General features: G+C 43.3%; 238 protein-coding genes, 1 riboswitch and 1 other annotated feature (2 of these 240 cut by a window edge). Of the genes, 215 read left to right on the forward strand and 23 right to left on the reverse strand.

The features are described 5' to 3' along the window. A protein-coding gene (locus tag V1497_RS07435; RefSeq protein ID WP_349410344.1) for a hypothetical protein crosses the window boundary here: on the reverse strand, nucleotides 1-374 show its 5' portion. The gene continues 13 nt to the left of window position 1, outside the view; the window shows 374 of its 387 coding nt (coding positions 1-374); it begins with the start codon at nucleotides 372-374; its stop codon lies off the left edge, out of view. 196 nt (nucleotides 375-570) lie between these two features. On the opposite strand from V1497_RS07435, the gene V1497_RS07440 reads away from it, so the two are divergent. Then, nucleotides 571-804, forward strand: a complete 234-nt coding sequence (locus V1497_RS07440; RefSeq protein ID WP_349410345.1) for a hypothetical protein — start codon at nucleotides 571-573, stop codon at nucleotides 802-804. A gap of 43 nt (nucleotides 805-847) precedes the next feature. Here the strand turns inward: V1497_RS07440 and V1497_RS07445 are convergent, their stop codons facing one another. Further along, entirely contained in the window at nucleotides 848-2,350 is a 1,503-nt protein-coding gene (locus tag V1497_RS07445) for a glycine betaine uptake BCCT transporter (protein ID WP_349410347.1), read from the reverse strand. Nucleotides 2,351-2,578: 228 nt separating this feature from the next. Here V1497_RS07445 and V1497_RS07450 point away from each other — a divergent pair, with 228 nt between their 5' ends. Next, the gene (locus V1497_RS07450) at nucleotides 2,579-3,421 is read left to right on the forward strand and encodes a polysaccharide deacetylase family protein (protein WP_349410348.1); all 843 of its coding nucleotides are present in this window, start codon (nucleotides 2,579-2,581) and stop codon (nucleotides 3,419-3,421) included. Between the two features lie 54 nt (nucleotides 3,422-3,475). On the opposite strand, the gene V1497_RS07455 is transcribed toward V1497_RS07450, so the two are convergent. Then, nucleotides 3,476-3,877 carry a DUF1885 family protein gene (locus V1497_RS07455; RefSeq protein ID WP_349410349.1) on the reverse strand — a complete coding sequence of 134 codons (402 nt, stop codon included), beginning with the start codon at nucleotides 3,875-3,877 and terminating at the stop codon, nucleotides 3,476-3,478. A gap of 203 nt (nucleotides 3,878-4,080) precedes the next feature. Between V1497_RS07455 and V1497_RS07460 the strand changes: the two genes are divergently transcribed. Next, the gene (locus V1497_RS07460; protein ID WP_349410350.1) at nucleotides 4,081-4,380 is read left to right on the forward strand and encodes a DUF3055 domain-containing protein; all 300 of its coding nucleotides are present in this window, start codon (nucleotides 4,081-4,083) and stop codon (nucleotides 4,378-4,380) included. Between the two features lie 197 nt (nucleotides 4,381-4,577). Then, nucleotides 4,578-4,706 carry a GapA-binding peptide SR1P gene (locus V1497_RS07465; RefSeq protein WP_349410351.1) on the forward strand — a complete coding sequence of 43 codons (129 nt, stop codon included), beginning with the start codon at nucleotides 4,578-4,580 and terminating at the stop codon, nucleotides 4,704-4,706. A gap of 50 nt (nucleotides 4,707-4,756) precedes the next feature. Here V1497_RS07465 and V1497_RS07470 read toward each other — a convergent pair whose 3' ends face one another. Then, complete coding sequence (locus V1497_RS07470) at nucleotides 4,757-6,232, reverse strand: aminotransferase class I/II-fold pyridoxal phosphate-dependent enzyme (RefSeq protein WP_349410352.1); 1,476 nt, start codon at nucleotides 6,230-6,232, stop codon at nucleotides 4,757-4,759. 185 nt (nucleotides 6,233-6,417) lie between these two features. Here V1497_RS07470 and V1497_RS07475 point away from each other — a divergent pair, with 185 nt between their 5' ends. Further along, nucleotides 6,418-7,374, forward strand: coding sequence for a nitronate monooxygenase (locus V1497_RS07475; RefSeq protein ID WP_349410353.1), 957 nt, complete (start codon nucleotides 6,418-6,420; stop codon nucleotides 7,372-7,374). A gap of 199 nt (nucleotides 7,375-7,573) precedes the next feature. On the opposite strand, the gene V1497_RS07480 is transcribed toward V1497_RS07475, so the two are convergent. Beyond that, nucleotides 7,574-8,224 (reverse strand): DUF1054 domain-containing protein, encoded by a 651-nt coding sequence (locus V1497_RS07480; RefSeq protein WP_349410354.1) that lies wholly within the window; start codon nucleotides 8,222-8,224, stop codon nucleotides 7,574-7,576. 211 nt (nucleotides 8,225-8,435) lie between these two features. On the opposite strand from V1497_RS07480, the gene V1497_RS07485 reads away from it, so the two are divergent. The 3 genes from V1497_RS07485 to V1497_RS07495 all read left to right on the forward strand — a co-directional run bounded on the left by V1497_RS07485 (nucleotide 8,436) and on the right by V1497_RS07495 (nucleotide 9,984). Next, the gene (locus tag V1497_RS07485; protein ID WP_349410355.1) at nucleotides 8,436-8,624 is read left to right on the forward strand and encodes a hypothetical protein; all 189 of its coding nucleotides are present in this window, start codon (nucleotides 8,436-8,438) and stop codon (nucleotides 8,622-8,624) included. 86 nt (nucleotides 8,625-8,710) lie between these two features. Further along, on the forward strand, nucleotides 8,711-9,514 hold the full coding sequence (locus V1497_RS07490) for an inositol monophosphatase family protein (RefSeq protein ID WP_349410356.1): 804 nt from the start codon (nucleotides 8,711-8,713) through the stop codon (nucleotides 9,512-9,514). Further along, the gene (locus V1497_RS07495) at nucleotides 9,514-9,984 is read left to right on the forward strand and encodes a GNAT family N-acetyltransferase (protein ID WP_349410357.1); all 471 of its coding nucleotides are present in this window, start codon (nucleotides 9,514-9,516) and stop codon (nucleotides 9,982-9,984) included. The genes V1497_RS07490 and V1497_RS07495 overlap by 1 nt, the downstream gene beginning before the upstream one ends. 81 nt (nucleotides 9,985-10,065) lie before the next feature. On the opposite strand, the gene V1497_RS07500 is transcribed toward V1497_RS07495, so the two are convergent. After that, nucleotides 10,066-10,257, reverse strand: a complete 192-nt coding sequence (locus tag V1497_RS07500) for a YlaF family protein (RefSeq protein WP_349410358.1) — start codon at nucleotides 10,255-10,257, stop codon at nucleotides 10,066-10,068. 140 nt (nucleotides 10,258-10,397) lie between these two features. On the opposite strand from V1497_RS07500, the gene typA reads away from it, so the two are divergent. The 3 genes from typA (at nucleotide 10,398) to V1497_RS07515 (ending at nucleotide 13,136) form a co-directional block, all read left to right on the forward strand. Then, the gene (gene typA, locus V1497_RS07505; RefSeq protein ID WP_349410359.1) at nucleotides 10,398-12,245 is read left to right on the forward strand and encodes a translational GTPase TypA; all 1,848 of its coding nucleotides are present in this window, start codon (nucleotides 10,398-10,400) and stop codon (nucleotides 12,243-12,245) included. A gap of 21 nt (nucleotides 12,246-12,266) precedes the next feature. Further along, nucleotides 12,267-12,587, forward strand: coding sequence for a YlaH-like family protein (locus V1497_RS07510; protein ID WP_349410360.1), 321 nt, complete (start codon nucleotides 12,267-12,269; stop codon nucleotides 12,585-12,587). Nucleotides 12,588-12,866: 279 nt separating this feature from the next. Next, nucleotides 12,867-13,136, forward strand: coding sequence for a hypothetical protein (locus tag V1497_RS07515; RefSeq protein ID WP_349410361.1), 270 nt, complete (start codon nucleotides 12,867-12,869; stop codon nucleotides 13,134-13,136). A gap of 1 nt (nucleotide 13,137) precedes the next feature. Here V1497_RS07515 and V1497_RS07520 read toward each other — a convergent pair whose 3' ends face one another. After that, nucleotides 13,138-13,338: a YlaI family protein gene (locus V1497_RS07520; RefSeq protein WP_349410362.1), complete on the reverse strand. Its 201-nt coding sequence runs from the start codon at nucleotides 13,336-13,338 to the stop codon at nucleotides 13,138-13,140. A 150-nt stretch (nucleotides 13,339-13,488) separates the two neighbouring features. Here V1497_RS07520 and V1497_RS07525 point away from each other — a divergent pair, with 150 nt between their 5' ends. Next, nucleotides 13,489-13,950, forward strand: a complete 462-nt coding sequence (locus V1497_RS07525; RefSeq protein WP_349410363.1) for a pyridoxamine 5'-phosphate oxidase family protein — start codon at nucleotides 13,489-13,491, stop codon at nucleotides 13,948-13,950. Nucleotides 13,951-14,028: 78 nt separating this feature from the next. Here V1497_RS07525 and V1497_RS07530 read toward each other — a convergent pair whose 3' ends face one another. Together V1497_RS07530 and V1497_RS07535 are read right to left on the reverse strand one after the other, a co-directional pair. Then, nucleotides 14,029-14,613: a YhcN/YlaJ family sporulation lipoprotein gene (locus V1497_RS07530; protein ID WP_414703635.1), complete on the reverse strand. Its 585-nt coding sequence runs from the start codon at nucleotides 14,611-14,613 to the stop codon at nucleotides 14,029-14,031. Nucleotides 14,614-14,806: 193 nt separating this feature from the next. Further along, nucleotides 14,807-15,304, reverse strand: a complete 498-nt coding sequence (locus V1497_RS07535; protein WP_349410365.1) for a peptidyl-prolyl cis-trans isomerase — start codon at nucleotides 15,302-15,304, stop codon at nucleotides 14,807-14,809. Nucleotides 15,305-15,414: 110 nt separating this feature from the next. Here V1497_RS07535 and glsA point away from each other — a divergent pair, with 110 nt between their 5' ends. The 5 genes from glsA to pyc all read left to right on the forward strand — a co-directional run bounded on the left by glsA (nucleotide 15,415) and on the right by pyc (nucleotide 22,511). After that, nucleotides 15,415-16,344 (forward strand): glutaminase A, encoded by a 930-nt coding sequence (gene glsA / locus V1497_RS07540; protein WP_349410366.1) that lies wholly within the window; start codon nucleotides 15,415-15,417, stop codon nucleotides 16,342-16,344. Between the two features lie 538 nt (nucleotides 16,345-16,882). Next, nucleotides 16,883-17,149, forward strand: coding sequence for a DUF1507 family protein (locus V1497_RS07545; protein WP_407681733.1), 267 nt, complete (start codon nucleotides 16,883-16,885; stop codon nucleotides 17,147-17,149). 148 nt (nucleotides 17,150-17,297) lie between these two features. Further along, nucleotides 17,298-17,765 carry a site-2 protease family protein gene (locus V1497_RS07550; RefSeq protein WP_349410367.1) on the forward strand — a complete coding sequence of 156 codons (468 nt, stop codon included), beginning with the start codon at nucleotides 17,298-17,300 and terminating at the stop codon, nucleotides 17,763-17,765. 95 nt (nucleotides 17,766-17,860) lie between these two features. After that, the gene (gene ftsW, locus V1497_RS07555) at nucleotides 17,861-19,057 is read left to right on the forward strand and encodes a putative lipid II flippase FtsW (protein WP_349410368.1); all 1,197 of its coding nucleotides are present in this window, start codon (nucleotides 17,861-17,863) and stop codon (nucleotides 19,055-19,057) included. A gap of 13 nt (nucleotides 19,058-19,070) precedes the next feature. Further along, nucleotides 19,071-22,511, forward strand: coding sequence for a pyruvate carboxylase (gene pyc, locus V1497_RS07560; RefSeq protein ID WP_349410369.1), 3,441 nt, complete (start codon nucleotides 19,071-19,073; stop codon nucleotides 22,509-22,511). A 147-nt stretch (nucleotides 22,512-22,658) separates the two neighbouring features. On the opposite strand, the gene V1497_RS07565 is transcribed toward pyc, so the two are convergent. Beyond that, complete coding sequence (locus V1497_RS07565; RefSeq protein ID WP_349410370.1) at nucleotides 22,659-23,546, reverse strand: heme A synthase; 888 nt, start codon at nucleotides 23,544-23,546, stop codon at nucleotides 22,659-22,661. Nucleotides 23,547-23,894: 348 nt separating this feature from the next. On the opposite strand from V1497_RS07565, the gene cyoE reads away from it, so the two are divergent. The 6 genes from cyoE to eis all read left to right on the forward strand — a co-directional run bounded on the left by cyoE (nucleotide 23,895) and on the right by eis (nucleotide 30,161). Beyond that, nucleotides 23,895-24,833, forward strand: coding sequence for a heme o synthase (gene cyoE / locus V1497_RS07570; RefSeq protein WP_414703608.1), 939 nt, complete (start codon nucleotides 23,895-23,897; stop codon nucleotides 24,831-24,833). An 83-nt stretch (nucleotides 24,834-24,916) separates the two neighbouring features. Next, the gene (coxB, locus tag V1497_RS07575; protein WP_349410766.1) at nucleotides 24,917-25,963 is read left to right on the forward strand and encodes a cytochrome c oxidase subunit II; all 1,047 of its coding nucleotides are present in this window, start codon (nucleotides 24,917-24,919) and stop codon (nucleotides 25,961-25,963) included. Between the two features lie 36 nt (nucleotides 25,964-25,999). Continuing rightward, nucleotides 26,000-27,859 (forward strand): cytochrome c oxidase subunit I, encoded by a 1,860-nt coding sequence (gene ctaD / locus V1497_RS07580; protein ID WP_349410371.1) that lies wholly within the window; start codon nucleotides 26,000-26,002, stop codon nucleotides 27,857-27,859. Beyond that, a complete protein-coding gene (locus tag V1497_RS07585; RefSeq protein WP_349410372.1) occupies nucleotides 27,859-28,479 on the forward strand; it encodes a cytochrome (ubi)quinol oxidase subunit III in 621 nt (206 codons plus the stop codon). The genes ctaD and V1497_RS07585 overlap by 1 nt, the downstream gene beginning before the upstream one ends. A gap of 3 nt (nucleotides 28,480-28,482) precedes the next feature. After that, nucleotides 28,483-28,815 (forward strand): cytochrome C oxidase subunit IV family protein, encoded by a 333-nt coding sequence (locus V1497_RS07590; RefSeq protein ID WP_349410373.1) that lies wholly within the window; start codon nucleotides 28,483-28,485, stop codon nucleotides 28,813-28,815. 152 nt (nucleotides 28,816-28,967) lie between these two features. Beyond that, on the forward strand, nucleotides 28,968-30,161 hold the full coding sequence (eis, locus tag V1497_RS07595) for an enhanced intracellular survival protein Eis (RefSeq protein WP_349410374.1): 1,194 nt from the start codon (nucleotides 28,968-28,970) through the stop codon (nucleotides 30,159-30,161). A 74-nt stretch (nucleotides 30,162-30,235) separates the two neighbouring features. Here the strand turns inward: eis and ytvI are convergent, their stop codons facing one another. Together ytvI and V1497_RS07605 are read right to left on the reverse strand one after the other, a co-directional pair. Next, nucleotides 30,236-31,297, reverse strand: a complete 1,062-nt coding sequence (gene ytvI, locus V1497_RS07600; protein ID WP_349410375.1) for a sporulation integral membrane protein YtvI — start codon at nucleotides 31,295-31,297, stop codon at nucleotides 30,236-30,238. A gap of 187 nt (nucleotides 31,298-31,484) precedes the next feature. Next, nucleotides 31,485-31,847, reverse strand: a complete 363-nt coding sequence (locus V1497_RS07605) for a YugN family protein (RefSeq protein ID WP_349410376.1) — start codon at nucleotides 31,845-31,847, stop codon at nucleotides 31,485-31,487. A 161-nt stretch (nucleotides 31,848-32,008) separates the two neighbouring features. On the opposite strand from V1497_RS07605, the gene safA reads away from it, so the two are divergent. The 3 genes from safA (at nucleotide 32,009) to V1497_RS07620 (ending at nucleotide 34,327) form a co-directional block, all read left to right on the forward strand. Next, on the forward strand, nucleotides 32,009-32,629 hold the full coding sequence (gene safA / locus V1497_RS07610; protein ID WP_349410377.1) for a SafA/ExsA family spore coat assembly protein: 621 nt from the start codon (nucleotides 32,009-32,011) through the stop codon (nucleotides 32,627-32,629). A gap of 8 nt (nucleotides 32,630-32,637) precedes the next feature. After that, on the forward strand, nucleotides 32,638-33,075 hold the full coding sequence (locus tag V1497_RS07615) for a CBS domain-containing protein (RefSeq protein WP_349410378.1): 438 nt from the start codon (nucleotides 32,638-32,640) through the stop codon (nucleotides 33,073-33,075). Between the two features lie 202 nt (nucleotides 33,076-33,277). After that, nucleotides 33,278-34,327 (forward strand): CAP domain-containing protein, encoded by a 1,050-nt coding sequence (locus V1497_RS07620; protein WP_349410379.1) that lies wholly within the window; start codon nucleotides 33,278-33,280, stop codon nucleotides 34,325-34,327. Nucleotides 34,328-34,372: 45 nt separating this feature from the next. On the opposite strand, the gene V1497_RS07625 is transcribed toward V1497_RS07620, so the two are convergent. Further along, the gene (locus V1497_RS07625) at nucleotides 34,373-34,861 is read right to left on the reverse strand and encodes a PaaI family thioesterase (RefSeq protein ID WP_349410380.1); all 489 of its coding nucleotides are present in this window, start codon (nucleotides 34,859-34,861) and stop codon (nucleotides 34,373-34,375) included. A gap of 145 nt (nucleotides 34,862-35,006) precedes the next feature. Between V1497_RS07625 and ylbD the strand changes: the two genes are divergently transcribed. The 3 genes from ylbD (at nucleotide 35,007) to V1497_RS07640 (ending at nucleotide 36,263) form a co-directional block, all read left to right on the forward strand. Further along, nucleotides 35,007-35,417 carry a spore coat protein YlbD gene (gene ylbD, locus V1497_RS07630; RefSeq protein WP_349410381.1) on the forward strand — a complete coding sequence of 137 codons (411 nt, stop codon included), beginning with the start codon at nucleotides 35,007-35,009 and terminating at the stop codon, nucleotides 35,415-35,417. 18 nt (nucleotides 35,418-35,435) lie between these two features. Continuing rightward, nucleotides 35,436-35,663, forward strand: a complete 228-nt coding sequence (locus tag V1497_RS07635; RefSeq protein WP_349410382.1) for a YlbE-like family protein — start codon at nucleotides 35,436-35,438, stop codon at nucleotides 35,661-35,663. Nucleotides 35,664-35,834: 171 nt separating this feature from the next. Next, complete coding sequence (locus tag V1497_RS07640; protein WP_349410383.1) at nucleotides 35,835-36,263, forward strand: hypothetical protein; 429 nt, start codon at nucleotides 35,835-35,837, stop codon at nucleotides 36,261-36,263. Between the two features lie 11 nt (nucleotides 36,264-36,274). On the opposite strand, the gene V1497_RS07645 is transcribed toward V1497_RS07640, so the two are convergent. Next, nucleotides 36,275-37,093 carry a hypothetical protein gene (locus V1497_RS07645; RefSeq protein ID WP_349410384.1) on the reverse strand — a complete coding sequence of 273 codons (819 nt, stop codon included), beginning with the start codon at nucleotides 37,091-37,093 and terminating at the stop codon, nucleotides 36,275-36,277. A gap of 171 nt (nucleotides 37,094-37,264) precedes the next feature. Here V1497_RS07645 and V1497_RS07650 point away from each other — a divergent pair, with 171 nt between their 5' ends. Further along, on the forward strand, nucleotides 37,265-37,705 hold the full coding sequence (locus tag V1497_RS07650) for a YlbF family regulator (RefSeq protein WP_349410385.1): 441 nt from the start codon (nucleotides 37,265-37,267) through the stop codon (nucleotides 37,703-37,705). Nucleotides 37,706-37,772: 67 nt separating this feature from the next. Here the strand turns inward: V1497_RS07650 and V1497_RS07655 are convergent, their stop codons facing one another. Continuing rightward, entirely contained in the window at nucleotides 37,773-38,093 is a 321-nt protein-coding gene (locus tag V1497_RS07655; protein ID WP_349410386.1) for a hypothetical protein, read from the reverse strand. Between the two features lie 93 nt (nucleotides 38,094-38,186). Here V1497_RS07655 and V1497_RS07660 point away from each other — a divergent pair, with 93 nt between their 5' ends. Further along, entirely contained in the window at nucleotides 38,187-38,462 is a 276-nt protein-coding gene (locus V1497_RS07660; RefSeq protein ID WP_349410387.1) for a YlbG family protein, read from the forward strand. 4 nt (nucleotides 38,463-38,466) lie between these two features. Here V1497_RS07660 and V1497_RS07665 read toward each other — a convergent pair whose 3' ends face one another. Next, nucleotides 38,467-38,844 (reverse strand): methylthioribose kinase, encoded by a 378-nt coding sequence (locus V1497_RS07665; RefSeq protein ID WP_349410388.1) that lies wholly within the window; start codon nucleotides 38,842-38,844, stop codon nucleotides 38,467-38,469. A 367-nt stretch (nucleotides 38,845-39,211) separates the two neighbouring features. Here V1497_RS07665 and rsmD point away from each other — a divergent pair, with 367 nt between their 5' ends. Further along, complete coding sequence (gene rsmD, locus V1497_RS07670; protein ID WP_349410389.1) at nucleotides 39,212-39,766, forward strand: 16S rRNA (guanine(966)-N(2))-methyltransferase RsmD; 555 nt, start codon at nucleotides 39,212-39,214, stop codon at nucleotides 39,764-39,766. A 16-nt stretch (nucleotides 39,767-39,782) separates the two neighbouring features. Continuing rightward, complete coding sequence (gene coaD / locus V1497_RS07675; RefSeq protein WP_349410390.1) at nucleotides 39,783-40,268, forward strand: pantetheine-phosphate adenylyltransferase; 486 nt, start codon at nucleotides 39,783-39,785, stop codon at nucleotides 40,266-40,268. Nucleotides 40,269-40,322: 54 nt separating this feature from the next. On the opposite strand, the gene ylbJ is transcribed toward coaD, so the two are convergent. Beyond that, the gene (gene ylbJ / locus V1497_RS07680) at nucleotides 40,323-41,531 is read right to left on the reverse strand and encodes a sporulation integral membrane protein YlbJ (RefSeq protein ID WP_349410391.1); all 1,209 of its coding nucleotides are present in this window, start codon (nucleotides 41,529-41,531) and stop codon (nucleotides 40,323-40,325) included. Nucleotides 41,532-41,661: 130 nt separating this feature from the next. On the opposite strand from ylbJ, the gene V1497_RS07685 reads away from it, so the two are divergent. Continuing rightward, nucleotides 41,662-42,456, forward strand: coding sequence for a patatin-like phospholipase family protein (locus tag V1497_RS07685; RefSeq protein WP_349410392.1), 795 nt, complete (start codon nucleotides 41,662-41,664; stop codon nucleotides 42,454-42,456). After that, nucleotides 42,443-43,468, forward strand: a complete 1,026-nt coding sequence (locus V1497_RS07690) for a SepM family pheromone-processing serine protease (RefSeq protein ID WP_349410393.1) — start codon at nucleotides 42,443-42,445, stop codon at nucleotides 43,466-43,468. The genes V1497_RS07685 and V1497_RS07690 overlap by 14 nt, the downstream gene beginning before the upstream one ends. Nucleotides 43,469-43,500: 32 nt before the next feature. On the opposite strand, the gene V1497_RS07695 is transcribed toward V1497_RS07690, so the two are convergent. Beyond that, nucleotides 43,501-44,727: a nucleotidyltransferase gene (locus V1497_RS07695; protein WP_349410394.1), complete on the reverse strand. Its 1,227-nt coding sequence runs from the start codon at nucleotides 44,725-44,727 to the stop codon at nucleotides 43,501-43,503. Between the two features lie 192 nt (nucleotides 44,728-44,919). Here V1497_RS07695 and V1497_RS07700 point away from each other — a divergent pair, with 192 nt between their 5' ends. The 4 genes from V1497_RS07700 to V1497_RS07715 all read left to right on the forward strand — a co-directional run bounded on the left by V1497_RS07700 (nucleotide 44,920) and on the right by V1497_RS07715 (nucleotide 47,751). Further along, complete coding sequence (locus V1497_RS07700) at nucleotides 44,920-45,447, forward strand: YceD family protein (RefSeq protein WP_349410395.1); 528 nt, start codon at nucleotides 44,920-44,922, stop codon at nucleotides 45,445-45,447. A 62-nt stretch (nucleotides 45,448-45,509) separates the two neighbouring features. Continuing rightward, nucleotides 45,510-45,683 (forward strand): 50S ribosomal protein L32, encoded by a 174-nt coding sequence (gene rpmF, locus V1497_RS07705; protein WP_226551278.1) that lies wholly within the window; start codon nucleotides 45,510-45,512, stop codon nucleotides 45,681-45,683. Nucleotides 45,684-46,254: 571 nt separating this feature from the next. Continuing rightward, nucleotides 46,255-47,019: an enoyl-CoA hydratase/isomerase family protein gene (locus V1497_RS07710; RefSeq protein ID WP_349410396.1), complete on the forward strand. Its 765-nt coding sequence runs from the start codon at nucleotides 46,255-46,257 to the stop codon at nucleotides 47,017-47,019. A 108-nt stretch (nucleotides 47,020-47,127) separates the two neighbouring features. After that, a complete protein-coding gene (locus V1497_RS07715; protein WP_349410397.1) occupies nucleotides 47,128-47,751 on the forward strand; it encodes an RsfA family transcriptional regulator in 624 nt (207 codons plus the stop codon). Nucleotides 47,752-47,850: 99 nt separating this feature from the next. On the opposite strand, the gene V1497_RS07720 is transcribed toward V1497_RS07715, so the two are convergent. Next, nucleotides 47,851-48,378 carry an N-acetyltransferase gene (locus V1497_RS07720; RefSeq protein ID WP_349410398.1) on the reverse strand — a complete coding sequence of 176 codons (528 nt, stop codon included), beginning with the start codon at nucleotides 48,376-48,378 and terminating at the stop codon, nucleotides 47,851-47,853. A 168-nt stretch (nucleotides 48,379-48,546) separates the two neighbouring features. Between V1497_RS07720 and V1497_RS07725 the strand changes: the two genes are divergently transcribed. The 48 genes from V1497_RS07725 (at nucleotide 48,547) to V1497_RS07960 (ending at nucleotide 98,206) form a co-directional block, all read left to right on the forward strand. Continuing rightward, nucleotides 48,547-49,893, forward strand: a complete 1,347-nt coding sequence (locus V1497_RS07725; protein WP_349410399.1) for an acetyl-CoA carboxylase biotin carboxylase subunit — start codon at nucleotides 48,547-48,549, stop codon at nucleotides 49,891-49,893. Between the two features lie 12 nt (nucleotides 49,894-49,905). Further along, nucleotides 49,906-50,118, forward strand: a complete 213-nt coding sequence (locus V1497_RS07730) for a biotin/lipoyl-containing protein (protein WP_349410400.1) — start codon at nucleotides 49,906-49,908, stop codon at nucleotides 50,116-50,118. Between the two features lie 47 nt (nucleotides 50,119-50,165). After that, on the forward strand, nucleotides 50,166-51,704 hold the full coding sequence (locus V1497_RS07735) for an acyl-CoA carboxylase subunit beta (protein ID WP_349410401.1): 1,539 nt from the start codon (nucleotides 50,166-50,168) through the stop codon (nucleotides 51,702-51,704). Nucleotides 51,705-51,845: 141 nt separating this feature from the next. Beyond that, on the forward strand, nucleotides 51,846-52,760 hold the full coding sequence (locus V1497_RS07740) for a 2-dehydropantoate 2-reductase (RefSeq protein ID WP_349410402.1): 915 nt from the start codon (nucleotides 51,846-51,848) through the stop codon (nucleotides 52,758-52,760). Continuing rightward, entirely contained in the window at nucleotides 52,753-53,136 is a 384-nt protein-coding gene (locus tag V1497_RS07745) for a DUF3397 domain-containing protein (RefSeq protein ID WP_349410403.1), read from the forward strand. Before V1497_RS07740 ends, V1497_RS07745 begins: the two co-directional genes overlap by 8 nt. Before the next feature lie 86 nt (nucleotides 53,137-53,222). Beyond that, nucleotides 53,223-54,845 carry a bacillithiol biosynthesis cysteine-adding enzyme BshC gene (gene bshC / locus V1497_RS07750; RefSeq protein WP_349410404.1) on the forward strand — a complete coding sequence of 541 codons (1,623 nt, stop codon included), beginning with the start codon at nucleotides 53,223-53,225 and terminating at the stop codon, nucleotides 54,843-54,845. A 287-nt stretch (nucleotides 54,846-55,132) separates the two neighbouring features. Continuing rightward, the gene (mraZ, locus tag V1497_RS07755) at nucleotides 55,133-55,564 is read left to right on the forward strand and encodes a division/cell wall cluster transcriptional repressor MraZ (protein ID WP_349410405.1); all 432 of its coding nucleotides are present in this window, start codon (nucleotides 55,133-55,135) and stop codon (nucleotides 55,562-55,564) included. 44 nt (nucleotides 55,565-55,608) lie between these two features. After that, a complete protein-coding gene (gene rsmH / locus V1497_RS07760; RefSeq protein ID WP_349410406.1) occupies nucleotides 55,609-56,538 on the forward strand; it encodes a 16S rRNA (cytosine(1402)-N(4))-methyltransferase RsmH in 930 nt (309 codons plus the stop codon). A 15-nt stretch (nucleotides 56,539-56,553) separates the two neighbouring features. Further along, on the forward strand, nucleotides 56,554-56,916 hold the full coding sequence (gene ftsL / locus V1497_RS07765; protein WP_349410407.1) for a cell division protein FtsL: 363 nt from the start codon (nucleotides 56,554-56,556) through the stop codon (nucleotides 56,914-56,916). A gap of 17 nt (nucleotides 56,917-56,933) precedes the next feature. Further along, complete coding sequence (locus tag V1497_RS07770) at nucleotides 56,934-59,123, forward strand: penicillin-binding protein (protein WP_349410408.1); 2,190 nt, start codon at nucleotides 56,934-56,936, stop codon at nucleotides 59,121-59,123. Between the two features lie 68 nt (nucleotides 59,124-59,191). Continuing rightward, entirely contained in the window at nucleotides 59,192-61,123 is a 1,932-nt protein-coding gene (locus tag V1497_RS07775) for a stage V sporulation protein D (RefSeq protein ID WP_349410409.1), read from the forward strand. A gap of 162 nt (nucleotides 61,124-61,285) precedes the next feature. Next, nucleotides 61,286-62,758: a UDP-N-acetylmuramoyl-L-alanyl-D-glutamate--2,6-diaminopimelate ligase gene (locus V1497_RS07780; protein WP_349410410.1), complete on the forward strand. Its 1,473-nt coding sequence runs from the start codon at nucleotides 61,286-61,288 to the stop codon at nucleotides 62,756-62,758. A gap of 57 nt (nucleotides 62,759-62,815) precedes the next feature. Next, nucleotides 62,816-63,787 carry a phospho-N-acetylmuramoyl-pentapeptide-transferase gene (gene mraY, locus V1497_RS07785; protein WP_349410411.1) on the forward strand — a complete coding sequence of 324 codons (972 nt, stop codon included), beginning with the start codon at nucleotides 62,816-62,818 and terminating at the stop codon, nucleotides 63,785-63,787. Between the two features lies 1 nt (nucleotide 63,788). Then, nucleotides 63,789-65,141: a UDP-N-acetylmuramoyl-L-alanine--D-glutamate ligase gene (gene murD / locus V1497_RS07790; protein WP_349410412.1), complete on the forward strand. Its 1,353-nt coding sequence runs from the start codon at nucleotides 63,789-63,791 to the stop codon at nucleotides 65,139-65,141. A 135-nt stretch (nucleotides 65,142-65,276) separates the two neighbouring features. After that, on the forward strand, nucleotides 65,277-66,377 hold the full coding sequence (spoVE, locus tag V1497_RS07795) for a stage V sporulation protein E (RefSeq protein ID WP_349410413.1): 1,101 nt from the start codon (nucleotides 65,277-65,279) through the stop codon (nucleotides 66,375-66,377). A 244-nt stretch (nucleotides 66,378-66,621) separates the two neighbouring features. Next, nucleotides 66,622-67,524, forward strand: a complete 903-nt coding sequence (gene murB, locus V1497_RS07800; protein ID WP_349410414.1) for a UDP-N-acetylmuramate dehydrogenase — start codon at nucleotides 66,622-66,624, stop codon at nucleotides 67,522-67,524. 197 nt (nucleotides 67,525-67,721) lie between these two features. Then, on the forward strand, nucleotides 67,722-68,504 hold the full coding sequence (locus V1497_RS07805; RefSeq protein ID WP_349410415.1) for a cell division protein FtsQ/DivIB: 783 nt from the start codon (nucleotides 67,722-67,724) through the stop codon (nucleotides 68,502-68,504). Continuing rightward, nucleotides 68,494-69,189 (forward strand): DUF881 domain-containing protein, encoded by a 696-nt coding sequence (locus V1497_RS07810; RefSeq protein WP_349410416.1) that lies wholly within the window; start codon nucleotides 68,494-68,496, stop codon nucleotides 69,187-69,189. The genes V1497_RS07805 and V1497_RS07810 overlap by 11 nt, the downstream gene beginning before the upstream one ends. A 9-nt stretch (nucleotides 69,190-69,198) precedes the next feature. Continuing rightward, on the forward strand, nucleotides 69,199-69,900 hold the full coding sequence (locus tag V1497_RS07815) for a DUF881 domain-containing protein (RefSeq protein ID WP_349410417.1): 702 nt from the start codon (nucleotides 69,199-69,201) through the stop codon (nucleotides 69,898-69,900). Between the two features lies 1 nt (nucleotide 69,901). Next, entirely contained in the window at nucleotides 69,902-70,261 is a 360-nt protein-coding gene (locus V1497_RS07820; RefSeq protein WP_349410418.1) for a small basic family protein, read from the forward strand. 179 nt (nucleotides 70,262-70,440) lie between these two features. Beyond that, complete coding sequence (ftsA, locus tag V1497_RS07825) at nucleotides 70,441-71,721, forward strand: cell division protein FtsA (RefSeq protein WP_349410419.1); 1,281 nt, start codon at nucleotides 70,441-70,443, stop codon at nucleotides 71,719-71,721. A 40-nt stretch (nucleotides 71,722-71,761) separates the two neighbouring features. Further along, nucleotides 71,762-72,916 carry a cell division protein FtsZ gene (gene ftsZ, locus V1497_RS07830; RefSeq protein ID WP_349410420.1) on the forward strand — a complete coding sequence of 385 codons (1,155 nt, stop codon included), beginning with the start codon at nucleotides 71,762-71,764 and terminating at the stop codon, nucleotides 72,914-72,916. Between the two features lie 209 nt (nucleotides 72,917-73,125). Further along, nucleotides 73,126-74,049 carry a sigma-E processing peptidase SpoIIGA gene (gene spoIIGA, locus V1497_RS07835; RefSeq protein WP_349410421.1) on the forward strand — a complete coding sequence of 308 codons (924 nt, stop codon included), beginning with the start codon at nucleotides 73,126-73,128 and terminating at the stop codon, nucleotides 74,047-74,049. A gap of 29 nt (nucleotides 74,050-74,078) precedes the next feature. After that, nucleotides 74,079-74,798 carry an RNA polymerase sporulation sigma factor SigE gene (gene sigE / locus V1497_RS07840; protein WP_349410422.1) on the forward strand — a complete coding sequence of 240 codons (720 nt, stop codon included), beginning with the start codon at nucleotides 74,079-74,081 and terminating at the stop codon, nucleotides 74,796-74,798. A 94-nt stretch (nucleotides 74,799-74,892) separates the two neighbouring features. Then, a complete protein-coding gene (gene sigG, locus V1497_RS07845; protein WP_349410423.1) occupies nucleotides 74,893-75,675 on the forward strand; it encodes an RNA polymerase sporulation sigma factor SigG in 783 nt (260 codons plus the stop codon). 126 nt (nucleotides 75,676-75,801) lie between these two features. After that, entirely contained in the window at nucleotides 75,802-76,089 is a 288-nt protein-coding gene (locus tag V1497_RS07850) for a YlmC/YmxH family sporulation protein (protein WP_349410424.1), read from the forward strand. Between the two features lie 103 nt (nucleotides 76,090-76,192). Then, nucleotides 76,193-77,014, forward strand: coding sequence for a peptidoglycan editing factor PgeF (pgeF, locus tag V1497_RS07855; RefSeq protein ID WP_349410425.1), 822 nt, complete (start codon nucleotides 76,193-76,195; stop codon nucleotides 77,012-77,014). 19 nt (nucleotides 77,015-77,033) lie between these two features. Beyond that, nucleotides 77,034-77,711 (forward strand): YggS family pyridoxal phosphate-dependent enzyme, encoded by a 678-nt coding sequence (locus tag V1497_RS07860; RefSeq protein ID WP_349410426.1) that lies wholly within the window; start codon nucleotides 77,034-77,036, stop codon nucleotides 77,709-77,711. Nucleotides 77,712-77,722: 11 nt separating this feature from the next. Beyond that, nucleotides 77,723-78,154 (forward strand): cell division protein SepF, encoded by a 432-nt coding sequence (locus tag V1497_RS07865; RefSeq protein ID WP_349410427.1) that lies wholly within the window; start codon nucleotides 77,723-77,725, stop codon nucleotides 78,152-78,154. Between the two features lie 25 nt (nucleotides 78,155-78,179). Then, nucleotides 78,180-78,434 carry a YggT family protein gene (locus V1497_RS07870; RefSeq protein ID WP_349410428.1) on the forward strand — a complete coding sequence of 85 codons (255 nt, stop codon included), beginning with the start codon at nucleotides 78,180-78,182 and terminating at the stop codon, nucleotides 78,432-78,434. 9 nt (nucleotides 78,435-78,443) lie between these two features. Next, nucleotides 78,444-79,223 (forward strand): RNA-binding protein, encoded by a 780-nt coding sequence (locus V1497_RS07875; RefSeq protein WP_349410429.1) that lies wholly within the window; start codon nucleotides 78,444-78,446, stop codon nucleotides 79,221-79,223. A 69-nt stretch (nucleotides 79,224-79,292) separates the two neighbouring features. Continuing rightward, nucleotides 79,293-79,814: a DivIVA domain-containing protein gene (locus V1497_RS07880; protein WP_349410430.1), complete on the forward strand. Its 522-nt coding sequence runs from the start codon at nucleotides 79,293-79,295 to the stop codon at nucleotides 79,812-79,814. Between the two features lie 42 nt (nucleotides 79,815-79,856). After that, nucleotides 79,857-80,086 (forward strand) — a binding site (T-box leader). A 71-nt stretch (nucleotides 80,087-80,157) separates the two neighbouring features. Then, the gene (gene ileS / locus V1497_RS07885; RefSeq protein WP_349410431.1) at nucleotides 80,158-82,917 is read left to right on the forward strand and encodes an isoleucine--tRNA ligase; all 2,760 of its coding nucleotides are present in this window, start codon (nucleotides 80,158-80,160) and stop codon (nucleotides 82,915-82,917) included. 237 nt (nucleotides 82,918-83,154) lie between these two features. Next, a complete protein-coding gene (locus tag V1497_RS07890; RefSeq protein WP_349410432.1) occupies nucleotides 83,155-83,832 on the forward strand; it encodes a TraR/DksA C4-type zinc finger protein in 678 nt (225 codons plus the stop codon). 118 nt (nucleotides 83,833-83,950) lie between these two features. Beyond that, the gene (lspA, locus tag V1497_RS07895) at nucleotides 83,951-84,421 is read left to right on the forward strand and encodes a signal peptidase II (RefSeq protein WP_349410433.1); all 471 of its coding nucleotides are present in this window, start codon (nucleotides 83,951-83,953) and stop codon (nucleotides 84,419-84,421) included. Between the two features lies 1 nt (nucleotide 84,422). Further along, entirely contained in the window at nucleotides 84,423-85,340 is a 918-nt protein-coding gene (locus tag V1497_RS07900) for an RluA family pseudouridine synthase (RefSeq protein WP_349410434.1), read from the forward strand. A gap of 260 nt (nucleotides 85,341-85,600) precedes the next feature. Beyond that, on the forward strand, nucleotides 85,601-86,140 hold the full coding sequence (gene pyrR / locus V1497_RS07905) for a bifunctional pyr operon transcriptional regulator/uracil phosphoribosyltransferase PyrR (RefSeq protein WP_349410435.1): 540 nt from the start codon (nucleotides 85,601-85,603) through the stop codon (nucleotides 86,138-86,140). 169 nt (nucleotides 86,141-86,309) lie between these two features. Continuing rightward, nucleotides 86,310-87,635: a solute carrier family 23 protein gene (locus tag V1497_RS07910; RefSeq protein WP_349410436.1), complete on the forward strand. Its 1,326-nt coding sequence runs from the start codon at nucleotides 86,310-86,312 to the stop codon at nucleotides 87,633-87,635. A 155-nt stretch (nucleotides 87,636-87,790) separates the two neighbouring features. Next, the gene (locus tag V1497_RS07915) at nucleotides 87,791-88,705 is read left to right on the forward strand and encodes an aspartate carbamoyltransferase catalytic subunit (RefSeq protein WP_349410437.1); all 915 of its coding nucleotides are present in this window, start codon (nucleotides 87,791-87,793) and stop codon (nucleotides 88,703-88,705) included. Further along, nucleotides 88,689-89,972 (forward strand): dihydroorotase, encoded by a 1,284-nt coding sequence (locus V1497_RS07920; RefSeq protein ID WP_349410438.1) that lies wholly within the window; start codon nucleotides 88,689-88,691, stop codon nucleotides 89,970-89,972. Before V1497_RS07915 ends, V1497_RS07920 begins: the two co-directional genes overlap by 17 nt. After that, complete coding sequence (locus V1497_RS07925) at nucleotides 89,972-91,072, forward strand: carbamoyl phosphate synthase small subunit (RefSeq protein WP_349410767.1); 1,101 nt, start codon at nucleotides 89,972-89,974, stop codon at nucleotides 91,070-91,072. The genes V1497_RS07920 and V1497_RS07925 overlap by 1 nt, the downstream gene beginning before the upstream one ends. Beyond that, complete coding sequence (gene carB / locus V1497_RS07930) at nucleotides 91,057-94,266, forward strand: carbamoyl-phosphate synthase large subunit (protein WP_349410439.1); 3,210 nt, start codon at nucleotides 91,057-91,059, stop codon at nucleotides 94,264-94,266. The genes V1497_RS07925 and carB overlap by 16 nt, the downstream gene beginning before the upstream one ends. Continuing rightward, on the forward strand, nucleotides 94,263-95,039 hold the full coding sequence (locus tag V1497_RS07935; RefSeq protein WP_349410440.1) for a dihydroorotate dehydrogenase electron transfer subunit: 777 nt from the start codon (nucleotides 94,263-94,265) through the stop codon (nucleotides 95,037-95,039). Before carB ends, V1497_RS07935 begins: the two co-directional genes overlap by 4 nt. A 5-nt stretch (nucleotides 95,040-95,044) precedes the next feature. Continuing rightward, nucleotides 95,045-95,974: a dihydroorotate dehydrogenase gene (locus V1497_RS07940; RefSeq protein WP_414703636.1), complete on the forward strand. Its 930-nt coding sequence runs from the start codon at nucleotides 95,045-95,047 to the stop codon at nucleotides 95,972-95,974. Next, nucleotides 95,947-96,669, forward strand: a complete 723-nt coding sequence (gene pyrF, locus V1497_RS07945) for an orotidine-5'-phosphate decarboxylase (RefSeq protein ID WP_349410442.1) — start codon at nucleotides 95,947-95,949, stop codon at nucleotides 96,667-96,669. The genes V1497_RS07940 and pyrF overlap by 28 nt, the downstream gene beginning before the upstream one ends. Further along, a complete protein-coding gene (gene pyrE, locus V1497_RS07950) occupies nucleotides 96,650-97,285 on the forward strand; it encodes an orotate phosphoribosyltransferase (protein ID WP_349410443.1) in 636 nt (211 codons plus the stop codon). The genes pyrF and pyrE overlap by 20 nt, the downstream gene beginning before the upstream one ends. Before the next feature lie 28 nt (nucleotides 97,286-97,313). Continuing rightward, entirely contained in the window at nucleotides 97,314-97,961 is a 648-nt protein-coding gene (locus tag V1497_RS07955; RefSeq protein ID WP_349410768.1) for a class I SAM-dependent methyltransferase, read from the forward strand. A 62-nt stretch (nucleotides 97,962-98,023) separates the two neighbouring features. Then, complete coding sequence (locus V1497_RS07960) at nucleotides 98,024-98,206, forward strand: YfhD family protein (protein WP_349410444.1); 183 nt, start codon at nucleotides 98,024-98,026, stop codon at nucleotides 98,204-98,206. Nucleotides 98,207-98,454: 248 nt separating this feature from the next. Here V1497_RS07960 and V1497_RS07965 read toward each other — a convergent pair whose 3' ends face one another. Continuing rightward, nucleotides 98,455-100,167, reverse strand: coding sequence for an NFACT family protein (locus V1497_RS07965; protein ID WP_349410445.1), 1,713 nt, complete (start codon nucleotides 100,165-100,167; stop codon nucleotides 98,455-98,457). A 656-nt stretch (nucleotides 100,168-100,823) separates the two neighbouring features. Between V1497_RS07965 and V1497_RS07970 the strand changes: the two genes are divergently transcribed. The 17 genes from V1497_RS07970 to spoVM all read left to right on the forward strand — a co-directional run bounded on the left by V1497_RS07970 (nucleotide 100,824) and on the right by spoVM (nucleotide 118,866). Continuing rightward, the gene (locus tag V1497_RS07970) at nucleotides 100,824-103,535 is read left to right on the forward strand and encodes a calcium-translocating P-type ATPase, SERCA-type (protein ID WP_349410446.1); all 2,712 of its coding nucleotides are present in this window, start codon (nucleotides 100,824-100,826) and stop codon (nucleotides 103,533-103,535) included. A gap of 149 nt (nucleotides 103,536-103,684) precedes the next feature. Then, nucleotides 103,685-104,563, forward strand: a complete 879-nt coding sequence (locus V1497_RS07975; RefSeq protein WP_349410769.1) for a YicC/YloC family endoribonuclease — start codon at nucleotides 103,685-103,687, stop codon at nucleotides 104,561-104,563. A 72-nt stretch (nucleotides 104,564-104,635) separates the two neighbouring features. Further along, on the forward strand, nucleotides 104,636-104,896 hold the full coding sequence (gene remA / locus V1497_RS07980; RefSeq protein ID WP_225065642.1) for an extracellular matrix/biofilm regulator RemA: 261 nt from the start codon (nucleotides 104,636-104,638) through the stop codon (nucleotides 104,894-104,896). Between the two features lie 25 nt (nucleotides 104,897-104,921). Continuing rightward, nucleotides 104,922-105,536, forward strand: coding sequence for a guanylate kinase (gene gmk, locus V1497_RS07985; protein WP_349410447.1), 615 nt, complete (start codon nucleotides 104,922-104,924; stop codon nucleotides 105,534-105,536). Next, complete coding sequence (gene rpoZ, locus V1497_RS07990; RefSeq protein ID WP_349410448.1) at nucleotides 105,537-105,743, forward strand: DNA-directed RNA polymerase subunit omega; 207 nt, start codon at nucleotides 105,537-105,539, stop codon at nucleotides 105,741-105,743. It begins immediately after the preceding gene. 114 nt (nucleotides 105,744-105,857) lie between these two features. Beyond that, the gene (coaBC, locus tag V1497_RS07995; RefSeq protein WP_349410449.1) at nucleotides 105,858-107,072 is read left to right on the forward strand and encodes a bifunctional phosphopantothenoylcysteine decarboxylase/phosphopantothenate--cysteine ligase CoaBC; all 1,215 of its coding nucleotides are present in this window, start codon (nucleotides 105,858-105,860) and stop codon (nucleotides 107,070-107,072) included. Then, a complete protein-coding gene (priA, locus tag V1497_RS08000) occupies nucleotides 107,069-109,489 on the forward strand; it encodes a primosomal protein N' (RefSeq protein WP_349410450.1) in 2,421 nt (806 codons plus the stop codon). Before coaBC ends, priA begins: the two co-directional genes overlap by 4 nt. A gap of 28 nt (nucleotides 109,490-109,517) precedes the next feature. Next, the gene (fmt, locus tag V1497_RS08005; RefSeq protein ID WP_349410451.1) at nucleotides 109,518-110,450 is read left to right on the forward strand and encodes a methionyl-tRNA formyltransferase; all 933 of its coding nucleotides are present in this window, start codon (nucleotides 109,518-109,520) and stop codon (nucleotides 110,448-110,450) included. After that, complete coding sequence (rsmB, locus tag V1497_RS08010; RefSeq protein WP_349410770.1) at nucleotides 110,447-111,796, forward strand: 16S rRNA (cytosine(967)-C(5))-methyltransferase RsmB; 1,350 nt, start codon at nucleotides 110,447-110,449, stop codon at nucleotides 111,794-111,796. Before fmt ends, rsmB begins: the two co-directional genes overlap by 4 nt. A gap of 19 nt (nucleotides 111,797-111,815) precedes the next feature. After that, nucleotides 111,816-112,901, forward strand: coding sequence for a 23S rRNA (adenine(2503)-C(2))-methyltransferase RlmN (gene rlmN, locus V1497_RS08015; RefSeq protein ID WP_349410452.1), 1,086 nt, complete (start codon nucleotides 111,816-111,818; stop codon nucleotides 112,899-112,901). Nucleotides 112,902-112,921: 20 nt separating this feature from the next. Then, nucleotides 112,922-113,674 (forward strand): Stp1/IreP family PP2C-type Ser/Thr phosphatase, encoded by a 753-nt coding sequence (locus tag V1497_RS08020; RefSeq protein WP_349410453.1) that lies wholly within the window; start codon nucleotides 112,922-112,924, stop codon nucleotides 113,672-113,674. Next, complete coding sequence (pknB, locus tag V1497_RS08025) at nucleotides 113,671-115,659, forward strand: Stk1 family PASTA domain-containing Ser/Thr kinase (RefSeq protein WP_349410454.1); 1,989 nt, start codon at nucleotides 113,671-113,673, stop codon at nucleotides 115,657-115,659. Before V1497_RS08020 ends, pknB begins: the two co-directional genes overlap by 4 nt. Before the next feature lie 9 nt (nucleotides 115,660-115,668). Continuing rightward, complete coding sequence (rsgA, locus tag V1497_RS08030; protein WP_349410771.1) at nucleotides 115,669-116,547, forward strand: ribosome small subunit-dependent GTPase A; 879 nt, start codon at nucleotides 115,669-115,671, stop codon at nucleotides 116,545-116,547. A gap of 2 nt (nucleotides 116,548-116,549) precedes the next feature. Continuing rightward, nucleotides 116,550-117,197 (forward strand): ribulose-phosphate 3-epimerase, encoded by a 648-nt coding sequence (gene rpe, locus V1497_RS08035; RefSeq protein WP_349410455.1) that lies wholly within the window; start codon nucleotides 116,550-116,552, stop codon nucleotides 117,195-117,197. 24 nt (nucleotides 117,198-117,221) lie between these two features. Then, nucleotides 117,222-117,333: riboswitch (TPP riboswitch) on the forward strand. Between the two features lie 150 nt (nucleotides 117,334-117,483). After that, nucleotides 117,484-118,032 (forward strand): energy-coupled thiamine transporter ThiT, encoded by a 549-nt coding sequence (gene thiT, locus V1497_RS08040; RefSeq protein WP_349410456.1) that lies wholly within the window; start codon nucleotides 117,484-117,486, stop codon nucleotides 118,030-118,032. A gap of 1 nt (nucleotide 118,033) precedes the next feature. Further along, complete coding sequence (locus tag V1497_RS08045; protein WP_349410457.1) at nucleotides 118,034-118,672, forward strand: thiamine diphosphokinase; 639 nt, start codon at nucleotides 118,034-118,036, stop codon at nucleotides 118,670-118,672. 113 nt (nucleotides 118,673-118,785) lie between these two features. Then, nucleotides 118,786-118,866: a stage V sporulation protein SpoVM gene (gene spoVM, locus V1497_RS08050; protein WP_096199318.1), complete on the forward strand. Its 81-nt coding sequence runs from the start codon at nucleotides 118,786-118,788 to the stop codon at nucleotides 118,864-118,866. A 276-nt stretch (nucleotides 118,867-119,142) separates the two neighbouring features. Here the strand turns inward: spoVM and rpmB are convergent, their stop codons facing one another. Then, a complete protein-coding gene (gene rpmB, locus V1497_RS08055) occupies nucleotides 119,143-119,331 on the reverse strand; it encodes a 50S ribosomal protein L28 (protein WP_226551145.1) in 189 nt (62 codons plus the stop codon). A 224-nt stretch (nucleotides 119,332-119,555) separates the two neighbouring features. Between rpmB and V1497_RS08060 the strand changes: the two genes are divergently transcribed. The 11 genes from V1497_RS08060 (at nucleotide 119,556) to rnc (ending at nucleotide 129,954) form a co-directional block, all read left to right on the forward strand. Beyond that, entirely contained in the window at nucleotides 119,556-119,918 is a 363-nt protein-coding gene (locus V1497_RS08060) for an Asp23/Gls24 family envelope stress response protein (protein WP_225065629.1), read from the forward strand. Nucleotides 119,919-119,934: 16 nt separating this feature from the next. Then, a complete protein-coding gene (locus V1497_RS08065) occupies nucleotides 119,935-121,611 on the forward strand; it encodes a DAK2 domain-containing protein (RefSeq protein WP_349410458.1) in 1,677 nt (558 codons plus the stop codon). Nucleotides 121,612-121,724: 113 nt separating this feature from the next. Further along, the gene (sdaAB, locus tag V1497_RS08070) at nucleotides 121,725-122,387 is read left to right on the forward strand and encodes an L-serine ammonia-lyase, iron-sulfur-dependent subunit beta (RefSeq protein ID WP_349410459.1); all 663 of its coding nucleotides are present in this window, start codon (nucleotides 121,725-121,727) and stop codon (nucleotides 122,385-122,387) included. 20 nt (nucleotides 122,388-122,407) lie between these two features. Continuing rightward, nucleotides 122,408-123,295, forward strand: coding sequence for an L-serine ammonia-lyase, iron-sulfur-dependent, subunit alpha (gene sdaAA / locus V1497_RS08075; protein WP_349410460.1), 888 nt, complete (start codon nucleotides 122,408-122,410; stop codon nucleotides 123,293-123,295). Continuing rightward, entirely contained in the window at nucleotides 123,295-125,331 is a 2,037-nt protein-coding gene (gene recG / locus V1497_RS08080) for an ATP-dependent DNA helicase RecG (RefSeq protein WP_414703609.1), read from the forward strand. Before sdaAA ends, recG begins: the two co-directional genes overlap by 1 nt. Nucleotides 125,332-125,411: 80 nt before the next feature. Next, nucleotides 125,412-125,984: a transcription factor FapR gene (gene fapR, locus V1497_RS08085; RefSeq protein ID WP_349410461.1), complete on the forward strand. Its 573-nt coding sequence runs from the start codon at nucleotides 125,412-125,414 to the stop codon at nucleotides 125,982-125,984. 7 nt (nucleotides 125,985-125,991) lie between these two features. Continuing rightward, on the forward strand, nucleotides 125,992-126,993 hold the full coding sequence (plsX, locus tag V1497_RS08090; protein WP_349410462.1) for a phosphate acyltransferase PlsX: 1,002 nt from the start codon (nucleotides 125,992-125,994) through the stop codon (nucleotides 126,991-126,993). Then, nucleotides 126,994-127,935: an ACP S-malonyltransferase gene (fabD, locus tag V1497_RS08095; RefSeq protein WP_349410463.1), complete on the forward strand. Its 942-nt coding sequence runs from the start codon at nucleotides 126,994-126,996 to the stop codon at nucleotides 127,933-127,935. Nucleotides 127,936-127,939: 4 nt separating this feature from the next. Next, the gene (gene fabG / locus V1497_RS08100) at nucleotides 127,940-128,680 is read left to right on the forward strand and encodes a 3-oxoacyl-[acyl-carrier-protein] reductase (RefSeq protein ID WP_349410464.1); all 741 of its coding nucleotides are present in this window, start codon (nucleotides 127,940-127,942) and stop codon (nucleotides 128,678-128,680) included. A gap of 197 nt (nucleotides 128,681-128,877) precedes the next feature. Then, nucleotides 128,878-129,111, forward strand: a complete 234-nt coding sequence (gene acpP / locus V1497_RS08105; RefSeq protein ID WP_349410465.1) for an acyl carrier protein — start codon at nucleotides 128,878-128,880, stop codon at nucleotides 129,109-129,111. A gap of 75 nt (nucleotides 129,112-129,186) precedes the next feature. Further along, nucleotides 129,187-129,954, forward strand: a complete 768-nt coding sequence (gene rnc / locus V1497_RS08110; RefSeq protein ID WP_414703610.1) for a ribonuclease III — start codon at nucleotides 129,187-129,189, stop codon at nucleotides 129,952-129,954. Nucleotides 129,955-130,080: 126 nt separating this feature from the next. Here rnc and V1497_RS08115 read toward each other — a convergent pair whose 3' ends face one another. Continuing rightward, nucleotides 130,081-130,311 carry a DUF1128 domain-containing protein gene (locus V1497_RS08115; RefSeq protein ID WP_349410466.1) on the reverse strand — a complete coding sequence of 77 codons (231 nt, stop codon included), beginning with the start codon at nucleotides 130,309-130,311 and terminating at the stop codon, nucleotides 130,081-130,083. 202 nt (nucleotides 130,312-130,513) lie between these two features. On the opposite strand from V1497_RS08115, the gene smc reads away from it, so the two are divergent. The 79 genes from smc (at nucleotide 130,514) to pnp (ending at nucleotide 207,685) form a co-directional block, all read left to right on the forward strand. Then, nucleotides 130,514-134,080, forward strand: coding sequence for a chromosome segregation protein SMC (gene smc, locus V1497_RS08120; RefSeq protein ID WP_349410467.1), 3,567 nt, complete (start codon nucleotides 130,514-130,516; stop codon nucleotides 134,078-134,080). A gap of 16 nt (nucleotides 134,081-134,096) precedes the next feature. After that, on the forward strand, nucleotides 134,097-135,095 hold the full coding sequence (gene ftsY / locus V1497_RS08125; RefSeq protein WP_349410468.1) for a signal recognition particle-docking protein FtsY: 999 nt from the start codon (nucleotides 134,097-134,099) through the stop codon (nucleotides 135,093-135,095). A 209-nt stretch (nucleotides 135,096-135,304) separates the two neighbouring features. Then, nucleotides 135,305-135,634, forward strand: coding sequence for a putative DNA-binding protein (locus V1497_RS08130; RefSeq protein ID WP_349410469.1), 330 nt, complete (start codon nucleotides 135,305-135,307; stop codon nucleotides 135,632-135,634). A gap of 13 nt (nucleotides 135,635-135,647) precedes the next feature. Continuing rightward, a complete protein-coding gene (gene ffh / locus V1497_RS08135; RefSeq protein WP_349410470.1) occupies nucleotides 135,648-137,000 on the forward strand; it encodes a signal recognition particle protein in 1,353 nt (450 codons plus the stop codon). A gap of 72 nt (nucleotides 137,001-137,072) precedes the next feature. Next, nucleotides 137,073-137,345, forward strand: a complete 273-nt coding sequence (rpsP, locus tag V1497_RS08140) for a 30S ribosomal protein S16 (RefSeq protein ID WP_349410471.1) — start codon at nucleotides 137,073-137,075, stop codon at nucleotides 137,343-137,345. Between the two features lie 16 nt (nucleotides 137,346-137,361). Continuing rightward, on the forward strand, nucleotides 137,362-137,589 hold the full coding sequence (locus V1497_RS08145) for a KH domain-containing protein (protein WP_349410472.1): 228 nt from the start codon (nucleotides 137,362-137,364) through the stop codon (nucleotides 137,587-137,589). 229 nt (nucleotides 137,590-137,818) lie between these two features. Next, on the forward strand, nucleotides 137,819-138,340 hold the full coding sequence (gene rimM, locus V1497_RS08150) for a ribosome maturation factor RimM (RefSeq protein WP_349410473.1): 522 nt from the start codon (nucleotides 137,819-137,821) through the stop codon (nucleotides 138,338-138,340). Then, entirely contained in the window at nucleotides 138,337-139,077 is a 741-nt protein-coding gene (gene trmD, locus V1497_RS08155) for a tRNA (guanosine(37)-N1)-methyltransferase TrmD (protein ID WP_349410474.1), read from the forward strand. The genes rimM and trmD overlap by 4 nt, the downstream gene beginning before the upstream one ends. 147 nt (nucleotides 139,078-139,224) lie before the next feature. After that, nucleotides 139,225-139,572, forward strand: coding sequence for a 50S ribosomal protein L19 (rplS, locus tag V1497_RS08160; RefSeq protein WP_349410475.1), 348 nt, complete (start codon nucleotides 139,225-139,227; stop codon nucleotides 139,570-139,572). Between the two features lie 183 nt (nucleotides 139,573-139,755). Next, nucleotides 139,756-140,307 carry a signal peptidase I gene (lepB, locus tag V1497_RS08165; protein WP_349410476.1) on the forward strand — a complete coding sequence of 184 codons (552 nt, stop codon included), beginning with the start codon at nucleotides 139,756-139,758 and terminating at the stop codon, nucleotides 140,305-140,307. A 9-nt stretch (nucleotides 140,308-140,316) separates the two neighbouring features. Beyond that, nucleotides 140,317-141,168 carry a ribosome biogenesis GTPase YlqF gene (gene ylqF, locus V1497_RS08170; protein ID WP_349410477.1) on the forward strand — a complete coding sequence of 284 codons (852 nt, stop codon included), beginning with the start codon at nucleotides 140,317-140,319 and terminating at the stop codon, nucleotides 141,166-141,168. Nucleotides 141,169-141,270: 102 nt separating this feature from the next. Further along, nucleotides 141,271-142,071 carry a ribonuclease HII gene (locus V1497_RS08175; protein WP_349410478.1) on the forward strand — a complete coding sequence of 267 codons (801 nt, stop codon included), beginning with the start codon at nucleotides 141,271-141,273 and terminating at the stop codon, nucleotides 142,069-142,071. Nucleotides 142,072-142,106: 35 nt separating this feature from the next. After that, nucleotides 142,107-143,645 (forward strand): hypothetical protein, encoded by a 1,539-nt coding sequence (locus tag V1497_RS08180; RefSeq protein WP_349410479.1) that lies wholly within the window; start codon nucleotides 142,107-142,109, stop codon nucleotides 143,643-143,645. Continuing rightward, nucleotides 143,642-143,920 (forward strand): EscU/YscU/HrcU family type III secretion system export apparatus switch protein, encoded by a 279-nt coding sequence (locus tag V1497_RS08185; protein ID WP_349410480.1) that lies wholly within the window; start codon nucleotides 143,642-143,644, stop codon nucleotides 143,918-143,920. Before V1497_RS08180 ends, V1497_RS08185 begins: the two co-directional genes overlap by 4 nt. Before the next feature lie 51 nt (nucleotides 143,921-143,971). After that, nucleotides 143,972-144,127, forward strand: a complete 156-nt coding sequence (locus tag V1497_RS08190; protein WP_349410481.1) for a small, acid-soluble spore protein, alpha/beta type — start codon at nucleotides 143,972-143,974, stop codon at nucleotides 144,125-144,127. Nucleotides 144,128-144,331: 204 nt separating this feature from the next. Beyond that, complete coding sequence (sucC, locus tag V1497_RS08195) at nucleotides 144,332-145,492, forward strand: ADP-forming succinate--CoA ligase subunit beta (protein WP_349410482.1); 1,161 nt, start codon at nucleotides 144,332-144,334, stop codon at nucleotides 145,490-145,492. Between the two features lie 18 nt (nucleotides 145,493-145,510). Further along, entirely contained in the window at nucleotides 145,511-146,416 is a 906-nt protein-coding gene (sucD, locus tag V1497_RS08200; RefSeq protein WP_349410483.1) for a succinate--CoA ligase subunit alpha, read from the forward strand. Between the two features lie 396 nt (nucleotides 146,417-146,812). Next, on the forward strand, nucleotides 146,813-147,706 hold the full coding sequence (gene dprA, locus V1497_RS08205; RefSeq protein WP_349410484.1) for a DNA-processing protein DprA: 894 nt from the start codon (nucleotides 146,813-146,815) through the stop codon (nucleotides 147,704-147,706). 71 nt (nucleotides 147,707-147,777) lie between these two features. Then, complete coding sequence (gene topA, locus V1497_RS08210; protein ID WP_349410485.1) at nucleotides 147,778-149,847, forward strand: type I DNA topoisomerase; 2,070 nt, start codon at nucleotides 147,778-147,780, stop codon at nucleotides 149,845-149,847. 11 nt (nucleotides 149,848-149,858) lie between these two features. Next, nucleotides 149,859-151,166: an FADH(2)-oxidizing methylenetetrahydrofolate--tRNA-(uracil(54)-C(5))-methyltransferase TrmFO gene (gene trmFO / locus V1497_RS08215; protein ID WP_349410486.1), complete on the forward strand. Its 1,308-nt coding sequence runs from the start codon at nucleotides 149,859-149,861 to the stop codon at nucleotides 151,164-151,166. A gap of 92 nt (nucleotides 151,167-151,258) precedes the next feature. Then, complete coding sequence (gene xerC / locus V1497_RS08220; protein ID WP_349410487.1) at nucleotides 151,259-152,146, forward strand: tyrosine recombinase XerC; 888 nt, start codon at nucleotides 151,259-151,261, stop codon at nucleotides 152,144-152,146. Nucleotides 152,147-152,189: 43 nt separating this feature from the next. Beyond that, complete coding sequence (gene hslV / locus V1497_RS08225; RefSeq protein WP_349410488.1) at nucleotides 152,190-152,732, forward strand: ATP-dependent protease subunit HslV; 543 nt, start codon at nucleotides 152,190-152,192, stop codon at nucleotides 152,730-152,732. A gap of 19 nt (nucleotides 152,733-152,751) precedes the next feature. Beyond that, nucleotides 152,752-154,149 carry an HslU--HslV peptidase ATPase subunit gene (hslU, locus tag V1497_RS08230; protein WP_349410489.1) on the forward strand — a complete coding sequence of 466 codons (1,398 nt, stop codon included), beginning with the start codon at nucleotides 152,752-152,754 and terminating at the stop codon, nucleotides 154,147-154,149. A 17-nt stretch (nucleotides 154,150-154,166) separates the two neighbouring features. Further along, nucleotides 154,167-154,946 (forward strand): GTP-sensing pleiotropic transcriptional regulator CodY, encoded by a 780-nt coding sequence (gene codY / locus V1497_RS08235; RefSeq protein WP_349410490.1) that lies wholly within the window; start codon nucleotides 154,167-154,169, stop codon nucleotides 154,944-154,946. Between the two features lie 385 nt (nucleotides 154,947-155,331). After that, nucleotides 155,332-155,718: a flagellar basal body rod protein FlgB gene (flgB, locus tag V1497_RS08240; RefSeq protein WP_349410491.1), complete on the forward strand. Its 387-nt coding sequence runs from the start codon at nucleotides 155,332-155,334 to the stop codon at nucleotides 155,716-155,718. Beyond that, complete coding sequence (gene flgC / locus V1497_RS08245; protein WP_349410492.1) at nucleotides 155,719-156,165, forward strand: flagellar basal body rod protein FlgC; 447 nt, start codon at nucleotides 155,719-155,721, stop codon at nucleotides 156,163-156,165. It begins immediately after the preceding gene. Between the two features lie 15 nt (nucleotides 156,166-156,180). Beyond that, nucleotides 156,181-156,471, forward strand: a complete 291-nt coding sequence (gene fliE / locus V1497_RS08250) for a flagellar hook-basal body complex protein FliE (RefSeq protein ID WP_349410493.1) — start codon at nucleotides 156,181-156,183, stop codon at nucleotides 156,469-156,471. A gap of 106 nt (nucleotides 156,472-156,577) precedes the next feature. Next, a complete protein-coding gene (gene fliF, locus V1497_RS08255; RefSeq protein ID WP_349410494.1) occupies nucleotides 156,578-158,167 on the forward strand; it encodes a flagellar basal-body MS-ring/collar protein FliF in 1,590 nt (529 codons plus the stop codon). Between the two features lie 17 nt (nucleotides 158,168-158,184). Then, nucleotides 158,185-159,198 (forward strand): flagellar motor switch protein FliG, encoded by a 1,014-nt coding sequence (gene fliG, locus V1497_RS08260; RefSeq protein WP_349410495.1) that lies wholly within the window; start codon nucleotides 158,185-158,187, stop codon nucleotides 159,196-159,198. After that, nucleotides 159,191-159,991, forward strand: a complete 801-nt coding sequence (gene fliH, locus V1497_RS08265; RefSeq protein ID WP_349410496.1) for a flagellar assembly protein FliH — start codon at nucleotides 159,191-159,193, stop codon at nucleotides 159,989-159,991. Before fliG ends, fliH begins: the two co-directional genes overlap by 8 nt. Continuing rightward, nucleotides 159,957-161,273, forward strand: coding sequence for a flagellar protein export ATPase FliI (gene fliI, locus V1497_RS08270; RefSeq protein WP_349410497.1), 1,317 nt, complete (start codon nucleotides 159,957-159,959; stop codon nucleotides 161,271-161,273). Before fliH ends, fliI begins: the two co-directional genes overlap by 35 nt. Nucleotides 161,274-161,275: 2 nt before the next feature. After that, entirely contained in the window at nucleotides 161,276-161,722 is a 447-nt protein-coding gene (gene fliJ / locus V1497_RS08275) for a flagellar export protein FliJ (RefSeq protein WP_349410498.1), read from the forward strand. Nucleotides 161,723-161,729: 7 nt separating this feature from the next. Next, nucleotides 161,730-162,287, forward strand: a complete 558-nt coding sequence (locus V1497_RS08280) for a MotE family protein (protein ID WP_349410499.1) — start codon at nucleotides 161,730-161,732, stop codon at nucleotides 162,285-162,287. A gap of 39 nt (nucleotides 162,288-162,326) precedes the next feature. Next, nucleotides 162,327-163,571, forward strand: a complete 1,245-nt coding sequence (locus tag V1497_RS08285; protein ID WP_349410500.1) for a flagellar hook-length control protein FliK — start codon at nucleotides 162,327-162,329, stop codon at nucleotides 163,569-163,571. Nucleotides 163,572-163,575: 4 nt separating this feature from the next. Then, entirely contained in the window at nucleotides 163,576-163,998 is a 423-nt protein-coding gene (flgD, locus tag V1497_RS08290) for a flagellar hook assembly protein FlgD (RefSeq protein WP_349410501.1), read from the forward strand. 23 nt (nucleotides 163,999-164,021) lie between these two features. Continuing rightward, nucleotides 164,022-164,393, forward strand: a complete 372-nt coding sequence (locus tag V1497_RS08295) for a TIGR02530 family flagellar biosynthesis protein (RefSeq protein ID WP_349410502.1) — start codon at nucleotides 164,022-164,024, stop codon at nucleotides 164,391-164,393. A 90-nt stretch (nucleotides 164,394-164,483) separates the two neighbouring features. Then, complete coding sequence (flgG, locus tag V1497_RS08300; protein WP_349410503.1) at nucleotides 164,484-165,275, forward strand: flagellar basal body rod protein FlgG; 792 nt, start codon at nucleotides 164,484-164,486, stop codon at nucleotides 165,273-165,275. Nucleotides 165,276-165,354: 79 nt separating this feature from the next. Continuing rightward, nucleotides 165,355-165,576 (forward strand): flagellar FlbD family protein, encoded by a 222-nt coding sequence (locus V1497_RS08305; protein ID WP_349410504.1) that lies wholly within the window; start codon nucleotides 165,355-165,357, stop codon nucleotides 165,574-165,576. Next, nucleotides 165,566-165,997 (forward strand): flagellar basal body-associated FliL family protein, encoded by a 432-nt coding sequence (locus V1497_RS08310; protein WP_349410505.1) that lies wholly within the window; start codon nucleotides 165,566-165,568, stop codon nucleotides 165,995-165,997. Before V1497_RS08305 ends, V1497_RS08310 begins: the two co-directional genes overlap by 11 nt. Before the next feature lie 47 nt (nucleotides 165,998-166,044). Next, the gene (fliM, locus tag V1497_RS08315) at nucleotides 166,045-167,040 is read left to right on the forward strand and encodes a flagellar motor switch protein FliM (protein WP_349410506.1); all 996 of its coding nucleotides are present in this window, start codon (nucleotides 166,045-166,047) and stop codon (nucleotides 167,038-167,040) included. Next, entirely contained in the window at nucleotides 167,033-168,199 is a 1,167-nt protein-coding gene (fliY, locus tag V1497_RS08320; RefSeq protein ID WP_349410507.1) for a flagellar motor switch phosphatase FliY, read from the forward strand. Before fliM ends, fliY begins: the two co-directional genes overlap by 8 nt. Before the next feature lie 23 nt (nucleotides 168,200-168,222). Then, nucleotides 168,223-168,588 carry a response regulator gene (locus V1497_RS08325; RefSeq protein WP_349410508.1) on the forward strand — a complete coding sequence of 122 codons (366 nt, stop codon included), beginning with the start codon at nucleotides 168,223-168,225 and terminating at the stop codon, nucleotides 168,586-168,588. A gap of 13 nt (nucleotides 168,589-168,601) precedes the next feature. After that, nucleotides 168,602-169,258, forward strand: coding sequence for a flagellar biosynthetic protein FliO (locus tag V1497_RS08330; RefSeq protein WP_349410509.1), 657 nt, complete (start codon nucleotides 168,602-168,604; stop codon nucleotides 169,256-169,258). After that, nucleotides 169,251-169,925, forward strand: a complete 675-nt coding sequence (fliP, locus tag V1497_RS08335) for a flagellar type III secretion system pore protein FliP (protein ID WP_349410510.1) — start codon at nucleotides 169,251-169,253, stop codon at nucleotides 169,923-169,925. Before V1497_RS08330 ends, fliP begins: the two co-directional genes overlap by 8 nt. A 26-nt stretch (nucleotides 169,926-169,951) precedes the next feature. Further along, on the forward strand, nucleotides 169,952-170,224 hold the full coding sequence (gene fliQ, locus V1497_RS08340) for a flagellar biosynthesis protein FliQ (RefSeq protein ID WP_349410511.1): 273 nt from the start codon (nucleotides 169,952-169,954) through the stop codon (nucleotides 170,222-170,224). Between the two features lie 6 nt (nucleotides 170,225-170,230). Further along, nucleotides 170,231-171,004 carry a flagellar biosynthetic protein FliR gene (gene fliR, locus V1497_RS08345; RefSeq protein ID WP_349410512.1) on the forward strand — a complete coding sequence of 258 codons (774 nt, stop codon included), beginning with the start codon at nucleotides 170,231-170,233 and terminating at the stop codon, nucleotides 171,002-171,004. A 1-nt stretch (nucleotide 171,005) separates the two neighbouring features. After that, nucleotides 171,006-172,088 carry a flagellar biosynthesis protein FlhB gene (gene flhB / locus V1497_RS08350; RefSeq protein WP_349410513.1) on the forward strand — a complete coding sequence of 361 codons (1,083 nt, stop codon included), beginning with the start codon at nucleotides 171,006-171,008 and terminating at the stop codon, nucleotides 172,086-172,088. A gap of 47 nt (nucleotides 172,089-172,135) precedes the next feature. Continuing rightward, nucleotides 172,136-174,172, forward strand: coding sequence for a flagellar biosynthesis protein FlhA (flhA, locus tag V1497_RS08355; RefSeq protein WP_349410514.1), 2,037 nt, complete (start codon nucleotides 172,136-172,138; stop codon nucleotides 174,170-174,172). Beyond that, complete coding sequence (gene flhF / locus V1497_RS08360) at nucleotides 174,169-175,293, forward strand: flagellar biosynthesis protein FlhF (RefSeq protein ID WP_349410515.1); 1,125 nt, start codon at nucleotides 174,169-174,171, stop codon at nucleotides 175,291-175,293. Before flhA ends, flhF begins: the two co-directional genes overlap by 4 nt. Continuing rightward, a complete protein-coding gene (locus V1497_RS08365) occupies nucleotides 175,286-176,152 on the forward strand; it encodes a MinD/ParA family protein (protein WP_349410516.1) in 867 nt (288 codons plus the stop codon). Before flhF ends, V1497_RS08365 begins: the two co-directional genes overlap by 8 nt. Beyond that, entirely contained in the window at nucleotides 176,149-177,225 is a 1,077-nt protein-coding gene (locus V1497_RS08370; RefSeq protein ID WP_349410517.1) for a chemotaxis response regulator protein-glutamate methylesterase, read from the forward strand. Before V1497_RS08365 ends, V1497_RS08370 begins: the two co-directional genes overlap by 4 nt. A 4-nt stretch (nucleotides 177,226-177,229) precedes the next feature. Further along, on the forward strand, nucleotides 177,230-179,239 hold the full coding sequence (locus tag V1497_RS08375; RefSeq protein ID WP_349410518.1) for a chemotaxis protein CheA: 2,010 nt from the start codon (nucleotides 177,230-177,232) through the stop codon (nucleotides 179,237-179,239). A 13-nt stretch (nucleotides 179,240-179,252) separates the two neighbouring features. Then, the gene (locus V1497_RS08380) at nucleotides 179,253-179,738 is read left to right on the forward strand and encodes a chemotaxis protein CheW (RefSeq protein ID WP_349410519.1); all 486 of its coding nucleotides are present in this window, start codon (nucleotides 179,253-179,255) and stop codon (nucleotides 179,736-179,738) included. Further along, nucleotides 179,735-180,364 carry a chemotaxis protein CheC gene (locus V1497_RS08385; protein ID WP_349410520.1) on the forward strand — a complete coding sequence of 210 codons (630 nt, stop codon included), beginning with the start codon at nucleotides 179,735-179,737 and terminating at the stop codon, nucleotides 180,362-180,364. Before V1497_RS08380 ends, V1497_RS08385 begins: the two co-directional genes overlap by 4 nt. Further along, nucleotides 180,364-180,864, forward strand: a complete 501-nt coding sequence (locus tag V1497_RS08390; protein ID WP_349410521.1) for a chemotaxis protein CheD — start codon at nucleotides 180,364-180,366, stop codon at nucleotides 180,862-180,864. Before V1497_RS08385 ends, V1497_RS08390 begins: the two co-directional genes overlap by 1 nt. Before the next feature lie 44 nt (nucleotides 180,865-180,908). Then, nucleotides 180,909-181,679, forward strand: a complete 771-nt coding sequence (locus V1497_RS08395) for a FliA/WhiG family RNA polymerase sigma factor (protein ID WP_349410522.1) — start codon at nucleotides 180,909-180,911, stop codon at nucleotides 181,677-181,679. 11 nt (nucleotides 181,680-181,690) lie between these two features. Next, nucleotides 181,691-183,112 (forward strand): FapA family protein, encoded by a 1,422-nt coding sequence (locus V1497_RS08400; protein ID WP_349410523.1) that lies wholly within the window; start codon nucleotides 181,691-181,693, stop codon nucleotides 183,110-183,112. Between the two features lie 2 nt (nucleotides 183,113-183,114). After that, nucleotides 183,115-183,597: a DUF6115 domain-containing protein gene (locus tag V1497_RS08405; protein WP_349410524.1), complete on the forward strand. Its 483-nt coding sequence runs from the start codon at nucleotides 183,115-183,117 to the stop codon at nucleotides 183,595-183,597. Nucleotides 183,598-183,765: 168 nt separating this feature from the next. Further along, nucleotides 183,766-184,497: a 30S ribosomal protein S2 gene (gene rpsB / locus V1497_RS08410; RefSeq protein ID WP_349410525.1), complete on the forward strand. Its 732-nt coding sequence runs from the start codon at nucleotides 183,766-183,768 to the stop codon at nucleotides 184,495-184,497. A 266-nt stretch (nucleotides 184,498-184,763) separates the two neighbouring features. Further along, on the forward strand, nucleotides 184,764-185,648 hold the full coding sequence (tsf, locus tag V1497_RS08415; protein WP_349410526.1) for a translation elongation factor Ts: 885 nt from the start codon (nucleotides 184,764-184,766) through the stop codon (nucleotides 185,646-185,648). Between the two features lie 125 nt (nucleotides 185,649-185,773). After that, nucleotides 185,774-186,496, forward strand: coding sequence for a UMP kinase (gene pyrH, locus V1497_RS08420; protein ID WP_349410527.1), 723 nt, complete (start codon nucleotides 185,774-185,776; stop codon nucleotides 186,494-186,496). Nucleotide 186,497: 1 nt separating this feature from the next. Further along, nucleotides 186,498-187,055 carry a ribosome recycling factor gene (gene frr / locus V1497_RS08425; protein WP_349410528.1) on the forward strand — a complete coding sequence of 186 codons (558 nt, stop codon included), beginning with the start codon at nucleotides 186,498-186,500 and terminating at the stop codon, nucleotides 187,053-187,055. Nucleotides 187,056-187,251: 196 nt separating this feature from the next. Continuing rightward, the gene (locus V1497_RS08430) at nucleotides 187,252-188,019 is read left to right on the forward strand and encodes an isoprenyl transferase (protein WP_414703611.1); all 768 of its coding nucleotides are present in this window, start codon (nucleotides 187,252-187,254) and stop codon (nucleotides 188,017-188,019) included. A 15-nt stretch (nucleotides 188,020-188,034) separates the two neighbouring features. Next, complete coding sequence (locus V1497_RS08435; RefSeq protein ID WP_349410529.1) at nucleotides 188,035-188,832, forward strand: phosphatidate cytidylyltransferase; 798 nt, start codon at nucleotides 188,035-188,037, stop codon at nucleotides 188,830-188,832. 33 nt (nucleotides 188,833-188,865) lie between these two features. Continuing rightward, nucleotides 188,866-190,014 carry a 1-deoxy-D-xylulose-5-phosphate reductoisomerase gene (locus V1497_RS08440; protein WP_349410530.1) on the forward strand — a complete coding sequence of 383 codons (1,149 nt, stop codon included), beginning with the start codon at nucleotides 188,866-188,868 and terminating at the stop codon, nucleotides 190,012-190,014. A gap of 14 nt (nucleotides 190,015-190,028) precedes the next feature. Further along, a complete protein-coding gene (gene rseP / locus V1497_RS08445; RefSeq protein ID WP_349410531.1) occupies nucleotides 190,029-191,288 on the forward strand; it encodes an RIP metalloprotease RseP in 1,260 nt (419 codons plus the stop codon). Nucleotides 191,289-191,497: 209 nt separating this feature from the next. Beyond that, entirely contained in the window at nucleotides 191,498-193,204 is a 1,707-nt protein-coding gene (locus V1497_RS08450) for a proline--tRNA ligase (protein WP_349410532.1), read from the forward strand. Nucleotides 193,205-193,301: 97 nt separating this feature from the next. Further along, nucleotides 193,302-197,597, forward strand: coding sequence for a PolC-type DNA polymerase III (locus V1497_RS08455; RefSeq protein ID WP_349410533.1), 4,296 nt, complete (start codon nucleotides 193,302-193,304; stop codon nucleotides 197,595-197,597). Between the two features lie 184 nt (nucleotides 197,598-197,781). Next, on the forward strand, nucleotides 197,782-198,252 hold the full coding sequence (gene rimP / locus V1497_RS08460; protein ID WP_349410534.1) for a ribosome maturation factor RimP: 471 nt from the start codon (nucleotides 197,782-197,784) through the stop codon (nucleotides 198,250-198,252). Between the two features lie 17 nt (nucleotides 198,253-198,269). Beyond that, nucleotides 198,270-199,373, forward strand: coding sequence for a transcription termination factor NusA (gene nusA / locus V1497_RS08465; RefSeq protein ID WP_349410535.1), 1,104 nt, complete (start codon nucleotides 198,270-198,272; stop codon nucleotides 199,371-199,373). 15 nt (nucleotides 199,374-199,388) lie between these two features. Beyond that, nucleotides 199,389-199,664 carry an RNase P modulator RnpM gene (gene rnpM / locus V1497_RS08470; RefSeq protein WP_349410536.1) on the forward strand — a complete coding sequence of 92 codons (276 nt, stop codon included), beginning with the start codon at nucleotides 199,389-199,391 and terminating at the stop codon, nucleotides 199,662-199,664. Beyond that, complete coding sequence (locus tag V1497_RS08475; RefSeq protein WP_349410537.1) at nucleotides 199,661-199,963, forward strand: YlxQ family RNA-binding protein; 303 nt, start codon at nucleotides 199,661-199,663, stop codon at nucleotides 199,961-199,963. Before rnpM ends, V1497_RS08475 begins: the two co-directional genes overlap by 4 nt. A 16-nt stretch (nucleotides 199,964-199,979) precedes the next feature. Beyond that, nucleotides 199,980-202,202, forward strand: a complete 2,223-nt coding sequence (gene infB / locus V1497_RS08480) for a translation initiation factor IF-2 (RefSeq protein WP_349410538.1) — start codon at nucleotides 199,980-199,982, stop codon at nucleotides 202,200-202,202. 44 nt (nucleotides 202,203-202,246) lie between these two features. Further along, nucleotides 202,247-202,477, forward strand: coding sequence for a DUF503 domain-containing protein (locus tag V1497_RS08485; protein ID WP_349410539.1), 231 nt, complete (start codon nucleotides 202,247-202,249; stop codon nucleotides 202,475-202,477). 100 nt (nucleotides 202,478-202,577) lie between these two features. Beyond that, nucleotides 202,578-202,928, forward strand: a complete 351-nt coding sequence (gene rbfA, locus V1497_RS08490; protein ID WP_349410540.1) for a 30S ribosome-binding factor RbfA — start codon at nucleotides 202,578-202,580, stop codon at nucleotides 202,926-202,928. A gap of 158 nt (nucleotides 202,929-203,086) precedes the next feature. Next, entirely contained in the window at nucleotides 203,087-204,007 is a 921-nt protein-coding gene (truB, locus tag V1497_RS08495) for a tRNA pseudouridine(55) synthase TruB (RefSeq protein WP_349410541.1), read from the forward strand. A 15-nt stretch (nucleotides 204,008-204,022) separates the two neighbouring features. Then, nucleotides 204,023-204,967: a bifunctional riboflavin kinase/FAD synthetase gene (gene ribF / locus V1497_RS08500; protein ID WP_414703612.1), complete on the forward strand. Its 945-nt coding sequence runs from the start codon at nucleotides 204,023-204,025 to the stop codon at nucleotides 204,965-204,967. Between the two features lie 136 nt (nucleotides 204,968-205,103). Beyond that, nucleotides 205,104-205,373: a 30S ribosomal protein S15 gene (gene rpsO, locus V1497_RS08505; protein ID WP_349410542.1), complete on the forward strand. Its 270-nt coding sequence runs from the start codon at nucleotides 205,104-205,106 to the stop codon at nucleotides 205,371-205,373. A 206-nt stretch (nucleotides 205,374-205,579) separates the two neighbouring features. Then, the gene (gene pnp, locus V1497_RS08510; protein ID WP_349410543.1) at nucleotides 205,580-207,685 is read left to right on the forward strand and encodes a polyribonucleotide nucleotidyltransferase; all 2,106 of its coding nucleotides are present in this window, start codon (nucleotides 205,580-205,582) and stop codon (nucleotides 207,683-207,685) included. Between the two features lie 121 nt (nucleotides 207,686-207,806). Here pnp and V1497_RS08515 read toward each other — a convergent pair whose 3' ends face one another. After that, on the reverse strand, nucleotides 207,807-207,986 hold the full coding sequence (locus V1497_RS08515; RefSeq protein WP_349410544.1) for a hypothetical protein: 180 nt from the start codon (nucleotides 207,984-207,986) through the stop codon (nucleotides 207,807-207,809). Between the two features lie 75 nt (nucleotides 207,987-208,061). On the opposite strand from V1497_RS08515, the gene V1497_RS08520 reads away from it, so the two are divergent. From V1497_RS08520 to V1497_RS08620, 21 genes are all read left to right on the forward strand, one after another. Next, nucleotides 208,062-209,051, forward strand: coding sequence for a polysaccharide deacetylase family protein (locus V1497_RS08520; RefSeq protein WP_349410545.1), 990 nt, complete (start codon nucleotides 208,062-208,064; stop codon nucleotides 209,049-209,051). Nucleotides 209,052-209,144: 93 nt separating this feature from the next. Continuing rightward, the gene (locus V1497_RS08525; RefSeq protein WP_349410546.1) at nucleotides 209,145-210,386 is read left to right on the forward strand and encodes a pitrilysin family protein; all 1,242 of its coding nucleotides are present in this window, start codon (nucleotides 209,145-209,147) and stop codon (nucleotides 210,384-210,386) included. 260 nt (nucleotides 210,387-210,646) lie between these two features. Beyond that, nucleotides 210,647-210,907 carry a YlmC/YmxH family sporulation protein gene (locus tag V1497_RS08530; protein ID WP_349410547.1) on the forward strand — a complete coding sequence of 87 codons (261 nt, stop codon included), beginning with the start codon at nucleotides 210,647-210,649 and terminating at the stop codon, nucleotides 210,905-210,907. A 97-nt stretch (nucleotides 210,908-211,004) separates the two neighbouring features. After that, the gene (gene dpaA / locus V1497_RS08535) at nucleotides 211,005-211,886 is read left to right on the forward strand and encodes a dipicolinic acid synthetase subunit A (protein WP_349410548.1); all 882 of its coding nucleotides are present in this window, start codon (nucleotides 211,005-211,007) and stop codon (nucleotides 211,884-211,886) included. A gap of 17 nt (nucleotides 211,887-211,903) precedes the next feature. After that, entirely contained in the window at nucleotides 211,904-212,488 is a 585-nt protein-coding gene (gene dpaB, locus V1497_RS08540) for a dipicolinate synthase subunit B (RefSeq protein ID WP_349410549.1), read from the forward strand. Between the two features lie 306 nt (nucleotides 212,489-212,794). Next, nucleotides 212,795-213,781: an aspartate-semialdehyde dehydrogenase gene (asd, locus tag V1497_RS08545; RefSeq protein ID WP_414703637.1), complete on the forward strand. Its 987-nt coding sequence runs from the start codon at nucleotides 212,795-212,797 to the stop codon at nucleotides 213,779-213,781. An 18-nt stretch (nucleotides 213,782-213,799) separates the two neighbouring features. Next, the gene (gene dapG, locus V1497_RS08550; protein WP_349410551.1) at nucleotides 213,800-215,026 is read left to right on the forward strand and encodes an aspartate kinase; all 1,227 of its coding nucleotides are present in this window, start codon (nucleotides 213,800-213,802) and stop codon (nucleotides 215,024-215,026) included. A 26-nt stretch (nucleotides 215,027-215,052) separates the two neighbouring features. Further along, complete coding sequence (gene dapA, locus V1497_RS08555) at nucleotides 215,053-215,934, forward strand: 4-hydroxy-tetrahydrodipicolinate synthase (RefSeq protein WP_349410552.1); 882 nt, start codon at nucleotides 215,053-215,055, stop codon at nucleotides 215,932-215,934. Nucleotides 215,935-216,173: 239 nt separating this feature from the next. After that, nucleotides 216,174-216,959 carry a ClpP family protease gene (locus V1497_RS08560; protein ID WP_349410553.1) on the forward strand — a complete coding sequence of 262 codons (786 nt, stop codon included), beginning with the start codon at nucleotides 216,174-216,176 and terminating at the stop codon, nucleotides 216,957-216,959. Beyond that, nucleotides 216,956-217,201, forward strand: a complete 246-nt coding sequence (locus tag V1497_RS08565; protein WP_349410554.1) for a YlzJ-like family protein — start codon at nucleotides 216,956-216,958, stop codon at nucleotides 217,199-217,201. The genes V1497_RS08560 and V1497_RS08565 overlap by 4 nt, the downstream gene beginning before the upstream one ends. A gap of 186 nt (nucleotides 217,202-217,387) precedes the next feature. Further along, nucleotides 217,388-219,751 (forward strand): DNA translocase FtsK, encoded by a 2,364-nt coding sequence (locus tag V1497_RS08570; RefSeq protein ID WP_349410555.1) that lies wholly within the window; start codon nucleotides 217,388-217,390, stop codon nucleotides 219,749-219,751. Nucleotides 219,752-220,220: 469 nt separating this feature from the next. Then, the gene (locus tag V1497_RS08575; protein ID WP_349410556.1) at nucleotides 220,221-220,949 is read left to right on the forward strand and encodes a GntR family transcriptional regulator; all 729 of its coding nucleotides are present in this window, start codon (nucleotides 220,221-220,223) and stop codon (nucleotides 220,947-220,949) included. Between the two features lie 97 nt (nucleotides 220,950-221,046). Beyond that, nucleotides 221,047-222,123: a BMP family protein gene (locus V1497_RS08580; RefSeq protein WP_349410775.1), complete on the forward strand. Its 1,077-nt coding sequence runs from the start codon at nucleotides 221,047-221,049 to the stop codon at nucleotides 222,121-222,123. A gap of 219 nt (nucleotides 222,124-222,342) precedes the next feature. Then, nucleotides 222,343-223,869: an ABC transporter ATP-binding protein gene (locus V1497_RS08585; protein ID WP_349410557.1), complete on the forward strand. Its 1,527-nt coding sequence runs from the start codon at nucleotides 222,343-222,345 to the stop codon at nucleotides 223,867-223,869. A gap of 6 nt (nucleotides 223,870-223,875) precedes the next feature. Next, entirely contained in the window at nucleotides 223,876-224,925 is a 1,050-nt protein-coding gene (locus tag V1497_RS08590) for an ABC transporter permease (protein ID WP_349410776.1), read from the forward strand. Continuing rightward, on the forward strand, nucleotides 224,926-225,888 hold the full coding sequence (locus V1497_RS08595; RefSeq protein WP_349410558.1) for an ABC transporter permease: 963 nt from the start codon (nucleotides 224,926-224,928) through the stop codon (nucleotides 225,886-225,888). Between the two features lie 444 nt (nucleotides 225,889-226,332). Continuing rightward, nucleotides 226,333-227,613, forward strand: coding sequence for an EF-P 5-aminopentanol modification-associated protein YfmF (gene yfmF / locus V1497_RS08600; RefSeq protein WP_349410559.1), 1,281 nt, complete (start codon nucleotides 226,333-226,335; stop codon nucleotides 227,611-227,613). A gap of 2 nt (nucleotides 227,614-227,615) precedes the next feature. Beyond that, nucleotides 227,616-228,905: an EF-P 5-aminopentanol modification-associated protein YfmH gene (yfmH, locus tag V1497_RS08605; RefSeq protein ID WP_349410560.1), complete on the forward strand. Its 1,290-nt coding sequence runs from the start codon at nucleotides 227,616-227,618 to the stop codon at nucleotides 228,903-228,905. An 87-nt stretch (nucleotides 228,906-228,992) separates the two neighbouring features. Next, nucleotides 228,993-229,718: an elongation factor P 5-aminopentanone reductase gene (gene ymfI / locus V1497_RS08610; protein ID WP_349410561.1), complete on the forward strand. Its 726-nt coding sequence runs from the start codon at nucleotides 228,993-228,995 to the stop codon at nucleotides 229,716-229,718. A gap of 85 nt (nucleotides 229,719-229,803) precedes the next feature. Further along, nucleotides 229,804-230,064 (forward strand): DUF3243 domain-containing protein, encoded by a 261-nt coding sequence (locus tag V1497_RS08615; protein WP_349410562.1) that lies wholly within the window; start codon nucleotides 229,804-229,806, stop codon nucleotides 230,062-230,064. A gap of 180 nt (nucleotides 230,065-230,244) precedes the next feature. Beyond that, nucleotides 230,245-230,686 carry the 5' portion of a DUF3388 domain-containing protein gene (locus tag V1497_RS08620; RefSeq protein ID WP_349410563.1) on the forward strand. It continues 332 nt past the right edge of the window, so the window shows 442 of its 774 coding nt (coding positions 1-442); the start codon lies at nucleotides 230,245-230,247; its stop codon lies beyond the right edge, outside the window.

The following is a 230,686-nucleotide window of genomic DNA, read 5'->3' on the forward strand; positions in this document are numbered from 1 at the left end:
GCTGCTTCTAGCTCTTTCTGAATGGTATCCACGTTCCGCTCTCCTGTAACCCGTACCATTTCCTTTTGGCCATTCAATACAATGATTGTTGGAAACGTATCAATCTGATAATGCTTCACTAAGTCTACATCGTCCTTTTGAATGACAGATATTGAATTCAGCTTGTTCGGATATTTCTTTCGAAGTGATAACAATGCATCATAATAAAAGTGTTCGATATCCTGTTGTTTTTTCGAAGAAAAGACGAGTGTATGGATTTTATCTGCATCGAGATTCATTGATAATCGCTCATCGTTCGTAGTGAATTGACAGCTACTTAATACCATTATCATCATTAATGAGGCTGAAAGAAATCCAATGGATCTAAATTTCATGGAGTTCACTTCTTTCATCTATATGTTTCGAACGGTTAAGATGAGTTTAACATGGATTTGTGTCGATTCTTGCTTCGTTTCTGATTCGTAAATGAAATGTTACAGAATTGCAACTTTAGAGGTGAATTATTGTGGTCGTAATAGGAATGTAAACATCATATAGATATAAGGGGAATAGGACGAAGGAGGGAGGAATTTGTATACTGTCTTGATTCTGTCATCCGTACAGATGACGATTTGGAGCTTTTACGCTTTAGTCACCTATTTATCCCATCGTGATCCTTCTCTTTTCGAATATATCCTTCTGATCATCTTCTGTTATTTCGGCTATCTATTCGGAGTATATCTTCGTAGTCCGAAGATCTATTCTGGCGTATCAAGCTGTCTGGGGGCAGGAGCTTATTTGTTATACAAATATATGGTCACATAAAAAAATGGAGAGACGGATGTCTCTCCATTGTGTCCAGAATTCATTATTTTTTATTCAACTTATAGTCTTCCTTCAATGCCTTCATGATGGCGAATATGATGAAGATCAATATGAAGGTGAACGGGAAGGCGGCGATGATCGAAGCCGTTTGTAAAGCCGTCAAACCTCCAGAATAGAGCAGGATTGCTGCAGAGGCAGCAACGACACCGCCCCAAATGAATTTGATGTAGTTGGAAGGGTTCAAGCTTCCGCCTGTTGTCTGCATACCAAGTACAAATGTTGCTGAGTCGGCTGATGTGATGAAGAATGTACTGATCAGTAAGATCGCGATGATAGACATCACACCACCGAGTGGGAATTGTTCAAACAGACCGAACAACGCCACCTCAGCTCCCATTTCGGTCATGAGGGAATACAGTCCTGATCCTTCCATACGTTCTTTATAGACAGCTGATCCACCGAATACGGAGAACCACAGGCCACCAAAGATGGTCGGAACTAACAGGACACCAAGAACGAATTCTCGGATTGTACGTCCTTTCGAAACACGTGCGATGAACATTCCGACAAATGGTGCCCAAGCAATCCACCATGCCCAGTAGAACACTGTCCATGACTGGATCCAGCCTTGCTTCGTTTCACTATATGGTCCGAGTGTGAAACTCATACTAGGCAGGTTTTGAATGTATGAGCCTAGCGTCTGAGTGAATACGTCCATGATGAAGTTCGTAGGACCTGCGAACAACAGGAAGAACATAAGCCCGATTGCAAGGACGATATTCGTATTACTTAAGTATTTGATTCCTTTGTTCAAACCAGTTGAAGCTGACAGGATGAACAAGACGGTTACAACTGCGATGATGACTAATTGCGTGATCTTCGTGTTCTCAATACCATCAAAAACATAAGACAATCCACCACTGATTTGGGCTGCCCCGAAACCTAACGAGGTTGCGACTCCGAATACAGTTGCGAAAACAGCGATGACATCAATCAGGATACCAATAGGCCCATTGACTCGATCACCTAAAAGCGGCCTGAAAATGGCACTGATTAATCCAGGAGCACCTTTACGGAATTTGAAGTAGGCAAGTGCCAATCCGATTATTGTATATATGCCCCATGGGTGAAGTCCCCAGTGGAAAAATGCATATCGTAATGATGCACGGGCTGACTCAACCGTTTCTCCATTTCCGGATGGAGGATCATAATAATGATATAACGGTTCAGCGACACCCCAGAAAACAAGACCAATTCCCATACCGGCACTGAAAAGCATGGCAAACCAAGTGATAAGGTTATAGTCTGGTTCATCGTCATCATTACCGAGTTTGATTTTTCCATATCGGCTGAAAATCAGGTAGATGGAGAAAATCAAAAATGCGGTAGCTGACAATAAGTAGAACCAGCCAAATTTAATCTGTAAAAACTCTTGTATAGCACTCGTCTTCTCTTGGAGGCCATCTGGAGATAGTACGCCCCAAAGAATGAAGATGAATGCAATGATGAATGAAATGATGAATACTTTGTTGAATTTCTTCTTCATATTGTTGCTCCTTTCTTATATTTTTTAAAACACGTTTTCCATTGTACTGAAAAACTCTATCTCTTTTCAAGGATTTTGCTAGTCTTTTCATACTAAATTTCAATGTAGCTATACCCTATTTTGTACCTATATAACCAATCTATACGGGTTTTTAGGTGTTTCGCCTCTTTCTTTACAATTTTAGTCAATTTATACTTGTTGAAGATAAACAGAAAAAGGGGAGTCAACATGAAACAACTACTGATCTGGATGCTCGTCCTGGTGCTGGCGGGCTGTGCTGCATCACCTGCGAATGAGAAACCGGTTGAGCAAGACACAGAAGAAACAGAGGATCAATCTAAGGAAGAATCTCCAACTGAAGGTGAAGAAGGGGATAATGAAGAAGAGGCTACGGATGAAGAAAATCAATCTGAAGAGGAAGAAAAACCGACAGAAGAAGAACCTGAAATTTCATACACCATTAACCCTGCGAATTGGACGTTGAAAGCTGAAGGAGAAGCCGACTCAAAGGTCGTGTTATTAACGATTGATGATGCTCCAGATAAACATGCTTTGGAAATGGCTGAAAAACTGAAAGAGTTGGATGTACCTGCGATATTTTTTGTGAATGGGCACTTCATGGATACGAAAGAAGAGAAAGCGATCGTCAAACAGATCCATGAGCTTGGGTTCCATATCGGAAACCATACGATGACACACTCCAATCTATCCAAAATTTCAGAAGAGAAGCAACGTGAAGAAATCGTCCAATTATCTGGAGTAATTGAAGAGGTTACAGGAGAAGCACCAATCTTCTTTAGAGCACCCTTCGGTGTCAATACGGATTATGCTAAAAAGGTCCTTAAAGAACAAGGTATGACATTCATGAACTGGACCTATGGCTATGATTGGGAGAGGGAGTACCAAACCTCAGCAGCGATTGCCGATATTATGGTGAATACACCATTGCTAACAGATGGCGCCATTCTTTTGATGCATGATCGTACATGGAGTAATGAGGCTCTTGTAGAGATCGTGAAGGGATTACGGGATAAAGGCTATTCATTCGCCGATCCTTCCCATATCAAGTAATCTCTGCAATAAAAAAGGGGCCGCTTCTTTTAAAAGCAGCCCCTGACTATTACATTAGCGTTTATAATAATACATGACTCTTCCATTGAACAGATGAAGTTCTCCCGCCAGTTTTTTTGCTAAGAATTTGCAGAATTCATTCGCTTTTCCTTTGTCGCCATGAGTAGACCCTTCTGGAAGAACGATTTGGATGTGATCATTTCCTTGATTGCCTGTCCCCACGATTATGTATTGATAGTCTTCTTCAAGCCCTTTAAGCAAAAGATATTTTCTACCTTCTTGTTCCTGGTGTTTTACCTGATAGGGGAATGCAGCAGTCCCATATTCCCAGCTTAATTGCTCACCTGTTTTGGTAGTGATTTCTTTATAATAATGAATCAAATTCTCAACTTCATCCAATTGGATTGTTTGCTGCTTCGATTTCTCTACCAATTTCACATAAGCACTATTGGACACCTTTTTCACTCCTGTCTAAGAATTCCTCTTTTTTCTAATAGTATCATTAGCATTGTGAAATTGACAGTCAATGTGTATCTGAAAATGCAAGCATGGATTGTAACCGAACTGAAAAGAAAATCTCACGTTAAAAAGTTGTTATTTTATTGCTGGCTGAGTATAATTAATAATAATATTCAAAATATTCAGGAGGAGGGCGTGGTATGGATCTTTTTGACAAACTCTATGATGAAGACGAAACGGTAAAAGTACGGTTTGTAGGATTTACAACCGAACATGTCCGCTACGATTTTGGGATCGTGTATACGAATATGTTCTTTGGTAAACCGCTCGTCGTTTGCATGCAAACCGGGCGCTCCACATTAATGGATGCGGCCGATTTGAAGAACACCGAGAGTATTCAGAAGGCCTTCAAGATTCACTCGAAAAAGGAAGCTGAGGAACTAGCCTCATTCTTTGAAGAGTCACTCCCGTTCTCACCAATCGCAGAACAATATGATTAAAATCAACAGTGCCCGGCATTCCGAGAGAGAATGTACGGGCTTTTTAATTTGATCTCCATGCTCGCGAAGCGTAACGAAAACATATTCATGTAATATATGTCATACAATTTAGCCTTGACAATTTATATATGACATCATATTATGGTTGTAACGATACAATAAAGCGCTTACAACAAGTGCTGGAGAGGGGATGGACAATGGGCACAGTTATTTGTCAGACATGTAATTCTACAATTGAACATTTCGATGTTGAAAAGGTAACGACGTTATATTCCAACTGTCCTGACTGTAAGCAAAAGAGAAAAAGCGGTAAGAAAAACGCCTAGATATAGTTAAAAAACCGCCTCATTAAATGAGGCGGTTTTTCTTATTTCACCTAAAAGATCGGTTTGTGTTCCTTGATCACTCTGATCGTTTTCAGCGATTCATCTTCAGGACCTTGAACAGGTAAGCCTGCAGAAATGTTTTCGAAGATATAATCGATGTTTTCCTGAGTTATAATTTCTCCTGGTATGAAGATCGGAATACCAGGGGGATAGACCATTACAAATTCAGCGATGATCCGCCCCGCTGACTCCTCGATCGGTACACTCTCCGTATCAGCATAAAACGCATCCCGAGGGGAAAGCGATAATACTGGAATACCCGGTACGCTGACAGGAACAGCCTTCTCCACCTTGTTCCCTGAATGGTGATGCTCACGAGCTAATTCAGTAAGTGCTGAAATGAGCTGGTCTACTTCTGTTTCGGTGTCACCTGATGTGATGATACAAAGGATGTTATAAAGATCAGAAAGCTCTACTTCAATATTGTGTTTCTCCCGTAACCACAGCTCTACATCATAGCCTGAAATCTTGAGTTCCTTCACAGAAATAATGAGCTTGGTCGGATCGTAATCATACGTTGCAGGTGTACCTAAAATTTCTTTTCCGACGCAATGGATGTTCGGAATTTCATTGATGCGTTTCCGAGCTGACTCTGCAAGATGGATGGCTTGTTCAGCCAATTCTCTTCCATGAATGGCAAGTCTCCTTCTTGCTACATCCAATGAGGCTAGGAGGATGTATGAGGTTGATGTCGTCGTCATCATACTTAGAATGGATTGGACCCTCTCAGGAGAGACCAGATTCCCGCGCACATTCAAAATCGAGCTCTGAGTCAAGGAGCCTCCTAATTTATGAACACTTGTAGCGGCCATATCCGCTCCCGCCTGCATAGCTGACAGAGGCAAGCGTTCATGGAAGTGGATGTGCACACCATGAGCTTCATCGACTAAGACAGGAATATCAAATGAATGAGCGAGGTTTACGATTTCACGCAAATTTGCACTTATCCCGAAATACGTTGGATTAATGACAAGAAGCCCTTTCGCATCAGGATGCTGCTCTAAGGCTTTCTTGACAGATTGCGTCGTAATCCCATGTGAGATCCCGAGCTCTGGATCGATATCTGGATGGATGAACACCGGTACAGCTCCAGAAAAGATAATGGCAGACATGACGGATTTGTGTACGTTTCGCGGGATAAGGACTTTTTCACCTGGTTTACATACGGAAAGGATCATCGCCATGATCGCCCCACTCGTACCTTGAACAGAAAAGAATGTATGGTCGGCACCAAAAGCTTCCGCAGCAAGCTGATGAGCTTCCTTTATCATACCGTGTGGATGATGGAGATCATCCAATGGACCAATGTTGATCAAGTCGATGGACAACGCATTTTCCCCTATGAATTCTCTGAATTCAGGATCCATCCCCCGACCTTTTTTATGTCCTGGAATATGGAATTGTATTGGATTTCGTTTGGCATGATTCAAAAGACCGGTAAAAAGCGGTGTTGCGTTTTGAGACAATCATTACACCTCATTTATATGAATTTTACAATTTTCGTTCTATGATAAAATGATAAAACAAAACAAAGTATATCAAATTTACGTCGTGTTGTATGTAGTTTTTCTTTGGATTAATGGTATACCCTGATCATTGTGATTGAAACAGCGTTCTTTTCTAAAAACTAGAATGTCGGAGGGTCCAGGATATGAATTGGAATACGAAACTTACAAGCTTGTTAGGAATTGAATACCCGATCATACAGGGAGGGTTAGCGTATCTTGCCTATTCTGAATTGGCTGCTGCAGTATCCAATGCAGGAGGACTAGGACAAATCACTGCAATGTCCATGGCATCACCGGAGGAGTTAAGAGTTGAAATCAGAAAAGTGAAGGAGATGACGAGCCATCCATTTGGTGTGAATTTTGCCATTGGACAACATGGTCGGCCTTTTGAACATATGCTAGATGCAGCAATTGAAGAAGAAGTCCCTGTCATTAGCATGACTGGAGGAAACCCTACCCCCGTTTTCGAACGGTTGAAGGATACCGACGTAAAAAAATTGGTCCTTGTTGCTTCCAGGAGGCAAGCAATAAAAGCGGAACAACTTGGTGCAGATGCAGTCATGGTTGTTGGACAGGAAGGAGGAGGACACATTGGCAAGGATGATGTAAGCACAATGGTATTGACCCCGCAAGTAGTGGATGACGTATCCATTCCAGTTGTCGCGTCCGGTGGTATCGGTGATGGAAGAGGGCTGATGGCTGCAATGGCATTAGGAGCGGAAGGAATTGAAATGGGGACGAGGTTCATAGCGACGAAGGAATGTGTCCATGCACATGAGGCCTATAAACAAGCATTGATAAGCGGGGAAGAGACAGGCACTGTTTTAATAAAAAAATCATTGGGAGCCCCAGGCCGTGTTGTCAGAAATGAATGGGCTGACAAAATTATAGAAATGGAAAAAGAAAATCAAGGATATGAAAAAATGAAAGACTACATATCAGGTGAGGCGAACCAGGAATTTGCGATCCAAGGAAAATTGAATGAAGGCTTCGGATGGGCAGGCCAGGTGATGGGTAGAATTAAAGACACACCTACCGTAGATGAGTTATTTAACCGGATTCTTTCAGAAGCTGAACAAATCAGATTGAAATGGGGATAAAAGCAAGAGAGTTGTCAACCTGAAGCTTTTAGAATTCCCAACTTTCTTTTTACAGAGCCTAATATTCAAAAGACCAAGCAGGCAAACAGCCTGCTTGGTCTCTTTTTGTCTTTTACTCGGAACAATTTATAGATTTATTTCAATTGTGGTGATAAATACCTATACGTCCCTTCCAATACAGTAATATAATACATTAACTTTAAATGGATTCGTGTGATGCATAGATCCCGCTGGCGTATCGATAAAGAGGGAGAAGTGTATTGAATGTACGGTCCATTTCTGAAAGTAATCCTTCACCGTCTTGAAGTAATCGATCATCATTAGGAATGTGGATTCCACATAGCAGTTCGGCTTTTTTGATATCCCTAAGACGGGTAGTCATTTCAACGAATTTTTCCTTGTCAACATCACTGTTTCGAATGGCATCAGGCTTCGTATGATCAATCGACCAAACGAAATGTTCGGGAATTTGAGCGAGTATTTCATCTTGATTGTTAAGAAGCGTTTCTGCAAAGTCCTTTTTAATAGGAGATTCATAAATCACAGCGAACCATACGAACAGATGACTTTGGAACAATCCGATTTGAAAATGCGGTAACTTTTTATAACCCCGTTTACTGTTGGCGAATGCTACCCAGGTATCCTCTGGAGGATTCACGGTCCTTCGGGCATGTTTTGCAGTATGATAGTACATTTCATCACCAGTAGCTGCAGATAATGTTGGAGCGAAATACTCACCAAGTTGTTCAAGTTTAGGTCTGATTTGGGACTGAATCCCTTCCATTCTTGCTTCCAGTCCTTGTATCTTGAATACATTGAAATCCTCAGTTGTGAAACCTTTAAACGACATATGATTCACCTCTATTGATTGTTAAGCTGAATTCTACCACATCCGAGGAACCGATATCAAAATTGTAAACCAAGGCGTTAGAGCATTTTTGAAGAAGGGTGAGGGATGTAAAAAAAGAAGATGGAATATTTGTTTAAATATTCAGAATAGTATGTTTAATACAAGCTGGAAGTCCAGGGAAAGTAATAAAAGAAAAGGAGTGTGAGTTACCATGAAACAAGTGATTCAAACGCTGAAAAAGACGGAGGCAGAGCGACGAATCCCAGTTCTTCGATTAGAAATCGATTATGAATTGGCAACTCTACACGATGCACTCGTAGCAAAAGATCCAGAACAAATCAAAAGGTCGAAGAAAAAATTAGAACGATTGAGACAAGAAATGTTACAATTAGAGGCATAATAATTGTAAATTGGATAGAACGAACCTACAATAACGGGGTTCGTTTTTTGTGAGAAAATATATAACATACATAGAGGAGTGACAATGTGTCGACTGACTGGGAAAGAATATACGAACATGCGATTGAATGGGCATACGAAGCCGGTACGATCATACGGGATTCTTTCAGAAAACAATTGACCATCGAAACGAAATCCAATGCAGACGATCTGGTGACCAATATGGATCGGGAGGTCGAAAATTTCCTTATTGACAGGGTCAGAAAATATTATCCTGATCATCAAATCCTCGGGGAAGAAGGAAGCGGGGATGACGTCCAATCTTTAGAAGGGACAGTCTGGATTATCGATCCGATTGATGGAACGATGAATTTTGTGCATCAGCAAACGAATTTTGCGATTTCCATAGCCGTCTATCATGAAGGGATCGGCAAGGTTGGTGTCATATACAGCGTTGTCAACGATGAAATGTTCCATGCAAGGGCAGGGAATGGCGCATATTTGAACAAGCTCGAATTACCGAGACTTGAACATGTGGAATTGGATAAGTCAATTATCGCATTGAACGCAACCTGGCTTACGAATAATAAAAGGATGAATCCGAGCCTCCTCTTGCCGATCGTGCAATCGTGCAGAGGGACAAGGTCTTATGGTTCAGCAGCCATAGAACTTGCATTCGTTGCGGCTGGACGTCTGGATGCTTATATTACGATGAGACTTTCACCATGGGACTTTGCTGCAGGGAAAATTCTCATTGAGGAAGTCGGTGGGACCATAACCAACTTAGATGGCGAACCACTGAACCTTTTAGATCGGAATTCCATTTTTGCAGGTGCGTCTGATTTGCATGAACATATCCTTGAGAAATATCTTACGAATGGTGAGGGTTGATGCACGTAAGAAATCTTATCTCGGATGACCTCCCGATGATGGTCGATTGGTTCGTTGAATCACAGGACTGGATAGCAGAAGAAGGCTTGCTTTCATCCGAGATAGATGTACAGAGAATTCAAGTATGGATGTCACTTTATGAAAAGTATGAGGGAGAATGGCTTGTATGGTTGAAGGATGAAAGTCCGATAGGAATGACTTTCCATGTCTTATCTGCACCATCAAATCAAAAGCCGTGGATCGGGATGGTAATGGTCAATCCATTGTATAGACGGAGGCACTTCGGTGTTGAAGTTGTGGAACGTATCGTTGAACAGATTTCCAAAGAGGGTACTGACATCGTTTATGCCGCCAGTCCATTCAAGCGTCTCTCTTGGATAAGGTTTCTTGGGGCCTGCAGTTTCGAGCAGATCGGATTAGAGAAATCTCCAGGAGGAAAAGAGTATATCAAATTCGCTAGATCTACCTGATCATAGCTACAGGGAACTTGGAAGCGTGCTCGCCTCCTTGATCGTTCCCTGTTTTGCTTTTTGTTGATTACTTCCAAAGGATCAACTGTTATTATGGTCTTGCTCACGGAACCTTTTTTTCAATGTAAAACCGACCCCCATCAGGATGAAAGTGGCGGTTATTGCGATAATGGCAAGTGGTAGGCTTTTCTCGCCTATAGCTACGCCAATCAATGCGATGCAAAACGTTACGGATAACGATATTAAAATGAAGATGACGGATTGCTTGTTCATTGTTTACCCTCCTATCCATAGTGTATCGAAAAATGGAACAAAGAAAAAGATTTCATTTTATGCTATAATAGAAAAGTTGAAAAAGAACTCGTTTGACACGAATAAGTAGGGGATATTCCCCATATTAAGGAGAGATTTAAGTGAATCTTCGAGAAGAACTTCGAAACATAGCGATCATCGCCCACGTTGACCACGGTAAAACGACATTGGTCGATAAGTTACTACACCAATCAGGTACATTCCGAGACAACGAACAAGTCAGTGAACGTGCTATGGATTCGAACGATCTAGAAAAAGAACGCGGAATTACGATTCTTGCGAAAAATACAGCAATTAACTATAAAGATAAACGGATCAACATCATGGATACACCTGGACACGCAGACTTCGGTGGTGAAGTAGAACGTATCATGAAAATGGTAGATGGTGTCCTGTTGCTTGTGGATGCATACGAAGGCTGTATGCCCCAAACACGTTTCGTATTGAAAAAAGCATTGGAACAGAAATTGACACCAGTTGTTGTCGTCAATAAGATCGACCGACCGTTCGCTCGCCCAGCTGAAGTAGTGGATGAAGTACTCGATTTATTCATTGAACTAGGTGCAGATGACGATCAATTAGAATTTCCGGTCGTGTATGCATCAGCCCTGAATGGAACAGCAAGTACAGATCCGGACCCTGAAAAGCAAGAGGACAATATGTCAGCGATTTTTGAATCCATTCTAGAGCATATTCCTGCACCGGTTGATACAAGTGACGAACCACTGCAATTCCAAGTGGCATTGCTGGACTACAATGATTACCTCGGTCGTATCGGAATTGGTCGTGTATTCCGTGGAACGATGAAGGTCGGTCAGAGCGTTGCTTTGATGAAGCTGGATGGCTCTGTTAAGAAATTCAGGGTCACAAAGCTATTCGGTTTCCTTGGATTGAAACGGATTGAAATTGATGAAGCCAAGTCTGGAGACTTAGTTGCGGTATCCGGTATGGAGGAAATCAACGTTGGAGAGACGGTCTGTCCTGAAGAGCATCAAGAAGCTCTTCCGATTTTACGTATTGATGAGCCGACGATCCAGATGACTTTCCTAGTCAATAACAGTCCTTTCGCAGGGCGTGAAGGAAAGTACTTGACGAGCAGAAAAATTGAGGAAAGATTGAACCAGCAGCTTGAGACGGATGTAAGCTTACGGGTTGAGAACACGGATTCTCCTGATGTTTGGACGGTTTCAGGCCGTGGAGAGTTGCACCTGTCCATTTTAATCGAAAACATGAGACGAGAAGGATATGAGCTTCAAGTATCGAAACCTGTCGTTATCATCCGTGAAATCGATGGTCAAAAGTGTGAACCGGTTGAACGTGTCCAAATCGATGTGCCTGAAGAACATACAGGTGCAATCATGGAATCCTTAGGTGCACGTAAAGGTGAAATGGTCAACATGGTGAACCAAGGAAATGGTCAAGTACGACTAGAATTCTTGGTACCTGCACGTGGATTGATCGGATATACAACTGAATTCCTTACATTGACAAGAGGTTATGGAATCCTGAACCATTCCTTCGATAGTTACCAGCCGGTCATCCAAGGGAAAATCGGCGGACGTAGAGAAGGTGTACTCGTTTCAATGGAATCAGGTAAAGCGTCCCAATATGGAATTCTGAATGTAGAAGACCGTGGAACGATCTTCGTTGAACCAGGAACAGAAATTTATGAGGGAATGATTGTCGGCGAGCATAATCGTGAGAATGACATCACAGTCAACCTTACGAAAGTGAAGCAATTGACTAACATGCGTTCCGCAGGGAAAGACAACACTGTCTCAATGAAAAAACCTCGTGTCATGACACTTGAAGAAGCCCTTGAATACTTGAACGATGATGAGTATTGCGAAGTAACACCGGAATCGATCCGTTTGCGTAAGAAGATTCTTGATAAAAACGAACGTGAACGTCTCGAGAAGAAGAAGAAGCTGGCTCAGCAAAATTCATAATAAGAAAAGGAGACGGTACTGATGGGTGTAGATATTAATGAACGTCTTCAATTCTTCGCCAGGTTATACCAGGTCGATCAGAACCCTCAAATGGGGATGTGGTTCTTGTATCTTACAGTCCTATTCTTATCTATCCTCGTGTTTAAGTTAGGGTTTTCAAGAAAACTGCCGATCATTAAAGCAGCGATCGTCTATATTTTCCTGGCACTCGGGTGTACGATATTGACCTTTTTCGCCGTTTTCCTTCCTGTAACAGAAGGCTTGATGGTTGCAGCGGCTATATTGGTCATCTATAAGGTTCGATTGCACCAATCAAAGAAAGAACAAAGCGAGTCATCTTAGAATAAGGCTCTGTTTAAGGAATGTTGTTGAAATTGAACAGCTTCAGGCGGACGCTTTCCGCGGGCAACGCTTCAGCCTCCTCGACCTTGCTCTGCGGGGTCTTCAGCTGTTGCTTTTCCCGCTGGAGTCGCCGCCTTACGCTTCTATAATATCAACAATAAAAGCTAACAGAGCCTAAAATAAAGAAGTTTGATCGTTTTGAAGCATATTAAAAACAGCTCAGTTTCGAACTGGGCTGTTTTGATATCTACATATATACACAATAAGGGGGATGTAAAGATGAACTTACAAGACACCTTATACAATTGGCTCAGCATTAAAAAAGTCTATGAAGAACGTCAAGATGATATGGCAGCGAAAGATACCTTTGAATTTTTTGAAGAAATACTTCGAGACGATCATCATCTCGAAAATATATCGATCGACAAGAAACCGCCAATGTACATCGTCAGCTATACCATTGAAGGAGAAGAACAATCGAAACAATTTCCGATTGAATTGATCGATGCATTGTATGAGTCCATCGAATCTGAACCAAAATATAATTGATTTACCATGCTTCGTCTTCAGCTTGCTGGCTATACGTTATGAAATTACCTGAAGCTTTACGTTCTTCAGTACGTTCTTTAATCCTTGCATGACATGCTTGGCACATGTAAGTATGGATCGGTCGGTTTCTTAATTTTTTCGCCAGTGGGCTTTGGTCGTCAAGTTTTTCAATTTTATCACATAAAACACATTTGACACGCATATGATCCACCTCTTTCTAGGACCAGTATACCACGAATGAGCGCTACTGTATAAGCCGACCTGATTAGGAGGGTTCTGCTTATTGCTGTCGAATGTATGTAGTAACCAAAAGAATGAAATGTCACACTCTTACGGAAAAGGAGCTGGTTAAATGGCAACCAAACGCGCAACCACCTTGAATGAAAATCAATTCCAACACTTGCAGAAAGAGTGTTATGTGCTTGTCACAACCGTTGATCCTGCTCTTCATACACCTTACGTAAATGCGATTTCCTGGGTTTATGCACCAGATGTCGAAACAATTATCTTTGCGATAGACAGTCGGTCGAAGGCAGTGCAGAACATTAATGAGAATGAAAATGTATCCATTACTTTAATCGAAGATGAGACGACTTCCGTAGTAAATGGAACTGCAGAGGTGATGGAGGAGCAGATGGATGCTGTCCCGATCAAGCTCTCCATGATCAAGGTCCATGTATCAGAAGTGAGAGATGCCATGTTTTATGGAGCGAAGATTTCACAGCCTCCTGAATATGAAAAAACATATGACCCACAAGCTGCAGCAAGGCTCGATCGCCAGGTCATGACAGCATTAAAGAGACGTCCTTCATAACGTGACAAAAGGGTGCCCGTTGAATTCGGACACCCTTTTTTATGTGGTTTATTTTCTGTTATTTTGTTTTTTAAAGGTCTATTGTTGTTCCTTTACTCGGTCAGGCTCGGATGGCGTACTTTTCCCTTGTTTCTCCTGTTGATTTTGCAAGTCATTTTCTCGATCCTGAGGGAGATTTTTATCATTCTTTCGTATTGGATCAGGTTCCTTCTTATTGATTTGACCAGGGACTTCAGGAATCAATCTGCCGGTAATGGCCGCCAATTCTTCTAAGATTCCAGCCACCGGTTTCCCTTCGCCGATTTGTCTGCCCATTTCTCTTATACGTGAGAATAAATCCGGATCTGCTGTGATTGCTGCATTGGCTCCATAAGGATCATTCTGTAAGGCTTCTGCAACGCTATATTTTACTGACCCGACTCTTGAGCGATCTAGGTTATCATCAACATCTATCCCGACAATCGCATATTTGCCGAAGACGACTGCGGTCGCATCTTTGACATCAGGTACTTTCGTTGCTAGATCGACAAGCCTTTTTGAAATTTGACGTGAGCTCTTCCGTTCTTCTTGGTTATATTCAACGCTTTGTCTGACTTCGATCGGTTTTGTATCATCAGCGATTGTTTCATCTTGAGGCTCATTCTGACAAGAAATAAGGATCATGAAGAAAGACAAAATGATTAAACGAGGAAGTTTCCGCAAGGTTTTTCATCCTTTCATGAAAATCAGATTACGGTTATTCTTCGTTCAATCTTCTAACTTTATACAACCAGGCATACAATAATGTGCGAGGAAATACCGAACAAAAGCTGCCCCAATGACTTTTTCATCAGGCCAGCTTTTGTGTCAATTAAATTTATCTGATTTCGAGCCGTACAATATGTCGGATTGGTTCCTTTCGATTCGAGCCATCCCCATAGTAAAAGTGAACAGGACCATCTTCCTTTAAAGGCTTTCCTTCTTTTGAAAACCCTAAAATCCCAGCTTGGGCCTCCTTTAACGTCATTTCAACGGTTTCATCGTTGGAGGTATGCAAAATCACGTGTTCAGCATGATCTTCTGGTTCAGCATTTTCTAAAAATGGCATGAGGGGAATACCGTAAGAATTTGAGAACATTTCCTCTTTATCGTATTTCACCTTATTCTCATTCGTCATTGCCGGAATCTTTGCGCCCTCTTTTCGTTCTCTATCCCAATGCTCTGCTATCTGCTTTGTATAATGGTCTTCTGCCTGCAAGGGCTCTTCATCAAAGTAGGTATCAAGATTGACCTTCCGATCATCGAAGATCCATACTCCTGGGTCTAAAGTAATCGGATATTTGACATTTCCTTCTATAAAAACGATTGATTCCAACAAGATCACTCCTTATAAAAATTCCGTAATAAGTATATCGTTCCATCTTCAATTTGTCACATTAGGGTATAGTAACAAATAGAATGTGATTTTGGAGGTGTGGATGTCAGATGTATTGTGAAACAGATGAAGAACTGATGGAACTCGTTGAAAGGGCAAGGAGATACACGGATCAAGGGAAGGTCGCAAGCTATATTCCTGCATTGGAAAGAGCGAATCAAAACGATCTTTCATTAGCCTTGTATTACTCGAACGGCAAGTGTGTAAAAGCTGGTGACGTCGAAAAGAAATTCACTCTTCAAAGTGTTTCGAAGGTATTGACCTTAGCATTGGCAATCATGGACCGCGGCGAAGAGGAAGTGTTCAGTAAAGTGGGGATGGAGCCTACTGGAGACCCATTCAATTCCATCGCCAAGCTTGAAACACAGATTCCTGCGAAGCCTCTGAACCCGATGATCAATGCTGGAGCTCTTGTCGTAACGAATATGCTGACAGGTCATTCCGTACATGACAGATTAGGGCGGCTCCTGTCTTTGATCCATGATATGACGAACAATTCGATGATCGACATCGATGAAGAAGTAGCGCAGTCTGAATACGAAACCGCACACTTGAATCGCTCGCTTTGCTATTTCATGAAGCAGCATGGGATCATTGAGGGGGATATCGAGGAGTTGATGGATGTTTATACGAAGCAGTGTGCCATCCAGGTTACGTGCTATGATCTGGCCAGAATCGGAGTGGTTTTAGCCAATAAGGGGCTGGATCCCCAATCGAACAGAAGGATTCTGCCTGAGCGGATCGCCACGATCGTCAAGACCTTCATGGTTACTTGTGGTATGTACAATGCTTCAGGAGAATTTGCAATCCAGGTTGGAATCCCGTCCAAAAGTGGTGTGTCAGGAGGAATCCTTGCATTGGTACCACCTTCCATCGGTGTAGGTGTATATGGTCCAGCATTGAATGACAAAGGGAACAGCATAGGCGGGGTCAAATTGTTAGAAATGCTTTCTCAACGCTATGATTTGAGTATATTTTAGGCTCTGTTATCTTTTATTCTTGATTTTTAAGATTATTGAAGCGTAAGGTGGCGACTCCTGCGGGAAAAGCAACAGCTGAAGACCCCAACGAGTAATTAAGGATCTTCGACTAAAAGCCACCACGTCCTATGGTGAACATCGAAGCCACCACATCCTGTGGAAGTGAGGAGGCTGAAGCGTCTGTCCAGCTCCATCGCCTAGGTGCTCGAGGTCGCTTCGATTCCTTTCAAAACACTAATGGTGTTTTTTACAAGTAATCTCCAGCGCTTGCACTACAAGCATAAGGGCAACTAAGGCTCAGCCTTCGCTAAGGCTTGGCATCGCCAAGTTTTCTTTATCGCACCTGAACAAGGCGATTCCGCATTTCTTAACCCGCGGAAAGCGTCCACCTGAAGCTTTTCAAAATCAACACCATACTTTAACAGAGCCATATTTTTAGGCGTATCAGCTGATTTATGTTGCAATTTCAGGTTCAAAACGATAGTATTGTTAGTAGAGAGAGGCACTTGGAACGGAGGGATTCGATTTGTCGACTGAGATGGTTACCGGTCATCGTGAAAAGGCATTTGCTTTATTACAGGCTGATGCAGAGAAAATTCTTAAGTTGATAGAAGTTCAGATGGAAAACTTGACGATGCCGCAATGCCCTCTCTATGAGGAAGTACTCGACACACAAATGTTCGGTCTTTCTAGAGAGATTGATTTTGCAGTACGTTTGGATCTGATTGAAGCAGAGCAAGGAAAGGCTTTGTTAGAATCACTTGAACGTCAATTAACGGCTTTACACGATGCCTGGTCGAAATAAATAGATATTTTAGATAAAAATTCAAGCTGCTCATGACAGCTTGAATTTTTATTATATATAGACATTATTAAGAAGTTTGGGACCCAACTTTTACGATGTAGAGGAAAGTTAGTTATGGTACGATAGATGGGAAGGGGGAGGGGTTATCATGGACGTAATCTTACTCACCATTTTCCTTCTGTTTCCGGTATCCAATCTATTGCATGAATTAGGGCATTACATAACAGCACGCAGTTCTGGTATCCAAGACACTGAATTAAGGATTGGATACGGACCTGTCATATTCCATATCAACAATACCTTTTTGAATATGAAAGTGGGCTTGTTTTATTTTGCTGGGGCCTACACAGCCTGGAGTGGGACAAGTGCACTGAACCCAATACATCGTGTACTCATATCCATGAATGGGCCATTGGTCAATATGGTGGTAGCCGTGTATGGATGGGTTCTGTTACGTCGAGGCCCGTCCGTCGAGTACGAAATGACTCTCTCCATTTTTGTCATGATTAATCTATGGATTGCAGTAGGCAACCTACTGCCTTATAAGCTCTTTGGCAAGAGTTCTGATGGGCTTGTTGCAATAAAAGGCTTGTGGCAAGTTCTAAAAAGGATTTAGGTACGGATTGTCCACTGTTTTGAAGGGGAAGGAAGGAAAATTGTTATTTTACTCGAATAGTTTTCAATATTACCTTTTATATGGGGATGACCAACATGCTGAAAAAAATGTTTAAGAATTACGATTATGCCATGATTGCGATTGTCCTGATATTATGTGGAATCGGTCTTGTGATGGTCTACAGCGCAAGTATGATCGTTGCCGTCATGGAATATGAATTTTCAAGTGATCACTTCTTTAAGCGGCACCTCCTATGGGTGATTATGGGAATAGTCGTTTTCTTCGTGTTCATGATGTTGCCCTATAAAATGTACCAAAAGTTGATCATTCCGATAACATTGGGTATGTTGTGTTCCTTAGTGTTAGTTTTATTTGGAGAAGAGACAAATGGAGCGAAGTCCTGGTTTGAAATCGGAGGCTTTAAAATCCAGCCGGCTGAGTATGCTAAAATTGGAATCATCATGTATCTGGCGTCCGTCTTTTCCAAGAAGCAGAGCTACATATCTGATTTTAAAAAAGGGGTCATACCTCCTTTGACGGTTCTCGTCCTCGTCTGCGGACTCGTCTTCATTCAACCGGATCTTGGGAGCATGGCCATAATTGGACTGTCCGCTTCAGTCATCATCTTTTGTTCAGGTATGAAGTGGAAGCACCTGTTCATGATGATTGGTTTTATCGGTTCCGTCGGTTTCATCGCTTTTAAATTTTTCTTAAGTGCGGAACAACTATCACGTTTTACCGGCGCGTATCGACCATTCGAAGATCCATTAGGGGATGGCATGCAGTTGATCAATGGATACCTTGCCGTCGGAACCGGCGGGTTGTTTGGAAAAGGCCTTGGTCAAAGTATCCAGAAATATGGCTTTCTGTCGCATCCTCACACAGACTTCATCATTGCCATTGTCGCTGAGGAGCTCGGTTTTATCGGTGTGTTCGTCATACTTTTATTGTTGATGTACATCGTATTTAAAGGGCTTTATACAGGTCTTCACTGTAAGGATGCATTCGGCAGCTTACTGGCCATCGGTATATCCGGGATGATTGGTATCCAGACGATCGTCAATCTAGGAGCAGCATCTGGCATTTTGCCGATTACAGGTGTTACATTACCTTTTATCAGCTACGGAGGCTCTTCACTCATCCTGTTGATGATGAGTATGGGCATCCTTGTCAATATATCGATGTTTGTGAAATATCGGAAACAAAAGCAACCTCCGGCTGAACAATCTAATACTTCAATTAATCAACGACCAAAGCTAAAAGTCGTATCACAGCAACGTGTAACTCATTAAGGGAGGAATCACTATGCAAAAGAAAATCAACAAAATCCTTGTAGCAAACCGTGGTGAAATCGCCATTCGAATTTTCAGAGCATGTACGGAATTGGATATCCGTACAGTCGCTGTCTATTCGAAAGAAGACTCAGGATCTTTTCACCGCTATAAAGCGGACGAAGCGTATCTGATCGGTGAAGGTAAAAAGCCGATTGATGCATACTTGGATATTGAGGGGATCATTGAAGTTGCTAAGCGATATGAAGTGGATGCCATCCATCCAGGATATGGCTTCCTTTCTGAGAATATTCAATTCGCGAAAAGGTGTGGAGAAGAAGGCATTACGTTTATTGGACCTGAAACAGAACATTTACATATGTTTGGCGACAAGGTTCGTGCACGCGCTCAGGCTGTCGAAGCAGATATTCCAGTCATCCCAGGAAGTGACGGTCCGGTTGAAACAGTTGATGAAGTAAGAGATTTCGCGAAGGAGCATGGCTTCCCAATTATTATTAAAGCCACTCTTGGTGGCGGGGGACGCGGCATGCGAATCGTCCGTAATATGGCCTCGTTGGAGGATGCTTATGACAGAGCAAAATCTGAAGCAAAGGCCGCTTTCGGAAAAGATGAAATCTATGTAGAGAAATTTGTTGAGAATCCAAAGCATATTGAAGTGCAAATTATCGCCGATAATGATAGAAATGTCGTTCACTTGTATGATCGTGACTGCTCTGTACAGCGTCGACACCAGAAAGTCGTTGAGGTCGCCCCAAGTGTTTCCTTGACCGAAGAGAAACGCGAGGAAATCTGTGCTGCTGCTGTCAAATTGATGAAACGAGTCAACTATGTCAATGCAGGAACAGTCGAATTTCTCGTATCTCCTGATGGATCCTTCTATTTCATTGAGGTCAATCCACGTGTTCAGGTTGAGCATACGATCACCGAAATGGTGACGGGAATTGATATCGTCCAGACACAAATCATGATTGCAGAAGGACACCTCTTGCATGACAGCCCAATTTCCATACCTAAGCAGGATCAAATCAAGTGTCATGGTGTTGCCATCCAGTGCCGTGTTACGACAGAGGATCCAGCGAACAATTTCATGCCGGATACAGGAAAGATCATGGCCTATCGTACCGGTGGAGGGTTCGGTGTAAGACTTGATGCCGGTAACGGTTTCCAAGGTGCCATCATTACACCACACTATGATTCATTGCTCGTTAAGCTTTCCACTTGGGCATTGACCTTTGAACAGGCAGCTTCCAAAATGGTCCGTAACCTTCGGGAGTTCCGTATCCGCGGAATCAAGACGAATATCGCGTTCTTGGAAAACGTCATCAAACATGAACAATTCATGTCTGGAGAATACAATACTTCTTTCATTGATACGACACCGGAATTGTTTGTATTTCCGAAGCGTAAAGACCGCGGTACGAAGATGCTGTCCTATATTGCAAATGTGACCGTCAATGGCTTCCCAGGATTAGAAAAACAGAAGAAACCGGCATTCAACAAGCCTCGGATACCACATGTGGATTATACGAAGCCGTTCCCGGAAGGAACGAAGCAAATCCTCGACCAGGAAGGTGTCGAAGGATTGACGAAATGGATCAAGTCCCGAGAAGAAGTCTTGTTGACAGACACGACTTTCCGGGATGCTCACCAATCATTGCTGGCAACACGTGTCCGCACACATGACCTTCAACAAATCGCTGAACCTACTGCTCGTCATTTGCCTGAACTCTTCTCTTTGGAGATGTGGGGTGGAGCAACCTTCGATGTAGCATACAGGTTCCTGAATGAAGACCCTTGGAGCAGGCTGATCCAACTAAGGAAAAAAGCTCCGAACGTCCTGTTCCAGATGCTGTTGAGAGCATCGAATGCCGTCGGGTACAAAAATTACCCGGATAATGTAATTAAGGAGTTTGTTGAGAAATCGGCATCTGCAGGAATTGATGTATTCCGTATTTTCGATAGTCTGAATTGGATTGATGGAATGAAGGTCGCAATCGATGCCGTCAGAGAAACGGGAAAAGTAGCCGAAGCTACCATTTGTTATACGGGAGACATCCTGGATCCGAAACGTCCGAAATATGATTTGAATTATTATGTTTCCATGGCGAAGGAGCTTGAAAGTGCAGGAGCACATATCCTCGGAATCAAAGATATGGCCGGACTGCTTAAACCTCAAGCTGCATATGAATTGATTGCAGCCTTGAAACAAGAAATCGATATACCAATCCACCTCCATACGCATGACACAAGTGGAAATGGTATCATGACCTATGCGAAAGCAGTAGAAGCAGGTGTAGATATCGTCGATACCGCGATCAGCTCCATGTCAGGGTTGACCTCCCAACCGAGTGCAAACTCTCTCTATTATGCGTTGGAAGGAAGCGGTCGACAACCTAAGGTGTCAATCGGTAATCTTGAAGAACTATCCCATTATTGGGAGGATGTCAGAAAGTATTATCAAGGATTCGAGAGTGGCATGAATGCTCCTCACACTGAAATCTATGAGCATGAAATGCCTGGCGGACAATACAGCAACCTGCAACAGCAAGCGAAAGCTGTGGGGCTGTCCCATCGTTGGGATGAAGTGAAGAAAATGTACCGAAGAGTGAATGACATGTTTGGAGATATCGTCAAGGTCACACCATCTTCCAAAGTAGTCGGAGATATGGCACTCTTCATGGTCCAGAATGATCTTTCAGAAGACGATATTTATGAAAAAGGCGAGTCTCTTGACTTCCCGGATTCTGTCGTAGAGATGTTCCAGGGCTATCTTGGTCAGCCGTATCAAGGATTCCCGAAAGATTTACAGCAGATCATTTTGAAAGGTAGAGAACCTTTAACGGTCCGTCCTGGGGAACTCCTTGAACCTGTGGATTTCCAAGAGATGAAAGAGATGTTATATCACAAGCTGGATCGCCCTGTGACAAGCCATGATCTCATTTCTTATGCACTATACCCGAAAGTGTATATGGATCGGGAAAAAATGGTCGAACAATTTGGGAATATCAGTGTGTTGGATACACCAACGTTCTTTTACGGCATGCGGTTAGGTGAAGAAATCGAGATTGAGATCGAGCAAGGGAAAACGTTGATCGTGAAACTCGTTTCGATCGGAGAGCCTCAATTAGATGGTACGCGCACCGTGTATTTCGAATTGAATGGACAACCTCGTGAAGTTGTCGTCCGTGATGAAAACATCAAAACGAACGTTGTAGCGAAGCAGAAAGCTGATAAGACCAATGAAAAGCATATTGGTGCATCAATGCCGGGAACAGTCATCAAGGTATTGGTTGAAAAAGGCGAAAGTGTTAAGAAAGGTGACCACCTCATGATTACTGAGGCGATGAAAATGGAAACTACAATTCAAGCGCCATACGATGCTGAAATCAAAGACATCCATGTATCCAATGGAGAAACACTGCAAACTGGAGATTTGTTGATTGAATTAACGTAAGGTAATGATTGTCATAAATTGGAAACAAATAACATAAAAGAAGAGGGCCCGTTTGAAGCTAAGCAAATGCTTCGGGGTCCCTCTTTTTTTATTGAATATCATTTTTTTAAAATCATTCTTTCGGTTTAATTATCTATCCTCTAACATTTAAGACTTTCGCAGCAGGATCATGATGAGATAGCTTAAGGTCGCAAAGAGAATAGAGACGAAAAGCCCATGCATGAGTGCGATGAACAAGTTCAGTTTCGTAAAGATGATCAATGCTCCAGTCAAGACTTGCAAGGAAACGAGTATGGTCAATAGTGAAAACGATTTATAAAGCGGCTCGATATCACGGTAATATTTCCGGATTTGTAAGTAACTGAGAAGAATCCAAACAAACAATAGACCGGCCATGATCCGATGCGTATAATGGATGAGCTCCAGCTCATTCGTTGGTGGAAGGATCTGACCGTTACAGAGAGGCCAGCCGGAACACGCAAGGCTTGCTTTTGTATGACGGACGAGAGCTCCCGAGTAAACCAAGATATATAGATAAGTAAATAATAAATATATATTCCATTTAAAGTTGCGATCGATATGGAGAACGACTCTACCTTTTTCATTTTCATAAATTACAATGGTTAATAACACGACACTTGCAAAAGATATAAGAGAAAAACCGAAATGAAGTGCCAGCGCGAAGGAGGATTGACCCCAAACGACAGCGGCTGCACCCAAAAGCCCCTGGAAGATGATGAAAAAGACAGAAAGGATTGCGAGAACTTTCACCTCTCTTGATTTCTTAAACGTCTTCCAAGACCAGAGAGCAAGGGTGATTACCATCAGACCGAGAATAGCGGATACAATCCTGTGGCTGTATTCAATCATGGTTTCCAACTCGGGTTGTGAGGGAAGAACTTCTCCATAGCATAATGGCCAGGAATTTCCGCATCCTTCACCTGAACCGGTTGTTGTGACAACGGCTCCCATCAAGAGGACAAGCAGCATTCCGAAACTCGTCAATATCGCAAATGACTTTAATAGTCGATACATGTTGGACACCTTCTTTATATAGAATAACCTTTGTGTAGTTCATCAGGGCTTTAGATCAATTCATTATTACGTATGTTATCGGGATTGTCGAACTCATCCGGAATGGATTGTCGAATGAAGTCTAGAGTAAGTATACAAAACTAGTGAATTCGTTTATAATGTTAAAGGACAAATCGTGAATATCGTAACATAACTCTTTATGAGGAAGCATCACAAATGTGAACAACCATAGACAATTTGTGAAAAGTTATTTTCATGAGGTCCATTTACTGATAAATTAGAATAGGTGTTTTCCTATACTAGATGTTGTAAGATATGGAAATAGAGATTATTAAAGGAGGTGGAAGCATGAGCAAAACGAATACGACAACATATGAAGCATCAAGTCGAGTCATGGAGCCAGGGCCGTTGTCAGAAGCAAACCCTACAGGTACGTGGAAGGATTTCCTGACGCTTGCTAAAATGGGAATTGTCATGTCGAATTTGATTACGACATTCGCTGGATTTTGGATTGCATTGAAAGTAACCGATGCAAGCCTGTATGCACATATCCCGACTGCGATATTAACCTTACTCGGGGCAGCGCTAGTCATTGCTGGGGGATGTAGTCTCAATAATTACATCGATCGTGACATTGATCATTTGATGGAGCGTACCCATGAACGGCCGACGGTTACAGGGAAGATTGATGCAAATCAAGTGCTTTGGGTAGGGATTATCCTATCGGCAATCGGGACCGTACTACTGATGTTCGCCTCCTTGATGGCTGCACTTCTCGGAGTTATTGGACTGTTGGTGTATGTCGTCGTCTATACGATGTGGTTGAAGCGTAAGCATTCAATCAATACAGTCGTTGGTGGTATTTCAGGTGCGATACCTCCGCTGATCGGGTGGGCAGCAGTTGACCCGAATCTGCATATGACAGCATGGCACTTGTTCTTAATAATGTTTTTATGGCAACCTCCTCACTTCTTAGCTTTGGCTATGAAAAGATGTGAAGAATACCGTAAAGCTGGAATTCCGATGCTTCCTGTTGTTTCAGGATTCAAAATGACGAAGCGTCAGATGGTGGTATATGTTGCAGCGTTGCTTCCGGTAAGTTTGTATCTATACCACTTCGGATGGGTATACATCACTGTTGCAGCTGTACTAGGTTTAGGATGGCTGGCTCTTGGTATTTATGGGTTCTTTATGAAAGATGATATCAAGTGGGCAAGAATGATGTTTGTCTATTCCTTGAATTATTTGACCATCATGTTTGTGGTTATGATCATCGTCAATCGCTAAGGGTGATTGTACCCTTAAGCGATTACATATTTTCAAAGTGATTCATTGTTAGTACAACAGAGAAAGTGGGGTTTGATTTAGTGATGAAACGATGGCTACGATTCAGCCGCATCATTCCGTTACTCGGAATCATGATGCTAGGCTTAATGGGTTGCGGTAACCCACAGTTATCCGCACTTCAACCACAAGGTAAAGGGGCAGATGCCCTTTTCGACTTGATGATTTTAAGTCTTGCCATTATGGTTGTCGTCCTCGTAATTGTATTTATTCTTTTTGGTTATGTATTAGTTAAGTTCCGGGAACGTAAAGGTGATGACTTCATTCCGGAACAGGTTGAAGGGAACCACTTGTTGGAGGTTCTATGGACAGCGATTCCTATCGTACTTTTACTAGTACTAGCGGTACCGACTGTCATGACTACTTTCGATCTTGCAGTTAGTGAGAAGAGCGCTGAAGAGTCGAAAGATGGCGGGGACAAGGAAGGTCCAATGACGATTAATGTAACCGCTCACCAATATTGGTGGGAGTTCGAGTATCCTGACCAAGGTGTCGTAACAGCGCAAGAGCTTTATCTGCCAGTTGATGAAAGAGTCAATGTAAACTTAAGCTCAGCAGATGTCATCCACTCCTTCTGGATTCCGACGATTTCAGGAAAAATGGATACCAACCCAGGAGACAAGCTGGAGAACTCAATGTGGCTCCACCCTACAAAAACAGGTACATACCAGGGTGCTTGTGCGGAGCTTTGCGGTGACTCACATGCTCTCATGTACTTTAAAGTCAAAGTGCTTGAGCGCGACGAATTCGATGCGTGGATTGAAAGCATGAAGAACACGAAATATGAAGATGCGCCATCCGAGGTCGCTCAAGGACAACAAATCTTTGAAAAGAACTGCTTATCCTGTCACGCAGTCGGTGATAAAGGCGGAAATGTCGGACCGGCATTGACTGGATTCGCTGACAACGAGAAGGTAGCAGGTATTCTTGAACACAACAGAGAAAAAATCAAACTGTGGATTAACGACCCACAAGACGTTAAGCCAGGCAACAATATGCCGGACTTCAACTTCGATGAGAAGCAGTTAGACGCACTAACAGACTACCTATTGGAACTAAAAACCGCTGAATAAGCGTGGTTTCAGTCGCTTTAAAAAGGAGGTACTATCGTGAGTAACGCACATGCAGCGAATAAAAGCGTTCTATGGGATTGGCTGACAACAGTCGACCATAAGAAAATTGGAATCCTTTACCTCATTTCCGGCGGGTTTTTCTTCCTTGTCGGTGGGATAGAGGCAGTTTTAATTCGTATTCAATTGATGGGCCCTGAAATGACTTTCTTGACAGGGGACCTTTATAACCAAGTATTAACGATGCACGGAACGACGATGATCTTCCTGGCAGCCATGCCGGTCATCTTCGCCTTTATGAATGCCGTCGTCCCATTACAGATTGGAGCACGGGACGTAGCCTTTCCTTTTGTGAACTCATTAGGATTTTGGTTATTCTTCTTCGGAGGAGTGCTTTTGAACTTGAGTTGGTTCTTAGGCGGCGCACCAGATGCAGGTTGGACAGCCTATGCACCACTTTCTACACAATCTAGCGGACAAGGGGTCGATTTCTATGTCCTCGGTCTCCAGATTGCAGGTGCCGGTACGTTGATGGGGGGAATCAACTTCCTCGTAACCATCATCAACATGAGAGCACCAGGTATGACGTTCATGCGTATGCCATTGTTCACATGGACTGCATTCGTAACGTCTGGTCTTATTCTTTTCGCATTCCCGGCATTGACAATCGGGTTCTTCTTGCTCATGTTCGACCGTGTGTTTGAAGCGAACTTCTTTGATGCCAATATGGGTGGAAACGCCGTCATCTGGGAGCACATCTTCTGGATTTTCGGACACCCGGAAGTATATATTTTGATTTTGCCTGCGTTCGGAATCATTTCTGAAGTTGTAGCGACATTCTCTCGTAAGAGACTTTTCGGTTACAGTGCAATGGTATTCGCAACTGTATTGATCGGTTTCTTAGGCTTCATGGTGTGGGCTCACCACATGTTTACTGTGGGTCTTGGACCAGTTGCCAACTCGATCTTTGCTGTTGCAACGATGGCTATTGCGATCCCGACAGGTGTTAAGATCTTCAACTGGGTCTTCACAATGTGGGGCGGACGAATCACATTCAATACAGCAAATCTGTTTTCGGTAGGATTCATCCCGACTTTCGTCATGGGTGGGGTAACAGGTGTCATGCTTGCAGTCGCTCCTGCTGACTATCAATACCATGACAGTTATTTCGTTGTTGCCCACTTCCACTACGTTATCGTAGGTGGATTGGTACTTGGACTCTTCTCTGGATTGTATTACTGGTATCCAAGAATGTTCGGTATAATGCTGAATGAAACATTAGGTAAGTGGAACTTCTGGACATTCTTCATCGGTTTCCACTTGACGTTCTTCCCTCAGCACTTCTTAGGTCTGATGGGTATGCCTCGTCGTTATTTCACATATCCTGAGGAATTCCAGCTCGGTTCCTTGAACATGATTAGTACTGTCGGGGCAATTTTGATGTCGGTAGGTACAGTCATTTTCCTTATCAACCTCGTCGTATCCCATAAAAAAGGGGAGCAGGTTGGAGGAGATCCTTGGAATGGCCGTACACTTGAATGGGCGATTCCAAACCCGACACCGCATTATAACTTCCTGCAAACGCCACTTGTTCGTGGACTTGATGCATTATGGATCGAGAAAATGGCAGGGAACAAGAAGATGACACCGGCTGAACCAATCGGAGATATTCACATGCCGAACAATTCAATCCTTCCGTTCATCATGTCATTTGGTCTCTTCATTGCAGGTTTCGGTTTCATTTACTTCAATACTGCAGGCACGGCAGCGTTGATTGCTGTAATTGTCGGTATGGGTATTGCACTTGCTTGTATGTTCCTAAGATCATGGATTGATGATCATGGGTATCATATTCATAAAGAGGATTTACCGAAAGAGGATAAGGGGGTCGATGCATAATGGACGTAGGTGAACGCTTAACGGATCAGAACTTCCCTGAATCCCCTGAAAAGGCGACCCTTGAGGGCAAGAACAAGTTTTTAGGGTTCTGGTTGTTCTTAGGTGGAGAAACTGTATTATTTGCTACATTGTTCGGTACTTACCTTGGTTTGCGAAATTCATTCGGTAAAGGACCAGAAGCATCCGAAATTTTCCAATTGCCGGTGGTCTTTATCGCAACAATGATTCTACTTACAAGTAGTTTGACGAGTGTGTATGCTGTCCTTGCTATGAAGGAAAATAACGTTAAGAAGATGCAAACGTGGTTCTTTGTTACCTTACTTCTAGGAGTAGCATTCCTTGGACTTGAGATTTACGAGTTTGTGGAGTATGTCCATCACGGGCATACCTTTACCTCAGGAGCATTCGGCTCAGCGTTCTATACGCTCGTCGGATTCCACGGAGGACACGTTTTATTCGGAGTCCTTTGGATTGCAGCATTGCTAGTACGTAACAGAAACCGTGGGCTTACGCTATACAATGCGCCAAAGTATTACCTTTTCGCTTTATATTGGCACTTTGTCGACGTTGTATGGGTATTCATTTTCACAGTTGTTTATCTTATGGGAAAGGTGGGGTAATCGATGGCTAGTCAAGATCAAACGAAATCAGTCCATCACCACTCGTCCTTGCAGAAGAAAATCAAGCTTAAGCAGGAACGCCGTCAGCATAATGTTTCATTCGTCATGATGATCTTGTTGACCATTGTTGCGTTCGCTGCGATTGCCAGTGATGCAATCTCAAATAAGGTCGCTATCCTGTTCATCCTAGTCCTTGCTGGTGTACAAGTGTTTTTCCAACTCTATGTTTGGATGCATCTTGGTAACAAAGGGCATGAATTCCCGATGTGGGGCATAGCAAGTGGACTGTTGATTGCAGTCATCACTGTCGGTACCCTTATGGGATTGATCTGGTAATAACAGATGAGGTTGGCTCAAATGAGCCAACCTTTTTTATTTGCTCTAAACTTCGATAAGGATTATTAAGGTAGCAATGGTTGCTTTTCATTAGAGGAGTTTTAGAAGCAATGATGAATATAGTTCAAGGATGGGAAAAAGGGGGTAAGACGATGGAGATTAGAACGATTAATGAAGATGAGTTTGATGATTTTCTCAAAATGGGGGAATTCGCTTTTCAATACGAATTATCAGAGGAAGAGAGAAAGAAACGTAGATCCTTCTTGAAAGTAGAAAATTGCTGGGCGCTTTATGAGGATGGGGCAATGGCATCCAAGCTCACAATACACCCTTTTGAAATATGGATAGGAAATAGAAATTTCTCTATGGGTGGTATTGCAGGGGTAGCTTCCTGGCCGGAACACCGACGAAAAGGACACGTACAAAAGCTTATGAAAAAGTCATTGGAGGTTATGCGTGAGCAGAGACAATACGTATCAATGCTCCATCCGTTTTCGTTTGCTTTTTATCGGAAATATGGATGGGAGATGACGCATACGACCAAAACGTATGAAATAAAGCCTGAGCAGCTCCCTATACGCACTGCGAACATGAAGGGCAAGGTGGTGAGAATCCATCATGATATCCAACGCCTCAACGCCATTTATGAACGTTACGCCCAGAACTATAACGGAATGCTGAAGCGCACAGAGAAATGGTGGAACTTCTCGATCTTAGAAAATTCACGGGACATTGTTGCGGTTTATGAGGATGAAGCTGGCGAGGACCAAGGCTATCTGATTTACAATGTCAAAGATAATCTAATGGAAATCGAGGAGTGGATCAGCCTGACGCCACATGCGAAATCTACTATGCTCCAGTATGTCGCCAATCACGACTCAATGGTCAGAAAAATAAAAATACATCCTCCTGTTGAAGAATCCTTCGCCTTTTACATGGCGGATCCGAAAATCAAACAGGAATACAGCTCTTATTTTATGAGTAGAGTTGTGGATGTTAAGGGCTTCCTTGAACAATATCCTTTCAAGGGGGACCTGGAACGGTCGTTGATTTTCCATATTGAGGACACATTCGCTGAATGGAACAACGGCACATTCATCGTTAGAAGCGATGATCATGGTGGAAGGCTGGTGGACTATTACCCGCCAAAGGAAGGCATGCGTTGCAGTCAAGAACCGCAAAGAGGCATCCTATGTACGATAAATATGTTTTCGACCATGTTCTTTAATCATATGAAGCCTACTGAACTTTCTACAGCAGGTATGATAACCGGAAAGCATGATGAACTTTCCTATTTGGAAACGATTCTTGTGGACGAGCGTCCATTCTTATATGATTTCTTTTAGACAACATACTTTAACTGAGGCAAATAAAAAGGGTTGACCTCTCCGTTCCTTGAACGAGGTGAACCCTTTTTTCTTTAAATCTTGAAATTGGTTTTTACAATACCTGCTTCACGAGCTGAATTGAATACGATGAGAATCATTGGACCGATGATGAAACCCATCGGGCCGATTAGCTTCAGGCCTAGGTACATCGCAATCAATGTCGAGAGAGCAGATAGTCCGATATGATGACCCATCACTTTCGGTTCAACTGTCCTTCGTATGATTAATAAAATCACAGCCAATACAGCTAGCTTTGTTCCTAAAACAATATTCCCCACCAGCAGATAATAAATCGCCCATGGTCCAAGAATGATGATCGAACCGATAATCGGAATGAAATCGATGATCCAAATGATGAATGCCATTAATAACGCAACATCCGGTACAATGATATACAATCCGATCAGAGCAGCCAAGAAAATGACGATACTAACAAGAAATTGAGCTTTTAAGAAGCCGAAAACAACGTATGATAGTCGTTTTGACATAAAATGTACTTTTTCTGCGGTCTTCTCTGTGAGATGGGCATAGAAGCGGCGGTGCAATCTCGGAAATTCAAGTAAGAAAAGGAACAACGTAATCAAATAGACCAGGATGCTCACTAAGTAACTAGGTATAAGTGATACAATTGAAGTTAATGATTCAATGTAATTTTTCTCTAATAGTTTCCCTCGTAACGATTCCAAAAATTGATTGACCTGGCTGTTAATTTCAATAACGAATTCTTCAGGTAAATCCTGTGCGGCCTTCTCGAAATTCTTCTCGATGTCATCCCAGACATTGTTCACTTCTGATATATACGTAGGTGAATTTTCAACAAAGTCGATTGCTGAGGTTATCACTTTCGTCACGAGTACGTAGCTGCCGATCCCCATCAAGACCAAGAATAAGGTAAAAACGATAAATACTGAAAGGTTACGCTTGATGGATAGTCGATACTGAAACATTCGTACCGCGGGTTCGAGTATGAAGGCTGTCAGTATGGCGAACACAATAGGGAGAGAAATCGGTAGAATCCATATAAATGCCGCAATTATAATGATTGTAATAAGTAGATAGATGAGCCAGCGTTTCCGTGTTGTTAGTTGTTTCAATATAGTCCCCCTTCCCCCGAAAACTCCTTACTTATATTATATGTGTTATGTGAAATTATGAACAGCCATCTGTTCTAATAATCCACTTAATCCTTATCATTTTTGTCGACATAATAAATTTATAAACCTGTTGGCCTAAATCCGTTGGAAATAAAAAAAGTCTGACATAATGAGCCAGACCTTCTTCTTAATTGGAGTGATGCTTTTCAATTTCCTCTTTTAATTGATTAAGAAGCTTCTTACATGTGTTTACGGTGTTCTTTGGAAAGTCTTCATCGTATTCCACGCCATGAGGATAATAATGTTTGCCTAGGTAAGGTTCCATTACTTTAATCAATGCGTGGGATGTTTCGACTTCACCTTCCACTGCGACACATGGAATTCGCAGGTAGAAGACTTCACCCGTATCCATGTTTTCAAACTTGTGATCATATGTAATTCGTTCGTAATCCCACTGGCCAGCACGAATGAAACCAACTTCATGCATCAAGTGCTCAAGCATTTCGAAGTCAAGTACTTTACCGGCCAAGCCGATTTCTTCAAATTTCATGAGGTATCCTCCACATCCTTCGATAGGTTCTTCCTTCACTATAATAGTATGAAATGTCTTAAGATGCAATGTTTCACCTCTTTATTCGATACAAAAAATGTTCAAGCTTGAAAAGAAATTGAAAAATTGGTCAAACTAAACGGTGAAATGGAGGAGATAGAATGAAGAAATGGTTATTCGCCGTTTTATGTTTGGCAGCTGGATTGTTCATTTTCCATGCACCTGCGCATGCGCAAGGGCAATCTGTCCATATTGTAAAGTCAGGAGATACGTTATGGAAAATCTCAAAATGGTTTCAAATTGGATTATCAGAAATCATTAATGCCAATCCACAATTTGAAAATCCCGACTTGATCTACCCTGGTGATAAGGTATATGTTCCTCGAAAGCAACAAATTAAAGAGATTGAGCGAGAGGTCATCAAGTTGACAAATAAGAAACGAGCCGAAAATGGATTAGGTCCTTTGAAAGCGGATTGGCAGTTGTCAAGAGTAGCCAGATACAAATCAAATGATATGAAGAATAATGGCTATTTCTCTCACCAATCCCCGACATATGGTTCCCCTTTTGAGATGATGAGAGACTTTAATATACACTATTCCTCTGCTGGTGAGAACATCGCAATGGGGCAAAGTTCTGCACAGGCCGTTGTCAATGCTTGGATGAAGAGTCCTGGTCACCGTAAGAATATGCTGAGCTCGAATTATACGTACATTGGTGTCGGCTATGCAAAAGGCGGTTCAGGTCGATACTACTGGACACAAATGTTTATTAGAAAGTAGGTCGAAGTGTGAAGAAGCTAAAAGACATCATGACAAAAAATGTGGATTACTGTACGACACTAGACAATGTTTATGAAGCTGCTGTAAAGATGAAAAATGATCATGTAGGTGCCATTCCTGTTTGTGAGAATGATCAGCTGGTCGGGATGATCACCGACCGTGATATTGTGATTAGAGGAGTAGCTGAAAAGAAACCGAATGCTTCGAAGATAACCGATATCATGAGTGATCATATTGTAACAGGTACGCCAGATATGACGGTAGATGAAGCCCTCGATCTCATGTGCAAACATGAAATACGCCGCTTGCCGATAGTTGAACAAAATCGACTTGCAGGTATCATCTCCTTAGGTGACCTTGCCATGCATCGAGAATCAAATCAACAAGCAGGTGTAGCTCTGACGGATATCTCCGAAGCGGAACCCGATCAGCAGGCTCATCACTGAAACCAGCTTGTAGAGAACGCTATATGTTACTCTACAAGCTTATTTATTTCCCATTCATCTTTAAAGGTGCATTTGCGAGTATGAATAGAGGGACGATTGAATAAGATGGGAGTAGCAGGCATGTACCGTATGATAGACAACCTATCTGCTTTCATGTAATGTAAAAGTAATCATAGATTATCGGCAATCGGGGGAGGGTATAATGAAGCGACTTGGAATGATCATCGTAATTGCTTTCATCATGGTAGGACTAAGCGTTGTTTATGAGGACCTCTCAATGCTCCCTGATTTGAAGGAAAAGCGTTCCGCTTCCGATGAACAGATCGAGCAGGCCGAAGACCAATCCACAAATGCGGAGATGAAACAGCCGATCAAGGGTGTTCAACGCTACTTCTCCATGAATCAAGAGGAATTGATATCTGAACTTGGTGAACCTAATCAAATTGCTCCTTCCCCATACGGATATGACTGGTGGATCTACGATTTGGATTCTAGCCAATATGTCCAGTTCGGGATGGACAAAGGCAAGGTCGTCACCACCCTTGTAATCGGAAAAAGTGTGGATGTTTCACCTTTGAAGCTTGGACAGAAGCGTTCTGATATACCGAAAGATATAACGTTTAAGAAAAACGTCCAATTACGCGTGAAGGGAAATGACTATCAGTTCCAGCTTACCGATGAAGAACTACAAATCAGACCACTCGTCAAGATTGATGGCGTTTGGGCTCAACTATATTTCGACAGCTTCAATGATACGCTCGTAGGTGTTAGGTACATGGCTGAGGAGGTACTGGCTATACAAAGACCTTATTCACTAGAGTATCGAGGGGAATTGATTGAACAACCTGAATTGAACGCCAAGCAACAAAGCCGAATAAACGAAGCGGAAGAGAAACAGATCTTCACTTTGACGAATGTCATCCGCGAACGTTACGGACTGGTTCCCTTAAAATGGCATGAAGAGACGTCCATTGTAGCCTTTGGACATAGTCGAGAAATGAAGAAAGAGAATTACTTCTCTCATGATTCACCAATGTCTGGTGATCTATCTGACCGACTGGATAAAGGAAATGTGAAATTCATTCAAGCAGGGGAGAACATTGCAGCCAATTATATTGATGGTATAGAAGCGGTTATCGGATGGTTGAACAGTGAGGGACACAGGAAAGCAATGCTCAACAAAGAATTTACTCATCTTGGGGTGGGTGTATATGACAAATATTATACTCAGAACTTCATTGTTCCTTATTGACGAGGAAAGAGTGGCGAACAGGCCACTCTTTTTTGTTTGCAAATTTTATCTTGGGATCAGATAGAAACTCCCGGAGGCTGCTGCAACGAGGGTGTTTTTTTCATCATAGATCTTAGCCTCCGTTACAGCTGTTTTTGAGCCAAGGTGGAGAATCGAGGCTTTACAACGCAGTTGGACTCCTTTACCAGGTGCTGTATAATTCAATTTCATTTCTGCTGTTACGGCTACACGGTTTTTATCAATTTTCTTGTTTACAAGGGTACCCATGGCTGTATCTGCAAGAGTGGCTGTAAATCCTCCATGGACAATGTCGACGGAATTGTTTAGAAATGGGGTGATGGGAATGGTCATCTCCAGTATGTCATCCTCTACCGACATAGACGTTTGCATGAAGCTTGTTATGTAGGTTGTATAGTTGCCTGCATTCTTTTGTTCCAATCCGCTCAAAAGTTGATCGAGAACTTCCATGTCCACATTGGAGGAAGTATTGATAACTTTTTCAAGCTTTTCCATCAACCGATTTTTCATATCCATATAAGAACCTCTTTTCTTTTTTCACGTCTTTTAAGTTTATCAATGAAAAAATAAGTCGTGCAACTAGAAAATAGGCGAACATAATAGCGTCCCACGTTGTACTATATACTGTAGATTGAGTTGAACGTAATGGGGAGGCATTATAGTGAGTAAGCAAGCGAAGAACAACGAAAAGGTCGAACAATTCAAGATGTTTGTACGCTCACACCCTGGATTAATCGATCATGTTAAAAGTGGCAATCAATCCTGGCAGGAAGTTTTTACAGAATGGAATTTGCTTGGGGAAGAACATGAGCAATGGGGTCAATATATTGAGCGGAATATCGGGGTATCGTCAAAAAAGAAAGTGAAAACGAAAAGTAAGAATGTTAACGATCTATCTGTAGGAGAATTGTTGAACATGTTCAAGAACCTTGATATCGAGGAAGTCAGAGAATATGTGTCTCAATTCAGTTCAGCAGTGACGGGGATACAAGAAATGCTCCAACAATTCCAGTCAAAGGGACCGTCAAGGCCGCCGATGAACAATCCGTTTAATCATTACTTCAAAGATTAACATAAAGGGAGATAGAGGATGCGTAAAGAAGTCATTGAGTATCTAGATCAGCGTCCGGATCTTAAATTCATCATCCGCGAACAGCCGGAGTGGTATCGGAAGCTGTCCCGAAATCCAGCTTCACTGCAGGAGCTTGAAACCGAAGCGAAGTATTTCTACGGTCAAACTTTCGGACAGAAAGTAGATCGATTACACGGACAAATCGAGTCCATCTCAAGGCTGATGGAATTATTTGTTAAGCAATAAGGAAGGTTGACTCAGGTAAGAGGTGTTGTACTCTCAAGCTGTAAATCCGAACAGTTTGAGAAAAGCACTTATGAGTCAACCTTTTACATATGGGCATGAATTCTCTCTCGAAGTCTTACGGATATTAAATCTGAATCCAGTAAAACCTATCGGGTGAGGAGGTGCACGTATATGAAATTCAATCAAATCGGATCGTTAGGCGTCATACTTTTCGTGTTGTCAGGCTGTCAATTCACCCAGGACCGGAGCATCCAGCCTGTGCAAATCCTATCCAAACCAGATTCATTCCAAGCGATCGAAGTGACGAATACCACTTCTGAATTGACGATGACCGTAAGGCATATGGTCGCCAACGGGAATGTGTTCGTTGAATGCTATGTTCCCGGATTTACATTTACAGACAAGGGAAAATCAAATGATCCTAAAAAAGGGCATCTGGCAATCTCGATTGATCACCAGAAACCCTATCCTGTTCATAAAGCAGCATTCATCGTTAAAAATCTTTCAAAAGGAAATCACCATATCAAAATTACGTTGGTCAATGGAGAAGGAGAAAAAATCGATGGAATGGAGAAACAACTGTTCATCCAAATTCCATAAAAACACGTTCTCTAAGAGCTTAATTCTGAAATCACCTTTTTCCCGAAAGGATTCGGTGGATGTAACGGCTGGAACTTCTTCAGCAGATACTGGAGTATTTTTTCTTCAAGATTGATTTTCATCTCCCTTATCGCTTCATTCCCGAACAAGGTATTGAATTCAATGAAATAGATATGTCCATCTACAATCGCCAGATCAAATCCAGCATGATCGATATTTAATTCCTTTGCGACTTGGATCGTTAAATCCAAAGCTTCCTTCGGTATATGATCGTGTTGGACGACCCCGCCTCTGGCGATATTATTATGAAATCGCCCTTCACCTGAACGCCAGTAAGCGGCAACGATTTCATCTCCAACAACGCATACTCTGAGATCCCGTTCCATTTCCAGGTATTCCTGGATGTACAGGGTAGGATTATGCTCTGCATAGGCTAACAGATCCTCTTTCGATTCAATGAGGAATACGCCTCTACCCATGGAATTCCTAGGTTCTTTCGCGACAAACGGAAATGGGAAGGTGTCCAAAATGTATTGGATGTTCCTTTCAGACCTGCCCAAAATCTCTGTATACGGAACATGCTCAGGACAAATCGTCCAAAAAGCACGGGTCATTTCAACTTTATCGTAGCCGAGTTGAATGGTTTCTGGACTTGGAAAAATGGGTTTCTTCAATCCGTATTGGATGGCGTTAACTTGCCAGCCCTCAGGAAACAAAATAACGTCGGCTTCCTTCAGTTTATCAGTCTCTCTAAACATCAGTTCCGGTTTGATATATTGGACACCTGGTAAACCAATCGTCCGAAATGGATTAAATGTAATTAGTTTCAATTCGCTATCCCCTAAAGTATACTAAACGAGAAAATTATAGTTCCATTTTTATGTTGTGTCACTCCTTTTTGTGATGAAAATATGTGCAGTTTAGGTTGAGAACATGGAAATGCATGGGGTACATATGGCATAATGGGTGTAGACCCAAAGAAAGGGTGGAGGTGTAGTGAAATGCTAGCAACTTTAGAAGGTATAGAAATCTTGGACGGAGCTGATGAATTAGCCAAAATGGTCGTCCATTCCGATATAGCTCAAAATTATCTATCAGCAAAGAAAAAGCTGAAACAAGATAAAAAAGCACAGAAACTCATTTCCGAATTCATCAAGATGAAGGAAAAGTATGAAGAAGTGCAGCGATTTGGTAAGTATCATCCGGATTACAAAACTGTTTCCACAGACATCAGAGTATTGAAACGCGAAATGGATCTCCTTGATTCAGTGACCGAATTCAAGAAGGCAGAAAAAGAATTAGAGAAGCTTTTGAATGAAATAAGTGGATTGCTTGCCGGAAGGGTTTCAAAAAACATTAAAGTCCCGACTGGCAACCCGTTCTTTGATAATATGTCCTGTGGTGGAGGCTGCGGTTCAGGCGGCTCATGCGGTTGTGGATGATTGCAATGATAAGAGGTCTGACACATTTGGAATGGTCAGACCTCATTTTCAATCCATATAGATGCAGTTAATTCTTGAAACGGATACAATCATGACAAAGATTACCGCAACAAAACATCTTTTCGTTTGGGACATAAAATCGACAACGATAAACGAATGTCCTTCCTTCTTGGCGTACATAAATCATTTCGGATTGAAGCCGTTTTCCTTTCATGGATTGCACAGCAGCTTTTTCAAGAATTCGTTCTGCTTCTTTCTTGTGAATGGTTTCAGTAAAAGTCAGGTAAACAAAAGGAATTCCAGCCATCATGGCTTTTGAAATCGTTTCGATGCGCTCTTCTCTAGTCAAATGGCGATCGAAAGAAGTCCATACCGTTTCAAGGTCCACTGCCTCACCCCTTAACAAGAATGTTTGACAAACAATTGAATGGAACAGTCCTTCATGCTAGACTGTAAAAAACTGAAGCAAAGGAGTATGAAAATGCTGACAAATCGAACAGGTTTAGCGATTTGGCTTCACTCTTTAAAATACATAAAACAGCTTCGTAAATATGGAAATGTGCATTACGTATCGAAGCGGATGAAATATGCGATCCTTTATTGCGATACCGCCCAAAAAGAGCGAGTAATCGAGAAGCTTGAAAAACTTCACTTCGTCAAGAAAGTAGAGCCGTCCCATAAAGCCTATATCAAGACGGAGTATCAAAATGCTATGCCTGATAAGGCGAAGGAATACGATTATAAAATCGGATTATAAAGATCTATTGCCAAGCCGGGATGAGATGCTGCAACCGTAAGATTCCAGTTAAATATTGATAATACAAAGCGATTTCGTTAAATTCAGTGGATGGTCTTACTTCAAGGGTTTGGACTTCTTTACCATGCTTTTGAGCGCAGGCATTGAAAAGCTCCCAGCGTTTTGAATGTTCCTTTACGCCTTCACGGCATATGTAAATTGGCTGGAAGTTGGATTCGCCGGCCGGGTCCATTGTAATGGCCAATGAACAAACCTCTTGTTCTTTAATTACAGTCTTCAAAGCGATGAATCGTTTGACACGCTGTGCATTCGAATCCGCTAATTCAATCAGCTCATAAAGATCAGAATATCCTTCTCCTAATTCAATGAATCGTTGTATCATAAGAATCATTCCTTTCTGTTCATCCTTTACTGTAGCATGAAAAGGTCGAGGTGTGAACGAAGGAAGGGTGAGGATCTATAAAAAAGGCCCGCAGGTACTTTGCCTGCGGGCTGTTCCATATCCTTACATGCTAAAAACATCATTGAAATGTTTGTTTGCCGTAGGAACAGAACAATGGGAGAGGAGAAACCGGAGTTAAGCCTATGGGGAAATTAAGCTTACTCCGTGGTTCAACTAACAACACCACGTATGATGTTGTTAATCCTATTATTGTACAGTTCAAATGTGGTTATACACCTTATTTAAGATTTATACTTATTTGTGGTAGGATAGTGGAGGAAAATAAAACGACGTGAGGTAAGGTTAAATGAGAATAATCTCTGGTGAATTGAAAGGTAGGAGGTTGAAGTCCGTTCCAGGTTCAGGGACTCGACCAACATCAGATAAGATACGAGAATCCATTTTCAATATGATCGGTCCTTTTTTTGAAGGGGGCATTTCGCTCGATCTATATGGTGGCAGCGGCGCACTGTCTATCGAGGCTTTAAGCAGAGGTGTGGAACGTGCCATCCTTGTCGATGTAGAACCTAAGGCGATTGAGACAATCAAGGAGAATGTTGCAGCATTGGACTTGGAGGAGCGTGTAGAAGTATTCCGGAATGATGCTTACAGAGCTTTGAAAGCGCTTCGAAAAAGGGATATAAAGCTGAGGTATGTTTTTTTAGATCCCCCATATAAAAAGCAAAAGATCCAGAAAGAAATCGAATTTCTGGCAGAACATGAGCTACTTGAACCGAAAGCGATGATTGTGGCTGAGCACGATGCTCGTTTGCAGCTGCCAGATGAAATCGGTTCTTGTAAATTGATGAAGTATGAGCAATATAATAGTACGACAGCGGTAACAATATTTGTGAACGGGTAAGAAGGGAAGAGGTTTAATGAATAAGAAACAAGCAATATGTCCAGGCAGCTTTGATCCAATTACATATGGCCATCTTGATATCATTTCGCGTGGTGCAGCAGTCTTTGATGAAGTGATTGTCGTCGTTGCCAACAATCAGAGTAAACAATCCCTTTTCAGTGTTGAAGAGAGAATGGCGTTGATCAAGGAAACGACAAAAGACCTTCCAAATATTAAAGTGGATTCCTGTAATGGATTATTGATGGACTATGTCAGGACTACAGGTGCCAAAGTCATTTTGCGTGGTCTTCGAGCAGTATCCGATTTTGAATATGAAATGCAAATCACATCCATAAACAGGAAATTGGATGAATCAGTCGAAACGTTCTTTATGATGACCAATAATCAATATTCTTTCTTAAGTTCGAGTATCGTAAAAGAAGTGGCAAAATATCATTCCCCAGTCTCGGACCTCGTTCCGAAAGTAGTGGAAGAAGCATTGAAGGAGAAATTTTCATCCTGATCCTGACCATACATACTGATTCGTTGAAACACGATGATATGAACAACACCTTTTTCATCTTAAGGTGCGCCATTGAAGGAGCAAATAATAAAGTAAGCTTACGAAAGTCAAGGCAGCCCCGATTGTCAATAAGTGATCCCATGCCCCGTAAATCCATGAGATGGATGGATGTGAAGCAAAGGCTTCCACGACGGACCCACTTCCATTATGATTAGAATATAACGGCTTCCACAAAATGACTGTCAAAAATGCCGCAATGAACCCGTGGCAAACTCTAGCCAACAAAAACGGCCGGAACCTGATATCGGTTTCGGCCAAAATACTTGCCACTTGTGCCTGTACCGAAAAACCGTTGAAGGCTAGGATGAAGCTTACAATCGTAGCTTGCTGTAATAACATTGCATCGGATGTTTCACTAATCAAACGGCTGCCGAGTGTTATCTCAAACAAGCCGGATATGAATGGTGGAACGATTTCTTGAGAATATCCGAATAACATGAAGACGGATGTTAATAGTGTTGCGATTACCGTTGTAATATGAAATTCTGCTAGCATTCTGTTCAATACAGAAAATAAAAGGATGAAACCCCCGATCATTAGTAAGGTTTGTATAGAATGCTTGACGGCATCTCCCATCTGTTTTCCGAATGGCCGGGGGTCCATCTCCCTTACTTGATGCATTCCGTTCAACGCATATGTAATCAGGTTTCGTTTTGCCTTGGGTCGCCGTATCGATTTCGTTTGCATAGGTTCTTTGTGAAAACGCATGATAAACCCAACAAATATGTTTCCGAGATAATGAGCAGCGGCGAGCAGGATACCTAGCTCTGCATTATGGAAGAATCCTACGGAGACAGCTCCTAAGATGAATAAGGGATTTGAACAGTTCGTAAAGGATACTAGCCTTTCAGCCTCGACACGGGAGATTTCCTTTTCTTGACGTAAACGGGCGGTCAATTTTGCTCCCGCTGGAAACCCGGATGCAAGCCCCATCGCCCAAACAAATCCACCGGACCCGGGCACTTTGAACAGAGGGCGCATGATCGGCTCCATTAAAACACCGATAAATTTTACGACTCCAAAACAGATCAGCAATTCACTGATGATGAAAAAAGGAAGTAAGGACGGGAAAACGATCTCCCACCACATGGTCAATCCTTGCAATGACGATTCAAAGGCTGCTTTAGGAGATACCATGATGGAAACAGCGAATAACGTCGTCAGCCCAGCAATGATTACATTTTTTATCCGTGAACGGTACAATCTAAAGCCTCCTCATGAATAGGCTAGAATAGGTAGGTTAGAAAATAGGTTGTCCTTATCATTTATACGTATTGAATGAAAGAATAGACCAGCGTACTGCAGGGTTGCCAATCGTAAGGAGGTAAGGCTTTTGGATAAACCGAAAATCGGTCTGGCTCTCGGTTCAGGGGGTGCTAGAGGGTTTGCCCATATCGGTGTGTTGAAGGCACTCCATGAAGCGGGTATACCGATCGACATGATAGCTGGCAGCAGTATGGGGGCACTGGTTGGGTCCTTCTATTGTGCAGGACATGAACCAAAAACAATGATTAAAATGGCCAGGATGTTTCGCCGAAGATATTACATGGATTACACCGTACCGAAAATGGGTTTCGTTTCCGGAAATAAAGTCAAGCAGCTCATCCATGCTTTTACGCAAGGAAAGAGGATTGAAGAGTTGAACATTCCGTTTTCCGTCATCACTACGGATCTGCTTAGTGCTGAAAAGGTGGTCATCACAGAAGGTCCGATCTCTGATGCGGTAAGAGCTAGCATAGCTGTGCCTGGCATATTCGTACCCCAACGAATGGGAGACCGTCTACTCGTAGATGGTGGCGTGATTGACAGGGTACCGGTTTCCGTAATCAAAGAAATGGGAGCGGATATCATCATTGCAGTCGATATTTCCCACATTAAAGAAAATCCAGAAATCAACACGATATTTGATGTCATTATGCAAAGCATCGATATTATGCAACGTGAACTTGTTAAAGCCCACGAGATTACGACGGATGTATTGATCAGGCCTCTAGTAGAAAATTTCAGTTCCTCAGCATTTAAAGATATTGATGAAATTATAGAAATCGGAGAGATGGAAACGAAAGATAAACTCGTGGATATCGAAGCTGCAATACAAAACTGGAGGCAGAAGAATGAAGAAAATTAGAACACAGTGGCCATGGGCCGTCGTATTATTAGCCGTTTTAATCGCCTTTCTACCATTACCTTATTATCATACTCAGCCAGGAGATGCGAAGCTTCTCTCACCAATCATACAAGTAGAGGATGGAAACAAGGCGGAAGGCTCCTTTATGTTGACGACTGTTCTTGTCGGGAAAGCGAATGCTGCAGAGTTCTTGTGGGCGAAGCTCCGTGAATATCATGAGGTCTTCCCCGAGGATCATGTAAAGGGCTCTGATGAAACAGAAGAAGAATATGAGACTCGCCAACTCCAATTAATGCAAAGCTCTCAACACGCAGCCACGATTGTAGCCTATAAAGAAGCGGACAAAAATATCGAGATTACGAATAAAGGTGTATTCATTACCGGGGTCATATCCGGTATGCCAGCAGCTGACCATTTAGAAGTCGGTGATTTGATCACCGCATTAAATGGCAAAGAAATTAAGACAGCTGAGGAGCTAGTCAAACGATTGAAGGCGTTTGATGAAGGAGACGAAGTCGAGTTGACCGTCAAAAGAAATGATGGTGTCGAGAATGTCAAAATCAAACTGAAGACATTTCCGGAACGATTGGTCAACAAAGGGGATGAAGAAAGAGCGGGCATCGGTATCACCTACCCGGTGACATTTACAGAAATCAAAACAGATCCAAAGTTGAAAATCGATACGGCTCAAATCGGTGGGCCTTCTGCAGGATTGATGTTCACGCTCGAAATTTATAACCAGTTGACCGAGGTCGATTGGACGAAAGGGTATAACATAGCCGGAACAGGAACGATGAACGAAAAAGCGGAGGTAGGTCCGATCGGAGGTATCAAGCAGAAGGTCGTCGCAGCAGATAACGCAGGAGCAGAAGTTTTCTTCGCACCTGAAGGCGCAGGGAACTATAAGAATGCAAAGGAAGCTGCTGAAGACATTGGTACTGAAATGGAGATCGTACCTGTAAAAACCTTTAAAGATGCCCTTGATTATTTGAAAAATTTAAAAGAGAAATAAAAGAAAGGTGACAGATCGTCACCTTTCTTTGTTTATGTCTTTGTATTTAAACGTATTGGTGGTGTGGCATATTCATTTTTTAAGAGAGTGGAATGGTCTCGAGAAGGATATCCCAATGAATATGTAGCGCTTGCTTGGATGTCCTGTTCCAAGGTAGCATTTTCAAATTTAGAAAGTGTACTGACGATTGGATATTCCACTTGTTTTTTCATTTGGCTCAGGTAGTTCTGACCGCGTTCATTCATACCTAGTAATCGTATATATGGCGGTTTATCCGTCAAAGCCTTTTCCATCGTAACTTTCGTTGCATTCGTGAGAATATGTGTGCAAATCCGTTGTAAACGAGTCCAAGTATAACGTTTCGTCTTTACAGCCTCAATAAACGCTTTAAAAGAATCTGCTTTACGGATATATGCTTTCAGCCGGTTCTCAATACCTTCCGAACAATCGTATATCTCAGCAAGCTCTTCTACAGAAGCAGTTATAAGACGGTATTTAAGTAACGGAAAATAGTTTTCCCAGCTCAGAAATCCGTTGTAGGTCTTCCAATGTTCTTCTAACAAACGATACGTTGTGTCAGGAACAAATCTTTCAATTGAAGAGCGATCCCCATCACCTTCAAATAGAATTTTCCGAATCCCCGTTGCACTGGCAATATCGTGTTCTGTTCCTTCATCATGGTAACCTGCTCCAGTCCTTTTGACTGTATTTACAGACATCGAAGAATGTAAGCGACGGACGGAATCGACATAATGAAAACCTAATATATTGTTCGGTTTAGACAGGTCGAGCATCTCGCCTGAGCGGTTGGGAAGGGCTTCGAATGCACTGGAAACAGCAGCAGGATAGCTCATCCCAGTTTTTATGTATGCTTGAATCAGCTCATTGTATTCTTCTTCGTTATTGTTGATAAACTCAACCGAATCTAAGAAAGGCTGTATATTTCCAGATTCACTGCCGAAAATAACTTCATCTGTTCCCAATGCGTCCAATAGTGCGATAGCACCATAAGCGAATCGATCTGCGCGATGGGTAGCGTATGCATAAGGAAGTTCGATTACAAGGTCCACACCAGCTTCTAGAGCCATACGCGTCCTATACCACTTGGATACTAATGCAGGTTCTCCTCGCTGCAGGAAATTACCACTCATCACAGCGATGGTTACATCAGCACGGGAGACTTCCTTCGCTTGTTGCAGATGATACAAATGACCATTATGGAAAGGATTGTATTCTACCACTAGCCCTAATGATTTCATTTTTCGACTCCTTTTAGTTGTTTAAGGAAATGGGATTACGTTAAACTGTTAATACGCTCCATAAATATCGTTTCTATGATAATTTATTGTATCAAATTATCTGGAATAGTTAAAAACAACTGTAAAGAAAAAATGTTGACAATTTTTTTGTTGAAAGCTATAATTACTACTGTTGCCCTGAGGTGATGACAAATGAAATGGTCCATACAACAACTGAGAAGTTTTCAACGTAAAGGACTTGAGATTGATGAAACAATCGAGTTAGATTCAATACGAGATATTGATCCTGAAATTCGTGAATTGACACCAGTACACGTCAAAGGTCACGGTGAAGTCAATCAAAATCGGGCAGTATTTCATCTGACGATCAAAGGTGCGATGACGTTACCCGATTCGGTAACCCTCGCAGACGTTCTTTATCCATTCAACGTTCAATCGACTGAAATTTTTATGTTCGAACCCGATCATGGTATGGATGCGAATGAAGAGGACATCCATTTCGTAGAAGGAAATACTGTGGACCTGATCCCTTATATTCAGGAAAACATTTTGTTGGAAAAGCCGTTGAAGGTCATCAGCTCTGAACCAACGGACAACCCTCCAGCGCCGCCTTCAGGTAAAGGATGGGATGTCGTTGAGGAAGAACCGGATCAAAAGGAAAAAGTTGATCCACGGATGGCCGAATTGGCCAAATTCTTTGATAAAAATGATGAAAAGTGAAGAAGCGTCAATAAAAATTGACATTCTCTAACTGAACAATTTCCTCAAGGAGGTGGAAAACCATGGCAGTACCTTTTAGAAGAACCTCTACTACTCGTAAAAACAAACGTCGTACACACTATAAGTTGAAAGTACCTGGAATGGTAAAATGCCCTAACTGTGGCGAATACAAGCTTTCTCACCGTGTATGTGGCGAATGTGGCACATACAAAGGAAAAGAAGTAGTTGAAAAGTAAGTTTAAAAGACAACAAGGAGGATTCGTCCTCCTTGTTTTTTTATTGGGAAAAATAGGGTGGTGCCGAGATCCATCCTCCCCTCAAAATCGTCAGATAGCATATTTGGGGGTAAGATAAGAGGCTTACCCTCCCTCAAAAATTGAAGAAAGATAATTTGAGGGTAGGGTAACAGGTCTATCCTGCCCTCAAAATCGTCAGAAAGTACATTTGGGGGTAAGATAAGAGGTTTACCCTCCCTCAAAAATTAAAAAAGATAATTTGAGGGTAGGGTAATAGGTCTATCCTGCCCTCAAAATCGTCAGATAGCATATTTTGGGGTAAGATAAGAGGTTTACCCTCCCTCAAAAATTAAAAAAAGATAATTTGAGGGTAGGGTAATAGGTCTATCCTGCCCTCAAAATCGTCAGAAAGTACATTTGAGGGTAAGATAAGAGGTTTACGGACCATCATAAGGTAAGGATAATTTGCGGATTATCCTTTTCATTTTTCTAAATGCTACAACTTGATTTTAAATGGACCATGAAGATGTATAATGAAGAGAAGATATTCATTTGAGGGCGGGGGAGTCTTATGGCTAAAAACAAATTATTAGTAGAAGTAAAGGATGGAATTGGGTGGATTACACTTAATCATGCAGAAAGGTACAACGCGATAAATTACGAAATGATGGATCTGCTTGACGATGCAATCAACCAATTGGAGTATGATGATAACGCCAAAGTACTGGTCATTACCGGATCAGGCGACAAGGCATTCTGTTCCGGTGGTGACCTTTCTGTTTTTCATCAACTCTATTCTGAAGAGGAAGCTTTTACGATGCTTTCTAAAATGGGCAATATCTTATATAAATTGTTCAAATTTCCGAAACCGACTGTGGCATTGATGAACGGTGTAGCTGTTGGAGGAGGTTGTGAAATTGCGACCGCATGCGACTTTCGAGTAGCCGCTCCACATGTGAAGTTCGGCTTCATACAAGGGACTCTTGGTATAACGACAGGATGGGGTGGAGCGACCTTCTTGATGGAGAGGATCGGCAAGTCCGGTGCACTTGAATTGTTGATGAGACCCATCAAATTTAGTGCCGAAGAAGGGCGGCAACGTGGTTTTATCCATGAAATTGTCGGTTATGATCAATTAGATGGCTTTGAACAATGGATCCAACCGATGACAAAGGTCTCCGCCAATGTGTTGAAAGCGTATAAGCAACGTTGGTTGGATCATGTGGAAATCGATCAAACAAAAGAGAAAATAAAACAAGAAATTGAAGAGTGTGCCCGCCTATGGGCCTCTGAAGAGCATCATCAAGCTGTGCAATCATTTTTAGATCGCTCCTGAATCGTAAGAAACAGTTCCCCATGCATCTTTTACTAGATGGAAAGTCTATCTTTTCTAGTATCTGCATATGGTGTAGTAATAAAAGTAGACTTGTATGGAGGGATGAAGATGGGCTCCACACGCCAAGATGCATGGAATCATGATGAAGATCTGTTATTAGCTGAAGTCGTACTCAGACATATACGTGAAGGTGGGACACAATTAGCAGCCTTTGAGGAAGTGGGGAAGAAGCTTTCAAGAACTTCGGCTGCTTGTGGTTTCCGCTGGAACTCACTTATACGAAAGAAATATGATACGGCAATCGCCATTGCGAAAAAGCAAAGGAAGCAAGCCGCGTCTCAATCAGGTAAATCCAAGAAGAAACAACACCATTCAACAGAACAAGTGAAAGTGATGAATGCAACCTACCAGGCAAAACCACACATATGCATGGATGATGTAATCTGTTATTTGCAAGGTTTACAGGAAGCTGAAAAAGATACCCATACGATTTTGGAAGATTATCATCATATGAAGGAACAATACGAACAAGTTGTAAAGAAGAATGAAACACTCGAACAGGAAATGGAAAAATTGAAAGAGGAATACGATAAAGTCCATGAGGATTACAAGGTCCTGTTGAATTTCATGGAGCGTGCGCGGAAAATGGCGATAACAGACGATGATACAGATACTCCACAAGTGAAATTCCAAATGGATTATAACGGGAATTTAGAAAAAGTCGAAAAATGATCGATGATTTAAAGGTCATAGAAAATGCCTCATCCAGCTCATCACGGCTTACAACCGCATGAGATGGAATGAGGCATTTTTGTCTTGTCATTTATTTGTTTATGATTCAACTTCCATGGAAGAAAGATCAGTGTCTTTCAAAACCCCGCCACTCTCAGATGGTGACTGCTCATGGACACCTGCCGGATACCATACATAAGGGTTTTCTCCGCGGTCACGGTTTGGATTGTAAGTGACGGAAGTGAAGCCCATCTTATCCCAAAATTCACTGGAACGTTGGCGAGCATTGGTTTTCACTGGTAAATTGAAGGACTTCGCATAATTCACGAGAGCGCTTCCAAAGCCTTTCCCATGATAATCCGGTAATACCTCCAGCTTCCATAGCTCCAGGTAGTCCTGTGGTGGATCGAAGTATCGGTCATATTGCCCGTCAATTCGGTAAAGGCTCATTCTAGCAACCAATTTGTTTCCGTAATAAATGCCATAGAAAGGTGATTCACTATCATTCTCAATGATGTTCTCTTGCAAATCCTCAAGCATGGATAGCTCTTGAATGCCATATTCTTTAAATTTCTTGAATTCCTCAAGCGTTTTATAATTAACGAGAAGTCTTTCCACTTTATACATATATGCATTCCCCCTTGAATTACTCTCCCTTTCTATCTAACATTATTATATAATAAAATTACGAAAAATTCTGCAAAAGTGAAAAATTTCTGCAGAAAACTACAGGAATCTTGATGATTCTTGTTGAAAGTAGTAGATTGTAGCCCATAGGAGTAGGAGGAGATGGTTTTGAAAAAGATTCTAATCGCAAACAGAGGAGAAATAGCAGCACGAATTGTAAAGTCATGTGAGAAACTAGGGATAGAACCCGTTATCGTGTATTCTCAAGCGGATCGGGAACTCCCATATGTTAAGAATGCAAAAATCGCATATGAAATTGGGGAACCTCCCGTTGTAAAATCTTATTTGAATAGTGAACGTATATTGGAAATCGCAAGATCCGAACAGGTGGATGCCATTCATCCTGGTTACGGTTTTCTATCTGAAAATGCTGATTTTGTTCGACAAGTTGAAAACGCTAACATTACATTTATCGGTCCTTCGGCAGACGTGGTGGAAACCATGGGGGATAAGGTCAAAGCAAGGAAAACGATGCAGGATGCAGGTGTTCCTGTCGTTCCAGGCAGTGAAGGGGCCTTGAAGGACGTAGAGGAAGCCGTAAAGCTTGCTGAAGAGATCGGATATCCTGTCATGATCAAAGCGAGTGCAGGCGGCGGAGGCATCGGGATGCAGCGCTGTGAGGATGAAAAGACGTTGCGAACCGCCTTCGTATCGAGCCAAAACCGCGCAAAAGCATATTTCGGCAATGATGAAATGTTTATGGAAAAGTTCATTACCAACAGCCGACATATCGAAGTGCAGATTTTCGGTGATCACCAGGGGAATGTCATTCACTTGTTTGAAAGGGATTGTTCCATCCAACGGAGACATCAAAAAGTAGTCGAGGAGACACCTTCACCGTTTTTAAGTGAAGAGGTCCGCAAGCGTATTTGTGAATCAGCTGTTCAGGCAGGGAAGCATGTGGACTACACGAATGCAGGTACAGTTGAGTTTATCGTAGACGAAGAAGAGAATTTCTACTTCTTGGAAATGAACACCCGACTGCAAGTGGAGCATCCTGTCACTGAAATGGTTACAGGCCTTGATTTAGTTGAATGGCAAATCCATGTTGCCCAGAAGAACCCTTTACCGAAAGAACAGGGTGATATCCAAAAGGTTGGACACAGCATCGAATACAGAATCTATGCTGAGGATCCGTCAACATTCATGCCTTCACCAGGGAAGATCAATAACTTCGAATGTCCTGAACTGGAAGGGGTAAGAGTAGATACAGGATATGGTTCAAATACCCAGGTGACACCGTTCTATGATCCGATGGTTGCAAAAATCATTATTCATGGCAAGGACAGGAAAGTTGCCATTGAAAAATCGATCGACTTTTTCAATCAATGGAATTTAGATGGAATCAAACATAATGGCCCGTTGTTTAAGACGATCCTTAATGAGCCAGCATTCCAAAAGGGGCATTATACGACTCAATTTCTTAACCAAATCAATACAAAAGTAAACAATTAGGAGTGGATCAACATGAAGGAAATTACAGCATCAATGGCAGGCACAGTATTAAACGTATTAGTATCAGAAGGTGAAAATGTCACTGCAGGACAAGCTGTCCTTACACTTGAATCGATGAAGATGGAAATACCCGTTGAAACGACAGAAGAAGGAGAAGTCAGCTCCGTCAATGTCAATGTAGGGGACTTTGTGAATGAAGGTGACGTACTGGTCGTCATGAAATAAAAATGAATGAGCGCTCGTTCTCTCACTAGCAATGAAGGAGGATTCCAATGTTGAAAACGTATAATGAAACATTGCAAGAGACGAAAGCAAGAATTGAAGCCGGTGGTGCAGAGAAGTACCATGAAAAGTTGAAGGCTCAGAACAAATTGTTTGTCAGGAAACGTCTTGAATTATTGTTTGATGATGATTCCTACAAGATTGAAGATGCGAAATTCGCGAACAACCAGGCTGAAGGATTACCTGCAGATGGTGTCGTGACCGCTATCGGCAAGGTGAATGGTCAGAAGGTTTGCGTCATGGCAAATGATTCTACCGTCAAAGCAGGTTCTTGGGGAGCTCGAACGGTTGAGAAGATCATCCGTATCCAGGAGACCGCCATGCGTATGAAAGTACCGATGTTCTACCTGGTTGACTCAGCAGGTGCTCGGATCACTGACCAGATTGAAATGTTCCCTAACCGCAGAGGAGCGGGGAAGATTTTTTATAATCAGGTGAAGATGTCGGGTATGGTTCCTCAAGTGTGTGTCCTATTCGGACCTTCAGCAGCTGGGGGAGCCTATATTCCAGCGTTCTGTGATACTGTAATCATGGTGGATCAAAATGCTTCCATGTACTTAGGATCACCGCGGATGGCTGAAAAGGTCATTGGGGAGAAAGTGACATTGGAAGAAATGGGTGGAGCAAGAATGCATTGCAGCATAAGTGGCTGTGGCGATGTACTCGCTCAGGATGAGGAAGAGGCGATTGAATCTGCACGCCGTTATCTCACCTATTTCCCAGCAAATTATAAAGGTAAGCCTGAAATCCAAACTGGGGCTTCACCGGTAGAAGGAAGAAGCCTTTCTGAAATTGTTCCCGAAAACCAGAATGTGCCATTCGATATGTATGAATTTATTGATGGACTTGTGGATGAGGGAAGCTTCTATGAAATGAAGAAATTGTTCGCTCCTGAAATGGTTACTGGATTTGCGCGGATTGATGGTAAAACGGTCGGAATTGTAGCCAATCAGCCAAAGGTAAAAGGCGGCGTACTGTTCGTTGACTCCGCAGATAAAGCAGCCAAGTTCATTACATTATGCGACGCTTTTTCCATTCCGTTGTTGTTCCTTGCGGACGTTCCTGGATTCATGATTGGTACGAAGGTGGAGCGTGCAGGAATCATCCGTCACGGTGCCAAACTGATTGCTGCGATGAGTGATGTCACTGTACCGAAAATTTCAGTTGTCGTCCGTAAAGCTTATGGTGCTGGGTTATATGCCATGGCTGGTCCAGCGTTTGAGCCGGATTGTTGTATTGCATTGCCGACTGCACAAATCGCGGTCATGGGCCCTGAAGCAGCGGTCAATGCTGTATACTCCAACAAGATCAATGAGATCGAGGATCCGAAAGAACGTATGAAATTCGTCCAAGAAAAGCATCAAGAATATAAAGAACACATTGATATTTATAAACTGGCTTCAGAGATGATTGTCGATCAAATCGTATCAGCTGATGAACTTAGAGATGAACTGATCGATCGATTTGAGGCATATGAATCAAAAGAAATGGTATTTAGTGAGAGAAAACACCCTGTTTATCCAGTTTAAAATGCATTAGTGGAAAGACCGGCCGTAGTAGGTCGGTCTTTTTTTCTTATTGACACTAGTAGCTCTTAAAAAACAGTGATTTATAGGAAATTATGGTACGATGATAATAATGAAAATATAGGTAGAAAGTGGGGGATTTGTATGAAAATTGGGATTGTTGGTGGTGGCTCTGTCGGCCTGTTGTTTGCATCCTATCTATTGAAAGATGGTCACGAAGTTGTCGTGTATGTGAGAAGAAAAGAACAACAGAGACTCCTTGAAAAAAATGGACTTGACCTCCATACCCCGAATGGCACCTTTACAACATACCCCGTAGTCCAAGTGTTGGAGGATGCCGCCCCTTCTCAGCATGATCTGCTCATTTTAGCGGTGAAATCGTATCAAATCGATAATTTGATATCCGTCATTCATCAAAAATTCGAAAAAGCGAAAACGATTCTTTTCATACAAAATGGAATGTACCATCTACGAAGGTTAGACGAGTTCACTCGACATTCCATTTTCTTAGGGGTCGTTGAACATGGCACAATGAAAGAGTCGGATCATGCAATCCACCATACAGGAATCGGAAGAACGAAAATTGCACCATACATAGACGGGCATACGGGAGGAGTTGACTGGAATCGGCTCTCAACACCCGACTTTGAATTTATAAAGAACGATGATTGGTACGATATGCTGAGCCGGAAGCTGCATATCAATTCGGTAATCAATCCATTGACGGCTATATTAGGAGTCCGGAATGGTCAATTGCTGGAAAATGGTCACTGGTGCGATTTGATGAAAAGGCTAAGTAGAGAAAGTTGTCGTGTATTGAAAATACCGGAACAAGAAGGATGGAAGGATTTATTGGCTGTTTGCAAGAATACTTCAATAAATAAATCTTCCATGCTGAGGGACCTGGAGATGAAAAGAAGGACAGAATTGGAAGCCATTAATGGATTCTTACTGGAAATGGCGGAGCAGCAGCAAATGAGTATTCCAAATCATTTCTTTGTGTACCAACTTGTCAAAGGCATGGAGGGGGAAATGGAAAGAGGGGAATGGGATGGTTGATGTCTTTTTAGGATCGCTTGCAACATTCGTTACCTTACCGATCCTTGCCTGGGTGTTTGTCTATTGGGTGGCAAAGGGGATCACCCGCAAGAAGAAAACGTCCTTTTTGTTAGCGACGGATGTAACGACTTTTTTTCTGATTTGCTCTGTATTGGTGATCATGTATACGATTTGGAGCAAGAGTTTCATTTGGCCGTTGATCATTTTTTTGATAACGGTCATCATCAGTATTACTTTCGTCTATTGGAAACAAGATAAAGACGTGGGTATCTTTCGAATTCTTAAGACATCATGGCGGTTCAATTTCTTGTTATTTTCTTCAGGTTATTTGTTTCTTTGTGTATATGGCCTGATCAATCGAGTATTAGAGATCTGACGAAGCAAAATTGTTTCGTATCGTTGATCGGATTTGCTATACTCATAATCGCGAAGTGTCGGTGTGAAGTAGAAAGGAAGAACGTAATGAATGTGCTCGATTTACCTTTGAAAAAGAAAGACGACCTATACGCTGCATACCTATCTGGCGATTCAAGAGTATCCGGCTTATTCGATTATGACCCCTATGATGCAGGGAGTTATATTGATCGATGGAAAGAATTGAAGGAACGGAGCTTTCCAAGGGAAGAATTGTATAAACATCTATCCTCATATCACAAAAAGCTGCCCACATCCGAGAAGACGTGGATGAATATTGAAAAATTGAAAGATCCAGATTCTACGGTTGTCGTTACGGGCCAACAAGCAGGGTTGATGACAGGACCGCTCTATACCGTACATAAATGTTTATCAGCCCTGCTCTTTGCTGAACAACAGGAAAAGAGGATCGGATCACCAGTCATACCTATTTTTTGGGTAGCGGGTGAGGATCACGATTTTGATGAGGTGAATCACATCCATGTGTTCGAGGAGGGAGAAATCCGGAAGAAAAAGTTCTCAATGAATGAAGGGAAGCGCTCTGTATCGTATATTCCGCTTCCTAAGCCGAAATTATATGAATGGGTGGACGAAATCATTCATGCATTCGGTGAAACCGAACATACCCAGGAACTCCAAAAATCGTTAAGGACTGCAATTCAAGAAACGGAAACGTGGACAGAGTTCTTCTCTTATTTAATGGCTGGATTATTCAAAGAGTTAGGGATTGTCATGCTTGATGCCAATCATCCTGAGGTCAGACGGATTGAATCCTCATTTTTTGCAGAAATGATCAAAGATAATGATGCATTGGATGATGCGTTTAAATCAGGTGAAAGAAATCTTGTATCCCATGGATACTCTTCTCCAGTTGAATCAGAAGATGGTAATTCGCATCTTTTCATTGATGAGCAAGACACTCGAGTGCTTTTGTTCAGAGATGGAGAAAGACATTTCAGAGGAAAGAATAATGAATGTCTTTATACGATGAAGGAACTGACCGACCTTGCAATCCATCATCCGGACCGTTTGAGCAATAATGTCATTTCAAGACCTTTGATGCAGGAGAAGCTTCTTCCTACACTTGCTTTCGTTGCAGGTCCCGGAGAGATTGCCTATTGGAGCATGCTGAAGCCTGTTTTCCATTTACATTCCGTTAAAATGCCACCTGTTCTGCCAAGGCTTTCGATTTTGCTCATAGACCGGGTCACTCAGAAGCTGTTACGTGATAAAGATATTGATGTGGAGCAAGTACTGGATGCCAAAATTCCAGTTGAAAAAGAACAGTGGTTGACTCAACAGGATGACCCGGATATCGATTCTGAGTTCCTCCATACTGTGGAAGCTTTCCAACGGGAGCATGATCGTTTGAAGAATACAGCCAAAACCATCGACAAAGGTTTGGAGCCTCTAGCGGAAAAGAACTGGAGGATCATTGAAGGTCAACTCCAATTCTTGAAGGAGCGGATGAAGCGTTCCATTTATGAAAAATATGAAACGGAATTACGGAAATTCGATTACATTGAAAGCCATCTTATGCCTAAAAATCAACCACAAGAAAGAGTATTAAATGTGTACGAATTCATCAATCAATATGGGGAACAATTCATTACCGAGCTGGCATCGAATGAATTCAGCTGGAACGGTAAGCCTAAAGCGATTTTCCTTTGATTTTATGGCAACGTTCGCATCTGGACCTCGTATTTTGTAAATGGAATGCTGCGTTGTCTCGGGAATCAACAAAAAATGGATGGGACAAGTGGTGAACCGTTAGGGATTGTCCTTCTTGATGTCGTTTTATAGACCGCCAATGGTGTAATAAAATAGCGATGAAAAGTTACTGAAATCCTGCTGACGACAGCAGGATTTCTTTTTGTCTGAACGAATAATAAAACAAGTGGTGTAAAGTGGGGAGTTGTGGTAGACTTAGGGATGAAAGTGGGGAGGGGGATCCGTCTATGTTCATGGGAGAGCATTTACATACCATTGACGATAAGGGAAGAATGATCATCCCCTCGAAATTCCGTGAAAACTTAGGATCCACTTTCGTCCTTACGAGAGGATTAGACCAATGTGTTTTTGGTTACCCTCTTGAGGAATGGAAAATGCTTGAAGAAAAGTTGAAGGCACTCCCATTCACAAAAAAAGATGCACGTGCGTTTACCCGTTTCTTCTTTTCAGGTGCTGCAGAATGTCAACTTGACAAGCAAGGTCGTGTAAACATCGCATCCACACTACGACAATATGCAAAGTTGGAAAAAGACTGTGTCGTCATTGGCGTAAGTAACCGGATTGAAATATGGAATAAAGAAATCTGGGAAGACTACTTCGCTCAATCCGAAGACTCGTTTGGAGAAATTGCTGAGAGCCTTATGGATTTCGACCTTTAGTCATGGAAGTCATGTTGTTGGAACAAAGAAATTGAGGGACCGTTATGTTTGAGCATGAGACAGTTTTAAAGCAAGAGTCAATTGAAGGACTACAGATCAAGGAAGATGGCATTTACGTGGATTGTACAATGGGTGGAGCAGGTCACACCGAAGAGATTGCCAAGAGACTAACGACCGGACATGTTTATGCATTTGATCAAGACATGAAAGCAATCGAACATGCTTATGAACGATTAGCTCCATTCGAAGGTAAGTTCAGTATCATCAAGTCGAATTTCAGACACTTGAAGAAAGAACTCATTGAAAAAGGGATAAGTGGTGTTGACGGGATTTTGTTTGACCTGGGTGTTTCTTCTCCACAATTGGACGAAGCGGATCGAGGATTCAGTTATCACCAAGATGCACCATTGGATATGAGGATGGATCAGACAAGTGAACTGACTGCCTATCACATCGTGAATGAATGGTCCTATGAACAGATTGTCTCAATTCTATTCAAATATGGAGAAGAGAAATTCGCAAAATCGATCGCACGAAAAATTGAAGCCTATCGGGAACGGAAGGCAATAGAAACGACTGGGGAACTGGTCGATATTATTAAAGAATCCATACCTGCAAGAGCACGTCGTAAAGGTGGTCATCCAGCTAAGCGAACGTTCCAAGCGATCAGGATTGCTGTAAACGACGAGCTTAATGCGTTTGAAGAAGCGTTGCGGGATGGAATGGAAATGCTCAATTCTGGAGGAAGAATCTGTGTCATCACCTTCCACTCTCTTGAAGATCGTATTTGCAAAAGGATCTTTAAAGAAGAAAGTAGTGGGCCAGAGCTACCGCCAGGAATGCCCGCCGTTCCAGATGAATACCAGCCGAATATGACATTGATCACACGAAAACCAATCACCCCGGGTACAGGGGAGCAAGAGAATAATAGAAGAGCTCGTTCATCTAAGCTGAGAATTGCAGAAAAACGCTAGAAAGGGGAGAGGGGTTTGAGTAATCTTGCCCATCAAGTACAGAGAAAAACAAGTATACAAGAGCAACAACAAACAAAGCCCCAAGTAGCCAAGCGCACGCTGGCCAGGTTTACGAAAGGGGAAAAAGTTCTTTGGTCCATTGCTGGAATCATGTTCATCGCCGTATCCATCCTTGTGATATCAAACTATGCTGAAATCTATACGATAAACAAGGAGATCCAGGTGACAGAATACCAGATTGAGCAACAATCAGAAAAAGTGAATGACCTTGCCCTGCAAAAATCTGAATTAAGCGAACCATTACGAATCATGAACTATGCAGAAGAAAAGCTCGGCATGTCGATCAATGAGAAAAATGTGGAAATCGTCAATAACTGATTGGTGTGGTGGTTCGAATGATAGAAAAAAAGAATGCCAATATTAATAAAGGAGCAGTGATTTTATCTTTGATATTTGTCCTGCTCTTTTTCTTATTGATTGGTCGCTATTTTTATTTAGGGTGGACAGGTAAAGCAGAGGGACAGGATTTGAAGGTATGGGCTGAAGCCAAGTGGACAAGCTCAGACCAATTGGATGCCAAGAGAGGTACGATCTATGACCGGAATGGGAAGGCGATTGCCGAGGATATCAATTCTTATACTGTCATTGCGATCTTGGATGAAGACGCTGAGCATGTGGAGGATCCACGTGAAGCTGCTTCGAAATTAGCCCCGATTCTGGAAATGTCTGAATCGAGGCTGACTGATCTCATGAGCCGGGAAGCGTATCAAGTAGAGCTAGGTCCTGGAGGGAAGGAAATCAGCCATTCGAAAATGGAACAAATTAAAAATCTTGATATAGAAGGGATCACATTCAGAGCTGAAACGAAACGATACTATCAGAATCAAGATTTCGCCTCCCATATCCTTGGGTTCACTTCAGTTGATGAAGAAGGAAATCGCAAAGGCGTCATGGGTCTCGAAAAAGCGTTGGATGAGTATTTGCGTGAAGAAGACGGAATGCTGAAGTATCAGCGTGATCGTGAAGGCTACAAGCTTCCGGATCCGAAGGAAGTGATCAAGGAACCGAAGCATGGTGCTAGAGTTTACTTGACGATTGATGAAAAGATCCAATTGTTCCTTGAAAACGCGATGAATAAAGTGGATGAAGAATACAAACCGCACAGGATGATCGGGATTGTAGCAGACCCGAAAACCGGTCAGATTTTAGCGATGTCCAATAGACCGAGCTTCAACCCGAACATCCGTGATATCACGAATTATACGAATTATGCGATTGGTTCAGCATTTGAGCCCGGTTCAACGATGAAAGTCTTCACTCTGGCTGCAGCTATTGAAGAAGGTGTCTATAACGGTGGAGCTTTTTATGAATCCGGTAAATACAAAACGAAAGCCCATACGTATCACGACCATAATGGAGGAAAAGGCTGGGGAACGATCACATACGATGAAGGTGTCCGTCAGTCATCAAACGTCGCATTTGCAAAGATAGCAAAGGAACAGCTCGGATTTGAAAGGTTATATGAGTACTTGACCGAGCGATGGGAATTTGATGAGAGGACAGGCATCAATATTCCTGGGGAAACGGCATCGAAAATTCAATACAAATACCAATCGAATAAGATCACGACAGCTTTCGGACAAGGAAGTGCTATTACACCGATACAACAAATCCAGGCTGCAACGGCCATTGCGAATGGTGGAAAGATGATGAAGCCTTTTGTCATCGATAAGATCGTCGATGAGAATAACGGAGAAACCCTCAAGGACTATGAGCCTGAAGTCGTCGGGAATCCCGTTTCATCCGACACTGCCAAGCAGGTAAGGGATGTGTTGCGTACCGTCGTGACAGACGGTACAGGTAAGGTTTATGATATCGGCGGTTATGAAGTTGCTGGAAAGACGGGAACTGCTCAGAAGTACAAAAATGGTGAGATTCTCAAAGGCTGGAATGAACATATCTTTTCTTTTCTCGGGATGGCCCCGGCAGATGATCCTCGTCTGCTTGTCTATGTAGCGATCGACGAACCGAACCTCGATCGTTATGAACTTGGATCCCAGCCGGTATCCAAGGTGTTCAATCCGGTGATGAAAAGCAGCCTGCAATACTTGAACATTACGCCGGAAGAACATAACTCGACGGATAAGGAAGCAAAGGGGACAGAAATCGGCGATCTGATTGGCGAATCTTCAATTTCTGTAAAGAAGAAGCTTGAAGAGGAAGGGCTTGAAGTCCATGTGTTTGGAGAAGGGGACAAAATCATCAATCAAGCCCCATTCGCCGGCACAACTCTATTGAAGGGTGAGAAGGTCTTTCTCAAAACGGATGGAAAAATTAAGATGCCTGATTTGAAAGGGATGTCCCGCTCAGAAGTGTTACGTCTGGCGAATGCGTTGGAAATGAAAACACCTGAATTCACTGGTCGTGGGTATGTCACCCTGCAAAGCATCACAAAAGGATCCGTTGTAAAGGAAGGTGCAGCACTTGTCGTTGAGTTGAAGTCCCTGCAAGAAATCAAGAAAGCAAAAGAAGCCAAAAAGGATACTGAAAAAGCAACAGACAAGAAAGAGAAGAAGAACGACTGATCTGTTCTAGCTGTCTCTGTACAAGCATATATTTGAAAACGAGCTGAACTGCCGAGGAGGTTTGTCTAGTGCGTGTTTCAAATGTAACTGTACGGAGACGGCTTATTTTTGTGTTTGTAGCTGGTCTTCTCTTCCTATTGGTCATCATCGGTCGGTTAGGTTACGTCCAATTCGTGAAAGGTGATTGGCTTACCGGTCTAGCATTGGATTCATGGAGCCGGAACGTCCCATTCGAGCCCAAAAGGGGAGAAATTCTTGACCGGAATGGCGAGCCGATTGCGATGAACATCAGTGCGCCTACCGTTTTTGTTGTCCCTAAACAAGTGAAGGACCCAACTAGTACCGCTAGAAAGCTGGCAGCCTCTCTAAACCTGAGTGAAACTGAGGTCTACAAGACGATCACCCAGAGAAAGTCGATCGTCAATGTTAAAGGGGCAAAGAAAATCAGTAATGAAAAAGCGAATGAAATCCGAGCATATGACTTACCTGGAGTTTTTATCGGAGAAGACAGCAAAAGGCATTATCCTGAAGGGAATTTCTTAGCTCATGTTCTCGGCTTCGTCGGAATCGATAATCAAGGTTTGACCGGGCTTGAGCTTCAATATGATGAATATTTGAAGGGTCAGAAGGGACATGTATCGTTCTATACGGATGTACGTGGAAATCGGATGCCTTCCCTTTCTGATGAGTATCAGCCACCGACGGATGGATTGAATTTGAAATTGACGATTGATAAGAAAGTCCAATCGATCATCGAACGAGAGCTGGATATAGCAGAGGCGACGTATGCCCCTGATGGTGTCGTAGCCATTGCGATGGATCCGAACACGGGCGAAATACTCGGTATGTCAAGCAGACCAGATTACAACCCGGAAAATTTCCGTGAAGTCCCTCAAGAAATCTATAATCGGAACAAACCAGTCTGGAGCACGTATGAGCCAGGATCAACCTTCAAAATCATCACCCTTGCTGCAGCCCTGGAAGAAGGAAAAGTAGATTTGGAACGGGATCGCATCCATGATCCAGGTTCAATCGAAGTAGCAGGAAGGAAGCTGAGATGCTGGAAAAGAGGAGGACATGGTTCTGAAACCTATCTCGAGGTCGTCCAAAACTCCTGTAACCCCGGCTTTGTGGTGCTTGGTCAGCGCCTAGGCAAAGAGAAGCTGTTTTCATATATCAAGAATTTCGGATTCGGGCAAAAAACCGGAATCGATCTCCAGGGTGAGAGTACTGGGATCTTGTTCAATCTGGAAAGAGTAGGACCTCTTGAGCTCGCTACAACCGCTTTTGGTCAAGGGGTTTCTGTCACGCCGATTCAGCAGGTTGCAGCGGTTGCAGCGGCTGTGAATGGCGGACGTCTCTACACGCCTTATGTTGCCAAGGAATGGTTGGACCCTGATACGGGCGAATCGGTCAAGAGGATGTCGCCAGTCATGAAACGCCAGGTGATCTCCGAAGAAACGTCAAAGAAAGTACGGGAAGCTTTAGAGAGCGTTGTTGCTCAAGGGACTGGTAAAGGGGCATTTGTAGATGGCTATCGTGTAGGTGGGAAGACAGGTACCGCACAGAAGGCTGTGAATGGTCAGTATTTGAAGGATAACCACATTGTCTCCTTCATTGGTTTCGCACCAGCGGATGACCCTCAAATCGTTGTTTATATTGCCGTTGATAACCCTAAAGGGACCCTGCAATTCGGTGGAATTGTCGCAGCCCCGATTGTGGGGAATATCATAGAGGATAGCTTAGCAGCAATGGGTGTACCGAAAAGGAAAAATCAAATCGAAAAAGAGTTGACCTGGCTTGATCAGCCATTGATTACGATTCCGGATCTAAAAGGGAAAACAAGACAGGATATCCATAAAGCATTTTACGATTTTAAGATTGAAGCCGTCGGAACAGGGGATACTGTTATCGACCAAGCCCCTTTACCTGGTCAAAAGATGACGGCGGGTTCATTAATTCGGCTCTATATGGGTGACAAATCATCCGGAGAAGATTAAAATATAGGCTATAGTAGTCTGCGAAACATTGCAGTGTCTGACAGTCCGTCCCCTATTCACCTCTGCTATCCGATGGTCGGAGGTTAGACGAGGGATTGTCCGGCACTTTCTTTTGCATTTTAGGTTTGAATTAGGATTCTGATAAAGGATGGTTTTCGTTACATGAAGAAATTAAGCGCATTACTGGATTGGCTGAAGGTCTATCAACTGGAAAATGAAGCGGATCCAATGGTCACTGGAATTGAAATGGATTCAAGGAAAGTCGAGGAAGGGCACCTTTTCGTTTGTATTGAAGGTGAAAATTTCGATGGACATGACTATATCGACCAAGTGGTCGAAAAAGGAGCATCCGTCATTGTTGCAAATCGTATGGTGAATACGACTCTACCTGTAATACTTGTACGGGACACCCGACATACGATGGCTGTGCTTGCGGATGTCTTTTACGGACAGCCCACGCATGATCTGCAGCTTGTCGGTGTTACCGGAACAAATGGAAAGACAACGGTCACCCATATTATCGACAAGATGTATCAGGATCAAGGAAAACGTACCGGGGTCATCGGAACGATTGAAATGCGGATTAACAACAAGAAATATCCTGTTACAAATACCACTCCAGAAGCACCGTTCTTGCAGAAGGCCTTTGCAACAATGGTAGACGAAGAAGTGGATGGTGCCTTGATGGAGGTATCCTCCCATGCACTTGAGATGGGAAGAGTCAGGGGGTGCGACTTTAACATCGCTGTGTTCACGAACCTGTCACAGGATCATCTGGATTATCATGAAACGATGGAACAATATTTACAAGCGAAAAGTCTTCTGTTTTCGCAACTTGGTAATACATATGATAATAAGAATCAGAAGCTGGCAGTACTGAATGCGGATGACCCTGCATCAACTAAGCTAACTAGACTGACTTCTGCTCAAATCATGACGTATGGGATTGAGAATACTAGTGATGTTATGGCAAAGAACATCTCCATAACTGGTAAAGGGACGACTTTTTCCCTTGTGACGTTAGAGGGATGTTATGACGTCGAGATGAAGTTGATTGGAAAATTCAGCGTTTATAATGTTCTGGCCGCTGTTACAGCTGGAATTGGCGCAGGACTTGATGAACAAAAAATGATCGAGTCTGTCGAACAACTAGAGGGTGTTCCGGGAAGATTCGAGGTTATTGACGAAGGACAACCATTTACAGTCATAGTCGATTATGCCCACACTCCAGATAGTCTTGAAAATGTGTTAACGACGATTAATGAATTTGCAGAAGGGGATACACATTGTATCGTCGGTTGTGGTGGAAACCGCGATCGGACGAAAAGGCCTCTTATGGCGAAAATTGCAGAAAAGTATTCCGATCATGCCATCTTCACATCTGATAATCCACGGAACGAACCACCTGAAGCTATCCTTGCCGACATGGAAGCTGGTGTCGAGGGTGGCTCGTACACATCAATCGTAGACCGGAAGGAAGCGATTGAAACGGCTGTCCGGAACGCTGGCCCGAAAGATATCATCCTGATTGCAGGAAAAGGGCATGAAACCTATCAAACGATTGGAAATCAGACGTTTGAATTCGATGATCGTCAAGTCGCTAGAGAGGCGATCAGAAAACATCTCAATTCATAATTCAAGATGTTGTTATTATTGTAGTAACTTATTTTGCACTAGGAGGGGTCAAAAGATATGGAAACGGGTTTAATCGTTACCCTTCTCGCTTCATTTATTGTAGCTGTCGTTCTTTCGCCGATATTCATACCTTTCTTGAAACGCTTGAAATTCGGCCAAAGCATACGTGAAGAAGGGCCAAAATCACATCAAAAAAAATCAGGGACACCGACGATGGGTGGAATTGTCATCATTGTCTCTTTAATTGTATCGACCTTATTGATTTCCTTATATTTCGGGTTGTTCACAATCGAAATCATGATTTTGCTTTTCGTCACACTTGGGTATGGAATTATCGGGTTCATTGATGATTTCATAAAAGTTGTGATGAAACGGAATTTAGGATTGACGTCTAAGCAGAAGCTGCTTGGTCAATTGATTATTGCTATCATTTTTTACTTTGGTATGAAACAAGCTGGGATATCCACTGCATTATCTATACCTGGTACAGACTTATCCTTCGAGCTTGGATGGTTTTATGTGGTCTTGATCATCGTCATGCTGGTCGGTGCTTCCAATGCAGTGAACCTGACCGATGGGCTGGACGGATTACTAGCTGGAACCGCAGCCATCGCATTCGGGGCTTTTGCTGTCATTGCTTCAAGTAAATTAGACCTTGGTATCGCCTTGTTCTGTTTGGCAGTGGTCGGCTCCTTATTAGGATTCTTAGTCTTCAATGCCCATCCCGCTAAGGTGTTCATGGGGGATACAGGCTCATTGGCACTCGGGGGTGCTATCGCTGCAGTCGCCATCTTGACGAAAACGGAATTATTGCTCGTCCTCATTGGAGGAATCTTCGTGATGGAAACATTGTCTGTCATGATTCAGGTCGTATCGTTTAAAACGACTGGAAAAAGAATTTTCAAAATGAGCCCGTTACATCATCATTATGAACTAAGTGGATGGAGCGAATGGCGCATCGTCGTAACATTCTGGGCAGTTGGTCTGCTGCTTGCGAGTTTGGGAATCTATATCGAGGTGTTGATCTAAATTGAACCGAAAAGAGGAATTGCGTCATAAAAAGGTGCTGGTGGTCGGCCTTGCAAAAAGCGGATTTGCAGCAGCCAAATTGTTGAATAAACATGGAGCTCAAGTGATCGTCAATGATCGAAAGGACCTGGATGATAATCCAGAAGCGAAAGAACTGATTGAACTTGGCATGGAAGTCCACTGTGGGGGGCACCCTCTCCATCTGGTGGACAACTCTCTGGATTTTATCGTAAAGAATCCAGGGATCCCATATGAAAATGTTCTGATTGAAGAAGCGGTCCTTAAGGGCATTCCGGTATATACAGAGGTGGAGCTCGCTTCCTATCTGACGGATGCTGACATTGTCGGAATCACCGGATCGAATGGGAAGACGACCACAACCACGTTGGTTGGGAAGATGCTTGAAGGAGGTCCAAAAGAACCTGTTGTTGCCGGCAATATCGGGACGGTCTTATGCGAGGTGGCGGATCAAACGACGTCAAATGATGTTATTGTCGCTGAGCTTTCAAGTTTTCAATTGCTTGGAATAGAGGCATTTCATCCGAAAGTGGCGGTACTTTTGAATTTATTTGATGCTCATCTTGATTACCATGGAACGAAGGCTGAATATGGAAAAGCCAAAGCCCGACTATTCATGAATCAAACGAGCGAGGACTACTGTGTTTACAATGAAGACGATGATGATGTTAAGGATCTCGTCCAACATGTTAAAAGCATAAAAGTTCCATTCAGTACGAAAAAAACCGTTGAAAACGGAGTCTACATTAAAGAAGATACAGTCATGTTCCGCGATGAACCGATCGTCGGGATTGATGAAATCGTGCTGCCAGGGGAACACAACTTGGAAAATATTTTAGCTGCCATAGCCGCCTCGAAGCTCATTGGTGCATCTAATGAGCAGATCCGGAATGTCCTTAAAACATTCAGCGGGGTGAAGCATCGCCTTCAATACGTAACGACTCATGAAGGGGTCAAGTTCTTTAACGATTCCAAGGCGACGAACATCCTCGCTACCCAAAAGGCGGTCTCTGCATTCAGTGAACCTGTCATTTTGCTTGCAGGTGGTTTGGATCGTGGAAATGAATTTGACGAACTCATCCCTTCGTTATCAGGCGTAAAGACGTTGATTACTTTTGGAGAGACTGCACCGAAATTGATGAAAACAGCTGAACAAGCAGGAATAAACCAAATCAAACATGTTGATAATGTTGAAAAAGCCGTACCTGTAGCAATGGAATATGCTGAAGCTGGTGATGTGGTTTTGTTATCACCGGCATGCGCAAGCTGGGATCAATATCCTTCTTTTGAACAAAGAGGGGACATGTTTATTGAAGCCGTGCATAAACTTAGGTAACAGAGGTTGTTCAAACGCAATCGAGGGTGGAACTGTCTAGCCTGTTATTTTCACGGCGGTCAAACAACATGATTCTGGATACGTGACAGGTACCGCTCATTTCATTGCTAAACCCATGGATTTGAGGTGTCCTGTTTGCCTAAGGCTAAGAAAGCACCAGACTTTGTATTGGTTATCGTAACTATGACGCTGCTTGCGATTGGTATTATCACGGTGTATAGTGCAAGTGCACAATGGGCTGAAATTAAGTTCGACGATTCCTTTTTCTTTGCCAAGCGTCAATTGTTATTTGCAGGGTTAGGGATTTTCGCTATGTTTTTGATTATGCAGGTGGATTACTGGACTTGGTCTGAGTGGTCGAAGCTGCTTTTATTGGCGTGTTTCATCTTATTGATTGCTGTACTTGTACCTGGTATTGGAATGGTCAGAGGTGGAGCAAGAAGCTGGATCGGTGTCGGTGCATTTTCGATCCAGCCTTCCGAATTCACCAAACTTGCAATGATTGCATTCATGGCTAGATATCTTTCCTTGAATCAGAAGAAGATCACCTCATTCAAGAAAGGGCTTGTTCCTTCTCTTGGTGTTGTCATGTTGGCATTCGGGATGATCATGCTCCAGCCAGATCTCGGAACGGGTGCAGTACTCGTGGGGACATGTGTTGTCATGATTTATGTGGCGGGTGCAAGGGTCAGTCATTTTATAGGCTTGGGTTTTATCGGATTAATCGGTTTCGTCGCATTGATTATATCAGCTCCATATCGGATGAAACGGATCACCTCATTTCTTGATCCGTGGAGCGATCCTCTTGGAAGTGGCTTTCAGATCATCCAGTCACTCTATGCAATTGGTCCGGGAGGCCTTCTAGGGTTGGGACTTGGACAGAGTAGACAGAAATTCGGTTACCTTCCAGAGCCTCAAACGGATTTCATTTTCGCGATACTTGCAGAAGAACTTGGCTTCATCGGCGGTTCTCTCGTTTTGTTGTTATTCGGTTTGTTGCTTTGGAGAGGGATAAGGATTGCGCTCGGCGCTCCAGATTTGTTCGGAAGTCTGTTATCCATCGGGATCATCGGTATGATTGCCATCCAGGTCATGATCAACATTGGCGTTGTTACGGGTTTGATGCCAGTCACAGGGATCACACTTCCGTTTTTGAGTTATGGTGGATCGTCATTGACCTTGATGTTGATGGCTTTGGGTGTTCTCTTGAACATAAGCCGTTATGCCCGGTATTGATTGTAGACATTTCACCTTGATTCAATTAGACTTAAGGTGTGAGAAGGGTCTGAAGAGACCTGTATGTGAAATTCGGCTTGGCTGCTGCCAAGTTTATTTTTTTGCCCCCGTATCAACCAGTGGGGTATGTTAATACCAGCTGGCTATAGCTGGATCGTATTTATTTTACTGAAAATAACATGTTTAGCTATGGACATGGAAGGTGCATAGAATATTATAGAGTAGATAAGGTGGTGTCACTAAAGTGAAAGAATTGATTCATCAACTTGAAAATGCAAATGTAGGCAAGGTATCAGAGAATGAGCCTTTAGCAAAACATACAACGTTAAAGATCGGCGGTCCTGCAGATATTCTGGTGGAACCGGATTCGATTGATGATTTAAAGACCGTCATCTCAATCGTGAAAGAGAATGATGTGAAGTGGACCGCAATTGGTCGCGGTTCGAATCTTCTCGTATCGGATAACGGAATTGAAGGGGTGGTCATCAAACTCGGAAAAGGACTGGACCATCTCGAAGAAAATGAAAGCGAAATCCGCGTAGGTGGCGGGTACTCGCTTGTGAAATTATCAACGATTATGAGTCGAAAAGGAATGGCTGGTCTCGAGTTTGCAAGTGGAATTCCGGGATCCGTCGGTGGCGCTGTATACATGAATGCAGGAGCACATGGATCGGATATGTCGAATATTCTCAAGAAAGCCCATATCTTATTTGATGATGGGACAATGGAATGGCTGTCTTGTGATGAGATGGCATTTTCATATCGTACTTCCATCCTGCAGAGTAAGCCGGGTATCGTTCTTGAAGCAGTTCTTCAACTTCAAGAAGGGAATCGTGATGAGATTACTGCTGTCATGCAAAAGAACAAGGATTACCGAAAAGAGACACAGCCTTGGAATCACCCATGCTGCGGCAGTGTTTTCCGAAACCCACTGCCGAATTACGCCGGACAGCTAATTGAAAGCTCAGGATTGAAAGGGAAGACGATCGGCGGAGCACAGATTTCTGACATGCATGCCAATTTCATCGTGAATATCGGAGATGCTAAAGCACAGGATGTACTTGATTTGATCGACCTTGTCAAAGCGACAATTAAAGAAAAACACAACATCAATATGGAAACAGAAGTGGAAATGATCGGGCGGTGATATCCAGCTGAAGATGGGCAAATAAAAAAGGAAAAAGGATGCACAAAGTTGGATTAAAGTTCCATTTTATTATGCTATAATACATCTAAATCGTTGTGTTCATGAAGATGTTAGAGTGGACATGGTAATGTATGAACGGCATAGAAACGTTATGCCGTTTTCACTCTTTCTTGTCCTCGATAAATGGAGGAACGCCTATGGAAAACAAAAAAATTACAACTCTAGAAGATCGTATTCCGAAATTGAAGGAGCAGCGGAAGCAAAAGGCCAACCGCAGAATGATCTTTTATGTTTCCTTTTTCTTTCTCCTTATCCTTGTCATCGTTTATTTCCAGTCACCGTTGAGCCATGTGAAATGGATTGAGATCAAGGGGAACGAGGTCATTGCTGAGGAAAAGATCCGCTCACAAATCGATGTGACCACGGAAACGAGCTATTGGTCCGTCGAGCCTGAAGCTGTCGAAGCAGATATTGAGAAACTTGTCCAAGTTCAATCTGTACAAGTCGATAAGGTGTTCCCTAACAAAATCGTCATCAAAATCTCCGAATTCGATAAGGTTGCTTTCCTTGAAAAAGACGGGGCCTATTTTCCATTGCTCCAAAACGGTAAATCACTACCGAAGATATCAGCATCGACTGTGCCGACAAACGCACCGATTCTCGTCCGATGGGGAAAAGAAGAATTGATCGAGTCGATGGCCAATGAGTTGAACCTGTTATCAGAAAGCATTCGTATTCGTATATCCGAAATTCATCATGTACCTCAAGAAAATGATGAAAAACAGATTGTCCTCTACATGAATGATGGCTACGAAGTTCATTCAAGGATTGAAAATTTTGCTGAATATATGGAATACTACCCTTCTATCATTGATAAGCTTGATGGAAACAGGGAAGGAATCATATATATATCGGATTCACCACGATTTGAGCCTTTTGAACAGGAGGAAGGGAAGGGAAAAGCAAAGAATGAAAATTAGAGGGAAATATGTAATCTACTCACTTGTTTTACTCGTTACCGGTTTCATGATTTCCTTTTCCTATCACTATGCTGAACAAGAAAGAAAACATCCTACGAATGATCAGTGGAAGCGGGAGAACCAATTACGCTCATCCATTTTATCCATACAAAAAGAGAATCGATCGCTTCAGAAAGATCTTGAAAAAGCTCAGTCGATTGTTTCAAAGATGGAAGAGAAACTTGCCAATCAAGAAAAGAAGTCTTTCAATCTGGTGGAAGAAGTGAAAAAAATGCGGAAGGTTGTGGGACAAGTCCCTGTAAAAGGTCAAGGAATCGTCGTATCCCTTGAAGATCGTTCTTACATACCTGCAACTGAAAACCCGAATGATTACATCGTTCATGAAGAACATATCCGTATGGTGATACATGAACTTTATGTTACAGGGGCAGAGGCCGTTGCCATCAATGGGCAAAGGATTTCTCACACCTCTTATATCAATTGCGTCGGACCTGTGGTCAATGTAGACGGCATTAAGCATCCTGCCCCTTTTGTCATCTCTGCAATCGGCGATCCGGATATACTATGGAATTCTCTCAATCTCTCAGGTAATATCACTGATCAATTGGTGGATGATGGAATAGAGGTTCGTATGGAAAAGGAAGTAAACATTGAACTACCTCCATTCATCGCCCGGGAAGGATGACCACCAACTATGCGTAGACCACTCATACTCACAATAACGACAATCATTCTCGGTTTTATGCTCGCTGTCCAATTTCAGACAACCAGGGAACCGATCGTGAGAGATACGAGAGATATTTGGGAATTGAGGCAAGACCTTGAATATCAAAAGAAGCTCCAACAGGAACTTTACAATGAAATTGCGAAGTATGAACAATTGATTGACGAGTATTCGAAAGAAAACGCTGAATCTCAGGTGAAAGCGTTGGAAAAAACGTTGGAAGAGTTGAAAAAAGATGCGGGTTTAACGAAGGTTAGCGGTCATGGAATCATTCTGACAATCGAACCATTATTAAACGATGAAAATTTAGCAGGTAATGAAGTTCCACGTTTACAGCCTGAACTGCTTCGTCGTTTGTTGAATGAGGTGAACACCTATGGTGCGGATGAGATAGCGATTGATGGAAAGCGAATCATCAATACGTCTCCTATTCGTGAAGTAAATGGTAAAACGTATGTCAATGATGAACCGCTATCTCCTTTCCCAATCGAAATCAAAATCCTCTCCAAAGATTCCAACCGGTTACATACTGAGATGGTTACTTCTCAATCAGGAGAAGAGTTTGCACGTGAAAACCTATTGTTGACATCTGAGTTGGTGGATAATGTGACTGTTCCGCCATATCAGGATCAAATTCGGGTGAAATACATGGAAGAGAAGGGGGATTCTTGATATGTGGTTACCTGTTGTAGGATTATTGATTGGCCTCCTTCTTGGATTCATGTCAGACTTGCGTATTCCAGATGAATATTCAAGCTACTTATCCATTGCAGTTCTCGCTGCATTAGATACTTTGTTCGGAGGGATCCGTGCCCAATTGCAAAAAACCTTCGATGACAAAGTATTTGTAACAGGGTTCTTTTTTAATATTTTGCTTGCAGCAGGTTTAGCTTTTCTAGGTGTCCATCTTGGTGTAGACTTGTATTTAGCTGCCATTTTTGCATTCGGTGTAAGGCTTTTCAACAATATTGCAGTCATTCGACGATTGATCCTTTCAAAGAGTACGAAAGTGGATGGAGCAGAGAGAAATTAACGCAAAAAACTTGTAAAAAATAAAGGGAATGCTTGTTTGATGTTGAATACATTCCTTAAATACGGTTTTAAAGGGCAATAAGGCTTAAAACCTGCATAATTTCGTTGGAATTATGAGTGAAATAATGGACAATGTAATCATTCAAGTAAGAGTCGATAAATTAAGGGAGGTGCCAAAGAATGAACAGCAGCGAAGTTTTAATTAGCTTAGACATCGGTACATCCAATATTAAAGTGATAATCGGAGAAATGTCTGATGAGTCCTTTAATGTCATTGGAGTAGGAAACGAGAAATCAGAAGGTATCAAAAAAGGTTCGATCGTTGATATTGATGAAACTGTTCGTTCAATAAAAAAAGCTGTTGAACAAGCCGAAAGAATGGTAGGAGTCAAAGTGAATTCCGTCATTGTAGGAATTACCGGAAATCATGTCCAACTCCAGCCTTGTCACGGTGTTGTTGCCGTATCAAGTGAAGATCGTGAAATTCGTGATGAAGATATAACAAGAGTAATAGATGCTGCTCAGGTCATGTCCATACCTCCAGAGAGGGAAATCATCGATGTCATTCCAAGAGAGTTTGTCGTTGATGGACTTGGTGAAATCAACGATCCGAGAGGAATGATCGGGGTAAGACTTGAAATGGAAGGTATCTTGATTACTGGATCGAAGACGATTTTACATAATATTCTTAGGTGCGTAGAACGAGCCGGGCTTGAAGTAGCAGATATTTGTCTGCAGCCCCTGGCGGCTGGAACCGTCGCTTTGAACAAAGATGAACGTAATCTAGGTGTGGCCTTAGTCGATATGGGAGCAGGTTCTACCACGTTGACAGTATTTGACCAGGGCTCCATTCAATTTACGAAAGTGCTTCCAATCGGGGGAGACTTTGTTACTAAAGATATTTCAATTGGTCTTAGAACGACCACAGAAGATGCTGAACGTGTTAAAGTTAAACATGGACATGCATTCATCGACAATGCATCAGATGAAGAGACGTTTGAAGTTGCTCGTATTGGGTCTTCGAACGAACAACAATTCTCTCAGTATGAGCTAGCTCATATCATCGAGCCAAGGATGGAGGAGATTTTCGGCTTAGTCTTAGAAGAGCTCCATCGTAATGGATACCAGGAACTGGCCGGTGGATTCGTGCTCACGGGAGGCGTCGTTGCAATGCCAGGTGTACTGGAATTGGCAAGGGACGTCCTTAACCAGAATGTGAGGATTTCGATGCCAGATTATATTGGTGTTCGTGAAGCTCAATATACGACTGGCGTAGGATTGATACAATTCACCTACAAAAATGTCAAAGTGCAAGGTAAGGAAGTCGCAGCTTCCATTGCAGAAGATCATGTAGAAGAACAACCAGCTAAAAAACGAAGAAATACGGATCAGAGGGTAGAAAAAGAGAAACCAGGTGTAAAGAATAAAATGAAAGAATGGTTCGGAACATTCTTCGAATAAGCCCTCATGAGAGAAAACCAGTAGATTAGGAGGATCGCAAATGCTAGAGTTTGATATGAATATGGATGGCCTCGCAAAGATTAAAGTGATCGGTGTCGGCGGTGGAGGTAGTAATGCTGTCAATCGAATGATTGAAAACAATGTACAAGGTGTCGAATTCATCGCCGTCAATACAGATGCACAAGCTCTCAACCTCTCAAAGGCTGAGGTTAAGATGCAAATTGGGTCGAAATTGACAAGAGGATTAGGTGCTGGAGCAAACCCTGATATCGGTAAGAAAGCAGCCGAAGAGAGCAAAGAACAGATTGAAGAAGCTCTTGAAGGTGCTGATATGGTATTTGTCACTGCTGGAATGGGCGGCGGTACAGGTACAGGAGCTGCACCAGTCATTGCTGAAATTGCAAAGGAAATCGGTGCATTGACCGTCGGTGTCGTAACACGTCCATTTACTTTCGAAGGAAGAAAGCGCTCTACACATGCAGTGGGCGGGATTGAAACCTTGAAGGAAAAAGTCGACACGTTGATTGTCATCCCGAATGATCGTCTATTAGAGATTGTTGATAAGAATACACCTATGCTGGAAGCCTTCCGTGAAGCGGATAACGTTCTTCGCCAAGGTGTACAAGGCATTTCGGACTTGATCGCTGTTCCAGGATTGATCAACCTCGATTTCGCTGATGTGAAAACGATCATGACATCAAAAGGTTCAGCACTGATGGGAATCGGTGTTGCTGCTGGAGAAAACAGAGCTACGGATGCCGCGAAGAAAGCCATTTCCAGTCCTTTACTTGAAACATCCATTGATGGTGCCAAAGGCGTGTTGATGAACATCACGGGTGGATCCAATCTGAGCCTTTATGAAGTGAATGAGGCTGCAGATATCGTATCCTCTGCATCTGATGAGGATGTGAATATGATCTTCGGTTCCGTCATCAATGAAGACTTGAAGGATGAGATCCTCGTTACGGTCATTGCAACTGGATTTGATGAGGTCCAAGGACAAAGCAAACCTCAACAACAACGACCGAAGTCAAACGTGAATAATCAGCAGAGCCAACCCTCTGCACAAAAGCCTCGTGAAGAACAGCCAAGACAGCAAGAGAGCCAACGATCATCCAATTCGTCTCCTCAGACGGATATCAATGATACGCTCGACATCCCGGCATTCCTCAGAAACAGGAACCGCCGTCGATAAACACAAGAAGTTTAGAGCTGACACAAGTTATGTGTCAGCTTTTTTTATTGATCATTGATTCGTGAGATTCATTCTCCCTTTCTATCCACCGACAAAACCCCTCTCCTTTTTGCAAAATTAATGGGTCGTACACCCTATAAACCGACAGACAATCATAAATGCCTTACGCTATACTGAATGCAACGTTCCACTATAGAAAGGAGCAGCCAATGACGATATACTTGGATGTCATTTGGTTTCTTAATTTCTGTATCGATTTTTTATTATTATGGTTGACTGCAGTCATATTGAAAAGGCATATAACGCTCGGAAAACTATTTACTGGTGCATTCGTAGGTTCTTTATATGTATTGTTTCTATTTATGAATACTGACCTCGTCTATCATCCCGTCGTTAAATTCATCTATTCTGTCATCATCATTTTCATAACATTCGGTTATAAGCGTTTCACTTATTTTGTAAAAGGTCTATTCATGTTTTACTTTTCAACGTTCATTACAGGAGGTGGAATATTAGGTGCGCACTATTTCCTTCAAACAGAGGCGCAATTCACTGACAATGTATTGACAACCCGCTCTACCGGAATGGGAGACCCAATAAGCTGGTTGTTTGTCGTCCTTATGATTCCTTTTATGATTTATTTTACGAAGCGTAGAATCGGTGATGTTGTTGTACGCAAGCTCAAGTATGATCAAGTTTTGAAATTCGAATTGAAAATCGGTTCGATTACATTGCACGGGCATGGCCTATTGGACAGTGGAAATCAATTACATGATCCGATATCAAAATCACCTGTATTAATATTGGACGTGGCTGAATTTAGAGATCAACTTCCAGAAGAAGTCGTCAAGCATACAGATTATATGGATGCAATCGGCCAAATGGATAATGATACAAATCCATGGATGGACCGGATGCGAATCATCCCTTATCGTGCCGTCGGCAGCTCCAATCAATTCCTCATGGGTGTTAAAGCGGATCAAATTCAAATTTGGGAGCAAGGGATAAAGTATGAGACCAGCAATGTCATTGTCGGTCTTTCCTTCACAAATATTTCAGGGGAAGGGGAATATCAAGCAATTCTTCATCCGAAAATGCTTGCTGATTCTACTGTGACATCTTCGGCCTCATAAGAAAATCCAAAAACAGAGGAGGATATGGAATGACGAAGCTAAAACTTCGATTGACATTAATATGGTATAAGCTTTTGATCAAACTGGGTGTGAAGACAGAAGAGATCTATTACATAGGCGGAAACGAGGCTCTGCCTTCCCCCTTATCAAAAGACGAGGAAGCCTTGCTTCTGAAGAAATTGCCTAAAGGGGATAAAGCAGCCAGAGCGGTCTTGATTGAGCGGAATTTAAGGCTTGTCGTTTATATCGCACGTAAATTCGAAAATACGGGGATCAACATTGAGGACCTCATCAGTATCGGTACAATCGGACTGATTAAAGCGGTGAATACATTTAATCCAGAAAAGAAAATTAAGCTTGCAACCTATGCTTCACGCTGTATCGAGAATGAAATCCTGATGTATCTGAGACGCAATAATAAGACCCGTTCTGAGGTATCCTTCGACGAGCCTTTGAATGTGGATTGGGACGGGAATGAGCTTTTATTGTCAGATGTACTAGGTACTGAAGAAGATATCATTACGAGAGACATCGAAGCGAGTGTCGATCGGAAATTGCTCGTCAAAGCCCTTTATTCCTTATCACCAAGGGAAAAGCAAATCATGGAACTGAGATTCGGTCTTGCTGGTGGAGAGGAGAAAACCCAAAAGGATGTTGCAGATTTATTAGGGATTTCCCAATCTTATATTTCAAGGCTTGAAAAGCGGATCATTAAACGATTGCAGAAAGAATTCAACAAGATGATGTAACACGATTACGAAGACAATTTCAAAGCTTGTGCATAAAAATCCCTCCTGCGGAGATACTTAGTTTTGACAGTTACTCCCAATTGGAGGGGAAGATATGACACGAAATAAAGTTGAAATTTGTGGTGTGGATACATCTAAGCTTCCAGTTTTGAAGAACACAGAAATGCGGATTTTGTTCAAAGAAATGCAAAATGGTGATTTGTCAGCAAGAGAAAAATTAGTCAATGGAAACTTAAGATTAGTATTGAGTGTCATCCAACGATTCAATAATCGTGGAGAATATGTCGATGACCTGTTCCAAGTCGGATGTATCGGACTTATGAAATCGATTGACAACTTCGATCTAGGTCAGAACGTCAAATTTTCCACTTATGCAGTCCCGATGATCATCGGAGAAATCAGACGCTATTTAAGGGATAATAATCCGATCCGAGTGTCACGCTCATTAAGGGATATCGCTTACAAAGCGCTGCAAGTACGCGATAAGATTGTCAGTAAGGAGTCCAGAGAGCCGAACCCGACTGAAATTGCTCGCGAATTGGATGTGACGAAAGAAGAGGTCGTTTTCGCACTGGATGCGATCCAGGACCCCGTCTCTTTGTTTGAACCGATTTACAATGATGGGGGAGAGCCGATCTACGTCATGGATCAGATCAGCGATGATAAACAGAAGGATTATCAATGGATTGAAGAAATCGCATTACGAGAAGCGATGACACGACTAAACCAACGGGAGAAGATGATTCTTACTATGCGGTTTTTCCAGGGGAAAACCCAGATGGAAGTTGCAGAAGAGATCGGTATTTCTCAAGCACAAGTATCACGATTGGAAAAAGCGGCAATCAATCAAATGAACAAGAGCATTCAAAGCAGTTAAATAGGTGAATCGGCGCTGATCCATGAGGGTCAGTGCTTTTTTTGTTCATTTTAAATGAATTTCTCATATATTTTAGAGAGGAGCCTTGTATAACCTAGCACGTAATTTGAAAGGCGGGAGTAAACGGTGATAAAAATATCCGAATTTCAGGTAAAAGATGTTGTCAATGTTTCCAATGGTAGAAAATTGGGCCATATCGCGGACCTTGAGATCAATCTTGGATCAGGAAAAATTGAAGCGATCGTCATTCCAGGAGCCGGCCGTATGATGGGATTCATGCGAAAGGAAAATGATATTATCATCCCCTGGAGAGATATCGTGAAAATCGGCAAAGACGTAATCTTGGTCAGATTTGAAGATCAAGCGGAAAACCAACTGTCACCTCAAGGGTTCCATAATTCTACGAAAAATTAAAAGCTTGTATCCAATTCTCCAACAATTCAACAACTTGTGATAAAATAAGGGGAGCAATCAGAACAATCGACAGCCGGGTATCGATGTTCAAGGAGGGTTGAAAATGGCTGAACCGTTCCAATTAAAACATGAAACATTCTTTGATATTCAAATGAAATCAGATGTTGCACATAACCCAGTTGTAGCTGGATTTTCAACAAGGCATGGAGGATTCAGTGACAAGCCATTTCAATCCTTGAATCTTGGACTGCATGTGAACGACAATCCCAATGATGTGGTTCGGAATCGCATCAAACTTGCTGAGGCGCTAGGTACGACCCTTGACCAATGGGTCTTCGCCGAACAAGTTCATGGAAAGGAAATCCAAAAAGTCAGTGCTGGTGATCGTGGCAAGGGTTCAACCATAATGAAAACGGGAATGATAGGGAAAGATGGTTTGTACACGAAAGATCGCGACACAGTACTTGCACTCGCTTTCGCAGATTGTGTACCGGTCTTCTTCTCAGCTCCTGGTCATTCCATTGTAGGTATTGTACATGCTGGATGGAAAGGCTCTGTTCTCGGCATTGCACGAGATATGGTCGAGCTTTGGAAACAGGATGAAGGTATTCCAGTTGAGGATATCAAGGTATGGATCGGCCCATCCATCCAACAATGTTGTTATGAAGTTGATGAACGTGTCATCTCCAATGTGGACAAGGTGGCTGATTCTCGATATAGCCCATATACTCGGAAGGATTCTGAAGACAAATTCATGTTGAGTTTACAGCGGCTGAATCAGCAATTGATTCTTCAAACAGGGATTCCTGAGAAGAACATCCAAGTCTCAGATCATTGTACAAGCTGTGAAGTCTCGACCTTCTTTTCACATAGGAAGGAAAAAGGTCAAACAGGCAGGATGCTTGGTTTCATCAAGTTGTTATAGGTGGTGAAGATTAATTACATTGAGTATTCAAAATAACTTGCAGATGATAAAGCAGCAGATTGAGGATGCATGTCAACATTCCGGAAGAAATGCAGATGAAGTATCCATCATTGCTGTGACAAAGTACGTAAGCGTTGATACAGCTCAAGAAGCTGTTTCCGCAGGTGTGACCCACTTAGGTGAAAATCGGGATGATGGATTCTTACATAAATATGAACAAATTGACGGCAACGTCGCATGGCATTTCATAGGCACGTTGCAATCACGGAAAGTCAAGTCGATCATCGACAAGGTCGACTATATCCATTCATTGGACAGGATGTCTCTGGCAAAAGAAATACAAAAAAGGGCAGAGAAGAAAATCAAATGCTTCGTGCAAGTCAACGTTTCAGGGGAGGATTCCAAGCATGGCATAAACCCTGATCAATTGCCCGATTTCATCCGAAAGTTGTCCGATTATGATTCAATCGAGGTTGTCGGTCTGATGACGATGGCGCCTTTCATTGAGGATGAAGAAAGGCTCCGTTCATACTTCCGAGAAATGAGACGACTACAAATGGAGGTCCAGGCGATGAAGCTTTCCCATGCCCCTTGCCAAGAGCTCTCCATGGGAATGTCGAATGATTATGCCATTGCTGTAGAGGAAGGGGCAACATTTGTCCGAATCGGTACTTCACTTGTTGGAAAAGAATTTTAAGGAGGCTCACCATGGGTATAAAATCAAAGTTGAAACATTTTTTCGCTTTTGATGACGAACTTTATGAAGAAGAAGAGTATGGTGTAGAGTCGGAAGACGCTGGTGAAGAATATGAAACGTTGAGCCGTTCCAGAAGGGATCAGAAGAGCCAGAATATTGTAAGCCTTCAGAGTGTGCAGCAACAGGTAAAAGTCATGTTGCTCGAGCCGAGAACATATTCTGAAGCACAGGAGATCGCAGACCAGCTAAAGAACAGAAGAGCAGTGGTCATGAATCTCCAACGGATTCCTCTGGACCAGGCGAAAAGGATCGTCGATTTCCTCAGCGGCACCGTATATGCCATCGGTGGAGATATCCAGAAGCTCGGTCCCAACACTTTCCTCTGTACACCAGACAATGTGGATGTATCGGGTGCGATCTCCGAAATGGCAGGAGAACAATAGAAGAGAAAAAGGGTGGTAATAGAGAATGCTAGAAACGATTGCAATTTACGCGATCAGTGCTTATCGATGGCTGATCATCATTTACATTTTCATGTCCTGGGTCCCTAATGCAAGAGAATCGGCCTTTGGACAATTCCTGGGTTCAATCTGTGAACCGTTCTTATCCCAATTCCGTAAGATCATACCACCTTTAGGAATGATCGACTTATCTCCGATTGCAGCTTTGTTTGCTCTTTATTTTGCTGAAATCGGCGTTCGTTCCCTTTTCAGCATGCTGTAGGTGGAAGAAGTGTCGATATACGAGCATTTCAGACCAGAAGAGCAGCCGTTCATCGATCGGGTTATGGAATGGCGGAACATCGTCATTGACCAATACAGGATGAAAGTAACTAACTTTCTCGATCCGAGAGAACAGCATATTTTGCAAAGTCTAATTGGCAAGAACGATGACATCCGATTCAATATGTGGAAGGGGTACCAAGGCATAGAACGTACAAGAGCCTTGCTGTACCCCATTTATTATGACCCTCAGGAAAGTGACTTTGATGTTCAATGTCTCCAAATCGATTATCCATCGAAATTCGTCACTTTAAAGCATTCAGATGTTTTGGGAGCATTGATGAGCCTGGGGGTGAAGCGGAAGAAATTCGGTGATATCCTGTTGGGGGAAGGAATATGCCAGATCATCGTTGCTGCGGAAATTGCAGATTACGTCCGCTTGAATTTGACCTCCATCGGAAAGACAAACGTGAAAGTGGAAGAAATTACGACTGCACAGCTTCAACCGCCGCAAGAGGATTGGACCTTTGCTCAATGCACGGTATCTTCTTTACGTCTAGACACAGTCCTTGCGGAAGCCTTTCGTCTTTCAAGGTCTAAAGTATCGCCTTATATCACAAACAAAAAAGTAAAGCTGAATTGGAAAATTGTCGAACAACCTTCCAGTTTATTAGAGGCTGGGGACCAGATTTCAATAAGGGGACTTGGACGTGCAAAGCTTATCGCTGTTGAAGGACAGAGCAAAAAGGGAAAATGGAAAATATCGTTGGGTACAAAAAAATCCAGCTGAACAGCAGGAATCAATCTGTAAACTGTCGAAAAAGAAAGATAGTAAAGACATCGATACGGGGGTGGCGTCATGCCTTTAACACCATTGGATATTCATAACAAGGAATTTAATCGTGGATTTCGTGGATATGATGAAGATGAAGTGAATGAATTTCTGGATCAAGTAATCAAGGATTACGAGTCTGTGATCCGGGAGAAGAAGGATCTTCAAGAAAAACTCACGAAAATGGAAGAAAAGCTATCGTATTTTACAAACATTGAAGAAACATTGAACAAGTCCATCGTAGTTGCCCAAGAAACTGGGGAAGAAGTAAAACGCAATGCAAACAAAGAAGCGCGTCTGATCATTAAGGAAGCTGAAAAAAATGCAGACCGTATTATTAATGAAGCACTTGCGAAGTCTAGAAAAGTCATGCTGGATATCGAGGAATTGAAGAAACAATCTTCAGTTTACAGGACAAGATTCCGTATGTTGATTGAAGCGCAGCTGGAAATGCTCAAGAATGAAGATTGGGATCAACTCATGCCTCCTGAAGAAGAGGAAGAAGAGTATCAGCTTGATGAAACGAAAGAGAACGCCAACGTCACTTGACGAAGGGCTTTGAAATCCGATATACTACTTAAACAGTAAGATACGAAGACTAAGATGGGGACAGTACGTTTCAGGAGCCTTCCTAGCGAGTCAGGGCATGGTGTGAGCCTGGCAAGGATTCTGATATCGGAAAATCACCCCGGAGTTCCTGGCTGAAAGAAGCAGTAAGCCAAGGCGGTTCATTCACGTTACGAATGCTAAGTGGGTCATGATTGGTATTGGAATCATGTGCCTATTAGGGTGGTACCGCGAGCAACCTTCTCGTCCCTATATGGGATGAGAAGGTTTTTTTGATGGAATGAAACTAAAATGAAGAATGAAGATGGAAAGGCAGGAAAGACATATGAATTATAAGGATACTTTGTTGATGCCGAAGACAGACTTCCCAATGCGTGGCGGTCTTCCAAATAAGGAGCCTAAGATTCAGGAGAAATGGGAAAATGAAAAGGTTTATGAGAAGGTGCAGGAGAAGAATAAAGACCTTCCAAAGTTCATTTTGCATGATGGCCCTCCTTATGCAAATGGAGACATCCATTTAGGTCATGCTGAAAATAAAATTTTGAAGGATATCATCGTACGGTATAAATCGATGAATGGGTTCAATGCTCCGTATGTCCCAGGTTGGGATACGCACGGTCTGCCGATTGAAACGGCCCTGGCTAAAAAGAAAAAAGTCAATCGTAAAGAACATAGCATCGCAGAATTCCGAAAGATGTGTGCGGACTATGCAATGGAACAAGTGAAACTTCAGAAAGAACAGTTCAAGCGTCTAGGTGTCAGAGGGGACTGGGAAAATCCATATATCACCCTGAATAAGGAGTATGAGGCAGAACAGATCAAAGTGTTTGGAGAAATGGCGAATAGAGGACTTATCTATAAAGGTAAAAAACCTGTCTATTGGTCACCTTCTTCTGAATCGGCGTTCGCTGAAGCGGAGATCGAGTACAAAGATAAACGGTCTCCTTCCATTTATGTGGCTTTCCCTGTCAAGGATGGCAAAGGTGTGCTTGATCAGGATGTATCGGTTGTTATCTGGACAACGACACCATGGACCTTGCCGGCAAACTTGGGGATTTCTGTCCACCCGGATTACACGTATATTGTCGTGGAAGCGGATGGTCGTAAGTACGTCATCGTAGAGGACCTTCTGGAACACCTAACGACCGCATTAGAATGGGAAAATACCCAAGTGTTGAAAAAAATGAAGGGATCTGAACTTGAACATGTGGTTACAACGAATCCATTGTTCGATCGTGATTCCCTCGTCGTATTAAGTGATCACGTAACAACTGATTCAGGTACAGGATGTGTTCATACCGCACCGGGTCATGGTGAAGATGACTTTAAAGTCGGTAAACGCTATAACCTTGGTATCCTTTGCCCTGTAGACGATAAGGGCTATATGACAGAAGAAGCACCTGGATATGAAGGCATGTTTTATGACGAAGCAAACAAACCGATTACGGAGAAGCTGAAGGAGATTGGTGCTCTTCTCAAGCTGGAATTCATCACGCACTCCTATCCGCATGATTGGAGAACGAAGAAGCCGATCATCTTCCGTGTTACAGACCAATGGTTTGCTTCCATCGATAAAATCAAGGATCAGATTTTATCTGAAATCAAAAATGTAAAATGGTACCCACATTGGGGTGAAACACGTCTTCACAACATGGTCAAGGACCGTGACGATTGGTGTATTTCCCGTCAAAGAGCATGGGGCGTGCCGATTCCGGTCTTCTATGGTGAAGATGGCGAACCGATCATCACGCCTGAAACGATTGAACATATTTCAAACTTGTTCAGAAAGCATGGATCGAACGTCTGGTTCGAGTGGGATACGAAAGACCTTCTACCAGAAGGCTTCACATCTGAACATAGTCCGAATGGTACGTTCACGAAAGAAACAGATATCATGGATGTGTGGTTTGATTCAGGATCCTCCCACCAAAGTGTATTACATGAGCGTCCTGAGCTGGAGCGACCTGCAGACGTCTATCTTGAGGGGACGGACCAATATCGTGGATGGTTCAACTCTTCTCTTTCTACCAGCGTAGCTGTAACGGGTAAATCCCCGTATAAAACGATCATCACACATGGATTCGTGCTTGATGGTGAAGGGAAGAAGATGAGTAAATCCCTCGGCAATGTCATGGATCCGATCAAGGTGATGAAACAACTTGGAGCGGACATCATCCGCCTTTGGGTCGCATCTGTCGATTACCAATCAGACGTACGTGTATCCGACGATATTTTGAAGCAGGTTTCGGAAGTGTACCGAAAAATCCGCAACACCCTCCGATTCATGCTTGGAAACTTGAATGGCTTTGATCCTGCTCAGCATCGCGTGAAGTTTGAAGACATGAATGAATTGGATCAATACATGGCAGTGAAGGTGAACGATCTTGTCGATCGCGTGAAGAAGTCATATGATGATTATCAGTTCTTGAGCGTATACAATGCGATTCATAATTTCTGTACGATCGAATTGAGCTCGTTCTATCTCGACCTTGCTAAGGATACGTTATATATCGAAGCGGAGGATGATCATAAGAGACGGTCCATGCAGACGGTCCTTTATGACAGTGTTGTGGCACTTACGCAAATGGTCGCACCGATTCTCGCCCACACAGCTGATGAAGTCTGGGAGTATATCCCTGGTGAAAAAGAAGAGAGCGTCCAATTGACGAACATGCCTGAAGTGAAAGAATATGACAATGCAGATGCCCTGTTAGAAAAGTGGGACAAAATGCTTGATATCCGTGACGAAGTATTGAAGGCACTTGAAAATGCTCGTAATGAAAAAGTCATCGGGAAATCTCTTGCTGCCTCCATCAAGCTCTACCCATCTGCTGACGCTAAAACGTTGTTGGATGGTGTTTCCGAGCTGGATAAATTCTTTATCGTATCAGACGCAGAAGTCGTTGGTTCGAAAGAGGAAGCTCCTGAGGATGCAGAGGTGTTTGATCAAGTCGGTATCGTCGTAAAGGCTGCTGAAGGTGAAACGTGCGAACGTTGCTGGACGGTTTCCACTACAGTCGGGAAAGATTCTGACCATCCGACACTATGTACACGATGCGCAACAGTTGTCAAAAACAATTATTAATAAGTAGAACGGACCTTTGTGGTAAGTTCCTTAAGGCTGTCGAGAAATTTTCGACAGCCTTATTTTTATTATGTTAGGAGCTGTTTAATGTCCCTGAAGTCACAAAAAACGGAAAATGAGGGATAATAACGAGTGGTTCTCATACAAAGATCGTACTAAATCGGATCGAATCGATGGGTGTAAAAAGGCTGGCACTGGTCAAACTAATTGTAGGATTCTATTGGAGGGAAGCTGGCCATGAACTATGAACACTTGAAAAGACAGTTAGAGCACCGGAAAAGTGAAATTGAGCACGAGTTCGAACAGAACGATCATTATGGATTGAATCGTGGGTTTGCAAGTGATGTTTCGTCTGGTGAATTGTCGCAATATGATAATCACCCTGCAGACTCTGGAACAGAATTATACGAGCGGGAGAAGGATATTGCATTGAACGCACATTTGAAGGAAGAGCTCTCGGATATCGAGTACTCGTTAAACCAAATGGCACAAGGGACCTATGGAATATGTGAGGTGACAGGGAAGCAAATTCCGATGGAACGATTGGAGGCTTTACCGACCGCACGGACCATAAGAGAGGCGTCACCGAATCAGCAAATTTCAACAGATCGTCCTGTAGAAGAAGATGTCATCACTTCGATGGAAGAAAACTACTCTGAGGAAACGAACAATGAAATCAATGATCCAAACGCGTATTACGAAGTAGCTTCTTTCAACGAAAACAGTATGACCTATGAAGATTCATCCCTGATTGATAATGGTGATAAGACAGGATATGTAGAGGAATACGAGCAATTCGTTTCCACCGATATTGAAGGGTATACTGGAGCAGACCATGTTAATTTTGAACGGAATGTCCAATATGACGAATATATGAATGAACAATCCAACATCGATGAAGGTGAACAGTCATGATCCATGACTGTTCCTTTTCATAAGTTCACCGTAAAATCATTGGCACTTCTCTTGTTTCATTGTGAAACGACCTTTAATATGCTAAAATCAAACGGATAGAAATAAAGGTGGGGGAAACATGGAGAATGCTCGATATTATCTTCTAGCACTTTTTGTAATAATCGTCGACCAGTGGACAAAATGGCTTGTCGTCACTAGTATGGAATTAGGTCAGCAGATTACCTTGATCAAAGAATTTTTTTATTTGCACTCGCATCGGAATAGAGGAGCAGCATTCGGTATCCTGCAAGGGCAAATGTGGCTATTCATCATCGTCACGATCGTGGTCATCATAGCCGTTATTTATTACTTACATACAGAAGCAAAAGGAAATGCACTGTTAAGTACGTCACTCGCCCTGATACTAGGTGGAGCGATCGGGAATTTCATTGATCGCCTGTTCAGGGGAGAGGTAGTTGATTTTCTCGACTTTTACATTATCACATATGACTTTCCGATTTTTAATATTGCTGATTCCGCATTGGTGATTGGAGTCGGATTGATCGCAATCGCATTTTTATTAGATAGTAGAACGACTAAGGAGACATAATATGGAACAAGTATTAATAAAGGTGACTGAATCGAACAATCGTGAACGGATCGATAAAGTCATCGCCAGTGAACAGGAAGAAACATCCCGATCCCAGGTCCAGCAGTGGATTAAAGAGAATCGGGTAAAAGTGAATGGTGAGCTTGTAAAAGCCAATTACAAATGTACAGATGGCGATGAAATCATCATTGAAATCCCCGAACCGGAGCCTTTGGAAGTCATACCAGAACAGATGTCATTGGATATCGTCTATGAGGATCAGGACTTACTAGTCGTCAACAAGCCTCGAGGAATGGTCGGCCATCCAGCACCAGGTCATATGAACGGCACATTAGTGAATGGTCTTATGGCCCACTGTAAGGATCTCTCCGGAATCAATGGCGTTTTACGACCAGGTGTTGTCCATCGGATTGACAAAGACACTTCTGGTTTGTTGGTCGTCGCGAAAAATGATATGGCACACAAGCATCTTGGGCAACAGATGAAGGATAAGACGACGACGCGTAAATATGAAGCGATTGTCCATGGGGTCATTCCTCATAATAAAGGGACAATCGACGCTCCGATCGGACGTGATGTCCATGATCGCCAAAAGATGGCTGTCACGGATAAAAACAGTAAAGATGCCGTTACTCATTTCAATGTGATAGAAAGGTTCAGCCGTTATACGTTCGTAGAATGTATCCTTGAGACCGGAAGAACCCATCAGATAAGGGTCCACATGAATTATATCGAATTCCCTGTAGCTGGAGATCCGAAATATGGACCTAAAAAGACACTTCCGATCGAGGGACAGGCGCTGCATGCCAAGACGTTAGGGTTCATCCATCCTAGGACAGGTGAAGAGATGCAATTCACCTCTGAATTGCCGGATGACATGTCGACATTACTGGACGAACTTCGTCGAAATAATGCTTGACAGGCCTGGCAGGCTTTGAGATAATCAGTGCAACAAATTGAAAAGCACCTTTAAAATCAGTCCCGTGAGGCTGAGAAGGGAAACGGTTCGGTCGATGAGCGCTTTAGAAGAAGTGTATGCTCATGGATTGTCACAGCATAAGTCTACCCTCTCACAAATCACGGTGAGAGGGTTTTTTGATATCGTCCCAGGTGGACAGCGAAACCATATTAGAGAGAGTACAAAAATACGATAAGTCGATAAAAGGGGGGTGAACGGTTGTGGAACATACCGTATTGCTTGATCAACAGGCAATCAAACGGGCTTTGACAAGGATTGCACACGAGATCCTTGAACGGAACAAAGGGACTGAGAACCTAGTTCTTGTAGGCATCAAAACACGCGGAGTCTACCTTGCAAACCGTTTGAGTGAAAGGATAGAACAAATCGAGGGTGTACGTGTCAACAGTGGAGAAGTGGATATCACCTTATATCGCGATGACCTTTCAAAAAAGACGGACAACGAAGAACCGATGTTGAGAGGAACGGATATACCGGTTGATATCACGAACAAAACAGTGGTGCTCGTCGATGATGTCCTATTTACAGGGAGAACCGTCAGAGCAGCGATGGATGCAGTGATGGACCTAGGAAGACCCTCTCAGATCCAACTCGCTGTACTCATTGATAGAGGACACCGAGAGCTTCCGATCCGACCTGATTTTGTCGGTAAGAACGTACCGACATCTCGTGAAGAGATCGTCAGTGTCGATTTAAATGAAGTAGATGAAAAAGAACAAGTGATCATTCAAAAAAACTGATATGGCCCTTTTTAAGTCAGTCCCGTGAGGCTGGCAAAGGGGAGTGAGATGGCGAAAGTACGGATATACAGGAAATCTGTATACCTATGGACGACCACTTCATCCAACCTCTTTGCATGCCTGCAAAGAGGTTTTTTTTGGGCCTCAAAATCTGAGGAGGAATTGAATCATGAATCAAAAAGAAATTGGAATCCGTGAAGTACCTAACCCAGGAAAATGGTTGACTTTAAGCTTTCAACATCTTTTCGCGATGTTCGGTGCAACGATCCTTGTGCCGTTCTTAGTAGGTTTAAGTCCAGCTGTTGCCCTTGTGTCAAGCGGCTTAGGTACACTCGCTTACCTGTTGATCACCAAAGGACAGATTCCGGCGTACTTGGGATCATCCTTCGCTTTCATTGCGCCGATCGTTTTGGCGAAGTCATTAGGTGGGATGGAAGCAGTCATGGTCGGAAGTTTCCTCGCTGGACTAGTGTATGGAGGAGTCGCACTCATGATCCGGGGACTGGGCATAAAATGGCTCCTGCAAATTCTGCCCCCTATCGTCGTCGGTCCTGTAATCATCGTGATTGGTCTTGGTCTGGCAACAACTGCAGTTGATATGGCAATGTACATTCCGGGGTCGGATCCGAAGGTATACAGCCTGCCCCACTTTTCAGCAGCCTTGGTCACGTTAGGAATTACCATTATTGCAGCAGTCTTCTTAAAAGGCTTTTTCAGTCTGATACCGGTTCTAGTCGGTATTGTCGGAGGTTATGTGTACTCCTACTTCATCGGTTTGATTGATTTCACACCTGTCCGTGAAGCGCAATGGTTCCAGGTTCCGGACTTGATGGTTCCATTCGTTACGTATACACCAGTCTTTTCATGGCAGATCGCCCTGATTATGGTTCCGATTGCAGTGGTTACCATTACTGAGCATATTGGTGATCAAATGGTGCTTAGTAAAGTCGCCGGGAAGAACTTTATTGCAAAACCTGGACTTCATCGCTCGATCATGGGTGATGGTGTTGCCACAATGATTGCTTCCTTCTTAGGCGGACCACCTAATACAACGTACGGAGAAAATATCGGAGTCCTTGCGATAACTCGTGTATTCAGCGTCTTCGTAGTTGGAGGAGCGGCAGTACTGGCCATTGCGTTCGGCTTCATCGGAAAGATAACAGCGCTAATTGGAACGATTCCTACACCTGTCATGGGAGGGGTATCCATCCTCCTATTCGGTATCATTGCTTCATCAGGCTTAAGAATGCTGATTGATAACAAAATCGATCTTGGTGAAAAACGCAATCTAGTCATTTCGTCCGTCATTCTCGTACTCGGTGTAGGTGGCGCAACCCTCCAGATTACGGAGGAATTTCAAGTGGCGAGCATGGCGCTTGCAACGATTACAGGAATTGCATTGAACCTGCTCATTCCAGGGAGAGATAAAGACATTCACGAGGCTTCCATTTTTAGTGAAGTGACCGAAGAAAAATCGAAAGAACCTGCAGCATGATGTACCATCTTTTAAATAATGTCCAGAGAGGCTTATAAAGATGGGCTGTTAGTATAAGGACGACGAAATCAAGTTCGTCCTTCTGCTTAAACACGCCTAGACGATGTCCAAGGCGTGTTTTTTTTACAAACATTGAGTTGTTAGGAGTGATAGCAATGAATCATTTGCTTACGATTGATACGTTAAGTCCTACTCGAATCGAATATCTTTTGAAGCGAGCACAGTATATTTTGGATCGGAATTTCGATGTATCTGAACCTACCGAAAAGCGGTTTGTCGCAAACTTATTCTATGAACCGAGTACACGGACAAAATTCAGTTTTGAAGTTGCAGAAAAGCGTTTAGGGTTACACGTACTCAATTTTGAAGCAGAGGGGTCGAGTGTTCAGAAGGGTGAGTCGTTGTATGACACTGTACGGACACTCGAAGCAATCGGAGCAGAGGCGGTCATCATCCGGCATAATGAAGACAGGTATTTCCAGCAGCTGCAGGACGTTGGAATCCCGATTTTAAACGCAGGGGATGGCTGTGGAAACCATCCAACACAATCGCTACTCGATCTCTTGACGATTCAGCAGGAGTTCATCGTATTACAAGGATTGACGGTGGCCATCATAGGGGACTTAAGACATAGTCGTGTCGCTCGATCCAATGCAAGCCTACTGACGAAGATGGGTGCTAAAGTACTCTTTTCGGGTCCAGAACAATGGTTTGACACAGAAATGCCGAATGGAACCTACGTACCGATCGATCAAGCGATTAAAGAGGCAGATGCAGTCATGATGCTGAGGATTCAGCATGAGCGTCATGCCGATATCATGGATTTGACCAAAGAACAATACCACCAACAGTTCGGTCTGACGGTTGAGCGTGAAAGACTGATGAAGAATCAAAGCATCATCCTGCACCCTGCACCAGTGAACAGAGGTGTGGAGATCGCAGATGAATTGGTCGAATGCGGTCGTTCAAGGATTTTCAAACAGATGACAAACGGTGTAGCCATAAGGATGGCTGTCTTACAATGGGCACTACAACTCGAGGAGGTAAAAAACGATGGGATTACTGCTTAAGAATGCAAGGCTTTGGAATGGAAGAAATGATGGGTTGATTGATGTACTGATCACAGAATCCAAGATTACGGAAATGGCTTCAAACATTGATTCTGAAGGCCACGAGGTCATTGATTTGGATGGGAATCTTATCGCACCAGGATTTGTCGACTTGCATGTCCATCTGAGAGAGCCAGGAGGAGAACATAAGGAAACGATTGAAACAGGGTCGCTTGCTGCAGCAAAAGGTGGGTTTACGACAATTGCAGCGATGCCGAATACTCGTCCTGTACCTGACTGTGTGGAAACGATGCGTGATTTGCAAAAACGGATCAAGGATACGGCCGTAACTCGGGTGCTGCCGTATGCTGCAATTACAAAAAGACAAATCGGTAAGGATCTCGTTGATTTTGAAAGCCTCAAAGCAGAAGGAGCATTCGCATTCACAGATGATGGAGTAGGGATCCAAAATGCAGATACGATGCTGCAGGCTATGAAAAAAGCGGCAGAGCTTCAAATGCCGATTGTCGCACATTGTGAGGAAAATTCACTCATACATAGTGGGTGTGTACATGATGGGGAATATGCAAGTGAACATGGCTTAAACGGTATCCCTTCGGTATGTGAAAGCGTCCAGATAGCGAGAGACGTATTGCTTGCAGAGGCGACTGGGGTTCACTATCACGTTTGCCATATCAGTACGAAAGAATCCGTCAGAATTGTCCGTGACGCAAAGAAAGCAGGCATTCATGTGACCGCAGAAGTTACGCCGCATCACCTGCTTCTCTGTGAAAAGGATATCGTAGACCAGTCTCCAAACTATAAAATGAACCCTCCATTACGAAGTGAAGAAGATCGTAATGCCCTTATCGAAGGTCTGTTGGATGGGACGATCGATTTCATCGCGACAGACCATGCCCCTCATACAGAAGAAGAAAAGTCTGTCGGCATTGAGAGAGCACCGTTTGGAATCGTCGGTTTAGAAACCGCATTTCCGCTCTTATACACGTACCTTGTTAAACCAGGAATCTGTGACATGGAATTCCTGATTGACCGGATGACGAGCAAACCATCCGCCTGCTTCGGACTTCCCTATGGAAGAATTGAACAAGGTGCTCCAGCGGATCTTGTCGTAATTGACCTTGAGCATGAAAAACCGATCCAACCAGAAGCTTTTCTATCGAAGGGTCGTAACACACCTTTTGTTGATCGTATCTGTAACGGTTGGCCGATTCTCACTTTGGTAGCTGGAAAAGTAGCTTACAAGAATAGGAGTGTAATGGCATGATGAAGCGACAGCTGATTTTGGAAGATGGTAGTGTTTTTGAAGGGACAGCAATCGGAAGTGAACGTGAAACATCGGGGGAAGTCGTATTTACGACGGGAATGACAGGTTATCAGGAAACGTTATCAGATCCCTCTTATTGTGATCAGATCATCACCTTCACGTATCCATTAATCGGTAATTACGGCATTAATCATGAGGACTTCGAATCTATCGAACCTGCTGCTGCCGGCATCATTGTAAGTGAGGCTGCGAGTGAACCCAGCCATTGGCAATCGACAAGTACATTAGATGAGCTGTTACGAGTGAAAGATATACCCGGAATTGCTGGAATCGATACACGAGCATTGACGAAAAAAATACGCACCCACGGTACATTAAAAGGGAAGATATGCTCCTTGGATGTAAATGTTGATGAGGTGATTGAAGCTCTTCAATTCGCTTCCTTGCCGAAGGATCAAGTGCAAAAAGTATCGACGACTACCCCATATACATTACCAGGTAGAGGGAAGCGGGTTGTCCTTGTAGACTTTGGTGCGAAAAGAGGCATTCTTCGTGATCTGATTGAAAGGGGATGTGATGTGACAGTCGTCCGCTACAATGTCAGTGCTGAGGAGATTCTTCGACTCCAACCCGATGGCGTCATGCTAAGTAACGGACCAGGGAATCCGACGGATGTACCAGAAGCGATTGAAATGGTGAAGAACCTACTTGGGAAAGTGCCGGTCTTCGGAATCTGCCTTGGACACCAATTGCTAGGACTGGCTTGTGGAGCCAAAACGGTCAAGATGAAATTCGGTCATAGAGGTGTCAATCATCCAGTAAAAGATTTAGATCGTGATAAGGTCATGATCACTTCCCAAAATCACGGCTTCACTGTTGAACCGAACGGTCTTGAGGAGCTGGGGCTTATCATTACCCACACAGCAATTAATGATGGAACGGTTGAAGGATACCGTCATAGAGAACACCCGGCGTTCAGTGTTCAATTCCACCCGGAAGCTTCACCTGGACCGAATGATTCAAACGATCTATTTGAACAGTTCTTGACGCTGATGTCTACTTTTAAGAAAGCGGGGAATGCAGTATGCCAAAACGTCTAGATATAAAAAAGATTCTTGTGATTGGTTCGGGACCGATCGTCATCGGCCAGGCAGCAGAATTTGATTATGCCGGTACTCAAGCTTGTCAGGCTTTAAAAGAAGAGGGATACGAAGTCATCCTTGTCAATTCTAACCCTGCTACGATCATGACCGACACAACCATGGCAGATAAAGTATACATCGAACCATTGACAGTCGATTTCGTGAGCCGCATCATCCGAAAAGAAAAACCAGATGGCGTGCTCGCCACATTGGGTGGGCAGACTGGATTGAATCTAGCTGTGGAATTGTCTGAGGCAGGGATTTTAGAAGAACACGGGGTTGAACTCCTTGGAACGAACTTGAACTCGATTCAGAAGGCTGAAGATCGTGATCTGTTCAGGACACTGATGAACGAACTGAATGAACCGATTCCGGAAAGTGAAATCATACGTTCTTTAAGTGAAGCGAAGGAATTCGTCGAAAAGATCGGCTTTCCAGTCATCATCCGTCCGGCCTATACCCTGGGAGGAACCGGCGGGGGCATTGCGAACAACGAAGCAGAATTACATGAATTCGTCTCAAGCGGATTGAAATACAGCCCGGTATCTCAAGTTCTTCTCGAAAAAAGCATCGCCGGCTTCAAAGAAATCGAATATGAAGTGATGAGAGACGGAAAGGACGGGGCGATCGTCGTTTGTAATATGGAGAATATCGACCCTGTCGGGGTCCACACGGGAGATTCGGTCGTTGTAGCACCGAGCCAGACACTGACTGATCGCGAATACCAATTGTTACGAAATGCCAGCTTGAAGATCATCCGTGCGCTCGAGATTGAAGGGGGATGTAATGTGCAGCTTGCTCTCGATCCCAACAGCTCTAACTACTACATCATTGAAGTAAACCCTCGGGTCAGCCGGTCTTCGGCCCTTGCTTCAAAAGCGACAGGCTATCCGATTGCCAAGCTGGCTGCGAAAATCGCTGTCGGTTTTACATTGGATGAATTGAAAAACCCGGTAACAGGACGAACGTATGCGTCATTCGAGCCAGCCCTAGACTATGTCGTCACAAAAATTCCAAGGTGGCCATTCGACAAATTTGAAGCAGCCAACCGGACATTAGGCACTCAAATGAAAGCGACGGGTGAGGTGATGGCGATTGGACGAAATTTTGAAGAATCGTTATTAAAGGCGGTCCGATCGCTAGAGACAGATATCGATCATCTTCAAAGCTCCATAGATGCGACAGAGGTGGATGATTGGGAGGCAATCCTGAAAACCACGGACGATCAGAGGTTGTATAATGTCACAGAAGCGTTGCGGGCTAATGTTGAAATATCAACCATTTATGACTGGACGAAAATTGACCCGTTCTTTTTGAACAAATTGAAGTACATTACGGATATCGAGAAGAAGCTTGCTTCAGCTCCTTATCAATTGGACATTTTAAAAGAAGCCAAATTACGTGGATTTTCTGATAGGGAAATTGCCCGTCTATGGAAGGCGAAAGAAATCGATATCTTCACATTTAGAGAAGAGCACGGCGTATTCCCAGTTTATAAGATGGTCGATACGTGTGCGGCAGAATTTGATTCAGCCACGCCTTATTATTATGGGACGTATGGTCAGGAGAATGAGGTCGAGGCGAGTAAGAAGGATAGTGTCCTTGTTCTCGGATCAGGACCGATACGCATCGGTCAAGGAATCGAATTCGATTATGCAACGGTTCATACAGTTTGGGCGATCCAGGAAGCGGGATATGAAGCGATCATCATCAACAACAATCCAGAGACGGTGTCGACTGATTTCAGTACATCCGATAAGTTATATTTCGAACCACTTACGGTGGAAGATGTCATGCACGTCGTACGTGAAGAAAACCCAATTGGCGTCGTCGTCCAGTTCGGTGGTCAGACGGCAATCAATCTCGCATCTGAGTTAAGTGCTCGTGGGGTGAAAATTCTTGGCACAACATTAGAAGACATGGATAAAGCCGAAGATCGAGATAAATTTGAACGCACTTTACAGTCTCTTGATATCCCTCAGCCTCCAGGAAAGACGGCTACTTCTGTAGAAGGGGCGGTTCAGGTTGCGAGGGAAATCGGTTATCCTGTCCTTGTCCGTCCTTCGTATGTCCTCGGGGGCAGGGCGATGGAAATCGTCTATCAAGAAAATGAATTACTCCAATATATGGAAAATGCAGTGAAAATCAACCCTGAACATCCGGTATTGATTGATCGTTACCTGTTCGGTAAGGAAATCGAAGTAGATGCCATTTCCGATGGAGAGACCGTGTATATCCCTGGCATCATGGAACATATTGAACGAGCTGGCGTCCATTCAGGTGATTCAATCGCCGTCTATCCGCCACAAACGCTTTCGAGGCAAATGAAAGCTCAGATCATCGAATGTACGACAAAATTGGCGAAAGGCTTGAAAATCGTCGGTTTACTCAACATCCAGTATGTCATCTGTCAAGATGAGCTGTACGTATTGGAGGTAAATCCAAGGTCAAGCCGTACTGTACCATTCCTCAGTAAGATAACAGGTGTTCCGATGGCAAACCTGGCGACCAAAGCGATCCTTGGTGAACAGTTAAGCAGCCTAGGATATGAAACAGGCTATCACGAAGAGCCTGAAGATGTTTTTGTCAAAGTACCAGTCTTCTCTTTCGCGAAATTGCGCAGGGTCGATATTACACTCGGACCAGAAATGAAATCGACCGGAGAGGTAATGGGAAGGGACCGCACGCTGGAAAAAGCACTCTACAAAGGACTGATAGCTTCAGGAATGAATATACCGACATTCGGTTCTGTATTGTTCACCATCGCTGATAAAGATAAAGAAGAGGGTCTTTCCCTTGTTCGACGCTTCTACGAAATCGGCTATCAAATCCTTGCAACAGAAGGGACGGCGAACTACATCTCAGACCATGGTATCCCGGTTACCATCGTCAATAAAATCCAGGAAGGCACGCCAAGCTTGCTTGACCGTATCCAGCAAGGCGAAGTGCAATTTGTCGTGAATACGTTGACGAAAGGGAAACAACCAGCAAGAGATGGATTCAGAATCCGCCGGGAAGCGGTAGAGAATGGAGCGGTTTGTCTGACATCCTTTGATACAGTCAGAGCCTTATTGAATGTCATTGAATCCATGACGTTCTCAGCAAATGAAATGCCTTCCTTTGAAAAAAAGCAGGCAGGTGTCCTGCTTTGAGAAAGGAATTGACGACGATTGTTCATCATGAAAGGATCGCCGATCAGATTTATGAACTGACATTCACAGGGGAGCTGGTCACACATATGTCTGAGCCGGGTCAGTTCCTCCACATTCGTACAGGTGAACAGTACATGCCCCTTCTAAGGAGACCGATCAGCATTTGTGATGTTGATCTGGGTAAGAAAGAATGTACGATTTTGTATCGGACTGAAGGGGAAGGGACTCGATTGCTTTCGAAGAGAAGAGTAGGTGATCGCCTTGATGTACTCGGTCCTTTAGGAAATGGCTTTCCCCTTGATACGTTAGAACAAGGGGGGACCGCTCTTCTTATCGGGGGAGGAATTGGTGTGCCGCCTTTATATTACCTTTCTCGTAAGCTTGTCGAACGGAATATTCACGTCAAGCATGTCCTCGGATTTGCTTCACAGAAAGACGCCTTTTATATCGATAAATTTGAAATGCTTGGTGAGACGGTTGTGACCACCATCGATGGTTCTCTTGGGTTCCAGGGGTTCGTTACGGACTATGTGCTCGATGAAAACCCGTCTTATGATTTATTGTACACGTGTGGTCCAACCCTGATGATGAAGGCGATTGAAGAACAATTGAATCCTGAACGTGCTTATTACTCATTTGAAGAGCGGATGGGATGTGGAATCGGTGCATGCTTCGCTTGTGTATGTCCTGTAAAAGATGATCCAACTGGGAATGAATATCGGAAAATTTGTTCTGACGGACCTGTTTTTCCACAAGGAGTGATACAGCTGTGAGCAGAATGGACATGCAACTGCCAGGTTTAACGATGAAAAATCCGATCATGCCTGCTTCAGGTTGCTTCGGCTTCGGACGCGAGTTCGCGAAGTTTTATGACATCAGTCAATTGGGTGCTATCGCTATCAAAGCAACGACAGAGGAGCCTCGCTTTGGTAATCCGACTCCACGGGTCGCTGAAACCCCAGGGGGAATGCTGAATGCAATCGGGCTCCAGAATCCCGGTCTTGAAAAGGTGCTCTCAGACGAGCTGCCTTTTCTTGCGGGATACGATGTTCCTATACTAGCGAATATTGCAGGTACAAAGACAGAGGATTATGTCAAAGTCGCTGAAATGGTCTCAAAAGCAAAAAATGTCACAGCAATTGAATTAAACATCTCATGTCCCAATGTCAAAGAAGGTGGAATTTCCTTTGGAACCGATCCTTCTGTAGCAGCAGCCCTGACGAGGGCCGTGAAAGATGTTTCAGAGGTACCGATCTATGTCAAGCTCTCCCCGAATGTCACGGACATTACGGAGATTGCCAAGGCCGTGGAACAGGCGGGAGCGGATGGATTGGCGATGATCAACACCCTCCTCGGCATGAGGATCGATTTGAAATCTGAAAAACCCATCATCGCAAATCGGACAGGGGGATTGTCAGGTCCGGCAATCAAGCCGGTTGCGATCCGGATGATCTATGAGGTCAGTCAACGCGTCTCGATCCCGATCATCGGCATGGGTGGCATTACATGTGCAGACGATGTTTTAGAATACTTTCTAGCGGGTGCAAGTGCCGTAGCGGTTGGAACAGCCAATTTCGTCAACCCATTGGTTTGTCCTGAAATCATTGCTGATTTGGAAGAAAAGTTGTCTGAGAAGAAGATCGATCATATCAGTGAACTGGTCGGAAGGAGCTGGAAATCATGTTACAGCCTGTCATCATCGCGTTAGATTTTCCGTCCAAGGAGGAAGTAAACACGTTCCTCGATTCTTTTCGTGATGAACGATTGTTTGTAAAAGTCGGGATGGAGCTTTTTTATCAAGAAGGTCCTGACCTCATTCGCATGCTGAAGGAAGAAGGACATGCGATCTTTCTTGACTTGAAGCTTCATGATATCCCGACAACGGTGTATAAGGCTATGCAAGGTTTGTCCAAGCTGGGTGTCGATCTTGTAAACGTCCATGCAATGGGTGGAATTGATATGATGAGGAGGGCGGTAGAAGGTCTTGAAGAGGGAGCAATTCATCAACGACCGAAATGTATCGCTGTCACTCAGTTGACGAGTACGACGTCCGTAATGATCAACGATGAGTTATCCATTCATGGTTCTGTTGAAGAATCCGTAAATCAGCTTGCTATCAATGCAGAACGTGCAGGACTGGATGGTGTCGTCTGTTCCCCACTTGAAGTACCGCAAATCCGTAAGCACTGCCGTTCATCGTTTTTGACGGTAACACCAGGAATCCGCTTCGTGAAGGATGATGTAAATGATCAGAAACGAGTGACGACGCCTGGCGAAGCTCACAGGCTAGGAAGTGACTTCATCGTTGTCGGCCGTTCCATTACACACGCCTCTGACCCTTTTAAAACGTATCAATCAATCACGGAAGAATGGAGGTCCACCTATGAAAGAACAAGTCGCTAAACATTTACTTGATATCGAAGCCGTGTCATTACGTCCTGACTCGCCCTTTACGTGGTCTTCCGGGTTGCGCGCACCTATCTATTGCGACAACCGGTTGATTATCTCTTATCCTGAAATACGCTCTGAAATTGCAGATTTTTTCGTGGATATCATTCAAAGGCATTATCCGGAAGTCGATGTAATCGCCGGAACAGCGACAGCTGGAATCCCTCATGCTGCATTGGTAGCAGAACGTTTGAATCTTCCGATGGTCTATGTGCGATCGAAGCCGAAAGCACATGGAACTGGTTCTCAAATTGAAGGGAAATTGAAAAGTGGGGATAAGGTCGTCATTATTGAAGACTTGATTTCAACCGCTGGAAGTGCTTTGAATTCGATGCATGCCCTGAACAGAGAAGGTGTTGAAGTATTAGGATGTGCTGCAATTTTCACTTATGAATTACAAAAGGGTTTAGAAGCGATCAGCGATGCTCAACTTGAGGTGCAAACCTTGACGGATTTTAGTACATTAGTAAATGTAGCCGTAAATCAAAACCGGATTTCTGAGGACGTAATCGAGCATTTAACGGAATGGTGTAAGGATCCTCAAAGCTGGTCGAAAGAGGTTGCGAAATAAGTTTCTGGAGTGAGCATGATTGAGAAAGATGAATGGAGAAGAGTTTGATCAGCTAGTATCTTTTTTCGATGGGATGGCAAGAACGAGCTGGTTAAGTGCTGTACATGATCAACTGAAAAAACAATCAGGCAGCTGGAAGGACGCACGAGTCCTTGATATCGGATGTGGGACAGGCAGGCTTCTCCTCAAAGGGGTGGAAGAGGCAAAGCATCTGACTGGGGTTGATCTTTCCTCTGAAATGGTTAAAGCAAGTCAACAGAATTTTTTCCTACATAATCGTTCTGACAAATCTACTTTTCTAGTTGCTGATGCGTATGAATTGCCATTTGAGGATGGGCATTTTGATGTTGCCCTTTCTACATGTGTCATGTTCCTATTACCGGAACCTGAAATCGGATTGAAGGAAATGATCCGTGTCACGAAAAAAGGTGGTACCATCACGATGTTGAATCCGAGTATGAAGATGAATCAAATGAATGCATTCGAGTATAGTAAAAAACATCATATCAGCGGCTTTGAACAAACGACGTTATTAAAATGGTCAAATGTTTCAACAAGAAGACACCGGTACTCTGAGGAGGATATGATTTCCTTGCTCTCTGAATTGGGTGCTGAAAGAGTAAAAAACACAGAAGTCCTGGATGGTCTAGCGATGATTACATCTGCTGAAGTGTAGAGCACGAGTCGAATAAGTTGAACGTGAATGTCGTATTCTACCCAAGAAAGGAGGTTCTTTTCATGGGTAGAGACAATCACGGTCGTAAAAGCAACAACAATAAAAAGAAGATTTCCCAGGACCCGCACCAGGTAGGTGGGTTGAGTAAAGAAGAGGTCGAGCTTTCAAAGGAACTTACTGAAGCTTATGAACTTGAGGAAAAGCCAGGTTTTAAGCCGACTGATGTGAGCAGGAAAAGTGAATAAGAAAGATGAAAGCAGCCCCCCAGGAGGGAGCTGCTTTTTTGATGCTCACTTTTTATTTAACGTAGTGGGCATTAGAGCATGTTGATAATAAAACTGATGACGACGATTGCTCCAATGATCATTAAAATGGTGCGTAGCATGATTCATACTTCCTTTCTGATTACGAATTTTTGTATAAATCGTTATAAGATTCCTTAGAAGTATAATTCACTACTAAACGCTGAAATAAACCTGAGAATCGTAATATCTTAATTTCGTTGACGAAGTCGGTACACGAGATTCTCATCAGGCGTCACATGGATGGTCTTCTGATGATCATAAGTGACGAAACCAGGCTTTGCACCACTTGGCTTTTTGACATGCTTGATATGGGTATAGTCGACCGGAACGGAGCTCGATTGCTTCGCTTTGCTGAAATAGGCGGCGATGTTCGCGGCTTCCTTAAGCGTCGTTTCATCTGGTTCACGATCACGGATGACCACATGGGAACCGGGTATGTCCTTCGTATGGAGCCAGATGTCATAAGCATTGGCAAATTTGTTCGTCAAGTAATCATTTTGTTTATTGTTCTTGCCTACCCAAATGTCTACATCCGTAGAAGAACGATATCGTTCAATGGATGGTTTCTCATTTTTCTTCCGTTTCTGGACATTCTTTCTTTTCTTAAGGTATTTACCTTCTTCTAATTCCTCACGAATTTCCTCCACATCGCTGGCTGAAGCGGACTCCAACTGTTGAAGCAGGGACTCCAGGTAACGGATTTCCTGATTGGTTTCCTCGAGCTGTTTATGGACATGCTGAATTGAATTCTTCAGCTTGTTGTACTTTTTAAAATAGTGCTGTGCGTTTTCAGACGGGGTCTTTTGAGTATCTAATGGGATCGTAATCATCGACGCATTTTCATCATAATAGTTTGGAACTTCAGCTTTGTTCATTCCACGTTCCAATTGATAGATGTTTGCAGTGATCAATTCACCATAAAGCTTGTAGGTTTCGGCCTTTTCTGAGTTGGATAAGGTTGATTTGAGCTTAGGGATTTTCTGTTCATTCTTTTTCAATTCATTTCTCAAAAATCGTTCAAGGTCAGATGCCTGCTGCTTAACTCGGTCTCTCTCTGCCTTTCCGAAGTAGAACCGGTCCAGTAGTGTACTGACATCGTCGAATGTCGATGTCATTCCTTTAAGATGGCTCAATTGAATGACAGAAAAGTATTCCTTTCTGTCAGTTATCACCATCTGTGGTGTATACTCGTGGTTTTTCACTTTTTCCATCAATTCTGTAAAGGAACCTGCTAACGACTTTCGATTTCCGAGCTCCGAGCGATGAATGATTTCATTGGATACGAGAGGTGCAATCCCTTCGAACTGTTGGACGATCTGACGGTCGATTTTACCGCTGTTGAAATCCAGCTTCCGAAGAAACGTCTCTTCATCCGTTTCCAATGGGTTGATTTTCTCTTGGGATGGAGGAAACACGTATGGGCTACCCGGAAGCAGCGTACGATGCCGGTTTTGGGAAGGTGGAATATGTTTAACACAATCCACTATCAAATTGGTTTCTGCATCAACAAGCGAAATGTTACTATGTCTTCCCATGATTTCGATGATCAGACGTTTATGGGTGATATCTCCGATTTCGTTTCGGGAAGCAATGTTGAAAAGGATCATCCTCTCCATTCCCGGTTGTTCGATGCCATCAATGACGCCGCCTTCCAAATGTTTCCTCAGCAGCATGCAGAGCATGGGAGGGACTTTCGGGTTTTCATGCTGGTGTTGGGTTATATGAACTCTCGGATAACTGGCGTTGGCTGAGAGTAAGAGTTTATGGGTCGTTCCTTTTGATCGTATGACGAAAATAAGTTCTGTCGGGAATGGTTGGTAGATTTTTGTGATTTTCCCTTTTGTGAGGGTTTCGTTAAGTTCGTGTGTAATGGCTCTGGTCATGATTCCGTCAAAGGACATAGTGTGTTCACTCCAATGTATTAAACTACTTCATTCATTTGTTTATCTTTTTTTGCTTTCCCCTTAGGCTCCAGTAAGGAATGCGGTCACTTACACGCAAGCGTGACGTGACCTTATCCTTACCTGGAGCCTTTCACTTCGTTCAAAAATTTCATTTTTTAAGGGGAAAGCAAAGGTGCTTATTCGAAGTTGTACCCTTTTGTAAGTTGGTTTTGCAAGTCTAACATACATTACTTATTGGCGTGCTTTCCCCTTAGGCTCTATGGTGGTTCGCGGTCACTTACACGCATGGCGTGATGTTCCCTTGACCCTCCATAGAGCCTTTCACTTCGTTCTATAAATTTCATTTTTTAAGGGGAAAGCAAAGGTGCTTATTCGAGGTTGTACCCTTTTGTGAGTTGGTTTTGCAAGTCTAACATACATTACTTATTGGCGTGCTTTCCCCTTAAGCACTATGGTGGTTCGCGGTCACTTACACGCATGGCGTGATGTTCCCTTGACCCTCCATAGAGCCTTCACTTCGTTCAAAAATTTCATTTTTAAGGGTAAAGCATGGGTGCTGATCGTGCTCGTAATTATCCGTTCCATTATAGCATTTTTTGGGACAATCCTGAATATAGATGGCTTGTATAAGATGCTTTAAACGGGGTGGGAGGATGAAATGGTACTCGGTTTCTACAAGTGATGTAGAAAGGAAGCTCAAGACGGATCTTCAGCAAGGGTTAACGCAGAAAGAAGCACAGAAACGATTATTGGACAACGGTCCCAATGAATTGCGGCAAGAAGAACGTGTGTCTCCAATCATCGTTTTTTTATCACAATTCAAAGATTTCATGGTGCTTGTCTTATTAGCAGCGACATTGATTTCTGGCATTCTAGGAGAGTATATGGATGCGATCGCAATCATGTTGATCGTATTTGTTAATGGTATTTTAGGGTTTGTCCAAGAGCGGAAAGCTGAAAGGTCCCTTCATGCGCTCAAACAATTGGCAAGCCCGAAAGTCCAGGTTCTCCGTAACGGGTCATGGATGAGCATTCCATCAAAAGAAGTCGTTGTCGGGGATATCGTCCGTTTTACCGCAGGAGACCGAATCGGTGCAGATATTCGTTTAGTAGAATCCAAATCATTAAGTGTTGAAGAATCCGCTTTGACAGGGGAATCGATCCCTGCTCAGAAGAACGCTGAAGCAGTGCTCAAAGGGGATCATTCTCCAGGAGATCAAGAGAATATATGTTTCATGGGCACGATGGTAACGAACGGAAGAGGTACAGGGGTAGTAGTAGCTACCGGAATGGATACAGAAATGGGTAAAATCGCCCATCTGCTGACAAGTGAAGAGGGATTACAAACACCATTACAGCGTCGTTTGGAGCAGCTAGGTAAGATTTTGATATTGGTCGCCTTATTTTTGACTGCACTCGTTGTTGTCATCGGTGTTTTACAAGGTCATGATCTTTACACGATGTTCCTTGCAGGTGTGTCTCTCGCTGTCGCCGCCATACCAGAAGGACTACCGGCTATCGTCACCATCGCTTTGGCTTTGGGTGTTCAGAAGATGATCCGTAGAAGGGCGATTGTACGTAAACTCCCATCTGTTGAAACGCTTGGTTGTGCGACAGTCATCTGCTCTGACAAGACAGGTACATTGACGGAAAACAAGATGACGGTCACTCATTTGTGGAGCAGTGGGAAGAGCTGGCATGTGACCGGTACTGGCTTTGAGCTGACAGGGGACTTTCTTGGGCCAAACGGAAGGGTCGATCTTGAGCGTATGCCGGCATTGAAGCAATTGCTTACGTTTGGTGTCCTCTGTAACAATGCAAGTATTGAACAAGCAGGGAAAAAGGGGAAAGGTAACATCCAAATCCATGGGGATCCGACCGAGGTTGCCCTCATGATTGCAGGAATGAAGGCCGGGATAGAAGCATCAAAACTTGAAACAGCCTACCAACATATTGACGAATTTCCATTCGATTCAGAGAGAAAGATGATGAGTGTTATTGTAAAAGCTTCGGATGGTCAAAGATACATCGTAACGAAAGGTGCTCCGGATGTCGTCATTTCCAGATGTGCCCATATACTATGGAACGATCGTCAATCGCTCATGGATGAGCGGAGAAAGAATGACGTGCATAGAAAGATTGAAGAGATGGCAGAACAAGCATTAAGGACAATTGCCGTCGGATTTCGTCCTTTAAGGAATGGAGAAACAGTCTCCTCTGCTTTTGAAGCAGAAAGTGAGCTAACACTTATCGGGCTTCAGGGGATGATTGATCCGCCAAGGAAGGAAGCGATGGAAGCGATCCGGGAATGTCAGAATGCCGGAATCAAAACCGTCATGATCACAGGAGATCATATCCTCACAGCTAAAGCCATTGCACGCGAGTTGAACATGCTTCCTGAAAACGGCAAAGTGATGGAAGGAAAGACATTAGCAGCACTCACAATCGAAGAGCTTGAACAAGTTGTCGATGACGTCTATGTATTTGCGCGTGTATCTCCGGAACATAAGCTGAAGATCGTCAAAGCGTTACAAAACAGAGGGCATATCGTCGCGATGACTGGCGACGGTGTGAATGATGCCCCGGCCATTAAAGCGGCGAACATCGGAATTGCGATGGGGTTGACTGGAACGGATGTCGCAAGGGAGGCGTCTTCACTTGTCCTTTCAGATGATAATTTTGCGACAATACGAGCGGCGATTGAAGAAGGAAGAAACATCTACGAAAACATCCGGAAGTTCATCCGTTATTTGCTGGCATCGAATGTCGGAGAGATCCTCGTCATGCTATTTGCGATGCTGATGTCGATGCCGCTCCCTTTAGTGCCGATTCAAATATTATGGGTGAATCTGGTGACAGATGGTCTCCCTGCTATGGCGTTAGGAATCGATAGTGCAGAAGAGGATGTAATGAAACGTTCACCAAGAAAAACGAATGAGGGTGTATTTTCGAGAGGACTAGGCTGGAAAATCATTTCAAGAGGGTTCTTGATCGGTATTGTGACCATTATAGCGTTTGCGATTGCCTACTATGAAAATCCTGAAAATCTGGTCAGAGCCCAGACAGTCGCATTCTCTACTTTAGTAATGGCACAATTGATCCACGTTTTTGATTGTAGAAGTGAACGATCCGTCTTCCATCGAAATCCTTTCGGAAATATTTATTTAGTTCTGGCTGTCCTTTCATCCATTGCCTTATTAATTGTCGTTGTCTACTATCCGCCGCTTCAGCCGATTTTCCATACGACCAGCTTGAATATAAGAGAATGGATGTTGATTTTAGGTATGGCAGGTATACCGACATTTGCGCTCGCAGGGGCTCATCTCTTCAAGAGGAGAAAGCATGTGATGCTAAAGCGTCCGTAAGTGTAAATGGCACAAATGAATGATGGGGAAGCTGATCGTTTTCGGTCAGCTTCTTTTCGTGGATGTAAGACATACGAAACCATTCTCTTTCATATTCTTGTCCACTGTTGTAAAATTGTATAGAATAGTACAATGGAAGTGATAATGTGATGAAAAGTATGACGGGTTTCGGAAGGGCAGTCATTGAGGATGAACATTATTCCATAACGACAGAAATCAGATCAGTGAACCATCGTTTCTCTGAAATCCAGATCCGATTACCACGACAATTATCCATAATTGAAGATAAGATTAAACGTTGTATTCAGGAGTACATAATTCGAGGTAAGGTTGATGTTTGGATCAGTATCGATGGTGAACGTGGGATAGAAAGGGAATTATCGGTCGATTGGACGCTTTTGGATCAATATGTAGAAGCCCATAGGCAGTTGAATGAGCGCCTGCAAGCCGATGAAGAACTCCGTTATCAGCAATTATTGACCTATCCTAATATCGTTACGATTACAGAGCGGGAGCAAGTAACAGATCGATTTGCTGATCAAGTTCTGGAATCAGTCGAGCTGGCCAGTTCCAAGTTAATTGCAATGCGGGAGGATGAAGGAAAACATCTTAAAGAAGACCTCCTTACAAGGTTACAGGACGTCGAAAATATTCTAGAGGAAATCCGTGTCTTAGCTCCTGAAGTTCAGATCGGATATCGCGACCGGCTATATAAGAGGATTAAAGATTTTACAGACGGTAAGCTTGATCTGGATGATACCCGCGTGCTGACAGAGGTCGCAATTTTTGCAGATAAATGTAATATCGATGAAGAATTGACAAGACTTGATAGTCATGTGAGTCATTTCAGGGATATACTTGAAGAGTCAGGTTCGATCGGGCGGAAAATGGACTTTCTTGTGCAGGAAATGAACCGAGAAAGCAATACGATTGGATCCAAAGCAAATGATTATTCGATCAGTAAATACGTAGTGCAATTAAAAAGTGAAATCGAAAAACTAAAAGAACAGGTACAAAACATCGAATGAGCATGCAGCTTATAGGGTTGTAAGCTATGAAACTTGGATACGCTAGATATAGAGATAGCCAGGAGGGTAACCATGAACATAAAGTTGATCAATATCGGATTTGGTAATATCGTGTCTGCCAATCGTATCATTTCAATTGTAAGTCCGGAATCTGCACCGATAAAAAGGATTATTACAGATTCACGTACCCAGCATAAATTGATTGATGCGACATATGGGAGACGGACTCGTGCTGTCATCATTACAGACAGTGATCATGTCATCCTGTCGGCTGTACAACCTGAGACGGTGGCACAACGCTTATTGAATAAAGAGGATTTAACAGAAGAATAGAGATTGACTGAGGTGTAAGGATATCATGAAAAAAGAAAGAGGCATTTTGTTTGTGTTATCGGGACCTTCTGGTGTTGGAAAAGGGACTGTTAACCGTTCATTACGACAACAATGGAACGGATTGGAATTTTCAATATCTGTTACCACTCGTAAACCTCGAGAAGGGGAGCAAGACGGTGTGGATTATTTCTTCAAATCCAGAGAAGAGTTTGAAGAGATGATTAAACAGAACCAATTGCTGGAGTATGCAGAGTATGTCGGTAATTACTACGGCACACCTTTGCAGTATGTCGAACAGACATTGGAAGCAGGGAAAGATGTTCTGCTTGAAATTGAAGTGCAGGGAGCGTTACAAGTTCGAAAGCTTGTACCTGAAGGCGTATTTATCTTCCTTGTCCCGCCAAGCCTGGATGAATTACGTAACAGGATTGTAGGACGAGGTACTGAAACAGAAGATTTGATCAATAACCGTATGTCTGTTGCAAAAGAAGAATTGGAAATGATGGATCATTATGACTATGTGGTCGAAAATGATGAAATCCAAGCCGCGTGTGATCGTATTAAAGCGATTGCTCTAGCTGAACACTGTAAGAAGGATCGTATCAAGAAACAATATCTGAGATTACTGGAGGTAGAATAGATGCTTTATCCATCAATCGACTCATTAATGGAGAAATTAGATTCAAAGTATACCCTCGTCACGTTGTCAGCTAAACGAGCACGTGTCATTCAGCAAACAGCCTATGCTGGCACTGAGGATACAAAGTCAAACAAACCAGTTGGGAAAGCTTTAGAAGAAATCGTGGAAGGAAAATTAACCTTTGACATCAACAAACTACAAGGATAAACAACCTATCTGATAGGTTGTTCTTTTTTTCATTACTTGTAAACAGGACATCGTTGTTATAGATGCAACAATAATAATATTATGTCTACAAAACTGACGGGAGGTAGGTTCCCCATGACGGAAAAGAAAAAGGTTCTGTTATGTGTGACAGGCGGAATCGCTGTATTTAAAGCTGCAGGACTGACTAGTCAATTGAGGCAATCAGGATATGAAGTCAAAGTGATGATGACCCGATCTGCGATGGAATTCGTCACACCATTGACATTTCAAACCCTGTCAAGGAATCACGTCTATCATGATACTTTTGATGAAAAGGATCCATCTGGTGTCGCACATATTGATTTAGCGGATTGGGCTGATCTGGTCGTCGTCGCGCCAGCCACTGCCAATAGCATCGGGAAATTAGCGAATGGAATTGCAGATGACATGATTTCAACGACATTGTTAGCAACCACCGCTCCTGTGATGATTGCACCTGCGATGAATGTCCATATGTATGAACACCCTGCCGTATATGCCAACATGGAGCGACTAGCGAAATATGGCTGCAGATTTATTGAGCCAGGAGAAGGGTTGTTAGCTTGTGGATATGTCGGGAAGGGAAGATTGGCAGAACCTGAAGAAATTCTGGAATCGATTCATCACTTCTTTAAAGAACAGTCCTACAAACCGTTAAAAGGAAAGCATGTTCTCATTACAGCAGGACCCACGAGAGAATATGTGGATCCCGTCCGTTTCTTCACGAATCGTTCGTCTGGCAAGATGGGATATGCTTTAGCTGAAAAAGCCTATGAACAAGGAGCGGATGTGACCTTGATAAGTGGTCCGACGAATCTGAACGCTCCTTATGGTGTCGATTTCATACAAGTAGAATCAGCAGAAGAGATGTACAAAGAGGTCATGGAACGTTATAACAGAGCTGACCTTGTCATCAAATCAGCAGCTGTTGCCGATTATCGTCCTAAAGTGACGTACGATTCTAAAATGAAAAAACAGGATGGCAACCTCTCAATAGACATGGATCGGACAAAGGATATCCTACTTGAATTAGGAAAACAGAAGGAACATCAAGTCCTTGTAGGTTTTGCTGCAGAAACCGATGACGTTACCCGCTATGCCAAAGGGAAACTAGAGAAGAAGAATCTTGATATGATCGTTGCGAATAATGTGGCCCAAACCGGTTCTGGATTTGAAGGGGATACAAACCAGGTTCACATCTTCGGAAGAGATGGACATGAGTATGAAAGCTCATTACTGTCGAAGAAAGAGGTGGCCGAAATCGTACTGAGAGAAAGCGCACGTTATATGAAAGGATCAGATGAAGGATGATTGCAGGAGTGATTGTCGATGTTCCTGCCTTGGGAACAGACAAAATCTTCGATTATCGGATTCCAGATGGATTAGTCGATGTCATAACGGTAGGCATGCGAGTAATCGTCCCATTCGGTCCTAGAAAGCTGACGGGGTTCGTCGTTCGATTGACAGATACGTCTGAATTGAAACGGTTGAAACCAATTGAAGATATCGTCGATCCATCGCCTGTCATTAATAAGGAATTGATCGAGCTTGGTGAATGGATTGCCGAGAACACGCTATGCTTTCTTCATTCTGCCTATCAGTCGATGTTACCTGCCGCGATGAAAATGAATTATACGAAACGTTTGGAAACGACCGAAACGACGGAGCTTTCAAAATTCCCTGATGATATTCAAGCACTACTTCATTCAACGGATGGCATGCTCTGGTCAGAGGTATTGGAATTAGGAAAAGATCGTGCAAGGATCGTGCAGGATGCGATACGAAAAGGGGAAATCGAAGTCCGGTATGAGATCCGATCAAAAGGAAATAAGAAAAAGCAAAAGGTCGTCAAGCCTGTCGAACCGGTACATACATTGGAAAAAGTCCGAGATGATCTCTTGAAGAAGGCACCTAAACAAGCCACTGTTTTGGAATACATCATCAATAACAAGGTCGATAAGATTTTGACGAAGGATCTGGTTGAAAAATCAGGCTCTTCACGAGCTACAATTAAAAGCTTGATTGATAAAGGGCTTTTATCAGAGAGTGAAGAAGAAATCTATCGTGATCCCTATAAAGACCGTCAATTCGAACGGACGTATCCTTTAACTTTGACAGAAGAACAAAAAAAGGCGATATCCCCGATCCTTCAAGACATCAAGGATGGAAAGCATGAAACCTTTCTGCTCCATGGTGTGACGGGGAGCGGGAAAACGGAAATCTATTTGCAATCGATCGAGGAAGTCATCTCACGTGGAAAAGCTGCAATCATGCTTGTTCCTGAAATTTCATTGACCCCGCAAATGGTTCACAGGTTCAAAGGAAGGTTCGGCTCAGAAGTCGCCGTCCTTCATAGCGGATTATCGGTCGGAGAAAAATACGATGAGTGGCGTAAGATCCAAAGAAAAGAAGCAAAGGTTGTTGTTGGAGCACGTTCAGCAATTTTCGCGCCATTTACGGATATCGGAATCATCATTATCGACGAAGAGCATGAATCCAGTTACAAGCAAGAAGAAAACCCGAGGTATCATGCGAGAGATATCGCGATACAGAGAGGAATCTATCATAACTGCCCAGTGGTACTAGGAAGTGCAACGCCTACTCTTGAAACATACGCCCGTGCCCAAAAAGGCGTATATACCCTATGTACCTTGGAGGAACGGGTGAACAAAAGGGAGTTACCGACTTCTGAAATTGTCGATATGAGAGAAGAGCTTCGAGCAGGAAATCGCTCTTTGTTTTCTGCAGCATTATTCGACCGTCTGAAGGACAGGATTGAAAAAGGGGAGCAAAGTGTCCTTCTTCTTAACAGAAGGGGGTATTCCACCTTTGTCAATTGCAGAGATTGCGGGTATGTCGCTCAGTGTCCCCATTGTGATATTTCACTTACTTTTCATAAACGATCAAATACAGTGAAGTGCCACTATTGTGGTTTTGAGGAGAAACAACCAACCCTCTGTCCGCAATGTCAATCAGAGCATATTCGATTTTTCGGAACGGGCACGCAAAAGGTTGAAGAAGAACTTAATCGATTAATGCCGGAAGCGTCAGTGATTAGAATGGATGTCGATACGACAAGCAGAAAAGGCATGCATGAAAAGCTTTTGAATCGATTTGCCGAGAAGAAAGCGGATATTCTGCTTGGAACCCAGATGATTGCGAAAGGACTTGACTTTCCAAATGTCACACTAGTCGGTGTATTGGCGGCAGACGCAATGCTCCACTTGCCTGATTTCCGAGCTTCTGAACGGACGTTTCAGCTTTTGACACAGGTGAGCGGGAGGGCAGGGCGTCACCACCTTTCAGGAGAAGTCGTCATCCAAACCTATACACCGGAACATTATAGTGTTCAGCTTGCTAAGCAGCATGACTTCATCACCTTTTACAATCAAGAAATGCAAGTGAGGAAATTACACGAATATCCTCCCTTTTATTTTCTGGCACTTGTCACCGTTTCACATGAAGAACTGATGCAGGTCGTCGATGTTACAGAAAAGATTTCCGAACGTTTAAGGGGGACGCTGAGTTCCCAGGCGGTCATACTTGGACCTGTAGCCTCTCCGATCCCGCGGGTGAAAGATAGATATCGCTATCAATGCGTGATAAAATACAAAAATGAACCAAATTTAAAATCCACTTTGAATGAAATTGTATCCCATTATCAAAAAAGGATGCAGCAGAATCAACTGCAAATCAGTATTGATATGCATCCTCAAACGATACTTTAAAAGGCTATATGAAATTAGGTGAATGAAAATGAAAATCGTATTTATGGGTACACCCGATTTTTCAGTACCTGTCCTTCAAAGAATCATACAGGACGGTTATGAAGTTGCAGCTGTGGTGACACAACCGGATAAACCAGTTGGACGGAAAAAAGTGATTACACCGCCGCCTGTTAAACGGGAAGCGCTCAGACATGAAATTCCTGTCCTCCAACCGAAAAAGGTCCGAACCGAATTTGAAGACATTCTGGCTTATGAGCCGGATCTAATCGTGACGGCTGCCTACGGCCAAATTTTACCGAAGCAGCTTCTGGATCACCCGAAGCATGGCTGTGTCAACGTCCATGCCTCACTACTTCCTGAATACAGAGGAGGAGCGCCGATCCATAAGGCGATTGTGGATGGAAAGAAGGAGTCTGGAGTCACGATCATGTATATGGTCGAGAAGCTTGATGCAGGAGATATGCTAAGTCAAGTTCGTGTCCCTATAGAAGAAACGGACCATGTCGGAACGCTCCATGATAAGCTCAGTGAAGCAGGTGCAGAGCTGCTTAGTGAAACACTTCCGAGGCTGATTAAAGGAGAGATTGAACCAATCAAACAAGATGAGGAATTGGTCACATACGCTCCAAATATCTCGAGGGAAATGGAAAAGATCGATTGGACGAAGGATGGCGAAACGATCTATAACCAAATTAGAGGATTACATCCATGGCCTGTCGCTTATACCTTCCTGAACGGAAAACCGTTGAAAGTCTGGTGGGGAGAGAAGGTAAACGCACCGGAACAAGGAGATCCAGGTCAGTTGCTACAGATTGATAAACAGGGGATCACCGTTGCTACAGGAAACGAAACCGCGATCCGGATTACTGAGTTACAGCCTTCCGGAAAGAAACGTATGGACGTTTCCCAATATGTGGCGGGAGCAAATTTAAGTACAGATATGAAGCTTGGTGAACAATAGTGGGGAATGTACGTGAAGTTGCCACAGACCTACTTGTCAAAATTGAACGGTCCCAAGCATATAGTAATCTTTTGCTCAATACAGCCATCCGAAAAAATGGGTTTACCCCAAAGGATTCGGGGTTATTGACGGAAATTGTCTATGGGACTGTCCAACGAAAGAACACGTTAGACTTCTACCTGAAGCCATTCATTAAGAAGCCTTTATCCAAGCTTGATGATTGGGTCGTCGTCCTTCTCAGATTATCCGTCTACCAGATGCTTTACCTGGACAGGGTGCCGGATCATGCTATCCTTAATGAAGCCGTTTCAATTGCCAAGAAAAAAGGTCACAAAGGAATATCCGGGTTTGTGAACGGCGTATTACGGAATATTCAACGAAAAGGTGTACAACCCCTTGCATCAATCAAGGAAAAAACGTTACAATTATCGATTGAGCATAGTCATCCTGAATGGTTGTTAAAACGATGGATTCAACAATTAGGCGAATTAAAAACAATCGATATGTGTACAGTCAATAATCTCCCACCTTCTGTAACAGCTCGAGTGAACACGAATAAGACGTCAGTTGACGAATCCTTGAAGAAGCTTAAGGAAGAATCTGTTGAAGCTCAAAAAAGTGAACTTTGTCCAGATGGAATCAAAGTATTGTCTGGAAATCTGCCTCAAACAAATGCCTATCAAGCAGGAGTGCTGACGATCCAGGATGAAAGTTCGATGCTTGTTGGCTATGCAGTTGATCCTCAAAAAGACGATCGTGTACTGGATGCTTGTGCAGCTCCTGGTGGAAAGACGACACATTTGGCAGAACGAATGCAGAATCAAGGTGAAGTGACTGCGATCGATCTTCACGACCATAAAGTGAAGTTGATTGATGATCAAGTCGGACGTCTCGGATTGGATAATGTCCAGACGATTGCAATGGATACAAGAAAGGCTGCCAATCTATTTCAAGCTGAAACGTTCGATCGAATCTTGCTGGACGCACCTTGCACAGGGTTCGGTGTTATTCGAAGAAAACCTGATATCAAATGGGCGAAAACAGAGGAGGATATCAAGCGTATACAGAAGGTTCAATTCGAACTTCTCGAGTCTGTCGCTCGTCTTGTAAAACCTGGTGGATTATTGGTCTATAGTACCTGTACAATAGAGGAAGAAGAGAATCACTATCAGATCGCTCGATTTTTACAATCACATCCTGGTTTTGATTGGGATCAATCGTTTAAAGAACGGATGCCTGAGTCCGTACATCCTTACATTTCAGGCAATGGTGGAGAATTGCAAATCCTCCCTCAATATTTTGAAAGTGATGGTTTTTACATTGCGTGCTTACGTAAAAAGGCTTAGAAAAAGGCGGTGATGGAAAATGTTAAAACCGTTAACAGAAAAACAAACCAATCCCGATATTAAAACATCCATCTTCTCACTGGAGTATGAGGAATTGAAGGATTGGTTGAAGAAAGAAGGGGAGCCTTCTTTCCGTGCAAAACAAATTTTTGAATGGCTCTACAAAAAACGGGAATCTTCTTTCTCGGAAATGACGAACCTTTCAAAGGATTTTCGAGAAAAGCTTGAAAATGAATTCGTCATTACACCTCTGAAGACCCTTATCAAACAAGAGTCCAAGGACGGTACGATTAAATTCCTATTCGAACTTGAGGACGGCTACTCGATTGAAACCGTACTGATGAGACATGAATACGGAAATAGTGTCTGTGTTACGACACAGGTGGGGTGCCGATTAGGTTGTACATTCTGTGCGTCTACCTTGGGGGGACTGAAAAGAAACCTGAAAGCCGGTGAAATCGTTGCTCAAGTATTAGAAGTACAACGAGCAATGGATGAAACGGATGAACGTGTCAGTTCAGTCGTCGTCATGGGGATTGGTGAGCCGTTCGACAATTATGATGGACTGATGTCCTTCCTTCGTACCATCAATCATGATGAAGGTTTGAATATTGGAGCTCGTCATATCACAATCTCGACTAGCGGCGTCGTTCCGAAAATTTATGATTTCGCTGATGAAGGGATGCAGATCAATTTTGCGATCTCACTACATGCTCCAACGACGGAAATCCGAAGTCGTCTCATGCCTGTAAACAGAATGTATCCATTAGATGACCTGATGGATTCAATCCGTTATTACATTCGCAAAACAGGCCGCAGGGTTACATTTGAGTACGGATTGTTCGGAGGGGTCAACGATCAAGTTGAACATGCAGAATTACTTGCTGACTTGATAAAAGATATCAAGTGCCACGTCAATTTGATACCTGTAAACTATGTACCAGAAAGAGATTACGTTCGTACTCCGAGAAATCAAATCTTTGAATTCGAGCGTACCCTACGTGAGCGTGGCGTAAATGTGACGATCCGTAGAGAGCAAGGGCATGATATCGATGCAGCTTGTGGACAGCTTCGTGCTAAAGAGCGTAAAGACGAAACGAAGTAAAAATGAGGTGAGGAAGTTTGTTGAAGGCATTCTTTCAGACAGATCAGGGGAAAGTAAGATCCTTGAACGAAGACAGCGGGGCAGTGATTCCGATCTCTGCCTCGGATGTTTTTGCCGTAGTAGCCGATGGTATGGGCGGACATAAAGCAGGAGATGTAGCCAGCCAAATGGCCGTGAATTATGTAAAGGAACATCTAGATACATACATAAATGATCATGAAGATACAAAAGGGATAATCCATTCGTTGATTGAAGACGCTAATCAAGACATTTTCACATATGCGCAAGATCATCCGGATTGCTATGGAATGGGTACGACAATTGTCTTACTACGGGCAACCGAGGATGAGATACATATAGGTCATGTCGGGGATAGTCGTTGCTATAAAGTCACCCAAAATTCAATCGAGCAGCTTACAGATGATCACACGTTAGTGAATGAACTCGTAAAATCAGGACAGATCACGAGTGAAGAAGCAGAATATCATCCAAGGAAGCATGTTGTTCTAAGAGCACTCGGGACTGACCCTAAGGTCGAAATCGATAACCTCAAATACACGTGGGAAAAAGGAGAGTATATCCTCCTTTGCTCAGACGGTCTTTCAAATAAAGTGACCGCAGAGTCATTCGTTAAAGTCATTAATCAAGACGTTTCTCTTGAGGATAAAGTGGCCCGTTTGATCACGATGGCAAATGAAGCAGGAGGAGAAGATAATATTACATTGATCCTGGTCTATAATGATGTTGAGACTGAAGAGGGTGCTCTGACATGATCGGCAGAAGAATCAGTGATCGCTATAAAATCCTTGAGATCATTGGTGATGGTGGAATGGCTGTCGTGTATAAAGCAGAGGATTTGATCCTTGATCGAATCGTTGCTGTAAAAGTTCTGCGCTCTGAATACTCCACCGATGATGATTTCATCAGAAGGTTTCGGCGGGAAGCGGAGTCTGCAACCAGTCTGAACCACCCGAACATCGTCAATATCGTCGATGTTGGGGAGGAAGATCAACTCTATTTCATTGTGATGGAATACGTCGAAGGAAAAACGCTGAAGCAGATCATCCGGGAGAAAGGTCCGCTTTCACCGACTGAATCAATCGAAATCATGAAACAGATTTCCTCGGCCATTGCTCACGCACACGAACACCATATTGTTCATAGAGACATTAAGCCACATAATATTTTAATAGATAGGAAAGGGAATGCCAAAGTAACGGATTTCGGAATTGCACTTGCAGCCACGTCAGCTACGATTACCCATACGAACTCGGTTCTCGGCAGCGTCCATTATTTTTCTCCTGAACAAGCTAGGGGTGGAATCGCCAACAACAAGTCGGATATCTATTCAATGGGCGTCGTTCTCTATGAGATGGTGACTGGCAGACTGCCGTTTTCAGGAGAATCCGCGGTTTCAGTCGCGTTAAAGCATCTGCAAGAGCAGTTTCCAGATCCCAAACTATTCAATTCGGATATTCCACAAAGCTTAGAGAATGTCATTTTGAAAGCATTGGCGAAGGATCCGGCTAAACGATTTGATAGTGTACAAGAATTCCAAGAACAATTAGAAACGGTATTTGATCGGGCGAATGAACCAAAGTTTGAAATCGAGGATGACGAAGAGGCGACAAAAGTCCTTACACCGATCGGCAGTTCACATGAACAGGTGAAAGCTGCCCCTCCTTTGAAAAATGAGGAGAAAGAAGACCCGCCTAAAGAAAAGAAAAAGAAGAAAAAGAATTGGCTTGTCATCCTGTTGGCGATTTTTCTTTTGACTGGCATCGCAGGGGTTGCAGCACTCACCATATGGCCTGAAATTTTACAGACTGAGGATGTCCCGGTTCCAGATGTCATCAATATGCCTTACATAGAAGCGTATGAAAAGATCAAGGAGGCTGGTCTTGAACCGGAAAAAGAAGAACAGCCTAGTGCTGATGTGAAGGAAGGTAATGTCATACGGCAATCACCTGCGGCGGGTATAGCTGTAAAAGAAAATTCCAAGGTGAAATTGATCGTCAGCACGGGTCCGGAGAAATTCGAAGTTGAAGATTATGTCGGGCAGGAAGAAGACGACGTGAGAAGGACCAACGTCAATGATCTGTACAAAAGCGTAGAGACGACTAAAAGAATTGATGAAGAAGTCGAAGAAGGAGTCATCATCGACCAGTTCCCAGAAGCTGGAGAGATGGTCATACCAGGTCAAGAAGTCTTGATTTTGTATGTAAGCAGTGGGCCGCCACCTTTTGATCTTGCTGATCTTACAGGAAAGACCCTTGATGAAGCGAAGGATTATGCGAAAGAGAATGGATTGACCATTAAAGAGGCAAGCGAACGGGAATACTCCGAAGACATAGAGGAAGGCAGCATCATCCGGACAGATCCAAAAGCAGGTGAGTCTGTGCGCTCAGGTGATGAAATAACCGTAACCGTGTCCAAGGGTGTACCTGATCCGATTACGATGAAAGATCTTGTCGAGGTGGAAATTCCAGAAGAACAGAAAAAAGATGATAAAAAAGAAGATAAAGATACTAAAGATCAGAACAAGAAACAGGAACGAAGGGTCCGGATCATCACTACGGATGTTAATGGAGAGAAAACAATAAGAGATGAGACGATTACCGAAACGACGATGTTTGAAATTCCATTGACGATTGCTTATAACGGCGAAGGAAAGTATCAAGTTCTTGTAGATGACACAGAATACATCAGTGAAACCTTTACCTATGAAGAAGCGAAAAAATTCATGAATGGAGAGTAGATGGACTGCATGCCAAAAGGAACGATTATTAAAGCGTTGAGCGGTTATTATTATGTGAAAAGTGAAGGGGAAGTTTATCAATGCCGAGGGAGGGGGAATTTCCGAAAGCGGAAATTGACCCCCCTGGTTGGAGATGAAGTGGAGTTTGAATCGACGAACCCGACGGATGGTTACGTCTTGGAACTTTTCGAGCGGAAGAACGAATTGATCAGACCACCTATTGCCAATGTAGACCAAGCCCTAATCATCTTTTCGGCTCGTAAACCTGCCTTCAATACGCTTCTTTTGGATCGGTTCTTAGTGCATATCGAAGCCAACGAGATCCTTCCTGTCATTTGTGTGAGTAAATTCGATTTGCTTGAGGATGACGAAAAAATCCAACAGGAATTGGCGGTTTATCGTAAAATCGGTTATCAGGTCATCATGACATCATCCATTGATGAAATGGGTCTTGAAGAGGTCCGTGATGTATTCGAAGATAAGGTGACGGTCATCGCAGGACAGTCTGGCGTAGGGAAATCCACATTATTGAATACGTTGAACCCGAATCTAAATCTTGAAACAAACGAGATTTCATCCCATCTAGGTCGTGGTAAGCATACGACACGGCACGTCGAATTGATTCCATTCGGTAAGGGACTTGTCGCGGATACACCGGGATTCAGTTCACTTGAATTCGGAGACATGGAGCCTGAGGATCTTTCCATCTTCTTTCCTGAGATGCGTGATCGACGTCCAGAATGTAAATTCAGAGGATGCACGCATACCTCTGAGCCGAAGTGTGCCGTGAAAGCTGCGCTTGATGCGGGCGAGATTGCACAATTCAGATACGATCATTATGAGCAATTCCTTCAAGAACTGAAAGATAAAAAACAACGGAGGTATTAGACATGACGAAGATAGCACCTTCCATCCTATCTGCGGACTTTTCCCGCTTAGGTGAGGAAATTAAAGATGTAGAACAGGGCGGCGCTGATTATATCCATGTCGATGTCATGGACGGCCATTTTGTGCCAAACATTACAATCGGTCCGCTTATCGTAGAAGCCATCAGACCCGTTACTGAGCTGCCATTAGATGTCCATTTGATGATTGAAAATCCGGACCGCTATATTCCTCAATTTGCGAAAGCAGGGGCTGATATCATTTCCGTCCATGCAGAGGCATGTCCCCATTTACATCGGACGATCCATTTAATCAAAGAGCATGGCGTAAAAGCAGGAGTTGTATTAAATCCACATACCCCGGTTAACATGATCGAACATGTCATCGAGGATCTGGACCTTGTTTTACTTATGACGGTCAACCCTGGTTTCGGTGGTCAATCCTTTATTTCAAACGTGCTTCCTAAAATAAAGCACGTCGCTGACCTATGTAATGAAAAAGGCTTAGACATGGATATTGAGGTTGATGGCGGTGTAAATCCTGAAACGGCAAAGCTGTGCAGAGAATATGGTGCTAATGTTCTTGTCGCCGGTTCTGCAATTTACAAACAGAAGAACAGGAAGGATGCAATCGAAGCCATCCGTGGTGTATAATGAAGGACAACAAATGAATAAGAATGATACAACTAGGGGAATCTCCAAAATCAGAGATTGAGAGTGAAGTAAGTGCTTCAGACCCTGATGACCTGAACAGGATGATACCTGCGGAGGGAAGTTGACTTGCATTGTCTTTGGATGGAATCATAGATAGAAAGCAACTGTACCTCGGTGCAGTTGCTTTTTTGTGTGTGAAGACTCATATCTTTTAACGAATAAGGTTAAAAAATCCAGAGAAAAAGTTATTGTACAGCGTATTCGCGCAATGAAGGGGAGGATTTACATGAGAAACCGTAACTTGATGATTGCAGAGGTTGCAATCATGTCTGCACTCGGTATAATTTTAGGCTTTATCAAATTCAGCGGTCCTTGGGCCTTTGGAGGATCTGTATCCTTGGAGATGGTCCCGATCTTTATCATGGCATATCGAAGAGGTTTGTTCGCAGGGGTACTGACAGGTTTGATGATTGGTTTGCTGCAATTATTGATCAATCCTTATATCTACTATTTCCTACAAGTTCTGCTTGATTATCCTATCGCGTTCATGGTCGTCGGCTTAGCAGGTTTGACACGCCCACATTGGAATGATTCCTTCACAAAGAGAATTGCTTTCATTCTGATCGGTACGTTCATTGGAAGCCTTCTGCGACTGACGAGTCATGTCATCTCTGGAGTGGCGTTTTTCAAGGATGCTGCACCAGAAGGTTCTGACATATTCACTTATTCATTTGTGTATAACATTTCTTACATTGGACCTACATTCATCTTGACTGTTGTTTTACTCATACTATTGACGCAGGCAGCTCCGAAGCTCATCCATGGTGAACGTTGAGATGAAAGTGCTGATTGTATCAGGTGGTCCGGAAACGTTAGTGCCGGATCACTTCTTAGATGATGGAAGCGTAAGGTTCGTTGGAGTCGATGCAGGGGTGATCTATCTTCTTGATCGTGGTATTACGCCTGATGCTGGTTTCGGAGATTTTGATTCCATTTCGGAGAAGGAGCTTGAAAGGATCGAGCACGCAGGAATTCATTTGCATACGTTTGAAAAAGAAAAGGATAAAACCGATCTTGAACTCGCTATTGATTGGGCCCTTGAGCAGAAACCCAGATCCGTATACCTCTACGGTGCTACAGGAGGAAGGCTTGACCACGGAATCGTGAATATTCAACTGTTGACGAAAGGTTTTGACAACGGAGTCCATATGGAAGTGATCGATCGGAACAACCGGATCTTTCTAAAAATGCCAGGATCCTATTCCATCTGGAGGGATGATCATTTTCCTTATGTTTCATTCCTCCCATTTTCTGAACACGTCACGGGTATTACACTTTCTGGATTCAAATATTCCCTCGAAGAAGCGGATATGAAATGGGGGTCCACATTGTGTATCTCAAATGAGCTTGTAACAAAAAAAGGTACTTATTCGTTCAGCGGCGGCATAATTATGGTGGTAAGAAGCAACGACTGAGGGAATTTCACAAAACTCCGGGTACTATTTTTGAGTAGACGAATATACTTAAATAGAATGTTATTTTTCCGAGAAGTTTACAGGCGGAAACTAACGTTGGAGGAGGCGGAATCATGAAATTTTATACCATCAAGCTGCCGAAGTTTTTAGGAGGATTCGTTAGAGCGATCTTGGGGTCCTTTAAGAAAGGGTAACAGAAAAGCACCAAACGGGTGCTTTTTTGTTTTGTCTAAATCGATAAAGGAGCCCAGGTGGTTAAGTTTACTGATATCTTGGGAGATGAAAGAATGAAGACGCATGGAAGGTCCAAGCGTCCTCAAAATTGCGAAAAACGGAAAATGGGGGACGCAAGAAGAGTTCATGCGTCCTCATTATTCCCAAAAATAATAAATAAGGGACAGGAAGCGGTGCTTCCTGTCCCTAAAACGAAAAATGAACCCGGAATTGGGTTCATTTTTTACATTACAAAATTATACGCGCTCTACTTTACCTGATTTCAAGGCACGAGCAGATACATAAACTCGTTTCGGTTTACCGTCAACAAGGATACGGACTTTTTGTACGTTTGCTCCCCATTTACGTTTTGTAGTGTTCAACGCGTGAGAACGCTTGTTTCCGAAGCTTGTCTTCTTACCAGTAACAACACATTTTCTAGCCATGGTAAATGAACCTCCTTTATTGCAAATAAGAGAAATAATGCATGTTAATTTCCATATGAAATACTATCCTATATTAGCATGAGAGAAGTGAGATTGCAACATGGTTTATCAAGTTTATTTACTTGACAATAAATATGCATTTCATGATATTTTCTTTTAAAATGTTAGATATTATAGTAAAATGACACTAGTCATAGGTCATTAAATCCAAGGGAGGATTCTACATGTCTATAGAAATGAAAACCAAGTATGGAGAAATCGATATCTCAAATGATGTCATCGCTACCATCGCAGGTGGAGCAGCAATCGACTGTTATGGTATCATCGGAATGGCATCTCAAAAGCAAATCAAAGATGGCATTACAGAGCTTCTGGGGCGAGACAACTTCAGTCGTGGAATTGTCGTACGTCAAGAAGAAGATGAAGTGCACATAGACATGTATATCATCGTCAGCTATGGAACGAAGATTTCTGAAGTAGCTCACAATGTTCAAACAAAAGTGAAGTATACGCTTGATCAAATGCTCGGATTATCAGTTGATTCCGTCAATATTTTTGTTCAAGGCGTGAGGGTGACGAACCCGTAACGAGGAGGAAGAATTCGTGACAGTGAAGAAGTTAGGCGGGAAAAAGCTTTCCCAAATGTTTATCTATGGGGCGGATAACCTGAACAAAAATGTGAAAATGGTTGATGCCCTTAATGTGTTTCCGGTACCAGATGGAGATACCGGTACGAATATGAATTTGACGATCACTTCTGGTGTCAAAGAAGTGAAAGGACTGGATTCAGATGATGCAAGTGTAGTTGCATCATCATTTTCTAAAGGTCTCTTGATGGGGGCTAGAGGAAACTCAGGTGTTATTCTTTCTCAGCTATTCAGAGGGTTTTCTAAGGCGCTCACTGGAAAGAATGAAGTCGATACCAAGCTCTTTGCAGAAGCATTGGAGGCTGGTGTGGAAACGGCATACAAAGCTGTTATGAAACCGGTGGAAGGAACGATCTTGACCGTTGCCAAGGATTCAGCCAAAAAAGCATCCAAGGCAGCCAAAAAGACGGATGACCTTGTTTCATTGATGGAGCAAACGTTGAAAGAGGCAAAAGAATCACTTGATCGTACGCCGGATTTATTACCTGTATTAAAGGAAGTAGGCGTAGTCGATTCTGGTGGACAAGGACTCGTCACGATTTATGAAGGTTTCTTGGCTGTTCTTGAAGGAAAGGACTTACCTGAGGTCAGCATTTCTGGACCATCAATGGATGATTTGGTCAATGCAGAACATCATAAAGCTCAAATGCACATGAAAACAGAAGACATCCATTATGGATACTGTACTGAATTCATGGTGAAATTCAAAAAAGACAAAACGGATCAAAACCCGTTCTCTGAAGATGACTTCCGTAATGAGCTGAATGAGCACGGAGACTCTTTGCTCGTCGTTTCGGATGAAGAACTTGTCAAGGTTCATATACATACGGAAAAGCCGGGCGATATGCTGTCTCTAGCACAATCTTATGGAGATCTGATCAACATCAAGATTGAAAATATGCGTGAACAGCACACCGCGATTCTAGAGAGTGAAAAGCATGAACCTGAAGAGAAAGTTAAAGCACCTGAAAAGAAAAAGCCTTTCGGTATCATTACCGTTTCAATGGGCTCAGGTATTGAAGAATTATTCAAAAGTCTGGGTGCTACAGTCGTGATTGCAGGTGGACAAACGATGAATCCGAGTACGGAAGACATCGTGAAAGCAATTGAAGAAGCTCATGCTGAAAAAGTGATCATTCTTCCGAACAACGGCAACATTGTTATGGCTGCAGAACAAGCTTCATCCGTTGTTGATGAAGATGTAGCTGTCGTTAAGACGAAAACCGTACCACAAGGTATTTCAGCCTTACTGGCGTTCAACCCAAGCGCTTCATTGGAAGACAACCAGGAAAACATGTCTGAAGCTGCTGGAGAAGTGAAGTCAGGGCAAGTTACATTTGCAGTACGCGACACTTCTATTGATGGGGTGGAAATTAAGAAAGATGATTTCATGGGTATTTTTGACGGCAAAATCGTTACCGCGAAGAAAACCCAGAAAGAAGCAGTTGAAGCCCTCTTGGCAGATATGATCGATGAAGATGATGAAATTGTAACGATCATTTATGGTGAGGATGCGAATCAACAAGAGGCTGAAGCGCTTGAAGACTGGATTACAGAACGTCATCCAGATGCTGAGGTCGAAATTCACCCAGGTAAACAACCGATTTACTCTTATATCATTTCTGTTGAATAACGCTCATTCATATTCCTACCATGATCTTTCAATTGGACCGATCAGGTAGGAATATTCTGTATTAGGGGAAGTTAAACACAAATTACTATCTGCTAATTCTGGAGGAATGCAGAATGAAGTTCAAAAGCGTATTCGATATCATCGGACCCATTATGATTGGTCCTTCAAGTTCACATACGGCGGGTGCTGCTCGAATTGGACGAGTCGCACGATCCTTGTTCGGCCGTAAGCCGGATTGGGTACATATTTCATTTTACGGTTCCTTTGCCAAGACCTATAAAGGTCATGGGACCGATGTAGCGATTGTAGGCGGGATTTTAGATTTTGATACGTTCGATGAACGGATCAGTGAATCTTTGAAAATCGCTAAAAAAGAGAAAATCAAGGTGAAAATGACAGAAGAGGATGCCTTAACCGATCACCCGAATACTGCCCGTATCCGAATGGGAGATGAAAAAGGTGAAATTGAGGTGGTAGGAATTTCAATCGGAGGAGGAAAGATTGAAATCACAGAACTGAACGGTTTTGCACTCCGATTGTCAGGGAACCATCCCGCGCTTCTTGTTGTTCACAATGATCGATACGGAGCGATTGCCGGTGTAGCGAACCTCCTTGCGAAGCTCGAGATCAATATCGGTCATATGGAGGTCGGAAGGAAAGACGTAGGAAGCGAAGCACTGATGACGATTGAAGTCGATCAGAACCTTGAGGATTCAGTGCTGGTAGAAATCGAAAAGCTGCCTCACATCATTAAAGCGACGAGAATTCATGATTAACGAGAAGGGTGGTAATCAGAATGTTCCGAAATGTCAGTGAGTTAGTTGAATTAGCTGTTTCAAAGGATATCCCGATTTCAGAAGTAATGATCCTGCAAGAAATAGAAGTGACCGGGCGGGATCGGGAGACCGTCGTAGAGCTTATGGAAAAAAACCTTGATGTCATGGAACAAGCTGTTGAAAGAGGGATCAAGGAAGGTGTCAGATCACATTCGGGCTTGACTGGCGGAGATGCAGTCCTTTTGCAGAAATATATTGAAAGCGGAAAGAGCCTTGCTGGAAAGACGGTATTGGATGCAGTGAGTAAGGCTGTGGCGACGAATGAAGTGAATGCGGCAATGGGGACGATATGTGCGACACCGACAGCTGGTTCTGCAGGCGTGGTCCCTGGAACTTTATTTGCATTACGTGACAAATTGAATCCAACTCGTGAACAGATGGTACGATACTTGTTCACATCAGGGGCATTCGGTTTTGTTGTCGCCAACAATGCTTCCATTTCAGGTGCTGCTGGTGGATGCCAAGCGGAAGTGGGTTCTGCTACCGGTATGGCAGCTGCCGCAATCGTCGAATTGGCTGGGGGAACACCTGAACAATCTGCACAGGCGATGGCGATTGCATTGAAGAACATGCTTGGACTCGTCTGTGATCCTGTAGCCGGTCTTGTTGAAGTTCCATGTGTGAAACGGAATGCAATAGGTGCAAGCATCGCAATCACAGCTGCGGACATGTCTTTAGCAGGCATTACGAGCCGTATACCATGTGATGAAGTGATTGATGCGATGTATAAGATCGGAGAGTCGATGCCGACAGCATTGAAGGAAACTGCACAAGGAGGGTTAGCGGCAACTCCGACAGGAAGAGAGCTTGAAGCGAAAATATATGGAGTGCCGTTAAAGAAAAAATAATGGATTTGAATCAACCTGTTATTCATGTAAAAGGGATCGGTGAAGCTAGAGCGGTAGAGCTCGCCGATTTGAACATACACACCATAGAAGATCTGCTTATGTATTTTCCTTATCGATATGAAGATTTTCAGGTGAAGGATTTAACTGAGCTTAAGCAAGACGAAAAAGCAACGATAGAAGGGAAGGTTCATAGTGAACCTTCTTTACGCTATTATGGCCGTAAGAAATCAAGGCTGACGGTAAAAGTCCTGGTTGGCAAATATTTATTGACTGCTGTCTTTTTCAACCGTGCCTTTTTGAAGAAGCAATTCACGATCGGACAGCCGGTTACGATTACTGGGAAATGGGATCAACATCGTCTCACGATTACAGGACAGCACGTTACATTCAGCCATCAGGAAAGTGAGGAAACGATTGAACCCGTCTACTCGGTTAAAGGGGATTGGACGGTAAAGCGGGTAAGGCATGTCATCCACCAGGCTTTACATCAATACGTTCAGCACATTGAGGAAATTTTGCCAGAGGAACTCAGAAGACAATACAAATTAATAGAACGGAAGCAGGCTGTCCAGTGGATCCATGTTCCACAAAGCCACGAACATTTAAAACATGCGAGAAGATACTTTGTATACGAAGAACTCCTCATGTTCCAGTTAAAAATGCAATGGTGGCGAAAGCAGGAAAAAGAAAAGACAGATGGAAAATCGCGTGCACTTGATCAGGAAAAAATCCAAGCCTTCGTCCATTCGCTCCCATTCCCATTGACCGGAGCGCAACAAAGGGTTACAGATGAAATCCTTACCGACCTTCGTTCGCCATACAGGATGAACAGATTACTCCAGGGGGATGTCGGTTCTGGAAAAACGATCGTCGCTGCCATCAGTATGTTTGCACTCGTTACAGCTGGCATGCAATCTGCCTTGATGGTACCAACTGAAATACTTGCCGAGCAACATTATGAATCGATGAAAGATTTGTTTGAAAAGCTAGAGATTAAGGTGGAACTCCTTACTAGTTCCATCAAAGGAAAACGTCGAACAGAAATCCTGCAGCGGGTCGTTGAGGGTGAAGTCGATATTTTGATCGGTACGCACGCTCTCATCCAGGAGGAAGTTCAATTCAAAAACCTTGGACTCGTCATTACAGATGAGCAACATCGCTTCGGTGTGAACCAACGGAAGGTTTTCCGTCAGAAAGGGATTACACCTGACGTGTTGTTCATGACGGCTACCCCAATCCCTCGTACATTGGCCATTTCCGCATTTGGTGATATGGATGTGTCGACAATCGATGAAATGCCAGCAGGACGCAAGCCGATTGAAACGTATTGGGCTAAACATGATATGTTGGACCGCGTTTTGGCATTTGTTGAGAAGGAACTTCGAAATGGTAGGCAAGCTTATGTGATTTGCCCACTGATCGAAGAATCCGACAAAATGGATTTCCAGAATGCCGTCGATGTCCACGCGCAACTGCAACAGTATTTCACAAATTTCAATGTAGGTTTGATGCACGGACGTCTTGCAGTAGAGGAAAAGGAAGACATGATGACGCGTTTCAGTAAGAATGAAGTTCACATACTTGTTTCCACGACAGTAGTAGAGGTAGGGGTGAACGTTCCAAATGCCACGGTTATGGTCGTGTATGATGCAGAACGCTTCGGTCTTTCTCAATTGCATCAGCTTAGAGGAAGGGTAGGTCGTGGGGATGCCCAGTCCTATTGCATTCTTATCGCTGACCCTAAGACAGATGTCGGGAAAGAACGCATGCAGATCATGACTGAAACAAATGATGGTTTTGAACTCTCACAACGAGATCTGGAACTTCGTGGACCAGGGGACTTTTTCGGTAAAAAGCAAAGCGGTCTGCCTGAATTTAAGGTTGCCGATCTTGTCCATGATTATCGTGCACTTGAAGTGGCAAGAGAAGATGCTGCGAAAATGGTCAATTCCGCTGCATTCTGGGAAGAGGATACGTATGCCTCTCTCCGTACTTGGCTGTTGAGTCAAGTGGAACACTGGGAAGAGCTTGATTAGCGGCTAATCCTTGAAAATCGGTTTTAATCATTATATACTACTTTTAGTACCTACTCATAAGAGTAAGAGATGGTGAAGCAATGAAGAGAAATAAGAAGGAACGTCAGCAGTTGTTGAAAGAGACGATCCTGATCAATCCTTTCATAACAGATGAAGACTTGGCCAATCGTTTCGGCGTCAGTGTCCAAACGATCAGGCTCGATCGATTGGAACTTTCCATACCTGAATTAAGGGAAAGGATCAAGAATGTAGCTCAACAACAATTGGATGAAGTGAAAGCACTCTCCATTGAAGATGTAATCGGTGAAATCATCGATCTGCAACTTGATGAATCAGCAATTTCGATCTTGGACATCAAGAAAGAGCATGTTTTTTCCAGGCATAACATTGCAAGGGGCCATCATTTATTTGCACAGGCAAACTCACTAGCTGTTGCCATCATCAATGATGAGCTCGCTTTAACTGCAAAATCGAACATTCATTTCACCCGCCAGGTGAAAGAAGGCGAACGGGTCGTGGCAAAAGCTTCTGTTAAAGAACACATGTCAGACCGCACAATTGTCCAGGTCACCAGTTATGTTGAGCAAGAAAAAGTCTTTGAAGGTGTCTTTACAATGTTCCGTTCGAACAAAAGCAGCACAGAAAGGACGTAAATGGAAAATGAAAATTGCAATTGATGCAATGGGAGGCGACCATGCACCCGAACAAATCGTACTGGGTGCAATGAAGGTGGTCCAGGAATATAAAGAATTAGAAGTGGTATTGGTCGGTGATGAAGCTGAAATCAATAAATACTTGACCGATTCCGATCGAATCTCGATCATACATACGAATGAAAAAATAACGAGTGAAGACGAGCCAGTCCGAGCTGTAAGAAGGAAAAAGGATGCTTCCATGGTCCTCTCAGCTGTGGAAGTGAAAGAAGGAAGAGCGGATGCGTGTATATCCGCTGGAAATACCGGTGCGTTGATGACGACTGGACTGCTTCATGTCGGCCGTATAAAGGGAATCGACCGCCCTGCGCTATCACCCACACTGCCTACCATGGATGGTAATGGGTTTGTATTATTGGATGTCGGCTCGAACATGGATGCCAAAGCAGAGCACTTATTCCAATATGCCTTAATGGGGACTGTCTACAGTCAAAAGGTAAGAAACATCGATCGCCCAAGGGTTGGTCTGCTAAACGTCGGGACTGAAGAAGGCAAAGGAAATGAGCTTTCCAAAAAAGCTTACACGATGCTAAAGGAATCCGAGCATATCCATTTTGTCGGAAATGTGGAAGCGCGTGATCTTCTTGATGGCATTGCAGATGTCGTCGTTTGCGACGGTTTCTCTGGAAACCTTGTCTTGAAAACGATTGAAGGAACAGCTATGTCGATCTTTTCAATGTTGAAGGAACAATTGATGAGCTCAATGAAAAGTAAATTGGCAGCAGCGGTCTTGAAACCACAATTCAAGGCACTGAAAGCAAAATTGGATTATAGTGAGTATGGGGGAGCCGCTTTATTCGGCTTAAGAGCTCCTGTCATAAAAGCACACGGATCCTCGGATGCAACTGCCATCTTGAATGCTATTCGCCAAGCACGCCATATGGTCGAACATGACATGGTCGATATTATTACTGAAAAAGCTTCAAGGCTGGAAGGGAATGAAGGATGAATGGGTAAAATCGCATTTTTATTTCCTGGACAAGGATCCCAGCAGGTGGGAATGGGACAGGATTTAGCGGAAAAGAACGAATCATCTGAAGCGGTGTTCAAAAAAGCGGATGAAAGACTCGGTTATGCGTTATCCGATATCATCAAGAATGGACCGGAAGACAAGCTGACAAGAACTGAGAATACGCAACCAGCATTATTGACTACGAGTGTCGCCATTTTAGAGGCGATGGGAAAACACGACATCAAGCCGGATTATACAGCAGGGCACAGTTTAGGTGAATACACTGCACTTGTCGCTTCTGGAGCACTTTCATTCGAAGATGCTGTTTATGCGGTAAGAAAACGCGGGATGTTCATGGAAGAAGCTGTTCCCGCTGGTAAGGGAGCGATGGCTGCAATACTTGGTATGGAAGTTGATGCGCTTCAAACCATTACGAACCGTGTGACAGAGGAGGGGGATTCCGTTCAATTGGCGAACCTGAATTGTCCGGGGCAAATTGTCATATCAGGTACGAAGGAAGGCGTCGAGAAAGCTTCTGAAATCGCGAAAGAAGAAGGCGCAAAGCGGGTCATCCCTTTACAAGTTAGTGGTCCATTTCATTCAGAACTCATGAAGCCCGCTGCAGAAAAGATGGGTGACGTACTGGATGAATTGACGTTCTCGGATGCAGCTATTCCTGTCATCGCTAATGTCACTGCTAAACCTGTAACGGATGCTGAAGATATCAAATCAAAATTGATAGACCAAATTTATTCCCCTGTCAGATGGGAAGAAACGGTACGGTATTTATTGGATGAAGGTGTGGACACATTCGTCGAGATCGGACCGGGTAAAGTACTGACAGGTCTTGTGAAGAAGGTCCACCGTCGTGCAACGACGATTTCGATATCTGATTCCGAATCGTTGGAAGCAGCAGTCGAAAAGTTGAAGGAGGTATGATTTAATGCTTACTGGTAAAACTGCCTTAGTAACAGGGGCTTCAAGAGGAATCGGTCGTGCAATCGCACTTGAACTGGCCCGTCAAGGGGCTTCAGTCGCCGTCAATTACTCAGGAAGTGAAGAGAAAGCCCGAAAAGTTGTCGAAGAAATCCAGGAGAACGGAGGAAAGGCATTCGCGATCCAATCGGATGTAGCTAGCATGGACTCTGTGACTTCAATGATAAAAGAAGTCATATCTACGTTCGGCTCACTGGATATTCTTGTAAACAACGCAGGTATCACTCGTGATAATCTGTTGATGAGGATGAAAGAAGAAGAATGGGACGCGGTAATCAACACGAATCTGAAGGGTGTCTTCAATTGCACCAAAGCCGTGACTCGTCAAATGATGAAGCAGCGTTCTGGACGCATCATCAATATCGCTTCTATTGTAGGTGTATCGGGTAATCCAGGTCAGGCAAACTATGTTGCTGCAAAAGCAGGCGTAATCGGACTCACGAAATCGACAGCCAAAGAATTATCAAGTCGAGGAATCACCGTCAACGCTGTTGCACCAGGCTTCATTGAAACCGATATGACTGACGCACTTGAAGGTGACGTAAAAGATGAAATGCTGAAGCAAATTCCTCTATCAAGACTTGGACGACCTGAGGATATCGCAGCAGCCGTTAGATTCCTTGCTAGTGATGAGGCGAGTTATATTACGGGGCAGACTCTACACGTCGACGGCGGCATGGTGATGTAACTTAATATGAGGTTTAAAAAGTATCCGATGATAAACGTCGAATTTCATCGTTACTTTTCTTAAAAGCTATTTAATTATTTATTGTTGATTTCAAAGGAAACAATATGACTATTCAACAAAACCTAAAAGATTAAAACAATCACAATTTACGAAGTGGTGTACATCTCGTATAATGATTTGAGAGGAGGTGAACGGACATGGCAGACGTTCAAGAGCGTATTACGAAAATCATCGTTGACCGTTTAGGGGTTGATGAGGAAGAAGTGAAGCTTGAATCTTTTTTTAAAGAAGATCTAGGTGCAGACTCTCTAGATGTTGTTGAGCTTGTTATGGAGCTTGAAGATGAATTCGACATGGAGATTTCTGACGAAGATGCAGAAAAAATTGCTACTGTTGGCGATGTAGTAAATTACATAAACAGCCATCAATAGTTTGTCGGGGTTGACCCTTACCGGTCAGCCCTTTATCTAATTAATGAACAATTGAAAGGGATTATGGAGGTCACTATGTCCAACCGTACATCATCAAAGAGATATTCACGAACAAAACGTAGACCTTTTACAAAGGAAGAATTGACATTACGGTTCGATTCTTTCCAAAAGGAATTGGGAATACGATTCAATAATGAAAAGTTGCTTTTTCAAGCTTTTACTCATTCATCGTATGTGAATGAGCATCGAAAACGTCCGAGTGACGATAATGAACGCCTCGAATTTTTAGGAGACGCAGTATTGGAATTGACGATTTCACAATACTTGTACAAGAAATATCACAACATGTCCGAAGGTGAATTGACAAAATTACGTGCAGCCGTCGTTTGTGAACCATCTCTTGTGACATTTGCACATCAATTGAAATTCGGAGATCTTGTATTATTGGGCAAAGGTGAAGAAAATACCGGAGGTCGCACACGACCAGCATTACTTGCCGACGTATTTGAAGCCTTCATCGGTGCTCTGTATCTTGATCAAGGGCTTGAAGTCGTTGAACAATTCCTTGTCAAATACGTATATCCTAAAATTAATGAAGGTGCTTTTTCCCATGTGATGGATTTCAAAAGTCAATTGCAGGAATTCATCCAGCGTGAAAACCAAGGAACATTGGATTATCGGATTGTTCAGGAAACTGGTCCGGCTCACAATCGTGAGTTTACATCTGAAGTATATTTAGGAGCACAACGTCTAGGTGTTGGACATGGACGTTCAAAAAAGGAAGCTGAGCAGCAAGCAGCTCGTGAAGGACTGCAAAAGCTGAACGAACAAAAGAATGGATGAAAAAGGGTTGCCCCCGAAGAGCTGTTCTAGATTACTAGAACAAGCATCTCGGCAAGGCAACCCCTTTTTATACTTTGGCTCTAAAAAGCTTCAGGCGGACGCTTTTTTATTTACCAGACCCTATCCTTATTTGCTGTTTTTACGTAACTCACTCAGTTCTTGAATGATACCTTCTGTTTCACTCACGCTGAAATGGTCTTTTTTCATGACGAACTCATATAGATCCTTCAATTCTTCGTACTGATTGACGTCGAAATCTTCCGGTCGCATCACACCTGTATTGACAACTTGCATTTGTTTTTGCATTTGTTCGAGCATGTAAGCCATGTTTTCGTGACTTTTAACACTTAAATTCACCGAACCATCCTTTCTTCTAATCCATGATCATTTTCATTGTAGCATGAATGGACGAGGTTGCGGAAATTGTCATCAGTTCTTCTTCAGCCTCTCTCTTTATGGTAAACTATATGAGTATGTGTTCTGGAAGAAAAGCGACTTTTTTCAGCTGTTCGATTCAGAATGCATCTTTTTGTTTGAAATTAATGAAGGGGGATTCACCATGTTCCTCAAAAGACTGGATGTCGTTGGGTTCAAGTCATTTGCTGAACGGATCGGCATCGAATTTGTCCCGGGTGTTACAGCTGTCGTCGGACCGAACGGTAGTGGAAAAAGTAATATATCAGATGCCGTTCGTTGGGTGCTTGGCGAGCAATCAGCAAAATCACTCCGAGGAGCGAAGATGGAGGACATCATCTTTGCAGGGAGTGACACACGGAAACCGTTGAATGTAGCCGAAGTGACATTAACATTGGATAACGAGGACCAACATATTCCAATTGAATATAATGAAATCAGTATTACCAGGAGAGTGTACAGGTCAGGTGACAGTGAATACCTGATCAATAAACAACAATGCAGGCTAAAAGACATCATCGATTTGTTCATGGATTCTGGTTTGGGCAGAGAGGCCTATTCGATTATTGGACAAGGGAAAGTCGAAGAAGTGCTTAGCAGTAAGCCTGAAGACCGACGGAGAATTTTTGAAGAAGCGGCTGGTGTCCTGAAATACAAGACGAGAAAGATAAAAGCCCAGCAAAAGCTCAAGGAAACAGAAGAAAACCTGAACAGGGTCGAAGATATCCTTTATGAGCTCGAAGATCAAGTCGAACCTTTGAAAATGCAAGCATCTATTGCAAGGGATTACTTGGATAAGAAGAGTGAACTTGAAGTCATTGAATCAGCCCTGATCGTCCATGAGATCGAAGACCTACATAAGAAGTGGGAAGCAAAGTCAGAAGAAATCGAACGTCTGAAAAATGAAGAAAAGAAAATCGAGGCTGACCTGCAAGAAAAGGAATCTACCATTGAAAAGGTGAGAGATGAGCTTTCTGCATTAGATGAGTCGATTGATGAGCTTCAGGATGTCCTCTTGAATGTGAGTGAAGAGCTCGAAAAGCATGAAGGTAAACGTGAAGTCATGCGGGAGCGGAAGAAGAATTACCATCAAAATAAAGAACAGCTGACTAAAAACATAGCTCAGTATAAAGAGAAGAAAAAGTATGTTGAAGAGCAGTTGACTAAGGAACAAGCCTTGCTTGATGAATACGGAAAGAGTTTGCAACAGCTCAAGTCGCAATTGAAAAAAGAAGAAGAACAGCTTGAACTGATGGATCGTAACATTGAGGAAGAGCTAGAACAATTGAAAAGTGACTATTTCGATTGTCTCAATGAACAAACGTCGATAAAGAATGAAATCCGTTATTTAACCGAACAGTTGGACCAGCAGTCCAATAAATCAAGTAAGCTTGATGAACGGAATGAACAATATCTTCAGGAGCGGAAAAGGGTTGCTGAAAAGAAGGAAGAACTTACAAATCGACTGAAAGAAGTCCAAAAAAACCTTCAAGTTCAGATGGAAGGGTTCATGAAGCAAAAGAAGAAGATTGAGCATGAAGAAAAAGCCTTGTCTGAACAGGAATCAAAGCTTTATAAAGCCTATCAGTTCATACAACAGTTCCGTTCAAAAAAAGAGATGCTTGAAGAGATGCAAGAGGATTACAGTGGGTTCTTCCATGGCGTCCGTGAAATTTTGAAGGAGCGGGGTAAACGCCTCGAGGGCATAGAAGGTGCTGTTGCTGAACTTATTACGGTATCGAAAGAACATGAAACCGCAATGGAAACAGCACTTGGTGGCGCAGCCCAGAACATCGTGGTCCATACGGAGGAAAATGCTCGGACCGCGATTGCATTCCTTAAACAAAAACGTCTTGGTAGAGCGACCTTCTTACCGATGTCCGTCATTAAGGGTCGTAAATTACCGTATCAAGAGGAAGAGAAAATCTCGTCCCATCCATCCTTTATCGGTGTTGCTTCCAATCTTGTCAGCTTTGAGGAAAAGCATCGCAACATTCTTGAGAACCTATTAGGTAATGTCATCATCGCCAAAGACCTGGAAGGGGCTAATGCGCTCGCGAGAATGCTGAAGCACCGTTTCCGGATCGTCACGATTGAAGGCGATGTCGTTAATCCTGGCGGGTCCATGTCTGGTGGAAGTAATAAACAGAAGAACAGTCCACTCTTATCCCGGCAGCGAGAATTGGAGACCATTACTGAAAAACTTTCTTCCATGGAGGTTCAGACTGAGCAGCTTGAAACCGATGTGAAGAATCGGAAAAAGGAATTCCAAGCGCACAAAGAGCATTTGGATGATCTCAGAGGGAAGGGTGAGCAGTTAAGGCTCCAGGAGCAACAGCTTAAAGGTGAGCTTCGTGAAATCGAACTGGAAAGCAAGAATATCGATGAACACCTTTCCTTATATGATCGAGAAAAGGGTTCTTATGTATCCGAGCGTAAAGGGACGGAGGAAAGGATTTCGAATCTTAAAGAGTCGTTACGTTCCTCTGAAATAAAGGCGAAAGAGCTGGAATCTGAAGTAGATCGTTTAACAAACCAGAAGAATAATCAACAAACGACGAAGGAAGAGCTAAAAGAGGCGATCACTTCCTTGAAAGTCCAGCAAGCACAAGCGGAAGAGCAATATGCTCATTCCAGGAATACAGTCCAGCGACTGGAACAAGATTTGAAAGAGACAACGAAGCTCTTGAATGAAGCTGAAGAAGAATTCTGGTTGTTGGAAGAGGCTGTCAATACAAGTACAGCTGATGAAGAAGCGCTTGATGAACAGATCATCCAGCATCGTAAGGATAAGGATGCAACGATCCGTCTTATCAGTGACAGACGAAAAGAACGGGTCACCAGGCAGGAAGAAACTGAAAAGCATGAACTTGAATTGAAAGAGATGAAGCGCATCCATACGCAAATGACCGATGGAATCCATCAAGAAGAGGTACGGATGAATCGATTGGATGTCGAACTAGAAAACCGCCTGACTCATCTGAGTGAGGAATATCATCTGACTTATGAGCGAGCGAAAGATAAATATACATTGACGATGGAGCCGGAAGAAGCAAGGACGAAAGTGAAGCTGATTAAGCGCGCGATTGATGAACTCGGAACGGTCAATCTAGGGGCGATCGACGAGTATGAGCGTGTATCTGAACGCTATGATTTCCTTACAAACCAGCGTGATGATCTGAATGAAGCAAAGACGACACTTTACGGAGTAATTTCAGAAATGGATGAAGAGATGACCAAGCGATTCAAGGAATCATTCTTCCAGATCCGCGGTCATTTCAAAACGATTTTCAGTGAATTGTTCGGAGGTGGACGAGCAGACCTCGAGCTGACCGATCCGGAAGACCTGTTGAATACGGGAGTGAATATCCTTGCTCAACCTCCAGGGAAGAAATTGCAGCACCTGGCTTTACTTTCAGGAGGGGAACGGGCTCTTACGGCAATCGCTTTACTATTTGGAATCCTGAAAGTACGTCCTGTACCATTCTGTATTCTTGATGAGGTGGAGGCCGCACTGGATGAAGCGAACGTTAGCCGATTTGCGAAGTTCTTACGGGATTATAGTCAGGAAACACAGTTCATCGTCGTTACCCACCGGAAAGGGACGATGGAAGAAGCGGATGTACTCTACGGGGTAACCATGCAAGAGTCTGGCGTCTCCAACCTCGTTTCTGTCAAATTGGAAGAAACGAAAGAATTAGTTACCACGTGACATTAGGAGGATTGTTATGAGTTTTTTTAAACGGATGAAGGAAAAATTCACGACTCAAAGTGAATCAGTTACAGAGAAATTCAAGGAAGGTCTATCTAAGACGAGGAATTCCTTTTCCAATCGTGTTAATGAACTAATCAAAAACTATCGGACAGTCGACGAAGAGTTCTTCGAAGAACTTGAAGAGATTCTGATTGAAGCTGATGTAGGTGTCACGACTGTAATGGATTTGATTGATGAACTGAAGGATGAAGCAAAACGTCAAAATATAAAAGATACAGAAAAGCTTCAAGTCGTCATTTCAGAGAAACTCGCTGAATTCTTGCAAAAGGAAGACGATAACGTAGCATTGAATGTTAAAGAAGGGGAATTGACGGTCATTTTGTTTGTCGGTGTGAATGGGGTAGGAAAGACGACTTCCATCGGGAAACTGGCACATAAATTGAAGCAAGAAGGTAAGTCGGTCATGATGGCAGCAGGAGATACGTTCCGTGCAGGCGCAATCGATCAATTGCAAGTGTGGGGAGACCGTGTCGGCGTCGATGTGGTCAAGCATAGCGAAGGCTCCGATCCTGCCGCTGTCGTGTACGATGCCGTCAAATCTGCTAAATCCCGCGGCGTCGACGTGCTCTTATGTGATACGGCAGGACGTCTACAGAATAAAGTCAATCTGATGAATGAATTGGAAAAAATCAAACGTGTCATCGGTCGGGAAATTCCTGGTGCACCACATGAAGTCTTGCTCGTAGTCGATGCAACCACTGGTCAAAACGCCATGAGCCAGGCTAAGACATTCAGTCAGGCGACGGATGTGACAGGACTTGTGTTGACGAAGCTTGATGGAACCGCTAAAGGAGGAATTGTCCTGGCAATCCGGCATGAACTGGATTTGCCGGTCAAATTCGTAGGTTTGGGTGAGAAAGTGGAGGATCTCTATGAATTCGACCCTGACCAATTCGTATATGGCCTGTTTTCCAACGTCTTATACGAAGACCCCGAAGAGGATAGTCAATAGGTAGCCGGACAGGCTGATCCATATGGGTCAGCCTGTTATTGTGTCTTTATCCAGTGCCTGACACTGAAACGGAACCATTGATCCATCTGATGTCTCAAGAAGTGTCTGACACCACAAAATCGATGTTAAGAAAAAAACTTGACAAAGGTTTCTATGGGGTGTAGTATGATTAGACGTAAAGGCATTTCGCTTAACAAGGGGTGGAAAGAGTGCTGGAGAAAACGACACGGATCAATTTTTTGTTTGATTTCTATCATGCGCTTTTGACTCCAAAACAGCGGAATTACATGGCGCTTTACTATCTTGATGATTTCTCCCTCGGAGAGATTGCCGAGCAATATGAAGTAAGTCGTCAAGCTGTCTACGACAACATTAAACGAACAGAATCAATGCTCGAAGAATACGAGGATAAGCTGGGGCTTCTCGAAAAATATCACAGACGCCAGCAACTGTTGACCTCATTACGTCAGCAGATTGAAGCTGAGAAGGATAAGAACAATTTCCTTGATACGATCAAGCGTATCGAGGATTTGGATTAGGAGGCGGCATACTATGGCATTTGAAGGTTTAGCCGACCGACTTCAACAGACACTTCAGAAAGTCCGCGGTAAAGGGAAAGTCACCGAAGCGGACGTTAAAGTCATGATGCGAGAAGTTCGACTGGCGTTATTGGAAGCTGACGTTAACTTTAAAGTCGTAAAGCAATTTATCGCAAAGGTCAAAGAGCGAGCAATAGGTCAGGAAGTTCTTGAAAGCTTGACCCCGGGTCAACAAGTCGTCAAAGTGGTCAATGAAGAGTTGACAGAATTGATGGGCGGGGAACAGAGCAAGATTGCGACTTCAAACCGTCCTCCGACTGTCATCATGATGGTCGGTTTACAAGGTGCCGGTAAGACGACCACTACTGGAAAGCTTGCCAATCATCTGCGTAAGAAGCACAACCGTAATCCTTTACTGGTTGCGGCCGATGTGTACCGACCAGCAGCGATCAACCAGCTGCAAACACTTGGAAAACAGCTCGGAATGCCGGTTTTTGACCTTGGCACTGATACCAGCCCGGTTGAAATTGCCAAGCAAGGAATCGCAAAAGCGAAAGAAGAGCACCACGATTACGTGATTATCGATACAGCCGGACGTCTACACATTGATGAAGGACTGATGGACGAGTTATCACAAATCAAGGAGCTTTCTAAGCCGGATGAAATCCTGCTTGTCGTGGATGCGATGACAGGTCAAGATGCGGTGAATGTTGCGCAAAGCTTCCACGAACAGCTCGGGCTGACGGGAGTCGTATTGACGAAGTTGGATGGAGATACACGTGGTGGTGCCGCGTTATCAATCAAATCCGTCACCAATACCCCGATTAAATTCATCGGTATGGGCGAAAAGCTGGATGCGCTTGAACCATTCCATCCTGAAAGAATGGCTTCACGCATACTAGGAATGGGCGATGTCCTATCGCTGATTGAAAAAGCCCAAACGAACGTCGATGAGAAGAAAGCCAAAGAGCTGGAAGAGAAAATGCGGACGATGAGCTTTACCTTTGAAGATTTTCTCGAGCAGCTCACCCAAGTAAGAAGCATGGGACCACTTGATGAACTGCTTGGAATGCTGCCTGGCGCTGGACAGATGAAGCAACTGAAAAACGTCAAGGTAGACGAGAAACAGCTTAATCACGTTGAAGCGATCATCAAATCGATGACGAAAGGTGAAAAGCTTCAGCCTGAAATCATTAACGCAAGTCGGAAGAAACGTATCGCGAAAGGGAGCGGTCGTTCAGTCCAAGAGGTCAATCGCCTCTTGAAGCAATTTGAGGACATGAAGAAAATGATGAAACAAATGTCCAATATGCAAAAAGGTAAGAAAAAAGGCGGAATGGGCAATTTCAAATTCCCATTCAAATAACCATGTTTTGAACGGTAATCCATACCGTGAAAATATCAAACTCAAAAAAACTATTTCTAGGAGGAATTATAGATGGCAGTAAAAATTCGTTTAAAGCGTATGGGAGCAAAAAAATCTCCATTTTATCGTTTGGTGGTAGCAGACTCACGTTCACCTCGTGATGGACGTTTCATCGAGGAAATTGGTTACTACAACCCAATTGCAAACCCGATCGATGTGAAAATCGACGAAGAAAAGGCACTTGAGTGGATGCTTAAAGGTGCGAAGCCTTCTGACACTGTCCGTAACCTGTTCTCCAATGCAGGTCTTATGGAAAAGCTGCACAATGCAAAAAACCAAAAATAAGTAAGGTGTGACGATAATGGAAGAGTTAATCGAAACAATCGTTAAAGCTCTTGTCGATCACCCAGAAGATGTACGCATTGAAGAAGTCAAGACTGATCAATCCATCACCTACCAGCTCACTGTCCATAGTGAAGACATGGGGAAAGTGATAGGCAAACAAGGGCGTATTGCAAAAGCGATCCGTACAGTCATCAATGCTGCAGGCACGAATGAAAACAAAAAGATAAATCTTGAAATCGTCTAAGAGGTGGGGGAAACCCCGCCTTTTCTTTCATCTGCGTGAAAAAATCACAGGCCTCGTCACGGAAACATACGGTTGTGGAGCAGTCTCGGGGCTTTAACGAAGGGTCTCGCAACTTCCGCTATACCTTTTTATAGAGACCGTCCATTCTGAAACGGGTTTAAGGAAATTCCGCATAGGTTATACTCATTTTTATCAAGATAGTAGAAAAAACAATAATGGGGGTACAAAGATGAGTGAGTGGTTGAATGTTGGTAAGATTGTGAACACACATGGCATAAAGGGAGAAGTTCGTGTCATTACACGTTCAGATTTTGCGGATGAAAGGTACAAAGCAGGTTCAGAGCTCTATCTTTTCCATCCTCAAAAAGCCGAGCCGGTTCAACTCACCGTTCGTTCCCATCGGAAACATAAACAATTCGACCTGATCGCCTTTGAAGGATACCCAAATATCAATGATGTTGGACCATTGAGAGATGGTGTCCTGAAAGTGAAAAAGGACGAATTGGAAGAACTGCCGGAAGGTGAATTTTATTATTATGAAATCATCGGATGTGACGTTTATGACCAACAAGGTCATGAAATCGGCAAAGTAAAAGAAATTCTCTCTCCAGGGGCGAATGATGTATGGGTCGTCCAATCGAAAGAGGACAAGAAAGAATTCCTCATTCCCTATATCGAGCAAGTCGTGAAAGAAGTGGACCCGGAGAATAAGCGGATTGTCATTGAACCTATGGAAGGATTACTCGAATGAAAATAGATATTCTAACCCTCTTTCCAGAAATGTTTACCGGAGTTTTGAACAGTTCGATCTTGAAAAAAGCCCAGGACAAAGGCGCTGTCGAATATCGGGTAACCGATTTCCGTGATTTTGCAGAAAATAAACACCGTAAAGTCGATGATTACCCATACGGTGGTGGCGCAGGAATGGTGTTGACCCCGCAGCCATTATTCGATGCGGTAGAAGCTCTCAAGGGCGATACGAAACACGAAAGGCGTCGGGTCATCTTGATGTGCCCCCAGGGTGAACGACTTACCCAAAGAAAGCTCGAAGAACTATCAGAAGAGGATCATTTGATCTTCCTCTGTGGACATTATGAAGGGTATGACGAGAGAATCAGAGAGCACCTTGTAACCGATGAAATTTCGATAGGTGATTATGTACTGACAGGGGGAGAGCTTGCGTCGATGGTCGTCATCGATGGTGTGACACGTCTGCTTCCTGAGGTATTAGGAAATGAAGAGTCGGCGAAACAGGATTCCCACTCTTCAGGTTTGTTGGAACATCCCCACTATACCCGTCCGGCTGATTTTCGAGGTATGAAAGTTCCAGATGTCCTTTTATCGGGAGATCATGCCAAAATCGAGAAATGGCGTCAAAGGCAATCTCTTAAACGCACCTATGAACGCAGGCCGGATTTGATTGAATTTGAGAATCTCTCGACAGAGGAACAGCGATTTTTGAAATCTAGTAAAGAAGATGAGGAATAGGGAGCATAAAATCTTCTGAACATATTGCCTCATAGGCGTCAGTATGCTATGATATTCTTTGTGGCTAATGTCACTTGATTACGATGTTCCGCTGTTATGATGGAAAAGGCATAAACAAGAGCATTTGTAAGGAAGGAGGAATACCCGATGCAACAACTACTTAATGATATTACAAAAGAGCAGTTAAAAACGGACTTGCCTGATTTCCGTGCTGGTGATACTGTGCGTGTTGACGTGAAAGTTGTCGAAGGTACACGTGAGCGTATCCAGGTATTCGAAGGTGTAGTCATCAAGCGTCGTGGATCTGGCATCAGTGAAACTTTCACTGTACGTAAGATTTCTTACGGTGTTGGAGTTGAGCGTACTTTCCCTGTACACTCTCCAAAGATTGCTAAGATTGACGTTGTACGTCACGGTAAGGTACGTCGTGCGAAGCTTTACTATCTACGTGCTCTACGTGGAAAAGCTGCGCGTATCAAAGAAATCCGCAGATAATAACGACAACCATTATGCTAAAAGGAGCTTGGAGACAAGCTCCTTTTTCATACCTTTTAATCAAGGAGTGTTATCGTTTCGACCAGCGCTTCTCCTTCTTAGTGATCCTTAGGATTTCTATTGCTTGGTTGATAGAAGTAATAGTAGTATAGAAGTGGAAAATGAGAAAAATGAGGTGGAGAAATGGCAAAGGGGAAGAGCGAATCTTGGGAATGGGTCAAAGCCCTGGTCATCGCTTTAGCAGTTGCTGCCGGTATCCGGTATTTTTTATTTGCACCAATTGTTGTGGATGGAGAATCAATGATGCCGACGCTTCATAATGGTGATCGAATGATCGTAAATAAAGTGAGCTATGATATAGGAAAGCCTGAGCGGTTCGATATCATCGTCTTCAATGCACCTGAAGGAAAAGATTACATAAAGAGGATAATTGGTTTACCAGGGGATACAATTGAGTATAGGGACGACACATTATTCGTTAATGACCAAGAAGTACCTGAACCATACTTGAACGAATATAAACGTTCGATGCCAGAGGGTAATTTAACATATGATTTTCAATTGAATGAAAAGATCGGTCGGAAAACTGTACCTGAAGGACACGTTTTCGTCTTAGGGGACAATCGACAACATAGTAAAGACAGCCGAAACATTGGGGCAATTCCGATGGACACGATCATCGGGAAAGCAAATGTGATCTTCTGGCCTGTCGATCATTTCAACGTAATAAAGTAGGTGAATGAAATGCAAATTCAATGGTTCCCGGGGCATATGGCGAAAGCCAGGAGACAGATAACTGAAAAGCTGAAGATGATCGATGTCGTATTTGAGCTTGTCGATGCCCGAATTCCTTTGTCTTCACGGAACCCGATGATTGATGACATCGTTGGGAACAAGCCAAGATTAGTCCTGTTGAATAAATCAGATATGGCTGATCCAGCAGTGACAAAACAATGGCAGGATTATTTTGCAGAGAAGGATATAAGAACGGTTACAGTCAACTCCAAAACTGGACAAGGGCTGAACAGGATCTCTGAAGTTGCAAGGGATCTAGTCAAAGAGAAATTCGATAAAATGATTGAAAAAGGAGTCAAACCGAGGGCTGTCAGAGCCTTGATCCTTGGTATTCCTAACGTAGGAAAATCGACTCTCATCAATCGATTGGCAAATAAGAAAATCGCGAAGACGGGTGACCGACCAGGGATAACACAACGTCAGCAATGGATTAAAGTTGGAAAAGAATTGGAGCTTTTGGATACACCCGGAATATTGTGGCCGAAATTCGAAGACCAAACGACAGGCTATCGACTTGCGGTAACGGGGGCCATTAAAGATGAAATCCTTGATTTCGGTGACATTGCTTTCTTTGCGATCCAATATATGAAAGAAGCCTATCCAGACCGACTGATTGAACGCTACAAATTGGAGGATGTATCAGCTCCACCTCTCGAGGTTTTCGAAGAAATAGGAAAGAAGAGAGGTTGTCTCTTAAAAGGCGGAGAGATCGACTATGAAAAAGCAGCTGAAATCATCTTGAGGGATATCCGTTCTGAAAAGCTCGGTCCTCTATCATTTGAACGACCGTCTGATTTTTAGATCGTGAACGTAGACCTTGTTATTCAAACTGACAAGGTCTATTTTTCTATACCGGTTGAAGAGCATGAACCAAAGAATACAACAGAATTATAAGGAGTAATCATGAAGGATAAATCAATCAACGAAATCCGAACCCTCCTCAATCAACATGAAGGTGAGCTGACCAGAAATCAAAAGATCGAGCTTGAGCAGGATCCTCGGAAAGGTGTACAAGCACTATGGAAACAATGGTGCAAACGGAAAGAGCAAGAATCATTGAAGCATGAACGATACATAGAAATGTCAAAGCACGAGCAAGCATGTATTTCTAAAGGGTATAGGTATATTGCAGGGGTGGATGAAGTTGGACGGGGGCCACTTGCAGGCCCAGTTGTAGCCAGTGCCGTCATCCTTCCTGAAGATTTCCAGATCATTGGGCTGGATGATTCGAAAAAGCTGAATGAAAAGACGAGAGAAGAGCTGTATGAACAAATACATGCTCAGGCGATTTCAATCGGAATCGGAATGAAATCAGCCGAAGAAATTGACCGGATCAACATTTATGAAGCAAGTAAGGCTGCGATGATGGAAGCGATAGAAGATTTGACTGTTCGTCCTGAATACCTTTTGATCGATGCAATGAAACTACCATTGACGATTCCACAGGAAAGTATCATCAAAGGGGATGCAAAGAGCAATTCGATCGCAGCCGCATCCATCATTGCGAAAGTGACACGCGATCGATATATGCAAGATCTTGATAAGAAATATCCTCACTATTCCTTCAACTCGAATGTCGGTTACGGAACCTCCCAGCACCTTGAAGCATTGAGGATACACGGGATCACTGAGGAGCACAGGAAGTCATTCGCTCCGGTTTCTGAAATCAGTGGCAAACAATTGACAATCTTTGACGATAAATAATGTAGAGAACAGAATCATGAAGAAGGCGTGATTTGATGAAGGCATTGCCAGTAGAGTCGATCCTCCAGCAGATTGGACGATACCATTCGAAGATCGAATTAAAACCAGGTCAGGTGTTCAGCGGTAAAGTTTTGACGCTTTATCCGAATGATATGGCTCAAATCCAACTTGCCGGACAAAGGATGAATGCCCAACTGCTGACCGGACTCACACGAGATAAGACGTATTGGTTTCAAGTAAAACGTAACCCGAATGGCACTGTCCCTCTCTTATCTGTCGTAGAGAATGGTAGACGGTCTGATCCGCCAGTACAGGCTTTAGGCATTAAAAAAATGAATGCTGACATGCGGATGCTGGTGGACCATCTTGTACGTGATCAGCTTCCAATGACGAAAGAACTCGTTAGAAAAGCTGAACAGTGGCTGGGGCAGGTTTCCTCAAAGGATAAAGGGATGATGGCAATCAAAACGATGCTCTTAAAAAACCTCCCTGAAACCAATGCCGTATTCCAAGCCCTATACCACGTCCAGGATGAAGCGCCTTTGACTTCAGATCTTGAAAGCCTGAGTCGGATGTTGAAAAATTTACAAGGTACAATGGGCGGAACGCTTCCTGATGTTGAAGGCGTTATACAACGCTTAAGCAGTCGGCTTGAAAGTCCACCCTTGTTAGAAACGTTGAAACAACTGGTGTTCTTATATCACAAGGCAGGAACGACTGAAAATATGAAAGCACAGATCAAGGACATATTTCGCGTCCTTCAATTACCGATGGCGTCGAAGGGAGAAGTCCAAGTCCTCGAATCACTAGCGTCAAATACAGAACGTTTGTCTGTTCTTGCAGAACAACTGAAGCTGCCCCTTCCTCCTTCTAAGGCAGAAAGCGTGATTCGGGGCAAGCTGGATGGTTTGAATTCACAAGAATCGAATTTGGTCAAAACCTATATTGATGGAAACGTGAATAAACCACAATTGCCATTGATGGAACTGATACGTGGTTTGGGTTTGAGAATAGAGAGGGACCTTATCCAACAGAACATAGCCGACCTGGAGAGAACCCCACAACTGAAACCTGTATTGATGGATTTGTTGTCAAAAGAGCTACCGATGAATATAAGGGAAAAGGTTGAGGCCCTCCTTCATCGGCTTACCGGTCAGCAGCTGCTCCATACCAGTGAAAACCAGACAGTCAACACGTTTTTTTATCAATTGCCGATCCAGTTCAAAGAATGGAAAAGTGATCTGGTTCTGAAATGGGATATGAAACGAACGCCTACAGGTGAAATTGATGAAAATCATAGCCGGATCTTGTTTTATCTCAACCTTCAACATTTGAATGAGACAGTCATTGATATGAACGTACAAAACCGCATCATTACCCTTAAGGTAATTAATGAACATCCAACGATAGAAGGATTGATTCCTGTATTCAAGGATAAATTGAAGGGTTCGTTGGAGGCTCTTGGGTATAGCTTGACAAGCATAAAAGCTGAACAACCATCCACAAAACACAGTCAGACATTCCAATCGAAAATGATTGAAAATCCTTTTAAAGGAGTGGATGTCACAATATGAATCGAGAACAAAGAAAATCAGCAGTAGCTTTGAAGTATGACCAATATGCGACTTCAGCGCCGAAAGTTGTCGCCAAAGGTAAAGGGGAGACGGCCGAAGAAATCATGAAGCTTGCCAAAGAAAATCAAGTGCCAATCCAGGAGGATCCTAGTCTCGTCCATCTTCTTTCCCAATTGGAGATTGATAAGGAAATCCCGCCGAATTTGTATCAGGCGGTTGCTGAAGTTTTTGCTTTCATATATCAGCTGGACCAGTCTTCGAAACCGAATGCGTAATAATGCATCGCTTATCACCACATACTATGGGTACATAGTGAGGTGAAACAGATGAAAAAGAATGCACTTGAAGTACCGGGGTGTGAGCAAGCTGTACAAGGCTTCCGTGAAGAATTTGCAGAAGAATTCGGAATGTACCGACCTGCAGCTGAGCGAGAATCCATCACGAAAAAGTTAGTTGATCAAAAGCAGAAAGAGGAGCAATAAGAAAAAACGCCACCATGGCGTTTTTTTGTTGCACCTTGCCAGTTTTATCATCATTCTTCCAGCTTTTATGTGATAGTACCCTTAAATTTCAGCAATAATCGCGTTTTTCATAGGATTTCAACCGCAACGGTAGACATGAGAGCGGTTTATTTATACAATAAGAACGGTGTTGCATAGATTAGACACATGATAGGAGGATGGAGAATGAATATCCACGAGTATCAAGGAAAAGAGCTCTTGAGAAAGTACGGAGTATCTGTTCCGAACGGAAAAGTTGCATACACGCCGAAAGAGGCTGTAGACGCAGCAAAAGAACTCGGTACTGAAATCAATGTTGTTAAAGCACAAATTCACGCTGGTGGACGTGGAAAAGCCGGTGGTGTTAAGGTTGCCAAAAATCTTGATGAAGTACGTACATATGCTGAAGAGATTCTAGGCAAAACACTGGTGACACATCAAACGGGACCAGAAGGTAAAGAAGTAAAGCGCTTACTTATCGAAGAAGGCTGCGATATCCAGAAGGAATATTATGTTGGCCTTGTATTGGACCGTGCAACTTCACGTGTCGTCATGATGGCTTCAGAAGAAGGCGGTACTGAGATTGAAGAAGTAGCAGAAGAAACACCAGAGAAAATCTTCAAAGAAGTGATCGATCCTGTAGTCGGTCTGACTGCCTTTCAAGCTCGTCGTTTAGCATTCAACATCAACATCCCGAAAGAACTTGTGAACAAAACTGTAAAGTTCATGATGGGCTTATATACTGTATTTGTTGAAAAGGATTGCTCGATTGCAGAAATCAATCCTCTCGTAACAACAGGTGATGGAAATGTAATGGCACTCGATGCGAAGTTGAACTTCGATCCAAATGCTTTGTTCCGTCATAAGGATATTGTTGAATTCCGTGACTTGGATGAAGAAGACGAAAAGGAAATCGAAGCTTCCAAGCATGACCTCAGCTATATTTCATTAGATGGAAATATCGGTTGTATGGTTAATGGAGCAGGGCTAGCGATGTCAACAATGGACATCATCAAGTATTATGGCGGAGACCCTGCTAACTTCCTTGATGTTGGGGGCGGTGCAACTGCTGAGAAAGTTACAGAAGCCTTCAAGATCATCTTGTCTGATAAAAATGTAAAAGGTATCTTCGTTAACATCTTCGGTGGCATCATGAAATGTGACGTCATTGCTGAAGGTGTCATCGAAGCTACGAAACAAGTTGGATTAGAGCTTCCACTTGTCGTACGTTTGGAAGGTACGAACGTCGATCTTGGTAAGAAATTATTGCAAGAGTCTGGTTTGAACATCACTGCAGCTGAATCTATGGCAGACGGCGCAGAAAAAATTGTTTCATTAGTCAAGTAGGAAGGTGGGGAAATTACGATGAGCGTTTTCATTAATAAAGATACGAAAGTTATCGTACAAGGGATCACTGGTTCTACAGCCCTTTTTCATACGAAACAGATGCTTGAATACGGAACTCAAATCGTCGGCGGAGTGACACCTGGTAAAGGTGGAACAGAAGTTGAAGGTGTTCCTGTATTTGATACAGTAACTGAAGCAGTTGAAAAGACGGGAGCAAATGCATCTGTCATTTATGTACCAGCTCCATTTGCAGCGGATGCAATTCTTGAAGCTGTTGATGCAGAAATGGATCTTGCGATTTGCATCACTGAGCATATTCCAGTAATGGATATGGTCAAGGTCAAGCGCTACATGGAAGGCAAGAAGACTCGCCTAGTAGGACCGAACTGCCCAGGTGTCATTACTCCTGAAGAGTGTAAAATCGGGATTATGCCAGGTTACATCCATAAGAAAGGACATGTCGGTGTCGTTTCTCGTTCGGGAACATTGACGTATGAGGCTGTACACCAACTTACTCAAGCAGGCATCGGTCAGTCAACAGCTGTCGGAATCGGTGGAGATCCTGTCAACGGTACAGACTTCATTGACGTCCTCAAAGCTTTCAACGAAGATGAAGACACTTATGCAGTCATCATGATTGGAGAAATCGGGGGAACTGCAGAAGAAGAGGCTGCTGAATGGGTGAAAGCAAACATGAAGAAACCTGTCGTCGGCTTCATCGGTGGTCAAACTGCACCTCCAGGAAAACGTATGGGACACGCTGGTGCCATCATCTCTGGTGGTAAAGGTACTGCGGAAGAGAAGATCAAGACAATGAACGCTTGTGGCATTAAAGTGGCTGATACGCCATCTGTCATGGGTGAGACATTGATTTCTGTATTGAAAGAAAATGATCTACTTGAAAGCTGCAAGACAGTAAAATAAGAAACTTACAACCAATGGGACTGACTCACAAGAGTCAGTCCTGTTTCAATAACTCCAGTTTTTTAAAATGGCTTTGTTAACTTTAATTAATGAACATAGAAGCGTAAGGCGGCGACTCCAGCGGGAAAAGCAACAGCTGAAGACCCCGCAGAGTGAGGAACGAGGTCGAGGAGGCTGAAGCGTTGCCCGCGGAAAGCGTCCGCCTGAAGCTGTTCAACAACAACAACCACTAACAGAGACAGAGCCTTTCTGATAAAACATAAAAAGTAAAAAGAGGAAATTGGTACATACTTATCGAACGAATGGTGAAGGTGTTAAAGACAACCAGGTCCTTGATACTACCATCATTCCATTCCACCATACTTACATGCTAGTTAAAAGAAAAAGGAGAAGCGCTTGTTAAACCAGGTAAAGGATCGTCTAGTCTACTTGTCGAGCTATGTGGGGCTTGGTAGAACGCAAATGTTACATTTGATGAGAGAGGATGCTCACTTAAGTAAGGTGTTCAGCATGAAGGCCGAGGATATCATGAAGAAGTACCACATTCATGGAACCAAGGCAAGTCATATAGTGGATGAGAGGAATCAGGAACACTTTCTATCGAGAATAGAAGGGTATAAAAATGAAATGATCCAGGTTCTGACGATTATGGATCGGGCATATCCGACACTTTTGAAAGAGATTTATGATCCGCCGCTCGTTTTATATTTCAAAGGCGATGTAAAGTTATTGTCACAACCGCTTATGATCAGTTCTGTCGGTACCAGATATCCAAGTGAGAATGGAAAAAGAAGCCTTGAGAAAATTTTAAGTCCATTGATTGAATCGGGGTGGACGATTGTAAGTGGATTGGCTTACGGGATCGATTATCTTTCACATAAACACGCACTTCAATTGTCAGGTAGCACGATTGCGGTATTAGGAAGTGGATTTCATCATATTTATCCTAAAGAACATATCGGGATGGCAGAGGAAATCGCTTCGAAGCATCTTCTCTTATCTGAATTTCCTCCAGGTCAAAAACCAGCCAAATGGCAATTCCCTTTACGTAATCGGATTATAAGTGGACTTTCTAGGGGAACATTGATTATAGAGGCCCGTCGGAAAAGTGGATCGTTGATCACAGGGGATCAAGCCCTTCAACAGGGAAGAGAGGTTTTTGCTGTACCAGGATCTATTCTTGAACCACGTTCAGAAGGTACGAACCACCTTATTCAACAAGGCGCAAAGCTTACCACATGTGCCCAAGATATCCTTGACGAGCTCGACTGTGTTACCGCTAACGTTTGACAAACCAACTTCATTTATACAATAATAGGGAAGATTTTAAAATAAGAGAAAAGGGGGAGACAGATAAAAATATGGCTGATTATTTAGTAATAGTAGAATCTCCCGCTAAAGCAAAAACGATTGAAAAATACTTAGGAAAAAAATATATCGTCAAAGCTTCAATGGGACATGTAAGGGATTTACCGAAAAGTCAAATGGGTGTAGATGTGGAGGAAAACTTTGAACCCAGGTATATTACAATCCGAGGGAAAGGTCCTGTTCTGAAAGAGCTGAAGACTGCTGCAAAGAAAGTTAAAAAAATCTATCTGGCAGCCGACCCGGATCGTGAAGGAGAAGCAATTGCCTGGCATCTTGCCCATAGCCTTGAAATAAAAGATCACTCCGATTGTCGAGTTGTTTTCAACGAAATAACGAAGCAAGCGATTAAAGACTCATTTAAAAGACCACGTGCAATCAATATGAATCTTGTCGATGCTCAGCAAGCTAGGCGTGTATTGGATCGTCTGGTCGGCTATAACATTAGTCCATTACTATGGAAGAAAGTCAAAAAAGGGTTGAGTGCGGGACGTGTTCAAACGGTTGCATTGCGATTGATCGTCGAGCGGGAAAAAGAAATTCAAAACTTCAAGCCTGAAGAATATTGGAAGATCAAAGCGGTATTCGATAAGAAGGGTGAAGAATTTGAAGCGTCCTTCTTTGAGCTGAATGGGAAGAAAGTGGAGCTTTCCAATGAACAGAATGTTCAAGATGTTCTGAAGCATGTAAAAGGTGACACTTTCAAGGTTACTTCGGTTCAAAAGAAAGAACGGAAAAGAAATCCTGCGAATCCGTTTACAACATCCTCTCTTCAACAGGAAGCAGCAAGAAAGCTGAACTTCCGAGCGAAAAAGACGATGATGCTGGCTCAACAATTATATGAAGGGATTGATATCGGAAAAGAAGGGACAGTCGGTCTGATCACGTATATGAGAACCGATTCCACCCGTGTGTCCGATGTCGCTAAGAACGAAGCGAGACAATATATTGTTGATACGTATGGCGAAAAATATACGACCAACCGATCTGGCGGAAAGAAGTCGAATAATGCGCAAGATGCGCACGAAGCCGTTCGACCGACCTCGACCTTACGAGATCCGAAAATCGTCAAACAATTCCTCAGCAGGGATCAGCACAGACTTTACAAGCTGATCTGGGAACGTTTCGTCGCAAGTCAGATGGCTCCAGCTGTGATGGATACGATGGCAGTGAATTTAGACAACAATGGCGTTGTATTCAGAGCAAATGGATCGAAAGTCAAGTTCCCTGGTTTCATGAAGGTTTATGTAGAAGGGAACGACGATAATAAGAAAGAAGAAGACAAAATTCTCCCTGAATTGAAAGAGGGAGATATGGTCGATACGAAGGATATTGAACCGAGTCAGCATTTTACACAGCCTCCACCGAGATATTCAGAGGCGCGGCTCGTCAAGACGATGGAAGAACTCGGAATTGGACGACCATCTACATATGCTCCGACTCTTGATACAATCCAGCGTCGGGGGTATGTCGCCCTTGATGCAAGAAAGTTCGTACCGACGGAGCTTGGCGAAATCGTATTGGAGCTCATCCTTGAATTCTTCCCAGAGATCATTAACGTTGAGTTTACTGCTGAAATGGAAACGAGCCTGGACCACATTGAGGAAGGGACAGCAGAATGGAAAAAAGTCATCGACGACTTCTATAAAGAGTTCGAAAAGAAACTGAAGGTTGCAGAAGAAGAGATGAAAGAAGTGGAGATCCAGGATGAACCTGCCGGGGAAGATTGTGAAAAGTGCGGCAGTGAAATGGTCTATAAAATGGGGCGCTATGGAAAATTCATGGCATGCTCGAATTTCCCGGATTGCCGGAATACGAAACCGATTGTTAAAGAAATCGGTGTCAAATGTCCAAAGTGTAAGGAAGGGAACATCGTCGAACGTAAGAGTAAAAAGCGTCGGATCTTTTATGGCTGTGATCGCTATCCGTCCTGCGACTTCGTTTCGTGGGATAAACCGATCAGCCGTCCATGTCCGAAATGTGATAGCTTACTCGTTGAGAAAAAGTCAAAGAAAAGCACGACGGTTCAATGTACGAACTGTGACTACAAAGAGAAACAGAATTAGGGTGATTGAACGTGAATGTACAAGAAGTGAATGTGGTAGGCGCAGGATTAGCTGGTAGTGAAGCAGCCTGGCAAATGGCAAAGCGCGGCATCCACGTCCATCTATATGAAATGAGACCGAAAAAACAGACACCAGCACATCATACAGATAAATTCGCCGAGCTCGTGTGCAGTAATTCATTGCGTTCTAACGCATTGACGAATGCCGTCGGTGTGCTGAAAGAAGAAATGAGACAATTGGATTCTGTCATTATTCAAAGTGCAGATGACTGTTCCGTACCTGCCGGGGGAGCTCTTGCAGTCGACCGGCATGAATTTGCAGCGAGAGTGACGGAGAGGGTCAAAGGACATCCGAACGTCACCGTCCATGATGAGGAGATTAAGGAGATTCCTGAAGGTCCCACGATCATCGCAACCGGGCCGCTCACTTCCAAAGATCTCTCTGATTCCTTAAAGTCATTGACGGGCGAGGAATATTTATACTTTTATGATGCCGCAGCTCCAATCATTGAAGTAGACAGCATCGATCGAGATAAAGTATATTTGAAGAGTCGTTATGACAAGGGGGAAGCAGCATATCTCAATTGTCCGATGACTGAAGAAGAATTCGATCGCTTCTATGAGGCATTGATCAGTGCAGAAACAGTCCCTTTAAAGGAATTCGAAAAAGAAATCTTTTTCGAAGGCTGTATGCCTGTTGAAGTCATGGCGAAGAGAGGGAAGAAAACATTGTTGTTCGGACCAATGAAACCAGTTGGTCTTGAAGATCCGAAAACCGGGAAGACCCCTTATGCAGTCGTCCAATTAAGGCAGGACAATAAGACTGGAACCCTTTATAATATCGTCGGTTTCCAAACGCACATGAAATGGGGTCCGCAAAAAGAAGTCGTCCGATTGATTCCAGGTCTCGAAAACGCTGAGATAGTAAGATATGGTGTCATGCATCGTAACACTTTCATCAACTCACCGAACTTATTACGTCCGACCTATCAATATAAGGAGCGGGATGATCTGTTCTTTGCGGGTCAAATGACAGGTGTGGAAGGTTACGTTGAAAGTGCAGCCTCAGGATTGATTGCTGGATTGAATGCCGCTCGGCTTGTACAAGGTGAAGAACCTTTGACCTTCCCGATTGAAACGGCGTTAGGAAGTATGGCAGAATATATTACGACAGCGAACCCGGATAATTTCCAACCGATAAATGCGAATTTCGGATTGTTCCCTCCTTTGGAAAAGCGAATCAAGAACAAGAAAGAACGCAACGAAATGATTGCTTCCAGAGCATTGGAAACAATTCAGAATTTTTTAACAAAAGTGTGAATATATATTGTCAAGGCCTCTAAGTTGTGATACGATTTAGGGGTCTTTATGCTAATTGTAACACTATTCAGAAAATAGGTAGTTGATGTTGGATGGAAGAAGAGATCCGGCTGTTTATCGAGTATCTTCAAATTGAGAAGAACTGCTCATCTCATACAGTCGTTAATTACCGTGTAGACATCGAAAATTTCGTAGATTTCATGAAGCAGCAAGGCTTAGACCATTTTGCTGCTGTTTCTTATGTGGATGTCCGCGCATTCTTGACAACACTTCATGAAAAGAAATATGCCAGAAAAACTGTGGCCCGGAAGGTCTCTTCATTACGAAGCCTGTACCGGTTCCTTTTGAGAGAAAAGAAGTTGAATGTGAATCCATTCCAAACAGCATCGTTTCCAAAGAAGGCAACTCGACTCCCCAAATTCTTTTATCAGGAAGAACTTGAGGAGTTGTTTAAGGTTGCAGACCGATCGACACCCCTTGGGCAGCGGAATCAGGCATTGCTTGAGATTCTTTATGGCACGGGGATCCGTGTCAGTGAATGTGTGGACCTGTCGATCAAAGATATTGATATGTCCATTGAGACAATTCTGGTTAAGGGTAAGGGACGTAAAGAAAGATACGTCCCAGTAGGGAGTTATGCACTTGAGGCTCTTGATCGCTATCTGAATGATGGGCGTAAGACTCTAATGAAATCCAAAATCCACGATTGCTTGTTTGTGAATTATAAAGGCGATCCTCTAACAGCAAGAGGTGTAAGGAAAATATTACAGCAGATCATCCGTTCCACATCGTTGACGATGAAAATCTCTCCCCATATGATGCGTCATACCTTTGCCACGCATTTGTTGAATGAGGGTGCTGATCTACGTGCTGTACAAGAGTTGTTGGGCCACTCCCAACTCTCGACAACTCAAGTTTATACACATGTTACGAAGGACAGGTTGAAAGAGATGTATAATAATTTTCATCCTAGAGCTTAAAAGTTATGTTTAGTAAGAACATTTAGGGGAGGAGGTTGGTAGGATGGGATCATTCCATGCTACGACGATATTCGCAGTACGACATAATGGTGGTTTCGCCATGGCAGGAGACGGACAGGTGACCTTCGGAAATGCAGTGGTGATGAAACATACCGCACGGAAAGTACGTAAACTTTATGGTGGGAAGGTACTGGCTGGTTTTGCAGGTTCAGTGGCGGATGCATTCACTCTGTTTGAAAAGTTTGAAGGGAAATTAGAAGAATATAATGGAAACCTCCAACGATCAGCTGTCGAATTAGCGAAAGAGTGGCGCGGTGATAAGATATTACGCCGCTTGGAAGCGATGTTGATTGTAATGAATACTGAAACAATGCTTCTCGTTTCAGGAACAGGTGAAGTGATCGAGCCTGACGACGGTATTCTTTCAATCGGTTCTGGAGGGAATTATGCGTTGGCGGCAGGTCGAGCTTTAAAACGGCACGGGGAACATCTGACAGCAGTCGATATCGCCAAAAGCGCCCTGGAGATTGCGGCAGATATTTGCGTATATACCAATGACCAGATCGTTGTGGAACAATTAACTTGAAACGGGGGAATTTGACACGATGAACATGCATTATACACCGAGACAAATCGTCCAACGGCTTGATCAGTTCATTGTCGGCCAGAAAAGTGCAAAGAAAGCAGTTGCTATTGCACTGAGAAACCGTTACAGAAGAAGCTTGATCGATGAGTCGATGCGAGATGAAGTCGTACCGAAGAATATACTGATGATCGGCCCTACCGGGGTCGGTAAGACCGAAATTGCCAGACGTCTTGCTAAGATTGTAGGCGCCCCTTTCGTGAAAGTGGAAGCGACCAAATTCACTGAGGTCGGTTATGTCGGTCGTGATGTGGAATCGATGGTCCGTGATCTTGTTGAAACATCGATCCGGATCGTGAAAGAAGAAAAGATGGCCTCCGTGAAGGATCGAGCTGAACAGAATGCCAACAAGCGCCTTGTCGAATTGCTCGTTCCCGGCAAAAAAAACGAGCAGAACAACTACAAGAATCCACTCGAAATGCTATTCGGCAACCAACAACAGAATGACAGTTCGAATCAGAACGATTCAGAACAAGATCAAATTGCCACAAAACGGAAACAGATCGCTCATCAACTTGCTCTAGGTGAATTAGAGGATCGTTATGTAAACGTTGAGGTTGAGGAACAAAATCAAAACATGATGGATATGTTCCAAGGCTCGGGTTTGGAGCAGATGGGTATGAATATGCAGGATATGCTCGGAAATCTGATGCCGAAGAAAAAGAAAAAACGTAAACTTACCGTAAAGGAAGCACGGAAAGTCCTGACGCAGGAAGAAGCTCAAAAACTCATCGATATGGATGAAGTTTCCCAAGAAGCTGTTATACGAGCTGAGCAAACGGGTATGATTTTTATAGATGAGATTGATAAAATAGCCGGAAAAGGCAGCCAATCAGCAGATGTTTCACGCGAGGGCGTCCAACGGGATATCCTGCCGATCGTAGAGGGATCGACAGTAGTGACTAAATATGGACCTGTAAAAACGGATCACGTATTATTCGTTGCAGCAGGAGCTTTCCATATTGCGAAACCTTCCGATTTGATTCCGGAATTACAAGGTCGGTTCCCGATCAGAGTGGAATTGAATAGCTTGACTGTCGAAGACTTCGTTTCGATTCTAGTAGAGCCAGATAATGCACTTACAAAGCAATATGAAGCTCTTTTGAAAACGGAAGGTATAAACATAGAATTTTCTGACGATGCTATTCGTAGAATTGCAACAATTGCAGCAAATGTAAACCAAAATACAGATAATATTGGAGCCAGGAGATTGCATACGATTCTGGAAAGGCTTTTGGAAGACTTATCATTCGAGGCACCAGATATCACACTCGAGACAGTTACGATTACTCCTGAGTATGTAGATGAGAAATTAGGAGCAATTGCAAAGGATCGAGACTTGAGCCAATATATCTTATAACTTAGGAGGACTTACAAATGAATCTATTAGAGAAAACAAGAAAAATCAACGCTTTATTACAAGAGTCTGGTGGTAAACCAGTTAACTTTAAAGAAATGGCTGGTACGCTTTGTAATGTCATCGAAGCGAACATCTTCGTCGTCAGCCGTAGAGGAAAGCTGCTAGGGTACTCTCTCGTACAGGAAATTGAAAATGAACGTATGAAAAAAATGTTGGTGGATCGTCAGTTCCCTACTGAGTATACGAAAAACCTTTTCAACATTAATGAAACTTCCTCAAACTTGGATATAAACAGTGAATACACTGCATTCCCTGTAGAGAACAAGGACTTGTTCAATGAAGGCTTGACGACGATCGTACCAATCGTTGGAGCAGGTGAGCGGTTAGGTACGCTCATCCTTTCAAGGCTGAACGATTCCTTCCAGGATGATGACTTGATCTTAGCAGAATATGGTGCTACGGTTGTCGGAACGGAAATCCTCCGTGAAAAAACGGAAGAAATTGAAGAAGAGGCGCGAAACAAAGCAGTCGTGCAAATGGCAATCAGTTCATTATCTTATAGCGAGCTAGAAGCGATCGAGCACATTTTTGAAGAGCTTGATGGTAATGAAGGATTGCTCGTAGCAAGTAAGATTGCCGACCGAGTTGGAATTACGCGTTCTGTTATCGTAAACGCTCTTCGTAAGCTCGAGAGTGCAGGCGTGATCGAATCCCGTTCATTAGGAATGAAAGGTACTTACATCAAAGTATTAAACGATAAATTTTTGCATGAACTCTCAAAACTAAAAGCAATGTAATTATTGCATCCAATGTATGACAAAGACAGACCACATGATGTGGTTCTGTCTTTTTTTTTTATGGTTTTTAATACGTTTTAATTCGTGGAAAATCAATCGTCATCTTCAATGGTTCAACTAGGTAATTAGAAGTAATTTGCAAATTTTGTCGAAAATTTAAATGAAAAAGGAGGGATACGTGTCATTTTAAGGAATTTATTAATAATGTATTCGTACTAAAACGATATAAGCAGAAAGTCCCGTGTCGATTATGGGGCTTTATATCGAAAAAAATCGAAATGTTGGAATTTTCATAGACAGTTGCTGGTTAATTCTATAAAATACATCTGAAAGGAACTTAGCAATTGTTGGGTATTAAGGAAAATTTACTATTAGGAGGGCTGAAATGTTAAATTCAAGCACGATTCGACATCTAGAACATGCGTTGAATGGGCGGACGCTTAATCACAAGATCATCGCTAATAACATAGCTAATGCAGATACTCCTAACTACAAAGCAAAATCCATTCAATTTAAAGATTCATTAAATCAATCTATAAAGGCTACTCGTACAGATGACAGCCACATTCCTTTTTCCTCTGAATCTGATAATACTCCCTTATATCGCGTAAAAACAAACAATCAAACATCCTACTCACATAACGGCAACAATGTTGATGTTGATAAAGAAATGTCAAAGCTCGCAGAAAATCAATTGTATTATCAAGCATTGATACAAAGAATGAACGGAAAAATGAGTTCAATCAAAATGGTATTAAAGGGTGGAAGGTAGATGAGTTTGTTCAATTCAATACATATCTCTGGCTCAGCACTGACCGCACAGCGACTGCGCATGGATGTAGCCTCTTCGAATATCGCGAATGCAGAAACAACGAGAGGGAGACAGGTTGAGGGTGAATGGGAGCCTTACCGAAGGAAGATGGTTGCTTTCCAACCTAAAGGTCAAGATTTCCAATCCATTCTATCGAAGGCGAAAGACGGTAGTCCAGGACAAGGGGTAGTTGCGACTGAAATACAAGATGATCGTGAACCGTTCAAGCTTGTATACCAGCCTGAACATCCTGATGCGGATGCTCAAGGATATGTTAAGATGCCGAATGTCGATCCGTTAAAGGAAATGGTGGATCTCATGAGTGCAACACGATCCTATGAAGCGAATGTTACGGTGATGAATGCAGCAAAGGGCATGTATATGAAAGCTCTCGAAATCGGTAGATAAAGGTGGTTATAACATATGGATCCAATTAATGGGATTCTTCCAGGAGTAGCATCTCAACGAATTCAAGCTACACCGGACCATGCGAGGACACAATTGGCAACATCATTCAAGGATATGCTCAAACAAGTGAATGATGCGCAATTGAAATCGGACCAGGAAACCAAAAAATTGATTACTGGAGAAACCGATAACCTGCATAATGTAATGATATCTGCAGAGAAGGCAAGCATTACATTACAAACAGCAGTTGAAGTTAGAAATAAAGCTATTGAGGCTTATCAAGAAATCATGAGGATGCAAGTATAGTTTTTCGTTAATCTTTTCTATTCGTACATAAAGCTTCGAATGGCTAATATGTTTTATGTCCATTGAAAATTCAATTATTTTCAGTGGGTGACGACCGGGGGATAAAATGAACGAGAAGATCACGTCATACAAAAATCAAATGTTGCATTATTGGAAGGAACGTACAACTAAACAACGAGCGTTGATTCTGGGTTCGATCATTGGATTGTTCACCATCGTTACAATATTGACAATCATCATTTCAAATGACCGATTTGTTCCATTATACAGCGGATTATCCCCTGAGGAGATTGGACAAGTCAAAAGCAGCTTGGAAGCGAAAGGGATAAACTATGAGATTTCCAGCAATGGAACAATCATCAGTGTGCCTGACCATCAAGTTGATGCATTGAAGGTGGAGCTGGCAGCTGAAGGTACCCCGAAGAGTGGTGCGATCAGTTATGAATACTTCGGAGAGAACAATGGCTTCGGAATGACAGATAAGGAATTCGGCGTTTTAGAGAGAGCCGCAATGCAGACTGAGCTTCAAGAATTGATTGGTAGTATCGATGGTGTGGAAAATGCGAAGGTCATGATCAACCTTCCGAAAGAGAATGTCTGGGTTACAGATACAGAGGGGACTGCATCAGCATCAGTCGTACTCGATTTGAAACCAGGATACGACTTGAAACAACAGCAAGTGAACTCCTTGTATCATCTTGTTTCGAAGAGTGTCCCTTCCTTACCCATAGATAATATCGTCATTATGGACCAGTATTTTAACTATTTTGACCAAAAAAACTCAGAACAGCAAACCACAACATTGACAGTCTATGAACAACAAAAAACAATTAAGCAAGATATCGAGCGGGAACTGCAGCGGAATCTTCAACGTATGCTGGCTACGATGATGGGTCGCGACAAGGTGATCGTCTCTGTTACGACAGATATTGATTTCACGAAAGAAAAAACACAAAAAGATCTTGTGGAACCTGTTGATCCTGACAAGATGGAAGGGATTCAACTGAGTGTCGAACGTATCAGGGAAACCTATACCGGAGGCGGAGCCCCTCCAGGAGGTGTAACAGGTTCAGGAGATGGTGACATCCCTTCCTACCAAGGAGAAGACGGAGAGTCAGGGGATTACCAAAGGATCGAAGAACGAATTAACAATGAAGTGAATCGCATACATAAGGAAATTGAAGAAGCGCCGTATAAAATAAGGGATATCGGAATTCAAGTGATGGTCGAACCTCCTACTCCTGAAGAAGTCAATTCATTGCCGGCCGAACGGATCGATGATATTGAACAGGTATTGAGCAGTGTCGTCCGAACGACGATATCGAAAGACGTTGCAGGTGAAATCACCGACGAAGAAATCAGTGAAAAAATATTCGTAACCGCACAACCCTTCAACGGTAAACCTGAAATGCCGGAGCCTGCCAGCTCTAGCATGCCGAACTGGGTGTATATCATAGGTGGGGCGTTAGTACTTCTGATCGTCATACTCATCATCCTGTTAGTTAGGAAAAGGAAAGAAAAAGTGGAAGATGAACCTTATCGAAGCGGTAGCTATGTAGACTATCAAGTTGAAGAAGTGCCGGATCTACCTCAGCGATCTGAAGAATCAACTCGGAAACAGCAGCTTGAGAAATTGGCCAAGGACAAGCCGGATGAATTTGCGAAATTACTTCGATCATGGCTTTCTGATGATTAGGGAGGTGGATTTACAACGTGGCTAGGGGTTTTCATAAATTATCAGGCAGAGAAAAAGCGGCGGTACTATTAATCTCGTTAGGTCCTGATGTTTCAGCACAGGTATATAAACATTTGAGTGAAGAAGAAATCGAGCGGCTTACGCTTGAAATATCAAATGTAAGAAAGGTCGAATCTGTCGTCAAAGAAGAAATCATCGAAGAGTTCCATCAGATTGCATTGGCTCAGGAGTACATCACTCAAGGGGGAATCGGCTATGCGAAGACCGTCCTGGAAAAAGCCCTCGGGTCAAACGAGGCGTCCGCTATCATCAATCGCTTGACCTCCACCTTGCAAGTGAGACCGTTTGATTTTGCACGAAAAGCAGATGCGGGGCAGATTTTAAATTTCATACAAAACGAACATCCACAAACGATTGCATTGATTTTATCTTATTTGGACTCCACCCAATCTGCACAGATCCTTTCGGAATTACCACAGGAAGTGCAGGCTGATGTCGCGAAACGGATCGCTTTGATGGACCGTACACCGCCGGAAGTGATTACAGAAATCGAACAGATTTTAGAACAAAAGCTCTCAACCTCGGTAACTCAGGATTTCACACAAGCTGGTGGCATTGAAGCTGTCGTCGAGGTTTTGAATGGTGTAGACAGAAGTACTGAAAGGACGATCCTGGATGCATTGGAAGTACAGGATCCAGATTTGGCAGAAGAGATCAAGAAGAGGATGTTTGTCTTTGAAGACATCGTTACATTGGATAACAGATCCATTCAACGGGTCATCCGGGAGATACCGAACGAAGATCTACTCCTCTCGTTGAAAGCAGCAAGCGAGGAAGTTAAAGAAATCGTCTATCAAAATATGTCCAAACGGATGGTGGAAAACTTCAAGGAGGAAATGGAATACATGGGTCCTGTCAGATTAAGAGACGTAGAGGAAGCTCAGTCACGGATCGTTTCCATTATAAGAAGACTAGAAGAAGCTGGAGAAGTTGTCATTGCACGTGGCGGAGGAGACGATATCATTGTCTAGAGTAATCAAGTTCTCTCCGCACGTCGAACGAAACGATTCAAAGCCTGTTGAAATTCAACATGTTTTTCAACGTCCGCAATCAAGGAACGAAAACGTCCCAACACCAACGGTCGATCTTCAAAAAGTGCATGAAGATGCAGAACAAATCATCAAGCAGGCGAAAGAAGAAGCCGACCGTCTAATGAGCGAGGCTCAAATAAATTTCGAAATGAAAGAGCAAGCTCTCCTTGAGAAAGAAGCTTCGATAGATGAAAGAATAGAAGAAGCTCTGGCCCAAGCGCACCGTCAAGGATATGAAGAAGGTTATCAGCAAGGCAAGGACCAGAGTGAAACAGAATACAAGCAGTATCTTCATGAGGCGAGAGACATCCTATCACAAGCACAATCTCATTATGAAGCTAAGCTTCTGGAAGCAGAGCCGGAATTGATCCGGTTAAGTGTCCGCATCGCTGAAAAAATCATTGGACAAAAGCTTGAAGAGGAAGAAACCTGGAAAGGCTTCATCTCTGAAGCTTTGCATCAAGTGAAACAGGAAGAGGAAATCAAGATTTTCATTTCTCCACAAAATTACGATCGAACGCTTCCTTTGACTACAAAATTATCAAAATCCCTTGATTCTGATATTGTCTTATACCCAGATGAAACTCAATCCGAACAGGGATGTCTGATTGAAACACGTTATGGACAGATTGATGCCTCCATCAACAGTCAATTGGATGAAATGGAAGCAAAATTATTAGAAATTGTGGGTGAGGTCCATGGAAATCGCTCCAATTCTGGAAGCCATCAATAAAATCGATTCTTATAAACGCTATGGAAAAGTCAACCGAGTAATCGGCTTAATGATCGAGTCGAAGGGACCAAAGGCTTCAATTGGAGATGTGTGTTACATCCATACTGGTGAGGCGGTCGACAGACGAATTCCGGCAGAGGTTGTCGGATTCAGGGAAGAAAACGTACTTCTCATGCCTTTTACCTCCATACATGAAATTGCACCAGGAAGCCTGGTGGAATCGACCGGGAAGCCTCTTCAAATCAAAGCGGGTAAAGCTCTGATCGGCAAAGTGCTTGATGGTCTAGGGAAGCCTTTGAACGGTACTGAATTACCTGGTGGACTGTCCCCACAATTGACAGAATCCAGTCCTCCAAATCCAATGGAACGGCCTCGCATCACTGATCAGATTTCCTGCGGTGTAAGAGCGATCGATAGCTTCCTCCCATTAGGAAACGGCCAAAGGGTCGGTATTTTTGCCGGCAGTGGGGTTGGAAAGAGCACGCTGTTAGGTATGATCGCCAGACAATCCAATGCGGATATCAATATCATCGCCTTGATTGGTGAACGTGGACGAGAAGTAAGAGAATTCATTGAGCATGATTTAGGTGAAGAAGGACTTCGAAAGACAATCGTGGTTGCAGCTACATCCGATCAGCCTGCATTGCTGCGTATCAAAGGAGCATTGACAGCGACCACTCTTGCTGAACATTTCAGAGATCAAGGGATGCGCGTCATGCTTATGATGGATTCTGTAACAAGGGTAGCTATGGCACAAAGGGAAGTCGGGTTGGCAGCTGGTGAACCACCAGCAACGAAAGGGTATACACCATCTGTTTTCGCGTTGCTGCCGAAACTTCTGGAAAGATCGGGGACAAGCGAGAAAGGAAGCATTACCGCGTTCTATACAGTCCTCGTAGATGGTGATGACATGAATGAGCCGATTGCAGATACGGTCAGAGGAATCCTGGATGGGCATATCGTCCTGGATCGGGATTTAGCGAATAAGGGACATTTTCCTTCAATCAATGTATTGAAGAGCGTAAGCAGGGTGATGAATAACATCGTCGATAAGGATCATGTAAAGATCGTATCGAAAGCAAGGGAATTAATCGCTTCTTACGCAGAATCTGAAGATCTTATTTCCATCGGAGCCTATAAAAAGGGAACCTCAAAAAAGGTGGACGAGGCAATTGCATACTATCCGAGGATCATGGAGTTTCTTCAACAAGGTACAGAAGAGACGGTAACTGCCTCCCAGTCAATTGAACAACTAACCAAACTCTTTCATGAGGAGCGTTGACGATGGCCTTTCAGTACAGGATGGATCAAATCATAGATTACAAGAATCATGAGAAGGATCGCACACATAAAGAATTTCTCGAAAAACAAACTCATTTTGAAGAGATTGGCTATGAACTCTTTTCTCTTTTAAAGAAGAAAGAGGTATTGCTAGAAGAGCAAGCCAAGCGTATTCAGGATGGAGCACAAATCAATACCATACAAAGTCTTAGCCGCTATATCCATCGCTTAGAGGAACAAGAAAGAGGTTTGCAGAAGCGACTGCAACAGGCACGAAATCAGATGGATACGACTCAAGACTTGTTATTGGAACAGACCATCGATGTGAAGAAGTACGAAAAACTGCGGAAACGACAGTTTGAAAAATATCAGCACGAGATAAAGATGGACGAAACCAAACATACAGATGAACTAGCAGTCTTAAGATATTCTTTTAATGAAAACAGGTGAGGCATCCTTGGAGAAGAAAACGAATAAAGCCCTATGGTTCTTACTCGTCATCGTCATACCGCTATTGTTCGCTGCTTCCTTATCTGTCATCATCCTATCACTGATGGGTGTGAATCTGATTGAGAAAGGGAAGGGCTACGTTGCTGCTGTCCCTGTGGTAGCAAATTTAGTGGAAACTGCCGATGTGAAAGAACGGTCCAACAAGGAAATGGTTGCTGCATTGGAAAGCCAATTAGAAACGTTACAAGCCGAAGCGGATAAAGCTGAAAAAGAATTACTGCAAAAAGAGGAGATAATCAATCAACAAAAATCCGACATTGCCGGCTTAAAAAAGCAGCTGCAGCAAAAAGAGGATAAGGATGAACAACAAAAACAAGCGATGGATGATGTCGCCGAAATTTACGGAACGATGCCTCCGGGAAACGCGGCGAAAATTTTCGAAAGCATGAAGAAAGAAGAAGCTGCACTCATCATGACAAGGCTTGATGCTGATGCACAAGCAAATATTCTAGCTGAAATGGATCCTGCAGTTGCAGCAAATATCACAAAGCTCCTCACTGAATAAACAGATGGGAGTCCAATGGAACTGAAAGGGGGTGTGACAATGACATCAATGCCATCAGTCATGATGAAAGTGGCAGCAATAGGTGGAGGAAATGCGAAGCCATTACGAAATGCTGAGCCGAAAAACGGATTGTTCAATTTAATGGTTGCTGAAAACTTATCCATACAAGTCTTAAATACGCCAAAAGATAACGAAAAATTGGACACTATGCTTGAGGAATTTCTAGTCTCGTTCAATCAAGAGAAAGGTACAGAGATCGGCATGGAAGAAATGCTCCACATGCTGAAGGAAGAGTTGGAATCGATTGGCCTACCCGTAAACTATGATGACCAGCTTCCAGAAATTCCTGTAATCCATCAAGCTCTGTTGAAACAACCTACCGCGCCGATTGCCCAAGATGGAAAGAGAGATGCTGTAGAAATGAATAATACCATTCAGCAGATCGCTCAGATTCTTAAGGGTAACACTACGGGGACTCCTTTGTTGGAAAAGGTACGTGAATTCCTTACGAAAGCTGATCCAGATCGTGTTGTTCAACATATGCGTGAGCTTGTTCATAAAGTGAAAGCTTCCAACCCAGGACAATTGAATGAAAAGAGCAGCTTGGCGATGACAGCACAAGGTGCTGAGAAAAAAGCAGCATTCAAAGAATTGATGAATTCACCTCATGTTCAACACCGGACATTGTTGGTGAAAAACGCAATCGGAAATGGTGTGCAACCGGTGGAAAAAAGTGATGAAAACCCTAAAACGATCCATGTTGAATCTACGAAAGTGCAAAAGGTTTTTCCATCCACTTCACCAAGTCTTATGAGTAAAGTGGAACAATTCGTCCTCCATGCTCCACAAGCGAATGAACCACCAACTCATTTTATAAAGGATTTGACCAGTCTTTTTAACCGGGGAAGATTGCTGACATTGCCAAACGGGAGTACTCAGATCTCCATAAAGCTTTTTCCGGAAAATCTAGGTTCCCTTGACATTCAAATCACCCAACGAAATGGGGAAATAGCAGCCAAGATCATAGCATCTACCGTGCAAGCAAAAGAACTCATCGAAACAAACCTTAATCAACTTCGTCAATCCTTGCAAGGACAGAATATAACAGTCAACCATATCGAAGTAAGCAACCAGGTGAATGACTGGTTGAATGGTGAGAGGGAAAAGCAGAACCACCACTCCTCAAAGAATGGCCAAGGTGACCATCAGGAAAATCAGGATGATCAACAAGAGCAGACCTTCCAACAATGGATGGATGAAATGAATAAGGAGAGGGAGGGATGAGCAGATGGTAAATCAAATTGACCCTAGTCTATTTTTACCCGATTCACAGACCCGGAAAACCGGGGGAAGCAATCTAGGAAAAGATGATTTTTTGAAAATCTTAGTGGCGCAATTAGCCAATCAAGATCCACTCAAGCCGATGGAAGATCGTGAATTCATTTCTCAAATGGCCAACTTTTCAAGTTTGGAACAAATGGTCAATATGAATCAAACCTTGAGCAATTGGATGACACATCAAAATAATGGTCAACTTCTTCAATATAGTGAGTTGATTGGTCGGAAGATTGATTGGGTCGATTCTGAAACTGGGGCAGATCAACAAACTGGTGTGGTGGCCAAAGTTCACTTTGAACGCGGAGAAACCGTCATCGAGTTGGAGAATGGCACGAAAGTTACGCCAGATCAAGTGGTTACGGTATCCAAATAATGTTGGAATCGAGGTGAACAATCATGCAGCAAGTCTATCAAAAACCGTTTACATCAACCCTCCCGACCAACCGTAACATATCGCCAAATAAAACAGTACCAACAGGTGATTTCCACAACCTATTGAAACAACAGGTCAATCACTTGAAAGTTTCCAAACATGCCAATGTAAGGTTAGAGGAAAGAAATATCCACATTGATTCCACTACATGGGAACGAATTGGAAACAAGCTGTCAGAAGCAAAACAGAAAGGTATCAAGGATTCACTCGTCCTTGTGGGAGATGCCGCACTTGTCGTAAGCACAGTCAACAATACGGTTATCACTGCAATGGATCGTAACGAAGTCTCGGATCATATCTTTACGAATATCAATGGCGCGATTGTCATGAATTAAATGGAATTTGAGCTGGACCTTATGGAAGCTCACTTGAACTGCTGACTGATTGATGCAGTTAACTTTTATAAAAAGAAAAGGGGAAATGGAATGCTACGTTCAATGTACTCGGGTATAAGTGGTATGAAAAATTTTCAATCGAAACTGGATGTATTAGGTAATAACATCGCGAACGTCAATACATACGGATTCAAAAAAGGACGGACGACCTTCAAAGATCTCGTATCCCAGCAAATTTCCGGAGCCAGTGCACCGAATGGCGGAAGAGGAGGGGTGAATCCGAAGCAGGTCGGATTAGGATCACAGCTCTCCACAATCGATACGATCCACACGCAAGGGAGCCTTCAAACGACAGGTAGACCGTTGGATTTATCCTTATCCGGAGATGGATATTTCCTTGTCACTGATGGTACGAATGAGTATTATACGCGTGCAGGCAACTTCTATCTGGATCAGGCAGGTACACTCGTCAATTCAGACGGTATGAAGGTGCTTGATTCAGACCAGGCGACAATCACAATTCCACCTGAAGCGGAAAGCTTCAGTATCGGAAGTGACGGGAGCGTCACCTACATCCTTGATGGTGAATTGAATGAGGATCAGCAACAAATCGGGATTGCGAAGTTTGCAAATAATGGTGGATTAGAAAAGGCAGGCGGCAATCTCTATCAAGCGACAACGAACTCTGGAGCTCCTGAAATTACAACGGCAGGACTTGAAGGTGCAGGGGATATTGTAGCGGGTACACTCGAGATGTCGAATGTCGACCTTTCAGAAGAATTCACCGAAATGATCGTAGCACAACGTGGATTCCAAGCAAATACACGAATAATCACAACTTCGGATGAGATCCTCCAAGAACTCGTCAATCTAAAGAGATAAAGTGAGGTGGATTAGAGGGTGATCCGTTCCAATGGATGGCATTTGAAATTCTAAAATTAACGGATCATTCTCTCCTATTATGATTGAGCTCACCAAATTGAATGGCCAGCAATTCACGTTAAATGCAATTTATATCGAACAAGTACAAGCATTCCCTGATACGACGATCACGCTTACGAACGGCAGGAAATTTGTTGTCCGCGACTCCGTATCAGAAGTGCGTTCATCGGTGAATGAGTTTTACAAAGAGATATCCATTTTAGGAAGTCCGATCAAAAAGGGGGATGCAGATGAAAGGTAACTTGATCAAAACGATGTTGGTGATGATTACCGCGGTTTCTGTCATTGCCGTTGCTGGTGTGATCCTCTACCTCAACCTTGCTACAGGGGACAAGAAAGCAGCTGATGAATTATCTGCATCCGATATTGTGAAGCTATCCGTCGATACGGATGAAATTATGACAAACTTGGCTGACGATGGATTTGCCAAGGTGACCTTCCGAATCCAGGTGGATAATGTAAAGGCGAAGAAAGAATTGGAAACCAGAATGTTCCAGGTTAGAAACACGATCATCTACCAGATTTCTGCTACCAAAGCTGAAGACCTCCAGGGGCCGAAAGGGATTGAAAGGCTTGAACGGAGTTTGAAGGAAACCATCAACGGGTTCCTTGAGAATGGTAAAGTTGTTCGAGTGTTTACAACAGAAAGAATCGTCCAGTAACAAGTTAACAACAGGAGCCAGACAGGAGCAGGAAAGGGGTGAGGCTTATGGCTGAAGTACTCTCACAAAATGAAATAGACGCGCTGCTTTCGGCGATTTCCACAGGTGAAATGGATGCAGAAGAACTAAAGAAGGAACAGACGGAAAAAAAGGTCAAGGTTTATGACTTCAAAAGGGCATTACGATTCTCGAAAGATCAGGTCAGAAGCCTTACAAGAATCCATGAGAACTACGCAAGATTACTGACAACCTTCTTCTCTGCTCAGCTTCGTACATATGTTCAAATACAAGTTGCTTCTGTAGATCAAATACCATATGAAGAATTCATCCGCTCCATACCGAAAATGACGATTTTGAACTTGTTTGAAGCACCGCCTCTTGAAGGAAGGCTGTTGATCGAGGTCAATCCGAACATCGCCTATGCCATGTTGGATCGCGTTTTAGGCGGACAAGGCAAAGGGATGAATAAAATAGAGAATTTGACAGAGATCGAAACGAAGATTATGAATCAACTTTTCGAAAAAGCGCTTGACTCCTTTGGAGAAGCCTGGGGAACGATCATAGATGTCGAGCCGGAAATGCTGGATTTTGAGGTGAACCCTCAATTTCTACAGATGGTATCACCGAATGAAACGGTAGTCGTAATATCCTTTACGACGACAATCGGGGAGACGAGTGGAATGATCAATATTTGTCTACCTCATGTGGTAATGGAACCGATTATTCCAAAACTATCCGTTCATCATTGGATGCAGAAGAAGCAAAGGGAAAAATTACCTGAAGAGGTTGAAAAGCTTGAAAGTCGATTGAAGAGTGCCATGCTTCCTCTCACAGCTGAATTGGGACGCTGCAGCATATCCGTACAAGAGTTCCTTTCGTTATCTGAACATGATGTACTTGAGCTTGACCAGAAGATATCCGAACCATTGGTTGTAAGTGTGCAAGGTAAGAACAAATTTATTGGCCAGCCCGGTAAGATGAAGAAACAGATGGCGATCCAAATCATTGATGCCTATAAGAAGGAGGAATTTAACGATGAGTGATATGCTATCCCAAGAAGAAATTGATGCCCTCTTGAATGGCAACAAGGATACGAGTTCCGATCAAAATCCGGAAGAACAGTTATCCAGTATTGAGGAGGATGCCATCGGTGAAATAGGGAATATCTCGTTTGGAAGTGCTGCCACAGCGCTGTCTACATTGTTGAATCAGAAGGTGGATATTACGACTCCGAACGTAACAGTTGTGAAGCGTGATGACTTGTCCGATGAGTTTCCTAGACCTCATGTCGCAGTCAACGTCCGGTATACGGAAGGATTCGATGGATCGAACCTTCTCATCATCAAAACGACAGATGCACAAATCATTGCTGATCTGATGTTAGGTGGAGACGGAACGAACCCACATGGTGAATTAGGAGAGCTACATTTAAGTGCTGTCCAGGAAGCAATGAACCAAATGATGGGGTCTGCCTCTACTTCCATGTCGACTGTTTTTAACAAAAGGGTCGACATCTCTCCACCGAGTATTGACTTGATGGATATCAATTCGGATGAAGGAACAGACAGTATTCCAGAAGAAGAAACGTTGGTGAAGGTGTCCTTCAAATTAAAAGTAGGGGATCTCATTGATTCTAAAATCATGCAATTGTTCCCGTTAGAGTTTGGAAAGGACCTTGTCGATCAACTCATGAACCCTAGCAGCGATCAGGAAGTGGTTGAAGAAACGCCAGCACAAGAAAAGCCTGAAGAGACGACCTCGTCGAGACAAGCCCCTCCGGCTCCTCAGCCTGAATCACCTGTGACAGGCAGGTCCGAATCGACTGAAGCCTATCATTCTGCTGGAGGACCACAACAAGAAAGATATATGGATAAACGGAATGAAAATGTCCATCCTGCTGCATTTACGGACTTTACACCTACCGAGAGGGTTTCTGTCGATAGCAGGAACCTGGATATGCTTCTCGATATCCCATTGCAAGTAACGGTAGAGCTTGGCAGGACGAAACGTTCAGTCAAAGATATACTTGAACTTTCTCAAGGGTCGATCATAGAGCTCGATAAACTGGCTGGTGAACCGGTTGATATACTTGTAAATCAGAAATTGATCGCTAAAGGCGAAGTTGTCGTAATTGACGAGAATTTTGGTGTCAGAGTTACAGAGATTATTAGTCAGAGAGATCGTTTAGAAAAATTACAATAATAGAATCCAGGGGGAATAACAAAATGGCTAACCGTATTTTAATTGTGGATGATGCAGCTTTCATGAGGATGATGATCAAGGATATCCTGACAAAGAACGGATATGAAGTGGTTGGAGAAGCAAGTGATGGTGCTCAAGCCGTTGAATTATATAAAGAGCATCGCCCTGATCTTGTGACGATGGATATCACAATGCCTGAAATGGATGGGATTACTGCATTGAAAGAAATCCGTGGTATGAACCCTGAGGCAAAAGTAATCATGTGTTCAGCTATGGGGCAGCAAGCGATGGTCATCGATGCGATTCAAGCAGGAGCAAAAGATTTCATCGTAAAACCGTTCCAGGCTGACCGTGTCATTGAAGCAATTAAAAAAACATTAGAAGCATAAGCAGGTGCTTTCCTTGAGTTTCAAATTACGAATTGTTCTCCTCTTAATGGCCTTCATGTTTGGAGGAGCAACAGACATCTATGCGAATACATCTGCTCCTGAAGAGAAATGTAAAACCGTGTATGAATGCTCCAATCAAGACGGAGAGGGAACAGGAAGCGAAGAAATACAAGAGACGCCTGCTGTTCCTGGTACATCCAATGCTTCAACGATTGGTACTACCTTTAAAGTCCTTTTCGCACTTGCGTTTGTCGTGGCTCTGATGATTATAATCCTGAAGCTTTTACATAAGCGGACCCAGGTCATTCAGCAAGGAAAAGGCATTCAGACACTCGGTGGAGCGATCGTAGGAAATCAACGCTCTGTTCAATTGGTCAAGGTTGGTAATCGGATCCTCGTGGTAGGGGTAGGAGAGAATGTTGAACTGATCAAGGAAATCGATGATGAGGATGAGGTGAAGTCGCTGCTCAGCCATCAAGAGCGTACCAGTGCTGCCTCTTCTGATCATGCTAAGGCCGGTTTGCTTGGATGGTTGGATTCTTTAACGAATAAAGAGTACCGTTCATCAGCTGGGGATTTCAAGAATGTGTTGAGAAAGCAATTGGAGGATTCAAAGCAAGAGAGGAAAGCCATGATCGAATCAATGAAAAAGGAGAAGGACAATGGTTGAATTACCAGGAATTAGCACAGATTTATTCAACGATACACCAGAAAATGTCGCTACCACTGTAAGACTGCTGATTCTGTTGACCGTCCTGTCCCTCGCTCCGGCATTTCTTGTTCTGATGACTTCTTTCACCAGAATCATTATCGTTCTATCATTCGTAAGAAACGGTTTGGCTACACAACAGATGCCGCCCAACCAGGTCCTTGTCGGCTTGGCCTTATTCCTTACATTTTTCATCATGGGACCCGTTCTATCGGATGTGAATCAAGAGGCGGTAACCCCTTTTTTACAAGGTGAACTATCACAAGAAGAGGCGATGGAGAAAGCGAGTATGCCGATTAAAGAGTTCATGGCGAAGCATACGAGACAGAAGGATCTCGCTCTATTCATGAACTACACGGGTGAAAGTCGACCGGAAAAAATAGAGGATATCCCTTTGACGACCCTTGTCCCTGCCTTTGCAATAAGTGAATTGAAAACGGCATTCCAAATGGGCTTCATGATTTTCGTACCTTTTCTAGTCATTGATATGGTAGTGGCTAGTGTATTGATGGCGATGGGGATGATGATGCTGCCACCGGTCATGATATCCTTGCCGTTCAAAATCTTGTTGTTTGTACTTGTAGACGGGTGGTATCTCATTGTCAAATCGTTGTTGGAAAGTTATTAGATTAAGAGAAGAAGGTGCTGAAAGCAATGGATTCACAATTTGTCATTTCATTAGCTGAGAAGGGCGTGTACACGACGTTATTGATCAGTGGTCCGCTTCTTATCCTTGCTTTAGCCGTTGGTTTGTTCGTAAGCATCTTCCAAGCAACGACCCAGATCCAGGAACAGACGCTTGCTTTTATCCCGAAGATTGCAGCTGTCTTGATTTCGTTGATATTTTTCGGACCATGGATGCTGACACAGATGGTGACATTTACACACGAACTATACAGCAACATTAATCAATACATTGGGCTGTAGCAGCATATGGAGTTCTTAAATGCTCTTCCAGCCTTTCTCTTGGTTTTAGTCCGTGTAACCGGTTTTTTGGCTGCCGTTCCGATATTTTCATACAAGAATATTCCTGTCATACATAAGGTCGGACTTGCAACCATCTTGTCCTTTTTCATCCTGTCCACCCTCCAAATGCCGATTATTGCTGTAGATGGAGGCTACTTTCTACTCATTATGAAAGAATTGATGGTCGGGTTGAGTATAGGATTCGTCGCTTCCATCATCCTATATGCCTTGCAGGTAGCGGGAGGATTCATCGATTTACAGATGGGTTTTGCTATTGCTAATGTTTTCGACCCACAGACAGGTATTCAATCACCCCTGATTGGTCGCTATCTCTATATATTTGCGATTCTGTTCCTTTTGACAATTGATGCTCATCATATGATTTTGAATGGAATTTATCAAAGCTATCAATTCATTCCGATTGATGAGCTCATTATGGTCGTCGGAAACGGCGACGTTGCACGACTCATCGCAGACGCTGTCGTCACGATGTTTTATGTTGCTTTTCAGATGGCTGTACCGGTCGTCGGCTGCTTGTTCTTGGTTGATTTAGCTTTAGGGATCGTATCAAGGACAGTACCGCAGGTCAACGTGTTCATCGTCGGTTTGCCTTTGAAAATCGCTGTCAGTTTTTTCGTGTTGCTGCTTGTTCTCCCATTACTCTTCCAAATGGTTGAAACATTGAACGTTGAAATGCTCGAAGCGATGAGGAAAATGATGAGATTGTTAGGTGGACTTTAGGATGAATTACCGTTCATTGGACCTTCAATATTTTTCACAAGAGAAAACGGAGAAAGCAACTCCGAAAAAACGGCAAGAAAGCCGTAAGAAGGGGCAGGTGGCCAAGTCCAGTGATGTAAATACCGCCATCATCCTCCTAATCGTATTCCTGTTCCTGTGGCTGATCGGACCATACATGCTCGACTCGCTTCTTGCGATCTATCACAAAAGCTTCAGAGAGTTCATTCATTTTGATGTAACGAACGAGAATACCCAGCAGGTGATGTCAGCTTTATCCTTTGAAGCTGCCAAAGTCGTCGCTCCAATCCTGCTTGTCTCGTTGGTTGCAGGTGTTGCAGCTAACTACCTTCAAGTGGGTGTGCTATTTTCCACTGATCCTTTAAAGGTAAAATTGGAACGAATCAACCCGTTGAAAGGGTTCAAGAGGATTTATTCCTTGAGAGCGATTGTCGAGCTGTTGAAGTCCATATTGAAAATTTCTCTTGTCGGTTTCGTCACATTCGCAATTTTGTGGCTGAAAAGGGAGGAAGTCCTAACCCTTTCATTCGGTACTGCCGAAAATGCTCTCGTGGTCATCGGAATGCTGACAATCCAGATGGGTCTTGCTGCATCCGTCCTGTTGATTTTCCTCGCCATCCTTGATTACCTCTATCAGAAATATGACTTTGAAAAGAGCATCAAAATGAGCAAGCAGGATGTGAAGGATGAATTCAAAAAATCAGAAGGGGACCCCTTGATCAAGTCCAAAATCAAGGAAAAGCAAAGACAGATGGCGATGCAGCGTATGATGCAGGAAGTACCTAAGGCAGATGTCGTCATTACGAATCCGACCCACTTTGCTATTGCACTTAAATATGATGAAGATGCGATGGATGCACCTGTCATTGTTGCAAAAGGTGTGGATTATGTCGCTTTGAAAATAAGAGAAGTCGCAAGGCACCATGAGATTGAAACTGTAGAGAACCGCCCCCTCGCAAGAAGTCTTTACGATCAAACTGAAATAGGAGATACCGTTCCGGAAAATCTATTCAGAGCCGTAGCTGAAGTTTTAGCGTATGTCTATAAGCTGAAAAAACTTGTTTGAATCGATACTGGGCGCATCTTATGAAAAAGAGAAGGAGAGTACAACTGATGAAGCCAAGAGATCTGACAGTCCTACTTAGCGTTATATTAATCATCACGATGTTGATCATACCGCTTCCAACTTGGATGCTCGACTTCCTTATCATCACGAACATCTCGTTAGGACTATTAATCATCCTTATAGCAATGAATACGAACGAGCCTTTACAATTCTCGATTTTTCCATCTTTACTGCTCCTCGTGACCCTATTCAGGCTCGGACTGAATGTATCGACGACGAGGTCGATCCTCAGTCAAGCGAAAGCAGGTAACGTTATTGATACGTTCGGTTCCTTCGTTGTCGCCGGGAATGTGTTAGTTGGGTTTGTCGTATTCGTGATTCTCATCATCATCCAATTTGTCGTCATCACGAAAGGTTCAGAACGTGTTTCCGAGGTCGCTGCAAGGTTCACGCTCGATGCTATGCCAGGTAAACAAATGAGTATCGACGCAGATTTGAATGCAGGTCTTATATCTGAGCGTGAGGCTCGCGAAAGAAGACAAAAAATCGAACAAGAAGCAGACTTTTACGGGGCGATGGACGGAGCGAGTAAGTTCGTGAAAGGTGATGCCATTGCCGGTATCATCATCGTTATCATCAATATGATCTTCGGAATCATCATCGGTATGGTACAGCAAGGAATGCCGTTAAGCGAAGCATCGGAAACATATACGCTATTAACAGTTGGAGATGGACTTGTCAGTCAAATACCAGCTCTCATCATTTCCACAGCGACAGGTATCATCGTAACGCGTGCTGCATCAGATGGTAATCTTGGACAGGATATCACGAAACAATTGCTTGCTTACCCGACAATGTTATATGTCGCTGCTGGTACGGTCTTCCTGCTGGGGATATTCACGCCGATCCAGGATGTTTTCACTTTGCCGATTGCGATCTTGTTAGCTGTTGGCGGGTTTCAATTAAGCCGTGTCGAGAAAAAACGATACGAAACTGAAGAAGAGGTTGAAGAGGATATTCCGACCGAGGAATTCAAAAGTCCTGAAAGTGTCGTAAATCTTCTGCAGATGGACCCGATTGAGTTTGAATTCGGCTACAGTCTTATCCCGCTTGCAGATACAAGTCAAGGCGGCGATCTACTCGATCGGATCGTGATGATCAGAAGACAATTAGCTTTGGAGCTCGGGCTGGTCGTCCCTGTCGTTCGAATTCGGGACAATATCCAACTCCAACCAAATGAGTATCGAATAAAAATCAAAGGGAATGAGATTGCAAGAGGAGAATTGCTCCTAGACCATTATCTCGCCATGTCTCCCGGGGTAGACGATGAAAGCATCGAGGGGATCGAGACGATCGAACCCGCTTTTGGACTTCCTGCTTTGTGGATTTCAGAAGAGTTGAAGGAAAGAGCGGAAATGTCAGGTTATACGGTCGTTGATCCACCGTCCGTGGTATCGACGCACTTGACGGAGATGATCAAGAAACATGCCCATGAGCTTTTAGGTCGTCAAGAAGTGAAACAGCTTGTCGAGCACATGAAGGAAACACATGCAGCATTGGTTGAGGATGTGACACCGGAGCCGTTGACGATCGGTGAGATCCAAAAGGTCCTCTCAAAACTATTGAAGGAAAACATTTCAATCAGGAATTTGCCGGTCATCTTCGAAACTCTTGCCGATTACGGTCAGCTGACCAAGGATACCGATTTATTGACAGAATACGCCCGACAATCGCTTGCAAGACAAATCTCCAAACAATATAGTGATGAACAATCCAAGCTGAAAGTGATCACGTTATCCGGCACTGTGGAAAAAAGAATTGCAGAATCAATCCAACAAACCGAACATGGGAACTATTTGGCGATGGACCCGAATGAATCTCAAGCGATATTCGATTCAATTACGAGTGAGATCAAGCGTTCGAATGAAGTTACGCCGATCACTGTCCTGTTATGTTCTCCTGCCGTTCGGATGTATGTAAGACAGCTGATTGAAAGGTATCTCCCGGATGTACCGGTGTTATCGTATAACGAATTGGAGCCTGATTTAGAAGTACAAAGCATTGGGGTGGTGAATCTGACATGAAGGTAAAAAAATATATTGCACCTACCATGCCGGAAGCTATGAAAAAAATCCGGAGTGACTTGGGTAAAGATGCCGTCATCTTAAATTCAAAGGAAATCCGTACTGGTGGTTTCCTCGGTTTTTTCACCAAACCGTCACTTGAAGTAATTGCCGCATTGGATCCTGAACCACTTTCACCTTCTTCTCATGAGGAGGAACGGAAGCCCGTTTTCAGTTCTGCTAAACCGGTAGCAGTAGAAAATTCTGTTTACACAAAACGTCCACCTGTTGGAACAAAAGTTGGTATGACAGATCGTTCGGTCCCTGACAACTCTCCACATCTTCCGAAGCAAATCTTGACCATTGATGAATTTCTTACTGTTCAAGGCGTCACATCTGATCTGAAGTCCATGATCGTGAGTAAATTGCTGCGTCGGTGGTATCAAGAAGAAACAGAAATGAAAGCATCAGAGAAGCTTCAAGGATGGCTGAGAGAGGAACTTTTGTCCATCGTTCGGGAAGTGTCTTTCGGAGGCTTCGAATACAAGAAGAAAATACTGAATTTGATCGGACCGACCGGTGTTGGGAAAACGACGACAATTGCTAAAATTGCAGCTGATGCAGTCTTGAACAAGAAGAAGAAAACAGCATTGATTACGACGGATACCTATCGGATTGCAGCAATTGAACAGCTGAAGACATATGCAGAAATATTGAATGTACCATTGGAAGTCGCCTACAACCAGGACGATTTCAAGAATGCAAAGGATAAGTTCAAGGATTATGATGTCATCCTTGTCGACTCTGCAGGGCGGAATTTCAAAAAAACACGCTATATCGATGATCTCGAACAGATGTATCAATTTGATGAGGATATGGAGAATTATCTTGTATTCTCACTGACCTCAAAATATACAGATATGATCCAAATTGCAGACCACTTCAAGAAGATACCGATTGAGAAGCTCGTGTTCACGAAAAAGGATGAAACGGATTCATATGGTGAAATCTTGAATTTGATTTATAAAATGGAATGTGGAGTCGCTTATGTAACCTTTGGTCAAAATGTCCCTGATGATTTGACAGAAGTTTCACCTGAGAAGATTGTAGACCTTATTTTGGGAGAAATGACCCATGTATGACCAAGCTGAGATGCTGCGTAAAAGATTGACTTCAAGTGTAAAACCAGCGAAAGTATGTGCCGTTGTAAGTGGGAAAGGCGGCGTAGGGAAATCCAATGTAACGCTTAATCTCGCCCTTTCTTTAATTGAGTCGGGCTCCAAAGTTCTCATATTGGATCTTGATATCGGTATGGCCAATTTGGATATCCTTATGGGTGTCCATTCCAAGAACCATATTGTCGACATGGTCGAACAAGAACATTCGATATTAGAAATGATTGAAACGGGCCCAGGTGGAATCGAGTATATAGCAGGAGGAAATGCACTCAATAAGCTATTCGAACTCACTCCATCACAGTTTAATCACTTTGTAGAACAAATCAAAATTATTCAGGAAGGCTATGATTATATTTTCTTGGATATGGCAGCAGGAGCCTCAAAGGATGGTCTGAAGTTCATTGCTGCGGCGGATGAGGTTCTACTTGTCACTACTCCTGAGCCGACCGCGATCACAGATGCTTATGCCATGATGAAGCATATACACGCAGTAGTGGAATCCATCAACGTTTCGGTCATTGTGAATCGGATGGAGAACAAACATGAAGGAGAGGATGTCGGTCTAAGGATCCAACATGCGGCTGAACGTTTTCTTCAAAAAGAAATTCGCGTACTAGGAGGCCTGCCGGAGGACCGCCAAGTCTTTACAGCTGTGAAAGCACAAACGCCATATCTTATCGGTGCACCGAATGCTAAAGTGTCTCTCGCTATGAAACGTTTGGCCTCAACCTTTGGCAATGGAACGGATGCATCAGCCCAAGTGGGCGAAAGTTTTTTGCAGCGTTTTACTCGGTATTTTTCAAAAAAGCGGGGTGCCAAATGAATAAGATCAAGGTATTGGTTGTGGATGACTCGGCATTTATGCGGAAAATCTTGACGGATCTCCTTCAGGATGACCGCTCAATTGAAGTGGTTGGTACCGCTAGAAACGGACAGGATGCACTGGAGAAAATTCCACGATTTAATCCGGATGTAATCACTTTGGATGTTGAGATGCCGGTCATGGATGGACTGGAAACACTAAAGGAAATCATCCGATTGCATGGCCTGCCGGTCATCATGGTCAGCAGTGTAACCCAATCAGGTGCTAAACAAACAATTGAAGCGATGCAACAAGGAGCGATTGACTTTATTCCGAAGCCTTCGGGTTCAATCTCGCTTGACATACATAAAGTTCAAAACGATCTTATAGAAAAAGTGAAAACTGTAAGCGGCATTACGGTAAAGGATTCCTCTCCATCCATCACTGCAATAGAAGATCCGGTCACGATCAATCAAAGGGAAAGAGCTTCACGAAACGAAGAGGGCGATGGAAAGAAGCTCATTGCAATAGGAACGTCTACTGGGGGTCCAAAAGCTCTTGTAGATGTGATCGCAAACCTGCCGAAAGGAATAGCGTCTCCTGTCCTCATTGTGCAACATATGCCTGTCGGTTTTACGAGGTCTCTTGCAGAACGGCTTAATAAATTGTCAGAATTGCATGTGAAAGAAGCGGAAGAAAATGAAGAGATTGTAAATGGTACAGTCTATATCGCCCCTGGTGGTTATCACTTGAAGGTAAGAGAGAACGGCGACCGGATCTATGTAGAACTGGACGAGCATACTCCTCCTACAAAAGGACATCGACCATCAGTGGATGAAATGTTTATGAGTATTGCGAAGTTGAAAGGTTATCAGAAAATCGCAGTCATCATGACTGGTATGGGAGCTGATGGCTCAAAAGGTCTTCTTTCTTTAAAAGAGGATGGCAGGACGATTGCGATCGCTGAATCAGAGGAAACATGTGTCGTGTTTGGGATGCCTAAGGCTGCAATTCAAACGAATCAAGTGGACGAAATCGTAAGAGTGGACGAGATCAGTCATAGGATTGTCCACCATTTAAATGTAGGGGGTTGAAACAATGGATATGAATCAGTATTTGGATGTGTTTGTCGATGAGAGCAGGGAACATCTCCAAGCAATACATGAAAATATGGTAAGGCTTGAAAATGATCCTGCTGAAATATCAATTGTAAATGAAATATTTCGTTCTGCTCATACATTGAAAGGCATGTCTGCCACGATGGGATTTGAAGATTTGGCGAATCTGACACACCAAATGGAAAATGTGTTAGATGCAATCCGTCAAGACAAGATACAAGTTTCCGATCTTACCGTTGATACGCTATTCGAATCGGTGGACCTGTTGGAGGAAATGGTTGAATCAATCATCTCGGGCGGCGATGGAAAACGGGATGTAGAAGGAATCGTAAAAAAACTGAGTTCAATTGAAAAAGGGGAGGAAATCCCTGAACAGCAAGGAAGTGCTTCCTCCAACACCCTCGGTGATGAGTTGGATGAATTCCAGAAATCGATCCTACAGCAATCAGTCGATCAAGGATTACATCCATTTACTGTAGACGTCCAACTGGAGAAGACTTGCATGTTGAAGGCTGCAAGAGTGTACATGATTTTTGATGCAATCGGTCAATTGGCTGAAGTGATTCACTCCTCTCCACCAGTTGGTGACTTAGAAGAAGAAAAGTTTGAGGATCGTTTTACTGTGACATTGATCTCCTCACAGGACCCAGAAGAAATCAAAGCGAAAATATCAAGTGTTTCAGAGGTCGACTCGGTGAAAGTGAATCCACTCGATCTCTCTACCCTCGATGGTACCTCTGAAAATGAATCGGAAGCGGCGGCAACGGTTGAAGCCGTAAAGTCTGCAGAGACTTCAGAGGATAAAAGTACAACGTCTGAAGACAAGAAAACCAAAGCGACAAACAATAAAACAATGCGTGTCAATATCAACCGTCTTGATGTTCTCATGAATCTCTTCGAAGAGCTGGTCATCGATCGAGGAAGATTGGAATCCATTGCAAAAGACTTGAATCATCATCACTTGACAGAGACAGTGGAACACATGACGAGGCTGACCAGTGATTTACAGGATGCGTTGCTTACCATGCGGATGGTACCGATCGATCAAGTATTCAACCGTTTCCCTCGAATGATCCGTAGTTTATCGAAGGAATTAGGAAAGAAAATCGATCTTGTCATCACCGGTGGAGAAACAGAGCTTGATCGTACAGTGATTGATGAAATTGGTGATCCACTCGTCCATCTGTTACGTAACTCTGTGGATCACGGTATTGAATTACCTGAAAAAAGACGGAATGCGGGTAAACAGGAAGAAGGGACGATTGCCCTTACAGCCTATCATAGTGGAAACCACATCTACATCGAAATCGAAGATGATGGTGGAGGAATCAATAGAGAGAAAGTTTTACAAAAGGCGATTGAGAACAATATCCTCGACGAAGCGACAGCACAAATGATGGATGATCATGAAATTTATCAACTGCTGTTTGCCTCAGGATTCAGTACAGCAGATACAGTTTCTGATATCTCAGGCAGAGGTGTTGGGCTGGACGTCGTCAAGAGTAAGATTGAATCACTCGGTGGAACGATTTCTGTCACATCCGTACCTGGTAAAGGGTCTAAATTCTCAATTGAATTGCCACTTACTTTATCGATCCTTTCCGTCATGCTGATTAAAGCAGGTGCAGAGATTTATGCCATCCCTCTTTCCAACATTGTAGAAAGCATCATCATTCCGAAAAGCGCTGTGATGAAAGCTCATCATATGCCTGTCATTGATTTTAGAGGCAAGGTCGTGCCGCTCGTTTCATTAAAGGATACATTGGGTGTAGAGGCGACAGAGGAAGATAAGGAGAACCATTCGATTGTGGTCGTTCGAAAAGGGGATAGTATGACAGCCTTGATCGTAGATGATTTCATCGGTCAACAAGAAGTCGTCTTGAAACCATTGGGTGATTATTTGAAGAATGTTTTCGCCATTTCAGGAGCAACCATTCTTGGAGATGGAAAGGTTTCTTTAATACTAGATTGTAATGACTTGATCAAATAAGGGAGGATTTCAAATGTCTGAAATGAAAACAGTAGAAACAGAGATCAAAGCAATCGTATTCCAGCTTATTGATGAAGAGTATGGAGTTGATGTCCATCAGGTCCGTTCGATTGAACGTCTTCAAGAGATTACCAGAGTTCCACGTACTCCAGCTTTTGTAAAGGGCGTCATTAACCTCCGTGGCGTTGTCACCCCCGTTATAGATTTGCGGAGCAGATTTGATTTGCCTGAAGCAGAACATACAGATGAGACGAGAATCATCATTGTCAGAGCAAATGAACTTGAAGTCGGGATGATCGTTGATTCAGCAAATGACGTCATTGATGTTCCTACGAATACGATCGAACCAGCACCGAAGGTAGTCGGTGGGATTGATGCCGAATATTTGGATGGTGTCGCAAAGCTAGAGAATAGACTATTGATTCTTCTTAATTTGGATAAAGTATTGAATCCGGAAGAAATCATTGCGTTAAGGGAATTCAAGGAGAAAGGTGAATGATTACTCCCGAAAAGCTGACCGATTTCCATAAGGACATTCTGAAGGAGATCGGAAATATTGGAGCGGGAAACGCAGCTACTGCATTGAGTCAATTGATGAACAGGACGATCGACATGAAAGTCCCATCCGTGAAGATGGCTCTCTTCCATGAAGTGACTGAACTAATCGGTGGAGATGAAACGGTCGTTGCAGCAACCTTCTTCCGTGTCACGGGTGACGCCCCTGGTAATATGTTTTTCATCCTGCCTTTGCAGGAAGCAGTCACTTATCTTAGGGAACTCACTGGTGATTCGGAAATCGAGGAAGAATCAATTTTTTCAAGTGAGCTTGCGCAATCCGCTCTTCAAGAAACGGGAAATATCCTTGCAGGATCCTATTTATCCTCATTTTCTGATTTTACAGGATTGAAGCTCTATCCTTCTGTTCCTTTTCTCTCAATTGATATGGCTGGTGCTGTGCTTTCTCAAGGTCTGGTCGAATTATCCCAGGTCAGCGATTATGCAATCCTCATTGATACTGAATTGAGAGGTGCCGATAATACCCAGTTAGGAATGGATGGGCATTTCCTATTGTTACCCGACCCTGATTCATTTGAAAGAATTTTTCATGCTTTGGGAGTAACTTAATGAACAAAACGATTGAAATCATCCAGGTGAAAATTTCAGATTACCAGCTTGCAAAAGCACCTCATCATCTTAAAACAACAGGCCTCGGATCGTGTGTAGGTGTCGTGATCTATGAACAGGCGGCTAAGGTGGCAGGTATGGCCCATGTGATGCTGCCAAGCTCAACGATGGCAAGAGAAGTTTCGTTCAACTTTGCAAAGTATGCAGATACAGCACTTCCGGCAATGGTCGATGAAATGGTCCAAACCTATCGTTTACGACGGGATTCACTCGTTGCTAAAATTGCTGGTGGGGCACAAATGTTTCAATTCAGTGGGAAGAGTGAAGCGCTCAGAGTCGGACCGAGAAATGTGGAAGCAGTGAAGGAGACCTTGCATGATCTTGATATTCCGGTTATTTCTGAGGATGTGGGAGGCAGTAATGGCAGGACGATCACGTTTGATTCAGAAAATGGGATTTTACAGATCCGTACGATCCACAAAGGAATCACGACCATTTAATTGTAGTAGCTGTATGCGGAAGTATGACGACAAGGAGGGATTGGATGCGTAAGGGGACCACATCAGAAGCGAGTGTATATTGGGACAGCTGGTCGAAATACAAAGATAAAGAATCTTGTGAGGCGTTATTGGAGATGCATTTGCCTTTGGTCCAATACCACGTTCAACGAATCGCTGTCGGCTTGCCGAGGAATGTCAATAAGGATGAATTACGTAGTCATGGCCTGATGGGTTTGTATGATGCAATCAACAAATTCGACCCATCAAGAGATCTCAAATTCGATACATACGCTTCTTTCAGAATAAGAGGTGCGATTCTGGATGGACTTCGCAGGGAAGATTGGCTGCCGCGTTCATTAAGGGAAAAGACAAAGAAAATCGAAATGACGATTGAGCGGCTGGAGCAGGAAAGGATGCGCTCTGTAAGTGCTCAAGAAGTTGCCGAAGAGATTGGATTACCAGAAGAAGAAATTCTTACGATCATGTCTGAGAGTTTTATGGCGAATATCCTCTCTATCGATGAAGAAAACAAAGACAGCGATGCAAACGAGAAAATCGGTTATACAATTGAAGATAAAAAGGTGGATACACCTGAAAGTCTTATGTTGACAAGCGAACTCCATCATCATCTAACAGAGGTTATAGATGATTTGAATGAAAAAGAACAGCTTGTTGTCAGTCTCTTTTATTATGAAGAATTGACACTCACAGAGATCGGAGAGGTATTGAACCTTTCTACTTCTAGGATTTCACAAATCCATTCGAAAGCATTATTCAAGCTTCGAAATGTATTAAATAAATACTTGGTTTCCTGAGGAGGTCCCGTATGGGAAAGGATCACTTATCTGAATACATTGATCTGGAAATGAGGGCTCAGAACATGGAGGCCGTTCTCATTCCTTTGACCAAGATGGAAGAGGCTTTAGAACTTGATGATATTCTCCTATTTCTACAAGAAAACCATATCGTCCATGGAATTAATACCAACGCCATTGAACAGGTACTCGAGGATGTGACAGCATGGTCAGAACCTCTCGTGGTGGCTGAAGGAACCCAGCCTGAACAGGGGACACATGGATACATAAGACCGATTCTGTCTGCAGATGATGCTCAAGAATATACAGGGGAATCGAGATTTGTAGATTTGAGATTGACGACTAAGATCCATTCGGTTGTAAAAGGAGAAAAGATCGCTGAAATCATCCCCCCTACAGAAGGTAAGGATGGAATCGACGTAACTGGTGAAATCATCAAGCCGAAGCCCGGGAAACCAATACATATTAAAAAAACACCCAATATCATAGTGGATGAAGAAAAAGGCCATATCTATGCGCTCACAAATGGACAAGTCAGTTATCAGAAGCGCTCAGTCTATGTCTTTCCTGTCTATGAAGTCCAAGGGGATCTCGACCTTAAGACGGGCAATTTATCGTTTACAGGTAATATCCATGTACATGGGGATATCCCTTCAGGTTATACGATCACCGCAGATGGAGATGTAAGGATCGCGGGCTCAGTGGAAGCTTCGACCATCAAGGCTGGCGGTTCCATTTACATCCGGGATGGCATTGCCGGTCAAGGAAAAGGAATCATTGAGGCAGGCTGTAACATCCATACAGGATACATTAATCAAGGAATCGTCCATGCAGGGGGAGATCTGCATGTCAATCAAGTCAACCATAGCACGCTACAAATCAATGGAACAATATATTGCCAAAAGGGTAATGGAATCATACACGGTGGGACGATTACATCTGGAGGGTCCATACATGTGAATCAGGCGGGTACGGAGTTGATGACCAGAACCCAGTTCTTTTTCGGTGTCCCTCCATCTGTCATTGAAAAGTTCGAACATCTCTCAACTGCACTAGCGGAAGAGGAAGAGAATTTGAAGAAGCTTGAAAGGCTGAGGGAAAAACTTGAACGGAAAAACCCTGATGAGTGCTCAACCCAAGAACGTGTCCTTCTATTGAAAGTCAAGAATACGATCAAATTGACTCGTGATAAAATCAAAGAGTTGAAATTGGAATATGAAATTGTCAAACAAGATTTCATTGATGTCCAAGACCATTCTTTGTTTGTCAACGGCACCATCCATCCAGGTGTAGAAGTGACATTCGGTAAATATAAGAGGGTGTTGACCTCGGAATACAAAACGGTCGAGCTGATACTGTCTTCAGGAGAAATCGTCATTCAAAGTCAAAATGAAGAAAAGTTTGAAGGTCGAAACTCATTGGTAAGGAGGTAAAAATGACTGAATTCCTATTAGGTGTCAGTTTTTTCATTCATCTAATAACAATCCTTTCCATCATCGTCATATGGAAAAAATCAGAAGCAGCAGGACATGAGGATGTCAAAAGGATGAAAACAGAATTGGAGGATATCCTCCTGGCCTATACAACTGAAATGAAAGAAGAGAATGATGCCTTCATTAAAGAACTTCAACGTATGAACAACAGTAAAGAATCGAATGGACATATTGCAGAAAGAACAAACACGTCCAATGAAAAGGGACCTGAAGAAAAAACGCCAGAAAAACAGGGAAATCAGTCGGATCCTATTCATTATATCCCCCCTTTCGATGATACGGTCGAGGAATTCGGACCTTCACTCTTGTCCCAGGTCTTATCATTAAAAGATCAGAACTATTCGATAGATGAAATCGCAAAAAGGGTGAATAAAGGGAAAGGTGAGATCGAGCTACTCATAAAATTTCATCAAGATAGGCATTAGGTACTTGCGAGATCATTTACGAATGTGTTATATTTATTCTCGGTGTTTAGATCACATCACACACGTTCGTGGATTCATTCATTGGTGCTTATCATGAAGCTTGTCTTCTTCAATAAGTTGTGAATGATGAGAAGCGGACGGAGGAAAAAACCATAGGAGGTGCCATTCATGGCAGTTATTTCAATGAAACAATTGTTAGAAGCTGGTGTTCACTTCGGTCACCAAACACGCCGTTGGAACCCAAAGATGGCACGTTACATCTTCACAGAGCGTAACGGCATCTACATCATCGACCTTCAAAAGACAGTTAAGAAGGTTGAAGAAGCGTATAATTATATGCGCGACATCGCGGCGGACGGAGGAAAAATTCTTTTCGTCGGAACGAAAAAGCAAGCTCAAGAGTCTGTTAAAGACGAAGCTGTGCGTGCAGGTCAATATTACATCAACCAACGTTGGTTAGGTGGAACATTGACAAACTTTGATACGATCCGTAAGCGTATCAAGCGTTTGAAGGATCTTGAAAAAATGCAAGAAGACGGAACGTTCGATGTCCTTCCTAAGAAAGAAGTTATCCTTCTTAAAAAGGAAATGGATCGTCTTGAGAAATTCCTAGGCGGAATCAAAGACATGAACGGTCTTCCAGATGTCCTTTTCGTTATTGACCCTCGTAAAGAGCGCATCGCTATTGCAGAAGCACGTAAGTTGAACATTCCAATCGTTGCAATCGTCGACACAAACTGTGATCCAGACGAAGTGGATGTTGTCATCCCAGGTAACGACGATGCAATCCGTGCTGTCAAGCTATTGACTTCGAAAATGGCAGATGCAGTTGTCGAAGCGAACCAAGGTAACGCTGAAGAAGCTTCTACTCAAGAAGAGGAAGAAGAAGTAAAAGCGTAAAACAAAATTGTACTCATTAAGGGTGATAGAGGGGAACTGACCCTTTATCACCCTTTTTAAACAAAGGCTCTGTTAAGGAAATAGAAGCGTTCGCCTGAAGCTTTCTACAATCAACAACATTCTTTAACAGTGCCTAAACAAAAGGTATGTGAAAAGCAATATTGATTTCTAATTCCTTAGAGATCATAAAGCGGACAACCTTTCAAGTGGATCAGATTTGAAACCAAAGCTTATGAAGCTACATATTTTAAAGGAGGAATTTACTCATGGCAGTTACTGCACAAATGGTAAAGGAACTACGTGAAAAAACTGGCGCAGGTATGATGGACTGCAAGAAAGCTCTTACTGAAAACGATGGTGATATGGACAAAGCAATCGACTGGCTTCGCGAAAAAGGCATTTCCAAAGCAGCGAAGAAAGCTGACCGTATTGCTGCTGAAGGTCTAACTCACATTGAAACGAAAGGTAACGAAGCTGTTATCGTCGAAGTCAATTCTGAAACTGACTTTGTTGCGAAGAACGATTCCTTCAAGCAATTGATCGTTGATATCGCGAAACACCTACTTGATACGAAGCCAGCATCTGTTGAAGACGCTCTGAAAAAAGAAATGACTGGTCAAACGATTTCCGTTGAAGAGTACATCAACAATGCAATTGCAAAAATCGGAGAAAAAATTTCTCTTCGTCGTTTCGCAATCCTTGAAAAAGAAGACCAAGACGCATTTGGTGCATACCTTCACATGGGTGGCCGCATCGGTGTTCTTTCTGTCATCGGTGGAACAACGGATGAAGAACTTGCAAAAGATATCTCTATGCATGTAGCTGCTGTAAATCCTCGATACATCAACCGTGAGCAAGTTTCTGAAGAAGAAGTAGCTCGTGAGAAAGAAGTATTGACTCAACAAGCATTGAATGAAGGAAAGCCTGAAAACATCGTTGAGAAGATGGTGGCTGGACGAATCAACAAATTCTTCGAAGAAATCTGCTTGGTCGATCAAGGCTTCGTTAAAGATCCTGATCAAAAAGTCGGGAAGTTTGTTGAAAGCAAAGGCGGTACTGTAAAAGGATTCGTACGTTACGAAGTTGGCGAAGGAATGGAAAAGCGCGAAGAGAACTTTGCTGACGAAGTAATGTCACAAGTCAAGAAATAAGACGATTTGATCATCGTTTATTTCTAGCAACATCCACAGGTGAGAAAGGGGGACACGAGACGTACGTGTGCCCTCTTTTTCAAGGACGAACGGACAATTAACCCAAACGCTGATGGAGGGAAAAAATGAGTACGCCGAAATATAATAGAGTCGTATTAAAATTAAGCGGAGAAGCACTTTCAGGTAGTGTTGGTTATGGGATTGACCCGGCCATCATCCAATCCATCGCAAAGCAGGTAAAAGAGCTGGTGGAAATGAATGTTGAAGTCGCAGTCGTGGTTGGCGGCGGTAACATCTGGAGAGGAAAAGCTGGAAGCGAAATGGGTATGGACAGAGCTACAGCTGATTACATGGGCATGTTAGCAACGGTCATGAATTCACTTGCTCTTCAAGATAGCTTAGAGAATATTGAAGTGGAAACTCGTGTTCAAACCTCTATCGAAATGCGTCAAGTAGCTGAACCTTATATCCGCAGGAAAGCAATCAGACATCTTGAAAAGAAACGGGTCGTCATTTTCGCAGCAGGGACCGGAAACCCCTATTTCTCCACAGATACGACAGCAGCGTTACGAGCAGCAGAAATTGAAGCAGAAGTCATCCTCATGGCGAAGAATAACGTTGACGGGGTTTACACTGCTGATCCGAAAACAGACGAAACAGCTAAAAAGTACAATAGCTTGTCTTATCTGGAAGTATTGAAAGAAGGTCTGGCAGTAATGGATTCCACTGCATCATCCTTATGCATGGACAATGACATTCCATTGATCGTATTCTCGATTATGGAAGAAGGAAACATTAAGCGCGTTATCGAAGGCGAAAATATTGGAACTGTTGTGAGGGGGAAATAAGATGTCTAATACGATTATTCAACAAGCAGAAGAAAGAATGAAGAAGGCTGTAGCTGCTTACAAAAGGGAGCTCGCGACTCTTCGTGCTGGACGTGCAAATCCGTCCTTATTGGACCGTGTAACGGTTGATTATTACGGTGCTCCAACACCATTGAATCAGATGGCGGGAATCTCTGTGCCTGAAGCACGACTTCTTGTCATCCAACCGTATGATAAATCCGTCATCGGAGATATCGAAAAAGCGATTCAGAAAGCGGAGCTAGGATTGACGCCATCCAACGATGGTGATGTTATCCGTATCGCCATTCCTGCGTTGACAGAAGAGCGTCGTAAGGAGCTTGTAAAGCTCGTCAAGAAATACACAGAAGAAGGAAAAGTAGCAGTAAGAAACATCCGTCGTGATGCAAATGATGAGTTGAAGAAATCAGAGAAAAACGGTGACTTGACTGAAGATGAGTTGCGCCGCTATAACGATGAAGTTCAGAAACTTACAGATCGTTTCATTGCTGACATTGATTCAATCGCAGACGATAAAGAAAAAGAAATCATGGAAGTATAGCATGATTCAAGTTAAAATAAGATAAGAAAAAGACCCTCTTTTTCATAGAGGGTTTTTTGCACATAATAAACCTGAACGCATCCATCCTATACGACGGTGATGTGTAAAGGAATACGTCATACATATAAAACGGAAGGCTGTCCATAAGGAGTTGGGCATTCTTATCACCGGATCTATTCTCTCTGGGGGAGACGATATGCTAAATAAGTTTACAAACTTGACGAAAATGAACAAAGAGTCCAATCAGGGCGTTCAACTTGATCTTTCACGTGTTCCGAAACATGTAGCAATCATCATGGATGGGAATGGACGATGGGCAAAGAAACGTGGCTTGCCACGAATTGCGGGGCATCGTGAAGGAATGAAGGTAGTAAGGAAGATTGTACGAAGAGCAAATCAATTAGGTATTAATGCATTGACGATGTACGCTTTTTCAACAGAAAATTGGAAACGCCCGAAACCAGAAGTCGAATTCATTATGAAGCTTCCTGAGCAATTCCTTGTCACCTATCTTCCTGAACTTATTGAAGAAAACGTTCAAGTCCGCATCATGGGAGAGGAAGAAGGAGTTCCATCTTATACATTGAAGGCTGTTCATGAAGCTGTAGAACGCACCAAACATAATGATGGTCTTATTTTGAATTTCGCTCTCAATTATGGAAGCAGATATGAAATTACTTCTGCTGTCCGTAAACTTGCCTTAGAGGTTGAGCAAGGTAACCTACGATCAGAGGACGTCAACGAGAAGATGATTGGTTCCTACATGATGTCTAATGATATAGGTGATCCTGAATTGTTGATTCGGACAAGCGGGGAAATACGACTCAGCAACTTCATGCTCTGGCAGTTGGCTTATACTGAGCTCTGGTTTACGGATGTGTACTGGCCAGACTTTTCAGAAGCTGATTTCGATTCAGCGATTCACGATTATCAAAATAGAGGCAGAAGGTTTGGTGGGGTATAACCCTAGGAGGCTTATATGAAAGTACGAGTAATAACAGGTGTTCTTGCAGCGCTCATTTTCCTGCCGATCGTATTCATCGGTGGAGGTTGGTTCTATGGTGTCATGGCACTGTTAGCTGCAATCGGATTGAAAGAATTATTAAGAATGAAAGGAATTCGGCTGAAACAGTTCCCAGGTATGGTTGCTTTAGTGATGGTCATCATCCTCGTCATACCAAAGGGTTTCATCGATCTCCCATATAACCTGAATACGATTAAGATCGATGCCATCATCATTGGGTTATTTGCAATGTTGACTTGGACGGTCATTACGAAAAACATTTTCACCTTTGAAGATGCGAGCTTCGTCATCTTATCCACACTCTACGTTGGTATTGGATTTTTATATTTTAATGAGACGAGAGCCCTTGAAAATGGAGTGGAGAGCTTGTTCTTCGTCCTCTTCATCGTATGGGCGACAGATACCGGGGCTTACTTTTTCGGAAAAGCCTTCGGTAGGCGGAAGCTATGGCCAGTTATCAGTCCGAACAAGACGATAGAAGGATCTCTGGGCGGATTGCTCTGTGCGATCATCGTGGCAGTTATCTTCCAGATCTTCTTCCCGATCTATTCTGCATTTGTCGTAGCCATCATTGCGGCGGTTGTAATCGGCATTTTCGGTCAAATTGGTGATTTGGTTGAATCCGCATTCAAGAGACATTATGAAGTAAAGGATTCGGGTACGATCCTTCCAGGACATGGCGGGATACTCGATCGATTTGACAGCATTATTTTCGTACTGCCGATTTTACATATCGTACAGCTGCTGTCATAGTTGTCATTGCATTGTTAGGAGTAGGAGGAACGCATGAAATCTATCAGTATTCTAGGCGCTACCGGATCAATCGGAACGCAGACGTTCGACGTAGTCCGATCACATCCAGAGCAGTTTTGTGTTACATCATTCTCTTTCGGTAAAAATTTGAAGCTGGGTAAAGCATTAATTGAAGAGTTCCGCCCAAACGTCGTTTCAGTTTCAACGAAAGAACTGGCAGAGGAATTAAAAAGGACTATCTCTCATTCTTGTCACGTATATTATGGAGAGGAAGGACTGTTGGAGGTTGCTACGGATCCAAAATCAGACATTTTGATCAATGCTGTGATGGGGAGTGTCGGTCTTGGGCCTACTCTTGCAGCCATTGAAGAAAGAAAAACGATTGCTCTTGCCAATAAAGAAACGTTGGTAACAGCGGGTCATATCGTCATGGACCGGGCCAAACGTCTTGGTGTTTCCATTCTACCTGTCGATAGTGAGCACTCGGCCATCTTTCAGTGCCTGAATGGAGAGAATAAACGTGAGATGAGTAAAATGATTCTTACAGCTTCTGGAGGAAGCTTCAGGGATAAAAGCCGCAGTGATCTTGAAGGTGTTACGGTAGAAGAAGCGTTGAATCATCCAAACTGGTCGATGGGCTCAAAGATCACAATCGATTCAGCAACGATGATGAATAAGGGCCTCGAGGTTATTGAAGCCCATTGGTTCTTCGGGACAAGCTATGAAAATATCGATGTCGTGCTTCATCGCGAAAGCGTCATTCACTCCATGGTTGAGTTTGTCGATGGCAGTGTGATTGCACATCTAGGAACGCCTGACATGAAGGTGCCAATCCAATATGCGCTCACGTATCCGAAGAGACTTGAAGTCATGGGTGGAAAAAGGTTAAACTTGGTAGAAGTCGGTTCGTTGCATTTTGAAACGATGGATATGGAACGATTCCCTTGTTTACGCTACGCATATGAAGCTGGAAAAGCTGGGGGAACGATGCCTACAGTGCTTAATGCTGCCAATGAAGCAGCTGTTGAAGCATTTCTGAATGGTCAAATTCCTTTCTTGGAAATCGAATCATTGATTGAACATGCATTGGAAGTACATGACGTCATTAAAGACCCATCGCTTTCAGATATCCATGAAGTGGATGTCTCGACTCGTCGATTTGTACAAACACTTATTGTGTAAAGGTGGTCACATATATGAACACGATCTTTTCTATCATCATCATTTTCGGAGCGCTTGTCTTTTTTCATGAGCTTGGCCATTTGCTTCTCGCGAAAAGAGCTGGAATTCTTTGTCGTGAATTTGCGATTGGATTCGGTCCGAAAATCTTTTCCACTAAAAAAGGAGAAACGCTTTATACAATTCGTCTCCTACCGCTAGGCGGATTCGTCCGGATGGCTGGTGAGGATCCGGAAGGTATAGAAATTAAGCCAGGTGCACGTGTCGGGATGGTTTTCGATCAGGAAGGTAAAGTGAAGCAGATCATTGCCAATCAACTTACGAGATATCCTGATGCGAAAGTCGTTACAATCGAAAAGGCAGACCTTGAACATGATCTGGTCCTACGAGGACATGTGTCCGAAGAAATGACAGAAACTTACCCTGTCCATCCTGAAGCAGAATTTATCCAGGATGGGATGCCGATGCAGATCGCACCATACAATCGTCAATTTGGCTCAAAGTCTCTATGGGACCGTTTCTTGGCTATCTTTGCAGGTCCGTTCATGAATTTCCTGCTTGCATTCGTATTATTGACGATTTATGCCGTCACGCAAGGCATTCCTGTCGATCAAAGCAAGCTTGGGGAATTGGACCCTAAAGGTGCAGCCTACCAAGCTGGACTGCAAGAAGGCGATCAGGTTTTATCTGTAGATGGTGAAGCAGTCAATACATGGAGAGAGCTCGTAACTGTTATCCAGAGCAATCCGAATGAGGAACTTCAATTCACGATTCAGCGTGATGGAGAAACAAAGAACGTCATGGTTAAGCCGGAAGAACGTAAGGGACAGGATGGAAAAGCAGAAGGATTCATCGGTGTTTACATGCCAACTGAGGTTTCTTTCCTTGGCTCCTTAACGTACGGTGTACAAAAGACAGGAGAACTTACAGTTGCAATCATACAAGCCATCGGCCAATTGGTAACCGGACAAATCGCTTTCGACAATCTATCTGGTCCAGTGGGCATCTACAATTATACAGATCAAGTGGCGGATGAAGGTGTGTTCGTCTTGTTCCAATGGGCGGCATTTCTAAGCATCAACCTCGGAATCTTCAATTTGCTTCCGCTCCCTGCTCTTGATGGAGGACGGCTGACATTCCTTGCAATTGAAGGAATCCGCGGGAAGCCATTGGATCCTCAGAAAGAAGGACTCGTCCATTTCATCGGGTTTGCGTTATTGATGCTCCTGATGATCGTCGTTACTTGGAATGATATTCACAAATTTTTCATCAATTAATGAAATGGAAATGGTCTGACTCATAGATTTATGTTGTGAGTCAGACTTTTTCATTTTCCAACCTATTCCTTCCATCTTCAATCGTTTTGGATAAAACGGTTGATTTTTCTGTTCACTACCTTTTAAATTAAAGAAGAGTATCATGCGATGAACTTGAAAATACATAGATGCAAGTAAATCAGAACTATAAGTGAAGAAGGTGTCATAACGTGAGACAAAGCAAGTTTTATATACCAACTCTTAGAGAAGTACCAGCAGATGCAGAAGCAAAAAGCCACCAGCTACTCGTCAGGGCGGGGTTCATCCGCCAAAGTGTATCTGGTGTCTATTCTTTCTTACCGCTTGGTAGGAGAGTGCTTAGGAAGCTTGAAACCATCATCCGTGAAGAAATGGATGGAATCGGATCGCAGGAAGTCTTGATGCCCGCGCTTCAACCATCTGAGCTTTGGGAAGAATCAGGAAGATGGCGTACATATGGTCCTGAACTCATGCGTTTGAATGACAGGCATGACCGCACATTTGCATTAGGTGCTACCCACGAGGAATTGATTACAAGTTTGCTTCGAGATGAAGTCAAATCGTACAAGCGCTTACCAATGGTCCTCTATCAAATCCAGGGGAAATTCAGAGATGAAAAGCGACCAAGGTTCGGGCTGCTAAGAGGCCGTGAATTCATCATGAAGGATGCCTATTCATTCGATATGGATGAAGATGGCCTCGATCAGAATTATGATGAAATCTTCAAAGCCTATCAAAATGTTTTCAAGCGTTGTGGACTTGACTTCCGTGCGGTCATCGCTGATTCAGGTGCGATGGGTGGAAAAGATACGCATGAATTCATGGTATTAGCTGAAATTGGTGAGGATACGATCGCTTATTCAAATGAATCTGATTATGCAGCTAACGTCGAGATGGCTCCGGTGAAGATCAGCTATACGAAGAAAGAAGAAGAACAGAAGGATCTTTCAAAAGTACACACGCCTGACAGAAAAACGATAAAAGATGTAGCCGACTATTTAAATGTTTCTTCGGAGGATTGCATCAAATCCCTCCTTTGGATGGTGGATGACCGACCAGTACTCGTTCTTTCACGAGGCGATCATGAAATCAATGATATAAAAGTGAAGAATGTAATGGATGCTGAAACGGTTGAATTGGCAACGGAAGAACAGACAAAAGAAATCCTCGGTTGTGAAACGGGTTATATCGGACCGATCGATGTACCTGAAAGTGTGACCGTCATTGCAGATTATGCTGTTACGTCTGTGGTCAACGGCGTTTGCGGTGCGAATGAGCGGGAAATGCATTTCGAAAACGTAAATCCAGAAAGAGACTTTACCGTTGATCGATATGAAGATTTACGGTTCATCCAAGAAGGAGATCCTTCTCCGGATGGTCAAGGCACGATCGTCTTTGCGAGAGGTATCGAAGTCGGACATGTCTTCAAGCTGGGTACACGATACAGTGAAGCGTTAGGAGCGACGATCCTCGATAAAAATGGTAAATCATCACCAATCGTCATGGGCTCCTATGGAATAGGTGTATCAAGGACCATGGCAGCTGTCGTTGAACAATTGCATGATGAGAATGGGATTCTTTGGCCGACTTCATTAGCGCCATTCGATGCCCACTTGATTTGCGTGAATCCTAAGAATGCCAGCCAGTCCGAAAAAGCTGAGGCGCTTTATAACGATTTGAAATCTCAAGGTTTTGATGTGTTATATGATGATCGTAAAGAAAGAGCGGGTGTGAAATTCACAGATGCAGATCTCATCGGATTACCGATCCAGATTATCGTAGGAAAACGGGCTGATGAAGGGATTGTAGAAGTAAAAGAACGTAAGACCGGAGAAAAAGAAGAAATGTCAATTGATGAAGTCAATGCATTTCTAAGAACGTTTTTCAGTAATAGATAAATGACCTGGGGCTGACAACGTTATGATTCGTCAGTCCCTTGCCTTTGGCAGCATGGGTGAGACTGTGTAAACAGGAATGAAAGGAGTACTGTCCTAGATGGAAGATCTTGAAATCCGGAAAGAACGTCTGACACTTTTGTTAGACCAGATCGGATTCCCTGAAGAGAAAAGGTCCTTATTTGAAGGTGGCTATTTACAACGACTGAGCATTCAGAAAGAGAAAAAGAAATGGACGTTTCACATTGTCTTGAAATCGCAGCTGCCATTTGAAGCATATCAGTTAATGATGACTTTAATGAAGAAAGCATTCCATTCCATTGCTGAAACGGATTGTATGATTCATTGTAGTGAACCAAACCTCAATCCTGAGCTTTTTGGCGGGTACTGGAATATGTGTATCAATCAGCTCCAGAACCAGTCACTTCCTGTACTGGATATCTTGATGGATAAGTCGCCTTCCTTGGAAGGAAACAAAGTCACCGTAACTGTCTCAAACGATGCACAATCGATGCTGTTTCAACGTAAGCTCGCACCTGCACTCGGTTCCACCTTCAAGAAATTCGGTTTTCCTGCTCTTATGTTTGAAACCAAAGTGGAACAGAACGAAGAAGACTATCAAAAATTTGTCGAGCAGCGTGAACAGGAAGACAAGACCAAAGTGATGGCCGCTTTGATGGAGAAAGAAAAAGCAGAGAAGAAGCTTGAAAATGGAATTCGTGAAGAGAAGCTTAAAATTGGATATGGCATAAAAGATGAACCCGTACAGATCCAATCAATCGTTGATGAGGAACGGAAAGTGACACTTCAAGGCTATGTGTTCGACGCAGAGACACGTGAGCTGCGAAGCGGACGGACATTACTGACGTTCAAGATTACGGACTATACGGATTCAATCTTAATTAAAATGTTTTCGCGTGATAAGGAAGATATCCCTAAGCTCCAAGCCGTGCAAAAAGGCATGTGGGTCAAGGTGCGCGGTGGAATTCAAAACGATACATTCGTCCGTGACCTTGTCATGATTGCAAATGATGTTGAGGAATTGAATCCGAAACAAAAAGTGGATGAAGCACCTGAAGATGAAAAACGTGTTGAATTACACCTGCACACACCAATGAGTCAAATGGATGCTGTCAGTTCCACCTCTTCATTGATTGAACAAGCAGCGAAGTGGGGGCATCCCGCTGTCGCGATTACCGATCATGCTGTAGTCCAATCCTATCCTGAAGCTTATTCAGCTGGGAAGAAGCACGGAATTAAAATATTGTTCGGACTGGAAGCGAACCTTGTCGATGACGGTGTCCCGATCGCCTATAACGACCAACACAGGAATCTTGAAGAGGAAACGTACATTGTATTTGACGTCGAAACGACAGGTTTGTCTGCGGTCTACAACAAAATCATCGAGCTGGCCGCAGTGAAAATCAGAGGTGGAGAGGTGATCGATAAGTTCGAAGCATTCGCTAATCCTCATCACCCATTATCGCCAACAACGATCGAATTGACAGGAATCACCGACGACATGGTTGAAAATGCTCCTGAGATCGAAGAGGTCCTTAAGGATTTTCATTCATTCATTGAAGATGGAATTCTGGTTGCCCACAATGCAAGCTTCGATATGGGGTTCTTGAATGTAGGTTTCCGAAAGATCGGTTTAGGCGAAGCGAAAAACCCGGTGATTGATACGCTTGAGTTGGGAAGATTCCTTTATCCTGAATTCAAAAACCATAGGCTGAATACGTTGTGTAAAAAGTTTGACATCGAGCTGACGCAGCACCATAGAGCGATTTACGATGCCGAGGCCACTGGGTATCTACTGTTGAAAATGCTGAAGGACAGTTTAGAGAAGGGGATCACCCACCATGATCAATTCAATGATCATATGGGTGAAACCGGGTTCGAACGAACAAGACCGTCCCATTGTATCCTCCTGGCTAAGAATCAGGAGGGTTTGAAGAACATTTATAAATTGGTCAGTGAATCACATGTCAACTACTTTTACCGTACACCACGAATTCCTCGGTCAAAACTTAAAAAGCATCGGGAAGGTGTTCTCGTAGGATCAGGTTGTGATAAAGGAGAAGTCTTTGAAGGGATGATGCAGAAATCTCCTGAAGAAGTCGAAGAGATTGCAAGATTTTATGATTATCTGGAAGTTCAGCCTTTAGGCAATTATGCCCATCTGATCGAAAAAGAGCTTGTACAAAATGAGCTTGCATTAAAAGAGATCGTCACAAATATCGTGAAGCTCGGTGAGAAATTAGGTAAGCCCGTTGTGGCTACAGGCAACGTCCATTACTTGCATGAGACTGATAAAATCTATCGTAAAATCCTGATCGGAAGCCAGGGGAATGCTAATCCGTTGAATCGCCAAAAACATCCCGACGTCCATTTCCGTACAACGAATGAAATGCTGGATGAGTTTTCATTCCTCGATAACGAGACGGCAAAAAAGATCGTCGTCGAAAACACGCAGGCGATTGCTGACCAGATCGAAGAAGTAAAACCGATTCCGGATGATCTATATACCCCGAAGATTGAAGGGGCAGATGATGAAATTCGTAACATGAGTTATGAACGGGCAAGGAGCATCTATGGGGAAGAGCTCCCTAAGCTTGTTGAGGATCGACTGGAAAAAGAACTCAAGAGTATCATTGGTCACGGATTCGCAGTCATTTATTTGATTTCACATAAACTCGTCAAGAAGTCTTTGAATGATGGCTATCTTGTCGGCTCCCGTGGATCTGTCGGGTCCTCATTCGTTGCAACGATGACGGAAATTACGGAAGTGAATCCATTACCTCCACATTACGTCTGCCCATCCTGTAAAAAGTCGATCTTCTTCGATGATGGCTCAGTAGGATCTGGGTTCGACCTTCCGGATAAAGATTGTGAAACTTGTGGCGTTCCTTATACGAAAGACGGACATGATATCCCGTTTGAAACCTTCCTTGGATTCAAAGGAGATAAAGTTCCGGATATTGACTTGAACTTCTCTGGGGAGTACCAGCCTCGGGCCCATAATTATACGAAAGAATTGTTCGGTGAGGATTATGTCTACCGTGCAGGAACGATAGGTACAGTTGCTGAGAAAACAGCTTATGGTTATGTGAAGGGATATGCTTCGGATTACGACATCCATTACAGGGGTGCAGAGATTGACCGGCTTGTAAGTGGTTGTACAGGCGTAAAACGGACGTCAGGACAGCATCCTGGCGGAATCATCGTTGTTCCTGACTATATGGATATATTTGATTTCTGTCCGATTCAATATCCTGCTGATGATAAGAACTCGGAATGGAAGACTACCCATTTTGATTTCCACTCCATTCATGATAATTTATTGAAGCTGGACATACTCGGGCACGATGATCCTACGGTCATCCGGATGCTGCAAGATCTTTCCGGCATTGATCCAAAGACAATCCCGACAGATGACGCAGAGGTCATGAAATTGTTCAGCGGTACAGAATCACTAGGCGTGACTGAAGAACAAATCCTTTGTAAGACAGGAACCTACGGTATACCTGAGTTTGGAACTAGATTCGTACGTCAAATGCTCGAAGATACGAAACCTAGCACTTTTTCAGAATTGGTTCAGATTTCGGGTCTGTCACATGGGACGGATGTTTGGTTGAACAATGCAAATGAGTTGATTGCCAACGGAACCTGTGAACTGAAAGACGTAATCGGTTGTCGTGACGATATCATGGTGTACTTGATCTATAAAGGATTGGAACCGTCTCTTGCGTTTAAGATCATGGAATTTGTCAGAAAGGGAAGAGGACTTCAGGACGAGTGGATCGAGGAAATGAAGAAGCACGATGTACCGGATTGGTATATCGAATCCTGCAAAAAGATCAAATACATGTTCCCGAAAGCCCACGCTGCGGCCTATGTATTGATGGCTGTCCGTATTGCCTATTTCAAGGTCCATCATCCGATCTTGTTCTATGCTGCTTACTTTACGGTAAGGGCTGATGATTTTGATCTTGAAACGATGATTAGAGGATCGATGTCAATTAAAAACCGGATTGAAGAGATCAATCAAAAAGGATTGGAAGCTTCACCGAAGGAAAAGAGTTTGATGACTGTACTTGAATTGGCATTAGAGATGTGCGAACGCGGATTCAAGTTCCAAAAAGTCGACCTGTACAGATCGTCAGCATCAGAATTCATCGTAGATGGGGATACACTCATCCCACCATTCAACGCAATCCCTGGATTGGGGACAAACGCTGCAATCAACATCGTAAAAGCACGCGAAAACGGGGAATTCCTATCCAAGGAAGATTTGCAACAACGAAGTAAGATTTCGAAGACTGTGCTTCAATATCTTGAAGATCAAGGGTGCCTCGAAGGTCTTCCAGATGCAAATCAGTTATCCCTCTTCTAGCACCTTGCTCAGTTGCAATAGTATCGATGTTTATGGTATATTGAATTTGGAAATACTAGTGAATAGGTCGTCGGAAGGAGTGGGTGCCAGCCCACTCTTTCATTTATGTTTGATCTTTTTTTCTAGCGGATGATTCTATTACGAAAGAACATGTTAACGTTTTATTGATAAAGGAGGACCATTCATGAGTCAGAAGGTGACAGAGATAACAGAAGAACTCGTCACACCCATTCTAGAATCCATGGACCTTGAACTAGTCGATATCGAGTACGTGAAAGAAGGAAAGAACTGGTTTCTAAGGGTTTACATCGATAGTGAAGATGGCGTTGACATCGAAGAGTGCGGTAAAGTCAGTGAGCAACTAAGTGAAGAGCTTGATCGGGTTGATCCGATTTCTCAAGCTTATTTCCTTGAGGTATCTTCACCCGGGGTGGAACGCCCTCTGAAAAAGGAATCAGATTTCCAAAAGGCGATTGGAAAACACGTTTATGTGAAAACGTATGAGCAGATTGATGGCCAGAAAGAATTCGAAGGCACGCTCACGTCCTTTGACGGAACTGAATTGAAGATTGACATACGTATCAAAACGAGGACGAAAACGATTACGATACCGTACGAGAAGGTAGCCAGCTCAAGACTAGCGGTATCATTCTAAATAAGGGGGAGAGTCAAATGAGCGATTTAATGGATGCACTGACGGTTCTTGAGAAGGAAAAGGGAATTAGCAAAGATGTTATCGTGGAAGCGATTGAAGCTGCACTCATCTCTGCCTACAAAAGAAATTTCCACCAAGCTCAAAATGTCCGCGTGGATTTCAATCAAGATACAGGAAGTGTAAAAGTATTCGCAAGAAAGAATGTTGTAGAGGAAATTGAGGATAGTCGACTTGAAATTTCGGTTGATCAAGCGAAAGAGATGAACCCTCAATATGAAGCTGGAGATGTTGTGGAATTAGAAGTCACACCGAAAGACTTCGGCCGTATTGCCGCTCAAACAGCAAAGCAAGTCGTCACGCAACGTGTCCGTGAAGCGGAAAGAGGCATCATCTATTCCGAATTCATCGATCGGGAAGAAGACATCATCACGGGTGTCGTCCAACGTCAGGACCACCGTTTCATGTATGTTGACCTTGGGAGAGTAGAAGCATTGCTCCCTACATCCGAACAGATTCAATCGGAATCCTATAAGACAAATGACCGAATCAAAGTGTTCATCACCAAAGTGGAAAAGACGACAAAAGGTCCCCAAATCATGGTTTCTAGAACACACCCTGGTCTCTTAAAACGATTGTTCGAATTGGAAGTGCCTGAAATCTATGATGGTACAGTTGAGATCAAATCGATTTCACGTGAAGCAGGTGACCGTTCAAAGATTTCCGTTCATGCAGAAGATCCTGAAGTCGATCCTGTAGGATCCTGCGTCGGACCAAGAGGACAACGGGTCCAAACCATCGTTAATGAATTACACGGTGAAAAAATTGATATTGTCAGATGGTCAAACGACCCTGTTGAATATGTAGCAAATGCATTAAGTCCATCAAAAGTACTTGAAGTCCAAGTGAATGAAGAAGAAAAAATGACCAGAGTCATCGTTCCTGACTATCAGCTATCTTTGGCAATTGGTAAGAGAGGTCAAAATGCTAGATTAGCTGCTAAATTGACAGGTTGGAAAATTGACATCAAGAGCGAATCTGAAGCGGTTGAACAAGGATTGTATGATCCTAACCAACAGCCTGCCGAAGAACCGGACACATTTGAGGAAGAACTGGAAGATTAAAAGGAGAGAGAAACGATGAAAAAGCGGAAAATACCGATGCGAAAATGTATTGCTTGTCAAGAACACAAGCCGAAAAAGGAACTGCTTCGCATTGTCCGTACTCCGGAGGGAGAAGTTTCGATCGATCTTACCGGTAAAAAGTCTGGCAGAGGTGCTTATATTTGTAATCAGGTCTCATGTCTGGAATTGGCACAAAAGAAAAATGCATTCCAAAGTCAACTATCCGTTCCGATTTCTGATGAAGTTTATGAAGAGCTGAAGGGTCAGTTGGAGAAAGCGAAAAGCCAATGAAGTCATCATGGACCTCCTTATTAGGCTTAGCCAATCGTGCAGGCAAATGCGTCTCAGGTGAAGAACTCGTACTTAACGAAATCCGGAAGCGTCGTGCCAAAATGATCTTGCTAGCCAATGATGCATCCGCCAATACAAGAAAGAAAGTAATTGATAAATGTACTTATTATCAAATTCCTTATTATATCGTTCCGAATCGATATGAGTTGGGAAATGCAATTGGGAAAGAACAACGGGTGACCGTTGCTGTGATCGATAATGGATTTACGGAGAAATTGAAAACCTTAATCGATCAATAATACTGGGGGTGACCAAATGAGTAAGATGCGCGTTTATGAATATGCGAAAAAAAATAATGTGCAAAGTAAAGATGTAATCCAAAAGTTGAAAACAATGAATATAGAAGTATCCAATCATATGTCTACGATCGAAGATACGACAGTGAACAAGCTGGATGCTGCTTTCCAACCAAAGAAGAATGAAAGCAAGGAGAATTCTCCTTCAAAGAAACCTGCCAATCAATCAGACCGACAGAAAAGTAACAAACCTGAAAATCGTAATAACAACAGACAAAATAGCGACAACCGGGGATCAGGTCGACCTGATCAACGTCCTGGGGGTAATAAACAACAAGGGTCTAACAACAATAACCGGGGCAACCGTAAACCGAACAACAATGATAACCGAGGAAACAATCGTCCCAATAAAGGTAGAGGCGGAAGGAACAACCGTTCTGGTAACAACCAGCCTCAAACACCTCGTAGAGAGCCTGTAAAGCCTAAGATGCCTGAAAAGATTACATTCGAAGGTTCATTGACGGTTGGAGAAATGGCAAAGAAGCTACACATCGAATCCTCTGAAATCATCAAGAAATTGATGGGGCTCGGTGTAATGGCGACCATCAACCAGGAGCTTGATAAAGAGACGATCGAGCTTGTAGCGGCTGACTTCAATGTCGAAGTCGAAGAAGAAATCATCATTGACGAAACGAATTTCGAAGAAAACGAAATTGAAGAAGATGAAAGCAAATTGATGATCCGTCCACCTGTCGTGACTATCATGGGACACGTCGACCATGGTAAGACGACGTTGTTGGATTCAATTCGAAAAACGAAGGTTGCTGCTGGTGAAGCAGGCGGAATTACGCAACATATCGGGGCTTATCAGATCAAGGAAAACGACAAACCGATCACCTTCTTGGATACACCTGGTCACGCAGCATTCACAACGATGCGTGCGCGCGGGGCACAAGTTACCGATATTACGATTCTAGTCGTAGCCGCAGACGATGGTGTCATGCCACAAACGATCGAAGCGATCAACCATGCGAAAGCAGCCGGTGTACCGATCATCGTTGCTGTCAACAAGATGGATAAAGAAGGTGCCAATCCGGACCGTGTCATGCAGGAATTGACAGAGCATGAATTGATTCCTGAAGACTGGGGTGGAGAAACGATTTTCGTCAAGCTTTCTGCAATCAGCGGGGAAGGGATTGATGAATTGCTAGAAATGATTCTTCTTGTCGCTGAAATGGAAGAGCACAAAGCAAATCCAGAACGCTTTGCAAACGGTACGGTCATTGAAGCGCAATTGGATAAAGGCCGCGGGCCTGTCGCTACACTCCTTGTACAAGGTGGGACGCTTGAAGTCGGTGACCCGATCGTTGTCGGTAATACGTTCGGTCGCGTACGTGCGATGGTTAATGATCTAGGCCGCCGTGTGAAAAAAGCGGGTCCATCTACGCCTGTGGAAATTACCGGTTTAAACGATGTTCCTAATGCTGGTGATCAGTTCAGGGTCTTCAAGGATGAAAAGAAGGCTCGTTCCATCGGTGAAGCTCGTGCCAAGCGTCAAATCGAACAACAAAGAAGAGAATCCTCTAAACTGAACCTGGATGATCTCTTCGATCAAATTAAAGAAGGAGACATCAAGGAAATCAATGTCATCCTGAAAGCAGATGTACAAGGATCGGTTGAAGCACTTGCCAGCTCCTTGCAGAAGATCGACGTAGAGGGTGTGAAAGTCAAAATCATCCATACCGGTGTCGGTGCTATTGCTGAATCCGATATCATCCTGGCATCTGCATCAAATGCAATCATCATCGGCTTCAACGTTCGTCCGGATAGTAATGCGAAACGAACAGCAGAGGCTGAGAAGGTTGACATTCGACTGCATCGAATCATTTACAACGTCATCGATGAAATTGAATCAGCGATGAAAGGGATGCTTGACCCTATTTATCAGGAAAAGGTCATCGGTCAAGTTGAAGTACGTACAACCTTCAAAGTTTCAAAGGTTGGTACAATTGCCGGCTGTTATGTAACGGAAGGTAAAATCACACGTGAGTCAGGCGTGCGTCTCATCCGTGATGGAATCGTTGTTTTTGAAGGTGAAGTCGATACGTTGAAACGTTATAAAGATGATGCGAAAGAAGTCGCAACAGGATATGAATGTGGAATCACCCTTGAGAAATACAACGATATCAAGGAAGGCGACATCATCGAAGCTTATGTGATGGAAGAAGTAGAACGTAAATGATAGGGAGTTTGAAGTGTGAGTGTCATATCTATGACGCTCACTCTTTGAAAGAAAAACGTTCTGTCGTGAAGAAAGTGATTCAACGGCTTAAGAACCAATTCAATGTAGCAGTTGCCGAAACAGATCACCTTGAACTGTGGCAACGGTTCGAGATTGGGATCGTAACCGTTTCAAAGGATAAACAAGTGGTAGAAAGCGAATTGCAGCAGGTGCTGAAATTCATTGATCGCTTTGAAGAATTTGAAGTAACATCTTACGACATCGAACTGTTGTAATGTAGGCTTTCGAAGGTTCGACAGTAGCGTCATTTCCTATAGCATCATCCTACGGGAACGGGTAGACCCTATTCCTTTTAAGATGAAATGAGGTGTATTTATGAGTAATGTACGAGCAAATCGTGTAGCAGAACAAATGAAGAAAGAACTCGGTGAAATCCTCGGCCAAAAGATCAAGGATCCCCGTGTGGGCTTTGTAACGGTCACCGCAGTAGAAGTAACCGGTGATCTGCAGCAAGCGACTGTTTTCATTTCCGTATTCGGTGATGAGGAAGAAAAGGCGAATACATTAGCCGGGCTTGCAAAAGCGACAGGCTTCATTCGTTCTGAAATCGGAAAACGTATCCGTCTTCGGAAAACGCCTGAAATTCTGTTCCAATTCGATCATTCTATCGAATATGGCAACAGAATCGAAACACTATTAGATGAGATCAATGATAACCAGGAATGACAAATGAAAGGGATTGGCCTGTTCTATAATAAATACCTGATGCCTATCACAGGATGGTACACACTCTCCTCATGTGGGAGAAAGATAGCTGAAGGAGACAGGTCCGATCTCTTTTTCATTTCTCAAAATTGCAGTTGAGATTTGATGAGGTGGATGAAATGAAAGAAGCAGGAATAATCCCTTTACATAAACCTAGTGGAATGACGTCCCATGACTGCGTCGTCAGACTTAGAAGAATGCTTAAGACAAAGCGGGTCGGTCACACAGGGACACTCGATCCTGCCGTTTCAGGGGTTCTTCCAATCTGTATCAATCGCGCAACCAAAGTTGCAGAATACATGAGCGCATATAACAAAACGTATAAAGCGACTGTATCACTTGGTACATCTACGACAACTGAAGATCAAACCGGGGAAGTGTTAGACCAGGTCCCTGTTGACCCAAGTATGTTCCAGGATTTAGACCAAACCTTGAATCGGTTCCGGGGTGAAATTGAACAAACCCCTCCAATGTATTCAGCTGTCAAAGTGAACGGGAAAAGATTATATGAGTATGCAAGGGAAGGCATCGACGTTGAAAGACCTACGAGGAGGGTGAAAATTCACTCCTTGGAGCTTATCGGATCATTGAAGAAAAACGAGGAGACAGGAAATATCGAATTTCCAATTGAAGTCACTTGTAGTAAAGGGACTTACATACGGACCCTTGCGGTTGATATCGGGAAAGCATTCGGGGTGCCAGCGCATATGTCTTCCCTGGTACGTACCAAGTCTGGTCCGTTCACATTAGAACAAACAGTCACCTTTGAACAGTTGGAACAGAGAATAGAAGAGAAGGAAGGGCTAGGTCCATATCTTAAACCGATTGAGATGGCTTTATCCCTATTCCCCTCAGTCGTCGTCTCTGAGGAGACGGAGCGTCAGATCCTCAATGGGGCACTATTGAAAGAGACGAAAGAACTTTCCAACGAGAGGACTGCCGTTTATAATGGACGTGGAGAGTGTCTTGCAATCTATAAGCCCCATCCTGAACGACCTGGATGGGTGAAACCAGAAAAGGTGCTCAAAATTCAAGAATAGAACTTAGGTGGTAAATTGAAAACGTATAGGATCGACCACACCCAGCTCGAAGAACAAATGTCATTAAAACCGGCTGCTATGGCGATCGGGTATTTTGATGGAATCCACATCGGGCATAGCAAAGTCATTCAAACGGCGAAAGACATAGCGGATCAAAAAGGGATGGAATCTGCTGTCATGACTTTCGATCCTCACCCTTCCGTCGTACTCGGTAGAGAACGTACCGAAAAGGATTATATTACGCCTATTAAGGACAAAGAAACACTCATCGGTAAGATGGGAATCGACCGCTTATATATCGTTACTTTCAGTAAAGCATTTGCGTCTTTGACCCCTCAGCAATTCGTAGATGAATTCATCATCGGCTTGAACGTCAAGCATGTCATCGCCGGTTTTGATTTTTCCTTTGGAAAGAAAGGGGAGGGGACCATGGAAACCCTTCCGTTCCATTCACGTGGGAAATTCGAACAAACCGTTGTTGAAAAAGTCTCGATTGAAGGAGAAAAGGTGAGTTCGACCTTGATCCGGTCCCTCATCGAGGGAGGGCAAGTAGGAGACGTTCCAACCTATCTCGGAAGACGCTATCAAATTCGCGGAACCGTCATTCATGGTGACAACCGTGGTCATACCATCGGTTTTCCGACCGCGAACATCCAATTATCGGATACGTATAAGCTGCCCAAAACAGGTGTGTATGCGGTTAGAATGGAAGTGAATGGTGAATGGTACGATGGTGTATGCAATGTTGGCTACAAACCGACATTCCGGGATCAGCAACCAGATAAGCCCAGTGTCGAGGTCCACTTGTTCTCATTTGACGCCACCATTTATGGAGAAGAAGTCACTGTCGAGTGGTGTGAAAACATACGAAGTGAACAGAAATTTTCATCCATTGATGAATTGAAGGAACAAATTGCGAGAGATGTTGAGACTGCCAAAAGAATCTTACAAAATTCATAGGTCTTAACGGTTGCATTCAAACTCGAAAAGTTGTATCCTATTATTTGTACTATACGTACAGAACCGCTTCTTGGCACGACGAGTCACCGACGTGTGCTCGGAAGATGGGGATTAATAAATGAAGGAGGTGAACAGGATGGCTATTTCACAAGAGCGTAAAAACGACTTGATCAAAGAGTACAAGACTCATGAGAACGATACTGGGTCTCCAGAAGTACAGATTGCTATCCTAACAGAGCAAATCAACGAATTGAACGATCATTTGCGAACTCATAAGAAAGATCACCACTCTCGTCGTGGTCTACTAAAAATGGTTGGTAAGCGTCGTAATTTGTTAACGTACTTGCGTAAGAAAGACGTAACGCGATACCGTACTCTTATCAACAAACTTGGTTTGCGTCGATAGTCACCAAAAAGCGGGGTTTACTCCCGCTTTTTTATTAGCTTTAAAAACTTGAAGACGATACTGAAAGCAGATGTATGTCGGATGCATACATAATGTTGAAGATGATTACATATTGGGTAGTCCGCTTTTTGAACATCTGTTTTTGGGTTATAATAGAACAGTGTAACCTTATAATTCAATGAAGTTTGAGAGGAGTTCTCACTGAAATGGAACAAAATAAGCATGTCTATTCCATTGATTGGGCTGGCCGCAAGCTGACCCTTGAAATTGGAAATTTAGCTAAACAGGCCAATGGAGCCGTAATGGTACGCTATGGAGATACAGCCGTACTCTCGACAGCGACCGCATCGAAAGAACCGAAGAATTTGAGCTTTTTCCCGTTAACAGTAAACTACGAAGAGCGTCTTTACGCCGTGGGTAAGATTCCTGGTGGATTCATCAAACGTGAAGGACGCCCTAGTGAAAAGGCTGTTTTAGCATCCCGTTTAATTGACCGTCCAATCAGACCTTTATTCGCTGACGGGTTCCGTAATGAAGTACAAGTAGTCAGTACAGTCATGAGTGTTGACCAAGACTGCTCATCTGAAATGGCCGCAATGTTCGGTTCATCCTTAGCACTGACCATTTCTGATATCCCGTTTGAAGGACCGATCGCAGGTGTGGCTGTTGGTAGAATCGATGGAGAGTTCCTAATTAATCCTACAGTCGAACAAAAGGAACAAAGTGATATCAACTTGATCGTCGCTGGTACAAAGCATGCCATCAACATGGTTGAAGCAGGCGCACAGGAAGTCCCTGAGGAAGTCATGCTCGAAGCGATCATGTTCGGTCATGAAGAAATCAAACGATTGATTGCGTTCCAAGAAAAGATTGCTGAAGAAGTTGGCAAGGACAAGATGGAAGTCAAGCTTCACACACTTGATGAAGAATTGACTGAAGAAGTGTCAGGTCTTTTCCTCAATGATGTAAAAGAAGCGGTAAAAGTAGTGGAAAAGCATGCTCGTCAGGAAGCATTAGACCAAATTGCTGTCAAGTTGGCAGAGCATTACGAGGAAGATGAAGAAAAAGCTGCTGAAGCGAAAGAAATCCTACATATGCTTATCAAAAAAGAGGTAAGACGCCTTATTTTGAAAGATAAGCTTCGTCCAGACGGACGTAAGGTTGATGAAATCAGACCACTTTCATCTGAAGTAGGATTATTGCCAAGAACACATGGATCTGGATTGTTCACTCGAGGGCAGACCCAAGCATTGAGTATTTGTACGCTTGGAGCTTTAGGCGATGTCCAAGTTCTGGATGGGCTTGATATTGAAGAATCCAAACGATTTATGCATCACTACAATTTCCCACCATTCAGCGTCGGCGAAACAGGCTTCATGCGTGGACCTGGGCGTCGTGAAATCGGACATGGTGCATTAGGAGAACGTGCACTTGAAGCAGTTGTGCCTTCTGAAGAGGAATTCCCTTATACGATCCGTCTCGTAAGTGAAGTGTTGGAATCCAACGGCTCGACATCTCAGGCAAGTATTTGTGCAAGTACGCTGGCGATGATGGATGCTGGTATTCCGATTAAAGCACCTGTTGCTGGTATTGCGATGGGGCTGATCAGTGATGGAGAAGATGTGACCGTCCTTACAGACATTCAAGGAATGGAAGATCACCTCGGAGACATGGACTTTAAAGTGGCTGGAACGAAAAACGGTGTTACTGCGCTACAAATGGACATCAAAATTTCAGGTATCGACCGAGATATCTTGAAAGAAGCGCTTTTCCAAGCCAAAGAAGGACGAATGACGATTCTAGACTCCATGTTAAGTACATTGGGCGAATCCAGAACTGAATTGTCTGAATATGCACCGAAGATCCTTACAATGAAGATCAAGCCTGATAAGATTCGTGATGTGATCGGACCAAGTGGTAAGATCATCAACAAGATCATCGAAGATACAGGTGTCAAAATCGATATTGAACAAGATGGTACCATCTTCATCGCTTCTACAGATGAAGCCATGAATCAAAAAGCGAAAGAAACGATCGAAGATATCGTACGAGAGGTAGAAGTCGGAGAAATCTATCTTGGTAAAGTAAAACGAATTGAGAAATTCGGAGCGTTTGTTGAGCTATTCAGTGGTAAAGATGGTCTTGTCCACATTTCAGAGCTTGCTGAAGAAAGAATCCCTAAAGTTGAAGACGTCGTCAAAATCGGGGATGAAGTCCTTGTCAAAGTAACTGAAATTGATAACCAAGGACGGGTCAATCTATCACGTAAAGCTGTTCTTAAAGAACAGAAAAAAGCACAGGAACAAAAGTAAGAGACGGATGTTCAATCCGCCTCTTTTTTTTGTTTTTAGTGTTGATATTCAAAGAAAACAGAAGCGTATGGCGGCGACTCCAGCGGGAAAGCAACAGCTGAAGACCCCGCAGAGCGAGGAATTAAGGTTCTTCGACTAAAAACCACCACGTCCTGTGGTGAACGTCGAAGCCACCACATCCTGTGGAAGTGAGGAGGCTGAAGCGTTGCCCGCGGAAAGCGTCCGCCTGAAGCTGTTCAACATCAACAACCTTCTTTAATTGAGCCTCTTGTTTAAAATCATAATTCCATTCAACGTTCATCCATGGATCGTTCTCCCGGCTGTTCTAACATGTCCTTCCGTATCATAGCTTTACTGTAGGAAGGAGGGAAAACGGATGAAGAAGATGATGACGTTGTTAAGTATTATGTTGATTGTACTCATTTCATACATAAGTGTCCAAAACCCATTGACGGATGACTATTTGATGAATTTGAAAAATGGTGCGACTACGGTTTCTGTCATGACAGATAAACAGAATCTTAAAAGTGAAATCATCGATTACGCAAACAAGCATGATGTTAAGCCGATTGATGCGCGGATCGACCAAGTATGGAAAGCGATTCCGGGATATAACGGTTTTATCGTCGATGTAGATGCTTCATACAAGAGAATGAAAAAGAAGGGGAAGTTCGACGAATCCTTGATCGTATATAAACAAGTTCAGCCAGCCACATCTCTTGATGATCTCCCTCCTTCCCCAATCTACAAAGGGAATCCAGAAAAGCCGATGGTTACCTTTCTTGTGAATGTCGCATGGGGGAATGAATATCTTCCTGAAATCCTTGAAACGATGAAAAAACACAACGTCCATACGACGTTTTTCCTTGATGGATCATGGGTTAAGAAGAACCAGGATATGGCCAAGATCATTTATGAAGAAGGTCATGAAATCGGGAACCATGCTTACTCCCATCCTGATATGAAACAATTATCGAGAGCCAGAATCAATGAAGAGATAAAGAAGACGAATGACATCATTGAAAGTACGTTGGATGTTACTCCTAAATGGTTTGCGCCACCGAGCGGTAGTTATCGGATGGAAGTGGTTGAAATAGCTGATGCTCTTGAAATGAAGACGATCCTCTGGTCAGTGGATACCGTCGATTGGAGAAAGCCCGATCCAAATGAAATGGCATCACGAGTGGTATCAAAGGTTCACCCTGGTGCTATGATCCTGATGCATCCGACACATTCGACTGCTAAGGGATTGGAACAAATGATCAACGGTATTCGTTCAAAGGGGTATTCGATCGGGACCGTCTCTCAATTGATGAGCGAGAAACGGATTGTGAAAGCAGACCAATTCCCTGAAACCCGTAAGTAATTGTCGAACGAAAAGTAAAATGGTATAGTGGTTCTATATACAGAACCAAAATACCTACATAACTTTCCTGTTTTGATTTTAGGAGGAGACAGATTGATAACGAAACATACTTGTAAGAATGGTGTCCGGATCATTACTGAAAACATCCCAAGCGTCCGGTCAGTAGCAATCGGTGTATGGATCGGCACGGGATCTAGGTTTGAAAACAAATCCAATAACGGTATTTCCCACTTCTTGGAACACATGTTCTTTAAAGGGACGAAGACGCGTAATGCAAGAGAGATTGCCGAGTCCTTCGATTCGATCGGCGGTCAGGTCAATGCCTTCACATCGAAGGAATATACCTGTTACTACGCTAAGGTATTGGATAATCACGCTTCTCGTGCGCTTGAGACGCTAGCAGACATGTTCTTCAATTCAACCTTTGATGAAGATGAACTCGTAAAAGAAAAAAATGTTGTCCTGGAAGAGATCAAGATGTATGAAGATACGCCGGATGATATCGTCCACGACCTATTAAGCCAGGCGACCTATCACCATCATCCGTTGGCTTATCCTATTTTAGGGACAGAGGATACATTGAATACTTTCAACGGACAGACGTTACGAAACTATATGGAGGAATTTTATACTCCTGATAACGTCGTCATTTCAGTAGCTGGTAATGTAGACGATCAAATCCTCAAGGAAGTTGAGAAGCATTTCGGTACCTACACATCAGCGAGTGAAAAACCCGTTGCAACAAAGCCATCCTTCTGTACGGACAAGAAAGCGAGAAAGAAAGACACTGAGCAGGCTCATTTATGTATCGGTTATGAAGGATTGTCCGTCGGTGATCCACATATTTTCGACCTGATCGTCTTGAACAACATTTTCGGTGGAAGTATGAGCAGCAGATTGTTCCAGGAGGTAAGGGAACAGAAAGGACTTGCCTACTCCGTATTTTCTTACCATTCCGCCCACCTCGATACCGGTGTGTTCAACATTTATGCCGGAACTGCCCCAGGTCAGCTTGATGAGGTGTACGATACCATTTCAATGATTATTCAATCATTGAAAGAGGATGGCGTTACCGAAAAGGAAGTTGCAAACTGTAAAGAACAAATCAAAGGAAGTCTCATGCTGAGTCTTGAGAGTACCAATAGTAGAATGAGCCGTAATGGGAAGCATGAACTTCTGTTGAAAAAACAACGTACGTTGGATGAAATTCTTCAGAATATCGATGCTGTCTCGAAAGAACAGGTCGATCGCTTAATCCATCAAGTGTTTACAGAGGACTTCTCAAGCTCTTTGATCAGTCCGAGTGGAGAGTTTCCGGCTCGTTTCCCTCAGTAATATCACTTTAAAAAATGATTCATGTCTTCCCTTAAAGTCATAAAAAGGGAAGGCTTTTTTCTTTCTTTTTGGCTCTGTTAAAGCTTGTTGTTGAGGTTGCTTTTCCCGCTGGAGTCGCCGCCTTACGCTTCTTTTTTCTTTAAATATCAACATTAAAAGCTAACAGAGCCTTCTTTTAAAATACGATCTTTTATTTTGGGGTGAAATCTCTTCCGAAGTGGACATATATATAGTAGAAGATGTCGGTGGGAGGGATGAAGATGAGATTAAGTGAAATTCTCGGAAAGGAAATCATCGATTATACGAAGGGTGAAAAATTGGGTGTCTTATCTTATGCAGAATTCATCATTGATGAACAAGGAGGATATATACATACCCTGCAGATTCCGATAACGGAATGGAATGGACTACGTAAAAGGAAAAATATCATCCAATTCAGGTGGAATAAGATTTATCGTGTAGGGGCTGAAACGATCCTTGTTGATCCTTCGCAAGCCGATTTTCAATCCGAATATAAATAATCACCATGGCAGTATGTTCTTCATATGATGTTGAAGAATCAGCACTCAAGTATATTATTCCTCCGTAATAAACGATGAATGAGAAAGGGGAGGAACGATGTTAACAGGAATTAAAGCAGCCATCATAGGCGGAGACGCACGCCAGCTTGAAGTGATCCGTAAGCTGACTGAACTTGATGCACAATTGTATCTCGTCGGGTTCGATCAACTGGATCACGGTTTCACAGGGGCAACCAAAATGGATTTAGATGAACTCCCAATCCAAGAGCTGGATGCCTTGATTCTACCCGTCAGTGGCAGTGGTCCGAATGGAGAAATCGAAACCATTTTCTCCAATAAGAAGATTCAATTCTCAGAAGAACTGTTACAGAAAACGAAGCAGGCTTGTACGGTCTTTTCAGGTATTACGAATCCTTTCCTGACAAAGTGTACATCAAATGCAAACCGTAAACATATCAAGCTATTTGAGCGCGATGATGTGGCAATCTACAATGCCATACCGACTGTAGAAGGTACGATTATGATGGTGATCCAACATACGGATTTCACCATCCATCAATCCAACGTCATGGTGCTAGGTTTCGGAAGGGTAGGATTCACCGTTGCAAGGACATTTGCTAATCTTGGTGCGAATGTTTCTGTAGGAGCTCGAAGATCTGAGCACATCGCTCGTATAACTGAAATGGGATTCAAACCGTTTTATCTGACCGAGCTCGAGAAAGAAGTGGAGTCGGTTGATGTATGTATCAATACCATCCCAGCACCGATCATTACCCAAAACGTCATATCGAAAATCCCATCTCATACCCTTATCATCGACCTTGCCTCCAAGCCTGGAGGTACGGATTTTCGTTTTGCAGAGAAAAGGGGCATCAAAGCACTGCTTGCTCCAGGTCTACCTGGTATCGTCGCACCGAAGACTGCAGGGAAGATCATTGCAAACGTTTTGACACAGTTACTTATGGAAGAAAGGAATTAAGGGAAGGGGCAGGGAGAATGAAACTAGAAGGTAAGCATATTGGATTCGGTCTGACAGGGTCTCATTGTACGTACAATGCTGTCGTACCACAAATTCAAAAGCTCATCGACTCTGGGGCGAAAGTGACGCCATTTGCTACCTATACGGTTCAAAATACGACAACCAGGTTTGGCGAAGGAGAAGACTGGATCAAAAAAATTGAGGAGATGACAGGGAATGAGGTCGTCAATTCAATTGTCAAAGCAGAACCGTTCGGTCCTAAAACACCTTTGGATTGTATGGTCATTGCTCCATTGACAGGAAACTCGATCAGCAAACTTGCCAATGCCATGACGGACTCACCAGTATTGATGGCAGCCAAGGCGACGCTGCGGAACTTAAACCCTGTTGTTTTGGGGATTTCAACGAATGACGGTTTAGGTTTGAACGGGGTCAACATCATGCGTTTGATGTCCACAAAGAACATTTATTTTATCCCATTTGGGCAAGACGCACCTGAAGCGAAGCCCAATTCCTTAGTGGCTCAGATGGAGCTTTTGACTGATACGGTAGAAGTCGCGTTGGATGGTCAACAAATACAGCCTGTGCTACGAATATATTAAGGGATGGACTATCCACAACGAAATACCTGATAAATGAACCAAAATCATACCTCTGTACTCAATGATATGGTAAAATGAATGACAATATGACCAAGTTATTTCAGGAGAAACGATCTTGTTTCTCCTTCTATCGTTCATAAGGAAGTACCAATCATCGGAAATTTGACTATGAAGCGATCATAGGTTGAAATAGGATAAGGTATACCTTAGTGATCGATGCACGATCAAGAGGAGGGACATTCTTTGAATACGAACCAAGGATATAACGTTGCAGTCGTTGGGGCTACTGGAGCAGTAGGCCAACAGATGTTGAAAACATTAGAAAAAAGAGATTTTCCAATTGCTTCTCTTAAATTATTGGCAAGTAAACGCTCAGCTGGTAAGAAGATGATGTTCAAGGGAAATGAATATTTGATTGAAGAAGCGACACCTCAAGCGTTTGAAGGTGTACAGCTCGCACTGTTCTCAGCTGGAGGTGCAATTTCCAAAGAGCTTGCTCCTGAAGCTGCCAAACGAGGCGCTATTGTCGTTGATAACACAAGCGCATTCAGGATGGATCCGAATACTCCGCTAGTCGTACCGGAAGTGAACGAGTCCGCCTTGAACCATCACAACGGCATCATTGCCAATCCGAATTGCTCAACAATTCAAATGGTCGTGGCTCTTGAACCGATCCGCCAGAAATATGGGTTGAATAAGGTGATTGTTTCAACTTATCAAGCAGTGTCTGGAGCAGGGGCGAAAGCAGTTGAAGAATTGAATGAACAGACGAGGTCGATTCTCGATGGAGAATCGTTCACTCCAGAAGTCTTACCTGTTTCAAGTGATAAGAAGCATTATCAAATTGCCTTCAATGCCGTTCCTCAAATTGATAAATTCCAGGAAAACGGCTATACGTTCGAAGAAATGAAAATGATCAATGAAACCAAAAAGATCATGGGTATGGAGAACCTTGAAGTATCTGCTACATGTGTTCGTCTACCTGTTGAAACCGGACATTCGGAATCCGTCTATATTGAAGTTGACGAAGAGAATGTGTCTGTGGAAGAAATAAAGGCGTTGCTAGCTGACTCACAGGGTATCGTCCTTCAAGACGATCCTTCGGAGCAATTGTATCCGATGCCGGCAAATTGTGTCGGTGAAGATGCTGTGTTCGTCGGACGCATCCGTAAAGATCTGGATCGAGCAAATGCATTCCACCTTTGGGTCGTTTCTGATAACCTTCTGAAGGGTGCTGCGTTGAATTCCGTTCAGATCGCAGAAAGCTTAGTGAAATTGAATTTGTTGAAATAAAGTAAAGAAGGTGCAAGAATGAATATCGTCGTTCAAAAGTTTGGCGGCACGTCATTGAAGACAGATGATGGTCGGAACCGGGCCGTCCAACATGTTGTGAATGCTGTAGAAGATGGGAAAAAAGTCGTCGTAGTCGTTTCAGCAATGGGAAGAAAAGGCGACCCGTACGCGACGGATACATTATTGAGTCTGATCCAGGGAAATTCTACATCAATCAGTCCGAAAGAGACAGACTTGTTGATGTCCTGTGGCGAAGTGATTTCTTCCGTCGTCTTTTCGAACCTTTTAAAGCAAAAAGGGTTAACATCGATCGCATTCACAGGAGCTCAAGCCGGATTCAAGACAAACAATGAACACCTAAATGCGAAGATTCTTGAAATGGATACTGATAGAATTACTAAAACGTTAGAGGAACTGGATGTTATCGTCGTTGCAGGATTTCAAGGACAATCCAACGAGGGAGACGTAACGACTCTTGGAAGAGGAGGAAGTGATACGTCTGCAGCAGCTTTAGGAGCAGCGCTTGGCGCTGAGGTGATCGACATTTTCACGGATGTTGAAGGCGTGATGACGGCTGACCCTAGGATTGTCAGGGATGCAAGGCCGCTAGATGTCGTTACGTATAATGAAATATGCAATATGGCTTACCAAGGGGCGAAAGTGATCCATCCAAGGGCCGTAGAAATTGCAATGCAGTCCAAAGTACCCATCCGGATCCGTTCGACCTACAGCGACCATCCTGGTACGTTGGTGACTAGCTCGACTACTGGAGGAGCAGGGCGTGATATCGAGGATCGGTTGATCACTGGTATCGCTCATGTACCCGGGGTAACCCAGATCAAGGTTCAAGCACCTGAAGGAGATTATGAATTCCAGTCAAAAATCTTCAAAGCGATGGCAGAACGGCAGATCAGTGTCGATTTCATCAACATCAGCCCTAGAGGTGTCATCTATACCATCAATGGTTCCTTGACGGATGAGGCAGTTACCATCCTGAAGGAATTGGGGTATGAAGCGGATGTCCACCGGAACTGCGCAAAGGTTTCTGCTGTAGGAGCAGGAATTGCTGGAGTACCTGGGGTTACGGCGAAAATCGTTGAATCCTTATCGAAGCAAGGGATCAACATCCTGCAATCTGCCGACTCCCATACGACCATTTGGGTCCTTGTTGAAGAAGAAGATATGATTAATGCTGTGAATGCTCTTCACCAAGTCTTTGCACTGGAACAAAGAAACCAATATTAAATGACGACTAAGGAGGAGAAATCGTAATGGATTTTGGAAACGTATTGACTGCAATGGTGACGCCTTTTGACCATAAAGGGAACATCGACTTTACGAAAACGGAAAAGCTCGTCGAGTATTTGATCGAAAATGGATCCGATGGTCTCGTTATCGCCGGGACGACAGGAGAGTCCCCGACATTGACGAAAGAAGAAAAGGTAGCCTTATTCAAGCATGTCGTAAAAATCGTAAATAAAAGAGTGCCGGTCATAGCAGGAACGGGTAGTAACAACACCCATGCTTCCATCGAATTGACAAAGCAGGCTGAAGCTGCTGGCGTAGATGCTGTGATGCTTGTCGCACCTTATTACAACAAACCGAACCCACAAGGTATATACTTACATTTCAAGTCCATTGCGGAATCCACGAACCTTCCTGTGATGTTGTATAATGTACCAGGACGTTCCATTGTGAACATGACGGTCGATACCATCGTCCGATTATCTGAAGTGGATAACATTGTTTGTGTGAAAGAAGCAAGTGGAGATCTTGAACAGATCACAGAAATCATCACGAAGACGAGTGATGACTTTAAAGTATACAGCGGTGATGACGGATTGACACTCCCTACTCTTGCTGTTGGCGGAGATGGAATCGTGTCAGTTGCATCCCACGTAATCGGAAATGAAATGCAAAGTATGATTGCCGCCTATCGTCAAGGTGATGTGAAGACAGCGGCTGAATGGCATAGAAAACTACTGCCGGTCATGAATGAAATGTTCTCAGCTCCAAGTCCAACGCCGGTTAAAACGGCGCTGCAAATCATAGGTGTAGATGTAGGCGGAGTCCGCTTGCCGCTTGTTCCATTGTCTGAACAAGAGAGAGTGCGACTTACGTCATTGATGAACGGATTTTCAAGAGTGAAATAACCAAATCATTTTAAAATGAAAAACGTGTCTGTCCTGAATGACGCCAATGTTTGTGATGTTGGCCATCCAATCAGTGACAGGCACTTTTTTTCGTTACAGGATCTGTTAAAGAAGAAGGATGATTTTTTAAAAACAGCCCTCCTTTTGAGCTTAACAAGAATGTGATTCGAATGGATAGAAAGATTCCGATTAAGACAATACTAAAAGGAGACGAAAGTTTGTCGTGAAAGGAGTCTATCATGAACGAACAACAGAAAACGAACAAGGATGTTACACCTACACAACCTGCTCAACCCTCTCAGCCTTCTCAACCGAAAAAGCAAGACGGATCCAAAAAGGATTCATCTAGTTTAATCAACAAAATACAGCAGATGGGGCAGACGAATGTCCCGCAGATGGAACAATCGAACATCCATTGCATGACGATCGTGGGCCAGATTGAAGGCCATGTCCAACTGCCACCGAATAACAAAACAACGAAATATGAACATATGATCCCTCAGTTGGTAGCGATTGAACAAAACCCGAAAATTGAAGGGTTGTTGGTCATTTTGAATACCGTCGGAGGGGATGTTGAAGCAGGCTTAGCGATTGCAGAAATGATTGCGTCCCTATCCAAACCGAAAGTATGTCTTGTGCTTGGAGGAGGACACTCGATCGGAGTCCCGATTGCCGTTTCCGGTGACTATTCCTTCATAGCTGAGACAGCAACGATGACAATCCATCCGGTCCGATTGACAGGGCTCGTGATCGGGGTACCGCAAACCTTCGAATATCTGGATAAAATGCAAGAGCGCGTAATCAGCTTCGTTCTTCGACACTCGAATATCGAAGAAGAGAAGTTCAAGGAATTGATGCTTTCCAAAGGAAACCTGACAAGGGATATCGGTACGAATGTCATTGGAGACGATGCAGTAGCATATGGGCTCATCAATGAAGTAGGTGGGCTTGGAAAAGCGATGAAGAAGCTGAATGAACTGATCGAGGCAAAACGCCCGAATGAAGAAAAGGATCTGATCCAATGATTTTATACACATCAATGCCACATGAACTTATTTTCCAGGCAGAGAATTCTTCCTTCGAGAATCATTCCATGATTGAAATGAACGGTATTCCGTTGATGGTCGAGCGGTTGGATAATCAAGATTGTCGCATCATACGGATGATGAGCACAGACCCGGCACATTACCTGGATGAAGCTTTACAGCCTGGAACAGTGTTGAAAATGGGGTTCAGCTTTGATGAAAATCCGTCTAGTTCCATCTAATCCTATGTGATATAATAACACTACTCAAAAGGGGTTGACCTATGAGTGTACAGCACGTCCTTTTCCATTGAGATGCCGGAAACGGCGGACGTCCTGCTCATCTACAGGGTCAACCCTTTTCCGCTACATAAAAGGATTTCTCACAACTACCATAAACGAACATGAATACACATGAGAGGTGAAAACATGGGGAAGCGCAAGAAAAAGAATAAAAAGTCTGCAAGCTGGAAATCCCAGCTGTCCTTCGAGGTGTTCGGATTAGCGCTTTTGGCATTGACCATGATAGCTGCTGCGGAATTCGGCAAGGTCGGACGAACCTTTGCAAATCTCTTCCGCCTCCTTGGAGGGGAATGGTATGGGGTTCTATTACTAGGGGTATTCGTCTTAGCCATTTATTTGATTTGGAAACGAACATTTCCGACTTTCTTCACGCGCCGTTTGGGAGGTTTATATTTGTTCGTGTTCGGTCTTCTGCTCCAAAGTCACGTGAAACTGTTTGATCTGCTTTCAAGAAACGGTGAGTGGAAAAATCCTTCTGTGATTCAAAACACGTGGGAACTCTTTTTACGTCATCAAAGTGCAGAAACAGGTGGAGCTGACCTTGGCGGTGGAATGATCGGGGCCGTCGGTTTTGCATTTACATATGTCTTATTTGCACCAGAAGGAACACAAGTAATCATATTCTTCATGTGGATCATCGCCATTTTATTGGTGACCGGCTTATCCATGAAGGATTTACTTGGCAAAGTCCTCGTACCTCTTAAGGATTTCACAGTGAATACATATACGGATTGGAAAGATCACTTACAGGATCGAAAAGAACAAAGGCAGGCTGAACGCAAGAAGGAACGAAAGACACGAGGAAAGCGCACGACGAAAGAGGCCACGGTACAGCCTGAAACGTCGAATGAGACAGAAGAATACTCTGAACCGATTATCCAGGATTTCACCGAAAATGCTTATCAGGAGTCGTTTCAGTTTGAAGGGCTCGAGAAAGAAGAAAAGGAACAGGAAGAAACCGATAAGAAGCCGAAGGTTGAACAAGCGAACGACTCGAAAGCAACTGCTTCTGTGGAGGAACCTTCCAGTACAGGTTTCTCAATCGCTGAAGTGGAAAATGAATCGTATGAGCTCCCACCATATGATCTGCTCAGTCGTCCGGTCAAATCAGGACAGCATCGCGAACGTCAGCATGTATCCGAGAACACGAGAAAATTGGAACGGACCTTTGAGAGCTTCGGGGTTAAAGCAAAGGTCGTGAAAGTCCATTTAGGACCTGCCGTCACCAAGTATGAAGTCCAGCCTGCAATCGGTGTGAAAGTAAGCAAGATCGTTAACCTTACCGATGACCTTGCATTGGCTTTGGCAGCGAAGGATTTGAGGATTGAAGCCCCTATACCGGGTCGTTCCGCCATTGGTATCGAGGTACCGAACCAAGAAGTAGCGATGGTATCCTTACGGGAGGTCGTTGATACGAAACGGAATGACGTCAATGCCAAGCTGACGATTGGTCTAGGCCGCGATATTTCCGGAGAACCGATTTTGGCCGATTTAAGTAAGATGCCTCATTTACTGATTGCTGGTGCGACAGGAAGCGGGAAAAGTGTTTGTGTCAATGGCATCATTACAAGCATCCTGTTGAAGGCCAAACCGCACGAAGTGAAAATGATGATGATTGACCCGAAGATGGTTGAGTTGAATGTCTATAATGGTATTCCGCATCTACTTGCTCCCGTTGTCACAGAGCCGAAAAAAGCAGCTCAAGCTTTGAAAAGGGTCGTAAATGAAATGGAAAGACGATATGAGTTGTTTTCACATAGCGGCACAAGGAATATTGAAGGGTACAATAATATGATCAAGCGTCAAAATGAACAATCAGATGCGAAACAAGCCTTGCTCCCTTATATCGTCGTCGTCGTCGATGAGCTTGCAGACTTGATGATGGTCGCTTCAGGGGATGTAGAGGACGCGATTACCCGCCTCGCACAAATGGCAAGAGCTGCCGGCATCCATTTGATCATTGCTACGCAAAGGCCTTCGGTGGATGTCATAACCGGTGTCATCAAAGCGAATATACCATCCAGGATCGCTTTCAGTGTGTCCTCCTCCACAGATTCCCGTACGATTCTGGATATGGGGGGAGCCGAGAAGCTGCTGGGTAAAGGGGACATGTTATTCTTCCCGATTGGTGCAAATAAACCGACACGTGTCCAAGGTGCTTTCTTATCAGATGAAGAGGTTCAAGACATCGTCGATTTTGTCATCAGTCAGCAAAAAGCGAAATATCAAGAAGAAATGATTCCGACAGATGTACCCGATAAAAAGGTGGATGACGTAGAGGATGATTTGTTTGATGATGCTGTAAACCTTATTGTCGAAATGCAAACCGCTTCCGTATCCATGCTACAACGTCGCTTCAGAATCGGGTATACGAGGGCAGCACGATTAATCGATGCGATGGAGGCAAGAGGAATCGTCGGACCTTATGAGGGGAGTAAGCCGAGAGAAGTGTTGGTTTCCCGTCAAGATCAAGATGCATCATCCAGTTAATGATTCCAGTTGAAAAATAAAATTCAGAGTGTTAAATCCCTAAGGATTTGGCACTCTTTTTTGTTATACAAAAAATTCTTTAACAGGGGCGATGAAGGACAAACCGACATGAGGATAAAGCGGAAATGTCCTTCATAACGGCGATGAGGATCAAAAAGTAAAAATTAGGATGAAAGAATCTTTAAAAAGCCATAAATCACCCCCATGGATGAAACTAGGGAATAAGGAATGAACAGTGGATGTTGCCTGTTACGCACATTCATTCACTATTCTGAAAATAGAAACTATTACCATTCGTGTCCTGCGATTTCCTTGATTCAGAAGGAAAAGAGTGTCTTATTTGAAACATTCGTGTAACATTTTTTCGTAATCTGTAAAAATAGTATTTATTTATCGATGTAAAAATGATATAGTATTGTCGAATATTGTTAAATTAAATAGATTAATCGTAGTTTTGAGGTGAAGACGTGTGACCATTAAAACGGACCATCGTCTATTATACTTGCAAGTAATAGATCGATTGAAACGAGATATTGAAGCTGGAAATTATGAGGAAGGAGAACGGCTTCCGAGTGAGTTTGAGCTTTCTAAACAACTGGGGATCAGCAGGGCCACACTTAGAGAAGCCTTAAGGATCCTTGAAGACGAGAATGTCGTCGTCAGACGGCATGGTGTAGGCACCTTTGTCCGTTCAAGAGCAGTCTTTTCTTCAGGTATAGAAGAGTTGTTCAGCGTTACCGAAATGATTGAACGCGGCGGGAAGAAGCCCGGGACGTTCTTCTTGGAATCAGAAACGAGGAAAGCATCAGACGAGGAAACTCAACGCTTCAACCTTGGGGATAGAGAGGAACTTGTTGTTGTCGAACGTGTCCGTACCGCGGATGGACAACCTGTGGTGTTTTGTCTCGACCAGATTCCGGCTCGCCTGATGCCTGAACAAGGGAAAGCGAAGGAAGAGGAATCCTTATTCAATCTACTTGAAAAGGAATCAAACAGCCGTGTATTGTATGCGGTTACACATATTGAGCCGGTTGGCTACCATGAAAAGATCTCTGAAATCCTACAATGTCAGGAAGAATCATCACTGCTCGTCTTAAAGCAGATGCATTACGATCAGAATGATCAACCTGTCTTGTACTCACTCAATTATTTCAGAGCAGATAAGTTCGATTTCCATGTTGTCAGACGTCGGGTGTAAGGCCTTTGAATTACATTAAGGGGGTGGAAGCTGGAGCGGTCGATTTCTAAATACGTGTTTACACTATGAAACTTTGAAAATAAATAAAGGGGGAAGAATTGTGAAAAAACGTTATGGATTCATGCTTTCTATGGTTTTAGCAGCTGGAACTTTGCTTTCAGCTTGTGGTGGCAGTGACACGACTTCAGGGGATGGAGAAAAGAAGGACGACAAGTTTAAGGTCGCAATGGTAACGGATACAGGTGGAATTGATGACCAATCCTTTAACCAATCTGCTTGGGAAGGACTTAAAGAGTTTGGTAAGGAGAACGGTCTTGAAGAGAAGAAAGGTTACAACTACCTTCAATCAGACAACCAAAGTGAATACCGTCCGAACTTGAACAATGCGATTAGACAAGGATATGACCTGGTTTTCGGTATCGGATTCTTGATGACAGAGGATATCAAAAAAGTAGCTGAACAACAAAAAGATGGCCAATTCGCTCTTGTTGACAGTGTCGTCGAATTGGATAACGTTGCAAGTATCACGTTCAAAGAGCACCAAGGATCATTCCTTGTCGGGTTGGTAGCAGGTCTACAAACAAAGACGAATAAGATCGGATTCATCGGTGGCGTTGAAAGTGCACTTATCAAGAAATTTGAAAACGGTTTTAAAGCAGGAGTATTGACTGCAAATCCAAATGCTGAAATCTTCCCTCAATACGCAGGGGACTTCAATGATGCTGCAAAAGGAACAGCAATCGCTTCAACTCTTTATGGTAAAGGCGCAGACATCATCTACCACGCTGCTGGTGGTACTGGTGCAGGAGTCTTCACAGAAGCAATCAACCGTAAGAAGAATGGCGAAGATGTTTGGGTAATCGGTGTAGACCGTGACCAGTTCGCTGAAGGAGTCTATGACAAAGCAAACAACAAGAGTGTCACTTTGACATCCATGGTCAAGCGTGTTGATACGGCTGTATTCCAAGTTTCTAAGCAAACGAAGGAAGGGAACTTCCCTGGTGGAGAAATCATCGAATTCGGTCTTGAAGAAGAGGGTGTAGGAATCGCTCCTACTAAAGACAACGTATCTGAAGATGCATTGAAGATGGTTGATGAATATAAAGAAAAGATCATCGCTGGGGAAATCGAAGTACCTAAGACGGATGAAGAATTCACATCATTCGGTAAGTAAACCATATAAGCTCTATACAAAGGCTGGTAGGTACTACTGGCCTTTGTTCATGTCAATTGACCATTCCTTCTTATTTGGAATTAGGGGGATCCCTGAATAGAGCAAGTGAAGGATTGCGTACACACGTAGGATTATCCTTTATATGCTCCAGAGGAATTAATAGCGGATAGACATGAAAAGAGTTTGCTTGAAGGAACTACAGGTGTAGGAGTGATACATTTGGAATACGTCATTGAAATGCGGGATATACGTAAAGAGTTTCCGGGCATCGTTGCCAACGATAACGTAACCTTGCAGGTACAAAAAGGGGAAATCCATGCACTATTAGGTGAAAATGGAGCAGGGAAATCCACGCTGATGAATGTTTTGTTCGGTTTGTACCAGCCAGAACGGGGAGAGATCAGAGTCCGTGGTGAAAAAGTGGAAATCACGGATCCAAATATAGCAAATGAATTAGGGATCGGCATGGTTCATCAGCATTTCATGTTGGTCGAAAATTTTACGGTTACAGAAAATATCATACTTGGTCAGGAACCGAAACACCGTGGACAAGTCGATATCAAGAAAGCGGCTAAAAAGGTTGAAGAAATCTCGAGACAGTACGGTCTTCGAGTGGACCCATATGCAAAGATCGAGGACATATCCGTCGGTATGCAACAACGAGTGGAAATTTTGAAAACGCTTTATCGTGGAGCGGAAATCTTAATTTTCGATGAGCCTACTGCGGTGCTGACTCCACAGGAAATCAAAGAATTGATTCAAATCATGAAACGATTGATCGCCGAAGGGAAATCGATCATTCTGATCACCCATAAGCTGAAAGAAATCATGGAGGTTTGCCATCGGTGTACGGTCATCCGAAGAGGAAAAGGAATCGGGACCGTCAATGTCGCAGATACGAATCGTGATGAGTTAGCCTCGATGATGGTCGGGCGTGATGTATCATTCACGACTGAAAAGGAACCGAGCACTCCTCAACAGGATGTACTGGTCATCAAGGATCTCGTCGTGAAAGATTCTCGAGGTGTAGAAGCTGTAAAAGGACTTGATTTGACTGTCCGAGCAGGAGAAATAATCGGAATTGCCGGTGTTGACGGGAACGGACAAACCGAACTGATTGAAGCGATAACGGGATTAAGGAAAGCCTCCAAGGGGAGTATCAACCTGAACGGGAAAGAAATCACCAATCAAAAACCGAGGAAGGTGACCGAAGCAGGGGTCGGTCATATACCACAGGACCGTCATAAGCACGGGCTCGTCCTCGATTTTTCGATCGGTGAAAATATCGTGCTTCAAACGTATTATCAAGAGCCGTTCTCAAAATATAAACAACTTAAGGCCAATCAGATCTTCAAAAAAGCGAAGGAATTGATCGATCAATTTGACGTCCGAACACCGAGTGTTCATACAGAGGCCAGAGCACTCTCTGGTGGGAATCAGCAAAAAGCGATCATCGCAAGAGAAGTGGATCGTAGTCCTGACCTCCTGATCGCGGCACAGCCCACGCGTGGACTTGATGTCGGTGCAATTGAATTCATCCACTCGAAGCTTATTCAAGAACGCGATGCAAATAAAGCGGTCCTGCTCCTTTCCTTCGAACTTGAAGAGGTTATGAATGTCAGTGATCGGATCGCGGTCATCTATGAAGGAAAAATAGTCGCAATCGTCGATCCAAAACAAGTGTCTGAACAAGAACTAGGATTGATGATGGCAGGTTCAAAACAATCCACGAAGGAGGACGTCTAGGTGAAACTGCAACAAGTTCTATTCAAAATAAGTGTACCTGTAATCGCAGTCGCACTTGGTCTCCTTGTCGGTGGAATCATCATGTTGACGAGTGGATATAATCCGCTCCTCGCTTATCAAGCGTTATTCAGTGTGTTAGTGACGGAACCCTATTTTATCGGTGAAACGATCCGTCAGATGACACCATTGATTTTATCAGGGTTAGCCGTTGCATTCGCATTTCGAACAGGATTGTTCAATATCGGTGTTGAAGGGCAGCTTCTTGTCGGTTGGCTTGCATCAGTCTATGTTGGAATCGCCGTAGAGGGCGTATCGGCATTCATCCATATTCCACTTGCGATATTAGCAGGAGCTCTCGCTGGAGCCCTTTGGGGTCTAGTCCCAGGATATCTGAAAGCTCGGTTTAAAGTTCATGAAGTTATCACGACGATCATGATGAACTATATTGCGCTACATGTTACGAACTCGATTATCCGGACATTCTTGTTGGCTCCAGGAGAGCGTACGGGAGAAATCCAGCCATCCGCTTCTTTATCTTCGATGTTTTTGCAGGAGATGACGGACTTCTCTAGGTTGCATTATGGAATTATCGTTGCCATTCTTGGGGCACTGCTCATGTGGTATTTATTATGGAAGACGACAACGGGATATGAATTACGGGCCGTTGGATTCAACCAAAATGCTTCCAATTATGCAGGAATTAACGTACCGAAGAACATCATCCTCTCCATGTGCATTTCAGGTGCATTCGCCGGTGTAGCAGGAGCGATGGAAGGTCTCGGCACATACCAGTACATGACAATTAATGCAGCCTTCACAGGGGTAGGATTCGATGGGATTGCCGTCGCCTTGCTTGGTGCGAACAGTGCAATCGGCATCATTCTTGCTGCCGGATTGTTCGGCGGTCTAAAAATCGGTGCTCTCAATATGCAGGCAGTCGCTCAAGTTCCGCCTGAATTGATTACGATCGTCATTGCACTGATTATTTTCTTCGTTGCATCCAGCTATCTTGTTCACTGGCTACGAAATCGCATTAACAAAAGGGGGAAAATCTAGATGGATATCATGCAGATTCTAGGCATCATCATACCAACTGCCATCTTTGCAGCCACCCCTCTTATTTTAACTGCGCTCGGTGGAGTGTTCAGTGAACGATCTGGTGTCGTCAACATCGGATTAGAAGGCTTGATGATGATGGGAGCCTTTGTCGGTGCAGTCTTCACCTTTTATGGAGAAACATGGGGATTCGGAAGCTTATCACCGTGGTTTTCATTTCTTGTCGCGATCATCATCGGCGGAGTGTTCGCACTTTTACATGCCGTAGCGAGCATTACGTTCAAGGCGGATCAGGTCGTCAGCGGTGTTGCGTTGAACTTCCTTGCAGCAGGCTTGACAATCTTCCTCGTGAAGAAAATCTTTGATGCCGGTCAAACACCGTACTTGAATGAACGGATTTTCAAATCGGATGTTCCGGTATTATCCGACATTCCGATCATCGGTCCGTTGTTGTTCGGAAGTGCCTATGTGACGTCATATGTTGCAATTGCTTTGGCGATTGTCGTATGGTTCATCATCTATAAAACACCGTTTGGACTTCGCCTCCGTGCTGTCGGGGAACATCCAATGGCAGCGGATACGATGGGGATCAACGTTACGAAGATGCGCTATGTAGCTGTTATGTTGAGTGGAGCTTTTGCTGGATTAGGAGGCGCAGTCTATGCGACATCCATTAGCGGAAACTTCACACATTCAACGATTGCAGGTCAAGGCTTTATGGCCCTTGCTGCTATGATTTTCGGGAAATGGCACCCACTTGGAGCATTAGGAGCGGCATTGTTCTTCGGATTAGCGCAATCGCTAAGTATCACGGGGCAACAAATACCGGTGCTTCAAGACATTCCATATGTATTCTTGCTGATTTCACCTTATGTTCTGACCATCCTTGCTTTGGCAGGATTTGTAGGTCGGGCAGATGCACCGAAGGCAATCGGTAAGCCTTACGAAAAAGGAAAACGATGATTGATAGAGAACTTCTCTTTATGAGGAGTTCTTTTTTTCTTTTCGCCTTTTTATAAAAGGCTCTTTTCGGACGAAATCTAGAAGCGGTGACACAGAGGCAAGTTTGATTTCAACTACAGACAGTCGCTTTCCGCGAGCAACGCTTCAGCTTTCTCGGAATTAAAACCGCTTCCTGCGGGATCTTCAAGCACGAGCCTGCGGAAAGCGTAGTGTATTTCCGAAGCGGTAGAATATCTCGCAGTTTAAACCAATTGCCAGAGTTAAAGAGCAACAACGTCTGCGAAAAGAGCCCTTAAAAATGACTGCTTCTTACGTTGAAATGAAGAAACAAAAATCGAGCTTGACCGATGTATGCTGCTTTCTTTTTCGGAGTATATATGAATGTGTTCATGTTTCCCGTTCCAATCGGGTAAGCTATTAAAAAAAGAAGGAGAGGTCCAGACTATGCCCAAAACGACAGATCCTCGGGTAATACCGTTAAATGGCTATACGTTACATCTCATAGAAACGGATAAATATAAAACAACGACATTTTCCATTCAAATCAAGCGGAAGATTGAAGAAGAAAATGTGACAAAACGTGCGTTATTATCACAGGTTTTGAAATCAGGTACGAAGTCGTATCCCTCCTCGGTACATATACACAGATTGTTGGAGGATATGTATGGAGCAGGCTTCGTCACATCTGTCGGGAAGAAAGGTCCATATCAAATCATCACGATACGGATGGATGTTTCCAATGAAAAGTTCTTACTTGATCAAACACCACTCTTGGATCAATCCCTTTCTTTTCTTGCTGAAGTTCTTCAAAACCCGCTGAATGACGGGACACGTTTTGATGAGAAGAACGTAAGGAAAGAAAAGAGAGTACTGAAACAGAAGATTCAATCCATTTATGATGATAAGATGAGATATGCGAATAAGCGGTTGATTGAAGAGATGTTCAAAGGTGAAAGATTTGCAATTCACGCATATGGACAAGAAGAGGAAGTTGATACGATCACAGCTGAAGATCTATATACCTATTACCAGGATGTCATCAAGAACGATGAAATTGATTTTTACATTGTTGGAGACATCAATGGCGATGAAATGTTGAAGTCTGTCGAGTCGAAATTCAATTTAGGGGATCGATCGCATGATAATCAGCCCGATGCTGAAGCTCCTGTAAGGAAAGAAAAAGAAAACATTATTTTTGATGAACAGGATGTCAAGCAAGGAAAACTTCACATGGGGTACCGTACTTCCATTACGTATGCCGACCCGAAATACTACGCCATGCAGGTGTTCAACGGCATTTTCGGAGGTTTCTCCCACTCGAAGCTTTTCATCAATGTTCGTGAAAAGGCAAGTCTTGCTTATTATGCAGTTTCAAGGATGGAAAGTCATATCGGTGCGATTTTTGTCATGTCAGGTATAGAATTCAAAAATTATGAAAAGGCCGTTACAATCATCCGGGAACAAATGGATAAGATGAAATCGGGAGACATAACAACCGGGGAGCTTGAACAGACGAAGGAAATGCTCCGAAATCAGATCCTTGAATCGGTTGATAATCCGAATAGTTGGGTTGATCTTCTCTACCATTCCAAGCTCAGCGGTGTTGAACGGACAATTGAGGAATGGATCGAAGGCATCATGGCTGTCACGATGGATGACATCATCGAGGTTGCCGGTACTGTAACATTGGATACGATCTATTTCCTGAAAGGGGAGGGTCAGTGATCATGGAACAAGTCCATTTTGATCTATTAAAAGAAACGCTCTATTCAGAGACACTAGACAATGGCCTGCAGGTATATATCCTGCCGAAACAAGGGTTCAACAAGACCTATGCTACGTTTACGACCAAATATGGATCCATTCATAATCATTTTACACCGCTAGGAGCGGACGAACCGATAAAAGTTCCAGATGGTATCGCTCATTTCCTTGAGCACAAATTGTTTGAAAAAGAAGATGGAGATGTGTTCCAGGATTTCAGCAAACAAGGAGCATCCGCCAATGCGTTCACATCCTTCACTCGAACAGCCTATCTGTTCTCAAGTACATCCAATGTCGAAAAGAATTTGCAGACGTTGATCGATTTTGTGCAGGAGCCTTATTTCACGGAAGAAACAGTGGAAAAAGAGAAAGGGATCATCGAGCAAGAAATTGAGATGTATGATGATAATGCAGATTGGCGTGTTTATTTCGGCACGATCGAGAACATGTTCCACCATCATCCAGTCAAAATCGACATTGCTGGAACGGCGAAGTCGATTGCAAAGATCACAAAGGATGATCTCTATACGTGTTATGAAACCTTCTACCACCCGAGTAATATGCTGTTGTTCATAGTTGGTAATGTAGAGCCTGAAGAGATTATGACCTTCGTGCGCGAAAATCAGGCGCAAAAGGAATTTGCTCCACCTGAGAAAATTGAACGATTTTTTGAGGATGAGCCCCAGGAGGCAGCGAAGAAGAAGTCGGTCATCAAAATGACTGTTCAGACACCGAAATGCATGATTGGATTCAAGCAAGCCAATACCGGAAGATTCGGTGATGAACGTTTGAAGTACGAACTCGGCATGAATCTGCTTTTGGATTATCTATTCGGTCAGAGCTCTGACAACTATGAGGAGCTTTATAGTGAAGGATTAATCGATCAGTCTTTCTCATTCGACTATACCGAGGAAGATGATTTCGGATTCTCCTTGATCGGCGGGGATACGAGTGACCCTGACCGTTTGACGCAACGAATCATGGAAATGATTGAAGCCGTCAAGTCGAAAGGAATCGACGGTGCAACGATCGATCGATTGAAAAAGAAAAAAATCGGCAGCTTCTTACGTTCGATGAATTCCCCTGAATACATCGCGAATCAATTCACACGTTTCCAGTTCGGGGAAATGAACCTTTTTAAAGTAGGAGAAATGTACGATCAGATATCGAAAGAAGATCTTGAGACGATCCTGAAGGACCATTTTACAGAGAAATCGTCTACAAGTTGCCAGATAAGACCGAAAAGTGTATAGTATCTCTTCTTGGAAAGAAAGGAGACTGGCGATATAGAGTCAGTCTCTCCGTCATTTAGATTCTGATTAGTGGGAGGAGTTGACAAGATGGGGAAGACGTATGCCTTGATTACAGGAGCAAGTGGGGAAATTGGACAAGCCATTGCAAGGGAATTGGCTTTACAGGGTCATCATTTATATTTGCATTATTATCAGAACAAACAAGCTGTTGAGCAATTGCAATTCGAGTTATCCTCAGATGTCGAATGCAGATTGATCAAAGCAAATCTTGCCTCGCCAGAAGGACCTGGGCAACTCGTTGAACAGCTTGAACAAGCCATCGATGTCCTTGTCTATAATTGTGGAAGCTCCCATTCAGGATTGATGACAGATGTTTCGGACAAGGAATTGGATAGTATGGTCCAGCTCCAGCTGAAGAGCCCGTTTCAGCTTTTGCAACGAATCCTGCCTTCAATGATTACGAAGAAGCAAGGCTCGATTGTGATGATCACGTCCATCTGGGGGCAGACAGGTGCCTCGTGTGAGGTGCTGTATTCAATGGTTAAAGGCGGCATGAATACGATGGTGAAGGCTCTGTCGAAAGAGATGGCACCAAGCGGTATTCGAGTCAACGCTGTAGCACCAGGAATCATCGCCACGAAGATGAACGAGCATTTAACCGATGAGGAGCTGGAAGCAATCTCTGAGGATATACCACTCGGGCGTTTCGGTTTACCTGAAGAAGTCGCCGATGCTGTCGGATATCTCATCTCTCCGAAATCATCCTATATTACTGGACATATCCTGCCTGTAAATGGTGCATGGTACTGTTGAACGGATAAAAAACAGGTGCATAATTTCTTCGAGCATGAGACATGATAAGGCGTGAACGATTTTAAATTTCTAGGAGGGACTGCACATGTCTGTTCTTGATAACTGGGAAGAGTGGAAAGGTTTTCTCGGTAGCCGTTTACGTCATGCTGAAGAAAAAGGGATGAAGGGCGAAGCGATTACAGAAATCGCCACTGAAATCGGAGGCTACCTTGCTGAACAGGTTGAACCGAAGAATGCTGAAGAAAAGGTGCTTGCAGACCTTTGGAATGTTGCTTCTGAAGAAGAGCGTCACTCAATTGCAAGCATGATGGTCAAGCTCGTTCAAGATCGTAGAGACGAAGAATAATAAGGAAAAATGCTGATCGGAAGCGGTCAGCTTTTTTCATTCAAATGGGATTTGTTCACGGAATTCGGTTTTTAATTATTGGCAAGTTTTCTCTTATTTTTCTTTTCTTAACGGTAAAAATCATTTATCATAAAGGAAAAGGATGTCGGAAATTGGGGAAAAGAAGAAAGGGGTCTGGTCATGGAAGCACAAGAATGGTATCTCGAGTATGAAATACATAAGAACCGCCCAGGGCTCTTAGGTGATATTTCCTCATTACTCGGTATGCTTGGAATCAACATCATCACCATCAATGGTGTCGATAATATGAGACGTGGAATGTTGCTGCTCGTACATAACGGGGAACAAGTCGAACGTCTGAAGACGATTCTGGAAACGATGGATAACATCACGATAACAAAAATGAGGAAGCCGAAGCTGCGGGACCGTTTAGCCGTAAGGCATGGCCGATACATACAACGGGATGCGGATGACAAGAAAACGTTTCGATTCGTGCGGGATGAGCTAGGTCTTCTTGTCGACTTCATGGCTGAATTGTTTAAAGTCGATGGTCATAAACTGATTGGAATACGTGGAATGCCAAGGGTCGGTAAAACGGAATCGATTGTTGCAGCCAGCGTAT

Source organism: Pseudalkalibacillus sp. SCS-8, from assembly GCF_040126055.1.
In the GTDB taxonomy this organism is placed as follows: domain Bacteria; phylum Bacillota; class Bacilli; order Bacillales; family Fictibacillaceae; genus Pseudalkalibacillus; species Pseudalkalibacillus nanhaiensis.

Coding starts and splice junctions, on each gene's coding strand:
- yfmH (WP_349410560.1), top strand. CDS start 227,616: ATGGAACAAGTCCATTTTGATCTATTAAAAGAAACGCTCTATTCAGAG.
- truB (WP_349410541.1), top strand. CDS start 203,087: ATGAAAGAAGCAGGAATAATCCCTTTACATAAACCTAGTGGAATGACG.
- V1497_RS08530 (WP_349410547.1), top strand. CDS start 210,647: ATGAGATTAAGTGAAATTCTCGGAAAGGAAATCATCGATTATACGAAG.
- V1497_RS07495 (WP_349410357.1), top strand. CDS start 9,514: ATGCACGTAAGAAATCTTATCTCGGATGACCTCCCGATGATGGTCGAT.
- flhA (WP_349410514.1), top strand. CDS start 172,136: ATGAAGCCAAGAGATCTGACAGTCCTACTTAGCGTTATATTAATCATC.
- pyrF (WP_349410442.1), top strand. CDS start 95,947: ATGTTACAGCCTGTCATCATCGCGTTAGATTTTCCGTCCAAGGAGGAA.
- V1497_RS07715 (WP_349410397.1), top strand. CDS start 47,128: ATGGGCTCCACACGCCAAGATGCATGGAATCATGATGAAGATCTGTTA.
- asd (WP_414703637.1), top strand. CDS start 212,795: ATGTTGAAAACATTAGAAAAAAGAGATTTTCCAATTGCTTCTCTTAAA.
- rsmH (WP_349410406.1), top strand. CDS start 55,609: ATGTTTGAGCATGAGACAGTTTTAAAGCAAGAGTCAATTGAAGGACTA.
- fabG (WP_349410464.1), top strand. CDS start 127,940: ATGCTTACTGGTAAAACTGCCTTAGTAACAGGGGCTTCAAGAGGAATC.
- V1497_RS07700 (WP_349410395.1), top strand. CDS start 44,920: ATGAAATGGTCCATACAACAACTGAGAAGTTTTCAACGTAAAGGACTT.
- V1497_RS07640 (WP_349410383.1), top strand. CDS start 35,835: ATGAAATTCAATCAAATCGGATCGTTAGGCGTCATACTTTTCGTGTTG.
- V1497_RS08145 (WP_349410472.1), top strand. CDS start 137,362: ATGGAAGAGTTAATCGAAACAATCGTTAAAGCTCTTGTCGATCACCCA.
- thiT (WP_349410456.1), top strand. CDS start 117,484: ATGAGAAACCGTAACTTGATGATTGCAGAGGTTGCAATCATGTCTGCA.
- V1497_RS07965 (WP_349410445.1), bottom strand. CDS start 100,167: ATGTCCTTTGACGGAATCATGACCAGAGCCATTACACACGAACTTAAC.
- priA (WP_349410450.1), top strand. CDS start 107,069: ATGATTGCAGGAGTGATTGTCGATGTTCCTGCCTTGGGAACAGACAAA.
- V1497_RS07605 (WP_349410376.1), bottom strand. CDS start 31,847: ATGAAATTTGAAGAAATCGGCTTGGCCGGTAAAGTACTTGACTTCGAA.
- V1497_RS08185 (WP_349410480.1), top strand. CDS start 143,642: ATGAATCGAGAACAAAGAAAATCAGCAGTAGCTTTGAAGTATGACCAA.
- smc (WP_349410467.1), top strand. CDS start 130,514: ATGTTCCTCAAAAGACTGGATGTCGTTGGGTTCAAGTCATTTGCTGAA.
- fliM (WP_349410506.1), top strand. CDS start 166,045: ATGGCTGAAGTACTCTCACAAAATGAAATAGACGCGCTGCTTTCGGCG.
- V1497_RS08430 (WP_414703611.1), top strand. CDS start 187,252: ATGCTAAATAAGTTTACAAACTTGACGAAAATGAACAAAGAGTCCAAT.
- V1497_RS07815 (WP_349410417.1), top strand. CDS start 69,199: ATGCGTAGACCACTCATACTCACAATAACGACAATCATTCTCGGTTTT.
- V1497_RS08385 (WP_349410520.1), top strand. CDS start 179,735: ATGATTACTCCCGAAAAGCTGACCGATTTCCATAAGGACATTCTGAAG.
- rlmN (WP_349410452.1), top strand. CDS start 111,816: ATGTTAAAACCGTTAACAGAAAAACAAACCAATCCCGATATTAAAACA.
- V1497_RS08400 (WP_349410523.1), top strand. CDS start 181,691: ATGGGAAAGGATCACTTATCTGAATACATTGATCTGGAAATGAGGGCT.
- coaD (WP_349410390.1), top strand. CDS start 39,783: ATGAATAAGAAACAAGCAATATGTCCAGGCAGCTTTGATCCAATTACA.
- mraY (WP_349410411.1), top strand. CDS start 62,816: ATGGAAACGGGTTTAATCGTTACCCTTCTCGCTTCATTTATTGTAGCT.
- nusA (WP_349410535.1), top strand. CDS start 198,270: ATGAGCGATTTAATGGATGCACTGACGGTTCTTGAGAAGGAAAAGGGA.
- V1497_RS08565 (WP_349410554.1), top strand. CDS start 216,956: ATGATTTTATACACATCAATGCCACATGAACTTATTTTCCAGGCAGAG.
- pyrH (WP_349410527.1), top strand. CDS start 185,774: ATGAGTACGCCGAAATATAATAGAGTCGTATTAAAATTAAGCGGAGAA.
- V1497_RS08515 (WP_349410544.1), bottom strand. CDS start 207,986: ATGAACGTTGAATGGAATTATGATTTTAAACAAGAGGCTCAATTAAAG.
- tsf (WP_349410526.1), top strand. CDS start 184,764: ATGGCAGTTACTGCACAAATGGTAAAGGAACTACGTGAAAAAACTGGC.
- pknB (WP_349410454.1), top strand. CDS start 113,671: ATGATCGGCAGAAGAATCAGTGATCGCTATAAAATCCTTGAGATCATT.
- rimP (WP_349410534.1), top strand. CDS start 197,782: ATGAGTCAGAAGGTGACAGAGATAACAGAAGAACTCGTCACACCCATT.
- V1497_RS07690 (WP_349410393.1), top strand. CDS start 42,443: ATGAAGAAAATTAGAACACAGTGGCCATGGGCCGTCGTATTATTAGCC.
- fliE (WP_349410493.1), top strand. CDS start 156,181: ATGGATCCAATTAATGGGATTCTTCCAGGAGTAGCATCTCAACGAATT.
- pgeF (WP_349410425.1), top strand. CDS start 76,193: ATGGCTGAACCGTTCCAATTAAAACATGAAACATTCTTTGATATTCAA.
- V1497_RS08045 (WP_349410457.1), top strand. CDS start 118,034: ATGAAAGTGCTGATTGTATCAGGTGGTCCGGAAACGTTAGTGCCGGAT.
- V1497_RS08520 (WP_349410545.1), top strand. CDS start 208,062: ATGAAGAAGATGATGACGTTGTTAAGTATTATGTTGATTGTACTCATT.
- V1497_RS08305 (WP_349410504.1), top strand. CDS start 165,355: ATGATTGAGCTCACCAAATTGAATGGCCAGCAATTCACGTTAAATGCA.
- V1497_RS07735 (WP_349410401.1), top strand. CDS start 50,166: ATGTTGAAAACGTATAATGAAACATTGCAAGAGACGAAAGCAAGAATT.
- V1497_RS07890 (WP_349410432.1), top strand. CDS start 83,155: ATGAACTATGAACACTTGAAAAGACAGTTAGAGCACCGGAAAAGTGAA.
- ftsY (WP_349410468.1), top strand. CDS start 134,097: ATGAGTTTTTTTAAACGGATGAAGGAAAAATTCACGACTCAAAGTGAA.
- V1497_RS07920 (WP_349410438.1), top strand. CDS start 88,689: ATGGGATTACTGCTTAAGAATGCAAGGCTTTGGAATGGAAGAAATGAT.
- fliJ (WP_349410498.1), top strand. CDS start 161,276: ATGGCCTTTCAGTACAGGATGGATCAAATCATAGATTACAAGAATCAT.
- acpP (WP_349410465.1), top strand. CDS start 128,878: ATGGCAGACGTTCAAGAGCGTATTACGAAAATCATCGTTGACCGTTTA.
- V1497_RS07620 (WP_349410379.1), top strand. CDS start 33,278: ATGAAGCGACTTGGAATGATCATCGTAATTGCTTTCATCATGGTAGGA.
- V1497_RS07780 (WP_349410410.1), top strand. CDS start 61,286: ATGAAGAAATTAAGCGCATTACTGGATTGGCTGAAGGTCTATCAACTG.
- V1497_RS07465 (WP_349410351.1), top strand. CDS start 4,578: ATGGGCACAGTTATTTGTCAGACATGTAATTCTACAATTGAACATTTC.
- lspA (WP_349410433.1), top strand. CDS start 83,951: ATGGAGAATGCTCGATATTATCTTCTAGCACTTTTTGTAATAATCGTC.
- V1497_RS08310 (WP_349410505.1), top strand. CDS start 165,566: ATGAAAGGTAACTTGATCAAAACGATGTTGGTGATGATTACCGCGGTT.
- V1497_RS07770 (WP_349410408.1), top strand. CDS start 56,934: ATGATAGAAAAAAAGAATGCCAATATTAATAAAGGAGCAGTGATTTTA.
- spoIIGA (WP_349410421.1), top strand. CDS start 73,126: ATGACGATATACTTGGATGTCATTTGGTTTCTTAATTTCTGTATCGAT.
- pyrE (WP_349410443.1), top strand. CDS start 96,650: ATGAAAGAACAAGTCGCTAAACATTTACTTGATATCGAAGCCGTGTCA.
- rpsO (WP_349410542.1), top strand. CDS start 205,104: ATGGCTATTTCACAAGAGCGTAAAAACGACTTGATCAAAGAGTACAAG.
- dapG (WP_349410551.1), top strand. CDS start 213,800: ATGAATATCGTCGTTCAAAAGTTTGGCGGCACGTCATTGAAGACAGAT.
- V1497_RS08180 (WP_349410479.1), top strand. CDS start 142,107: ATGAAGGCATTGCCAGTAGAGTCGATCCTCCAGCAGATTGGACGATAC.
- V1497_RS08395 (WP_349410522.1), top strand. CDS start 180,909: ATGCGTAAGGGGACCACATCAGAAGCGAGTGTATATTGGGACAGCTGG.
- V1497_RS07720 (WP_349410398.1), bottom strand. CDS start 48,378: ATGTATAAAGTGGAAAGACTTCTCGTTAATTATAAAACGCTTGAGGAA.
- V1497_RS07445 (WP_349410347.1), bottom strand. CDS start 2,350: ATGAAGAAGAAATTCAACAAAGTATTCATCATTTCATTCATCATTGCA.
- sigG (WP_349410423.1), top strand. CDS start 74,893: ATGACACGAAATAAAGTTGAAATTTGTGGTGTGGATACATCTAAGCTT.
- V1497_RS07810 (WP_349410416.1), top strand. CDS start 68,494: ATGAAAATTAGAGGGAAATATGTAATCTACTCACTTGTTTTACTCGTT.
- V1497_RS07880 (WP_349410430.1), top strand. CDS start 79,293: ATGCCTTTAACACCATTGGATATTCATAACAAGGAATTTAATCGTGGA.
- V1497_RS07710 (WP_349410396.1), top strand. CDS start 46,255: ATGGCTAAAAACAAATTATTAGTAGAAGTAAAGGATGGAATTGGGTGG.
- eis (WP_349410374.1), top strand. CDS start 28,968: ATGGAGATTAGAACGATTAATGAAGATGAGTTTGATGATTTTCTCAAA.
- ileS (WP_349410431.1), top strand. CDS start 80,158: ATGAATTATAAGGATACTTTGTTGATGCCGAAGACAGACTTCCCAATG.
- fapR (WP_349410461.1), top strand. CDS start 125,412: ATGAAGAGAAATAAGAAGGAACGTCAGCAGTTGTTGAAAGAGACGATC.
- V1497_RS07975 (WP_349410769.1), top strand. CDS start 103,685: ATGAAAAGTATGACGGGTTTCGGAAGGGCAGTCATTGAGGATGAACAT.
- V1497_RS07485 (WP_349410355.1), top strand. CDS start 8,436: ATGAAACAAGTGATTCAAACGCTGAAAAAGACGGAGGCAGAGCGACGA.
- rpoZ (WP_349410448.1), top strand. CDS start 105,537: ATGCTTTATCCATCAATCGACTCATTAATGGAGAAATTAGATTCAAAG.
- V1497_RS07565 (WP_349410370.1), bottom strand. CDS start 23,546: ATGTATCGACTATTAAAGTCATTTGCGATATTGACGAGTTTCGGAATG.
- V1497_RS08370 (WP_349410517.1), top strand. CDS start 176,149: ATGAATAAGATCAAGGTATTGGTTGTGGATGACTCGGCATTTATGCGG.
- rnpM (WP_349410536.1), top strand. CDS start 199,389: ATGAAAAAGCGGAAAATACCGATGCGAAAATGTATTGCTTGTCAAGAA.
- remA (WP_225065642.1), top strand. CDS start 104,636: ATGAACATAAAGTTGATCAATATCGGATTTGGTAATATCGTGTCTGCC.
- fliI (WP_349410497.1), top strand. CDS start 159,957: ATGGAAATCGCTCCAATTCTGGAAGCCATCAATAAAATCGATTCTTAT.
- fliQ (WP_349410511.1), top strand. CDS start 169,952: ATGGATTCACAATTTGTCATTTCATTAGCTGAGAAGGGCGTGTACACG.
- V1497_RS07730 (WP_349410400.1), top strand. CDS start 49,906: ATGAAGGAAATTACAGCATCAATGGCAGGCACAGTATTAAACGTATTA.
- V1497_RS07550 (WP_349410367.1), top strand. CDS start 17,298: ATGGACGTAATCTTACTCACCATTTTCCTTCTGTTTCCGGTATCCAAT.
- flhB (WP_349410513.1), top strand. CDS start 171,006: ATGAATTACCGTTCATTGGACCTTCAATATTTTTCACAAGAGAAAACG.
- V1497_RS07665 (WP_349410388.1), bottom strand. CDS start 38,844: ATGATACAACGATTCATTGAATTAGGAGAAGGATATTCTGATCTTTAT.
- V1497_RS08435 (WP_349410529.1), top strand. CDS start 188,035: ATGAAAGTACGAGTAATAACAGGTGTTCTTGCAGCGCTCATTTTCCTG.
- safA (WP_349410377.1), top strand. CDS start 32,009: ATGAAGAAATGGTTATTCGCCGTTTTATGTTTGGCAGCTGGATTGTTC.
- V1497_RS07745 (WP_349410403.1), top strand. CDS start 52,753: ATGGTTGATGTCTTTTTAGGATCGCTTGCAACATTCGTTACCTTACCG.
- V1497_RS08615 (WP_349410562.1), top strand. CDS start 229,804: ATGTCTGTTCTTGATAACTGGGAAGAGTGGAAAGGTTTTCTCGGTAGC.
- fmt (WP_349410451.1), top strand. CDS start 109,518: ATGAAAATCGTATTTATGGGTACACCCGATTTTTCAGTACCTGTCCTT.
- V1497_RS07545 (WP_407681733.1), top strand. CDS start 16,883: ATGGTTACCGGTCATCGTGAAAAGGCATTTGCTTTATTACAGGCTGAT.
- pyc (WP_349410369.1), top strand. CDS start 19,071: ATGCAAAAGAAAATCAACAAAATCCTTGTAGCAAACCGTGGTGAAATC.
- rpmB (WP_226551145.1), bottom strand. CDS start 119,331: ATGGCTAGAAAATGTGTTGTTACTGGTAAGAAGACAAGCTTCGGAAAC.
- V1497_RS08405 (WP_349410524.1), top strand. CDS start 183,115: ATGACTGAATTCCTATTAGGTGTCAGTTTTTTCATTCATCTAATAACA.
- V1497_RS07585 (WP_349410372.1), top strand. CDS start 27,859: ATGGACGTAGGTGAACGCTTAACGGATCAGAACTTCCCTGAATCCCCT.
- V1497_RS07650 (WP_349410385.1), top strand. CDS start 37,265: ATGCTAGCAACTTTAGAAGGTATAGAAATCTTGGACGGAGCTGATGAA.
- V1497_RS07590 (WP_349410373.1), top strand. CDS start 28,483: ATGGCTAGTCAAGATCAAACGAAATCAGTCCATCACCACTCGTCCTTG.
- V1497_RS07510 (WP_349410360.1), top strand. CDS start 12,267: ATGGGTGTAGATATTAATGAACGTCTTCAATTCTTCGCCAGGTTATAC.
- V1497_RS07870 (WP_349410428.1), top strand. CDS start 78,180: ATGCTAGAAACGATTGCAATTTACGCGATCAGTGCTTATCGATGGCTG.
- cyoE (WP_414703608.1), top strand. CDS start 23,895: ATGAGCAAAACGAATACGACAACATATGAAGCATCAAGTCGAGTCATG.
- sucD (WP_349410483.1), top strand. CDS start 145,511: ATGAGCGTTTTCATTAATAAAGATACGAAAGTTATCGTACAAGGGATC.
- V1497_RS07660 (WP_349410387.1), top strand. CDS start 38,187: ATGCTGACAAATCGAACAGGTTTAGCGATTTGGCTTCACTCTTTAAAA.
- flgD (WP_349410501.1), top strand. CDS start 163,576: ATGGTAAATCAAATTGACCCTAGTCTATTTTTACCCGATTCACAGACC.
- V1497_RS08440 (WP_349410530.1), top strand. CDS start 188,866: ATGAAATCTATCAGTATTCTAGGCGCTACCGGATCAATCGGAACGCAG.
- rpe (WP_349410455.1), top strand. CDS start 116,550: ATGACGAAGATAGCACCTTCCATCCTATCTGCGGACTTTTCCCGCTTA.
- V1497_RS07475 (WP_349410353.1), top strand. CDS start 6,418: ATGAATTGGAATACGAAACTTACAAGCTTGTTAGGAATTGAATACCCG.
- flhF (WP_349410515.1), top strand. CDS start 174,169: ATGAAGGTAAAAAAATATATTGCACCTACCATGCCGGAAGCTATGAAA.
- V1497_RS07525 (WP_349410363.1), top strand. CDS start 13,489: ATGGCAACCAAACGCGCAACCACCTTGAATGAAAATCAATTCCAACAC.
- ftsZ (WP_349410420.1), top strand. CDS start 71,762: ATGCTAGAGTTTGATATGAATATGGATGGCCTCGCAAAGATTAAAGTG.
- V1497_RS08595 (WP_349410558.1), top strand. CDS start 224,926: ATGGATATCATGCAGATTCTAGGCATCATCATACCAACTGCCATCTTT.
- fabD (WP_349410463.1), top strand. CDS start 126,994: ATGGGTAAAATCGCATTTTTATTTCCTGGACAAGGATCCCAGCAGGTG.
- coxB (WP_349410766.1), top strand. CDS start 24,917: ATGAAACGATGGCTACGATTCAGCCGCATCATTCCGTTACTCGGAATC.
- ffh (WP_349410470.1), top strand. CDS start 135,648: ATGGCATTTGAAGGTTTAGCCGACCGACTTCAACAGACACTTCAGAAA.
- rimM (WP_349410473.1), top strand. CDS start 137,819: ATGAGTGAGTGGTTGAATGTTGGTAAGATTGTGAACACACATGGCATA.
- ymfI (WP_349410561.1), top strand. CDS start 228,993: ATGGGGAAGACGTATGCCTTGATTACAGGAGCAAGTGGGGAAATTGGA.
- rpsP (WP_349410471.1), top strand. CDS start 137,073: ATGGCAGTAAAAATTCGTTTAAAGCGTATGGGAGCAAAAAAATCTCCA.
- codY (WP_349410490.1), top strand. CDS start 154,167: ATGAATCTATTAGAGAAAACAAGAAAAATCAACGCTTTATTACAAGAG.
- V1497_RS07480 (WP_349410354.1), bottom strand. CDS start 8,224: ATGTCGTTTAAAGGTTTCACAACTGAGGATTTCAATGTATTCAAGATA.
- xerC (WP_349410487.1), top strand. CDS start 151,259: ATGGAAGAAGAGATCCGGCTGTTTATCGAGTATCTTCAAATTGAGAAG.
- bshC (WP_349410404.1), top strand. CDS start 53,223: ATGAATGTGCTCGATTTACCTTTGAAAAAGAAAGACGACCTATACGCT.
- V1497_RS08375 (WP_349410518.1), top strand. CDS start 177,230: ATGGATATGAATCAGTATTTGGATGTGTTTGTCGATGAGAGCAGGGAA.
- V1497_RS08060 (WP_225065629.1), top strand. CDS start 119,556: ATGTCTATAGAAATGAAAACCAAGTATGGAGAAATCGATATCTCAAAT.
- rbfA (WP_349410540.1), top strand. CDS start 202,578: ATGAGTAATGTACGAGCAAATCGTGTAGCAGAACAAATGAAGAAAGAA.
- V1497_RS07805 (WP_349410415.1), top strand. CDS start 67,722: ATGGAAAACAAAAAAATTACAACTCTAGAAGATCGTATTCCGAAATTG.
- V1497_RS08325 (WP_349410508.1), top strand. CDS start 168,223: ATGGCTAACCGTATTTTAATTGTGGATGATGCAGCTTTCATGAGGATG.
- V1497_RS07820 (WP_349410418.1), top strand. CDS start 69,902: ATGTGGTTACCTGTTGTAGGATTATTGATTGGCCTCCTTCTTGGATTC.
- sucC (WP_349410482.1), top strand. CDS start 144,332: ATGAATATCCACGAGTATCAAGGAAAAGAGCTCTTGAGAAAGTACGGA.
- hslU (WP_349410489.1), top strand. CDS start 152,752: ATGAACATGCATTATACACCGAGACAAATCGTCCAACGGCTTGATCAG.
- V1497_RS07955 (WP_349410768.1), top strand. CDS start 97,314: ATGAATGGAGAAGAGTTTGATCAGCTAGTATCTTTTTTCGATGGGATG.
- lepB (WP_349410476.1), top strand. CDS start 139,756: ATGGCAAAGGGGAAGAGCGAATCTTGGGAATGGGTCAAAGCCCTGGTC.
- V1497_RS08365 (WP_349410516.1), top strand. CDS start 175,286: ATGTATGACCAAGCTGAGATGCTGCGTAAAAGATTGACTTCAAGTGTA.
- V1497_RS07970 (WP_349410446.1), top strand. CDS start 100,824: ATGAAATGGTACTCGGTTTCTACAAGTGATGTAGAAAGGAAGCTCAAG.
- sdaAB (WP_349410459.1), top strand. CDS start 121,725: ATGAAGTTCAAAAGCGTATTCGATATCATCGGACCCATTATGATTGGT.
- sigE (WP_349410422.1), top strand. CDS start 74,079: ATGACGAAGCTAAAACTTCGATTGACATTAATATGGTATAAGCTTTTG.
- fliP (WP_349410510.1), top strand. CDS start 169,251: ATGGTTGAATTACCAGGAATTAGCACAGATTTATTCAACGATACACCA.
- V1497_RS07960 (WP_349410444.1), top strand. CDS start 98,024: ATGGGTAGAGACAATCACGGTCGTAAAAGCAACAACAATAAAAAGAAG.
- flgC (WP_349410492.1), top strand. CDS start 155,719: ATGAGTTTGTTCAATTCAATACATATCTCTGGCTCAGCACTGACCGCA.
- hslV (WP_349410488.1), top strand. CDS start 152,190: ATGGGATCATTCCATGCTACGACGATATTCGCAGTACGACATAATGGT.
- flgB (WP_349410491.1), top strand. CDS start 155,332: ATGTTAAATTCAAGCACGATTCGACATCTAGAACATGCGTTGAATGGG.
- V1497_RS07500 (WP_349410358.1), bottom strand. CDS start 10,257: ATGAACAAGCAATCCGTCATCTTCATTTTAATATCGTTATCCGTAACG.
- V1497_RS07940 (WP_414703636.1), top strand. CDS start 95,045: ATGGACATGCAACTGCCAGGTTTAACGATGAAAAATCCGATCATGCCT.
- V1497_RS07915 (WP_349410437.1), top strand. CDS start 87,791: ATGAATCATTTGCTTACGATTGATACGTTAAGTCCTACTCGAATCGAA.
- V1497_RS07695 (WP_349410394.1), bottom strand. CDS start 44,727: ATGAAATCATTAGGGCTAGTGGTAGAATACAATCCTTTCCATAATGGT.
- carB (WP_349410439.1), top strand. CDS start 91,057: ATGCCAAAACGTCTAGATATAAAAAAGATTCTTGTGATTGGTTCGGGA.
- rpmF (WP_226551278.1), top strand. CDS start 45,510: ATGGCAGTACCTTTTAGAAGAACCTCTACTACTCGTAAAAACAAACGT.
- coaBC (WP_349410449.1), top strand. CDS start 105,858: ATGACGGAAAAGAAAAAGGTTCTGTTATGTGTGACAGGCGGAATCGCT.
- ftsA (WP_349410419.1), top strand. CDS start 70,441: ATGAACAGCAGCGAAGTTTTAATTAGCTTAGACATCGGTACATCCAAT.
- ftsW (WP_349410368.1), top strand. CDS start 17,861: ATGCTGAAAAAAATGTTTAAGAATTACGATTATGCCATGATTGCGATT.
- fliR (WP_349410512.1), top strand. CDS start 170,231: ATGGAGTTCTTAAATGCTCTTCCAGCCTTTCTCTTGGTTTTAGTCCGT.
- rseP (WP_349410531.1), top strand. CDS start 190,029: ATGAACACGATCTTTTCTATCATCATCATTTTCGGAGCGCTTGTCTTT.
- V1497_RS07865 (WP_349410427.1), top strand. CDS start 77,723: ATGGGTATAAAATCAAAGTTGAAACATTTTTTCGCTTTTGATGACGAA.
- V1497_RS07925 (WP_349410767.1), top strand. CDS start 89,972: ATGAAGCGACAGCTGATTTTGGAAGATGGTAGTGTTTTTGAAGGGACA.
- rsmD (WP_349410389.1), top strand. CDS start 39,212: ATGAGAATAATCTCTGGTGAATTGAAAGGTAGGAGGTTGAAGTCCGTT.
- dapA (WP_349410552.1), top strand. CDS start 215,053: ATGGATTTTGGAAACGTATTGACTGCAATGGTGACGCCTTTTGACCAT.
- V1497_RS08390 (WP_349410521.1), top strand. CDS start 180,364: ATGAACAAAACGATTGAAATCATCCAGGTGAAAATTTCAGATTACCAG.
- rsgA (WP_349410771.1), top strand. CDS start 115,669: ATGCCAAAAGGAACGATTATTAAAGCGTTGAGCGGTTATTATTATGTG.
- V1497_RS07910 (WP_349410436.1), top strand. CDS start 86,310: ATGAATCAAAAAGAAATTGGAATCCGTGAAGTACCTAACCCAGGAAAA.
- rnc (WP_414703610.1), top strand. CDS start 129,187: ATGTCCAACCGTACATCATCAAAGAGATATTCACGAACAAAACGTAGA.
- V1497_RS08175 (WP_349410478.1), top strand. CDS start 141,271: ATGAAGGATAAATCAATCAACGAAATCCGAACCCTCCTCAATCAACAT.
- rpsB (WP_349410525.1), top strand. CDS start 183,766: ATGGCAGTTATTTCAATGAAACAATTGTTAGAAGCTGGTGTTCACTTC.
- V1497_RS08285 (WP_349410500.1), top strand. CDS start 162,327: ATGACATCAATGCCATCAGTCATGATGAAAGTGGCAGCAATAGGTGGA.
- recG (WP_414703609.1), top strand. CDS start 123,295: ATGGATTTGAATCAACCTGTTATTCATGTAAAAGGGATCGGTGAAGCT.
- V1497_RS07530 (WP_414703635.1), bottom strand. CDS start 14,613: ATGATCCTTATTTCTTGTCAGAATGAGCCTCAAGATGAAACAATCGCT.
- V1497_RS08380 (WP_349410519.1), top strand. CDS start 179,253: ATGTCTGAAATGAAAACAGTAGAAACAGAGATCAAAGCAATCGTATTC.
- dpaB (WP_349410549.1), top strand. CDS start 211,904: ATGAAACTAGAAGGTAAGCATATTGGATTCGGTCTGACAGGGTCTCAT.
- infB (WP_349410538.1), top strand. CDS start 199,980: ATGAGTAAGATGCGCGTTTATGAATATGCGAAAAAAAATAATGTGCAA.
- V1497_RS08475 (WP_349410537.1), top strand. CDS start 199,661: ATGAAGTCATCATGGACCTCCTTATTAGGCTTAGCCAATCGTGCAGGC.
- V1497_RS08190 (WP_349410481.1), top strand. CDS start 143,972: ATGAAAAAGAATGCACTTGAAGTACCGGGGTGTGAGCAAGCTGTACAA.
- frr (WP_349410528.1), top strand. CDS start 186,498: ATGTCTAATACGATTATTCAACAAGCAGAAGAAAGAATGAAGAAGGCT.
- spoVM (WP_096199318.1), top strand. CDS start 118,786: ATGAAATTTTATACCATCAAGCTGCCGAAGTTTTTAGGAGGATTCGTT.
- V1497_RS07520 (WP_349410362.1), bottom strand. CDS start 13,338: ATGCGTGTCAAATGTGTTTTATGTGATAAAATTGAAAAACTTGACGAC.
- V1497_RS08560 (WP_349410553.1), top strand. CDS start 216,174: ATGAACGAACAACAGAAAACGAACAAGGATGTTACACCTACACAACCT.
- rplS (WP_349410475.1), top strand. CDS start 139,225: ATGCAACAACTACTTAATGATATTACAAAAGAGCAGTTAAAAACGGAC.
- V1497_RS08570 (WP_349410555.1), top strand. CDS start 217,388: ATGGGGAAGCGCAAGAAAAAGAATAAAAAGTCTGCAAGCTGGAAATCC.
- fliF (WP_349410494.1), top strand. CDS start 156,578: ATGAACGAGAAGATCACGTCATACAAAAATCAAATGTTGCATTATTGG.
- V1497_RS07625 (WP_349410380.1), bottom strand. CDS start 34,861: ATGGATATGAAAAATCGGTTGATGGAAAAGCTTGAAAAAGTTATCAAT.
- topA (WP_349410485.1), top strand. CDS start 147,778: ATGGCTGATTATTTAGTAATAGTAGAATCTCCCGCTAAAGCAAAAACG.
- gmk (WP_349410447.1), top strand. CDS start 104,922: ATGAAAAAAGAAAGAGGCATTTTGTTTGTGTTATCGGGACCTTCTGGT.
- V1497_RS07900 (WP_349410434.1), top strand. CDS start 84,423: ATGGAACAAGTATTAATAAAGGTGACTGAATCGAACAATCGTGAACGG.
- V1497_RS07515 (WP_349410361.1), top strand. CDS start 12,867: ATGAACTTACAAGACACCTTATACAATTGGCTCAGCATTAAAAAAGTC.
- sdaAA (WP_349410460.1), top strand. CDS start 122,408: ATGTTCCGAAATGTCAGTGAGTTAGTTGAATTAGCTGTTTCAAAGGAT.
- flgG (WP_349410503.1), top strand. CDS start 164,484: ATGCTACGTTCAATGTACTCGGGTATAAGTGGTATGAAAAATTTTCAA.
- V1497_RS07460 (WP_349410350.1), top strand. CDS start 4,081: ATGGATCTTTTTGACAAACTCTATGATGAAGACGAAACGGTAAAAGTA.
- dpaA (WP_349410548.1), top strand. CDS start 211,005: ATGTTAACAGGAATTAAAGCAGCCATCATAGGCGGAGACGCACGCCAG.
- fliY (WP_349410507.1), top strand. CDS start 167,033: ATGAGTGATATGCTATCCCAAGAAGAAATTGATGCCCTCTTGAATGGC.
- V1497_RS08455 (WP_349410533.1), top strand. CDS start 193,302: ATGGAAGATCTTGAAATCCGGAAAGAACGTCTGACACTTTTGTTAGAC.
- yfmF (WP_349410559.1), top strand. CDS start 226,333: ATGCCCAAAACGACAGATCCTCGGGTAATACCGTTAAATGGCTATACG.
- mraZ (WP_349410405.1), top strand. CDS start 55,133: ATGTTCATGGGAGAGCATTTACATACCATTGACGATAAGGGAAGAATG.
- V1497_RS07740 (WP_349410402.1), top strand. CDS start 51,846: ATGAAAATTGGGATTGTTGGTGGTGGCTCTGTCGGCCTGTTGTTTGCA.
- ylqF (WP_349410477.1), top strand. CDS start 140,317: ATGCAAATTCAATGGTTCCCGGGGCATATGGCGAAAGCCAGGAGACAG.
- glsA (WP_349410366.1), top strand. CDS start 15,415: ATGTATTGTGAAACAGATGAAGAACTGATGGAACTCGTTGAAAGGGCA.
- V1497_RS07635 (WP_349410382.1), top strand. CDS start 35,436: ATGCGTAAAGAAGTCATTGAGTATCTAGATCAGCGTCCGGATCTTAAA.
- V1497_RS07450 (WP_349410348.1), top strand. CDS start 2,579: ATGAAACAACTACTGATCTGGATGCTCGTCCTGGTGCTGGCGGGCTGT.
- plsX (WP_349410462.1), top strand. CDS start 125,992: ATGAAAATTGCAATTGATGCAATGGGAGGCGACCATGCACCCGAACAA.
- pnp (WP_349410543.1), top strand. CDS start 205,580: ATGGAACAAAATAAGCATGTCTATTCCATTGATTGGGCTGGCCGCAAG.
- V1497_RS08295 (WP_349410502.1), top strand. CDS start 164,022: ATGCAGCAAGTCTATCAAAAACCGTTTACATCAACCCTCCCGACCAAC.
- trmD (WP_349410474.1), top strand. CDS start 138,337: ATGAAAATAGATATTCTAACCCTCTTTCCAGAAATGTTTACCGGAGTT.